At 32.0% G+C, this 200,907-nt stretch carries 193 protein-coding genes, 4 tRNA genes and 1 pseudogene (1 of these 198 cut by a window edge); 128 read left to right on the top strand and 70 right to left on the bottom strand.

The window, feature by feature from the left end:
* The first annotated feature begins 706 nt into the window (after positions 1-706).
* The 11 genes from thrS (at position 707) to DFQ07_RS14110 (ending at position 8,897) form a co-directional block, all read left to right on the top strand.
* Positions 707-2,653: a threonine--tRNA ligase gene (gene thrS / locus DFQ07_RS14160; protein ID WP_133537905.1), complete on the top strand. Its 1,947-nt coding sequence runs from the start codon at positions 707-709 to the stop codon at positions 2,651-2,653.
* 72 nt (positions 2,654-2,725) lie between these two features.
* Positions 2,726-3,244: a translation initiation factor IF-3 gene (gene infC / locus DFQ07_RS14155; protein WP_166627800.1), complete on the top strand. Its 519-nt coding sequence runs from the start codon at positions 2,726-2,728 to the stop codon at positions 3,242-3,244.
* 45 nt (positions 3,245-3,289) lie between these two features.
* Positions 3,290-3,487 carry a 50S ribosomal protein L35 gene (gene rpmI, locus DFQ07_RS14150; protein ID WP_028891165.1) on the top strand — a complete coding sequence of 66 codons (198 nt, stop codon included), beginning with the start codon at positions 3,290-3,292 and terminating at the stop codon, positions 3,485-3,487.
* Between the two features lie 90 nt (positions 3,488-3,577).
* Positions 3,578-3,922: a 50S ribosomal protein L20 gene (gene rplT / locus DFQ07_RS14145; RefSeq protein ID WP_028891166.1), complete on the top strand. Its 345-nt coding sequence runs from the start codon at positions 3,578-3,580 to the stop codon at positions 3,920-3,922.
* Between the two features lie 96 nt (positions 3,923-4,018).
* Positions 4,019-4,603, top strand: a complete 585-nt coding sequence (locus DFQ07_RS14140; protein WP_133537903.1) for a coiled-coil domain-containing protein — start codon at positions 4,019-4,021, stop codon at positions 4,601-4,603.
* 201 nt (positions 4,604-4,804) lie between these two features.
* A complete protein-coding gene (locus tag DFQ07_RS14135; protein ID WP_133537902.1) occupies positions 4,805-5,284 on the top strand; it encodes a Crp/Fnr family transcriptional regulator in 480 nt (159 codons plus the stop codon).
* Between the two features lie 77 nt (positions 5,285-5,361).
* Positions 5,362-5,814: a carboxymuconolactone decarboxylase family protein gene (locus tag DFQ07_RS14130; protein WP_133537901.1), complete on the top strand. Its 453-nt coding sequence runs from the start codon at positions 5,362-5,364 to the stop codon at positions 5,812-5,814.
* Positions 5,815-5,940: 126 nt separating this feature from the next.
* Positions 5,941-6,525, top strand: coding sequence for a Crp/Fnr family transcriptional regulator (locus DFQ07_RS14125; protein ID WP_133537900.1), 585 nt, complete (start codon positions 5,941-5,943; stop codon positions 6,523-6,525).
* A 95-nt stretch (positions 6,526-6,620) separates the two neighbouring features.
* A complete protein-coding gene (locus DFQ07_RS14120; RefSeq protein ID WP_133537899.1) occupies positions 6,621-6,974 on the top strand; it encodes a nuclear transport factor 2 family protein in 354 nt (117 codons plus the stop codon).
* A 28-nt stretch (positions 6,975-7,002) separates the two neighbouring features.
* Positions 7,003-7,578 carry a YceI family protein gene (locus DFQ07_RS14115; protein WP_133537898.1) on the top strand — a complete coding sequence of 192 codons (576 nt, stop codon included), beginning with the start codon at positions 7,003-7,005 and terminating at the stop codon, positions 7,576-7,578.
* A gap of 191 nt (positions 7,579-7,769) precedes the next feature.
* Positions 7,770-8,897: a serine hydrolase domain-containing protein gene (locus DFQ07_RS14110; protein ID WP_133537897.1), complete on the top strand. Its 1,128-nt coding sequence runs from the start codon at positions 7,770-7,772 to the stop codon at positions 8,895-8,897.
* 141 nt (positions 8,898-9,038) lie between these two features.
* Here the strand turns inward: DFQ07_RS14110 and DFQ07_RS14105 are convergent, their stop codons facing one another.
* Complete coding sequence (locus tag DFQ07_RS14105; protein ID WP_133537896.1) at positions 9,039-10,715, bottom strand: formate--tetrahydrofolate ligase; 1,677 nt, start codon at positions 10,713-10,715, stop codon at positions 9,039-9,041.
* Positions 10,716-10,921: 206 nt separating this feature from the next.
* On the opposite strand from DFQ07_RS14105, the gene secDF reads away from it, so the two are divergent.
* The 4 genes from secDF to DFQ07_RS14085 all read left to right on the top strand — a co-directional run bounded on the left by secDF (position 10,922) and on the right by DFQ07_RS14085 (position 16,955).
* Positions 10,922-13,900, top strand: a complete 2,979-nt coding sequence (gene secDF / locus DFQ07_RS14100; protein ID WP_133537895.1) for a protein translocase subunit SecDF — start codon at positions 10,922-10,924, stop codon at positions 13,898-13,900.
* A gap of 87 nt (positions 13,901-13,987) precedes the next feature.
* On the top strand, positions 13,988-15,106 hold the full coding sequence (locus tag DFQ07_RS14095) for an adenylate kinase (protein ID WP_133537894.1): 1,119 nt from the start codon (positions 13,988-13,990) through the stop codon (positions 15,104-15,106).
* A gap of 94 nt (positions 15,107-15,200) precedes the next feature.
* Entirely contained in the window at positions 15,201-16,190 is a 990-nt protein-coding gene (gene obgE, locus DFQ07_RS14090; protein WP_133537893.1) for a GTPase ObgE, read from the top strand.
* A 153-nt stretch (positions 16,191-16,343) separates the two neighbouring features.
* Positions 16,344-16,955 carry a tetratricopeptide repeat protein gene (locus DFQ07_RS14085; RefSeq protein WP_133537892.1) on the top strand — a complete coding sequence of 204 codons (612 nt, stop codon included), beginning with the start codon at positions 16,344-16,346 and terminating at the stop codon, positions 16,953-16,955.
* A gap of 145 nt (positions 16,956-17,100) precedes the next feature.
* Here DFQ07_RS14085 and DFQ07_RS14080 read toward each other — a convergent pair whose 3' ends face one another.
* Genes DFQ07_RS14080 through surE form a run of 4 tightly spaced genes read right to left on the bottom strand, consistent with a single transcriptional unit; the run spans position 17,101 to position 19,836 of the window.
* Positions 17,101-17,658, bottom strand: coding sequence for a C40 family peptidase (locus DFQ07_RS14080; protein ID WP_133537891.1), 558 nt, complete (start codon positions 17,656-17,658; stop codon positions 17,101-17,103).
* 9 nt (positions 17,659-17,667) lie between these two features.
* Positions 17,668-18,780 carry a lipid-A-disaccharide synthase gene (gene lpxB / locus DFQ07_RS14075; protein ID WP_133537890.1) on the bottom strand — a complete coding sequence of 371 codons (1,113 nt, stop codon included), beginning with the start codon at positions 18,778-18,780 and terminating at the stop codon, positions 17,668-17,670.
* A 10-nt stretch (positions 18,781-18,790) separates the two neighbouring features.
* Positions 18,791-19,078 (bottom strand): hypothetical protein, encoded by a 288-nt coding sequence (locus DFQ07_RS14070; protein ID WP_133537889.1) that lies wholly within the window; start codon positions 19,076-19,078, stop codon positions 18,791-18,793.
* Entirely contained in the window at positions 19,066-19,836 is a 771-nt protein-coding gene (gene surE / locus DFQ07_RS14065; protein ID WP_133537888.1) for a 5'/3'-nucleotidase SurE, read from the bottom strand. The genes DFQ07_RS14070 and surE overlap by 13 nt, the downstream gene beginning before the upstream one ends.
* 115 nt (positions 19,837-19,951) lie before the next feature.
* Here surE and DFQ07_RS14060 point away from each other — a divergent pair, with 115 nt between their 5' ends.
* Positions 19,952-20,467 carry a hypothetical protein gene (locus DFQ07_RS14060; RefSeq protein WP_133537887.1) on the top strand — a complete coding sequence of 172 codons (516 nt, stop codon included), beginning with the start codon at positions 19,952-19,954 and terminating at the stop codon, positions 20,465-20,467.
* 76 nt (positions 20,468-20,543) lie between these two features.
* The gene (locus tag DFQ07_RS14055) at positions 20,544-22,673 is read left to right on the top strand and encodes a carboxy terminal-processing peptidase (protein WP_133537886.1); all 2,130 of its coding nucleotides are present in this window, start codon (positions 20,544-20,546) and stop codon (positions 22,671-22,673) included.
* A gap of 40 nt (positions 22,674-22,713) precedes the next feature.
* Here the strand turns inward: DFQ07_RS14055 and DFQ07_RS14050 are convergent, their stop codons facing one another.
* Positions 22,714-23,508, bottom strand: a complete 795-nt coding sequence (locus tag DFQ07_RS14050) for a DUF2797 domain-containing protein (RefSeq protein WP_133537885.1) — start codon at positions 23,506-23,508, stop codon at positions 22,714-22,716.
* A 66-nt stretch (positions 23,509-23,574) separates the two neighbouring features.
* On the opposite strand from DFQ07_RS14050, the gene DFQ07_RS14045 reads away from it, so the two are divergent.
* A complete protein-coding gene (locus DFQ07_RS14045) occupies positions 23,575-25,083 on the top strand; it encodes a GH3 auxin-responsive promoter family protein (protein WP_133537884.1) in 1,509 nt (502 codons plus the stop codon).
* Between the two features lie 2 nt (positions 25,084-25,085).
* Here DFQ07_RS14045 and DFQ07_RS14040 read toward each other — a convergent pair whose 3' ends face one another.
* The 6 genes and pseudogenes from DFQ07_RS14040 to DFQ07_RS14015 all read right to left on the bottom strand — a co-directional run bounded on the left by DFQ07_RS14040 (position 25,086) and on the right by DFQ07_RS14015 (position 28,752).
* The gene (locus DFQ07_RS14040) at positions 25,086-25,556 is read right to left on the bottom strand and encodes a hypothetical protein (protein WP_133537883.1); all 471 of its coding nucleotides are present in this window, start codon (positions 25,554-25,556) and stop codon (positions 25,086-25,088) included.
* A gap of 37 nt (positions 25,557-25,593) precedes the next feature.
* Positions 25,594-25,962, bottom strand: a complete 369-nt coding sequence (locus tag DFQ07_RS14035; RefSeq protein ID WP_133537882.1) for a hypothetical protein — start codon at positions 25,960-25,962, stop codon at positions 25,594-25,596.
* 42 nt (positions 25,963-26,004) lie between these two features.
* Positions 26,005-26,058 (bottom strand): annotated as a pseudogene (locus DFQ07_RS15900) (hypothetical protein); the annotation flags it as partial.
* Between the two features lie 12 nt (positions 26,059-26,070).
* Positions 26,071-26,847, bottom strand: coding sequence for a tetratricopeptide repeat protein (locus tag DFQ07_RS14025; protein WP_133537881.1), 777 nt, complete (start codon positions 26,845-26,847; stop codon positions 26,071-26,073).
* 13 nt (positions 26,848-26,860) lie between these two features.
* Positions 26,861-28,387, bottom strand: a complete 1,527-nt coding sequence (locus tag DFQ07_RS14020) for a M56 family metallopeptidase (RefSeq protein ID WP_133537880.1) — start codon at positions 28,385-28,387, stop codon at positions 26,861-26,863.
* A complete protein-coding gene (locus tag DFQ07_RS14015; protein WP_133537879.1) occupies positions 28,384-28,752 on the bottom strand; it encodes a BlaI/MecI/CopY family transcriptional regulator in 369 nt (122 codons plus the stop codon). Before DFQ07_RS14015 ends, DFQ07_RS14020 begins: the two co-directional genes overlap by 4 nt.
* Positions 28,753-28,872: 120 nt before the next feature.
* On the opposite strand from DFQ07_RS14015, the gene DFQ07_RS14010 reads away from it, so the two are divergent.
* From DFQ07_RS14010 to DFQ07_RS13990, 5 genes are all read left to right on the top strand, one after another.
* Positions 28,873-29,373, top strand: a complete 501-nt coding sequence (locus DFQ07_RS14010; RefSeq protein ID WP_133537878.1) for a DUF456 domain-containing protein — start codon at positions 28,873-28,875, stop codon at positions 29,371-29,373.
* A gap of 459 nt (positions 29,374-29,832) precedes the next feature.
* Entirely contained in the window at positions 29,833-31,530 is a 1,698-nt protein-coding gene (gene lysS / locus DFQ07_RS14005) for a lysine--tRNA ligase (RefSeq protein WP_133537877.1), read from the top strand.
* Between the two features lie 390 nt (positions 31,531-31,920).
* Complete coding sequence (gene ribB, locus DFQ07_RS14000) at positions 31,921-32,583, top strand: 3,4-dihydroxy-2-butanone-4-phosphate synthase (RefSeq protein WP_133537876.1); 663 nt, start codon at positions 31,921-31,923, stop codon at positions 32,581-32,583.
* Positions 32,584-33,180, top strand: a complete 597-nt coding sequence (locus DFQ07_RS13995) for a Crp/Fnr family transcriptional regulator (protein WP_133537875.1) — start codon at positions 32,584-32,586, stop codon at positions 33,178-33,180.
* Between the two features lie 151 nt (positions 33,181-33,331).
* Positions 33,332-35,359 (top strand): ComEC/Rec2 family competence protein, encoded by a 2,028-nt coding sequence (locus DFQ07_RS13990; protein WP_133537874.1) that lies wholly within the window; start codon positions 33,332-33,334, stop codon positions 35,357-35,359.
* Between the two features lie 3 nt (positions 35,360-35,362).
* Here the strand turns inward: DFQ07_RS13990 and DFQ07_RS13985 are convergent, their stop codons facing one another.
* The 4 genes from DFQ07_RS13985 to DFQ07_RS13970 all read right to left on the bottom strand — a co-directional run bounded on the left by DFQ07_RS13985 (position 35,363) and on the right by DFQ07_RS13970 (position 41,463).
* Positions 35,363-35,881 carry a thioredoxin family protein gene (locus DFQ07_RS13985; RefSeq protein WP_133537873.1) on the bottom strand — a complete coding sequence of 173 codons (519 nt, stop codon included), beginning with the start codon at positions 35,879-35,881 and terminating at the stop codon, positions 35,363-35,365.
* Positions 35,882-35,979: 98 nt separating this feature from the next.
* A complete protein-coding gene (locus DFQ07_RS13980) occupies positions 35,980-37,743 on the bottom strand; it encodes a peptide MFS transporter (RefSeq protein ID WP_133537872.1) in 1,764 nt (587 codons plus the stop codon).
* Between the two features lie 31 nt (positions 37,744-37,774).
* Positions 37,775-39,304 (bottom strand): peptide MFS transporter, encoded by a 1,530-nt coding sequence (locus DFQ07_RS13975; RefSeq protein WP_133537871.1) that lies wholly within the window; start codon positions 39,302-39,304, stop codon positions 37,775-37,777.
* An 11-nt stretch (positions 39,305-39,315) separates the two neighbouring features.
* Positions 39,316-41,463, bottom strand: a complete 2,148-nt coding sequence (locus DFQ07_RS13970) for a S9 family peptidase (RefSeq protein WP_133537870.1) — start codon at positions 41,461-41,463, stop codon at positions 39,316-39,318.
* A 142-nt stretch (positions 41,464-41,605) separates the two neighbouring features.
* Here DFQ07_RS13970 and DFQ07_RS13965 point away from each other — a divergent pair, with 142 nt between their 5' ends.
* Genes DFQ07_RS13965 through DFQ07_RS13955 form a run of 3 tightly spaced genes read left to right on the top strand, consistent with a single transcriptional unit; the run spans position 41,606 to position 45,470 of the window.
* Positions 41,606-43,339, top strand: coding sequence for a hydroxymethylglutaryl-CoA reductase, degradative (locus DFQ07_RS13965; RefSeq protein WP_133537869.1), 1,734 nt, complete (start codon positions 41,606-41,608; stop codon positions 43,337-43,339).
* Entirely contained in the window at positions 43,339-44,265 is a 927-nt protein-coding gene (locus tag DFQ07_RS13960) for a GYDIA family GHMP kinase (RefSeq protein WP_133537868.1), read from the top strand. The genes DFQ07_RS13965 and DFQ07_RS13960 overlap by 1 nt, the downstream gene beginning before the upstream one ends.
* Positions 44,265-45,470: a BaiN/RdsA family NAD(P)/FAD-dependent oxidoreductase gene (locus tag DFQ07_RS13955; protein WP_133537867.1), complete on the top strand. Its 1,206-nt coding sequence runs from the start codon at positions 44,265-44,267 to the stop codon at positions 45,468-45,470. Before DFQ07_RS13960 ends, DFQ07_RS13955 begins: the two co-directional genes overlap by 1 nt.
* Before the next feature lie 51 nt (positions 45,471-45,521).
* Here DFQ07_RS13955 and DFQ07_RS13950 read toward each other — a convergent pair whose 3' ends face one another.
* The 3 genes from DFQ07_RS13950 to DFQ07_RS13940 form a co-directional block, all read right to left on the bottom strand.
* The gene (locus DFQ07_RS13950) at positions 45,522-45,824 is read right to left on the bottom strand and encodes a hypothetical protein (RefSeq protein WP_133537866.1); all 303 of its coding nucleotides are present in this window, start codon (positions 45,822-45,824) and stop codon (positions 45,522-45,524) included.
* Between the two features lie 28 nt (positions 45,825-45,852).
* Positions 45,853-46,083 (bottom strand): hypothetical protein, encoded by a 231-nt coding sequence (locus DFQ07_RS13945; RefSeq protein WP_133537865.1) that lies wholly within the window; start codon positions 46,081-46,083, stop codon positions 45,853-45,855.
* Positions 46,084-46,150: 67 nt separating this feature from the next.
* Positions 46,151-46,492 (bottom strand): MotA/TolQ/ExbB proton channel family protein, encoded by a 342-nt coding sequence (locus DFQ07_RS13940; RefSeq protein ID WP_133537864.1) that lies wholly within the window; start codon positions 46,490-46,492, stop codon positions 46,151-46,153.
* Positions 46,493-46,691: 199 nt separating this feature from the next.
* On the opposite strand from DFQ07_RS13940, the gene DFQ07_RS13935 reads away from it, so the two are divergent.
* The 9 genes from DFQ07_RS13935 to DFQ07_RS13895 all read left to right on the top strand — a co-directional run bounded on the left by DFQ07_RS13935 (position 46,692) and on the right by DFQ07_RS13895 (position 57,742).
* Positions 46,692-47,744 carry a sensor histidine kinase gene (locus tag DFQ07_RS13935; RefSeq protein ID WP_133537863.1) on the top strand — a complete coding sequence of 351 codons (1,053 nt, stop codon included), beginning with the start codon at positions 46,692-46,694 and terminating at the stop codon, positions 47,742-47,744.
* Positions 47,737-48,444: a LytR/AlgR family response regulator transcription factor gene (locus DFQ07_RS13930; protein ID WP_133537862.1), complete on the top strand. Its 708-nt coding sequence runs from the start codon at positions 47,737-47,739 to the stop codon at positions 48,442-48,444. The genes DFQ07_RS13935 and DFQ07_RS13930 overlap by 8 nt, the downstream gene beginning before the upstream one ends.
* 149 nt (positions 48,445-48,593) lie before the next feature.
* Positions 48,594-51,740 carry a SusC/RagA family TonB-linked outer membrane protein gene (locus DFQ07_RS13925; protein WP_133537861.1) on the top strand — a complete coding sequence of 1,049 codons (3,147 nt, stop codon included), beginning with the start codon at positions 48,594-48,596 and terminating at the stop codon, positions 51,738-51,740.
* A 12-nt stretch (positions 51,741-51,752) separates the two neighbouring features.
* Positions 51,753-53,231 (top strand): SusD/RagB family nutrient-binding outer membrane lipoprotein, encoded by a 1,479-nt coding sequence (locus tag DFQ07_RS13920; RefSeq protein WP_133537860.1) that lies wholly within the window; start codon positions 51,753-51,755, stop codon positions 53,229-53,231.
* Positions 53,232-53,348: 117 nt separating this feature from the next.
* Positions 53,349-54,428, top strand: coding sequence for a diphosphomevalonate/mevalonate 3,5-bisphosphate decarboxylase family protein (locus DFQ07_RS13915; protein WP_133537859.1), 1,080 nt, complete (start codon positions 53,349-53,351; stop codon positions 54,426-54,428).
* Between the two features lie 19 nt (positions 54,429-54,447).
* A complete protein-coding gene (locus DFQ07_RS13910; protein WP_133537858.1) occupies positions 54,448-54,945 on the top strand; it encodes a toxin-antitoxin system YwqK family antitoxin in 498 nt (165 codons plus the stop codon).
* A gap of 51 nt (positions 54,946-54,996) precedes the next feature.
* Positions 54,997-55,923 carry a mevalonate kinase family protein gene (locus DFQ07_RS13905; protein WP_133537857.1) on the top strand — a complete coding sequence of 309 codons (927 nt, stop codon included), beginning with the start codon at positions 54,997-54,999 and terminating at the stop codon, positions 55,921-55,923.
* 17 nt (positions 55,924-55,940) lie between these two features.
* Complete coding sequence (locus DFQ07_RS13900; protein ID WP_133537856.1) at positions 55,941-56,858, top strand: geranylgeranylglycerol-phosphate geranylgeranyltransferase; 918 nt, start codon at positions 55,941-55,943, stop codon at positions 56,856-56,858.
* 47 nt (positions 56,859-56,905) lie between these two features.
* The gene (locus DFQ07_RS13895) at positions 56,906-57,742 is read left to right on the top strand and encodes a pseudouridine synthase (protein ID WP_133537855.1); all 837 of its coding nucleotides are present in this window, start codon (positions 56,906-56,908) and stop codon (positions 57,740-57,742) included.
* Positions 57,743-58,237: 495 nt separating this feature from the next.
* Here the strand turns inward: DFQ07_RS13895 and DFQ07_RS13890 are convergent, their stop codons facing one another.
* The 3 genes from DFQ07_RS13890 to DFQ07_RS13880 are packed head-to-tail and all read right to left on the bottom strand — an operon-like array spanning position 58,238 to position 61,339.
* On the bottom strand, positions 58,238-58,600 hold the full coding sequence (locus DFQ07_RS13890) for a heavy-metal-associated domain-containing protein (RefSeq protein WP_133537854.1): 363 nt from the start codon (positions 58,598-58,600) through the stop codon (positions 58,238-58,240).
* A gap of 31 nt (positions 58,601-58,631) precedes the next feature.
* A complete protein-coding gene (locus tag DFQ07_RS13885; RefSeq protein WP_133537853.1) occupies positions 58,632-60,869 on the bottom strand; it encodes a TonB-dependent receptor in 2,238 nt (745 codons plus the stop codon).
* A 59-nt stretch (positions 60,870-60,928) separates the two neighbouring features.
* Positions 60,929-61,339 carry an HYC_CC_PP family protein gene (locus DFQ07_RS13880; protein ID WP_133537852.1) on the bottom strand — a complete coding sequence of 137 codons (411 nt, stop codon included), beginning with the start codon at positions 61,337-61,339 and terminating at the stop codon, positions 60,929-60,931.
* Between the two features lie 107 nt (positions 61,340-61,446).
* On the opposite strand from DFQ07_RS13880, the gene DFQ07_RS13875 reads away from it, so the two are divergent.
* From DFQ07_RS13875 to rodA, 8 genes are all read left to right on the top strand, one after another.
* Entirely contained in the window at positions 61,447-61,899 is a 453-nt protein-coding gene (locus DFQ07_RS13875) for a GAF domain-containing protein (RefSeq protein ID WP_133537851.1), read from the top strand.
* Positions 61,900-61,981: 82 nt separating this feature from the next.
* Positions 61,982-62,107, top strand: coding sequence for a hypothetical protein (locus DFQ07_RS15830; RefSeq protein WP_262708966.1), 126 nt, complete (start codon positions 61,982-61,984; stop codon positions 62,105-62,107).
* 146 nt (positions 62,108-62,253) lie between these two features.
* On the top strand, positions 62,254-63,780 hold the full coding sequence (purH, locus tag DFQ07_RS13870) for a bifunctional phosphoribosylaminoimidazolecarboxamide formyltransferase/IMP cyclohydrolase (protein ID WP_133537850.1): 1,527 nt from the start codon (positions 62,254-62,256) through the stop codon (positions 63,778-63,780).
* A gap of 81 nt (positions 63,781-63,861) precedes the next feature.
* Positions 63,862-64,890 (top strand): rod shape-determining protein, encoded by a 1,029-nt coding sequence (locus DFQ07_RS13865; protein WP_133537849.1) that lies wholly within the window; start codon positions 63,862-63,864, stop codon positions 64,888-64,890.
* 16 nt (positions 64,891-64,906) lie between these two features.
* The gene (mreC, locus tag DFQ07_RS13860; RefSeq protein WP_133537848.1) at positions 64,907-65,734 is read left to right on the top strand and encodes a rod shape-determining protein MreC; all 828 of its coding nucleotides are present in this window, start codon (positions 64,907-64,909) and stop codon (positions 65,732-65,734) included.
* A complete protein-coding gene (mreD, locus tag DFQ07_RS13855; RefSeq protein WP_133537847.1) occupies positions 65,727-66,233 on the top strand; it encodes a rod shape-determining protein MreD in 507 nt (168 codons plus the stop codon). The genes mreC and mreD overlap by 8 nt, the downstream gene beginning before the upstream one ends.
* Positions 66,230-68,122 (top strand): penicillin-binding protein 2, encoded by a 1,893-nt coding sequence (gene mrdA, locus DFQ07_RS13850; RefSeq protein ID WP_133537846.1) that lies wholly within the window; start codon positions 66,230-66,232, stop codon positions 68,120-68,122. The genes mreD and mrdA overlap by 4 nt, the downstream gene beginning before the upstream one ends.
* Positions 68,103-69,380 (top strand): rod shape-determining protein RodA, encoded by a 1,278-nt coding sequence (rodA, locus tag DFQ07_RS13845; RefSeq protein ID WP_133537845.1) that lies wholly within the window; start codon positions 68,103-68,105, stop codon positions 69,378-69,380. Before mrdA ends, rodA begins: the two co-directional genes overlap by 20 nt.
* 185 nt (positions 69,381-69,565) lie before the next feature.
* Here rodA and rpsT read toward each other — a convergent pair whose 3' ends face one another.
* The 4 genes from rpsT to proS all read right to left on the bottom strand — a co-directional run bounded on the left by rpsT (position 69,566) and on the right by proS (position 71,661).
* Positions 69,566-69,817 (bottom strand): 30S ribosomal protein S20, encoded by a 252-nt coding sequence (rpsT, locus tag DFQ07_RS13840; RefSeq protein WP_028891217.1) that lies wholly within the window; start codon positions 69,815-69,817, stop codon positions 69,566-69,568.
* A 34-nt stretch (positions 69,818-69,851) separates the two neighbouring features.
* Positions 69,852-69,923: transfer RNA gene (locus tag DFQ07_RS13835), tRNA-Glu, on the bottom strand.
* 111 nt (positions 69,924-70,034) lie between these two features.
* A tRNA-Glu gene (locus tag DFQ07_RS13830) sits at positions 70,035-70,106 on the bottom strand.
* A gap of 76 nt (positions 70,107-70,182) precedes the next feature.
* Entirely contained in the window at positions 70,183-71,661 is a 1,479-nt protein-coding gene (gene proS, locus DFQ07_RS13825) for a proline--tRNA ligase (protein WP_133537844.1), read from the bottom strand.
* 145 nt (positions 71,662-71,806) lie between these two features.
* Between proS and DFQ07_RS13820 the strand changes: the two genes are divergently transcribed.
* The 5 genes from DFQ07_RS13820 (at position 71,807) to porT (ending at position 76,976) form a co-directional block, all read left to right on the top strand.
* A complete protein-coding gene (locus DFQ07_RS13820) occupies positions 71,807-73,081 on the top strand; it encodes a hypothetical protein (RefSeq protein ID WP_133537843.1) in 1,275 nt (424 codons plus the stop codon).
* 53 nt (positions 73,082-73,134) lie between these two features.
* Complete coding sequence (locus tag DFQ07_RS13815; protein ID WP_133537842.1) at positions 73,135-74,529, top strand: OmpP1/FadL family transporter; 1,395 nt, start codon at positions 73,135-73,137, stop codon at positions 74,527-74,529.
* Between the two features lie 99 nt (positions 74,530-74,628).
* On the top strand, positions 74,629-75,522 hold the full coding sequence (locus DFQ07_RS13810) for a NifU family protein (protein WP_133537841.1): 894 nt from the start codon (positions 74,629-74,631) through the stop codon (positions 75,520-75,522).
* Positions 75,523-75,547: 25 nt separating this feature from the next.
* Positions 75,548-76,276 carry a bifunctional demethylmenaquinone methyltransferase/2-methoxy-6-polyprenyl-1,4-benzoquinol methylase UbiE gene (gene ubiE, locus DFQ07_RS13805; RefSeq protein WP_133537840.1) on the top strand — a complete coding sequence of 243 codons (729 nt, stop codon included), beginning with the start codon at positions 75,548-75,550 and terminating at the stop codon, positions 76,274-76,276.
* Between the two features lies 1 nt (position 76,277).
* Positions 76,278-76,976: a type IX secretion/gliding motility protein PorT/SprT gene (gene porT / locus DFQ07_RS13800; RefSeq protein ID WP_133537839.1), complete on the top strand. Its 699-nt coding sequence runs from the start codon at positions 76,278-76,280 to the stop codon at positions 76,974-76,976.
* 287 nt (positions 76,977-77,263) lie between these two features.
* On the opposite strand, the gene DFQ07_RS13795 is transcribed toward porT, so the two are convergent.
* From DFQ07_RS13795 to DFQ07_RS13785, 3 genes are read right to left on the bottom strand one after another with little or no spacing between them, the layout of a single operon-like run.
* Complete coding sequence (locus DFQ07_RS13795) at positions 77,264-78,082, bottom strand: mechanosensitive ion channel family protein (protein ID WP_133537838.1); 819 nt, start codon at positions 78,080-78,082, stop codon at positions 77,264-77,266.
* A 23-nt stretch (positions 78,083-78,105) separates the two neighbouring features.
* A complete protein-coding gene (locus DFQ07_RS13790; protein ID WP_133537837.1) occupies positions 78,106-78,300 on the bottom strand; it encodes a hypothetical protein in 195 nt (64 codons plus the stop codon).
* 5 nt (positions 78,301-78,305) lie between these two features.
* Complete coding sequence (locus DFQ07_RS13785) at positions 78,306-78,875, bottom strand: RNA polymerase sigma factor (protein ID WP_133537836.1); 570 nt, start codon at positions 78,873-78,875, stop codon at positions 78,306-78,308.
* A 217-nt stretch (positions 78,876-79,092) separates the two neighbouring features.
* Between DFQ07_RS13785 and DFQ07_RS13780 the strand changes: the two genes are divergently transcribed.
* On the top strand, positions 79,093-79,956 hold the full coding sequence (locus DFQ07_RS13780; protein WP_028891227.1) for a sigma-70 family RNA polymerase sigma factor: 864 nt from the start codon (positions 79,093-79,095) through the stop codon (positions 79,954-79,956).
* A 207-nt stretch (positions 79,957-80,163) separates the two neighbouring features.
* Entirely contained in the window at positions 80,164-80,820 is a 657-nt protein-coding gene (rpe, locus tag DFQ07_RS13775; protein WP_133537835.1) for a ribulose-phosphate 3-epimerase, read from the top strand.
* Between the two features lie 97 nt (positions 80,821-80,917).
* On the opposite strand, the gene DFQ07_RS15690 is transcribed toward rpe, so the two are convergent.
* Complete coding sequence (locus tag DFQ07_RS15690; RefSeq protein WP_166627799.1) at positions 80,918-81,070, bottom strand: hypothetical protein; 153 nt, start codon at positions 81,068-81,070, stop codon at positions 80,918-80,920.
* Positions 81,071-81,204: 134 nt separating this feature from the next.
* Positions 81,205-81,624 carry a CBS domain-containing protein gene (locus tag DFQ07_RS13770; RefSeq protein ID WP_133537834.1) on the bottom strand — a complete coding sequence of 140 codons (420 nt, stop codon included), beginning with the start codon at positions 81,622-81,624 and terminating at the stop codon, positions 81,205-81,207.
* Positions 81,625-81,765: 141 nt separating this feature from the next.
* On the opposite strand from DFQ07_RS13770, the gene DFQ07_RS13765 reads away from it, so the two are divergent.
* The 5 genes from DFQ07_RS13765 to DFQ07_RS13745 all read left to right on the top strand — a co-directional run bounded on the left by DFQ07_RS13765 (position 81,766) and on the right by DFQ07_RS13745 (position 88,435).
* A complete protein-coding gene (locus DFQ07_RS13765; protein WP_133537833.1) occupies positions 81,766-82,398 on the top strand; it encodes a Crp/Fnr family transcriptional regulator in 633 nt (210 codons plus the stop codon).
* 159 nt (positions 82,399-82,557) lie between these two features.
* Positions 82,558-83,871, top strand: coding sequence for a TolC family protein (locus DFQ07_RS13760; RefSeq protein ID WP_133537832.1), 1,314 nt, complete (start codon positions 82,558-82,560; stop codon positions 83,869-83,871).
* A gap of 7 nt (positions 83,872-83,878) precedes the next feature.
* Positions 83,879-84,952, top strand: a complete 1,074-nt coding sequence (locus DFQ07_RS13755) for an efflux RND transporter periplasmic adaptor subunit (RefSeq protein ID WP_133537831.1) — start codon at positions 83,879-83,881, stop codon at positions 84,950-84,952.
* Between the two features lie 86 nt (positions 84,953-85,038).
* The gene (locus tag DFQ07_RS13750; protein ID WP_133537830.1) at positions 85,039-88,245 is read left to right on the top strand and encodes an efflux RND transporter permease subunit; all 3,207 of its coding nucleotides are present in this window, start codon (positions 85,039-85,041) and stop codon (positions 88,243-88,245) included.
* A gap of 1 nt (position 88,246) precedes the next feature.
* Positions 88,247-88,435 carry a YgaP family membrane protein gene (locus tag DFQ07_RS13745; protein ID WP_133537829.1) on the top strand — a complete coding sequence of 63 codons (189 nt, stop codon included), beginning with the start codon at positions 88,247-88,249 and terminating at the stop codon, positions 88,433-88,435.
* Positions 88,436-88,618: 183 nt separating this feature from the next.
* Here DFQ07_RS13745 and DFQ07_RS13740 read toward each other — a convergent pair.
* From DFQ07_RS13740 to mraZ, 15 genes are all read right to left on the bottom strand, one after another.
* Positions 88,619-88,692: transfer RNA gene (locus DFQ07_RS13740), tRNA-Arg, on the bottom strand.
* Between the two features lie 11 nt (positions 88,693-88,703).
* Entirely contained in the window at positions 88,704-89,150 is a 447-nt protein-coding gene (locus tag DFQ07_RS13735; RefSeq protein ID WP_133537828.1) for a GatB/YqeY domain-containing protein, read from the bottom strand.
* A gap of 70 nt (positions 89,151-89,220) precedes the next feature.
* On the bottom strand, positions 89,221-91,080 hold the full coding sequence (gene ftsZ / locus DFQ07_RS13730; RefSeq protein ID WP_133537827.1) for a cell division protein FtsZ: 1,860 nt from the start codon (positions 91,078-91,080) through the stop codon (positions 89,221-89,223).
* A gap of 81 nt (positions 91,081-91,161) precedes the next feature.
* Entirely contained in the window at positions 91,162-92,499 is a 1,338-nt protein-coding gene (gene ftsA, locus DFQ07_RS13725) for a cell division protein FtsA (RefSeq protein WP_133537826.1), read from the bottom strand.
* Positions 92,486-93,226: a cell division protein FtsQ/DivIB gene (locus DFQ07_RS13720; protein WP_133537825.1), complete on the bottom strand. Its 741-nt coding sequence runs from the start codon at positions 93,224-93,226 to the stop codon at positions 92,486-92,488. The genes ftsA and DFQ07_RS13720 overlap by 14 nt, the downstream gene beginning before the upstream one ends.
* A 1-nt stretch (position 93,227) precedes the next feature.
* Positions 93,228-94,574: a UDP-N-acetylmuramate--L-alanine ligase gene (gene murC, locus DFQ07_RS13715; RefSeq protein WP_133537824.1), complete on the bottom strand. Its 1,347-nt coding sequence runs from the start codon at positions 94,572-94,574 to the stop codon at positions 93,228-93,230.
* Entirely contained in the window at positions 94,574-95,665 is a 1,092-nt protein-coding gene (gene murG, locus DFQ07_RS13710; protein WP_133537823.1) for an undecaprenyldiphospho-muramoylpentapeptide beta-N-acetylglucosaminyltransferase, read from the bottom strand. Before murG ends, murC begins: the two co-directional genes overlap by 1 nt.
* Positions 95,649-96,839 carry an FtsW/RodA/SpoVE family cell cycle protein gene (locus DFQ07_RS13705; protein WP_133537822.1) on the bottom strand — a complete coding sequence of 397 codons (1,191 nt, stop codon included), beginning with the start codon at positions 96,837-96,839 and terminating at the stop codon, positions 95,649-95,651. Before DFQ07_RS13705 ends, murG begins: the two co-directional genes overlap by 17 nt.
* A gap of 16 nt (positions 96,840-96,855) precedes the next feature.
* Entirely contained in the window at positions 96,856-98,190 is a 1,335-nt protein-coding gene (murD, locus tag DFQ07_RS13700; RefSeq protein WP_133537821.1) for a UDP-N-acetylmuramoyl-L-alanine--D-glutamate ligase, read from the bottom strand.
* Positions 98,191-99,417, bottom strand: coding sequence for a phospho-N-acetylmuramoyl-pentapeptide-transferase (gene mraY / locus DFQ07_RS13695; protein WP_133537820.1), 1,227 nt, complete (start codon positions 99,415-99,417; stop codon positions 98,191-98,193).
* Positions 99,418-99,420: 3 nt separating this feature from the next.
* Entirely contained in the window at positions 99,421-100,887 is a 1,467-nt protein-coding gene (locus tag DFQ07_RS13690; protein WP_133537819.1) for a UDP-N-acetylmuramoyl-L-alanyl-D-glutamate--2,6-diaminopimelate ligase, read from the bottom strand.
* Complete coding sequence (locus tag DFQ07_RS13685; RefSeq protein WP_133537910.1) at positions 100,888-102,849, bottom strand: penicillin-binding protein; 1,962 nt, start codon at positions 102,847-102,849, stop codon at positions 100,888-100,890.
* A gap of 58 nt (positions 102,850-102,907) precedes the next feature.
* Positions 102,908-103,237, bottom strand: coding sequence for an FtsL-like putative cell division protein (locus tag DFQ07_RS13680; RefSeq protein WP_133537818.1), 330 nt, complete (start codon positions 103,235-103,237; stop codon positions 102,908-102,910).
* Positions 103,237-104,133 (bottom strand): 16S rRNA (cytosine(1402)-N(4))-methyltransferase RsmH, encoded by an 897-nt coding sequence (gene rsmH / locus DFQ07_RS13675; RefSeq protein ID WP_133537816.1) that lies wholly within the window; start codon positions 104,131-104,133, stop codon positions 103,237-103,239. Before rsmH ends, DFQ07_RS13680 begins: the two co-directional genes overlap by 1 nt.
* Positions 104,120-104,587: a division/cell wall cluster transcriptional repressor MraZ gene (gene mraZ, locus DFQ07_RS13670; protein ID WP_133537814.1), complete on the bottom strand. Its 468-nt coding sequence runs from the start codon at positions 104,585-104,587 to the stop codon at positions 104,120-104,122. Before mraZ ends, rsmH begins: the two co-directional genes overlap by 14 nt.
* 201 nt (positions 104,588-104,788) lie before the next feature.
* Here mraZ and DFQ07_RS13665 point away from each other — a divergent pair, with 201 nt between their 5' ends.
* Genes DFQ07_RS13665 through DFQ07_RS13640 form a run of 6 tightly spaced genes read left to right on the top strand, consistent with a single transcriptional unit; the run spans position 104,789 to position 110,110 of the window.
* Positions 104,789-105,553, top strand: coding sequence for an alpha/beta fold hydrolase (locus tag DFQ07_RS13665; protein WP_133537812.1), 765 nt, complete (start codon positions 104,789-104,791; stop codon positions 105,551-105,553).
* Positions 105,554-105,571: 18 nt separating this feature from the next.
* Entirely contained in the window at positions 105,572-106,183 is a 612-nt protein-coding gene (gene yihA / locus DFQ07_RS13660) for a ribosome biogenesis GTP-binding protein YihA/YsxC (protein WP_133537810.1), read from the top strand.
* 31 nt (positions 106,184-106,214) lie between these two features.
* On the top strand, positions 106,215-106,901 hold the full coding sequence (locus DFQ07_RS13655; protein ID WP_133537808.1) for an RluA family pseudouridine synthase: 687 nt from the start codon (positions 106,215-106,217) through the stop codon (positions 106,899-106,901).
* A 33-nt stretch (positions 106,902-106,934) separates the two neighbouring features.
* Positions 106,935-107,966, top strand: coding sequence for an alkane 1-monooxygenase (locus DFQ07_RS13650; protein WP_133537806.1), 1,032 nt, complete (start codon positions 106,935-106,937; stop codon positions 107,964-107,966).
* 3 nt (positions 107,967-107,969) lie between these two features.
* Positions 107,970-109,343 carry an aldehyde dehydrogenase gene (locus DFQ07_RS13645; protein WP_133537804.1) on the top strand — a complete coding sequence of 458 codons (1,374 nt, stop codon included), beginning with the start codon at positions 107,970-107,972 and terminating at the stop codon, positions 109,341-109,343.
* 32 nt (positions 109,344-109,375) lie between these two features.
* Positions 109,376-110,110, top strand: coding sequence for a nitroreductase family protein (locus DFQ07_RS13640; protein ID WP_133537802.1), 735 nt, complete (start codon positions 109,376-109,378; stop codon positions 110,108-110,110).
* A 30-nt stretch (positions 110,111-110,140) separates the two neighbouring features.
* Here DFQ07_RS13640 and DFQ07_RS13635 read toward each other — a convergent pair whose 3' ends face one another.
* Positions 110,141-111,517 (bottom strand): P-loop NTPase fold protein, encoded by a 1,377-nt coding sequence (locus DFQ07_RS13635; protein ID WP_133537800.1) that lies wholly within the window; start codon positions 111,515-111,517, stop codon positions 110,141-110,143.
* Between the two features lie 68 nt (positions 111,518-111,585).
* The gene (locus DFQ07_RS13630; protein ID WP_133537798.1) at positions 111,586-113,976 is read right to left on the bottom strand and encodes a penicillin acylase family protein; all 2,391 of its coding nucleotides are present in this window, start codon (positions 113,974-113,976) and stop codon (positions 111,586-111,588) included.
* A 261-nt stretch (positions 113,977-114,237) separates the two neighbouring features.
* Between DFQ07_RS13630 and DFQ07_RS13625 the strand changes: the two genes are divergently transcribed.
* Together DFQ07_RS13625 and DFQ07_RS13620 are read left to right on the top strand one after the other, a co-directional pair.
* The gene (locus DFQ07_RS13625) at positions 114,238-114,558 is read left to right on the top strand and encodes a hypothetical protein (RefSeq protein ID WP_133537796.1); all 321 of its coding nucleotides are present in this window, start codon (positions 114,238-114,240) and stop codon (positions 114,556-114,558) included.
* Between the two features lie 108 nt (positions 114,559-114,666).
* A complete protein-coding gene (locus tag DFQ07_RS13620; RefSeq protein WP_133537794.1) occupies positions 114,667-116,004 on the top strand; it encodes a sigma-54-dependent transcriptional regulator in 1,338 nt (445 codons plus the stop codon).
* Here the strand turns inward: DFQ07_RS13620 and DFQ07_RS13615 are convergent.
* A complete protein-coding gene (locus tag DFQ07_RS13615; protein ID WP_133537792.1) occupies positions 115,997-118,426 on the bottom strand; it encodes an ATP-binding response regulator in 2,430 nt (809 codons plus the stop codon). The two genes, DFQ07_RS13620 and DFQ07_RS13615, sit on opposite strands and share 8 nt — an antisense overlap.
* A gap of 199 nt (positions 118,427-118,625) precedes the next feature.
* Here DFQ07_RS13615 and DFQ07_RS13610 point away from each other — a divergent pair, with 199 nt between their 5' ends.
* Positions 118,626-119,750: a DegT/DnrJ/EryC1/StrS family aminotransferase gene (locus DFQ07_RS13610; protein WP_133537790.1), complete on the top strand. Its 1,125-nt coding sequence runs from the start codon at positions 118,626-118,628 to the stop codon at positions 119,748-119,750.
* An 18-nt stretch (positions 119,751-119,768) separates the two neighbouring features.
* Positions 119,769-120,179 (top strand): MFS transporter, encoded by a 411-nt coding sequence (locus tag DFQ07_RS13605; RefSeq protein WP_133537788.1) that lies wholly within the window; start codon positions 119,769-119,771, stop codon positions 120,177-120,179.
* 62 nt (positions 120,180-120,241) lie between these two features.
* Here the strand turns inward: DFQ07_RS13605 and fabD are convergent, their stop codons facing one another.
* Complete coding sequence (fabD, locus tag DFQ07_RS13600; RefSeq protein WP_133537786.1) at positions 120,242-121,129, bottom strand: ACP S-malonyltransferase; 888 nt, start codon at positions 121,127-121,129, stop codon at positions 120,242-120,244.
* Between the two features lie 65 nt (positions 121,130-121,194).
* On the opposite strand from fabD, the gene DFQ07_RS13595 reads away from it, so the two are divergent.
* From DFQ07_RS13595 to DFQ07_RS13575, 5 genes are read left to right on the top strand one after another with little or no spacing between them, the layout of a single operon-like run.
* Entirely contained in the window at positions 121,195-121,884 is a 690-nt protein-coding gene (locus tag DFQ07_RS13595; protein ID WP_133537785.1) for a queuosine precursor transporter, read from the top strand.
* Positions 121,885-121,894: 10 nt separating this feature from the next.
* Positions 121,895-123,160, top strand: coding sequence for a mechanosensitive ion channel family protein (locus DFQ07_RS13590; protein WP_133537783.1), 1,266 nt, complete (start codon positions 121,895-121,897; stop codon positions 123,158-123,160).
* A complete protein-coding gene (locus DFQ07_RS13585; RefSeq protein WP_262708965.1) occupies positions 123,153-124,220 on the top strand; it encodes an ABC transporter permease in 1,068 nt (355 codons plus the stop codon). The genes DFQ07_RS13590 and DFQ07_RS13585 overlap by 8 nt, the downstream gene beginning before the upstream one ends.
* A 34-nt stretch (positions 124,221-124,254) precedes the next feature.
* Positions 124,255-124,698 carry an acyl-CoA thioesterase gene (locus DFQ07_RS13580; protein WP_133537781.1) on the top strand — a complete coding sequence of 148 codons (444 nt, stop codon included), beginning with the start codon at positions 124,255-124,257 and terminating at the stop codon, positions 124,696-124,698.
* Between the two features lies 1 nt (position 124,699).
* Positions 124,700-125,509, top strand: a complete 810-nt coding sequence (locus DFQ07_RS13575) for a DNA/RNA non-specific endonuclease (protein WP_133537779.1) — start codon at positions 124,700-124,702, stop codon at positions 125,507-125,509.
* A gap of 95 nt (positions 125,510-125,604) precedes the next feature.
* Here DFQ07_RS13575 and DFQ07_RS13570 read toward each other — a convergent pair whose 3' ends face one another.
* Positions 125,605-126,174 (bottom strand): TetR/AcrR family transcriptional regulator, encoded by a 570-nt coding sequence (locus tag DFQ07_RS13570; protein WP_133537777.1) that lies wholly within the window; start codon positions 126,172-126,174, stop codon positions 125,605-125,607.
* Positions 126,175-126,282: 108 nt separating this feature from the next.
* On the opposite strand from DFQ07_RS13570, the gene DFQ07_RS13565 reads away from it, so the two are divergent.
* From DFQ07_RS13565 to DFQ07_RS13540, 6 genes are all read left to right on the top strand, one after another.
* Positions 126,283-126,735, top strand: a complete 453-nt coding sequence (locus DFQ07_RS13565; protein ID WP_133537775.1) for a hypothetical protein — start codon at positions 126,283-126,285, stop codon at positions 126,733-126,735.
* Positions 126,736-127,120: 385 nt separating this feature from the next.
* A complete protein-coding gene (locus DFQ07_RS13560; protein WP_133537773.1) occupies positions 127,121-127,705 on the top strand; it encodes a GNAT family N-acetyltransferase in 585 nt (194 codons plus the stop codon).
* A 527-nt stretch (positions 127,706-128,232) separates the two neighbouring features.
* Complete coding sequence (locus DFQ07_RS15685) at positions 128,233-128,604, top strand: winged helix-turn-helix transcriptional regulator (RefSeq protein ID WP_166627798.1); 372 nt, start codon at positions 128,233-128,235, stop codon at positions 128,602-128,604.
* 385 nt (positions 128,605-128,989) lie between these two features.
* Positions 128,990-129,220 carry a hypothetical protein gene (locus DFQ07_RS13550; RefSeq protein ID WP_133537770.1) on the top strand — a complete coding sequence of 77 codons (231 nt, stop codon included), beginning with the start codon at positions 128,990-128,992 and terminating at the stop codon, positions 129,218-129,220.
* Between the two features lie 73 nt (positions 129,221-129,293).
* Complete coding sequence (locus tag DFQ07_RS13545) at positions 129,294-129,758, top strand: hypothetical protein (RefSeq protein ID WP_208107705.1); 465 nt, start codon at positions 129,294-129,296, stop codon at positions 129,756-129,758.
* Positions 129,751-129,948 (top strand): hypothetical protein, encoded by a 198-nt coding sequence (locus DFQ07_RS13540; protein ID WP_133537766.1) that lies wholly within the window; start codon positions 129,751-129,753, stop codon positions 129,946-129,948. The genes DFQ07_RS13545 and DFQ07_RS13540 overlap by 8 nt, the downstream gene beginning before the upstream one ends.
* An 8-nt stretch (positions 129,949-129,956) precedes the next feature.
* Here DFQ07_RS13540 and DFQ07_RS13535 read toward each other — a convergent pair whose 3' ends face one another.
* Complete coding sequence (locus DFQ07_RS13535; RefSeq protein WP_133537765.1) at positions 129,957-130,298, bottom strand: helix-turn-helix domain-containing protein; 342 nt, start codon at positions 130,296-130,298, stop codon at positions 129,957-129,959.
* A 134-nt stretch (positions 130,299-130,432) separates the two neighbouring features.
* Between DFQ07_RS13535 and DFQ07_RS13530 the strand changes: the two genes are divergently transcribed.
* From DFQ07_RS13530 to DFQ07_RS13355, 38 genes are all read left to right on the top strand, one after another.
* Positions 130,433-130,699, top strand: a complete 267-nt coding sequence (locus DFQ07_RS13530; RefSeq protein ID WP_133537763.1) for a hypothetical protein — start codon at positions 130,433-130,435, stop codon at positions 130,697-130,699.
* A 274-nt stretch (positions 130,700-130,973) separates the two neighbouring features.
* Entirely contained in the window at positions 130,974-131,294 is a 321-nt protein-coding gene (locus tag DFQ07_RS13525; protein ID WP_133537761.1) for a hypothetical protein, read from the top strand.
* Positions 131,295-131,406: 112 nt separating this feature from the next.
* Complete coding sequence (locus DFQ07_RS13520; RefSeq protein ID WP_133537759.1) at positions 131,407-133,305, top strand: hypothetical protein; 1,899 nt, start codon at positions 131,407-131,409, stop codon at positions 133,303-133,305.
* Between the two features lie 10 nt (positions 133,306-133,315).
* Positions 133,316-133,627, top strand: a complete 312-nt coding sequence (locus tag DFQ07_RS13515; RefSeq protein ID WP_133537758.1) for a hypothetical protein — start codon at positions 133,316-133,318, stop codon at positions 133,625-133,627.
* Between the two features lie 2 nt (positions 133,628-133,629).
* Complete coding sequence (locus DFQ07_RS13510) at positions 133,630-133,965, top strand: hypothetical protein (protein WP_133537756.1); 336 nt, start codon at positions 133,630-133,632, stop codon at positions 133,963-133,965.
* Between the two features lie 40 nt (positions 133,966-134,005).
* The gene (locus tag DFQ07_RS13505) at positions 134,006-134,590 is read left to right on the top strand and encodes a hypothetical protein (protein ID WP_133537754.1); all 585 of its coding nucleotides are present in this window, start codon (positions 134,006-134,008) and stop codon (positions 134,588-134,590) included.
* 27 nt (positions 134,591-134,617) lie between these two features.
* Positions 134,618-134,815, top strand: a complete 198-nt coding sequence (locus tag DFQ07_RS13500; RefSeq protein WP_133537752.1) for a hypothetical protein — start codon at positions 134,618-134,620, stop codon at positions 134,813-134,815.
* Positions 134,816-134,826: 11 nt separating this feature from the next.
* Complete coding sequence (locus DFQ07_RS13495; protein WP_133537750.1) at positions 134,827-135,027, top strand: hypothetical protein; 201 nt, start codon at positions 134,827-134,829, stop codon at positions 135,025-135,027.
* A 324-nt stretch (positions 135,028-135,351) separates the two neighbouring features.
* Positions 135,352-135,603, top strand: coding sequence for a DUF3850 domain-containing protein (locus tag DFQ07_RS13490; RefSeq protein WP_133537748.1), 252 nt, complete (start codon positions 135,352-135,354; stop codon positions 135,601-135,603).
* A 24-nt stretch (positions 135,604-135,627) separates the two neighbouring features.
* Positions 135,628-135,801 carry a hypothetical protein gene (locus tag DFQ07_RS15680; RefSeq protein ID WP_166627797.1) on the top strand — a complete coding sequence of 58 codons (174 nt, stop codon included), beginning with the start codon at positions 135,628-135,630 and terminating at the stop codon, positions 135,799-135,801.
* A 3-nt stretch (positions 135,802-135,804) separates the two neighbouring features.
* Complete coding sequence (locus DFQ07_RS13485) at positions 135,805-136,014, top strand: hypothetical protein (protein WP_133537746.1); 210 nt, start codon at positions 135,805-135,807, stop codon at positions 136,012-136,014.
* A 5-nt stretch (positions 136,015-136,019) separates the two neighbouring features.
* Positions 136,020-136,280 (top strand): DUF7352 domain-containing protein, encoded by a 261-nt coding sequence (locus DFQ07_RS13480; RefSeq protein WP_133535642.1) that lies wholly within the window; start codon positions 136,020-136,022, stop codon positions 136,278-136,280.
* Positions 136,281-136,448: 168 nt separating this feature from the next.
* Entirely contained in the window at positions 136,449-136,640 is a 192-nt protein-coding gene (locus DFQ07_RS13475; protein ID WP_133537744.1) for a hypothetical protein, read from the top strand.
* A 14-nt stretch (positions 136,641-136,654) separates the two neighbouring features.
* Positions 136,655-136,915 carry a DUF7352 domain-containing protein gene (locus tag DFQ07_RS13470; RefSeq protein WP_133537739.1) on the top strand — a complete coding sequence of 87 codons (261 nt, stop codon included), beginning with the start codon at positions 136,655-136,657 and terminating at the stop codon, positions 136,913-136,915.
* A 7-nt stretch (positions 136,916-136,922) separates the two neighbouring features.
* A complete protein-coding gene (locus tag DFQ07_RS13465) occupies positions 136,923-137,162 on the top strand; it encodes a hypothetical protein (protein ID WP_133537743.1) in 240 nt (79 codons plus the stop codon).
* Positions 137,163-137,197: 35 nt separating this feature from the next.
* Positions 137,198-137,464, top strand: a complete 267-nt coding sequence (locus DFQ07_RS13460; protein WP_133537741.1) for a hypothetical protein — start codon at positions 137,198-137,200, stop codon at positions 137,462-137,464.
* A 16-nt stretch (positions 137,465-137,480) separates the two neighbouring features.
* Complete coding sequence (locus DFQ07_RS13455) at positions 137,481-137,741, top strand: DUF7352 domain-containing protein (RefSeq protein ID WP_133537739.1); 261 nt, start codon at positions 137,481-137,483, stop codon at positions 137,739-137,741.
* A 9-nt stretch (positions 137,742-137,750) separates the two neighbouring features.
* On the top strand, positions 137,751-137,930 hold the full coding sequence (locus DFQ07_RS13450) for a hypothetical protein (RefSeq protein ID WP_133537738.1): 180 nt from the start codon (positions 137,751-137,753) through the stop codon (positions 137,928-137,930).
* Between the two features lie 12 nt (positions 137,931-137,942).
* Positions 137,943-138,332 (top strand): hypothetical protein, encoded by a 390-nt coding sequence (locus tag DFQ07_RS13445; protein ID WP_133537736.1) that lies wholly within the window; start codon positions 137,943-137,945, stop codon positions 138,330-138,332.
* A 110-nt stretch (positions 138,333-138,442) separates the two neighbouring features.
* A complete protein-coding gene (locus DFQ07_RS13440; RefSeq protein ID WP_133537734.1) occupies positions 138,443-138,640 on the top strand; it encodes a hypothetical protein in 198 nt (65 codons plus the stop codon).
* A gap of 142 nt (positions 138,641-138,782) precedes the next feature.
* The gene (locus DFQ07_RS13435; RefSeq protein WP_133537732.1) at positions 138,783-140,462 is read left to right on the top strand and encodes a hypothetical protein; all 1,680 of its coding nucleotides are present in this window, start codon (positions 138,783-138,785) and stop codon (positions 140,460-140,462) included.
* 6 nt (positions 140,463-140,468) lie between these two features.
* Positions 140,469-141,206: a hypothetical protein gene (locus tag DFQ07_RS13430; protein ID WP_133537731.1), complete on the top strand. Its 738-nt coding sequence runs from the start codon at positions 140,469-140,471 to the stop codon at positions 141,204-141,206.
* Complete coding sequence (locus DFQ07_RS13425; RefSeq protein ID WP_133537729.1) at positions 141,206-141,712, top strand: hypothetical protein; 507 nt, start codon at positions 141,206-141,208, stop codon at positions 141,710-141,712. Before DFQ07_RS13430 ends, DFQ07_RS13425 begins: the two co-directional genes overlap by 1 nt.
* Positions 141,713-141,716: 4 nt before the next feature.
* Complete coding sequence (locus tag DFQ07_RS13420; RefSeq protein ID WP_133537727.1) at positions 141,717-142,127, top strand: hypothetical protein; 411 nt, start codon at positions 141,717-141,719, stop codon at positions 142,125-142,127.
* A 38-nt stretch (positions 142,128-142,165) separates the two neighbouring features.
* Complete coding sequence (locus DFQ07_RS13415; RefSeq protein WP_133537725.1) at positions 142,166-142,753, top strand: hypothetical protein; 588 nt, start codon at positions 142,166-142,168, stop codon at positions 142,751-142,753.
* 72 nt (positions 142,754-142,825) lie between these two features.
* Positions 142,826-143,320 (top strand): hypothetical protein, encoded by a 495-nt coding sequence (locus DFQ07_RS13410; RefSeq protein ID WP_133537723.1) that lies wholly within the window; start codon positions 142,826-142,828, stop codon positions 143,318-143,320.
* Entirely contained in the window at positions 143,320-143,595 is a 276-nt protein-coding gene (locus tag DFQ07_RS13405) for a hypothetical protein (RefSeq protein ID WP_133537721.1), read from the top strand. The genes DFQ07_RS13410 and DFQ07_RS13405 overlap by 1 nt, the downstream gene beginning before the upstream one ends.
* A gap of 3 nt (positions 143,596-143,598) precedes the next feature.
* Positions 143,599-144,462 (top strand): hypothetical protein, encoded by an 864-nt coding sequence (locus tag DFQ07_RS13400; RefSeq protein WP_133537719.1) that lies wholly within the window; start codon positions 143,599-143,601, stop codon positions 144,460-144,462.
* 2 nt (positions 144,463-144,464) lie between these two features.
* On the top strand, positions 144,465-144,623 hold the full coding sequence (locus tag DFQ07_RS15675; RefSeq protein WP_166627796.1) for a hypothetical protein: 159 nt from the start codon (positions 144,465-144,467) through the stop codon (positions 144,621-144,623).
* Between the two features lie 10 nt (positions 144,624-144,633).
* Positions 144,634-145,230, top strand: coding sequence for a hypothetical protein (locus DFQ07_RS13395; RefSeq protein ID WP_133537717.1), 597 nt, complete (start codon positions 144,634-144,636; stop codon positions 145,228-145,230).
* Between the two features lie 21 nt (positions 145,231-145,251).
* On the top strand, positions 145,252-145,791 hold the full coding sequence (locus tag DFQ07_RS13390) for a carboxypeptidase-like regulatory domain-containing protein (protein ID WP_133537715.1): 540 nt from the start codon (positions 145,252-145,254) through the stop codon (positions 145,789-145,791).
* Positions 145,784-146,101 (top strand): hypothetical protein, encoded by a 318-nt coding sequence (locus DFQ07_RS13385; RefSeq protein WP_133537713.1) that lies wholly within the window; start codon positions 145,784-145,786, stop codon positions 146,099-146,101. The genes DFQ07_RS13390 and DFQ07_RS13385 overlap by 8 nt, the downstream gene beginning before the upstream one ends.
* A 37-nt stretch (positions 146,102-146,138) precedes the next feature.
* On the top strand, positions 146,139-146,570 hold the full coding sequence (locus DFQ07_RS13380; protein ID WP_133537711.1) for a hypothetical protein: 432 nt from the start codon (positions 146,139-146,141) through the stop codon (positions 146,568-146,570).
* Between the two features lies 1 nt (position 146,571).
* Complete coding sequence (locus DFQ07_RS13375; protein ID WP_133537709.1) at positions 146,572-147,051, top strand: hypothetical protein; 480 nt, start codon at positions 146,572-146,574, stop codon at positions 147,049-147,051.
* Between the two features lie 10 nt (positions 147,052-147,061).
* Positions 147,062-149,095: a hypothetical protein gene (locus DFQ07_RS13370; protein WP_133537707.1), complete on the top strand. Its 2,034-nt coding sequence runs from the start codon at positions 147,062-147,064 to the stop codon at positions 149,093-149,095.
* On the top strand, positions 149,095-149,475 hold the full coding sequence (locus tag DFQ07_RS13365; protein ID WP_133537705.1) for a hypothetical protein: 381 nt from the start codon (positions 149,095-149,097) through the stop codon (positions 149,473-149,475). The genes DFQ07_RS13370 and DFQ07_RS13365 overlap by 1 nt, the downstream gene beginning before the upstream one ends.
* Positions 149,476-150,081 (top strand): lysozyme family protein, encoded by a 606-nt coding sequence (locus DFQ07_RS13360; RefSeq protein ID WP_133537703.1) that lies wholly within the window; start codon positions 149,476-149,478, stop codon positions 150,079-150,081.
* Between the two features lie 21 nt (positions 150,082-150,102).
* Positions 150,103-152,475 carry a zincin-like metallopeptidase domain-containing protein gene (locus tag DFQ07_RS13355; protein ID WP_133537701.1) on the top strand — a complete coding sequence of 791 codons (2,373 nt, stop codon included), beginning with the start codon at positions 150,103-150,105 and terminating at the stop codon, positions 152,473-152,475.
* 58 nt (positions 152,476-152,533) lie between these two features.
* Here DFQ07_RS13355 and DFQ07_RS13350 read toward each other — a convergent pair whose 3' ends face one another.
* Together DFQ07_RS13350 and DFQ07_RS13345 are read right to left on the bottom strand one after the other, a co-directional pair.
* Positions 152,534-153,829, bottom strand: a complete 1,296-nt coding sequence (locus DFQ07_RS13350; RefSeq protein WP_133537699.1) for a tyrosine-type recombinase/integrase — start codon at positions 153,827-153,829, stop codon at positions 152,534-152,536.
* 57 nt (positions 153,830-153,886) lie between these two features.
* Positions 153,887-153,968 (bottom strand) — tRNA-Leu (locus DFQ07_RS13345).
* A gap of 101 nt (positions 153,969-154,069) precedes the next feature.
* On the opposite strand from DFQ07_RS13345, the gene DFQ07_RS13340 reads away from it, so the two are divergent.
* The 7 genes from DFQ07_RS13340 to DFQ07_RS13310 all read left to right on the top strand — a co-directional run bounded on the left by DFQ07_RS13340 (position 154,070) and on the right by DFQ07_RS13310 (position 164,608).
* The gene (locus tag DFQ07_RS13340; RefSeq protein ID WP_133537697.1) at positions 154,070-155,458 is read left to right on the top strand and encodes a dipeptidase; all 1,389 of its coding nucleotides are present in this window, start codon (positions 154,070-154,072) and stop codon (positions 155,456-155,458) included.
* 136 nt (positions 155,459-155,594) lie between these two features.
* On the top strand, positions 155,595-155,963 hold the full coding sequence (locus DFQ07_RS13335) for a BlaI/MecI/CopY family transcriptional regulator (RefSeq protein ID WP_133537695.1): 369 nt from the start codon (positions 155,595-155,597) through the stop codon (positions 155,961-155,963).
* The gene (locus DFQ07_RS13330) at positions 155,963-157,453 is read left to right on the top strand and encodes a M56 family metallopeptidase (protein WP_133537694.1); all 1,491 of its coding nucleotides are present in this window, start codon (positions 155,963-155,965) and stop codon (positions 157,451-157,453) included. The genes DFQ07_RS13335 and DFQ07_RS13330 overlap by 1 nt, the downstream gene beginning before the upstream one ends.
* Positions 157,454-157,553: 100 nt before the next feature.
* Entirely contained in the window at positions 157,554-158,654 is a 1,101-nt protein-coding gene (locus DFQ07_RS13325) for a DUF4407 domain-containing protein (RefSeq protein WP_133537692.1), read from the top strand.
* A 71-nt stretch (positions 158,655-158,725) separates the two neighbouring features.
* Positions 158,726-160,639, top strand: coding sequence for a DUF3857 domain-containing protein (locus DFQ07_RS13320; protein ID WP_133537690.1), 1,914 nt, complete (start codon positions 158,726-158,728; stop codon positions 160,637-160,639).
* A gap of 7 nt (positions 160,640-160,646) precedes the next feature.
* A complete protein-coding gene (locus tag DFQ07_RS13315) occupies positions 160,647-162,656 on the top strand; it encodes a DUF3857 domain-containing protein (RefSeq protein ID WP_133537688.1) in 2,010 nt (669 codons plus the stop codon).
* The gene (locus tag DFQ07_RS13310) at positions 162,656-164,608 is read left to right on the top strand and encodes a DUF3857 domain-containing protein (protein WP_133537686.1); all 1,953 of its coding nucleotides are present in this window, start codon (positions 162,656-162,658) and stop codon (positions 164,606-164,608) included. Before DFQ07_RS13315 ends, DFQ07_RS13310 begins: the two co-directional genes overlap by 1 nt.
* A 17-nt stretch (positions 164,609-164,625) precedes the next feature.
* Here DFQ07_RS13310 and DFQ07_RS13305 read toward each other — a convergent pair whose 3' ends face one another.
* Positions 164,626-165,084 (bottom strand): Lrp/AsnC family transcriptional regulator, encoded by a 459-nt coding sequence (locus tag DFQ07_RS13305; protein ID WP_133537684.1) that lies wholly within the window; start codon positions 165,082-165,084, stop codon positions 164,626-164,628.
* Between the two features lie 163 nt (positions 165,085-165,247).
* Here DFQ07_RS13305 and DFQ07_RS13300 point away from each other — a divergent pair, with 163 nt between their 5' ends.
* Together DFQ07_RS13300 and nhaC are read left to right on the top strand one after the other, a co-directional pair.
* Positions 165,248-166,447 (top strand): aminotransferase class I/II-fold pyridoxal phosphate-dependent enzyme, encoded by a 1,200-nt coding sequence (locus tag DFQ07_RS13300; protein ID WP_133537682.1) that lies wholly within the window; start codon positions 165,248-165,250, stop codon positions 166,445-166,447.
* A 199-nt stretch (positions 166,448-166,646) separates the two neighbouring features.
* Positions 166,647-168,113, top strand: coding sequence for a Na+/H+ antiporter NhaC (gene nhaC, locus DFQ07_RS13295; protein ID WP_133537680.1), 1,467 nt, complete (start codon positions 166,647-166,649; stop codon positions 168,111-168,113).
* A gap of 370 nt (positions 168,114-168,483) precedes the next feature.
* Here nhaC and DFQ07_RS13290 read toward each other — a convergent pair whose 3' ends face one another.
* Entirely contained in the window at positions 168,484-170,445 is a 1,962-nt protein-coding gene (locus DFQ07_RS13290; RefSeq protein WP_133537678.1) for a putative porin, read from the bottom strand.
* A 70-nt stretch (positions 170,446-170,515) separates the two neighbouring features.
* Between DFQ07_RS13290 and DFQ07_RS13285 the strand changes: the two genes are divergently transcribed.
* Together DFQ07_RS13285 and DFQ07_RS13280 are read left to right on the top strand one after the other, a co-directional pair.
* Complete coding sequence (locus DFQ07_RS13285) at positions 170,516-171,115, top strand: ribonuclease HII (RefSeq protein WP_133537676.1); 600 nt, start codon at positions 170,516-170,518, stop codon at positions 171,113-171,115.
* 35 nt (positions 171,116-171,150) lie between these two features.
* The gene (locus DFQ07_RS13280) at positions 171,151-172,206 is read left to right on the top strand and encodes a nucleoid-associated protein (protein ID WP_133537674.1); all 1,056 of its coding nucleotides are present in this window, start codon (positions 171,151-171,153) and stop codon (positions 172,204-172,206) included.
* 3 nt (positions 172,207-172,209) lie between these two features.
* Here the strand turns inward: DFQ07_RS13280 and DFQ07_RS13275 are convergent, their stop codons facing one another.
* Together DFQ07_RS13275 and DFQ07_RS13270 are read right to left on the bottom strand one after the other, a co-directional pair.
* On the bottom strand, positions 172,210-172,563 hold the full coding sequence (locus tag DFQ07_RS13275) for a hypothetical protein (RefSeq protein WP_133537672.1): 354 nt from the start codon (positions 172,561-172,563) through the stop codon (positions 172,210-172,212).
* A gap of 23 nt (positions 172,564-172,586) precedes the next feature.
* On the bottom strand, positions 172,587-173,177 hold the full coding sequence (locus DFQ07_RS13270) for a PhnA domain-containing protein (RefSeq protein ID WP_133537670.1): 591 nt from the start codon (positions 173,175-173,177) through the stop codon (positions 172,587-172,589).
* A gap of 51 nt (positions 173,178-173,228) precedes the next feature.
* On the opposite strand from DFQ07_RS13270, the gene DFQ07_RS13265 reads away from it, so the two are divergent.
* Positions 173,229-173,732, top strand: coding sequence for a GNAT family N-acetyltransferase (locus DFQ07_RS13265; protein WP_133537668.1), 504 nt, complete (start codon positions 173,229-173,231; stop codon positions 173,730-173,732).
* 437 nt (positions 173,733-174,169) lie between these two features.
* Here the strand turns inward: DFQ07_RS13265 and rimM are convergent, their stop codons facing one another.
* The 3 genes from rimM to DFQ07_RS13250 all read right to left on the bottom strand — a co-directional run bounded on the left by rimM (position 174,170) and on the right by DFQ07_RS13250 (position 175,582).
* Positions 174,170-174,697, bottom strand: coding sequence for a ribosome maturation factor RimM (rimM, locus tag DFQ07_RS13260; protein WP_133537908.1), 528 nt, complete (start codon positions 174,695-174,697; stop codon positions 174,170-174,172).
* A gap of 18 nt (positions 174,698-174,715) precedes the next feature.
* Entirely contained in the window at positions 174,716-175,219 is a 504-nt protein-coding gene (locus tag DFQ07_RS13255) for a 30S ribosomal protein S16 (RefSeq protein ID WP_133537666.1), read from the bottom strand.
* 171 nt (positions 175,220-175,390) lie between these two features.
* Positions 175,391-175,582 (bottom strand): cold-shock protein, encoded by a 192-nt coding sequence (locus DFQ07_RS13250; RefSeq protein WP_028891302.1) that lies wholly within the window; start codon positions 175,580-175,582, stop codon positions 175,391-175,393.
* A gap of 241 nt (positions 175,583-175,823) precedes the next feature.
* Here DFQ07_RS13250 and dnaE point away from each other — a divergent pair, with 241 nt between their 5' ends.
* Together dnaE and DFQ07_RS13240 are read left to right on the top strand one after the other, a co-directional pair.
* The gene (gene dnaE / locus DFQ07_RS13245; RefSeq protein ID WP_133537664.1) at positions 175,824-180,197 is read left to right on the top strand and encodes a DNA polymerase III subunit alpha; all 4,374 of its coding nucleotides are present in this window, start codon (positions 175,824-175,826) and stop codon (positions 180,195-180,197) included.
* Positions 180,198-180,204: 7 nt separating this feature from the next.
* A complete protein-coding gene (locus tag DFQ07_RS13240) occupies positions 180,205-180,561 on the top strand; it encodes a hypothetical protein (RefSeq protein ID WP_133537662.1) in 357 nt (118 codons plus the stop codon).
* Positions 180,562-180,567: 6 nt separating this feature from the next.
* Here DFQ07_RS13240 and DFQ07_RS13235 read toward each other — a convergent pair whose 3' ends face one another.
* The 9 genes from DFQ07_RS13235 to DFQ07_RS13195 all read right to left on the bottom strand — a co-directional run.
* The gene (locus tag DFQ07_RS13235; RefSeq protein WP_133537660.1) at positions 180,568-181,389 is read right to left on the bottom strand and encodes a hypothetical protein; all 822 of its coding nucleotides are present in this window, start codon (positions 181,387-181,389) and stop codon (positions 180,568-180,570) included.
* Positions 181,390-181,401: 12 nt separating this feature from the next.
* The gene (locus tag DFQ07_RS13230) at positions 181,402-182,754 is read right to left on the bottom strand and encodes an ATP-binding protein (RefSeq protein WP_133537658.1); all 1,353 of its coding nucleotides are present in this window, start codon (positions 182,752-182,754) and stop codon (positions 181,402-181,404) included.
* A 148-nt stretch (positions 182,755-182,902) separates the two neighbouring features.
* The gene (locus DFQ07_RS13225; RefSeq protein ID WP_133537656.1) at positions 182,903-183,877 is read right to left on the bottom strand and encodes a tetratricopeptide repeat protein; all 975 of its coding nucleotides are present in this window, start codon (positions 183,875-183,877) and stop codon (positions 182,903-182,905) included.
* 16 nt (positions 183,878-183,893) lie between these two features.
* Entirely contained in the window at positions 183,894-187,655 is a 3,762-nt protein-coding gene (locus tag DFQ07_RS15810; RefSeq protein WP_133537654.1) for an eCIS core domain-containing protein, read from the bottom strand.
* Positions 187,656-187,661: 6 nt separating this feature from the next.
* Positions 187,662-189,533, bottom strand: a complete 1,872-nt coding sequence (locus DFQ07_RS15670; protein ID WP_166627795.1) for an eCIS core domain-containing protein — start codon at positions 189,531-189,533, stop codon at positions 187,662-187,664.
* A gap of 19 nt (positions 189,534-189,552) precedes the next feature.
* Complete coding sequence (locus DFQ07_RS13210; RefSeq protein ID WP_133537652.1) at positions 189,553-191,337, bottom strand: contractile injection system tape measure protein; 1,785 nt, start codon at positions 191,335-191,337, stop codon at positions 189,553-189,555.
* Positions 191,337-196,448 (bottom strand): hypothetical protein, encoded by a 5,112-nt coding sequence (locus DFQ07_RS13205; protein WP_133537650.1) that lies wholly within the window; start codon positions 196,446-196,448, stop codon positions 191,337-191,339. The genes DFQ07_RS13210 and DFQ07_RS13205 overlap by 1 nt, the downstream gene beginning before the upstream one ends.
* Positions 196,449-196,493: 45 nt before the next feature.
* On the bottom strand, positions 196,494-199,232 hold the full coding sequence (locus tag DFQ07_RS13200; RefSeq protein ID WP_133537648.1) for a YegP family protein: 2,739 nt from the start codon (positions 199,230-199,232) through the stop codon (positions 196,494-196,496).
* Positions 199,220-200,907, bottom strand: partial view of a baseplate J/gp47 family protein gene (locus DFQ07_RS13195; RefSeq protein ID WP_133537646.1) — the 3' portion only. The gene runs 1,495 nt beyond the window's last position; only the last 1,688 of its 3,183 coding nucleotides appear in the window; its start codon lies off the right edge, out of view; it ends in the stop codon at positions 199,220-199,222. Before DFQ07_RS13195 ends, DFQ07_RS13200 begins: the two co-directional genes overlap by 13 nt.

The raw sequence follows: 200,907 nt of genomic DNA, 5'->3' as shown, positions 1-200,907 counted from the left end.
TTTCTTATCGTATCTTAAACCCTATTTTAATGAACTCTTGCTAACTTCTAAGCCTTGCGATTATCCGTTTGCGGGTGCAAATATAGAACCCTTTCCCCATTCAATAACTACTTTTTTTGCCTTTTTTTAAACCTTTTTTTTAACCCTTTATTTTCTAATTAGTTACATCCAAAATTTTTTTGATTTCCCCTCTAAATCTCATAGCTACTAAGTGTCTTTTAAGGACCTTTTTGTACACATCCCTCATTCAACCAAGCGTTCTCTCCTATCTTATGCTTGCTTTTTACCTTTAAAACATGAGATTCACTATAGGATTTCGATTTTAACTCAGGGTACCTACTATTATAGTAGGACATATACTAGAAGCTTATAACATCAATATATTTTTTACTATACACTTTAATTAATGACTTACCATAATATAGATTACAACTTTCTCTTTATTTTTTTGGTTGTTTCACAGTGCTTAACACAAAGTAACCACAACACTCCCTAATTCCACCGTAAGTGAAAAAGATAATGAAACCCTTACTTTTATTACCCTTTGAATCTAGGCTACAACAAGCAATCAAAAGAAACTCTTGTGAAATAACACTTGTTATTGAAATACCTTATATATATATTGTATTAAAAATGCTTTTACAATATCTTTGCGTTTCAAAATTTCCACTTGTAAGGGAATTATACATAACACATATTATATATAATGATTAAAATTACATTGCCTGACGGGAGCGTCAAAGAATTTGAAAAGAATAGCACTCCAATGGATGTTGCTAGAAGTATTAGTGAAGGTTTAGCCAGAAATGTTATTTCTGCAAGTTTTAACGGAACAACTATTGAAACCTCTACCCCACTTACCACAGACGGCTCGTTGATTTTATATACATTTAATGATACAGCTGGTAAAAAAGCTTTTTGGCACTCGTCTGCCCACGTATTAGCACAAGCTATTCAAGATTTTTACCCGAATGCTAAGTTAACTATTGGACCTGCTATTGAGAATGGTTTTTATTATGACGTTGATTTTGGAGATGAAACTATTTCTGAGAAAGATTTTGATAAAATAGAAAAGAAATTCTTAGAACGTGCTCGCGAAAAAGCAGAGTTTAAAATGCGTTCTATCTCTAAAGCTGATGCTTTAGCATATTACCAAGCACAAGACAACCAATATAAGGTAGAACTTATTGAAGGGTTGGAAGATGGTGACATCACTTTTTGTGACCATAGCGACTTTACCGATTTATGTCGTGGAGGTCATATTCCGAATACTGGAATTATCAAAGCTGTAAAAATCATGAACGTAGCTGGTGCTTATTGGCGCGGTGACGAAAAGAATAATCAGCTTACTCGTGTGTATGGAATTTCATTTCCGAAGCAAAAAGAGTTAAAAGAATATTTAGAACTACTTGAAGAAGCTAAAAAACGCGACCACAGAAAACTTGGAAAAGAATTAGAACTTTTTACTTTTTCTCAAAAAGTAGGTCAAGGTTTACCTTTATGGTTACCTAAAGGGGCTGCATTACGCGGTCGTTTAGAAGATTTCTTAAAAGCTGCTCAAAAGAAAGCAGGTTACGAAATGGTCATGACTCCGCATATTGGTCAAAAAGAACTATATGTAACTTCTGGTCACTACGCTAAATATGGTGAAGACAGTTTTCAACCAATCACTACTCCTAAAGAAGACGAGGAGTTTTTATTAAAACCGATGAACTGTCCGCATCACTGTGAAGTGTACAATCACAAACCTTATTCGTATAAAGACTTACCTAAACGTTTTGCTGAATTTGGTACCGTGTATAGATATGAACAAAGTGGTGAGCTACATGGTTTAACTCGTGTACGTGGTTTTACTCAAGATGATGCTCACATTTTCTGTACTCCAGAACAATTAGATTCTGAATTTAAAAATGTAATCGACTTAGTATTATATGTATTCGGATCTTTAGGTTTTGAAAATTTCACAGCACAGGTTTCTATTAGAGATATGGAGAACCCTGATAAATATATTGGTTCTGTAGAAAATTGGGAAAAAGCTGAACAAGCTATTATCAATGCCGCTAAGGACAAAGGTTTGAATTATGTAATTGAAGAAGGCGAAGCTGCCTTTTATGGTCCGAAGTTAGATTTTATGGTAAAAGATGCTTTAGGTAGAAGTTGGCAATTAGGAACTATTCAAGTTGATTACAACTTACCTGAACGTTTCGATTTACAATATAAAGGTGCAGACAACCAACTACACCGTCCAGTAATGATTCATCGTGCACCGTTTGGTTCTATGGAACGTTTCATCGCTGTTTTACTAGAGCACACGGGAGGAAACTTCCCTCTTTGGTTAACCCCTGAACAAGTTATCATACTGCCAATCAGTGAGAAATATCAAAAATATACCGAAAAAGTTTTAACTTTGTTAGAAAATTCCGAAATTCGCGCCCTCGTTGATAACCGTAACGAGAAGACAGGAAGAAAGATTCGTGATGCCGAAGTTAGCAAAATACCATTCATGGTTATTGTTGGTGAACAGGAGGAAAAAGACGGCACAGTATCTGTAAGAAAACATGGTGAAGGGGACTTAGGAACATTTACTATAGAAGAATTCATTTCTCTAATACAGAAAGAAGTTAGTAAAACGTTAGTTCCTTTTGGTAATTAAAAATAGATAGTAATTTTAAATTTATAAGTCATAGCAATTAGAAGAAAAGGCGGAAGAAGACCCGCAAGAGTAATTAAAGAAGATCAACATAGAATTAATGATAAGATTAAATATGTTGACGAAGTTCGTCTAGTAGGCGATAACATAGAAGTAGGTGTATATCCTTTAGCTAAAGCAAAAGAGATTGCACGAGAGTTAGAATTAGATTTAGTTGAAATTTCACCTAAAGCTGTTCCTCCTGTTTGTAAAGTTATTGATTACAAAAAGTTCTTGTACGAGCAAAAGAAACGTGAAAAAGCTTTAAAAGCTAAAGCGACTAAAGTTACTGTAAAGGAAATTCGTTTCGGACCTCAAACAGACGAACATGATTATGAGTTTAAAAAGAAACATGCTATTAAGTTTTTACAAGACGGAGCAAAATTAAAAGCATTTGTATTCTTTAAAGGACGTTCTATCGTATTCAAAGAGCAAGGACAAATTTTATTATTAAAACTAGCTCAAGAATTAGAAGAATACGGAAAAGTTGAACAAATGCCAAAGTTAGAAGGAAAACGTATGATTATGTTTATTGCCCCTAAAAAGGTAAAATAAAATTACGTTTAAAATATATAAGCAAGATAAAACTAAAAAACAAAGATGCCTAAAATTAAAACAAAATCTAGTGCCAAGAAGCGTTTCAAGTTAACTGGTTCTGGAAAAATCAAAAGAAAGCACGCGTTTAAAAGCCACATCTTAACAAAGAAGTCTAAAAAACGTAAGCTTGCATTAACACATGCTACATTAGTACACAAGTCTGATGAAGCTAACATTAAGCAACAATTAGTATTAAAATAATTGTTAGCAAGGGAATTTAATTATTAACCATGGAGTTGGGCTCATAAAGAACTTTTAAATAAGTCGCCTACTACAAAAACAATTTGAATTATGCCAAGATCAGTAAATTCAGTAGCTTCAAGAAATAGAAGAAAAAAAATCTTGAAGCAAGCAAAAGGTTACTTTGGACGTCGTAAGAACGTTTACACAGTAGCAAAGAACGCGGTTGAGAAAGGAATGCTTTACGCATACCGTGACCGTAAAAATAACAAGAGAAACTTCCGTTCATTATGGATTCAACGTATCAACGCTGGAGCTCGTCAGTTCGGAATGTCTTACTCACAGTTTATGGGGAAAGTAAAAGCTAATAACATCGAATTAAACCGTAAGGTTTTAGCTGATTTAGCTATGAACAACCCAGAAGCTTTTAAGGCCATTGTAGAAAAAGTAAAATAAGTTTCATAACCTTGCTTATACTAAAAACCCAAACCTCAACGTTTGGGTTTTTTTAAACCATCTTATATTCATCATTTGAAATAAAATATCAATCCTATGAAATTTTTAAAATTAGTATTCATCTTTATTTTTACTCAAAGTATTATTGCTCAAGATAATCTTCCTGAACAACCTAATACTGTTGAAAATCAATTTAACGAGCTTTTTAAAAAATCAAACAATTATCAGATTTATAAAGTTATTAAGAAGAATGAATACTTAAGGCTACAAAAAAGCATATTAGATAGTATAAAAGTTATTAAAACAGATGCTGCCTCTAAACAAGTAAAAATAAACGAACAGCAAAAAAGTATTACTGAGTTACAAACAAAAATAGATACGTTAAACAAAGATTTAACTACTTCTATTAATAAAGAAGATGCTATTTCTTTTATTGGAATTCCGTTACAAAAAACTACCTACAATACAATTGTATGGGGAATTATTTTTGCCTTACTTGCCGGATTAGCTTTCTTCGTTTATCGATTTAATAATAGTAATGTAGTTACAAAAGAAATTAAAGGCTTACTAGAAGATGTTGAACAAGAATTTGAACAACACAAAAGAAAGTCTTTAGAAAAAGAACAAAAATTACGCAGACAACTACAAGATGAAATAAATAAACAACGAGGTGTAAATTAACCTCCTTGTTAATACATAAAACAAAAAGCAACTCGTAAATGAGTTGCTTTTTTTATACACCATATTTTTCATTTAATTTCGTTCCTGAAAAGATTCAACATTAGAAAATACTCATACAAAAATGAGAGAGTATTTTAATCGATACGTTGCTTTTAACGATAACGAAATAACTCTTATTTACGAAAAACTAAAAGTAAAAACATTAAAAAAAAAGAATTTCTCTTAAAAGAAAACACTGTTTACAAATTCTATTATTTTATTACAAAAGGACTTGTTCGCTCTTTTTATGTTGACAATAAAGGAAATGAAAAAATCACTTTATTTGCCCTAGATAATTGGTGGGTAACCAACATGGAAAGTTTTGTAAAAACAACTCCTTCTACACAATACATACAAGCTATTGAAAACACTACTGTACTATACCTTTCTAAAGAAGAGCTAGATCAACTATATATAGAAGTTCCAAAATTAGAACGTTTATTTAGGATTATCACCGAAAACATGCTCATCGCTAATCTTCGTAAAACTGATGTTTTTCTTCAAATGAAAAGCAGTGATCGTTATTTTAACTTTGTAGAAAATTTACCAAATTTTGTTCAGCGAGTTCCTCAATATATGATTGCTTCATATCTAGAAATTACACCAGAATATTTGAGCGAACTTAGAAGAAAAACAAAATAATTTTCTTTCTTAAGCTACCTTAACTTTTATCTTTTATCAAGGATGTAATTTTACTACATAATTTAAAAACAAAAATTATGGAACGAATTACATACCAAGACATCCCAAGTGGCATGTTTGAAAATTTAATGACTATTGAAAACTCTCTTAACAATTCTACAATAGATTTGAAATTATTAGAGTTGATAAGATTAAGAGCTTCACAAAAAAATGGTTGTTCTTATTGTGTAGACATGCATCATAAAGAACTAAAACATTTGGGAGAAACAGAATTGCGTCTTTCATCAATATGTGTTTGGGAAAGCACCCCTTATTTTTCAGAAAAAGAAAGAGCTGTACTTGCTCTTACCGAAACACTCACTTATATTGATGTCAGTCCTATTTCAAATGAAATGCACCATACTTTAGCTACTCTATTTTCAAAAGAAGAAATATGTTATATTACTTTAGCTATTTCACAAATAAACACCTGGAATCGATTAATGAAAGTTTTTGAGTTTACACCAGGGAATCACAAAGTAAGTCAATAAATCAATTCTTAGAATCAAAAAAGCACTACTCATAAAGAGTGTTTTTTTGATTCTTTATTCTATTTCATGTAACTTCGTTAGGCTAACTAATATCTCAAAAACATAAGATATTTAAAAGAGCCTCAAATGACACATACTCCTTTATTAGATTACATCAATAAATATATAGATTTCACTGCTGAAGAAAAATCTATACTGCTTTCTAAGACAACCCACAGAAGTTATCTCAAAGGACAGTACATTACACAACAAGGAGATATTTGTAAAACCGTTAATTTTATTACATCGGGTTGTACCAAAACTTTCTACATAGACAAAGAAGGACAAGAACATATTGTAATGTTTGCTATTGAAGATTGGTGGACAAATGATATGGGGAGTTTTATTTCACAAACACCTGCCGACTTTAATGTGCAATGTTTAGAAAACACAACACTTATTCAATTCACTTATGAAGCTTTAGAAGAATTGTATATTGAAATTCCGAAGTTAGAGCGTTTATTCAGGAAAATTGTTGAACGTGCTTTCGTAGCTTCTCAAAAAAGAATCATCCGTAATTTTAGCTTAAGTGCTAAAGAACGTTATTTAATTTTTAGAGAAAGCTACCCAAAAATAGAACAGCGAATTCCACAATATATGATTGCTTCTTACCTAGGAATTACTAAAGAATTTTTGAGTAAAATTAAAAGTCAGCTTATTTACGAACAATAATGTTAATCTAGATTAACATTATTTGATAAACTACTTCATTTTATAACATATAGAAGCTTCGGATATTTGTACTTATAATATTTAATCCAAAAAAGATGAGTACATTACTAGACAAAATTAGTACAATCAACGATATGATACTTCAGGGAAAAGCTTTAGAAGCTTTTGATCAGTTCTACCATGAGGATGTGGTAATGCAAGAAAACGACCAACCTATCGTTATTGGTAAAGAAGCTAACAGACAAAGAGAAGAAGATTTCTTTGGATCAATTACAGAATTTAGGGGTGCTAAACCTTTAAAAGTAACAATCGGAGAAAACTCTACAATGGTTGAATGGCACTTTGACTATACGCACAAAGATTGGGGAGTAAGAAATTATACTCAAGTTGCTGTTCAAGATTGGAAAGATGGAAAAATCATCAAAGAAAAATTTTATTACGGAGCATAATTTATTCTAACACTTAAACTATTAAAAAATGAAAAATTCAATTAAAAAAATTACAGCAGTAATCTTACTAGCTTTGGTTACTTTCTCTTTTACTACACTTAACGAAAAGAAAGAAATTAAAGTAGATAAAAGCAAGATTGTTTGGAAAGGATATAAAGTAACAGGATCTCACGAAGGTACGATTGCTATAAAATCGGGGTATTTAACTTTTGACGACAACAAATTAGTTGGAGGAGAATTTGTTATAGATATGTCTACCATTACTAACACAGATCTAAAAGGAGCTTATAAAGGAAAATTAGAAGGTCATTTAAAATCTGATGATTTCTTTGGAGTAGAAAAACACCCAATAGCTTCTTTAGTTTTTACCAATGTAAAAGCTACTGGTAAAAACTCATACGAAGTAACTGGTGATATTACTATTAAAGGTAAAACAAACTCTATCACATTTGATCTTTCTGTTTATGGGAACAAAGCAAATGCTTCTTTAAAAATAGACCGATCTAAATTTGATGTACGTTATGGTTCTACTAGTTTCTTTGACGGATTAAAAGACAAAGCTATTTATGATGAATTTGATTTAATAGCTGATTTAGAATTCTAATATTTTTTAGAATATCTTTTCTAAAACAAAAAGCAACTCTTTAGTTACCAAGTGTAACTAAAGAGTTGCTTTTTTAGTTTGATTATCATTTTATTTATCACAGCTTATCACTTTTAATAAGTGAAACAAATATTATTATTGAAAAAGTATGCAACATTAAAAATAAACTTACGTCTTTAGCTTAAAACAAAATGACATTAAACTTTAAAACAGTCGTATTTACTTTAATTATTTGTAGCATAATTATTAGTTGTAAAACAAAAAAACATCAACAAGTAGATGATATAGCTATATTAATTTCAAAGGAACTAGACACTTTAATTTCTAAACCTGAAATAAATGGAGCTTCGTTAGGAGTTTATTACAAAGGAAAAATTTATGAATTTCATAAAGGTGAATTAGATAAAGGGATGAACACCTACCCTACCAAGAATACGATATATGAAATAGCATCCTTAACAAAAACTTTTAGTGGTATTCTGTTAGCTCAAGCTATAACTGAAGGAAGGGTATCTTTAGATGATGACATTAGAAATTACTTAAAAGGTAATTTTCCTAATTTAGAGTATCAAGGGCACCCAATTACCTTTCGAAATTTGGTAACTCATAGAAGTGGCTTACCAATTATTTTCCCAAACAAACCCGAAATTTTCACCTCTTCAAACAAAGAAAAGCTTCCTTTTCTGATTACAGACCTACAAAAAGATTTTACAAAAAAAGATTTTTTTAACGAACTTCATATGGTAAAGATAGATACAGTACCGGGAACAAAATTTGGATATTCGAATCCTGGAGCAAATCTATTAGGTTATTGTTTAGAGAATATTTATAAAATGTCATTTGAAGAGTTATTAACAAAGAAAATCTTAACTCCTTTAAAAATGAATAATACCAAAATAACATTAACAGAAGAAGAAAAAACTCTCTTAGCACAAGGATATAATGGTAAAAACCAAAAAATGCCTTTTGAACCTGAAATGCCAATGAAAGCAGCAGGTGGTATTCTATCTACTACAGGAGACATGATAAAATATATGAGATTCCATTTAAATCAAAACAATGAAGTAATCAAAATCTCTCATAAAAAACTACTCGGGTTATGGGAAGATTTCGACAATGGACTTTTCTGGCAAATATTTATCAATAAAAACAAACCCGACATAATTTTTCAAAATGGCGGAGCTTTTGGCACCTCCTCTTGGTTAACTCTAATACCTAATAAACAAATAGGAGTTTTTATTATAACTAACAAAAAAGATGACAAAACCCATAATCATTTAAAAAACACTCTAGATAAGATTATAGATAAATTGAAATAAATATCTCATAATTTATACATGTATCTTAAATAGCAACTTTTAATAATTAAAGTGTATAATAAATCCCGAGCGATAAACTCGGGATTTTATTTTATGCTAAAACTGTTCCATTCTTAGTTACAGTATATAGATTGCATACTTTTATGACAACCCTGAAATTACTCCTTTGTTATCAATCATCATATTTTCAGAAGCAGGAATTGCAGGTAACCCAGGCATACGCATCATTTTTCCTAAAATAGGAATGATAAATTGTGCTCCAGCAGCAATTTCTATTTCACGCACATTTACAGTAAATCCTTCTGGTCTTCCTATTAAACTTTCATTGTCTGAAAAAGACTTTTGTGTTTTTGCCATACAAATAGCAAAATCGTTAAATCCTAATCGATCTATTCTTCGTAAATTTAATTCGGCTTTTTTATCATAGGTTACTCCTGTTGCTCCATAAATTTCTTTAGCAATCTTCTCTATTTTTTCTTTTACAGGACTTTTCCAATCGTACAAAGATTTATACTGCGTAGCCTTATTTTCAACTACATCAACTACGGCCTCTGCTAATTTTTTAGTTCCCTCTCCTCCTTTAGCCCATCCTTCTGAAACAACCGCTTGTACACCTAAACTAGCACAAGCATCAATTACATGGTTTACTTCTTCTTCAGTGTCAGAAATAAAAGAGTTGATAGCTACTACAGGCTCAATATTAAATTTTCTAATATTCTCTATATGCTTTTCTAGATTTTTAAATCCATTTTGTACACGCTCTAAACTTGGAGTATTGTATTCTTCTTTTGGCGAACCTCCATGATGACGCAATGCTCTTATTGTTGCTACTAACACAACACATTTAGGATTTAAACCTGCATATTGTGATTTTATGTTCAAGAATTTTTCTGCTCCTAAATCTGCACCAAATCCCGCTTCTGTTACTACGTAGTTTGATAAAGATAACCCCATTTTAGTGGCTATAATCGTATTAGTTCCTTGAGCAATGTTTGCGAAAGGCCCCCCATGAATAATTGCCGGATTTTCTTCCAACGTTTGTACTAAGTTAGGTTTAATAGCATCCTTTAATAAAATAGCCATAGCATCTTGCGCTTTTAAGTCACGAGCAAAAACAGGCTTTTTATCAAAAGTAAACCCAATAAAAATATTTCCTAAACGTTCTTTTAAATCGTCAAAACTAGTCGCCATGCATAAAATCGCCATTACTTCAGACGCAGGAGTAATATTGAATCCATCTTCGCGTGGAATTCCGTTTGCGGTCCCTCCTAAACCTATAGTTATTTGGCGTAAAGCACGATCATTCATATCTATTACACGTTTCCATAAAATAGTTCTCGGATCAATATTTAAATTATTAACGCTACTTTGTAAATTGTTATCAATTAAAGCTGATAATAAATTATTTGCTTTTTCAATAGCATTAAAATCTCCTGTAAAATGCAAGTTGATATCTTCCATAGGAACTACCTGAGAATATCCTCCTCCTGCTGCTCCTCCTTTAATTCCAAAAACGGGTCCTAATGAAGGCTCACGCAATACTACCGTAGCTTGTTTTCCTATCTTATTTAATCCTTCTGTTAAACCTATAGAAACTGTGGTTTTTCCTTCTCCTGCAGGTGTTGGGGTTAATGCAGTTACTAACACCAAGTTATTCTTTTTTATTTTCTCTTCATCAATCAAATCTAAAGGTAATTTAGCTTTGTACTTTCCATACATTTCTAAATCATCTTCCTTTATATGTAACTTATCAGCTATATGTTTAATATGTTGTAATTCTTTTGCTTGAGCAATTTCAATATCCGTTAAATGCGCCATTGCAAATCGTTTAAATTTAAGTTATTTGTTTTTTAAAAAAGTAAGTAAATATACGCAATATAATTCCTACAAAAACTGACTTTTATTAGCAAATAATACCTAAATATTTCCCATTGACGTAAATATGGTAAAAGAATTGGCTTTTTTTTTAATGAAACGCTATATTTGCACGTTTTATAAAATAATGTCGATTTAAAATTTTTACAATGCAAAACAAAGGATTAATTAAATTATTTGCTATTCTTTTTGGTTTAGTGAGTATTTATCAATTATCGTTCACGTTTTTTGCCAATAAGGTAGAAGATAGTGCGAAAGAGTATGCGAAAGCAAATGTTCCCGATAACAACGGTAGAGCTTTAGCGAAATATGAACGAAAATACTTAGATAGCGTAGCTAATAAAGAGATTGTAAATTTAGGATTTGCAAAATACAGCTACAATGACATCAAGAAGAGCCAAATGAACCTTGGTTTGGATTTAAAGGGTGGTATTAATGCAATTTTACAAGTATCTGTAAAAGATATTTTAGTTGGATTATCAAACAACTCAAAAAATCCTGTGTTTCTTGAAGCGTTAGCTAAAGCTGATGAGGCTCAAAAAAACAGTCAAAGTGATTACTTAGATTTATTCTTCAACCAATTTGAGAGTATAAGTAAAGGAGGTATTAAGTTAAGTGACCCTACTATTTTTGGTACTAAAGCTTTACGAGATAAGATAGATTTCAATAAAACTAACGAACAAGTTAAATCGACATTACAAGAAGAAATCAACACATCTATCAACACTGCTTTTGAAGTATTACGTAGCCGTATCGATAAATTCGGAGTAGTACAACCAAACATTCAACGTATTGGTACTTCTGGTAGAATTCAAGTAGAATTACCAGGAGCTAAAGATATTGAGCGCGTTCAAAATTTATTACAAAGTACAGCTGAATTACAATTTTGGGAAGTATATACCAATGCAGAAGTTCAAAACTTTTTCTTTGCTGCTAACGCTAAAGTTGCAGAATTATTAAAAGATGATTCTACAACAGAACAAGTTAAAGATTCAGCTAAAGCTGATAATATTGATGATTTATTAGGTGAATCAGCAGATTCAACTAAAGTTGAAAGTCAAAAAAACCTATTTACTTATTTATTCCCTAATATAGCGCAATCTCAACAACAAATGAGTTCTTTGGTTGCACAAGCAAGAGTTCAGGATACAGCTAAAGTAAATAGCTTATTAAAAAACAAAGAGGTAAGAGCTTTATTACCTAACAACTTAAAATATGTTAAGTTTTTATGGGATTATAAAGCACAACCAAGTGCAGACGGTACTGCAGAAATAATTGGTCTATACGCTATCAAATCTAACAGAGCAGATAAAGCTCCTATTGATGGTGATGTGATTGCCGATGCCAAGCAAGATTACGACCAATTAAGCAAGCCTGTTGTTTCTATGTTAATGAACGGTGAAGGAACTAAAAAATGGGCGAAAATGACCAGCGAAAATGTTGGGAAATTTGTTGCTGTTGTTTTAGATGATTATGTGTACACAGCGCCAGTGGTAAATGGAGCTATTACGGGAGGTAGTACTCAAATTTCTGGAGGTTCTATGACCGTAAATGAAGCACAAGATATTGCAACCGTACTAAAAGCTGGTAAATTACCTGCTCCTGCTCGTATTATTGAAGCAGAGGTTGTAGGACCATCTTTAGGACAAGAATCTATCAACGCAAGTATGTGGTCATTTGCCTTAGCTATTTTATTAGTTTTAGGATGGATGGTTGTATATTATGGTAAGTCTGGTTTATATGCTAACATTGCTTTAGTTGTAAACATCTTATTTATTTTTGGATGGTTAGCAGCATTCGGAGCTGTATTAACTTTACCAGGTATCGCAGGTATTATCTTAACTATAGGTATGTCGGTTGATGCCAACGTAATTATCTTCGAAAGAATTAAAGAAGCCTTAAATGAAGGAAAAGGTTTAGGTACTTCTGTAGAAGAAGGATTTAGTTTTAAAGGAGCCTTATCTGCAATTATTGATGCAAACATTACTACTTTCTTAACAGGGGTTATCTTATATGTTTTCGGTACAGGTCCTATTAAAGGTTTTGCCTATACTTTAATGTTAGGTATTGGTACTTCTTTATTCACTGCAATTTTTATTACTCGTTTATTTATTGATGGTGCTGCTGCTAGAGGTACAAACTTAACCTTTAACACAAATCTTTCTAAAAACTGGTTTAAGAACATTGCTGTTGAATTCTTACAAAAACGTAAAATTGCATACATCGTTTCAGGATTCTTTATCACTGTTGGTTTAGTATCTATTTTAACAGTAGGTTTAAAACAAGGTGTAGACTTTAAAGGAGGGCGTTCATATGTAGTACGTTTTGATCAAACTATGAAAAGTAATGAAGTTGCTGCTACTTTAAAAGATGCATTTGGTACTGCGCCAGAAGTAAAGACTTATGGTTCTGATAACCAATTAAAAATTACTACTGTTTATAAAATTGATGAAGAAGGTACAGAAGTTGATGAAGTGGTTCAAAATACTTTATACAACGGATTAAAACCTTATTTAGGAAATACAAGTTACGAAGATTTCAAGCCTGGTTTTGAAAAAGCTGGAAATGGAATTATGAGCTATATGAAAGTAGATCCAACTATTGCTGATGATATTAAACAAGCTGCTTTATGGGCAGTATTAGGATCGTTAATCATCGTATTCTTATATATCTTATTACGTTTTAGAAAAATGGCTTATTCTATCGGTGCGGTAGTCGCTGTTTTCCACGATGTATTAGTAGTATTAGGAGTATTCTCTTTACTATACAAATTCATGCCATTTGATATGGAAATCGGTCAATCATTCATTGCTGCAATCTTAACAGTAGTAGGTTACTCATTAAATGATACCGTAGTAATTTTTGATAGAATTAGAGAATTTACAGAAGGTAAAAACTCAGTTACTGCAAGCTTAGTAAACAAAGCATTATGTAGTACATTAGGAAGAACAATCAACACCTCTTTAACAACATTATTAGTAATGTTAGCTATTTTCTTCTTTGGAGGAGATAGTATTAAAGGATTTATGTTCGCATTAATCATAGGTGTAGTAGTGGGTACATACTCTTCATTATTTGTTGCAACGCCAATTATGTTTGACGTTTCAAAAAAAGAAGATAAAAAGTAACTCCTATAAAAACACACATAAAACCGTTTTGAATAAACTTCAAAACGGTTTTTTCATTTAATATCAAGCAACTATCTTTGCAGTCTGATGAAAATTACAAAACTTCACGATTTATACTTTAAAGAATTCATTTCTCCAAATGAAATCTCAACTATTGTTGCCTCTTTGGCAGAACAAGTTAAACACGATTTACCCAAAGATGAAGTTCCTGTTTTTATAGGAATTTTAAACGGATGCTTTGTTTTTACAGCCGATTTCTTGCGCCAATACAAAGGCAATTGTGAGATCAGTTTTGTAAAGTTGGCTTCTTACGAAGGCACTACTTCAACAGAAAATGTAAAGAGCTTAATTGGTCTGAATGAAGATTTATCAGGACGTACAGTTATCATTTTAGAAGATATTATCGATACTGGCGCCACCCTTCAAGAGATTCATGAAATCTTTGCCACAAAAAATATAAAAGAACTAAAAATAGTTACACTTTTTTACAAGCCAGATGTGTATCGTAAAGAATTACATATAGACTATATCGGAAAGAGTATTGAAGATAAGTTTATCGTAGGTTACGGGCTCGATTACCAAGGCTATGGTAGAAATTTACCGGCTATTTATCAATTAACAACACAACCCAAAATGAAAAACATCGTATTATTCGGCCCTCCAGGTGCAGGAAAAGGTACTCAAGCAGAAGTTTTAAGAGAAAAATACAATTTAGTACACATTTCAACAGGAGAAGTATTCCGATTTAATATTAAAAACGAAACTGAATTAGGATTATTAGCTAAAAAATATATTGATGCTGGTGATTTAGTTCCTGATGAAGTTACGATTAACATGCTAAAAGAAGAGGTAAACAAAAATGCAAATGCTGCAGGTTTTATTTTTGATGGTTTCCCTCGTACAGAATCGCAAGCTGAGGCTTTAGATACTTTTTTAGCTGAAAAAAATGAACGTATCAACGGAATGGTTGCTTTAGAAGTGCCAGAAGATTTATTAGTTGAACGTTTATTAGAAAGAGGAAAAACAAGCGGTCGTTCAGATGATATGGATGAAAGTAAAATCCGTAATCGTTTTAACGAGTACAATACTAAAACAGCTGTTTTAAAAGACTTTTACGAAGCTCAAGGTACATATTACGGAGTAAACGGTGTAGGCTCAATCGAAGAAATTACACAACGTTTATCAGAAGTATTCGATACTTTATAATACATTGTCATTCCTGCCAAAGCAGAAATTTCATTGTATAAAAAATAACATTAACAAGATTCCTGTCTTTGCAGGAATGACATTATAAAAGAAAATGACTGAAGGAAATTTTGTCGACTATATTAAAATCTACGCATCTTCTGGTAAAGGTGGTCGTGGATCTGCACACTTACATCGCGAAAAATACATCGCGAAAGGTGGCCCTGATGGTGGTGACGGTGGTCGTGGTGGTCATATTATATTACGTGGTGATAAAAATATGTGGACACTTTTCCATCTAAAATTTAAACGTCATTTTAGAGCAGAACACGGTGGTGATGGTAGTGCCAGTCGTAGTACAGGTCATGATGGTGCCGATGTTGTGGTTCCTGTTCCGTTAGGAACTATTATTCGTGATGCTGATACCGATGAAATTTTACACGAAGTTGTTGAAGACGGGCAAGAGATTATCTTATTAGAAGGTGGTAAAGGTGGTCGTGGTAACTGGCATTTTAAATCGGCAACCAACCAAACACCTCGCTACGCACAACCAGGTATTGACGGACAAGAAGGCTGGTTTCGTATTGAATTAAAACTTTTAGCTGATGTTGGTTTAGTTGGATTTCCAAATGCTGGAAAATCGACTCTTTTATCGGTAATTACCGCAGCCAAACCTAAAATTGCTGATTACGCTTTTACAACCTTAAAACCTAATTTAGGAATTGTAGAATATCGTAATCATCAAAGTTTTGTCATGGCAGATATTCCTGGAATTATTGAAGGAGCTGCAGAAGGAAAAGGGTTAGGACATCACTTTTTACGTCATATAGAGCGCAACTCTACCCTACTCTTTTTAATTCCTGCCGATAGTGTTGATATTCAAAAAGAATATGAAATCTTGCTGAACGAATTACGCAAACACAATCCTGAATTGTTAGATAAGGATCGTTTGTTAGCTATTTCTAAGTCTGACATGTTAGACGATGAGCTAAAAGAAGAAATTAAACAAGATTTACCAGAAGGTATTGAAACTATATTTATCTCTTCTGTTGCCCAACAAGGCTTAATGGAACTGAAAGATAAATTATGGCAAATGTTGAATTAATTCATCTTACAAAATAATAACATATATAAAAGCAATCTCATTTGAGGTTGCTTTTTTAGTTTGATTCTTAATTTTAAACTATTAACTTCGCTATTGGACGATATCAATCATTGAACCGAAAGATATTTTAACCATTGCACACAATTTAAATCTATGAAAAAGTATTATTTTCTCGCATTTATATTTGTCTCATTCATATCATGTAAGAACTCTGAATTCAGAAAAATTGATTTGAACGGAACTGAACAAATCGTTTTTAAAGGAGACTATTTTAAAACTGAAAAAGGCAAAAGACTGAATAACGAAGGAGTTGAATTTGGCAAGGAAGGTTATACAGAAAAAGCTAATGAACTATTGTTAAAAGCAGATAAGATTGAACCTAATAATGCAACTATTTTAAACAATATTGGAATTACATATAGTCATTTAAATAATTACAACAAGGCAATTGAATATTATCTAAAATCAATAAAAGTTTCTGACTCTACTTATTTAAATGCTGGAAACAATTTAAGTCTTAATTATTTTAGAACTGGTGAATTTGAAAAAGGCGTTGAGATTGCTAATTTTGTAATAACCAAAAGTAATAACAAACTTCAAACTGCTATGGCAAGAATTCACAAGTCTTTTAATCTAACTGCATTAGGAAAATGTGAAAAAGCAAAGGTTGAGTTGAAAAAAATTGAAAAGTTAATGGCTGAAAATTCAGGTCTTCAAAATCAAGTTGACTTAATCAAATCTAAAATAAAAAACTGTGTGCAATAATGGCTATAATTCAGCAGGCCGAATAAAAAAACAAGATTTATTAATTTTTAAATCAGATGATTTCTACAGCGGAAAGTCTCTGACTTATTCCACGCTTAAATCATAGCCACTGAACAGATAGCGACAGTTTATTCTTTTTAAAAGTTTACAACACCCTTTTCGCTTCAATAAAAGTACGTTTCCAATAATGTTCGTGTAAAGATGTTACAATAACCCCTTGCGAAGTGGTTGAGTGAATAAAACGCACATCGCCGTTATCAACAGAAGTCACTAAACCAACATGGTTTACCTTTCCTCTCCTTCTAGAAGTTTTAAAAAACAACAAGTCGCCTCTTTGTACTTCTCGTAATGGAATGCTTTCTCCTTGTCTATACATTTCGTGAGAACTTCTGGCAATAGGCACGTTTCGTTGCTGAAACGAGGTAAAAATTAACCCAGAGCAATCCATTCCTCTTTTGCTCATTCCACCAAAACGATAAGGTACTCCTTTATAAGTTACTGCAGTCCAAACAATTTTATCGGCAACTGTTACTTCTTTTACTACGACCTCTTCTGTAACCTCTGACTTAGTACTTGCAACATCAACTTCTCTAGGTGTCATTGTTGAAGCTGTTTTTTGGTAAGTACTACTCACATTTTTTGACGACCCGCATGAAATCATAAAAAACGATAGTGTACATAAAAAGAGGATTTTTTTAATCATAGTTTATTTTTATTTTTTCAATCCGCCAACAATCAATTTGGCAGTTTTTGCAGAAGCTCCTTTGCCTCCTAATTTCTGTTCCAAATCAAAATACGACAAAAACAATTGTTGACGATGTTCAGACTCTAAAATACGTGCTAACTCATGTTTTAAATTTTCCTTGGTAAAATCGTTTTGTATCAACTCTTTCACCACTTCCCTATCCATAATCAAATTCACCAATGAGATATAACGTAACGTAATAATTCGTTTCGCTATTTGGTACGAAATATTGCTTCCTTTATAACACACCACTTGTGGTACTTTAAACAAGGCTGTTTCTAAAGTTGCAGTTCCTGATGCTACCAAAGCTGCATATGAAATACTCAACAAATCATACGTTTTATTATTGATGAATTTCACATTTGCATCACCTATAATTTCTTGATAAAACTCGTACGACTGACTCGGTGCTCCCGCCACCACAAATTGATATCCGGGAAAATTATCTACCAACGATAACATTACTGATAACATTTTGGTGATTTCCTGTTTTCTACTTCCTGGCAATAGCGCTATAATTTCTTTATACCCTAAATCGTATTCTTTTCTAAACTTTTCAATAGATACTTGTTTTCTGTCAGAAATTCCATCAATTAACGGATGTCCTACAAAATGAACATTATATCCACGCTTTTTATAAAATTCTTTTTCAAACGGGAGGATTACAAACATCTCATCAATATCGCGTTTGATATCTTTTACCCTACTTGCCCTGCTTGCCCAAACTTGTGGTGATATATAATAATTGGTTCTAAAGCCTTGTTGTTTTGCCCATTTGGCAATACGAAGATTAAAGCCCGAGTTGTCAATAAAAATTAGTACATCAGGATTAAATTGTGCGATGTCTTTTTTACAGAAAGAGATCATGCCTAAAATCTTACGTAAATTCATCAGCACCTCAACAAACCCCATAAAAGCACGTTCTTTGTAATGTTTTACAAGTGTACCGCCAACTTCTTGCATTAAATCTCCTCCCCAAAAGCGAATATCTGCTTCTGGATCTTCCTTCAACAACGCCTTCATTAAACTTGCTCCGTGCAAATCACCTGAAGCTTCACCTGCAAGAATGTAATATTTCATCCTACTTCAATTAAAAAAATTTTAAAACAAAGGTTAACAACGCTATAGCAATGGTAGCTATTAACACTCCTCTTGCTCTATAATCTTGCTTCTTTTTTAAAAACACCCAAAACACAAACAAATTAGGGATCGCTGCTAGGGCTATTACAGAACCTAACATTCCTCCTTCTCTAATTCTTTCTAGTGTTTCAGACATACTAGATTGTGAAATGTATTGTAAATACACAAAAAAACCACAAGCTGTTGCAAACAACGAAACTAAAATTCCGATTGCTATTTCCTTTTTTATATGTCCCATGTATGTAATTTTTGAATTGCGTGATGTGCTGTCATATCAAACTGAACAGGAACCACAGAAATATACCCATTTTCTAACGCCCAGATATCTGTATCTTGACCTTTATCTTTGTTTACAAACTCTCCAGATAGCCAGTAATATTCTTTACCAAAAGGGCTCTTACGTTTATCAAAATTCTCTTTCCAATATCCATTAGCTTGTCTACAAATACGAACTCCTTTAATATCTTCCTCTTTTAGCTTCGGAATGTTTACATTCAATACTACTCCATCAGGCAGTCCGTTCAACAAAACATTTAATGCTATTCTTTCTATATGCTTTTTAGCTGCTCTAAAATCGGCATGCCAATCAAAATCTAACAAAGAAAAACCAATAGCAGGAATCCCTTCAATACCCGCTTCAACAGCAGCACTCATGGTTCCTGAATAAATAACATTAATAGACGAGTTTGATCCGTGATTAATTCCTGAAACACATAAATCGGGAGTTCGATTTAAAATTTCATTTTTTGCCATTTTAACACAATCTGCCGGTGTACCTGAACAGCTATATTCAATTTGTGGTCCTTCATCAATCGTAATAGGATTACAATGCAATACATTATCAACAGTAATGGCATGTCCCATCCCACTTTGCGGACTGTCAGGAGCTACCACAACTACATCACCTATTTTATTCATAATTTCAATCAACATACGAATACCAGGAGCTGTAATTCCATCATCATTAGTAACCAAAATTAAAGGTCTTTCTTGCATAGTGTGTAAGTTTTACAACAAATGTAACACAAAAAAAGGATTATTATTTTAACATTTTATAAAGACAGATTGGTTTATTTTATAAGTAAACTTGTGGTAATCAAACTCCAACAGCATGATACGTATTATTGTCTATATAACCGTTTTTATTATTTCTTCTTTTTTTTCTATAATTTCTGCGCAAAACAAGCCTTCAATACCATGTAATAATCCTGCCTACTCTCAATTTAATTTTTGGGTTGGAAACTGGGATGTGTACAATACACAAGGAAAATTAATAGGTCATAACAATATTGTGGAAGTACCAAATGCCTGTGCTATTCAAGAAAACTGGACTTCAACAACATCAAAAAGTAAAGGAACCAGCTATAATTATTATAATAAAACTGATAATACCTGGAACCAACTTTGGATTGACAATAGTGGATTTTCTTTAGTCTTAAAAGGAACATATAAAGAAAATACTATGACCTTAAGTAGTAATCTTGTAAAGAATAATAAAGGTAACTATTACAATCAAATTACTTGGACAAAAAACAATGATGGTTCAGTAACACAGGTATGGAGTTACTTAGATGAAAATCGCAAAAAAATAAAAGAAATTTTTAGAGGCGTTTATAAAAAGCACTAAAGCTAAAAAAATTGGCATTATTTTAGTAGCTTAGCATAACAACTACACAACACAAATTAAAAAGATAGAAGGTTTTATGAAGACGAAGTTTATTATACCATTTTTAGCAATTACGCTTTTATTTTCAAACTCAGTGAGTTCGAATACATTTTCGAATAATGATAATGACCCAGACAAGGATCGTATAATTGTTTATGTTTTAAAAAACATTTTAAGTCGATATCATTATGTTCAAAAAGATTTGAACGACGATTTTTCTGAACATGTATATAACACCTTTATTGATGGGCTAGACCCAAGTAAACGTTATTTTACACAAGAAGATTTAAAAGAGTTTTCTCAGTATAAATATCAAATTGATAATCAATTAAAAGAATCTAATATCGATTTTTACAAACTGGTATACAATCGCTTTTTAGAGAAACTAACAATTGCCAAAAAAAACTATCGTACTTTATTAGAGCAACCTTTCAATTTCAAAAAAGATGAAGTAATTGATATTGATTACGAAAAAGTTCCTTTTGCCAAAAACGAAACAGAGTTAATTGATCACTGGAGAAAACAATTAAAATTATCTGTTTTAAGTAATATTGAAGATGCTGAGGCACAACAAAATGAAAAAGCTAAAAAAGACAAAACATTTAAAAAGAAAACCTTTAAAGAATTAGAGAGCGAAGCAAGAAAGAAAGTGTTGAAAAATATGGATGATTTATACATGCGTATTGGAGAACTTGAAAATTCTGATTGGTATTCTACTTTTTTAAACAGTATTGTAAGTGGTTTTGATCCTCACACAACGTACATGTCTCCTCGTATTAAAACCCGTTTCGATCAAGAAATGTCTGGAAAGTTAGAAGGAATAGGTGCTCGTTTACAGAAAAAAGGAATTTATACGCATATTGTTGAGTTAATCTCAGGTGGGCCTGCATGGAAACAAGGTGAATTAGAAGCGGACGATATTATCTTAAAAGTTGCTCAAGGAGATGGAGAACCATTAGATATTGTTGGAATGCGTTTAGATGATGCTATTAAATTTATCAAAGGAAAAAAAGGAACAGAAGTTCGTTTAACAGTAAAGAAAAAAATTGACGGTTCTATTAAAGTAATTCCAATTATTAGAGATGTGGTAGAACTGGAAGAAACGTTCGTAAAATCGAGTATTGTTGAAAAGGACGGTAAAAAATACGGTATTATTAACCTACCTAGATTTTATATCGATTTTAACGACTTAAGCCGAAGAGATGCCGCTAAAGACATGGAAAGAGAAATTGAGCGTCTGAAAAGTGAAAATGTAAAAGGCTTAATTGTAGATTTACGTGATAACGGTGGAGGATCTTTAAAAACAGCTATAGAAATTGGTGGTTTGTTTATTAAAAAAGGTCCTATAGTACAAGTAAAATATCGTGGTGAAGAACCTTTGGTAAAAAATGATACGGATCCTAAAATACAATGGGGTGGACCATTAGTAGTAATGGTAAATGAATTTTCTGCTTCGGCTTCTGAAATTTTTGCCGCTGCAATGCAAGATTACAAACGAGGAATCATTATCGGTGGTAAACAAACTTATGGTAAAGGAACTGTGCAAAATGTATTGCCTATCAACCGTTTTTATGAGCAATATCCTGATGATTTAGGAGCCTTAAAAATGACCATTCAAAAGTTTTATAGAATTAATGGTGGTTCTACTCAAATTGAAGGAGTATATTCAGATATTTCATTACCGAGTAGATATAGTTATATGGATTTTGGAGAACGTGATTTAGATGGCGCTTTACCTTGGGATAAGGTACAACAAGCTAAATACACAACTACAAACTCTTACCGAAACTTTACAGATGTCGTATACAATAGTAAGCAACGTGTAACCAGTGATGAGAAGTTTAATAAGATAAATGATTACGCTAAGTGGTTAAAGAAAAACCAAGATGAAAGGGTGTATTCTTTAAATTATGAAACCTTTAAAAAAGAAAGCGAAGCTAAAAACAAAGAAGCTGAAAAATTTAAAGACATTTTTAAATTTGACTCTCACCTAACCTTTAACTCTCCTAAATATGAGTTAGATTTATTTAAAAAAGACACCGTATTAAAAGATAAACGTACTGTATGGCATAAAAACTTACAAAAAGATATTTATATGAATGAAGCCTTAAATGTGCTAAGTGAATTAAAAATGAATGAAAATTACAACGCTATTGTAAAGCATTAAATAAAAAAGCAGCTAATCGCTGCTTTTTTTATGTACTATTTTAATGTAATTCTATCCTCACTACTAAACCTTCATTTGCACGAACGTTAAACACTGTTTCGTCTTCAAAAATCAAATATTGTCCTTTAATCCCTACTAGTTTCCCTGTATAACTTTCTTCTTTCTCTAAATTTAAACTTTTAGGTTTCTTCGGGTATTTCTCTACAGGAAATTGAATATTTGTTTCTGTATTACTAGCTAAATAATATTCTTTTGCCTCATCAGGAATAAACTCTTGTAATCGTTCTCTCCATTCAACCAGATTTTCATCTTTCACTTCATTTTTCAACATCGTTCTCCAATTGGTCTTATCTGCCACATGTTCTTTTAAAGCAACTTCAGTAATTCCTGCTAAATAACGATTAGGCACTTCAACTATTTCAATAGCTTCATGTGCTCCTTGGTCTATCCAACGAGTAGGCACTTGCTGCTTTCTGGTTACACCTACTTTTACATTACTCGAATTAGCCAAGTACACAATATGTGGCTGTAATTGTACCTTTTTTTCATACTCTAAATCCCTATCTTCTTCCCCTAAGTGTGCTTTACTTAATTCAGGACGCATAATCCAATCACCTGCCGTTGGAGTTTCAAAAAAACAGCTTTTGCAAAAACCTTGGCGGTAAATTTTCTTTTCTAAATGACAGTTTAAACATTCGTATGTAACAAAACTCAAAGACATTTCTCTATTCAACAACTGATTCATATTCAAAAAATCAGATGACATATCTAAATAATATTGAACTGTGTTTTGATTCTCTGTCGGCATTTTTTTTAAAACTCCTTGGTACTGCATGTCTTAAATTTTATTACTTTTAGCTTCACAAACTTACAGTAAAAAAATTGAATTAAGAGTTAATCTATGACGTTTCCATTTATAAATTCAATCATTTCTTGGTTTTTAAAAAAGCGCAAACATCAAGTAGAATTATTTTTAAAATATCCTATAGATGTTCAAAATGAATTACTATTAAAGCTCATAAATGCTGCTAAGAATACTGAGTTTGGTAAACAACAAAACTTTGCTTCAATTAAAAGTTATGAAGATTTTGTTAGCAGGGTTCCTATTCAACGGTATGAAAGTATAGAACCTCTTATTGAACGTTGTAGAAAAGGAGAGCAAAACTTGTTTTGGCCTACTCCTATTCGATGGTTTGCAAAATCAAGTGGAACTACCAATGCAAAAAGTAAGTTTATTCCTGTAAGTGATGAAGCCATTGAAGGTTGTCATATGAAAGCAGGAAAGGATATGTTATGTTTATACATTAACAATAACGAAAACGCTAAACTATTTACGGGAAAAGGATTACGTTTAGGAGGAAGCTCTGCTGTGTACGAAGACAATAACTCGTATTTTGGTGATTTGTCGGCTATCATTATTGAAAACATGCCTTTTTGGGCAGATTTCAGTTCTGCTCCAAGACAAGAAACTGCCTTAATGAGTGAATGGGAAACCAAAATGGAGGCTATTATTAATGAAACCATTCACGAAAATATCACTAGTTTAGTAGGTGTTCCTTCATGGATGCTAGTTTTGCTTAACAAAGTCTTAGAAAAAACAGGTAAGGATAATATCTTAGAAGTATGGCCCAATTTAGAAGTTTACTTTCACGGAGGTATCAACTTCAATCCTTATCGTGAGCAGTATAAAAAATTGATTCCGAAAGACGATTTTAAATACTATGAAACCTACAATGCTTCTGAAGGTTTTTTTGCTATTCAAGATCGCAACAACTCTGATGAAATGCTATTGATGTTAGACTACGGAATTTTTTACGAGTTCATTCCTATGGATCAATACGATGGAGAAAGCTCAAAAGCTATTCCGCTTTCCGAAGTTAAAAAAGGTGTAAACTATGCTGTCGTAATTACTTCTAATGGTGGGTTATGGCGTTATTTAATTGGCGACACCGTTAAGTTTACCTCAACCAAACCTTATCGAATAAAAATTACGGGGCGCACCAAACATTATATTAACGTTTTTGGAGAAGAACTTATTATTGAAAATGCTGAAGAAGCTTTGAAAGCTGCCAGCAATAAAACTAATAGTGAGGTTAAAGAATATACTGTAGGCCCTATTTTTATGAATGACAAAGAAAATGGTGCTCATGAATGGATTATCGAGTTTGAAAAACCTCCTAAAAACCTTGCTTTTTTTACTGAAATGTTAGACAATTCCCTGAAAAATTGTAACTCCGACTATGAAGCAAAACGCTACAATAATATGACATTGGCAATGCCTAAAGTACATCAAGCACGAAAAGGTTTATTTTATGATTGGATGAAGGCAAAAGGTAAACTAGGCGGTCAACACAAAGTACCTCGTTTGTCTAACGAACGTAGTTTTATTGACGAGCTTTTAAAACTTTAACCTTAATTTGTTTGAATTTTAATAGGTAACTGATACTGCGTTGTTACGATTACACCTCTTTTTATAGCGGGTGATACCTTTGGTAATTCATTAATAATAGCTTGAATGGTCTTTTCTAAATCTGGAAGTTGTTCTTTAATGATAGAAGACGTCTGTATGTTTTTTAATTGAAAATTCCCTTCAGGATTTATCACAACATTTATTAAAATCTCTTCATCTACAGCCACGTGGGTTATAAAATTATAACGCTGTAATTTATCAGCTATTCTTTCATGAATCTCTTTTCTAAAACAATTCGTTTTAGCTTCATTTAACAGGTTTTTACACTTATTAAAAGCAGGAGACACATCTACTTTCGTAAAATCAATAATAGTGTCAACAGCCTGCTCTTTATTTTTATTTGTAAACGAAAAAAAATCACACGAAGTGCATAGCAAGACCAAAATTAAAAGGAGTACATAGCGTATATTCATCTTACTGATTTTAAGATGAATATACGAATTTTTGTTCCTATTCTAAAATCTTACCGTGTAAGAAATAATACTTCTTAATTTCTTGTAATCTAACTTTCGCATAAGCTGTTAGCAAAGAATCTTTGTTTTCAAAACGATCGATGTAATTTTGATAATACTTGTAAGCTATTTTTTTGTCTTCATAAAAGTTCTCTGAAGTTGTCGCTAACTGGTATAAAGCTTTGTAATTTTTCCCATTCTCTTCATACGCTTTTTTATAAAACTTTAGCTCTTCTTTAAACTTTCCTAACTCTTTATAAACTCTAGCCAATTGATAAAATTCGATATCTCTTTTTTCTTTCCCTATAAAGGTTGCCATCGAGTAATTAAATCGTGCTTTTTTATAATCCTTTAAAGCAAAATCCATATCGCCTAAATAGGTATATGTTTTAAAATCGGATTGATCTATTTTTAGTGCTTTTTTAAAATACTCTCTAGCAGTTTTGTACTCTTTTAAATTAAAAAAACTACGACCCTACATTTTTTGAGTATAATGTTCGTTAGGTTCAATCGAATCTATTTTTTGTAATAATTGAATTGCTTCTGAGTATTTTTCTTTTCTGTACAAATTATTAATTTGAAGCTTATTTAAATCAACATGATTAGGGTTTACAATCAACCCTCTATTGATAAAAATGTTTGCTGAATCTTTATCGCGTAAAACAGTATACGCTAATGCCAGTTGATGGATCGATGGTAAATGTTCATCATCGTTCTCATACGCTTCTAAAAAGCTATCAATCTTCAGATTTCTCTTTTTTAGCATTGCATAAGTTATCCCTAATTGATAATGATAATTTGCATTATTTTTATCTTTTTGAATCAGTCCTTTAAAAACTTTTTCAGCTTTTGTGGGTTGAAGAGTTTGTAAATACAATTTCCCTAATTGATATTGTATTAGTAGGTTATCTATATCTTTTAGAGCAATTTCTTCATAAATTTTGATAGCCTTTTTTCGTTTTTTTTCTTTTTGATAGGATTTTCCCAACTTTACTTTTACCGAATAATCATCTTGCAATTGCAATGCTTTTTCATAGTATTTTGATGCAAGTTTGTGATTATCTATTGAAGCATAAATGGCTGCCATTTTTGTTGTAGATTCAAAAGTAGCTGGTAATTCTTGTAAGACTGACAATGCTGTTTGATAACGACCTATAGTTACCATGCTATCAATAGTTTTAAAAGTCGAGACTTGCGCCCCAACTTTTAAAAATTCTAATACTAAAGCAATACTTAAAAATTTCTTTTTCATTATAGTTTAAATGTTAGTCTACGTTAAGAGTAATTGGTATTACGTATCCTGTACTTACAATTTTTCCATCTTTTTCTCCTGGTTGCATTTGTGGTAACTTTTGCATTATTTCTTCTGCATGTTGTTTTAATGTTGGATGTGGTGCTCTTGCCTTTACATCAATTACTTTACCTTGTTTACTTATTTTAAATTGAACATAAATTCGTTTTTTCCCTTCTGATAATCCAAGGTTTTTAGTTATCGACATATCAAAGTTTTCTTGAACAAATCTACTCATACTTTTGTGAAAACAATATTTATCTCCTTCAGCACATCCTGGGAAGGTTGGTACTTTATCCATCATAGCAAAAGGAACTTCTTCTGAGTCTTGGTAATTAGTTTTTCCTTGATTTTCATTTTTTCCCAGATAGTCAAAAGCAACCATTTTTCTACCATTCTCTGCTTTAAAAACTCTAATGTTTAATTGAGGCTTTCCTTCTTTATTAAATCCATTTAATAAAGCTAAATACTCTCCTTTTTCTTCTTCTGTTAATTCATATATAGAGTATTCTTTGGTATTGGGAAGCTCATCACCTAAATACAAATCAAGGTATTTACTTTGGTAGCCAGTAGAAGGCTTTTTTACAATTTTACCATCCTCACTTTTATATACTGTTACAGGCTGTTTTTCAACCTTATCTATTTTTACTTCTTCACTAGAACAAGCTGTATATAAAATCATACTTCCTAATAGCGGAATTAACAGCAAATACTTTAATTGTTTTACTTTTTTTGATTGTGTTTTCGTCATCATAATAATTCGTTTTTTGATTAATGAATGTTTATAAAATTGATTAATGAATGAAATATGCTCGACCTGAAAAATATCAGCGAGTAAATGGTTGATATAATTTTCTTTCTTGTCAGATTTGCTAGCTATAGCATCTGAAATATATTCATGAACTAACGATATACGATTCTGATACACATACACCATCGGATTAAACCACATTACTATTTTTAAAAACTCAAAAAACAGTAAGTCTAACGTATGTTTTTGTTCACTATGCACTAATTCGTGCTGAATGATTTTTTCTTGCTTTGACGATGGAATTTCTTTTCCTAAAAAGATGTAATTGAAAAATGAAAATGCTTTAGTTTCTTTAGGAAGTAATACAAGTTTATAATTTCCCTTTAGAATAGTTCCGTATTGTAAAACTAGTCGAACAATGCGCTCTAATTTTATTAAAAACACTATTAAAAACAAGGTACATCCACCCCAAAACAATACATCTAAATAATTAATGGATTGATACCAAATTGTTTCTTCAATGACTTTTTGAGGTGATAACATTACCTCTGGCAGCAAAGTGTAATATTCTTGAGGAACAGCTTTTTTAACCGTCGAAATTTTAAACAAAGGCAACACAAACGATAGCAATGCTGTACTTAACAAGTACCATCTATTTTTGTTGAAAAAAGTTTCTTTGCTTAAAAAGAAATCGTACACCGCCACAAAAAGTACCTGAAATAATATAACTTGAATGATGTAATTAATCATGGCTTCTTGTTTTTATTTATTTCCTTTAAAATACTTTCTAATTCTTGAATGTCCATTTTATTTTCTTTCATAAAAAACGAAACCATACTTTTAAATGACCCCCCAAAATAACCGTTCATTAGTTTGTGTAAACTTTCATTGCTATATTCAGATTTTTCTATCAAAGGATAGTACTCATATCCTCTTCCCTTTGGTTTATGCCCTACAAACTCTTTCGTTTCTAAAATTCTAATGATTGTTGAAACTGTGTTGTATGCTGGTTTAGTTTCTGGTAATTGTTCTATTACTTCTTTTACCGAAGCTATTTTTAACTCCCATAATACCTGCATTATTTGCTCTTCTGCTTTCGTTAGCTGTTTACTCATGGTGCTTTTTATGAAATATTACTGAAACAAATATAACTAAAAAATTAGTTTAAACTAATTTTTTAGTTAATAGATATGTAACAAAGCCATTCTATCTTCGTCTTATTAATAAAAAAATTAATGGATATACTATTGGTCTTGTTAGGTTTTGTATTTGCTTGTTTAGGTATTATTGGTTCTTTTTTACCTGTATTACCAGGTCCTATTACAAGCTGGGTAGGTTTATTGTTATTACACCTAACCAAAGCCGTGCCTCAAAATTGGACATTTTTAGGAATTACCTTAGCAATAGCAATCATTATCTTTTTTCTTGATTACTTTATTCCCGCTATGGGAACCAAACGCTTCGGAGGATCAAAATATGGGATGTATGGTACTACCATTGGTTTAATTGTTGGACTCCTCTCTCCTATCCCATTTGGGATTTTAATTGGTGCCTTTGTTGGAGCTTTAGTTGGTGAATTGATTTACGACAGTAAAGACACCAACCGAGCTATTAAAGCATCTTTTGGTGCTTTTCTAGGTTTTTTAGCATCGGCAACCATCAAATTTTCTATTGCAATGGTATACTTAGTATTATTTATGGTTAAATTTTGGGAGCATCGTGGTTCTTTCTTTTAAGCAAAGGTTCTACTTCTATTCTTAAGATTTAGCTTCGTTGAACCTTACGGTTTCTCCTCGCTCCTCGTTTGGAATGACAAACACTCACTACATTGATTAAAAGGCTTTGTAAATACACTTAGCCCCGATTGAAACAATTGTTTGAGCTCCTCGTAGAGAGCGAGTGCAGAAAGCGGGAAATAGCTTCAAAAAAACACTTAAATTTAGCGCAAAAAAAAAGCAACCCATCTCAGGGAAGCTTTCCATTGGTTAACAAAACCATGGTACTATTTAAAGTACCTAACAACACAACTAAATGCTGCCCTTTTAAAATTAGACAGCCTGCAAATATACAACCTTTTTTAAAGTTGCCAAACTTTTATTATTTTTTTACAAAAAATGTGAATCTGTTAAGCGTTGTTTAATTCTGCAATTGATTGTATCTTTGCAGCTTCATTAAAAATTAATAAAAATTAACCCATGCAATTATCAGAACAAGAAGTTGTACGTAGAGAAAAGTTAGGGAAACTAAGAGAATTAGGTATCAATCCCTACCCAGCTGATTTATTCCCTTTAAATTCAAACTCGAAAGAGATTAAACAGAGCTTTGAAGAGGGTAAAAAGGTGGTAATTGCAGGTCGATTAATGTCACGTCGTATTCAAGGAAAAGCTTCTTTCGCTGAATTACAAGATAGTGAAGGTCGTGTACAGGTATATTTTAACCGTGACGAGATTTGTACTGGTGAAGACAAAACGTTGTACAACGAAGTGTACAAAAAGTTATTAGACATAGGTGATTTTGTAGGGATTGAAGGAGAGTTGTTTAAAACTCAGGTTGGTGAGATCACCGTGATGGTAAAAGATTTTAAATTATTAAGTAAGTCTTTAAAGCCATTACCATTACCTAAAGTAGATGCTGAAGGAAATACCTTTGACGGATTTACCGATCCTGAAATGCGTTACCGTCAGCGTTATGCTGATTTGGTTGTGAATCCACAGGTAAAAGAAGTATTTGTTAAGCGTACTAAGTTATTCAATGCGATGCGTCAGTTTTTTAACGATGCTGGATACTTTGAAGTAGAAACACCTATTTTACAACCTATTCCTGGTGGTGCTGCTGCAAGACCATTTATTACACATCACAATGCCTTAGACATTCCGTTATACATGCGTATTGCGAATGAGTTATACTTAAAGCGTTTGATTGTTGGTGGTTTTGACGGAGTTTATGAGTTTTCGAAAAACTTCCGTAACGAGGGAATGGACAGAACTCACAACCCAGAGTTTACAGCCATGGAAATTTATGTAGCGTATAAAGACTACAACTGGATGATGGAATTCACCGAAAAATTATTAGAGCACTGTGCTATTGCTGTTAACGGAACTACCAAAGCTACTTTTGGTGAATATGAAGTTGATTTTAAAGCTCCATATGCACGTGTTACGATGGCTGATTCTATCAAACACTTTACTGGTTTTGATATTAGCGGAAAATCGGAAGATGAAATCCGTAAAGCTGCTCAAGACATGGGTATTGAAGTAGATGAAACCATGGGTAAAGGAAAGTTAATCGATGAGATTTTTGGTGAAAAGTGTGAAGGAAACTACATTCAACCAACCTTCATTACCGATTATCCGAAAGAAATGTCTCCGTTGTGTAAAGAGCACCGTGACAATCCTGAATTAACTGAGCGTTTTGAGTTAATGGTATGTGGTAAAGAAATTGCCAATGCCTACTCTGAATTGAACGACCCAATCGATCAACGTGAGCGCTTTGAAGCACAATTAAAATTAGCTGAGCGCGGAGATGATGAAGCTGGTGAGTTTATCGACCAAGATTTCTTACGTGCGTTAGAATATGGGATGCCTCCAACTTCTGGATTAGGAATTGGAATGGATCGTTTAATTATGTATTTAACGAACAATCCGTCAATTCAAGAAGTATTATTCTTCCCACAAATGAAACCAGAGAAGCTAGCTCCTACTGTTGAGTTAAACGATGATGAAAAAGCATTGTTAACTTTAATAGAAAAAGCTGAAAAAATAGATTTAAACGAGTTAAAAACTCAAAGTGGTTTATCTAACAAAAAGTGGGACAAAACCATTAAAGGATTAACTAAAAACAACCTTGCAAAAGTTGAAAAAACAGAAGAAGGTTTGTTTGTTGAAGTCGTATAAAATATTTAAATAACTGAATATAATTAAAAAAGCAATCTCATTTGAGGTTGCTTTTTTTGTTTAATTCTTAATTTCATTTTCACACAACTTAAAAAACATTGATAGGTACTGTTGTAGTAACTTCAACTAGTATTTTACAATTCATTTAATGCTAGAAGTTTGACAATTATGAATAGACTTTAAGTGAAATAAAAAGTAAGAAAATTCTGTTTGAATTAGCTAATCAATGATATAAACAAAAGAAACAGAAATTGAATTTTTAAAACCAAACCTAATTAATGTACAACTGAAATTACAGCTAATTAAATAGGTTAATTTATTGACTTAAGTCAAATAATTTCGTCTAAAAGAAGATTAGTTTTGTTGCCATACAAAAAATAAAAAAATAAAATGGCAATCGCAAATTTAGATAAACTAAAAATATTTGGCAACAATAGTCAAGAGCGCCTTGAGAAAGCATTAGCAAATCTTCAGAATGGTAATGGAATTATATTAGTTGATGATGAAGATAGGGAAAATGAAGGTGATTTAATATTCTCTGCTCACAATATGACTATTAATCAAATGGCCTTGATGATCAGAAAATGTAGTGGCATAGTTTGTTTATGTATGACAAACGAAAAAGCTGATTTCCTTAATCTTCCATATATGATAAAAGAAAATACTAGTAACTTTCAAACACCTTTCACTATTTCAATTGAAGCAAAAGAAGGTGTTACTACTGGAGTTTCTGCTAAAGACAGGTTGAAAACTATCCAAGTAGCTTGCAGTGAAAATGCTAAAGGTAGTGATTTAGCTAAACCTGGACATATCTTTCCTTTAAGAGCGAATAATAATGGTGTACTAACAAGAAAAGGTCATACAGAAGGAAGTGTAGATTTAATGAAGCTAGCTGGTTTAAAACCCGAAGCTGTTTTATGTGAATTAATGAATGATGACGGAACAATGGCAAAAAATGATTCTATTTTGCACTTTGCAAAAGAACATAATTTAATTGTACTATCAATTCAAGATATTATTCTATACCGTAAATTTGTAAGAGATTATAAATAGATGACTAATCATAAAGAACTTGCCAAGTTTATAAAAAAAAATATCAATATTGATAATGAAGATTTAAAAATCGTATTATCATATTTTAAAACAATTAAAAAAAATAAAAATCAAATTTTGCTTTCAAGTGGAAAAATTAGTCAGGTTAGTTATTTTGTAATAAAAGGTTCTTTAAGGTTATTCTATATAGATGAGGAAGGGAAAGATATCACACGTTATATCGCATTCGAAAATCAATTTGCAACAGAGTTAGTTAGTTTTATAACAAATCAACCTGCTCAAGAATCTATTCAAGTCATAGAAAACAGTGAACTTTTATATATCACTCACAAAGACTTTAGATACCTCATGAAAATCATTCCTAAATGGAAAGATTTTTATAATATCTATTTAGAAAAAGCATATGTAAATAACTCTAAAAGATTAATTTCATTTACTACGCTAAATGCATCAGAACGATATAAACAATTATTTGAAGTTAATCCAAACATTGTAAAACGCCTACCAAATAAGGTTGTAGCATCTTATATTAATATATCACAGGAAACTTTAAGTAGAATCAAATCTAAATTCCTATCTCCAAATAAAACAAGTTAAGAAACAATATAAACCTATTATAAAAGTACTAAAAGCTAACAAAGTGTATCTTTAATTTCTGATTTAGTTCCGTGTTTCACGCGACTAATCACAAACAAAACGATAACTATTTTTTTTCAAATTCACACTTTTTTCATAACTTTAAAAGGCTATGAAAAAATTGTTAGAATACCCTCCATTTCATTTTTTATTATGTGTTATTATTGGAATCACACTTCAATTTTACACGCAAATTTGGCAATTTGATTTTCTTTATTTAGGATGTGTTTCACTAGGTTTTCTAACTGTTCTCTATTTTTTAAGAAAAACCCTAACACGAAAAGCTTTTAGCGTAGTTAGCTTATTACTTTTTGTTTTTATTGGAGTTAGTACCACGTATATTCACAATCCGAAGAATCATAAAAACTATTATAAGCATCAATTAACTGACAACTCTACTTCTATACTCACTATACAAAAAGTATTAAAACCAGGTAACTACTACATAAAATATGTTGCTAAAGTTTCGCAGATTGATTCTATTAAAACAAATGGATATGTTCTCTTAAGCATTCAAAAAGATAGTACACAAACTACACTTGCTGTTGGTAATCGGATTTTTATTAAAACTCCTTTTAAAGAGTTGATTCCACCTTTAAATCCACATCAATTTGATTACAAACACTATTTAGCAAAACAGTACATTTATCATCAAGTATTTTTAGATAAACAACAATTTAAACAGCTTGACAATGCAAGTTTTTCTTTAGTAGGTTTATCGGCTAGTATTAGAGAAAAAGTACAAACTTCCTTAAAAAAGCATCATTTTTCCAATGATGAATTTGCTGTGATTAATGCTTTATTACTTGGTCAGCGTCAAGAAATATCTAAAGAGCTATTAGAAAGCTATACCAATGCTGGTGCTATTCATATTCTAGCTATTTCAGGCTTACATATTGGTATATTATTATTGCTCCTCTCCTATGTATTTAAACCTTTAGAAAAACTTCCACACGGAATGTTCATCAAAACTATATGTGTTGTCTTCTTACTTTGGGCTTTTGCTTTTATTGCGGGATTATCAGCCTCAGTAGTACGCGCAGTAACCATGTTTACTTTTGTAGCTATCGGACAATCGTTTAAACGGAAAAAGATCATTGAATATTCACTGGTTAGCTCTATGCTATTTTTACTATTGATAAAACCGTTATTCTTATTTGACGTAGGTTTTCAATTGAGTTATTTAGCAGTTTTTGGTATTGTTTGGGTACAACCTTTACTCTATAATTTATGGAAACCTAAACTTTGGATACTGGATAAAGGTTGGCAATTGTTCACAGTTTCAATAGCTGCACAAGCAGGAATCTTACCTATCAGCTTGTATTATTTTCATCAGTTTCCTGGATTGTTTATCCTCTCTAACTTGATTATCATTCCTTTTTTAAGTGGAATTTTACTCTTTGGAATTATAATCATTCTATTAGCTACGATGAACATACTCCCTCAATTCTTAGCTGACGGTTATAGTTTCATTATTTCAACAATGAATTTGTTTGTTGATTGGATTTCTCACCAAGAAGATTTTTTATTAAAAGAAATATCCATGTCTTTTGAGGCAATGCTAGCTTGGTATGTTTTTATTGTATTCTTATTTCAAGCTTGGATTCGGAAAACTTCAAAAAGTATACTATTCTTATTCACATCAATTCTTTTGTTACAAGGAATCTACTTTTATGAAAAATTTCAAAAGATGAACAAAAGTGAATTTATTGTATTTCACAAAAGCAGAACTTCAATTTTAGGTAAAAGAAATAATGGAGTTTTAACGATTTTTAGTTCAACGAATGATTCTATTTTACAACAAGAAAAACTATTGCAATCTTATAGAATTGGCGAACATGTTCCTTCTAAAGTTGTTGATTCTATTTTCAATATCACTTCTTATAAAAGCAATCCAATTTTAATTGTAGATAGTTTAGGCGTTTATAAAATAGATGGACTTGTAAATCCAATAATTATTCTAAAAGATAGTCCTAAAATTAATTTAAACAGACTTATTGCGACACTAAAACCTCAAAAAATTATTGCTGATGGTAGTAATTACAAATCGTACATTAACAAATGGAGAGAAACTTGTGATAAACAAAAAACACCATTTTGGTATACTGGTCAAAATGGTGTTCTTATTATAAAAGAATAAATTTTACATGGCGCTTTTAAAGTTTTTCTCAAACTCTGACCAAGGCATATTTTTATAATTATCCTTATTAAAATATGCTAATATTTTTTCAAACCTTTTTTCTTCTAAATATCCAGGAACATTTTGTAACAATTGGCGTTCAGTATTAAAAAAAGCGGTTGAAGGATAACTTAGTTTCCCTTTCATGATAGCAGCTGCCAACTCATGATAACCTCTTCTTCCTTGTGCTTGATACTTAAACGTTCTTCCTTGAAACGTAATATCATGCTTCGCTTCACCATTTAATTTCACAGGATAATAATGAGTATTAATGTACTCAATAATTACTTTATTTTTATAAGTAGTCTTATCCATCTTTTTACACCAACCACACCAATCGGTATAAATATCTACTAAAATTGGTTTTGGATCTTTCTCGCTCATCTCCATCGCCTCTTCAAAGGTCATCCAATTTACTTTATCTTGTGCTTTTACCGCTAATGAAATAACTGCAAAAACTGCTACTAATATTATTTTTTTCATACCTCTTTGGTCTCAATAAGTATTCCAAATTTACAAAAAAACCTGCCAAGTTTTAGTTTTGGCAGGTTGTTAAAAGTTTTTTTAACCTTTATTTAGGGTTATTTCACCCCGTGCATTAATTTTTTAATTACTGGATAAAGTACTGCTGACAACACTGCTAATCCAAAAGAAACAAATGTTAGCAACCAGAAGAAGCTACTTAATCCTTGTTCTTTAGCAATTGCTTCTGATGATTCGGCAAATACACCTGCCAACTTCATTCCAATAGCTACCGCCAAATACCAAATACCAAACATAAACGCAATCATACGACCTGGTACTAATTTAGAAACATACGATAACGCTACTGGCGATACACATAACTCTCCCATAGTGTGGAATAAATACACTAAAATTAACCAGATAATACTTACTGATGCCGTCTTAGCTCCTGGCTCAATACCGTTAGATCCTATAGCGATTACTGCCATACCTAAACCTAATAACCCCATACCAATTGCCCATTTCATATTCGCGTTTGGGTTATATTTACTTTCCCACCATTTAGAAAATAATGGTGCTAAAGTGATAATATATAACGAATTTAACACAGAAAACCAAGAAGCTGGAATTTCTGCTGCATCTTTTTGGAACTCTTCTTTTAACATCCATATTGCAATAAACCAAATTATTACAAAACTCGTTCCTAAAAATATATTAGACCACGCATACTTTGCAAATGTTTTTTTGAACAATAAGAAAAGTACCCATGTAATAATTCCTAATGGAATAATAGTCATTAATGAATTTACTATTTTAAATATAAATCCAGCATTACCTTCTAAAACTCTGTTTGTATAGTCCTTAGCAAATACCGTTAATGAACTTGGTGATTGCTCAAAAATTGCCCAGAAGAAAATTGTTACAAATGCAAAAAACACTACTGCTAACATTCTATCCCTTAAAACTGGTGTATATTTAGGAATACGCATTACCAACAAGGCTATGAATATTAAAAATGCTAAAAGAATTGCAACTGTAGAACCTGAAAGTCCAGCAAACTCAAACGGAAAAACATTGTATTTTCCTTCAGATATTTTTGAAATCGGATCGTTAAAAATCCATAACAAACCTAATAAAGATGAAACCCCAATTAATACTTTTTGTACTCCTGTGAAAGGGTTTCTTCCTTCTTCTACTTCTTTTTCTTCAGATGTTATATCATCAATAATATCTACATTTTTATTCTTAGGTCCATCTCCAATTTTACCAAAAATTCCTTGAGCTAACCAGAATTGTAACAATCCAAATAGCATGAAAATACCTGCTACTCCGAATCCCCATGACCATCCTACTTTTTCTCCTAAATATCCACATAAAAGAATTCCTAAGAAAGCACCTGCATTTACCCCCATATAGAAAATGGTGTAAGCTCCGTCTTTTTTCTCTTCTTTTCCTTTATACATTTCTGAAATAATAGAAGTCATATTTGGCTTAAAGAAACCACTACCTATTACTAAAAATCCTAATCCAGCATAAATAAAGAAAGATGTTTCTACCGCCATACAAGCGTGACCAACAGTCATTAATAAAGCTCCTACAACAACTGCCTTACGAATACCAATAACATTATCGGCAAAATACCCACCAACCATTGTTGATAAATACACTAAAGACGTATAGGTTCCAAAAATGGCAAAAGCCCATTCACGTGGCCATCCCCAACCGTCGTCTAACAATGACGCTGTAAAAAATAAAACTAAAAGCGAACGCATTCCATAGTATGAAAAACGTTCCCACATTTCAGTAAAAAACAATACAAACAACCCTGCTGGGTGCCCTAACACCTTATCTTTAAATAAATTCTCAATATCTGTATTCATATATAATTAAATTAATTTCAGTCCTTTATTTTTAGTGTACGTTACCCATTAACTTTTTCATAAGCGGAGAAAATAACAACACGATAATCCCAGCTCCAACAGCATATTGAGCAATTAACCCAAAACCATCAGTATATATTTCTAGTGTTTGTAACCCTCCTACATTAGCATCTGTGCTTTCTACCGCCAATTGCTTAGATATAAAACCAACTATTTGAAATGCATAAGCTGATGACAAGAACCATATTCCCATCATAAAAGCCACAATTCTTTTAGGTGATAAATCAGTGATTTTAGATAACCCTACTGGAGACATAAATAACTCTCCTACTGAAATTATAAAATACATAACAAACAAGTAGGCAAAAGGCACCATTCCATTTTCATCTGCACTTCCTCCACTTATAGATAATATATAGAAACTTAATCCTGCTAAAACTAAACCAAAACCAAACTTATACGGTGTTCTTGGGTTTATTTTCTTTTTTGATAAATATTCCCATAGTAAAGAAATTGGAATAGCCAAAATAATTATGAACATTGAATTTAATGCATTTGTCTGGCTAGCATTAATTAATGTTAAATCTACATTTCTAGAAGCAAATAAGGTAATAACACTTCCTGATAACTCATGGAATCCCCAAAACAAAGTCATAAAAAAGGTGATTAAAATTGCCATAATCAACTTTTTTCGTTCATCTAAAGTAGCCTTCATTAAAATACTTCCTAAGTATAACACAACTACTACTCCTATAAGTTTAAAAATTAAACTAACAATGGTTTCATCTCCTAAGAATGATTCTCCTCCTGCAATGGCTTTATACGATGACAAGATATATGCTATCACTGGCACACATAAAGTTGCTATTATTGGTATTAATGTTTTTTGAGGAATACCCATCACTGGCTTTTCATAAACTTCTTCACTTGGTGGCAATCCTTTATCTCCAAAAACATTCTTTTTAATACCACTCCAAAAGAAAATTAACCCTGTTAACATTCCAATTCCAGCTAACCCGAAACCATAATGCCAACCAAATTCTGCAGCTAACCAACCACAAAGTAAAGGTGCTACAAAACCACCAATATTAATTCCCATATAAAAAATGGTGAATCCAGAATCTTTTCTAACATCGCCTTCTTTATACAAAGAACCTACGAAAGTTGAAATGTTTGGTTTAAAGAAACCATTTCCTACAACTATAAAAGCTAGTGCTAAAAAAAATGCTGTATTATTTTCTATTGCTAATACAAAATGACCTATAGCCATTAAAACTCCTCCTAAAAAAATAGAGCTTCTCATCCCTAAAATTTTATCCGAAATCCTACCTCCTATTACAGTAGAAGCATATACTAAAGAACCATATGAAGCATAAACAACCGCAGTCGCTGCATCTCTCTCTGAAATTGCTTTGAAAATTTCTTGCACCATGTAAAGCGTTAACAATGCTCTCATTCCATAAAATGAGAAACGCTCCCATAATTCGGCAAAGAATAAATAAAACAGGCCTATTGGATGTCCAAGTAGTTCTTTCTCTTTAATTGAAGTTGAATTTGCCATATGTATAGTTTCTATAAGTTGTTTTTAATAAAGTTAGTCATCTTAGTAAACAAGTGTAAACGTGTATTACCTCCATAAATACCATGATTTTTATCAGGGTACATTCCCCACTCAAATTGCTTATTTGCTTGAATTAAAGCTTCAATCATTCTATAAGCATTCTGTACATGTACGTTATCATCACCAGTTCCGTGAATTAATAAATATTTTCCTTTTAATAATTCAGGATAGTTTAATGGTGAATTATCGTCATAACCTGCTGGATTTTCCTCTGGTGTACGCATATAACGCTCTGTGTAAATTGAGTCATAAAAACGCCATGTAGTTACTGGTGCTACAGCAATTGCTGCGGTGAATACATCATTCCCTTTTAAAATACAGTTTGTACTCATATGGCCTCCAAAAGACCATCCCCAAATACCAATTCTATTTGCATCAACATATGGTAATTTTGCTAATTCTTTAGCTACCGCGATTTGATCTTCAGTTTCATGCTTCACTAAGTTCATATAGGTGACTTTTTTGAAATCACGCCCTTTAAACCCTGTTCCTCTACCATCAACGCAAACAATAATATACCCTTCTTGCGCTAACATTTGATGCCAATAATCATTAGCACTATTCCAACTGTTCTTTACATTTTGAGAACCTGGACCTGAATATTGATACATTAATACTGGGTATTTTTTATTCGCATCAAAATTTGCAGGCTTTATTGTATACATATTTAAATCGTTTCCATTGATGTTAATCGTAGAAAACTCTTTTTTACTCAAATTGTACCCAGCAATAAGCTCTTTTAAAGCTGCATTGTCTTTAATAGTTTTTAATACTCTCCCTTCATCATTTCGTAATGTATACACAGGTGGTGTATTCGCATCTGAAAATGTATTGATGAAGTAGCGCATGTTTTTACTGAAAGAGGCGCTGTTAGTTCCTAAAGGATTGCTTAGCAATCTTTCATTGTTTCCATCCAAAGAAATGCTATACACACCTCTGTTGATAGATCCATTTTCTACTGACTGATAATAGATAGTTTTTTTATCTGCATTATACCCATAATACGAAGTAACTTCCCAGTTTCCTTTTGTTACTTGATTTATTAACTGTCCGTCTTTGTTATAGTGATAAATATGATTGTATCCATCTTTTTCACTCGTCCAAATAAAGCTATTATCGTCTAAAAAAGTTAAGTCATCGTTGATATCCACATAAGCTTTATCAGTTTCATTTAAAACTACATGACTTCTAAAAGTTGTTGCATCAACAAAGTACATTTTTAAATCATTTTGATGACGATTTAAGGTACGTACAGCTAGCAAATTACCATCATTTGTCCAATTAATTCTTGGAATATATTCGTAATCTCCTACTCTGATTTCAGCAGTTTTATTAGTAACTAATGAAAATATACGTAAGGCAACCTTCGCGTTATCTTCTCCTGCCTTTGGATATTTAAACACCTCTTGTGTTGGGTATTTACCTTTTCCATAAACATCCATTGAGAAAGTTTTTACTTTACTCTCATCAAAACGTAAGTATGCTAAATTCTTACTGTCTTTACTCCATTCAAAGGCTCTTACAAAACCAAACTCTTCTTCATAAACCCAGTCAGTAATACCGTTAATTATCTCATTCTTTTTTCCACTATTAGTAATTTGAATCACTACATTGGCATCTGAATAATCTTTAATGAATAAATTATTATTCTTGGCATAGGCTATTTTTTTACTATCAGGAGAAAAAGTAGGTTCTTGAATATCTTCCCCAATTAAGTCTAGTGATTTTTTTGCGATGTCATACACATAAAATGTACCTAAAAAAGAATGACGAAAAATTGGTTTAAAGTTGGTACCTAAAATCAATTTGGTTTCGTCATTATTAAAACTGTATGATTGAAATGCTTTCAATCCCGCTAAATCTTTGCTATCTACAATAGTTGCTACTTTTTCTAAGGTTTCATAGCTGTATTTATCTACTGAAGTGCTTCCATTTTCATAATTTAAGAGCGAATAATAATCTCCATTCATAGAGTTTAAGGAGTTCATGTAATCGGCTCTAAATGTACCTTTTCGCCATATATCCTCTAAGGAAATATCTTTTTTCTGAGCTTGCACTAGCGAAGATATTCCTATAAAAAATAGTAATAATTTCTTCATGTTAAGTTGTTGTTTATCTAAAAAGTTTGCCAAGTTTACGGAAAAATCGTCAAAAATCACCTCAAAAAAGTCATAAATACCAAATATCACCCCTATTTTAACAGGATTCACTTATCTTTGAGCCACCAAAAATGAATTGAGAATGTCTAAAACGATCTCTGGTTTTTCTAAACTTACCAAAGAGGAAAAAATAGACTGGTTGGCAAAAACTTATTTCAATAATCAACCAGAAATTATACAAACCATTAAGCAATATTGGAATGTAGATGATAAACTACAACAATTGCACGATGATTTTATTGAAAATACTATTTCTAACTTTTATATGCCTTACGGCGTTGCTCCTAACTTCGTAATTAATGGGCGTAGTTACGCAATACCTATGGTAGTTGAAGAAAGCTCCGTTGTTGCTGCTGCTTCAAAAGTAGCTAAATACTGGGGCACTAGAGGTGGATTTAAAACCGAAGTAATTTCTACCACAAAAATTGGTCAAGTACATTTTATGTACGCTGGAGATAAAAAGGAGTTACAAACCTATTTTAACGAACAAAAAACCGAATTACATGCTGCCACAGCATCCATTACAAAGAACATGGAAAAACGTGGTGGTGGTATTTTAGATATTCAATTGGTTGACAAAACTGATAAACTAGCAGATTACTATCAATTACATGTTACGTTTGAAACGAAAGATAGTATGGGGGCTAACTTTATCAATTCATGCTTAGAAGCTATTGCAAAAGCTTTTAGAAAAGACGATATTGAAATTGTAATGAGCATTCTCTCTAACTACGTTCCTGAATGTTTAGTTAGAGCTGAAGTAAGCTGTAAAGTAGAAGAATTAGGAGGTAAAAATCCTGAAAAGTTTGCTCAAAAATTTGAACAAGCAGTTAAAATTGCTGAAATAGAGCCGTATCGTGCAGTTACCCATAATAAAGGTATTATGAATGGAATCGATGCTGTTGTGTTGGCAACAGGTAACGATTTTAGAGCAATTGAAGCAGGAGCACATGCTTATGCTTCAAAAGATGGACAATACAAAAGTTTAACTCACTGTGAAGTAAAAAATGGTGTTTTTAGGTTTTGGATTGAAATCCCTTTAGCTTTAGGTACTGTAGGCGGACTAACCGCATTACACCCCATGGCAAAATTATCGCTAGATATGATGCAAAAACCAAGTGCACGCACGTTAATGCAAATTATTGCTGCCGCTGGTTTAGCGCAAAATTTTGCTGCTTTACGTGCTTTAACAACTAAAGGAATTCAGCATGGACATATGAAAATGCACTTGATGAATATCTTAAATCAACACAAAGCAACCAACGAAGAAAAAGAGGCAGTAGTCGCTTATTTTGAAGATAGAACAGCCTCACACAGTGCAGTAGTTGAAAAATTAAATGAGCTACGCAAACCAAAAGTACAATGGGTAGATTTTTTAAACGAGGATAAAGTGCGCAGTACGCTAGCAAACTTAACTCCTAAAGCTAAACCTTTGTTCGGAAAAATGAACGGACAACAAATGGTAGAGCATTTAAGTATGGTTACTCAAATAGCCAATGGAAATTGGCATGTTGATATTTATGTTTCTGATGAAAAAACAACCAGAAGAAAACCGTTTTTAAATACTGATAGCGAATTACAAATCGGATTTAAAGCTCCTTTTTTATCAGAAGATCCAACTCCGTTGAAATTTGGTTCTATGGATGAGGCTATTGATGATTTAATACATCAGGTTCAATATTTCGAGACTGTGTTTAATAAAGACCCAAACAGAAAAGTAGTGCATCCATTTTTCGGAGAGCTAGATTATGAGTATTGGAAAAAATTTCAAGTAAAACACTTTACCCATCATTTTAAACAATTCGGATTGGTATAATGCAGTATTATTCAAACGGAAAATTATTACTCACTGGAGAATACGTTGTTTTGGATGGTGCAACGTCATTAGCAGTCCCGACTAAGTTTGGACAAGATTTAGTCGTTGAACCGATTAAAGAACCCCAACTTATTTGGGGAAGTTTTACGCATACCGGAGAATGTTGGTTTGAAGCTTCTTTTGATTTACCAAAACTTAGGTTAACCTCAGCTACATTTAACTCTAATAAAGAAGGAAGCGCTGAATTTATAGCTGAAACTTTATGTGATATTTTACATGAAGCAAAAGAACTAAATCCTGATTTTTTAAACACTAATCATGGATATATTGTAAAAACAAACCTAACATTTCCACAAAACTGGGGATTAGGAAGTTCTTCAACTTTAATTAACAATATCGCTACTTGGGCAAACGTGAATCCGTTTACATTACTTTGGAATGCTTTCTCAGGTAGTGGTTACGATATTGCTTGCGCAAAACATAACTCTCCTATCCTATATCAATTAAAAGAAAAACAACCTTTTGTTGAAGAGATAAATTTCAACCCAAGTTTTTCTAAAGAATTGTTTTTTGTGTATTTGAATCAAAAACAAAATAGTAGAGAAGGAATTACTCTTTATAAAAAACACAAAGAAGAAGCTAAAACGTTAATTCCTGAAATAGATAACTTAACACAGGAGTTTTTAAACGCTGGCACTTCTAAAGATCTAAATAAAATTATTATTGAGCATGAAAAACTCATCAGTTCAATAATTAAACTAAAACCTATAAAAGAAACTAGATTTCCAGATTATTTTGGTGAAGTAAAAAGTTTAGGTGCTTGGGGCGGCGATTTTATATTAGCTACTGGTAATGAAGACACCATAAACTATTTTCAACAAAAAGGATTCAACACTATCCTTTCATATAAAGAAATGATTTTATAATGAAAAAAGTTATTATCATTGGTGGTGGTGCCGCTGGTTATTTCACCGCTATTAATGCAAAAGAACTCAATCCTGAATTGGACATTACTATTCTTGAGAAAGGAAAAGAAGTTTTACAAAAAGTAAAAATTTCTGGAGGAGGTCGTTGTAATGTTACACACGCTTGTTTTGACCCTAAAGAACTGACAAAATTCTACCCTAGAGGAGAAAAAGAATTACTAGGTCCATTTCATCAATTTATGACTGGTGATACTTTTGAGTGGTTTGAAAATCATGGAGTTCCTTTAAAAATTGAAGAAGATAATCGAGTATTTCCAGAAGCCAATACCTCACAAGCTATTATTGATTGTTTTCAAAACGCTGTTGATAACCTCGGAATTACAGTGTTAAAAAACCATGGTGTAAATTCTGTTTATCAACAAGATGAGAAATGGGTTATCAACACAAAAAATCAAGATTTTGAAGCCGATTATGTTGTGGTTTCTGCAGGTAGCAGTAAAAAAGTATGGGAATTATGCGAAACCTTAAACCATACCATCATTGAGCCTGTGCCTTCATTATTTACTTTTAACATCAAAGACAAACGAATTATAGATTTAGGTGGAATATCCGTTCCAAATGCTGAAGTAACTCTAGTTGGAACAAATTTGGAAAATTCTGGTCCATTACTAATTACCCACTGGGGTTTAAGCGGTCCTGCTATCTTAAAATTATCAGCTTTTGGTGCTCGAATTTTAGCTGATAAAAACTACCAATATAATGTACTCGTAAATTGGTTAGGGCAAGATACAGATTCGGTTTTTGAAGAGTTACAGCAGTTAAAAAAAATGCAAGCTAAAAAACAAGTAAACTTAAAGTCTCCTTTTAGTGATATTCCTCGTCGATTATGGGAACGATTAGTCATAGCTTCGGAGATAAAAAGCAACCAAAATTGGGCTGATTTGAACAACAAACAACTTCAAAATTTAGCCAATCAATTAACAAAAGGATTATTCAACGCCAATGGTCGTACTACTTTTAAAGAGGAATTTGTAACCGCAGGTGGTGTTGATTTAAAAGAAATTAATTTTAAACGTTTTGAAAGCAAAAAACATCAAAACTTGTTTTTTGTAGGTGAAGTTTTAAATATTGATGCCGTAACAGGTGGATTCAATTTTCAAAATGCGTGGACAGGAGGCTTTATTTGCGCTAAAGCAATTGCATAATAATAAAAAAGCCATTACTAAGTAATGGCTTTTTTATTGTATTTTTAATATTTAATCCTCATCCTCTCCTTCTTCTTCGTAGCAATTAAAGATGATAGAATATCCATATTCTAAAGCTTCTTCATACAATTCTTTTTGCTCTTCATCTTCTACATCTTCAACAGAATCTAATGTAAAATACTCATCTTCTACTTCAACTACTTTCCAGTCTTCTTCTTTAATATAAAATTTAGCTAATCGCATAGCTCCTTCAATATCTTTATAATCGATATACAAACTCACGTAAGCTCCTAAAACTTCATCATAATGTTCTGAAGATTTTTTCGGTTTTGCTAAGGCATTGATTAAAAACATAGTTCCTTTTTTTTATGTTAATTATAAATTAAGCTAATTCTCCTCTATGAGGTTTTAATGCATCTCTATAAACCTTCATATTCTCCTCATCTACTACAATAAAAGCTATAGTATGCATTTCGTTTAAAGATACAAAATTTACCTCATGATAAGGTAAACTATCTATCTGAGCAAACTCCTTTAAATGAATACAATGATGTTTTGCAGTTTCTAAACCATCTGGACCTTTGAAATCCCAAATCAATTTAATTTTTTTCATGCAACAAAAATACCCATTTCTAACATAGAAATAGGTATTTAAATAACTAACTAATCAAAAATCTAAATTAGCCTTCTCTTTTCCATAACAAGATAATATCAAACAGTCTTCCTAACAGGAAAATTATTAATCCAAAAGTTGGCGCAATTAAACCTACTTTTAGTCCTCCTGCAAGAATTTGCGGAGGAATATTATTATTAGTATTTGCTATAGCTCCTAGAGCAGCTAACATTCCAATTACAAAACCTAGCACTCCAAAAACAAAAGAGAACAGACTAATTGATTTGATAAGTTTAGAATTCTTCTCTGTATTATTTTTTAAACCAAAAAAAAACAATACAATAACAACTCCTAACAGTACAACTAGTGGAACCATGAACATCCAACCTCCTTCAATAATAAAATTCATAAAATTAGTTTTTAAAATTATACGCTGTAAAAGTAGAATTGACTTTAATTAAATAATTGAAATAACGACAAATAACCAACTTCAAACTATATTTAACGAATTTAATACCCAAAACAGAAAAATGGTTAAAAACCTCACTAAATCTTCATTTCATCTATTTTTATTTTCATCTTAACTTAAAAATGTGCTTTTTTACAAGATGCTAAAGATATTTATCTCTTTTTTATATAAAACACCTCTACATATTTTATACTGGGGACTTGTCTGGTTATTTTTTTACCTATTTTTTAGCACAGGAAGTAACAACCCTCAATTCTTATTTTGGTTTACTAGTATTCTATCGGTCATTTCTATTATAACATCCTATGTTTTTGCGTACAACTTAATCCCCAATTACCTACTCGCAAAAAAATATTGGTCATTTTTATTATATACTGTTTATGCTATTATTTTCACACTTTTCGGAGTATTAGTGACCGTTGTTTTCGGATTTATTTTCTTTTTTAATTTGGAGTTTCAAAATATGCCTGCCTTAACCAAAAGCTCATCGGTTATTTTGGTATGTGTATTTTTAATTATTATCCTGACTAGCGGATATAAAATACTAAGTCATAATTACAAATCTATTGAAGAGAAGAAGACATTAGAAAACAAGTTCTTACATACTCAACTGCAGCTTAAAGAACAAGAGCTTAAATTCTTAAAAATACAGATTCACCCGCATTTTTTATTTAACACTTTAAATACGTTGTATGGATTTGCCCTTAAAAAATCTGACACTGCTCCTGATATGATTTTAAAGCTCTCTAATTTATTAGACTACATCCTCTATCAAGTTGATAAACCTTCAGTATTATTGAAGAATGAGATACAACATATAGAAGATTATATTTCATTAGAAAAAATGCGTTTTCAAGAAAGCTTACAGGTTAACTTCACTAAAAGCTTATTTGATGAAGCTATTCAAATCTCGCCTATGTTATTACTTCCTTTTGTTGAAAATGCTTTTAAACACGGGGCACAAATTAACGGAGTACTAAGCATTAACATCAACCTAAAAACTACTGAAGATTTTTTAATTTTTTATATTGAAAACACCTCAAAACAAGTAACTACTACAAAAAAAGGTATTGGACTAGAAAACATTCAAAAAAGGTTAGAAATGTTATATCAAAACAAATCTATTATTTCTATAAGACCTGAAGCAAATCAATTTATCATTAATTTAAAAATCCCTTTAAAAGATGACTAAAAAGATAACCTGCACAATTGTCGATGATGAACCCGTAGCAAGAGAAATTCTTGAATCGTTTATTGAAAAAACACCTAGCCTAAAATTAATTGCGAGTTGTAAGAATGCACTAGAAGCATTACAGATTACACAAACTGAAAACGTCGATTTGTTTTTTCTAGACATCAACATGCCTGAGATTAACGGCTTGAGTTTAGCTAAAATCATTAACAAAAAATCAAAAATAATTTTCACTACAGCATATCGCGATTATGCAGTAGATGGTTTCGATTTGCAAGCAACCGATTACTTATTAAAACCTATAGCTTTTGACAGATTTTTACAAGCTGTTCAAAAAATAGCAATAAGCTCAGACAACAAACAAACGAGCATTCAAGAAACATCAGAAAACAACTTCATATTTGTTCGATCTGATAGAAAAATGACTAAAATTGACTTTAACGGTATTTTATATATTGAAAGTCTAGGTGACTATGTAAAAGTTTTTACCATAAACAATACCATAGTCACAAGGGAAACTATAAGTAGTTTTGAAGAAAAGTTACCTAAATCAAAATTCCTCCGTGTTCATCGTTCGTTTATCATAGCAATTAACAAAATTGATTCATACACCAATGAGTATATTGAAATTCAAAAAAAGGCAATTCCAATAAGTAGGAGTTACAAAGAAGTCGTTTTACACAAACTCCAAATTCCATAACCTCACATACTGCCTTCAAAAAAAAACCAAACATCAAAAAAACAGTTAAACTAATACATTATTATCAATTAAACACATCATATTATCATTAATTAGCAATTAACACTTTGTTTTAATTCATTTGAGCAAATAATCAAAACAACTCAAATATGAAAACAAAAATTTTATGGATTCTATTTCTATCTGTACAGATCACATTTGCTCAAGAAATAAGCATTTCTGGAGCAGTTTATGATGAGACTGGCCCACTTCCTGGAGTTAGTATTATAATTAAAGGCTCTAGCAATGGTACAGAAACAGATTTTAATGGAAACTATCAGCTCAAGGCTAAAAAAAATGATATCCTAGTTTTTTCTTTTATAGGCAAAAAAACAATTGAAAGAACTGTAAAAGACTCCAATAATATAAAAATCACCTTAATTGACGATCAAAATTTATTACAAGAAGTTGTTATTACTTCTTTAGGAAAAGTAAAGAAAAAAAAGTCATTAGGTTTTGCTCAAGCATCTGTTACAGGAAATGACCTTGTCAAAACAAATGAAGTAGACATCAATAATTCTATTGCTGGAAAAGTCTCAGGCGTTCAAGCAATAGGTAATTCAGGGGCTACGTTTGACAATGCTGGTATAAGATTAAGAGGAAACTCAAATGTTTTATATGTTGTTGATGGTATTAGAGTACAATCTGCAGCAGACATTAATACAGCTGATATAGATAATATATCAATTCTAAAAGGTGGTGCTGCAACAGCTTTATACGGTACAGATGCTAGCGGAGGGGTAATTCTTATCACTTCAAAAAAAGCAAAGCATGGTTCAGAAATTAGCGCTCAATTTAGTACCGAAGTTGGTAGCGTAACCAATTTACTTAAGTATCAGAATGAATATGGTGGAGGTTATAGTCAAGACTTCATCGTTATGTCTAATGGTCAACTTCGTCCAGACTATGGAGCAGACCAATCATGGGGACCAAAACTTGATGGTACATTGGTTAGACATTGGGATAGTTGGATAGAAGGAGACCCTGAATATGGAAAATTAAGACCTTGGTCACCAAATCCTACAAACGTTGAAGACTTTTATAAAGAAGCCATAATTAAAAAAGCAATACTTACATTCCAAAACGGAGGGGACAAACATAATCTTAGCTCTACATTAAGATACGTTGATCAAGAAGGTATTTTACCTAACTCTAGCAGAAAAACAATTCAGGTAAGTACAAACGCTAATTATAATGTAACTGACAAACTTAAGTTAATTGCTAATGTCAATTATCAAGTTAGAAATACTCTGAACAACCCTGAATTAGGGTATACAGGAAGCGGGTCTTTTTTTAGACCTAATCAGTGGTGGCAAAGACAATTAGACATGAAACGTTTGAGAAATTACAAACGTAATGGTAAGTTTGTTTCATGGAACATACAGAGCCCTACAAATCCAACTCCTGCTTACTGGGATTCACCATATTTTGAGTTTTACGAAAACAGAAACGAGCAAGATAAAAATGCTATTTTCGGAAAGATTGCCTTAAACTATGAATTTGACGAAAACTTAAGCGCAACTCTTCAATACAGAAGAACATACAATGCTTTTGATTTTTATAAGATAAGAGCTTTTGGAGGAAGAGGTGGTGCAACTGAACCTAGATATGATGAAAGCACTTCTAAAAATATTGAAGATGAATTTTTTGGATCTTTAACACACAATATAAAGTTTGGCGAAAATAACAAGTTTGACTTAACCTCTATTGTTGGTTTTCAAATTCAAAATAAAAAGTATACATCATACTATGCAAATACTGTAGGTGGCTTAACAACTCCAGAGTTTTATTCAATATATTCATCTGTTGACAGACCATTTGTAGGCAGATATCTTTCTACTGTAAAATCAAAAGCTCTTTTCGGAAACATTACTCTAGGGTTCAAAGATTTACTATTTCTAGACGCTTCTTTACGTTCTGACTGGAGCTCTACAGCCAATCCTGAGAAAAACAGAGTAATAACCTATGGTGTATCTTCAAGTTTTGTGTTTAGTGAATTAATAAAAGATAATAAGTTTATTGACTTTGGTAAATTAAGAGCGGGGTTTTCAAGCGCTCCAAGTTTCCCCGGAATTTACCAAGTCTTTGACACTTACCAAAGCGCTGGAAATTATAATGGAATGCCTCTATATTCGATTCCTTCAACAGCAAAAAATCCTGAAATAGTTGGAGCAAGCTCTAAGGAAAAAGAATTTGGATTAGAAATGAAGTTTTTAAACAATAAAATTGGAGTTGATTTAACATACTACAACACAAAAATTGAAGATTTCCCTAGGTCAGTTACCTTACCATCTTCAACAGGTTTTTCATCTATCCAAAGAAATAGTGGTAAAGAAACCAGAAGTGGTTGGGAACTTGGTTTAAATTTCAAACCTATTACAACAGATAACTTTTCTTGGATATCTACAATAAATTTAGCTACTATAGATTGGGTTGTCGATGAAATCAATGCTACTGATGACCCTAACACACCTAGCTCTCGTATTCTTGATAGAGTTTGGACTTGGAATACAGGTTATATTAATTTAAAAGATGTAGAAGGTAAATCTAAAGGAGGTATTTATGGCTCTAGACCTAAAAGAGATTCTCAAGGCAGATTAATTATTAATCAATCTGAAGGAGATTGGAGCAATCAACTATTTGAAGTTGAAAACGACGTGTTATTAGGAAATTTTTTACCTGATTTAACTGGAGGTTTTACAAATACATTTAAATATAAAAACCTTGAATTAGCAGCATCAATTGATTTTCAAATAGGTGGTGATTACTACTCTACCTCTAAAAAATGGGCAAGAGGCTCAGGGCAATCTATTGAAACAGTAGGCACTAACGATAAAGGAAACTCTATAAGAGATGCAGTAGCTGATGGAGGAGGAATAAGAGTTGATGGTGTAGATTCAGTAACAGGAGAACCAGTAACTAGATACATTGGAGCCTATGCATATTTTGACAGACAACTACCTGCCTTTGGAGAAAATCTTGTTTTTGATGCTAGCTATGTAAAATTACGTCAGTTATCAATTTCATACACTTTACCAAATAAATGGTTTGATAAATGGGGAATAAAGGACATTAAAACTAGCATCTATGGTAATAATTTATGGCTAATATATGCTGATGATGAAATTGACCCTTCAGAAATTGAAAATGTAAGTGGTACAGATTTAGGAAGAAATGGAAGTGGTTTTAGATGGCAAGAGGGAGCTCAATTTCCAAGTCAAAGAACTATTGGTTTAAATCTCAGTTTAACTTTTTAAAAAAGGTACATCATGAAAAAATACATAAAAAACATTTTAATCCTAAGTTTTATTACACTATTAGTAATATCGTGTAAAAAAGTGGATTTTGGAGATGCAAATGTTGACCCAAATAATCCAACAGAAAACTTAACAAATGCTTTGCTTACAAATGCATTATTTGTAACAGGAGGAGCTTCGACTGCAATTACTCCTGGATATTACGTGCAACATTATTCAGACATTCAATATACAGATGGCTCTAGATATGGAACCTCAGAATTTAGCTATGAAGCATTTTATACAGGAACTCTACATAATTTAGAAAGAATCATTAGTTTAAATTCTAATGAAAGTACTAAAGATGAAGTTTCAGTTTATGGTAGCAATGCTAATCAAATTGCTACGGCAAAGCTAGTGAAAGCATACACCTACCATCAAATGACAGACAGATGGGGGTATATACCTTTTTCTCAAGCATTAAAATCAGGAGAATTTGATTTTCCGAAATTTGATTCATCTGCATCAATTTATAATGAACTATTTAATTTAATAGACGAAGCTTTAGCTCAGATTAGTACTTCTGAAAACGGACCTACAGGAGACATTATCTTTAATGGAAACATGGATAGATGGAAACAATTTGGCCATACGTTAAAATTGATAATGGCTTTAAGATTAGCTGATGTTTCAGATGAAATGACTTCTATTTCAGGAATTAATGATTATGCAAAAACTAAATTTACAGAAGCTGTTTCAGGAGCAATAAGCGACCAAGTTGAAGATATACTATTCCCCTACACACAAGATGATGCTACAGATAACCCTTGGCAAGATAGGTACAACGGAAATAGAGCTCCAGATTTTACCGTAAGTAAAACACTAATTGATTTTTTACAAAATACTGACAGAAATGACCCAAGAGTATCAAAGTTTGCAGATGAAGTTGAAAATGCACCAGGAACTTATGTTGGTATGGAATACGCAGTTGTTTCTCCTAATGTAGATAGACAAGATATTTCTTTACTAACATCAAACATTGCCAATAAAGGAGATGCTCCTGGGTATGTTTTCACCTATGCTCAAGTTGCTTTTGCTAAAGCAGAAGCTGTTTTAAAAGGTTGGATTTCGGGTGATACTTCAGTATATTATTATGAAGGAATAAAAGCCTCAATGAAACAATGGGGAGTTACAGATGTAGATTATGATACTTATATAACCCAACCAGCAGTTGTTTGGAATTCTTCTAGAGGATTAGAACTTATAGCTGAACAAAAATGGATAGCTCTTTTCATGCAACCTTTTGAGGCTTGGGCAGAATGGAGAAGGTTAGACTTCCCCACACTAACACCCGCAGCGAGTCCAATAAACGGTACTAACATACCTGTTAGGTATGGCTATTCAAGTACCATTAACGACAGTAATAGGTCTGAACTTGAAAAAGCAATTCAAGCCCAAGGATTACCTCAATTGGATGATTTAAGCACAAAATTATTTTGGGATGTAAAATAAAATTATGCTCTCATTAATTATTTGATTTAATTTACAATCCTATAAGACGGTCTTAGCATTAAGACCGTCTTTTTATTTCATCCTATATAACCTATCTTTACAGCAAATTTTTACACGTTGAATACATCAGAATTTAAATTTCAAACCTCAGATAAAAAAGTAGAAAACTTATCCGTTACTTGGCAAACACCTAGTAATATTGCCTTAGTAAAATATTGGGGGAAAAGCGAACCACAAATCCCTAAAAATGCATCGATAAGCTTCACATTAAATAACTGTCATACAATTACAAGCATACAGTTCAATAGAACATCCGAAAGCAGTGAAGCAGACTTCGAATTATTTTTTGAAGGAAAAAAGAAAGACGATTTCAAACCTAAAATTGCCAAATTCTTTAAAAGAATTCAAGAATACTGTCCGTATATTTTACAATACAAAATGATTATTTCTTCAAAAAATTCATTCCCACACAGTAGCGGAATTGCTTCTTCAGCAAGTGGAATGAGCGCTATTGCTATGTGCTTAATGAGTTTAGAGAGAGAGTTAAACTCTACCTTATCAGATGCATTCGTCAATAAAAAAGCCTCTTTTTTAGCTCGTTTGGGATCAGGAAGTGCCAGCAGAAGTATTGAAGGTCCGTTGGTTGTTTGGGGAAATCACCCAGAGATTAAAGAAAGTTCTGATTTATTTGGAATCAAATTTCCTTATGAAATACATCCAATTTTCGAAAACTATCAAGATACTATTCTTCTTGTTGATAAAGGCGAAAAACAGGTTTCAAGTACTGTAGGACATAATTTGATGCATGACCATCCATACGCAGAAAATCGTTTCATTCAAGCCAATGAAAATTTAGAAAAACTTTCAGTGATTCTTCAAAATGGAAACATAAAAGCTTTTATTAACCTAGTTGAAAGTGAAGCATTAACACTACATGCAATGATGCTAACCAGTAATCCTTATTTTATTTTAATGAAACCTAACACACTAGAAATCATTAATAAAATATGGAAATACAGAGAAAAAAACAACAGCAATATTTGCTTTACTTTAGATGCTGGTGCTAACGTACACGTATTATATCCTCATTCAGAAAAGACTGAAATAGAACTATTTATTAAGAACAATTTGGCTGGATTCTGCCAAAAAAATCAGTATATTTGTGATAGTGTAGGTTTTGGTGCAAAACCTTTATAATCTTAAAAATCCTACTATTATGAGAATTTCAACTTTGTTAATAGCGTTTTTCACAGTCTTTTTAACCTCTTCTGTTATCGCTCAAGATTCAACCATATGGTTTGATCGAAATTGGCAAGAAACCACTAAAGAAAACCATGAATACTACAGGCCTGTTCCTAAGAAAGTAAAAAATGGTTTTTGGATTGTCGATTACTTTAAAAATGGGCAAATTCAGATGGAAGGTTTTAGCACTGTTAACAAACCTAATGAAGAAGAATTTGATGGTTTAGTACTTTATTACCACTCTAACGGCAAACCTTTTCATAAAGCCAACTATAAAAACGGAAAACTGCACGGTATAAGAAAAGTATACTATGAAACAGGAGAACTTAAAGAAGAAGGTAAGTATATTGAAGGAAAAAGAGAAGGCATATGGAAAACTTTTTATAAAAATGGTAAAATAGAAACTAAAGGTAAGTATCGTGACAATGAAAAAGTTGGTGTATGGAAAACTTTTTATAAAAATGTTTACTAGTTTGTGAACTAGTACTTTTACTCGTATGTTTGCCCTGTAATTAAAACACCTATGAAAGGACCCTTATTTTACGCAAAAATATTACTCTTTGGTGAGTACGGCATTATTAAAGATTCTAAAGGATTAGCTATTCCATTTAGCTCATATAAAGGAGCTTTAAAATCTGCTCAAAACTTAACAGGAGAAGCTAAAAAATCAAACCAAAGTCTAGCTAATTTTTACACTTATTTAGTTAATCTAAACTCCGAAATCGTTTCTTTTGATTTGACAGCTTTAAAAAGCGACATTGACAACGGAATGTATTTTGATTCTTCTATCCCTCAGGGATATGGCGTAGGAAGTTCTGGTGCTTTAGTTGCCTCTATTTACGATAAATATGCTAATGATAAAATTACTGTTTTAGAAAACTTAACTCGCGATAAGCTTTTAATCTTAAAACAAATTTTCTCATTGATGGAGTCTTTTTTCCACGGAAAAAGCTCTGGATTAGATCCTTTAAACTCATATTTGAGTTTACCTATTTTAATCAATTCAAAAGAACATATAGAACCAGCTGGAATTCCTTCTCAAAAAGAAGGCAAGGGAGCTGTATTCTTATTAGACTCTGAGCAAATTGGCGAAACCGAACCTATGGTAAACATCTTTATGAATAAGATGAAAAATGAAGGATTCCGTAAAATGATAAGTGAAGAATTTGCAACACATACTGATGCCTGCATTGAAGACTTTCTACAAGGAAATATCAAATCATTATTTGGAAATGTAAAAAAACTATCAAAAGTAGTATTAACAAATTTCAAACCTATGATTCCTAAAGCTTTTCATAAAGTTTGGGAGAAAGGAATACAAACAAACGATTATTACTTAAAGCTTTGTGGTTCAGGTGGCGGAGGTTATATCTTAGGGTTTACTGAAGATTATGAAAAAGCAAAAATCAGTTTAAAAGATTATAAATTAGAATTGGTGTATCGCTTTTAAAATGCTACTATTAAGTAATGAGTACATTTAAAAACAACACCTTACTTTTAAAAATATTTAGCCTTTTATCGGTTATAAGAGGTTATAACATTCTTGTATTAATAGCAGCACAATATTTGGCTGCTATTTTTATTTTTTCTGATACCAAATCAGTAAAACCTATAGTATTTGATTGGCACTTACTTTATTTAGTTATTGCAACTGTTTGCGTTGTTGCTTCAGGGTATATAATTAATAATTTTTATGATAAAAAGGCCGACAAAATAAATCGCCCCATAAAAACAGGAATCGATTCATATGTAAAACAAGAAACTAAACTACGATTATACTTCTTATTAAATTTTATTGGTTTTGGTTTTGGCTGGTTAGTATCATGGAGGGCTGCCTTATTCTTTGCTGTGTATATTTTTGGTATTTGGTTTTACTCTCATAAATTAAAAAAGTATTCATTAATAGGCCTAATATCAGCCACTGTACTAACAATTCTTCCTTTTTTTGTGATTTTTGTACACTATAAAAATTTTTCAAAAGTAATTTTTGTGCATGCTATTTTTCTTTTCCTAGTAATTATGATACGCGAACTAATTAAAGACTTGGAAAACATAAAAGGAGCTATTGCTAACAACTATAATACTTTTCCTGTAAAATATGGTGAACGCAACACCAAAAAACTCGTTATTTTATTAATGACACTTACTTTGATTCCTATTGGTATTTTATATAATTACCCTGCTATTGAATACATGAAATACTATTTTTATTTAGCTGCTATAACTTTAATATTTGTCGGAATCTACATATGGAAATCAACCCAAAACAACCAATATCGACTAGTACATAATATTTTAAAAATACTTTTATTGATTGGTGTTTTTAGTTTACTTTTTATTGATAAATCTTTAATTTTAGACAAAGTAGTCGAAGTTTTAGATTAAAAACCAAATAATTGGCGTAAATTTGCACACTTTTTAAAATTTAAAGTATGAATTCAAAAAACTCGTCGAGAGGACGACAAGCTGGACGTAACAGCAATCCTCAAGAAAAAAATCAATTCAAAAAAGATTTCAGAAAACCAAAAACAAATAAACCTGTTCAGAAAAAAACTGAAGACACAGGTATTCGTTTAAACAAATTCATCTCTAACTCAGGAATTTGCTCTCGTAGAGAAGCTGACACTTACATTGAACACGGAAGCGTTTCTGTTAACGGAAAACTGGTAACTGAAATGGGCTACAAAGTACAGCCTATTGATGAAGTTCGTTTTGACGGAACCTTAATTTCTATGGAAAAAAAGCGTTACGTACTACTAAATAAACCTAAAAATTACATTACTACTATGGAGGACGATCGTGGTCGTAAAACAGTAATGGAAATTATTGCAAGCGCTACCAAAGAACGTATTTATCCTGTAGGAAGGTTAGACAGAAACACTACTGGCTTACTTTTATTTACCAACGATGGTGAAATGGCCAAAAAACTAACACATCCAAAACACAATGTGCGTAAGTTATACCATGCAACTTTAGATAAAAAATTAACCTTATCCGACTTAGAAAAACTACGTGGAGATGTAATTATTGAAGGAAGAAAGGTGTTTATCGATGCTGTTTCGTATGTAGAGGGAGAAAAGAAAAATGAAGTAGGAATCGAAATTCATTCAGGAAGAAACCGTATTGTACGTAAAATCTTTGAACACTTTGGTTATAATGTTATAAAACTAGACAGAGTAGTTTTTGCTAGTTTAACTAAAAAGAATTTACCACGAGGTAGATGGCGTGAATTAACTCAACAAGAAATCAATAATTTACAAATGATGTAATAAAAAAACCAAGTTTAAAACTTGGTTTTTTTATTGAGTGAACTTTAATTTTTTAATTAAATCATTTTACAATTTTCCCTTCTTATTTTCTACTGCTCAAAAAAGCTGTCACATACTGTTTTGTATGAAGAAACGTTGTTTTACACATATAACACTTATATACTTTTGAATATGGTATAAGTTTTAAAACAAAGCTTCTTCTTTTCCTTCTTAAAATATTAGAATTGCACTTTGGACATGTTACTATCATTGTTATTCTTAGTTATAATTCCCCTTTAATTATATTAACCTAAACATAAAAAGTTTAGAGCTAGATTAACTCTGACAAAAGTATTTGTTTCCTCTATACAGGACACCACCCTTTTAGGGTGGTTTTTATTTTTTTAATTTTGTAGTCTTTTTTCAATAAAAACAACTATACAAATTAATTTTATTCCAAAACAACAGGTAAAATGCAAATATTTCTAAAAAGCTTCTGACTAATAGAAAAAGATATTAGTTTTTCTTTTTATGATCTTCCTGCACTTCTTCATCACGATATTTACAACATTCATGTAAATTATCATATGCTTCTTTAGGTGCTTTAAAATCTTTCGTATCGTGCCCTATACTTGCAATAGTTTTTTTAACTGTTTCTGTATTGGTCTTATGCTCATCAATAATTAAACTTAGTTTATGAGTATTTACATCCCATTGTGCAAACTTCACTCCTTTTGTTTTTAACGCAGCTTTTTCAATACGTTTTTTACACATCATACAAACACCATCTACCTCAAAAGATACTTTTGCATTCTTTTTCTGAGCAAATACTGATGTACTTAATAATAAAACTGCTACTAATAAAAATATGTTTTTCATGGTCTCCTTTATTTATTATTTGTTGAATTGATTAATCTATTTTAAATCGTAACCCTGTATAGAAGTTACTTCCAAAAACTGGTGCATATATAATAGTAGTATCAAAATTTGCTCCAAATGGATTATCACTTCCTAAGATAGGATTTTTTTGTTTGTAATTTGTAATGTTTTCAGCTCCAGCGTAAACTTCAAACTTTTTTGAAAACACTTTTGTTATTTGTGTGTTTAACAAATTATAACTATCAGAATAAATTGGTAACTGATTGTTTGTATCTGGTAATCGTTGCTCTCCTATCCAATTATAGGTTACATCAAACTTCCAACTAGCGTCGTTATCTTCTGTTTTAGTTTCGTAAGATACATTGGCAAAAAAACGATGTTTAGCTTGCAATGCTTTCGCTAGGTTTCCAGATTTATAATCAGTAGAAACATCGTAAAACTTATACGAGAATCGAGTATTGAAATACGGAATAATATTTTGATTAACTTCTACCTGAAAACTATTAGCTATACTTTTTCCTTCTAAATTATAAAAAGATATCTCTTGCGGATTTTCCCAATCAACTACTACCTGATTTGAAAAATTTGTCTGATAAAAATCGAATGTTACATCTCCTTTTCTACCAAATAGTTTATACCCTTGTAAAAACGAAACTCCATAATTCCAAGCCACTTCTGGATCTAATCCATAAATATTTCCTCCTGAATTTTCAATAGTAACTGTTCTTGACGAAGCAAAAAACTGTTGATTCTCCGCAAAAATATTAGCACTTCGTTTTCCTCTTCCTACAGAAACCCTAAGTACTCCTCTTCCCAAAGGAACATAACGCATATGCAACCTAGGTGTCACAAAGGTTCCTAACAAATTATGATAATCTAATCGAAGTCCAGCAGTAACACTTAAATTATCAGCATTATCATAAGCATATTCGAAAAATGCTCCTATTGAATTTTCATTTCTATCAAAATTCGAATTCATTACCGCACTTACAAATTCATCGTATTTATCATACGTAAAACTAGCACCTGTTTTAAATTTATTACGAGTATCTCCAATAATTGAGCTAAACATAAAATTACTGTAAAAACTTTGATGCTTAATATTGTACTCTCGTAACCCAAAATAGGAATCTTGTTCATGATTACTGTAGGCTGCTTGAAAACCCATATTTTGAAAAGGTAAATCAGGAAAAACGTACCCTACTTTTACAGAAGTATCAAAACGTTTGGTTTTTATTTCACTTCCCCAAACTGTATTTGAACCTCTATCTTCTTTTGGATTAAAATCAACTTCACCTACCTGTTTTGAATCATCTAAATACCTAAAATTGATAAAACTTACCCATCCTTTTTCGGCATCAGTATATTGCCAACGATTCATCACATTTATTTGTTCTGCTAACGGATTATCTAAAAAGTTATCACTATTCTTATCAAACTTTTCTCCTCTATAATTTCCATGCACATACAAACCAGTTTGCCATTTTTCACTCACTTTTTGATTAAAATGAGTATTCAATTCAAACCTACCACCCATAGCTCCATAAGCATTAAGGTAAAATTTATGATTAGTTGATGGTTTTACTAGCTCAGTATTTATTTGTCCTGAAATACTTTCAAAACCATTTATAACACTTCCTGCTCCCTTTGTTATTTGAATACTTTCAACCCAAGTTCCAGGTGTAAATGTTAACCCAAATGCTTGTGCTGCTCCTCTTATTGATGGTATATTTTCTTGTGTAATTAACAAATACGGACTTGTTAAACCTAACATTTGTATTTGTTTTGTTCCTGTTAATGCATCAGAAAAATTAACATCAATAGAAGGATTGGTTTCAAAACTTTCAGACAAATTACAACAAGCTGCTTTTAACAGTTCTTCACTATTAATAGTTACCAAATTTTGTGTTTGTAAATAAGATCGCTGAGTAGCATCTTTTTTTGCTGTAATAGCAACTTCTTCTAAGGTATTGCTCTCAGTTAAATAATGATTGATTGGTTTTGTACTGTTAACAATTATTGTATCTATTTTATAACCAACAAAACTTATTATTAATTTTCTATATTCTTTTTTATACGGAATACTAAACATTCCTTTTTTGTTAGTAGTAGTACCAACTTCCGTATTTAACCAATGGATATTGGCTCCGTAAACTCCTAAATTATCTTTAGGTCCATTTTTATCTTTTATCACTCCTTTTAACTCTTTCTGAGCAAAAAGTGATGAAGAAATCAGCAAAAAAATACTGACTATAAAAAATCTTTTCATTCTTAATTTATCATACTTAATTATATAATTCTAAACTTTTTGTAAAAGAACTATTAGTATCATATGATAAAAACCTCGTGAAGTACCTGTATATCAAAAAACAGTTTGGGCGGTACATAAAACTTGTGTGGAACAAACTGTTTTTCTAAGTTTGAGAATAATTGCTTGTAATAAATATATGAAGCAACTGCTGTTATAACCTTTGTAAAGGTTACTTTTTCAACAGACGATTTTTGAATTTGAGTTTGTCCTTTTAAAAACTCAGCATCGTCTTTACAACATGAAGGCTCAATTGTTTTACTCTCACAGCTATCCTCTTCTACATCATTACAACTAGCAACGTTTCCTACGTAAGAAATAGCTACTAAAAAATCACCACAAAAATGCTTTTCTACATTAAAAGAAAATGTAGACAGTAGCACAACTAGCGCTAAGAATATTGCTGTTATTTTAGATATATATTTCTTCATTTATTGCAAACATACAAAATTTAAAAATTCTATTTTTTATCACAACTCATACAACTATTTTTGTAAGCTTTAAACACTCTTTACGAACAAGATAAGAAACATAAACAATGAACATACAAGAATTAAAAAATAATATTGACACAATAGCTAACTCTACTTCTTCTAAAGAAGAAAAACTACAACGAATTTGCGATTATTTAGCTTCAGAAATTTCTTACTACGATTGGGTTGGGTTTTACTTTAAAAATGGAGATAAAGAAGAATTAAAATTAGCACAGTTTAACGGAGAACCAACTGAACACACCATTATTCCTTTTGGAAAAGGAATTTGCGGTCAGGTAGCTGTAACTAACAAAAACTTTGTAGTACAAGATGTTAATGAACAAGACAATTATATTTCTTGCGGATGGAAAGTAAAATCTGAAATTGTAATTCCAATTTTTGTTAACGGAGAAAATATTGGACAAATAGATATTGATTCTCATACAATTAACCCATTTACCCCTAATGATGAAGAATTATTAGAGTACACATGCAAAAAAGTAGCAGACTTTATATAATTTTTTCGCAATTGTTTGATTATTAGGATTTTTTTTCTTTAATTTGGTCAGATTTATTAACCCCATTTAATCCCCTTAAATTATGAGTAGTAAAGAATATCCTTCTTATGCAGCATTAGGAAGCGCTAATGCTCACTCAAAATCTCAACAATCTTTATTAGAAAAATTCGCTGTATGGTTTCGTAATTTTTTAGAAACTGCAGAGTAAAATTTTCTTTTTTCATATTTGTTGTACAAAACACCACCAGAATAAGAACAATTTTGGTGGTGTTTTTTTCACTATTCAAAACTTAAAATTTTATTGTATAACCCCCAGGGTTTTACTAGCTTTGCAAGCTTAACAACACAACAATAATGAATACTACAAAAACTATTAAATCAGCACTAATATCTGTTTTTCATAAAGACGGATTGGAGCCTATTGTAAAAAAGCTTAACGAGCTAGGAGTTACTATTTATTCTACTGGAGGAACTGAAAAGTTCATCAACGAATTAGGAATAAATGTTGTTCCTGTAGAAGATGTTACTTCATACCCTTCAATTTTAGGTGGACGAGTAAAAACTTTACACCCTAAAGTTTTTGGAGGTATTTTAAACAGACAAGATCACGAAGGTGATATTACTGAGATGGAAGAGTATAACATCCCGCAGCTAGATTTAGTAATTGTTGATTTATATCCTTTTGAAAAAACGGTAGCTTCTGGTGCTTCTGAACAAGATATTATTGAAAAAATTGATATCGGAGGTATTTCATTAATCCGTGCCGCTGCAAAAAACTTTAAAGACACAGTAATTGTTTCTTCAATGGAGCAGTATGCAGATTTCTTAAACATTATTTCTGAAAATAACGGAAACACTACATTAAGCGACAGAAAAAAGTTTGCTGCTAAAGCTTTCAATATTTCATCACATTACGACACAGCTATCTTTAATTATTTTAATGAAGAAGAAGTTGTGTATAAAGCTAGCGAAACTACCTCAAAAGTGTTACGCTATGGAGAAAACCCTCACCAAAAAGGATTTTTCTTTGGTGATTTAGACGCAATGTTTGATAAGTTACACGGAAAAGAGTTAAGTTACAACAACCTTTTAGACGTAGATGCTGCTGTAAATTTAATGGAAGAATTCAAAGGTGAAGATCCAACCTTTGCTATTTTAAAACATAACAATGCTTGTGGTTTTGCTCAACGAAAAACAATCTACCAAGCATATGTTGATGCTTTAGCGGGTGATCCCGTTTCAGCTTTTGGAGGTATTTTAATTTCGAACACAAAAATTGACAAAGCTACCGCTGAAGAAATTCACAAGTTATTCTGTGAAGTTGTAATTGCTCCTGAATATGATGCAGATGCCTTAGAGATTTTAAAAGGTAAAAAGAACAGAGTACTTTTAGTTCAAAAAGAAATTGAATTACCAAAACAAACAGTAAGAACTGCCTTAAATGGAGTATTAGTACAAGATAAAGACTATATCACTGATAAATTAGAAGATTTATCATACCCTACCAACAATAAACCATCAGAAAGTGAGTTAGAGGATTTGTTGTTTGCATCTAAGCTATGTAAAAACACAAAATCCAACACTATTATCTTAGTTAAAGATAAGCAGTTATTAGCTGGTGGAACTGGGCAAACCAGTAGAGTTGATGCTTTAAGACAAGCAATTGAAAAAGCTACTAGTTTTAATTTCGATTTAAACGGAGCAGTAATGGCTAGTGATGCATTTTTTCCATTCCCTGACTGTGTAGAAATTGCACATAAAGCAGGTGTAAAAAGCGTAATTCAGCCAGGAGGTTCAATTAAAGATCAATTAAGCATTGATTATTGTAACGACCATGATGTAGCTATGGTTTTTACAGGAACAAGACATTTTAAACATTAATTATATTCGATGTAAATTACCCACAGATTTTTATTAGATTTGTGAGAATACATTAAAATAAATATAAATAACGAAATCTTTATGGGTTTTTTCGATTTCATGACAGAAGATATTGCAGTTGACTTAGGTACTGCAAATACACTTATAATCCACAATGGTAAGGTGGTTATTGACAACCCATCTATTGTTGCTCGTAACAGGCTGACTGGCAAAATTATCGCTACTGGGCATGAAGCAAATAGGATGCAAGGAAAAACCCATGAAAATATTAAAACGATACGTCCATTAAAAGACGGGGTTATTGCCGATTTCCAAGCTTCGGAAGAAATGATTAAAGAATTTGTTAAACAAATTCCTGCCATTAAAAAGAAGCTTTTTCCACCTTCACTTCGTATGGTTATTTGTATTCCTTCTGGAATTACAGAAGTAGAAAAACGTGCAGTTATTGATTCTGGTCGTCATATGAATGCCAAAGAAATCTATTTGATTTACGAGCCAATGGCTGCTGCAATTGGTGTTGGTGTTGACATTATGGAACCAAAAGGAAACATGATTATTGATATAGGTGGTGGAACAACTGAAATTGCTGTTATAGCACTTGCTGGTATTGTATGCGATCAATCTGTTAAAGTTGCTGGTGATTTATTTACTAGTGATATTATGTATTACATGCGTACTCAACACAACTTACATGTTGGTGAAACTACCGCTGAAAAAATAAAAATACAAATAGGATCTGCTACGGAAGATTTAGACAACCCACCAGAAGACATGATGGTACAAGGTCGTGATTTATTAAGCGGAAAACCTAAACAAGTACAAGTTTCATATCGTGAAATCGCCAAGGCATTAGATAAATCTATTTTACGTATTGAAGATGCTGTAATGGAAACGCTATCAAAAACTCCACCTGAATTAGCGGCTGATATTTACAATACGGGTATATACTTAGCAGGAGGTGGTTCGATGTTAAGAGGTTTAGACAAACGTTTATCAAGAAAAACAGATTTACCTGTATATGTAGCTGAAGATCCATTACGTGCTGTAGTTCGTGGAACTGGAATCGCTCTTAAAAATCTTGAAAAATACAAGACTGTATTAATCAAATAAATTTGAATGATTATTTATGCAACAGCTTATTTATTTCTTTCAGAAGTATAAGTATTTCTTATTTTTTCTATTCTTAGAAGTTATAGCTGTTGCATTAATCATTAACAACCATTCTTTTCATAAGAGTAAATTTATTAGCTCTACAAACTTTATCTCGGGTGGTTTGTATGAAAAATCATCTAACATCTCTGAGTATCTCAACTTAAAAGAACGCAATACACTTCTTTCTGAAGAAAATGTTCGGTTAAAAAACGAGCTTGAAAAACTACATACATTACTTGATAGCACCACAATAAAAGCTGTTATAGATACTGCAAGGATTCATCAAAACTATTTATATATCAACGGGAAGGTTATTAACAATAACTTTGACAAAGCAAACAATTTTCTAACCATAAATAGAGGTTCAAAAAATGGGGTGACCCCTGAAATGGCTGTAATAAATAGTAAAGGTATCATAGGTATAACAGACAATGTATCTCTAAAATATGCTAGAGTACAATCTATTTTAAATTCGAAAAGTAGCATTAATGCTAAATTTAAAAACAATCCTCATTTTGGAACACTTATATGGAATGGGAAAGATTACAATACCGTTCAACTAACCGATATTCCTCGTCAAACAAAATTTAAAGAAGGTGATACAATTGTTACAGGAGGAAAATCAACAATTTTTCCTGAAGGCATCCCTATAGGAACTGTTATTAAAATGCCTGGAGAACTATCAGCTGTAAACAGTATTGATATAAAACTTTTCAACGACATGTCTAGTTTAGGACATATTTATGTGATAACCAATCTTAATAAAGAAGAAATTAAAAGCGTAGAAAACACTAATGAATAAAACGCTATATATTATATTTTTGTTTGTTTTTCTCTTGCTATTGCAAGGACTTGTTCTAAACAACGTTTTGTTTTTAGGATATATAAACCCCTACCTATATATCGTTTTTGTTTTTTTATATCCTTTAAAAGAAAATCGATTTCCCTTTCTAATATTGGCTTTTTTATTGGGATTATTTGTTGATGCTTTTTCAAATTCGGGAGGAATTCATGCATTTTCAACACTTTTTATAGCATATATAAGACCTTTCTTTTTTAGAACTATATTCAAAAAAACAACATCTGACTATCAATTGTTCAATCTACGTCACGAATCTTTTGATAAAGTTTTCAACTACACAACATCTTTAACAATAATTCATCATTTTATTTTATTCAATTTAATTAACTTTAGCTTTTATAATTTCTCAAACGTGCTTATTAACACACTATTTTCTAGTGTTTTTACGTTAGTGTTGTATTTTTTAGGAAGTTTTATATTTAGGAGAAAGCTAACATGAAACGAAGTTTCTTACTTATTTTTTTAATTACACTTGTTGGAATTGTTTATATCTCGAGATTATTCCAACTTCAAATCATACGTGGTGGTGAACAAGATTTAACTCATAGTGCTACCATAAAAGTTGAGTATGATTACCCTGAGCGAGGCTACATATACGATCGTAACAGAAAACTATTAGTAGCTAATCAATTATCGTATGATGTGATGATTATTCCTAAAGAAATAGAACCATTAGATACATTAGAGTTTTGCTCTCTTTTAAAAATTGACAAAGAAGATTTCATAAAACGATTTCATAAAGCTGATAGCTATGCTCGCTGGCTTCCTTCAGTATTTTTAAAACAATTAGCGAAGGAAGATTACGCTTACCTTCAAGAAAAATTACCAAAATATAAAGGTTTCTATATACAAAAGCGTATCATTAGAAACTATCCTATTAAATCAGCAGCAAACATATTAGGGTTTATTAGTGAAGTTAATGAGTATGTTGCAAAAAATAATGATTACTACGAACAAGGAGAATTAATAGGTAAGCTTGGTGTTGAAAAGCAGTACGAAAGCGTATTAAGAGGTATTAAAGGAAAGAAAAGATTTAAACGAAATAACTTAAATGAAATAACTGGTTCATATAAAAATGGTAAATACGATACCTTAGCTGTACCAGGAAAAGATTTAACGTTAACTATAGACAGTGAACTTCAGCAATACGGAGAATTATTAATGTCTGGTAAAAGAGGTGGTATTGTTGCTATTGAACCAAAAACTGGTGAAATATTAGCTTTGGTAACTGCACCTTCTTATGACCCTAATTTATTAGTTGGTAGAAAACGATCACCTAATTCCATAAAACTTTTTAACGACAGTATAAACATGCCTACTTTTGACAGAGGTTTACAGGCTATGTATTCTCCTGGGTCTCCTTTTAAAATTATTAATGGATTGATTGGTTTACAAGAAGGTGTAATCGATAAAAATTTTGGAGTCACCTGTTATCATGGTTATCGTTATGGTAAAAGACCAAATGCCTTTATGAAATGTCACTGTGGTATTGTTGGCAGACCCATTCATTTAAAAACTGCCATTTCTAAATCTTGCAATAGTTATTTCGCTACTACTTATCGAAGAATCATTGATAAATACGAAAACCCAACCATAGGAACTGACGCTTGGAGTAAACATGCTAAGAGTTTTGGCTTAGGTAATTATTTAGGGTATGATTTGCCTTCTGGACAAAAAGGACGTATTCCTGATGGAAATTTTTATGATAGAAGTTATGATTTTAGATGGGGAGCTACAACAACAATTTCTAACGCAATTGGACAAGGAGAGGTAGAAACAACCCCTATTCAATTAGCGAATATGACAGCAGCAATAGCAAATAAAGGCTACTACTATACTCCTCATATTGTTAAAAGAATTGACAACAAACCTATAACTGATACTACCTATACTACAAGAAGAAACACTACAGTATCTCCAGAACATTTTCCAATTGCTATTGAAGCTATGTATGAAACGTTTACAAGAGGTACTGCTAAATACAGTCAAGTTAAAGGAATAGACATTTGTGGTAAAACAGGAACTGTTGAAAATTTTATTCGTGTAGATGGTCAAAAAGTACAGTTAACAGACCACTCAATTTTTATTGCTTTTGCACCAAAAGATGATCCAAAAATAGCCATTGCCATTTTTGTTGAAAATGGAGGATTTGGTGCGACCATTGCTGCTCCAATTACTAGTTTATTAATAGAAAAGTATTTAAACGGATCAATAACTAGAAAGCATATTGAAGAACGAATGATCAACCTAAGTCTTCAAAAAGAATATGACAAAAAACAATTACTATTAACCCAAAACATCGATACTATTGCGACAAGAACGAAATAATATTTTTGCAGGAATCGACTGGCTACTAGTTTTACTTTATATATTGTTAGTTGGCTTTGGATGGATGAATATTTATGCCGCATCATCAAATGAGGGTACTAGAGAAGTTTTTGACTTTTCTACTAGGTATGGAAAGCAATTAATTTTTATAGGATTAAGTATTCCTGTAATTATATTCATTCTTTTTTTTAACTCTAAGTTTTATGAACAATTTGCTAGTGTTTTATATGTTATCTCATTAGTATTGTTAGCTGGTGTTTTAGTTTTTGGAAAGAAAATAAATGGAGCTACTTCTTGGTATAATTTTGGAGGTATTGGTCTCCAGCCTTCCGAATTCGCAAAGGCTTTTACCGCTCTAGCTCTTGCTAAGTTAATGAGTGATAGGCAGTACAATTTAAAACTGGTGAAAAACCAAACAAAAGCGTTTATTATCATTTTTCTACCAGCTTTTTTTATTGCTTTACAACCCGACATGGGATCTGTTTTAATTTATTTCGCTTTTTTCTTTGTATTAAATAGAGAAGGCTTAACATTAGCCTACATCTTATTTGGTGTTATCTCAATTGTATTGTTCATTTTAACCGTCTATTTTGGCGCTAAATTGATTCTTCTAATTTGCTTATCTCTTATTAGTATTGCAACTCTTTATGGCATATATAAGAATAAGCGCTTTATTAGGTTTAACATCTTAAAAATAATTAGTCTATATCTTTTCACTACGTTATTTGTTCTAGGTATTGGATACACATATAATAATGTATTAGGACAGCACCAAAAAGATCGTTTTGATATTTTATTAGGCAAAATAAAAGACAACAAAGGTATTGGTTACAACTCTTATCAATCAGAAATGACTGTTAGTTCTGGAGGATTTTCAGGAAAGGGTTTTTTACAAGGAGATAGAACTCAAGGAAACTTTGTACCAGAACAACATACAGATTATATTTATAGTACTGTTGGTGAAGAATGGGGATTTGTAGGAAGTTCTCTCGTAATTATTTTATTTATGATACTACTTTACAGAATCATATATTTATCTGAAACGCACACTAATAAATTTGGAAGAATATATGGTTATAGTGTAGCTTCGATTTTCTTTTTTCATATTATTGTAAATATTGGGATGGTAATAGGTTTATTACCTACTGTAGGAATCCCTCTTCCCTTTTTCAGTTATGGAGGTTCTTCTTTATGGGGCTTCACCCTTCTTTTATTTATTTTCATCCGTTTAGATGCCCATAAGAAATACGACTGGTAACATATACCAAGCTAAATAAACAACGCTCCTAAAAGCAGCGTTCAAACTTCATAGAAGAAATATTAAACAGTCTAAATTAGACTAACAGAATTGTTTAATAAAACAACGTATAAAAGAATCAATAATATAAAAAAATGCTCCGATAAAATCGGAGCATCCTTAACTATTAACTAACCTTAAAACTCTTATAAAGCTGCAACGTGTTTAGCCAATTTAGACTTTAAATTTGCTGCTTTATTCTTATGAATAATGTTGTTCTTTGCTAATTTATCTAACATAGATACAACAGTCGAAAACATTCCTTCTGCTTCCTTCTTATCTTCTGTAGCTCTTAATTTCCTAACAGCATTACGTGTAGTTTTATGCTGATATTTATTTCTTAAGCGCTTCGCTTCGTTACTTCTAATTCTCTTTAATGCTGACTTATGATTTGCCATTGTACTAAACCGTTTATTGTTTATAAAAAACTTGTAGTCCGTACGGGAATCGAACCCGTGTTACCAGGATGAAAACCTGGCGTCCTAACCCCTAGACGAACGGACCAAAACAATCGCTCTGATTGCGGGTGCAAATATACAATTCTTTTTGTTATTTGCAATTAATTTTAATCTTTTTATTTGTTTTATTTCGACTCTAAAACAAAATTAAACTTTGTAGTCCGTACGGGAATCGAACCCGTGTTACCAGGATGAAAACCTGGCGTCCTAACCCCTAGACGAACGGACCAAAACAATCTTTTTTTGCGATTGCGGGTGCAAATATAGAAACTGTTTTTTATTGCACAAAGCTTTTTTTTATTTTTTTAATATGCTTTGGCAAAAAGCACTCTTTTTGTGGATGGTTTTCCTGTAAAAACGCACACACCTTCCTCCTCTTTTACATCATTAGGAATACATCGTATCGTTGCTTTGGTTAATTCTTTAATCTTATCTTCGGTTTCAATAGTACCATCCCAGTGCGCAGAAACAAATCCTCCTTTATTTTCAATTACATCTTTAAACTCTTCAAAAGTGCTTACTTCGGTAATATGATTGTTTCTATAACTTAATGCTCTTTTAAATAAATTCTCTTGAATTTCTTCTAATAAATTAGCTACAACATCAACTACCTCTTCTCTAGAAACTGTTTGCTTTTCAAAAGTATCACGACGTGCAACCTCAACAGTACCGTTTTCTAAATCACGAGCCCCCATAGCAATTCGCACAGGCACTCCTTTTAATTCATATTCAGCAAACTTAGCTCCTGGTCTAAAAGTGTCTCTATCGTCAAATTTCACTGAAATTCCTTTAGCACGTAACTCTTTTACTATTACATCTACTTTTTCTGAAATAGCATTTAATTGTTCCTCTCCTTTATATATAGGTACTATTACTACTTGAATTGGCGCTAATTTTGGAGGCAATACTAATCCTGCATCATCAGAATGCGTCATAATCAACCCGCCAATTAAACGAGTAGACACTCCCCATGATGTTGCCCATACATATTCCTGCTTTCCTTCTTTCGAAGTATATTTTACATCAAACGCCTTAGCAAAGTTTTGACCTAAAAAGTGCGAAGTTCCTGCTTGTAATGCTTTTCCATCTTGCATTAAAGCTTCAATAGTTAAGGTATCATCTGCCCCTGCAAAACGCTCACTTTCACTTTTTGCTCCTTTAATAACTGGCATCGCCATAAAATCTTCCGCAAAAGTTGCATATACCTCTTGCATTTGCTTTGCTTCTGCTATTGCTTCTGCTTTAGTAGCGTGCGCAGTATGACCTTCTTGCCATAAAAACTCGGCTGTGCGTAAAAACAATCGTGTGCGCATCTCCCAACGAACCACATTTGCCCATTGATTTATTAATAACGGCAAATCTCTATGCGATTGAATCCACCCTTTATATGTATTCCATATAATAGCCTCTGAAGTAGGACGAACTACTAGTTCTTCTTCTAATTTAGCTTCAGGATCTACACGTAATTTCCCTTCTCTATCAGGATCACTTTGCAAACGATAATGCGTAACTACTGCACATTCTTTTGCAAAACCTTCAGCGTTTTTCTCTTCAGCTTCAAACAAACTTTTGGGAACAAAAAGAGGAAAATATGCATTTTGATGTCCTGTTTCTTTAAACATTCTATCTAACTCTTTTTGCATGTTCTCCCAAATTGCAAATCCATAGGGCTTAATTACCATACACCCTCTTACTGCTGAATTTTCAGCTAAATCAGCTTTGACAATCAATTCGTTATACCATTTCGAGTAATCTTCGGCTCTTTTTGTTAAATGTTTGCTCATAATCAAAAGTTTGGCATAAATATTGTTATTTTTTATGCGTAAATTGTGTCTGCAAAACTACATTAAAAAGGTAACAAGCCCAACAAAGAAATTAATTTTTGCAGCTCGTAAAAAAATAACTTGCTTTAACTAAAAACATAAGGTCATGAAGTCTCATTACGCCATTGCTAAAATCTCATTTTATTTTCTATCATTTTTAATGATAGCAACATTTGTTTCTTGTGGATCTACACAAACTACTACAGGCAATAATGATGGTATTTATGCCGATGAAATAGAACAACCTCAACATAGAGTAATCGTTACCGATGACCGTGAATATGACGAATATCAAGAAAATTACTTTACCAAAGAAGTAGAAAGATTGGGAATTCTTAGCGGAACTGATATTTTTACTGATATTGAAAACTACAAATCAGAAAATGCTGATTATAATGAAGAAGATATTATTTATGAAGAAGAACCTGAAACTCAAATTACTTACAACTATAATGAACCCTGGGGAGAAAGTGCTACTTCTGATGTTGTTATCAACATAAATACTTACCCTAGATGGGGTTACTACAACGATTGGTATTGGGACTCATATTATGGTTACAACTACTATCGTCCTTGGTGGAGGACTCGATATTATAATTACTGGGGATATAATTCTTATTGGCATCCTTACCATTGGAATACTGGATTTTATGTTGGCGTAGGCGGTTATTATCCTTATTATGGAGGGTATTACAACTACCATAGTCCTTATTATTATCATAATCACTATTACTACAAACGACCATACAGAAGCGCTAACCCATACAGATCATATAGAACAGCAACTTCAAGAAGAGGGTATACAACTGGACGTAGAGGAACTACTACATCAAGACGTTCTTCAGACGTATATAGAAGAAATAACGACAAAACATACCGCAACACTCGAAGTACTCGTTCTATCAGAAATGCAAAAGGCTATAACACCAGAGGCAATAGATCTAACAACAGAAGTATAGATCGTTCTACCAGAACCAGAAGCTATAACTCTAATGGAACTCGCTCAACTAGAAATATTAGAAGCGTACCTCGTTCTTCTAGAAGTTCAAGAGGATATTCTATAAGAAACTATAGAAGCTCAAATAACACAGAGGCTACCAATAACTCTTCAACGAGAACTTCAAGAGATTACACAAACAGAAGTCAACGTTCATACAGGTCTACTAAGAAAGATACTCCTACTAGAAATTCACGTAGTTATCCTAGATCTAACAACCGTAGTAAAAAAGAGTATGTTCCTCGTAATAATCGCTCTAAAAGCTCTAAAAGCTACTCAACTCCCACTAGAAGCTCTTCTCGTAGTTATTCAACTCCATCCAGAAGTTCAAAGGAAAACTCTTCAAATAATAGAAGTAATAATTCACGAAGTAGTAGAAAATAATTTTATTTAAAATTTTCACTTTATAGTAAGATAAACTAATTAAGAAAAAAGAAATGAAAAGAATTTTAACTTTTGCGATGATAGTCGCGAGTACTTATACAGCCTTTTCTCAATCATTAGGTTATAATGATTTAGGAATTTTATTCTCAAAAGATGATAATTATGGAACAGCCCGTTTTGAAGCAATGAGTGGAGCATTTGGTGCTTTAGGAGGAGATATTTCTTCTTTTGGTATTAACCCTGCTGGTAGTGCTGTTGCTCTCAAAAGTACTTTTGGAGTTACTTTAGGAAATAGAAATACAGAGTATTCAGCAAGATATTACGGAAATACCACAAATACTGAAGATGATTTCTTTAACATTACTCAAGCTGGTGGTATTTTATCTTTTGAATCTACTTATAATACCGACTGGACTCGTTTTGCTCTTACCTTCAACTATAGATTAAAAAGTGACTTTGAAGGAGTATTTTCTTCGCAAGGTAATAGTGGACAAGCGTTGTTTAATGAACATCCTGATGACACCAATAATCAATTCAACAATGGTCAAGAACAACGTTTTAACAATTCTACCTACGGAGAAAGTAGTGTTTTTGAAATGGGGTTTTCTGCCGTACATCAGAACAAACTATATGCTGGAGCTAGTATAAAATTTCACAATTTTACTTTTGGGCAGATAACAAGATTAAGAGAGGTTAATGAAGACAATAATGGCAATACTCTTACTGCTTTAAATATACAAGATAGCTATTTTGAAGGAAGTGGAGTTTCTCTAAGTGCTGGTTTCATTTATAAAGTAAATCAAAGTTTTCGATTTGGTTTAGCTTATGAAACACCAACTTGGTATCCAGAAATTTTTGAAGATAGCAACTTAAATGTTTTTGACCCAAATGACCCTAGATATGATGATTGGCTTGGGTATACTGAGATTTCTGCTACCAATCAAAATACTGACGTTAATAGTGGTGAAGAATTTAATTCTTTTGTATATAAATTAAGAACCCCTAGTAAGCTAACAGCTAGTGCAGCATTTGTATTTGGAAAACAAGGATTGATTAGTGCAGATTATACTTATAAAAACTATAGTGGCACAAAATATGACCAAAGCGACTCCTATTTTTCTGACATCAATCAAAATTTTAAAAATGATTTTGAAGGAACTCATTCCTTGAATATAGGTACTGAATGGCGTTTTGATAAAATGAGTATTCGTGGAGGATATCACTTTGAAGAAAACCCTTATAAAAATGCGTTGGATGAAGACCATATTTCAGGATTTTCTCTAGGACTTGGATACAACTTTGGAAATATAAAATTTGATTTATCATATACAAATTCAGAAAACAATAGTCCTTATAACATATATAATTCACCTAATGTTGATGTTAATCCTATAGAGTTGACTAACAACACCTCTCGAATTTCAGGAACTATATCGTTCAGTTTATAATTTGAGAAAAACATACTACAAAAGTCCTGCTTTATGCAGGATTTTTTATATATCCATATCTCAGTTTTTTACCGTAATTTTGCTCTTCATTTATACCTTATGAATTCTATAAAAATAAACATACAAGAAACCAATAACGAAACCATTTTAAAATTTGTTAGTAACAAAATTTTAGTTAATGGTGGAAGTTATGAATACAACAATATTGACGAAGCGAAAAATTCACCATTAGCTCAACAACTTTTTTACCTTCCTTTTGTAAAAAAAGTTTTGGTAACTGCTAACTTTATTGCCATTCAACGTTATGACATCGTACAATGGAGTGATGTTGAAGAGGAAGTACGCGAACAAATTGAAGCGTACATACAGAGTGGAGATTCTGTAGTAAAAGAGGAAACTACTAAAAAAGATGCTGTTGAAGTGTATGCTGAAGTAACTCCGAACCCAGCAGTAATGAAGTTTGGAACCAATAAAGCATTAACGCAAACTGATGTTGAGTACACAAACATTGAAGAGGCTAGCAAGTCTTCTCCTCTAGCTCAAGCATTGTTCAGTTTTCCTTTTGTAAAGGAAGTTTTTATTTCTGAAAATTACATTTCAATTACAAAATATGATATGATTGAATGGAACGAAGTGTACCAAGAAGTACGTACTTTTATTCGCAGTTATATCCAAGATGGTAAAAATATCATTACTGAATTACCTAAACAACAAACCAAACAAAACGTTGAAATTCCGAAAGAAAATTTAACCGATACTGAAGCTAAGATTGTTGATATTTTAGATGAATACATCAAACCGGCTGTAGCTTCAGATGGAGGAAACATTGCATTTCAATCTTACGATGCTGAGAGCAAACGTGTAAGTGTAATTTTACAAGGAGCTTGTAGCGGATGTCCTTCATCAACAGTAACATTAAAAAATGGTATTGAAACCATGTTAAAAGAAATGTTACCAAATCAAATTAATGAAGTAGTCGCTATCAACGGATAATTTCATCGCTAACTATACAAATCACATGTCTGAAAACATCAAACCATACAAAGATTCTGAATTAGGAAAAAAAGAACAAGTTGCTAAAATGTTCGATAATATTTCTGAAGATTATGACGGATTAAACCGTGTTATTTCTTTAGGAATTGACGTTAGCTGGCGTAAAAAAGTAGTGAAACTTGTTGGTGAAAACAATCCGAAACAAATTTTAGATATTGCTACTGGTACAGGTGATTTAGCTTTGATGATGTCGCAATTAAATCCAGAAAAAATTGTTGGTTTAGACATTTCTGAAGGAATGTTGCATGTAGGAAGACAAAAGATATCCAAAGCAAATTTATCTGATAAAATAAAGATGATTGTTGGGGATAGTGAAAACATTCCGTTTCCTGATAATACTTTTGATGCTATTACGGTTTCTTTTGGAGTTCGTAATTTTGAAAACCTTGACAAAGGATTAACAGAAATACTTCGTGTATTAAAACCAGGTGGCAAGTTTGTCGTATTAGAAACTTCTAATCCTACCAAATTTCCGTTTAAACAAGGTTATAAATTATACACTAATCTTATATTACCTATTATTGGTAAACTCTTTTCAAAAGATAAGGTTGCCTATTCTTATTTATCAGAAAGTGCAAATTCTTTTCCTTTTGGAGAGGCTTTCAACAATATTTTGCAAAAAAATGGGTTTAAGAATGCAAAGAATATACCTGTAACCTTTGGTGTTGCATCAATTTATACCGCTTTAAAATAGTATGTTAAAAAGGCTTTTACTTTTCGGAATTTTCGTAGCGTCACTTTCTTTACAAGCGCAAAAAGAAAAATTATTAAAACTTCCTAGCTTTGATAAACCTCTTTTTCATTATGGTTTCTATTTAGGTGTCAACAATAACGGATACAAAGTTTCCTATAAACCAAGTGATTATAACAATGCAGAGATTGAAGTAGAATCATCAATTGGATTTAATGTTGGATTAATTGCTGATTTAAGATTACACAATAATATTAATCTTCGTTTTGAACCAGGATTGATGTCCAACACTAAAACACTACATTTTAAACACATTAATGATGCAGAAAATGTAAAAACCCGTGAGGTTGGGGCAACCTATTTACACCTACCTTTAATACTTAAACTTAGCACAAATAGACTTAACAATATGCGTCCTTATGTTTTAGGTGGTTTTTCTTACGATCATAACTTCTCTAGTAACGAACGAAATAGCGATGATAATTTTGCAGGAGAATTTAGAACTACGACTAGTAACTTTATGTACGAAGTAGGTATTGGAGTTGATTTTTATTTGAGTTATTTTAAATTTTCTCCGTCTATAAGAGGTGTATTTGCTATTAACAATGAAGTAAAATACGATAATAAGACACCTAGTCAATGGACAGACCCTATTGATTTCTTAGGTACTAGAGGCATATTTTTACACTTAGCTTTTGAGTAAAAAAGCACCATATTAAAAAACGAAAGACTTCCTTTAAAAAGGAAGTCTTTTTTGATTTATTAAGCCCGATAGAAATCCCCAAAAATCTACCTTTCTTATTCATTTAGACACATCCTATTTCTTAAGGTCACAACTTCTAAAAAACAAAAAAAGACCGCTATAAGCGGTCTAATTTTTCATAAAGATTACTCTTTATCGTTAGATAGAAGTCCCCCGAAATCTATCGCACTGTTAAAAAAACATTGTTTTTCTACCCTCCAAAGATATAAAAAAATGTTAATTTCTTTTTATTTTTTTACAACTATTTTACTGTCTACTAAATCTTTAATTGGCAAAATTACTTTTCCTTCAATCGTATTTATTGTTATGCAAATATTATCAATTGCAACAACTACACCTTCAATATTATCAACGACAATTTTCTCTCCTATTTCTATATTTCTCCTTGAATAATACCCAAATAACAACCTAGTAACCACATCTTTAGACCCCAATCCAAAAGCTACTGTAAAAGCTAGTAAAATAGAACCTATTAGCAGGGTTAAATTACTTTTAATGATTGAAGTATCTACTCCTGCTTGATCTAAAGCAGTAATTGACAAAAACACCACTATTAAATAAAAAGCAATACTTCCAACCAAATTACCTCCCGAAATTTCTATAGATTTAAACATTGTTTGAATTGCTTTTTTTACCACAGTTCCCAAATAAGCACCAGCTACAAATATTCCTAAAGCTGTTAGCAATTTTGGCAAGTAAGCAAAGAAACTTTTTATCCCCTCAGAAACCACATTCAATCCGAACATTTCGGCACCAACCATTACAAAAACAAAAATTAAAAACCATTTTAACACAGCTAAAATCACATTGGTAAGTACAATATTTATAGTACTATTACCAAATATCTCTGTTTTTCTAAGCTTTTTTGACCATTCATCAACTTTGGTTTTTGCCAATGCTTTTCTGACTAGGAATAAAAATACTTTTATAATAATCCAAGAAATAATTACAAAACCAATAAAACCAACAACAGTTGGTAGAGAGTTTACAATATCTTGAAAAATATTTTTAAAGGGAGTTAAGATGTCTATTTGTAAAGTAATCATAATTTTATGGTAATTAGGTTTGTTTATTCTTTATCTTTTTTATCTGCTTTTGATATTCCGCCATTTAATAAATCAGCTATAGTATTAGGGTATTTTACCACAAATAAGTCAGCCACATCTATTGATAATTTTATCATAGCCACATCATTAAGCACCTTGTTTTTAAGCACTTCTGGCAATTCTTCGTTATGTAATATTTTTTTAAATGGATTTTCCATAATTATTACAATTCGTTATACGCTTTTATCACTTTTTCTTTTGCTCTTTTCAAGCGCATTTTTACTGCACTTTCACCTAATTCTAATCCTTCAGAAATATCTTTTACACTCATATCATCTTGATATTTCATTAATAAAATCATTTTCTCAACAGGAGAAATCATTTCGAGTGCTTTTACCAGTTTGTCTGATTTTAACTCAAAAAGCGTAGCGTCATTAATAGCATCAATACTACTTTCTTCTTTTATTTCATCTGTTACTACTGTTACCTTCTCTTTTTTCTTTTCTTTATCCCTTTGCACATAGTTTACACAGAAATTATATGTAAAAGAATACAACCATGTAGAAAACTTTGACCTTCCTTTAAATGTTCTTAATTTAATAAATAAGTGGATAAAAATATCATGCGTTAAATCTTGTGCCTCTTCTTTGTTTTTTGAAAAACCGTAGCATTTGTTGTAAACCACACTAGCATAACGGTCGTATAAAACAGCAAATAAATGAGTATCATTTTTCTCTACTATTTTACGAACCAAATCTTCGTCGTTTAACTTTGTTACATCAATACTCTCCAATGGGCAGTACAGTTAGTTTTCTTTTAGATATAATACTGTTTAGACACTTAACACAATAAAGGAGTCACTCAACTCCCTCTCTTTCAATACAATTTAACAAAATTTTAACATTAATAAGAAATATTCTAAGAAAACCAAAAAAAATGTAACATTCTCTTCATCTCATACGTATAAGGTAATGTAGACTGATTGAAAAATTAAAACATACTTGAAGTAGATGAGACAACTTAAAATTACAAAACAGGTTACTAACAGAGAAACCGCATCTTTAGATAAATATTTGCAAGAAATAGGAAAAGTAGATTTAATTACGGCTGATGAAGAAGTAGAATTAGCGCAGAGAATTAAAGCTGGTGACCAAAGAGCACTTGAAAAGTTAACCAAGGCTAACCTACGTTTTGTGGTATCGGTTGCTAAACAATATCAAAATCAAGGATTAACACTTCCTGATTTAATTAACGAAGGGAATTTAGGATTAATCAAAGCGGCAAAACGTTTTGATGAAACTCGTGGTTTTAAATTTATTTCCTATGCAGTATGGTGGATTCGTCAATCTATTTTACAAGCATTAGCAGAGCAATCTCGTATTGTACGTTTACCGTTAAATAAAATTGGTTCTATCAACAAAATCAATAAAATGTATGCTTTCTTAGAGCAAGAAAACGAGCGCCCACCAAGTGCTGAAGAAATTGCCAAGAAGTTAGATATGACGGTAAATGATGTTAAAGAGTCAATGAAAAACTCAGGTCGTCACGTATCAATGGATGCTCCGTTAATTGAAGGTGAAGATTCTAATTTATATGATGTATTAAACTCAGGTGAGTCGCCAAACCCTGATAAAACTTTATTACACGAATCATTACGTATTGAAATTAATCGTGCTTTAGAAACCTTAACACCTCGTGAGGCTGACGTAGTTAAATTATACTTTGGTTTAGGAGAACATCAACCAATGACTTTAGAAGAAATTGGTGAAACTTTTGATTTAACACGTGAGCGTGTTCGTCAAATCAAAGAAAAAGCAATTAGAAGATTAAAACATACATCTCGTAGTAAAATATTAATGACCTACTTAGGTTAAACAATACTAACAATAACAAATAGTTATCATAACTATTCGTTTTTTGATTAATGAATGGAAAGCTCTCAGTTTAGAGAGCTTTCTTTTTTTGGATGATATAGCTGTTTTGTAGGAAACAATCTAGTAATCAACAAAAAGATTACTTCGTTATACTTCCCCGTAATGACTTATATTTGCATTTAATAACAACACAACAACATTTAATTAATGGAAAAACTTGTAGCCCCATCAATTTTAGCGGCTGATTTTGGCAACCTACAACGTGATGTTGAAATGGTTAATAACAGTAAAGCTGATTGGTTCCATATTGATATTATGGATGGCGTTTTTGTACCAAACATTTCGTTTGGAATGCCTGTTTTAAAATCAATCACAAAACATGCTAATAAAACTATTGATGTACACTTAATGATTGTAGATCCTGATCGCTATATTCAAACTTTTGCCGATTTAGGAGCTGATATTTTAACGGTACATTACGAAGCTTGTACTCACCTACACAGAACGATTCAAGCAATTAAAGCTGCAGGAATGAAAGCTGGAGTAGCTTTAAACCCACATACGCCAATTGCAGTTTTAGAAGATATCATCAAAGACTTAGATGTAGTCTGTATTATGAGTGTGAATCCTGGATTTGGTGGGCAATCATTCATTGAGAACACCTACAAAAAAATTCAACAATTAAGAAACTTGATTGAATTTAGTGAAGCATCTACTTTAATTGAAATTGATGGTGGAGTGACCGATCAAAACGCTAATAAACTTATTGAAGTTGGCGCAGATGTATTGGTAGCTGGAAGCTTTGTTTTTAAAAGTGATAATCCAACGGATACCATTTTAAATTTGAAAAACATTATAAATTAAGAAACCACTGGCGTATTTAGAGCTTTTCATCTCTATATACGCCAATGATTAATTATACTTGTGATTCAGTTTTTTCTCTAAACTCTAAAAGTGAGTTTTAAACACCTCCACAATAAGGTTTATTCATACAAATATAACCAGGAGGAAGTGGATTACAATTTGTACACATAACATAAGTCCACCCTCCTTGAATAGATTTCTGTTCTGATTTATTTAAAATTGAACCTAAGTTTGAGATATTTTTTAACATAATTAAATATTTTGAGTTTCCTTAAAAATATTTTGTAAAAAATAATTCAACCCATAAAAAACCATAATAAAAGTACGTCTTTTCCTTACTTTTTTTAAAAAAATAAATCTAATGCCCTGATTTTAACTAAAATATTAAAATTGCTCTAGCAAATAGTTAATTAAATCGGTAGTAGTTACAATACCTACCAACTCATTACCATCAACTACTGGTAATGCATGAAACTCTTTTTTTGCTAAGATTTCTGCTACTTCCTTTATCGTAGTTGTTGAACTTACAGTTACTAAGTTTTTTGCCATTACTTGATCAATTGTAAACATATTATATACCACAGTATCAACATCTGTTTCATTTTCATCAATAGCATCAGCAAAACTTATTCGTAATAAATCGGTATAACTTAACATTCCTTTTATCTCATTTCCACTTACTACAGGAATATGTCTTATACGTTCTTTTTTAAACAATTTCTCAGCTGTCATTAAATCATCAGTACTACTTAACGTAATTACTTCTTTTGTCATTATTACTGAAACGGGAGTTCTTTTTTTCATCTTTATATAGTTTTGTGTTATTATCCTCTTCAAATTTCATCAATAAATACTGATAAATAAGTGATTTAAATCATGTTATATCTGCTATTTTTTCAGTACCTAACTGTAATTATTTAGTTATTTTTACAGAAACATTAGATTTTGATAGAAGACTTACAGAAATACTACGGTTATTTATTTGAAGAAGCATTATTAAAAGAAATAGCTGATGTTGCCATTGCTAAAGATATAAAAGCGAACGATATTATTATTGATATTGGAAGCTACATTACTTCTATTCCCTTACTACTAAGTGGCGCTATAAAAATTTTACGTGAAGATAAAGAAGGTGATGATTTAGTTTTGTATTATATTGAAAAAGGTGATACTTGTGCCATGACACTTTCTTGTTGTATGGGAGAAACCAAAAGTAAGATAAAGGCTGTTGCCGAAACCGATGTAAGGCTATTAATGATTCCTAAACAGAAAATGAGTGAATGGCTTAGTAAATACAAGAGTTGGCAAGAGTTTATTTTACACAGCTATCATAATAGATTGCAAGAGTTTATTGATGCTGTTGATACCATTGCTTTTTTAAATATGGATCAACGTTTATTAAAATACTTAAAAGACAAAGCATTGGTAAATCATAACGATATTATAACTGTAACTCATCAGCAAATTGCAAATGATTTACATACCTCTCGGGTTGTTATTTCTCGACTTTTAAAAGCTTTAGAAAAACGACATAAAATAGAATTACATCGCAACCAAATTAAGTTGTTAGAACTATAACTCTACACTTAACTCTTATATCGACTGAACCTAATCAATATATTTTTTAATTATTCACATACACTAAGGCATCCTTTTAGGATGCTTTTTTTCATTGTAACATTAGTTACTGACTACTGTTTTTCTTGCCGCTAACTTTGTCGTTGTAAAACAGTAAAAATGAAAACATCATATTTTAGTTTATTTATAGTAGCACTTATCACGTCTACTACTATCCAAGCTCAAACTAAAACTTCAATTTCTAAAAGAGACGTTTTAAAAAGAATTCAGGAAAATAACATCTCATTAAAAATTTCTGAGCAAAACTATCAGCAAGCACATGCCGATTACAAGCAAACCAATGCTCTGTTCTTACCAAATATTACCGCTTCTCACACAGGAATTGTAACCTCCAATCCATTAATGGCGTTTGGTAGCAAATTGAATCAAGAAATTTTAACGCAAGCTGATTTCAATCCAGATTTATTGAACAACCCAAAGCGAACACAAAACTTTGCCACTAAAATTGAAGTACAGCAACCTTTAGTAAATTTAGATGGTATTTACCAACGTAAGGCTGCTAAAACTAAAATGGAAGCAACCAACTTGCAAACACAACGTACTCAAGAATATTTATTACTTGAAGTAGAAAAAGCATACATGCAATTGCAATTAGCTCACAAGGGAGTTTCAGTATTAGAAAAAGCCTTGAAAGCTGCGGAAGCTAACCAACAAATGGCAGAAAATAGCTTTAAGCAAGGGTATTTACAACGTGCAGACGTATTAGCGGTTGAAGTTCGAGTTACCGAAGTAAAAAACCAGTTACAAACAGCAAAAAGTAACGTAAAAAATGCTTCTAACTACTTGTCTTTTTTAATGAATGAAGAGCAAAACAACATTTATGAACCCTCAGATAGCTTACAAGTAAACCTAACCAATCAGTTAGCAGATATTACGATTTCAGAAAATCGTTCAGATATTAAAGCAATGGAATTAGCTTCTGAGGCTTATCAAAAAATGCACAAAGCAGATAAAATGGATTTTCTTCCACGCTTAAATGCTTTTGGTAGTTACGAATTATACGATGATAAAATTTTCAATGCAGATGCTAGTGGATATGTAGTTGGAGCACAATTAACTTGGGATATTTTCAAAGGTTCTAAACGCTACGGAAAAGCGCAAAAAAGTAAAGCTCAGTATGAAAAATCAAGATTAGAATACGAGCAGTACAAATCTAAAAGTCAATTAGAATTAAACAATACCAAACGATTGTTAACTGATGCTGAGGAACAGTTAAAACTAACCGAATTGGCTTTACAACAATCGGAAGAAGCCTTACGAATTAGAAAAAACAGGTTTAAAGAAGGATTAGAAAAAACATCCGATTTATTAACCGCTGAAACGCAATACGCTCAAAAACAATTAGAATATTACCAAACCATATATCAATACAACTATACTAAAGCTTATTTAGATTTTTTAACTAAAGAATAATCAACAAATGAAGACTATATATACAATCGCTCTTGCCGCATCACTCTTAGCAATAAGTTGTGGTAAAAAAGAAACAACAAACAATAACAACAAACCAACAGTAGCTGTAAAAGTTACTAAAGTAACCGCTAATGATAACAATCCGTTTATAACCGCAAGCGGAAAAGTGGAAGCTACCAACAGTGCTGAATTAAGTACTCGTATGATGGGTTATGTAACTAACATACACGTAAAAGTTGGTGATAAAGTAAATAAAGGTCAATTATTATTATCTATCAATAACAGCGATTTACAAGCTAAGAAAGCACAAGTAGAGGCTAACATTATTAAAGCGAAAGCAGGATTTTCAAGTGCTGAAAAAGATTACAATCGCTTTAAAAACTTATTTAAACAGAACAGTGCTTCTCAAAAGGAGTTTGACGACATCTCAACGCATTACAATGTTGCCAAAGCGAATTTAGAAGCAGCAAAACAGATGAGAAATGAAATCAATTCTCAGTTTGCTTATACTAATATCAGAGCTCCATTTTCAGGAGTAGTAACAAGCAAGTTTATTGATAAAGGTGCGATGGCGAATCCTGGGATGCCTTTAATTTCTGTAGAAGGAAAAGGCGGATTTGAAGTAACTGCGTTAGTGCCTGAAAGTGAAATTTATCAAATTAAAAAAGACACGACGGTTAATGTAACTATAAAATCGATCAACAAAATAGTTACAGGAAAAGTATCAGAAGTAAGTATCTCAGCAAAAAATACTGGTGGACAATACTTAGTTAAAATTGACTTAGATAAAACGGATTTCAACTTGTTATCAGGAATGTTTGCAACGGTAAAATTCCCTATTGAAAAAACACAAAAAAGCACTGACATGGTTTTAATTCTATCAGAAGCTTTAGTGCACAAAGGACAATTATCTGGAATCTATACCGTAAGTCAAAGTAATACCGCTGTACTACGTTGGTTACGCTTAGGAAGAACTTTTGGAGATCAAGTAGAGGTTTTATCAGGTTTATCTAATGATGAAAGCTACATTGTTTCTTCTGAAGGGAAACTATACAACGGAGCGAACATTACAATTCAATAAGTAAAAAATTGCGTTAGGGATAGAAGTAAGCTACCATGTAGCGCGAATAGCCCGACCACGAAGTGGTAACGCCCAAAACAATAAAAATGAAAGAAGGTTTAGCAGGAAAAATAGCCAAAGGGTTTATAGGCTCTAAACTTACCATCTTATTAATGGTAGTGTTTATGGTAATTGGTGTGTACAGTTCTTTTTTAATTCCGAGAGAAGAAGAACCACAGATTGATGTGCCTATGGCTGATATTTTTGTAGGATATCCAGGAGCGAGTCCTACAGAAGTAGAATCGAGAGTAATCAAACCCTTAGAAAAAATACTTTCGAACATCAAAGGAATAGAGTACGTATACTCTACTTCGATGAAAGAACAAGGAATGGTCATTGTGCAATTTTATGTTGGAGAAGACATCGAGCGTTCGTTCGTAAAACTATACAATGAAATTAACAAACACATGGATCAAATGCCGAAAGGTGTTACCATGCCTTTGGTAAAAACTCGGGCGATTGACGATGTACCAATGTTAGGTTTGACATTATGGAGTGAAAACTATGATGATTATCAGTTAAAACAAATAGCACAAGAACTTACCAATGAAATTGAAAAAGTAAATGATGTAGCGATTACTCAAAAAATTGGAGGTAGAAATCGTGAGGTGCGTGTAGTACTAGATAAAGACAAACTAGCTGCAAGTGGATTAGACTTTTTATCGGTTACTGAAATGCTGAAAGCCAGCAATCAGCAACTAAGTGCGGGGAGTTATGATAAGAATGATACAGAGTTTTTAGTGACTACAGGAAAATTTTTACAATCGGCAGAAGATGTAAAAAACTTAGTGGTTGGCGTACAACAAAATCAACCGATTTATTTAAAACAAGTTGCGAACGTACTAGACGGTCCAGAAATTCCTAAAAACTATGTAAGTTTTGGGTACGGACAAGCAAGTAGTAATGCTTCAACGTATCAATCAGAATATCCAGCAGTAACTATTTCAGTAGCAAAACGAAAAGGGGCTGACGCCATGCAAATTGCCGATGTTATTTTAGCTAAGGTTAATCATTTACGTACCAACTTAATTCCAGATAATGTACATGTTGAAGTTACCCGTAACTACGGTGAAACAGCCTCTCAAAAAGTATCAGAATTACTATTACACTTAATCGGTGCAATTATCGCAGTAACATTAGTAGTAATGTTAGCCATGGGTTGGCGTGGTGGATTGGTTGTATTCTTATCGGTTCCTATCACATTTGCGCTTACCTTGTTAAGTTACTACATGTTAGATTATACCTTAAACAGAATCACCTTATTTGCTTTAGTATTCGTAACAGGTATTGTGGTAGATGATTCCATTATTATTGCCGAAAATATGCACAGGCATTTTAAAATGAAACGATTACCGTTTAAGCAAGCTGCCTTATATGCTATTAACGAAGTAGGTAACCCTACTATATTGGCAACCTTTACCGTAATTGCTTCGGTATTACCAATGGCATTTGTTTCTGGATTAATGGGACCTTATATGAGTCCGATGCCAATTGGAGCTTCTATCGCTATGATTTTATCTCTGTTTGTTGCGTTAACGATTACTCCTTATTTAGGATATATTTTCTTACGCGAAAAAGACAAGCAAGGTACTGAGGAAAAGGTAGAAGAAGATGAAACCAAAGCAATGCAAAGCACGCTTATCTATAAATTGTATGAGCGATTCGAGCGCCCACTTATTGAAAATAAAACCAAACGTTGGACATTCTTAGGAATCACGATTGTTTTATTGCTAGGTTCGATGTCGTTATTCTTTACCAAATCGGTAGCTGTAAAAATGTTGCCTTTTGATAATAAAAACGAATTTCAGGTAGTGATCGATATGCCTGAAGGTACTACATTGGAACGTACCGATGCTGTGACCAAAGAAGTTGCACAGTATTTAGCTACACGACCAGAAGTAATAAACTACCAAAGTTATGTGGGTACTTCTGCACCAATTACCTTTAATGGATTAGTTCGTCATTACGACTTACGTGGAGGTAGCAATATGGCAGATATTCAAGTAAACTTAGTTGACAAAAAAGATAGAAGTATACAAAGTCATGATATTGCTAAATTGATGCGTGCAGATATTCAAAACATAGCTAAAAAGTTCAAAGCAAATGTAAAATTAGTCGAAGTTCCACCAGGACCACCTGTATTATCGACTATTGTTGCAGAGGTGTACGGACCAGATTATGACAAACAAATTGAAATTGCCAACGAGGTTCAAAACATCTTACACAATACCAACGATGTAGTAGATATTGATTGGATGGTAGAGGACAATCAAACTGAATATGAGCTTGTAATTGACAAGGAAAAAGCAATGTTATACGGTGTGGCACCTCAACAAATTGCTTACACCTTAAACATGGCTTTGTCTAACAGAGCAGTTTCAACGTTGTATGATGAAGATGCCTCTAATCAAGTAGGAATTGTGTTTGCTTTAGATGAAAAAGAGAAGTCTTCTGTTCAAGATATTGCTCAGTTACAAATTAAATCACAACATGGTAACATGGTTTCTATAAGTGATTTGGTTACTGTTGAAGAAAAAAACAGTGCAAAAAGTATTTATAGAAAGAATCAAAAGCGTGTAGTTTATGTGATGGCTGATATGGCTGGAGAATTGGAAAGTCCTGCCTATGCTATTTTAGGAATGGAAGAAAAACTAAAAGAAATTCCACTTCCGAAGGGATATAAATTAAATGAACTATACATAAAACAACCCGATTTTGAAGATGATTACACAGTAAAATGGGATGGTGAATGGCAAATTACCTTAGAAGTTTTTAGAGATTTAGGGATTGCCTTTTTAGGAGTCATCATTATCATTTACATGTTAATTGTAGGATGGTTCCAAAACTTTAAAGCTCCAATTGTAATGATGGTTGCAATTCCTTTATCAATGGTAGGAATTATTTTAGGACACTGGATGATGGGTGCTTACTTTACTGCAACTTCATTTATTGGAATGATTGCTCTCGCAGGAATTATGGTACGAAACTCTGTCTTATTGATTGATTTTGTCAATTTACGTTTGGCAGAAGGTATTCCGTTAAAACAAGCTGTTATTGAAGCAGGCGCTGTACGTACTACTCCTATACTATTAACCGCAGGTACTGTAGTTATTGGAGCATTTGTAATCTTATTTGACCCTATTTTTCAAGGATTGGCTATCTCTTTGATGGGAGGAACTATTACAGCTACTGCACTTACCTTATTGGTAGTGCCATTGGTATATTATTTAATTGAACGTAAAAATTATAAATAAAATGAAAAATAAAATTGTACGTGGTATTGCAGGAACTTTTATACTTATCAGTTTAATCCTAGCAATCAAAGTAAACATAAACTGGTTATGGTTTACTGCCTTTGTAGGTGCTAATTTATTACAATCATCATTAACCAAATGGTGTTTGATGGATGATATTTTAACCAAGGTTTTTAAAGTAAAAGATTAAAAAGTATTATTTAATATTTGCAGCAAAAAACAACTCTTATTAAACTATAACTGCTTATGTAACTTAAGTTACATAAGCAGTTATTTATGTTTTGTAATATTGCTCTTAATTAAACAACTAATTCCCCAAATATTTCCTTAAATAAAAACAGCAGAAAATATATTTTCTGCTGTTTTGTTATCGTGACCCAGAGAGGACTCGAACCCCCAACCCTCAGAGCCGAAATCTGATGTTCTATCCAGTTGAACTACTGAGTCTTTAAGTCTTTTTAAGCTAATTTAGCTTTTACAATTGCTGAGATTGTTTTCCCATCTGCTTGTCCTGCTAATTGTTTAGATACAATTCCCATTACTTTTCCCATATCTTTCATCCCTTCTGCACCAACATCTGCAATAGTTTTCTCCACAATATTTCCAATTTCCTCCTCAGTCAAAGCTTCAGGTAAAAATTGTTCTAAAACAGCAGCTTCTGCTAATTCTGGTTCCGCCAAATCATTACGTCCTTGCTCAGCAAAAACAGCAGCACTGTCTTTACGTTGTTTTACTTGCTTTTGAACAATTTTTAATTCCTCCGCTTCAGATAATTCACCTGCGCCAGCCTCTGTATTTGCCAACATAAAAGCCGATTTTAATGCTCTTAATGCTGTTAAAGCTACTGTGTCTTTAGACTTCATAGCTTCTTTCATTTTATCCATTACTTGTTTTTGCAAACCCATAGTTATCGTTTTTTATATTAAAAAAAAATCCCGAGTTATCGGGATTTTAAAAATAAGTGTTATTCTTTTATTAATCTACATTATCGTGTAAAAACGAGTTATTTGAACGTAATAAATCGTTGTTATCTGTATTTAATGCCGTATCTGACTTACTAATATCTGAACCTAATTCAATATCAACTCCTAACCTTTTATAGGCAGGTTGACGCTCAATATCATCGATATTTTTACTTACTTGATCGTTGAATTTATAGTTAAACCCTTTCATTTTATCTCTTCTTTCTTGCGCTCTTTGTTGCAATTCAGAAATTGTTAAACTCAAAGGAGAAACTTCTTCACTCGATGTTTCAATATTGTTAATCTCTTCTTTTGTTTTAGATTTTACCTCAAAACGCAACTCTTCTTCTACTTCTTCTTTTATTGTTGGTGTAGAGCTTTTACCTATAGTAGGCTGTACATTAAAATCGTCTAATATGTAACGCTTTTCAACTTTATGAAATTTAATCTCTTGTGCGCTTACCTCTATATTTTTAATCTCATTAGTAGTTTCTACTAAATGAGAAGAGGGTTTAATTTCTTCGTAAGAATTTAATGGTAAATCAAACAACAAATCTTGTTGAGTAGACTGTTGTTTTATTTCTTCTTCTACTTTAGGTTCAGTTATATTGGTTATAATAAAATCGTCTTCTGAAATAGTCTCAATAGCAATTTCATCATACACAACATTTATGTTTTTTATAGCTTCAGTTGTAGGAATTAAATTTATTTTTTTTTCAACTACTTCTTCTTCTAAAACATGAACAATTTTATCTTTAGGTTGCGATGATAAAGGTTCATTTATACTTGGTGACGCTTGTATTTTTTGATCTCCAAAATTATATGTTGCCTTTTGTTCATCTTCTAAGGTATGAACAATTTTTTTTACCTCTGTATTTGTTATGTTACCTTGTTGATCTGCCGCAAAACCTGTAGCCACTACTGTTACAGCAATTCCATCTTCTAATGCTTCATCTTCACCAATACCCATAATAATATTGGCATCATACCCTGCTTCATCTTGAATATAATCATTAATTTCTCCAATCTCATCTAAGGTAACCTCATTGCCCCCTGAAACAATTAATAACAATACATTTTTAGCTCCTGTAATCTTATTATCATTTAGCAACGGAGAATCTAATGCTTTAACAATAGCATTCTTAGCACGATTTGCTCCAGTTTCTTTCGCTGAACCCATAATTGCAGTTCCACTATTAGATAAAACCGTTTTAGCATCGTGTAAATCTATATTTTGCTTGTAGTGATGTGTTATTACTTCTGCTATACCTTTAGCTGCAGTAGCTAATACTTCATCAGCTTTAGAAAATCCTGCTTTAAACCCTAAGTTACCATAAACTTCGCGCAGTTTATTATTATTGATTACGATTAATGAGTCTACATTTTTACGTAACTCATCAATTCCTTTTTGAGCTTGTTTTGAGCGCATTCTTCCTTCAAACTGAAATGGCATTGTAACGATACCTACCGTTAAAATATCCATATCTTTTGCAATTTTTGCAATGATTGGAGCAGCACCTGTACCGGTACCACCTCCCATACCCGCAGTGATAAACACCATTTTGGTATGTGTACTCAACATTTGTTGAATTTCTTGAATACTTTCGGCCGCTGCTTGAGCTCCTACTTCAGGATTTGCACCTGCTCCTAACCCGGATGTTAAGTGTGCTCCTAATTGAACTTTATTAGGAATCGGGCTATTTTCTAATGCTTGTGCATCCGTGTTACAAATTACGAAATCTACTCCGTGAATTTGTTTACTATACATGTGGTTTACTGCGTTGCTTCCTCCCCCACCAACACCAATTACTTTAATGGCATTCGATTGTGTTTTTGGCATGTCGAATGAAATGTTATCAAATTCTGCGCTCATAATAACTTTTCTTTTTTATTAATTCTTATTCAATTTTACACTCCTTCTTAGGGGATTAATTCGGAGTAGTTTTATATATAATTACTCTGCGTTATCTAAAAATTCTTTGAATCGTTCTGTAAACTTATCAAAGATTGATTTAGATTTTTTCGCTTGTTGTTCCTTTTCTTCTGGGATTTCTTCAAAAATCTCTTCTTCTTCAACAGTAGTATTAACTACTGGTTTTTCTTCTTCAATACAAATATCATCTGTTTGTCCTTGTTTTTGCAAACCTTCCATTAACAATCCTACAGCAGTTGCAAAAGCAGGACTTGATAGTGCTTCATCTGAATCTCCTGCAAGGTGCTCATTTGGATATCCAATACGAACGTCCATTCCTGTAATATATTCTACTAACTGACGTAAATGTTTTAGTTGAGCTCCACCACCTGTTAATACTATACCTGCAATTAATTTTCCTTTCTGAGTTTCGTGTCCGTAATTTTTGATTTCTAAATACACGTGCTCAATAATTTCTTGAACCCTAGCATGTATTATTTTTGACAAGTTTTTAAGAGTAATTTCTTTTGGCTCTCTACCTCTTAATCCAGGAATAGAAACTATTTCGGTATCTTTATTTTCTCCTGGCCATGCAGAACCAAACTTAATTTTTAATAATTCGGCTTGTTTTTCAATGATTGAACACCCTTCCTTGATATCTTCTGTTATCACATTTCCTCCAAAAGGGATTACTGCCGTATGACGAATAATACCATCTTTAAAAATGGCCAAATCTGTTGTACCACCACCTATATCAATCAAAGCTACTCCAGCTTCCTTTTCTTCCTGACTTAATACTGCTGATGCTGATGCCAAAGGTTCTAAAGTAATATCAGATAAACTTAAACCTGCACTTTTTATACATCTTCCAATATTTCTAATAGAAGACACCTGTCCTACAACTACATGAAAGTTGGCTTCTAATCGACCTCCATACATTCCTATAGGCTCTTTAATATCAGGTTGACTGTCAACTTTAAATTCTTGTGGTAATACATGAATTATTTCTTCTCCAGGTAGCATTACCAATTTGTGTACTTGACTTACTAAATTTTCAATATCATTAGCATTAATAACTTCTTCAGACTTCTCTCTGGTTATATAATCACTATGATGCAAGCTGCGTATATGTTGTCCTGCAATGCCTACTACCACGTCACCTATTTGCTGTCCTGAAACACTTTGAGCTTCTTCAACAGCTTGTTGAATAGATTGAATGGTTTGCGTAATATTATTAACCACACCTCGTTTTACACCTAAACTTTTTGCTTTACCAATACCTAAAACTTCTAGTTTACCGTATTCGTTTTTTCGACCAATCATGGCAACAATCTTGGTTGTACCAATATCTAAACCAACAGCTATTTTATTGTTTTCCATCTTGATTTTTTTTTGTGCACACAACTTGGTTGTGGTATTTTACATTTATCGTTTTGTAATCATTTATGGTTTTGTCTTTAAATGCTTTGTTATAAAATGCTATTATTTTTTTAAACTTTTCTGACGCATTTGTCAACTCACCAAAAATTATTTTATAATCACCACTACGAACTGTAAAAGTGTATTCGTTTTGGACGTCTTTTTGAATAGCAATGATTTCTTTAGCAAAGAAACTATTACTATTTATAACCTTTATTAACGTTGTTAATTCTTTGATTTCTTTAGACCCCTTAACTCCTGAAACTAACGGTACTCTTGCTGAAAAATTTATTGATAAAGGAATTTTTATTCCATACTTATCAACATAAAAAGATTTATCTTTATCAACAATTCGAGCTATCGGCGTACGCTGTTTTATCACTGTTTTTAACACCCCATCTACAGTTAAAAACACAGCTGTTTTTTCAACATACGGATTCGCCGAAACACTAGCCTCTAGAAAGTGTAAATCTACCAATCTTTTCGGTTGGTTTTTAACAAATTCATTATTTTGTATTAACATTTTATCAACCATACTGTGTGTCAAAAAGTTATTATCTCCAGCTTCAAACTCAACTACCGTGTTTTTTACTTTCTTTACACCATTTCTATTAGTTGTAAACCCATACAAAAACGCTAAAAACATCAACAACACGAAAAAAGAAAGATATGTCACTACTTTTTTCATACTAGATTTTGTGTTTTTCTTTAATTTTATTTTTTACTTCATCAACTAACAAACCAATATCACCAGCACCTAACATCACTACAACTTTTGACTCGGATTTTAGTACTTCATCACTTAATTTTTCTTTCGAAATTAGTTTTTTATTTTCTAGAGTCATTTTATCCAAAAGCCAACCCGAAGTAACCCCTTCAATCGGTAATTCTCTTGCTGGATAAATATCCAATAACAATACTTCATCAAACATAGATAACGCTATTGCAAAATCATCAACAAAATCTCTAGTTCTACTAAATAAGTGTGGTTGAAATACTGCCAAAACTTGTTCTTTTGGATACATTTCTCGAACCGATTGCGCTACCGCTTTTATTTCGGTTGGATGATGTGCATAATCATCAATTAAAACGACATCATCTGTTTTAATTTTATACGAAAACCTTCTTTGTACTCCTCTAAAAGTTTTTAATTGTTCTTTTATACTTTCTAACGAAACTCCATACACATCTGCCATAGCCAAAGCAGCTAAAGCATTCATCATATTGTGATTTCCTGGTAAATGAAATTCAATATTTTCAATTATTGATGTTGGTGTTTGCACATCAAAAACATATTTTCCTGCTTCAATCTTAACATTAAAGGCTTTGTAATCTGCATCTTCATTTACAGCATAGGTCAATCCTTTTAACGGCAATCCTTTTGCTACAATTAAGGTATCAGAAACTTTATTGGCGAATTCTACAAACGACTGTTGCAATTGCTCATTCTCTCCATAGATATCTAAATGATCAGCATCCATAGAAGTTACACAAGCAATGTTTGGCGATAGTTTTAAAAACGAGCGATCGAATTCATCCGCTTCAACAACCGAAGTTTTGTCCTCTCCTAAAATTAAATTTGAGTTATAATTTTCAGCAATTCCTCCCAAAAATGACGTAGCTTTTTCAGGCTGCATTATATGACCTAAAATTGATGACGTGGTAGTTTTACCATGTGTTCCCGCAACAGCTAAACAAAAAGTATTTTTGGTAATTTCACCTAACACCTCTGCTCTTTTCAAAACTGTATATCCGTTATCTATAAAGTAATTTAACTCTTGATGGTTTTTTGGAACTGCCGGAGTATATACCACTAGTGTGTTTTGCTTTTCTAAAAAAGAAATTGGAATGTTTTTTACAGCATCTTCAAAATGAACACCAATTCCTATTTCTTCTAAGCTTTTAGTGATAGGCGATGGAGTTTTGTCGTAACCAGCAACTACCTTTCCATTCACAGAAAAATAACGAGCTATCGCACTCATACCTATTCCTCCAATACCTATAAAATAAACGTTATGTATCGTTTTTAAATTCACTAACTGATTAATTTTTCTATTTCATTAACGATATTACTAGTTGCATTTGGCAACGCCAATTCGTTAATATTTTCACTTAAACTTTCTTGTTTTCCTTTATCTTTTAGTAGAGTTTCTAAAACTACTGGAAATGTTTCTATCTCGTTTTCTTTGACAACGATTGCTCCATGCTTATCAGCAATTGATTTGGCGTTTTTTGTTTGATGATCCTCTGCCACATTTGGAGACGGTATAAAAATGGTAGGCTTCCCTACAATACACAATTCTGACACCGAACTCGCCCCTGCTCTTGACACGATAAAATCAGCTGCTGCATATGCTAAATCCATTCGGTTTAAGAACTGATGTACTTGCACATTTTCTAACTCATCATACTTTTTATATTCCTCAAAATACAACTTACCACACTGCCAAATAAGTTGCACATTTTGCTTTTTAAAGAACTCTAAATTTGCTTCTACTAACTGATTTATCTTACGAGCTCCTAAACTTCCTCCTAGCACTAAAATCGTCTTTTTAGAAGCATCAAGTTCAAAAAATTCTTTTCCTTCTTCAATCTTGGTATGAATAAATAATAAATCTTGTCGAACAGGATTTCCTGTTTTTATAATTTTATCTTCTGGAAAAAAACGTTCTAAATTGTCGTATGCCACACAAATTTTCTGGGTCTTTTTCCCTAATAGCTTATTGGTAATTCCTGGATATGAATTTTGTTCTTGAATTAAGGTCGGAATTCCTTTTTTATTAGCAACCATTAAAGTTGGTCCGCTAGCAAAACCTCCTGTTCCTATGGCCACATCTGGCTTAAATTTTCGTATAATTCGGTGCGCTTTCCATAAACTACTCAACAGTTTGAATGGAAACATTAAGTTTTTCAGTGTTAATTTTCTTTGAATACCAGAAATCCATAGCCCTTCAATTTGGTATCCCGCTTGCGGAACTTTCTCCATTTCCATTTTATCTTTTGCTCCTACAAACAAAATATTTGCTTCTGGGTAACGAAGCTTAATTTCATTAGCAATTGCTATAGCTGGATATATATGCCCGCCTGTACCTCCACCACTTATAATGATATTAATCGATTGTTTCATGTAAAATATCTAAAGGGTTATCATCTAAAATTGTTTCTTCAGTTTCGTTCTTAGAAGCACTTACACTTAAAATCATTCCTAACGCAAAACATGTCATCCAGATAGAGGTACCACCACTACTAATTAAGGGAAGTGTTTGTCCTGTTACTGGTAAAATATTCACTGCTACTGCCATATTAATCATTGCCTGAAAGACAATAGGAATTCCCACACCTACAACCAACAAGGTAGCAAATATAGTCGTAGCCTTTTTCGCTGTTATTAAAATTCTAAAGAGTAATAAAAAGTAGATGAAAATTACCACTACAGCTCCTGCAAAACCATATTCTTCAACAATAATTGCATAAATAAAATCGGATGAAGATTGTGGTAAAAAGTTTTTCTGCACGCTCTTACCTGGCCCCTTACCGATTACTCCTCCAGTCGCTATCGCTATTTTAGCTTTTTCCACCTGATAATCTTCTTCACCATCTGGTTGAGAAAAACTTTCAATTCTACTCTTCCATGTATTTACACGGTTAGGCATCGCATCAGGAAATGCTTTTGCTACCAGAATAAAAAACAAGAATGAAACAAGTCCTATACTCAATATATATCCTATATATTTCAATGGATACCCCCCTATAAAAGACACCAATAAAATCATAAAAAACACTATTGCTGTGGTTGAAAAGTTAGCAGGAAGAATTAATATTAATACCAAACCTACTGGCAGCCACAATTGTAACAAACTCTCTTTAAAAGAAATGATTTTTTCTTTGTGTTTAGCTAAGTATCTTGCCACATATACCATCAATACTAAACCAGCTAATGTAGAAGTTTGAAAACCAATACCTACAAATGGAATTCGAATCCATCTACTAGCATTAGCCCCTCCTATAGTTGTTCCTTGAGCTAAGGTAAAAATCAATAGTAAAACAACAACTGGCAACATCAAAACTGAGCCTCCACTAAAGTATCTATAAGGGATTTTATGTACCCCATAAATAACAGCAAATCCTGTAATTAATAATACAATATGCTTTACCAAGTGCCCCAAAGTAGAACCATTACCTACTACATATACCAAGTTAGTACTTGCACTATATATTGGCATAAACGAAAATATAGCCAATACCGTTACTATAGCCCAAATAGCTCTATCTCCTTTAATATGTCGAAAGATGTGTTTCATCAATCTATATTGTGTATTATAAATTTCTTACGGCTTCCTTAAATTTCCTTCCTCTATCTTCGTAACTTTCAAACAAATCAAAACTAGCACATGCAGGAGACAACAATACTGTATCTCCTTTCTGAGCTACTTTATATGCCACCTTTACTGCTTCTTCTGCTCCTGCAGTTTCCACCAAAACATCGACCACGTTAGCAAAAGTATCAATGATTTTTTGGTTGTCTAACCCTAAGCATACTATTGCTTTTACTTTTTCTCTTACTAAAGGTAATAAATCGGCATAATCGTTTCCTTTATCAACTCCTCCAACAATCCAAACTGTTGGATTATCCATACATTCTAATGCATAAAACGCCGCATTAACGTTGGTTGCTTTACTATCGTTAACGAATTCAATTCCATTTATTTTTTGCACCTTTTCTAAACGGTGCTCAACACCCTCAAAATCAGACAAGCTCTCTGCTATTGTATTTTTTCTTACTTTAAGCAATCTAGCAGCCATTGATGCTGCCATTACATTTTTAGTATTATGCTTTCCTTGTAATTTTAATTCAGAAACCTTCATTAATTTTTCTTCTGTATTTAATTTCATTATTATCGTGTCTTGTCTTAAAAAAGCTCCGTACTCTAATTCCTTTTCTATAGAAAATGGTACAAGTGTAGCTTCTGTTTTGTTATTTTTTAACCAATATTGAACTGCTTCATCATCGGCATCATATATTAAAAAATCATCTTTTGTTTGATTTTTTGTAATTCTGAATTTTGAGTTTATATAGTTATCAAAATCATATTCATATCGATCTAAATGATCGGGTGTTATATTAGTAATTACTGCTATATGGACTCTGAACTTTTCGACTCCGTCTAACTGAAAACTACTCAATTCTAACACATATTCGTCATAATTTCCATCAGCAACTTGCTCAGCAAAACTGTCACCAATATTTCCTCCTACTCCTACATTCAACCCTGCTTTCTTCAACACATAGTGAATTAACATTGTAGTGGTCGTTTTTCCATTTGAACCTGTAATTCCTACAATCGTTGCATCTGTAAACTGCGATGCGAATTCAATTTCTGAAATCACTTTTACTCCTTCAGAGTGTAGCTTTTGTACAAGTGCTACTTTATCAGGAATACCAGGGCTTTTCATCACCACATCAGCATTTAGAATTTTACTTTCAGTATGCTGATTTTCTTCAAAATCGATTGAATTATGTAAAAGAACTTTTTTATATCGTTCTGCTATACTTCCTTTATCCGAAACAAAAACTTCATATCCTTTTTGCTTTCCTAAAAGTGCTGTTCCTACACCACTTTCTCCTCCTCCAAGCACAACTAATCTTTTCATTTATCTTAACTTCAGGGTTACTATTGTAAATACCGCTAATAGGATTCCAATAATCCAAAAACGGACAACAATTTTACTTTCGTGATAATCTAACTTTTGATAATGATGATGTAAAGGCGACATTCTAAAAATTCGTCGTCCTTCACCAAATTTCTTCTTTGTATACTTAAACCAAGATACCTGTAATATTACCGATAAGTTTTCTACCACAAATATTCCTGCTAAAACAGGTAACAATAATTCTTTACGAATAGCAATAGCAATAACCGCTATGATTCCCCCAATGGTTAAACTTCCTGTATCCCCCATAAATACTTGTGCTGGATAGGTATTATACCATAAAAAACCAATTAAAGCTCCCGCAAAAGCCAATATAAACACGGTCATTTCTCCTGATTTTGGGATATACATCACATCTAAATAATCTGCAAAAATGATGTTTCCAGATACCCATGCAAAAATCGCTAAAGCTATCACCATAATTGCGGAAGACCCTGCCGCTAAACCATCAATACCATCCGTTAAATTCGCTCCGTTAGAAACTCCCGTAACAATAAATACCGTAACGAAAATAAACACTATCCATCCGTATTTTTCATAACCATCTCCTAAAAAACTCAATGCCTTAGCATAGTCTAACTCATTATCTTTTAAAAACGGAACTGTAGTTTTTGTTGATTTATGAGCATCTCCAAACACTTTCTTTTTCCCATCAACCTGCACAACTTGTTCTGAAACTGGTAATTGCTCTTTAATTGTAACATCTTGATGAAAATACAACATAGAACCTACTATTAATCCTAGACCAATTTGCCCTAAAACCTTAAATCTTCCTTTTAACCCTTGCTTATCTTTTTTAAACACTTTTATATAATCATCAGCAAAACCGATAAGCCCCATCCAGACAGTAGTAATTAATAAAATTACAATGTATACGTTTTCTAACTTTGCTAGTAAAAGCACAGGAATTAGTGTTGCAAGAATTATGATTACTCCTCCCATAGTAGGAGTTCCTGCTTTTTGAACCTGCCCTTCTAAACCTAAATCTCTTACAGTTTCTCCAACCTGTTGTCTTCTTAAATAATTAATAATTTTTTTACCAAAAATGGTCGAAATCAATAAAGACAAAATGAACGCCATAGCAGATCGGAATGTGATGAACTGAAACACACTTGCCCCAGTTAAACTAAATTCACTTTCTAAATATTGAAATAAATAATACAGCATTCGTTAGTCGTTTTTTAGTTGTTTAAAACAGTTTGTTACTTCTTCTAAATCATCAAAATGATGTCGTACACCATTTATTTCCTGATAGGTTTCATGTCCTTTTCCAGCAACCAATATGATATCACCTACTTTTGCTAGTTTGCAAGCAGTTTTTATTGCCTGTCTTCTATCTAAAATAGATAGTGTTTTTTTATAATTTTCAGCAGCGACTCCAACTTCCATTTGATCAAGAATTGACTGCGGATCTTCTGTTCTAGGATTATCTGATGTAAAAATTACCTGATCACTTAACTGCGATGCAATCATTGCCATTTTCGGACGCTTTGCCACATCTCTATCTCCACCGCAGCCTATAACTGTAATTACAGTCTCGTTTCCTGTTCGGATATCATTAATAGTTTGTAATACATTTTTCAGCGCATCAGGCGTGTGTGCATAATCTACAATTGCAGTAACCCCTTCGGTTGAAACTGTATATTGAAAACGTCCGCTTACACTCTCCAACTCACTAACCATTCTTAAAATTTCTAGTCTTTCTAACCCTAATAATTCTGCAACGCCATAAATAGCCAATAAATTATAGGCATTGAACTCTCCTATTAGTTTTGTCCACACTTCTAGTCCATTAATTGTCAATAGAGTTCCTGACAAACGCTTTTCTAACACTTTTGCTTTAAAATCCCCTATGGTTTTAAGGGCATAGGTTTGTTTATTAGCCTTTGTGTTTTGTAACATTACTTGCCCGTTTTTATCATCAATATTCACCAAAGCAAATGCCGTTTTTGGCAAAGAATCAAAAAATGACTTTTTTACATCACGGTATTCTGCAAATGTTTCATGATAATCTAAATGATCATGAGATAAATTTGTAAATACTCCTCCTGCAAAGTCTAAACCTTCAGTACGTTTTTGGTGAATTCCATGAGAACTCACTTCCATAAAGCAATAATCAACACCTTCTTCCACCATCATCGATAGGTACTTGTTGATGGCAACAGAATTTGGTGTTGTATGGGTAGCTTTATACTCTTTATCATCAACCATTATTTTCACGGTTGACAATAACCCAACTTTATACCCTGCTTTTTTAAATAATTGGTACAACAAGCTTGCAATTGTAGTTTTACCGTTTGTACCAGTAACCCCTACTAATTGCAAGCTTTTTGACGGGTTGTTATAATAATTTGCCGCTAACATAGCTAAAGCAACATTTGAATCTTCAACTTTTATATAGGTAACTTGCTCATTTTTCTCTTCAGGCATTACTTCACAGACAACTGTTTTTGCTCCTTGATTGATAGCTTTTTCAATATATTGATGCCCATCAACCGTCACTCCATTTTGAGCCACAAAAACATCATTATTCTGCACTTGTCTGCTATCAAACTGAATTGCATTTATAACAATATCAGTATTTCCGTAAACCTCATTTACCGCTACCTTATATAATATGTCTTTTAGTTTTTTCAATTATGATAATTTTAAATGTACAATTGCTCCTTTTTGTACTTTTTCACCATTGTCTATTGACTGCTCTGTTACTTTTCCCGTTCCTGAAAACTTTACTTTCAACCCCATATTTTCCAACAAAGCAACAGCATCCATACCACTCATACCTATCACTTTAGGCATAATTGTTTTGTATTTTCTCAATTTTTGATAATATTCTTGGTATTCTTTTTCAATAGCTTCATCTGAAATTTCATCAGACACGTTTTGTTTATTAACTACAGTTGATGTATAAATCTTTTGAGCTATTTCTTTAAAGATAGGAGCTGCAACAGTTGCTCCATAATACCCTTTTTCTTTTTTAGGACTATGCACAACCACTATACAAGAATACTTAGGTTCGTCTGCTGGAAAAAAACCTGCAAATGAAGCCACATATTTTTCATTTGAATAATACCCTCCTTCATATTCTCCTTTAGCATTCTTAATTCTTGGTATATACTTTTTTGCCGTCCCTGTTTTTCCTGCCATTGAAAAATTTGGAGAATATATTTCTTTCCCTGTTCCATACTTTATAGTATTCTCCATTACTTTTCTCATTTTATCCAACGTTTCTTGAGAAGCTATTTTTTCTTTCAACACTTCTGTACCGAAACGTTGTTCTACTTCTCCTCCTACTCGCAGCTCTTTAACAAAATATGGTTTTACCAATTTTCCGTTATTAGCTACCGCATTATAAAATGCTAATGTTTGCAAAGGAGTAAGAGAAACCCCATATCCCCAAGCCATCCATTCTAACGAAGTTGGACTCCAACTTTTTTCTGAGGGGTTTGGAATATAAGGCTTCCCTTCTCCTTTTATTTTAACACCCGTCATTTGATCTAAACCAAATGATTTAATTTTATCGGTAAACTTTTTAGGATTTTTATCGTAATACTTCTGTATCACTTTTACCACTCCCACATTCGAAGAAACTTCAAACACACGTCCCAGTGATATTTTTCCATGACCTCCTCTTTTACTATCTTCTACCTTTCGGTTATTTATGTAAATTCTTCCTTTCTCACAATCGACTACTGTTGACGTATCTGCTACCTTATCTTCTAAAGCAACCATTAAACTCGCAAGTTTAAATGTTGATCCAGGCTCGTGACTTTCCCAAACAGCATAGTTTCTCTTTTCGTAATATTTCCCTTTAGATGTTCTTCCCAAGTTTGCAATCGCTCTAATCTTCCCAGTTTCAACCTCCATCACTACAGCACAACCGTGATCTGCTTCAAAATTCTCCATTTGCCTTAACAGAGCATGATGTGTAATATCTTGAATATTCACATCTATCGTAGTAATTATATCACTTCCATCTACAGGCTCCTTTTCATTCACATCATTAATCGGCTTCCATTGCCCCTTAGCTATTTTTTGTTTTAAACGCCACCCATTTTCTCCTTCCATATAATCAGCAAAAGCTCCTTCTATTCCTGCCCCCCCTCTATAATCATCATACCCAATGGTACGTTCAGCAATTTTCCCTATTGGGTGCACTCGAACTGTTTTTTGTTCCGCTATAAAACCACCTCTATACACTCCTCGATTAAAAATTGGGAAGCTCTTCATTCGAACATAATCGTTGTACCCCACATTTCGAGCAATTAGCAAATAACGATTCTTACGTTTTTTTGCTTCTCTTAATTTATTTTGATAGTAACTCGCTGGTTTCCCCAACAAACCAGAAAGCGATTCTGATAACGCGCGGATATTTTTTTCAAAAACCTCTGAATCTACCGCCACAACATCCATACGAATGGTAAATTTAGACATTGAGGTTGCTAACAAATTTCCATCTGCCGCATATACATTTCCTCTATTCGCAAAAATAGTGTCGTTTTTTACCGTCTTTTCTTGTGATAGCTTACGATACTTATCTCCCTCTATATATTGAAGTTTGAATAATCTAAAAACGATAACAACAAAGAAAAGCGTCATTAAAACAACTATCACATAGAGTTTGTTTAATATGCTTTTTTTTACTACCATTTTTATATTATTCTTTATTATATGTTACTTTTATTTTTTGAGGAGGCGTCTTTGCAGGTGACAACCCTTTATTTTTTACCCTATCTCGAATACTACTTTCTAACTTCATTCGCATTAGCTGTGTACTCGTATCTACATCTTCAGCCCGCAACTCTCTTTTTTTCTTATTCAACTCAGCGATTTGAACCACTTTTGCATCTGCACTATGCGCACTGTAAATCATTACCAACAGCAGTATAACTACAAAAATTAAAATCCGCCAATTTTTAAAAGAGCTTTCATCCGTAAGAAAACTTCCTCTCAAAAAATCGTAAATTCCTTTTCTTACCTTAGACATTACTTTAGCGTTGCTATTCTTAATTTAGCACTACGTGCTCTGTTATTCTCCTTTATTTCTTCTTTTGTTGGCACAATCATTTTACCAACTTTTTTTAACGGCTCATTTGTGTTTCCATAAAAATCTTTTTCAGGCTCACCACTAAACAACCCCGTCCGTATAAATCGTTTTACCAACCTATCCTCCAATGAGTGATAAGAAATCACACTTAACCTACCATCTTCATTCAACAACTGAGGAATCTGCTCTAAAAATTCTTTCAACACTTCTAATTCTTGATTCACCTCAATACGTATCGCCTGAAAAATCTGCGCTAGAATCTTATGCTCTTTTGCCTTCGGAAGAAATCTTTGCAACACTTCTTTTAAATCAAAACTTGTTTTGATTTCCCTTTCTCCTCTTGCTTCTACAATTGTTTTCGCTAGTGTTCGTGCATTTCTTAATTCACCATACAAAAACAACATATCTGATAATTGCTCTTCACTATAAGTGTTGATGATTTTTTTTCCAGACAACTCAGACTTCTGATCCATTCGCATATCCAAATCGGCATCAAAACGAGTAGAAAACCCTCTCTCAGCTTCATCAAACTGATGCGACGACACGCCTAAATCAGCCAACACACCATCTACCTTTTTCACCCCGTAAAAACGCAGAAACCTAGAAATGAATCTGAAATTTTCACCAATCAACACAAAACGCGGATCGTCAATTTTATTTTGTTGTGCATCTGGATCTTGATCAAAAGCAAACAACCTTCCTTTATCACCCAATCGACTTAATATTTCTCGCGAATGACCTCCACCTCCGAAAGTCACATCAACATACACACCATCTTCTTTTATATTAAGTGCATCTACACTTTCCTTCAACAAAACTGGATTATGATAACTCATCTGCCTCTATATTACCCATTACTTCTTCTGCTAAATCAGCAAAATCAACAACAGCATCATCTATTACTTTTTCGTACTTATCCTTATCCCAAATTTCAATGATGTTTACCGCAGACGAAAGCACCACTTCCTTTTCTATTTCTGCGAATTGACATAAATCTTTTGGAATTAAAATCCTACCGGAAGCATCCATTTCAATCATTTTCACTCCTGCTGTGAACCTCCTGATAAAGTCATTATTTTTCTTTACAAATCGATTTAGTTTATTGATTTTTGCCATCATTAAATTCCACTCTTGCATCGGATACAACTCCAGACAAGACTGAAACACAGAACGTTTAATCACAAAACCTTCTTGCAACACAGAAGACAACTGCTTCTTAAAGGCTGACGACATCATCAACCTTCCTTTAGCATCTACCTTGCACTCATATGTTCCAATTAAATTTACCACGTAAAGAAACTATAGTTTGCATCAAAAATAAAAAATATTTACCACTTTTTACCACTTTTTACCACTTTGTTAATAAGTTTTGGTTTTTTAGCTAAAAAACTGAGCCTAAGAACTTTCCAAACCATCCTCTCGCTAGAAATAATAAAAATGAAAATATGACAAAAAAGAACTACATTTGTGGTTAAGTCAAATCAGAAATCTATGACTGAATTTTTAAAGAAAGAAGGCAAATTTACATACGCAGAAGCTGGGGAAGGAAGTCCAATTATCATACTTCATGGTTTAATGGGTGCTTTAAGTAATTTTGATTCTACGTTTAATCATTTTTCAAAAAAAGGATACAAAGTTTTTATTCCAGAATTACCTCTATATACCTTACCTCTTCTTAAAACCAATGTTAAAAACTTAGCTAAGTTTTTACATGATTTTATTGAATTTAAAAACCTTGAGGGAGTAACTTTATTAGGAAATTCTTTAGGTGGTCATATCGCTTTATACTATACAAAACACTATTCTGAAGATGTAAAAGCACTTGTTTTAACAGGGAGCTCTGGTTTATACGAAAACTCAATGGGCGACAGCTACCCTAAAAGAGGTGATAAAGAGTTTGTTAGAAAAAAAGCACAAGATGTTTTTTATGATAAAGAGATTGCTACTGAAGAACTAGTTGATCAGGTATATGATGTTATTAACGATAGAAACACATTGATTAGAACCCTAGCTATCGCTAAAAGTGCTATTAGACATAACATGGCTAAAGATTTACCCAATATGAAGCAACCTACCTGTTTGATTTGGGGAAAACAAGATAGTGTTACACCGCCTGAAGTTGCCGAAGATTTTCATAAATTATTACCCAATTCTGATTTATTCTGGATTGACAAATGCGGTCATGCTGCTATGATGGAAACTCCTAATGAGTTTAATGAAATTTTAGAAAGCTGGTTAACAAGCAGAAACATATAACTTCTCAATAATAAAATTATGAAGATAAAATCTGCTGAGTTTGTAATGAGTAACAGCAATGTAACGAATGCTCCAAAAGAACGTATTCCTGAATACGCTTTTATTGGTCGTTCTAATGTTGGTAAATCTTCATTAATCAACATGTTGATGGAGCGTAAAGATTTAGCGAAAACTTCTGGAAAACCAGGAAAAACACAACTTATTAATCATTTTAAAATTAACGATGAGTGGTTTTTGGTTGATTTACCAGGATATGGTTATGCACAGGTTTCAAAAAAGAAACGCACCATTTTTCAGTACTTTATTGAAAACTATTTTAAAGAACGTGAACAACTAGTTTGTACATTTGTTTTGATTGACTCTCGTCATGATCCACAAAAAATAGATTTAGAATTCATGCAATTTTTAGGAGAAAACCAAATTCCGTTTTGCATCGTTTTCACCAAAGCTGATAAATTAGGAAGTTCTAAACTCAACAAACAAATCACCTCTTATAGAAAGAAATTATTGAATTACTGGGAAGAATTACCTATGAATTTTGTTACTTCTTCATCAACAGGAATGGGGCGCGATGAATTTTTAAACTTTATCGATCAAGTAAACGAAGATGTAGCTGAGAATTTTAAATAATTTTCACCCTACCCTAAGAGAAGTATCAATAATGCACTCTACAAAAGAAAACTTACAAGTTTTACACGAAGACAATCACATTATAGTGATTAATAAACGTGCAGGCGATATAGTGCAAGGTGACAAAACTGGTGACAAACCGCTTTCAGATGTTGTTAAAGAATACATCAAAGATAAATACAACAAACCTGGAAACGTATTTTTAGGAACCGTTCACCGATTAGACCGTCCAACTACAGGTATTGTTATTTACGCACGTACTTCAAAAGCTTTAGAACGACTAAACAAAATGTTACGTGACAAAACCATTAAAAAAACGTATTGGGCAATAGTTCAACAGCAACCTAAAAAAGCCACAGACACCTTAACAAATTATCTAAAAAAGAATCCGAAGAATAATAAATCTACTGCTTTTACCAAAGAAGTTGAAGGAAGCAAAAAAGCTATACTTCACTACAAAACACTTAAAAATTTAGATAATTATTCATTGCTAGAAGTTGATTTAGAAACAGGACGCCATCATCAAATTCGAGTACAATTATCTAACATTGGTGCTATTATAAAAGGTGACTTAAAATACGGAGCCAAAAGAAGTAATAAAGATGGAAGCATCCATTTACATGCTCGAAAAATTGAATTCACACACCCAGTAAGCAAAGAATTAATAAAACTTACTGCTCCAACTCCATCTGATCCTATTTGGGATGCTTGTTTGTAATTTGTATATTTAGACAAATTTCACTCAACCAAGATGAAAGCTCTTAAATTTTTAGCGATTTTAATACTTCCTGTTACTGTTTACATTTCGTTTACCAATACAGGTTGGCTAACATTGCTCCCTTTGCTCGTTTTTTTTGGTTTGGTTCCACTACTTGAATTGCTATTCAATCCAGACAAAGAAAATCTTAGCACAGAGCAAGAAGAGCGAGAAAAAGAGAACAAACTGTATACCTATATATTATATACAACAGTTCCTCTTCAATTAGTTTTTTTAGGCTGGTTTTTATGGATGATGAAAGACATTGAATTAACTACCTTAGAATATATAGGAAGAATTTCTGCTATGGGGCTAATGTGTGGTGTTATTGGTATTAATGTAGGTCATGAACTAGGACATCGCAATAATCGATTTGATGAATTATTGGGTGAAATTTTATTATTAACATCTTTAGATACTCATTTTTTACCATACCATAATGCAGGACATCACTTTAATGTAGCTACTCCCAATGATGCTGCAACGGCAAGAAAAAATGAAGTAGTATATTTTTTCTGGATTCGTTCCCATTTTCAAAGTTATTATCAAGCTTGGGAAGCAGAAAACAAACGTCTAAAAAACTCTGAACGAAACTGGTTTCACCTACAAAACAGAATGCTTATCTATACACTTTGCAACATTCTATTATTAGTAGGCATTTTCTATTTCTTCGGACTAAAAACACTATTCGCCTTTGTAGCTGCTGCAATTTTTGGAATTTTATTACTCGAAACTGTAAATTATATAGAACATTACGGATTACTACGTAAACAGAACGAAAAAGGGCGTTACGAACGTGTAAAAAGAACCCATTCTTGGAATTCAGACCACAGAATTGGTATGCTAATGCTATTTAATTTATCTCGTCACTCCGACCATCATTATAACGGAAGTAAACATTATCAACTTTTAAAATCACTACCTGAAAGTCCACAGATGCCCACTGGTTATCCAGGTATGATGCTCGTTGCTTTAATTCCACCATTATGGTTTTCAATAATGAATAAAAAATTACAAGACTTATAGCTTATGAATATTCCCGAATTGGTTCAGTCGCAAAAAAGCTATTTTGCTACGCAACAAACCAAAGATATTTCCTTTAGAAAAAATGCTTTAAAAAGATTACAAAAGGAGCTTATTGCAAGAGAAAAAAACATTATAAAAGCATTGCACGATGATTTTAAAAAATCGGAATACGAAGCAGTAATGACCGAAACTTCTATTGTGTTAGCTGAATTAAAAATGGCAATAAAAAACATACACTCATGGAGCAAACCTCAACGTGTATTACCCTCGTTACTAAATTTTCCTTCCTCAGCAAAAATTTATAAAGAACCTTACGGAACTGTACTTATCATTGCCCCTTGGAATTACCCATATCAGCTAGCTTTTGCACCTTTATTAGGCGCTATTGCAGCAGGAAATACTGTGGTATTAAAACCTTCGGAACTAACACCCAATACTAGTAAAATTACCAAAGAAATTGTTGAAGCTGTCTTTGATAAAAATCATGTTGCTGTGGTAGAAGGTGGCGTAGATATTTCTACTGAATTGCTAGCCCAACGTTGGGATTATATTTTCTTTACTGGAAGTGTTCCTGTAGGTAAAATTGTTGCCAAAGCCGCAGCAAATCATCTAACTCCTGTTACCTTAGAATTGGGCGGAAAAAGTCCGTGTATCGTTGATGAAACTGCCAATATTAAATTGGCCGCAAAACGTTTGGTTTGGGGAAAATTTATCAATGGTGGACAAACCTGTATTGCTCCTGATTATTTATTGATTCATACATCGGTTAAAGAACAATTTATACAACAGTTTAAAGAAGAAATTTTCAGAGCTTATGGAGAGAATCCTCAAAATTCTCCTGATTTCCCGCGTATAGTAAACACCAGAAATTTTGACCGATTAGCCATCATGCTAGAAAATGAAAATTGCGTAATTGGCGGGCAAACCGATAGAGACGATTGCTACATTGCTCCTACCTTAATTGACGAACCTAGTTTGGATAGTGAAGTAATGAAAGGAGAAATTTTCGGGCCAATTTTCCCACTAATTTCTTACGAAAACGAAGCAGATATTGAAAAAGTCACCTCAAAATACGACAAACCTTTGGCCTTATACGTGTTTACCAATCGAAATTCATTTGCTAAAAAAATGATTCAACGTTATTCGTTTGGTGGTGGAACCATAAACGACACTACGGTTCATTTTGCCAATCACAGATTACCTTTTGGCGGCGTGGGAGAAAGTGGCATAGGTGGTTATCACGGAAAGCAAACTTTTGACACTTTTTCACACAAAAAAGGAGTAGTTTCTCGCGGAACTTGGTTAGACATTCCTACTCGATATGCTCCATACAAAGGAAAATTACAACAATTAAAAACTTTAATGAAACTGGGATAGTTTTCTAAAAAAGAACCCAAACTTTATAAGTTATGACAGAAAAAACCGTATCAGAAGCAGTTAATTATCGTCGTTCGGTAAGAGTGTATGATTCTGAAAAACCAATAGACATTACTGTTGTAAAAAAATGCTTGGAACAAGCTAGTTTAGCACCTACAAGTAGCAATATGCAACTGTGGGAATTTTACCATATCACTTCTAAAGAAATGATGCACAAAATAGCTCCGTTGTGTTTTAATCAAAATGCTGCTAGAACTGCGCAACAACTAGTAATATTTGTGGTTCGTAAGGATTTATGGCGCAAACGCGCTAAAGCCAACTTAGCTTTTATGGACAAAACTTTTGGAGTAGACAATCCGAAATCAGAACAAAGTAGTAGAGAAAAAGTAGCACGTAACTACTACGGAAAACTGATTCCGTTTACCTATTTTGACATTTTTGGGATTTTTGGCTATATCAAATACCTGATGATTCTTGTTGTAGGACTTTTCCGCCCTATTTATCGTGAAGTTCGCAATAGTGATATGCGAGTAGTCGCTCATAAAACCTGTGGATTAGCCGCACAAACCTTTATGTTATCGATGGCTGCTGAAGGATACGATACTTGTCCTATGGAAGGCTCCGACACTTGGCGCATTAAACGCTTATTAGACTTACCTTTTGGCGCAGAAATTAATATGGTCATTTCTTGTGGTATCCGTAAACCAGAAGGAGTGTATGGCGAGCGTTTTAGAATTCCTTTTGAGGAGGTTTATAGAGAGATTTAATTATTTCTTAAAACAATAAATTTTATTTTATTAGCTATTTTTTTGATAATTAAGATTTAAAACATATATAAATTCTTTCCATATTAAGGATTTAGTTACTTCTTTTAAATTAAGAAAAGATTTTACATTAGGTTTTTCACCAGCATTTTCACTAGGAATAAACTTTTGTTTCTTATTATCTTCTTTAAATGAAAAAGCGTAACTTATTTTACCTTCAAATATTTGACTTTTTGATATTCTTAAATCATTATTTAAATAGTAAAAATCAATTATAAACTCAAGTAGAGCCTTCCAAAAACTTTCCTTTACTGTCATATCTTTTTCTGTGGAAACTTCATTAAATGATTTTATTAAATCTTTATAGTCGCCATTAAATATATTTACAATATCATCAACAATTTCAACCAAATTTCTTTCTTTATTAAAATTCATCTTTGACACCTTTCTAATCTGCCTAAAACTAATTTGCTTATTATTAAACAACAGAGTTAATAAGTTTATTTTTAGATTAGGAAATCCAGAATCTGGATATTCTCGCAAATTATAATCTTCTTTAAATAAACTTTTTATAGCATCATAAAAAGTCAAAAAATAAATTTCATCTGAATAAAATTTATTTATATACCCTTCAAAATCAGAACCATTACCATATTTGTGATGATATATACTTTTTATATTATAATAGTCAGCAACAATAATAACTTTATCTATTCCAAATTTGTTAATTGAATATTCAGAATTATCAAAATTAGCTGAGAAAACATTTAGAAGCCTAAAGATATGTTCTGGTTCAATCCTATCCAAATCATCTAATATTAAGATATTTTTCATCTCTCCATCCTCTCCCTTTATCTCATTTAGCTTATTATTAATATAGGTAGTAATAATGTCATGTTCAAAAACACTCCCTTTCGTATTTTCCATACGACTAATAAAACTATTCACTTCAGGGGTTTTAAATTCCTGCTGATACAGTTCTAAAATTTCCTTTTCAACTTTATCAAAGGCTTGTATTATCTCTTTTAAAGACTTTCCTATTTCTGGAATTTTCTCAATAAAACTTAACAAGATCGCTTCAATATTCTTTTTTAAAATCCCTTTTACCCCTTTTGAATAGTCTATACTAATTTCTTCCTTTGTATTATCTTTTTTTAATACCTCAAACAATAAATCATATTTAATCAATTCAAATACGTCTTCATTTTTGTTTACTTCATAATGCACAGGGTATAAATGAAAAAAATTATAGTTACTTCCCTCCTCAACCGACTCTATAAAATCTTTTAAAAAAGTAGTCTTTCCAAAACCAAAAGGAGCCGACAAAAAAATAAAATCAGAATTATTTATATGTTCTTCAAAATCGAAAAAAGAATTAGTTTGCAGTTTGTAGCCTTTCTCTCTTGTCATATTTTCATTTTTTTATTTCCATATTTTCTCTTAGACTTCAGATTTCTCCCTCTGGTCGAAATGACATTCTATTTATTATTCTTCGGTAAAAACACCAATTTATTTTTGCTCTTCTTTATAGCTGCCTCATTGAGGATCATTTTTACAAACTCTCCATCTACATATTTTTGTGCTTGGTCTTTGTAATACGGACTAAACACATTCCCAGATTGTCCTGTTGGTAAAATAGCAATGCTATTTTCTACATCAGAAAAGTCAATTATTCTACGTGTTGAAGGTCCTCCGTGAATTTTATACACTCCTGTGCTGTCCAACTTAAAAATTTGGTTGTTGATTACCTCATTTCCCCCTATGGTTTCAAAGGGACCAACATTAAAGAACTTACGTAATAATCCACCTGCTTTACCAATGGCGTGCTCATACTCCACAGAAATTACACGATTCCATGTCCAATAATCTACATTTTCTCCTAATTGGTTTTGTAAAAATGCGATGGCTTTATGAAAAGCTGTTGTGATTATTTCATTTCTAGTTTCAACTTTATCTGTAGTTGAAATATCATCCCACCAAACCGATTGCTCTTTTTTAGCTTGTTCAGCTAATACCTGATCTTGTAATGGTGTATCTATAAATAACTGAAAACTGTCTCCTAACTCATCTTTAAAAGTAGCAGTTAAAAATTCGTACAAAAATCGACTGTAAATCGTTGGTGCTACATTGGTTTTGGCATATTCTCCATCCCATTCTTCTAATATCAAATACGCTTTTGTAGCTGAAGGAGATAGTGATGATTTGTCTACACTTGCTAACAACTCCCTTCCAATTTCTGGAACCACCGACGAAGTAACATCGTAAATCATTTCAGCCACATTCTGTTTGGTAAAATCATTTTTAGGCTCTAATAACTGAACAATTCTCTTAGCTCTATCTTCTGGTTGATAATAGCCTGGATATAACTTCCCTCTCACAAAATCGGGTTGGTTATTTGCTGAATACACATAATTCCAACTTGGATTTTCTGCTTGCGGATTTTCTTCAAAATCTAAATACTCTATAATTTCGTCTTTTCCTGAAGCTCCATTCAAATACATTTTAGAAGATAGGCTATCTCTTAACTCATATAATTTAGCAGAGGCAAACCAACCTACATTCCCTTTAGCATCTCCGTACATTACATTCAGTCCTGGAGCATGAATTTTAGCAGTTCCTGTTTTAAAATCTTGTAACGAATTTGCATGCGACATTTTGTACGATGCTTCTAGCAATTGGTTAGGTAACTGTGTATAAATCCAGTTCATTGCCACTGGTTTTTCATCTGTAATATGCTCTATCAATCCATTCATAATCGGACCGTGCTTACTCACTTTTACTTGATAGATAGTGTCTTTTCCACCCTTAACCTTTATATGCTTATCCCACAACTCATATTTTCGATATCCTTCAGGAGTTTTGTACTCCATTGAATTTTCTGGATTGTTTTCTTCTTCATAAAAATTCAAGTCATCATTTGCTAGCATCGTTAAACCATATGCATAGTCTTTATTATGCCCTAACAACGGAAACGGCATTAGTGCTAAATTAAAACCGTACACTTCAAAATCAGGGGTCTTAATATGATTCTGATACCAAACCGAAGGCTGGGAAAAATTGATATGTGGATCATTTGCAAAAATTACCTTTCCGTTTTTGGTTTTTGGTGGTGCAATTACCCAAGAATTACTTCCTATAAAAGGAGCCACTGGCAATTGATCCATAATTTCACTCACTGCTAAAGACAACTCTGCTTTAATTGCTTTTTTATTGGTGGTTTTATTCAGCGTTAAATTTTCATTGAACGAGTTTAGCAATTCATTTACATACGGTTCTCCCAATTTTTCTTTTACTTCTGTTAGTAACGGATCTGTTTTATGTGCTATCGCAAAACTAAATGCCATGTAACCAAAAACATTGTACACATCTTTAATCGTATAGTTTTCTTTATCCAATCCCACTAAATAAAACTCTAAAGGTGTTGCCCCTTCCTCTATAAACTGATTGACTCCGTTTAAATAAGCTTCTGTTAATTTATAAGCTTCTGAGTTTTTATCCAACTCTCTAATTGTTTTTTCCGAAGCTTCTTCAATTCCTAATCCCGAGAAAAACTTATCTACTTTTACCAAATCTTTTCCGAAAATTTCCGCTAATCTTCCCGCTGCTATTCTTCGAATCAATTCCATTTGCCATAACCTGTCTTGAGCATGTACATAACCTAGAGCAGTATAAGCATCTTGCTGATTCTGTGCATTAATGTGCGGTACACCTACCTCATCATAATACACAGTGACTTTCTCAGAAATAGAGGCGAGTGGTAATTCACCTTTATACGTTGGATGCAAGTTTTTTGTAAACAACCAAACTCCAACACTCAATACAGCTAATAACAGTAAAACAATTTTTAAAGACTTTTTAAATAATTTCATTAGGGATGATTTTCTTCAAATATAACAGATTTATTACTCTTTCTTAAATCTGACTAAAAAGTGTAATTTTTACACAGTATCGTTTTTGTTTTACACACTTTTTACACATTAACAAAATACACCTCCCTTAAACACAAAACACATAAACACCCTATTTACAGTACATTAAAACAACTTCTAGTTTTAATACATATTCATGGCATACTTATTTCAATATTGCGAACAGACAATAAATAATTTATAATTAAAAAATTTAAAATCATGAAAAAATTAATTTTAGCAGCAGCCATTTTAGCAGGAGTTTCAACTTATGCAACTATTAACAATACAACTTCTCCTATTAATTCGGTATACACAATTATTGACAATGATTTTCAAGAAGTTGCTTTAGACAAATTACCAACAGCAATAGTTGAATCTGTTAAAAAGAATTTCCCTAAAGCTACATTAAGTAAAGCTTTTGTAAACGAAAAAGAGCAGTACAAATTAGAGATTAGTGTTGATAACAAAAACCAAACACTTTATGCTGACAAAGAAGGAAACTGGTTAGACGAAAAAGAAGTTAGCAACACTAAGAAATAATTTTCTTATTTCCCCTCAATTTTATCGATAAAAGAGCGTTTTCATGTAAAGCGCTCTTTTTATTTTTATAAAGAGTTAACACAACCTATTTTTAAATAGACATTTTTCATGAAAAAGATTTTATTGGTAGAGGACGATGTTACATTTTCTAATATGTTAAAACATTTTTTAGAGCGACATCAGTATACTGTTGAGGTTAGCTATACTATTAAAAATGCTTCCGTTCTCTTAAAAAAACATTCCTATAATTTAATTTTTACTGATTTACGCCTTCCTGATGGTAACGGTATCGATTTACTTAAGTTAAGTAAAGATAATAACAGTAATATCCCTGTTGTTTTAATGACTAGTTATGCTGAGGTTTCAACGGCTGTTCAAGCAATGAAACAAGGTGCTTTTGATTATATTTCCAAGCCTTTTAATCCAGATGAAGTTTTAGAAGTAATTAGCAATGCCCTTGAGGTAAAAACTGACCATACCATCGAACCCATAAAAAAAGACAATAAAAATTCAAGTATGAATTCTAATGTTGTTTTAGGCATAAGCACTACCTCTAAAAACCTACACGAACATATTTATTTAGTGGCCCCCACTGACATGTCTGTTCTTATTACAGGTGAAAGTGGCACAGGTAAAGAAGTTGTTGCAAATACAATTCACACCCAAAGCATGCGTAAAAACAAACCTTTTATAGCTGTTGATTGTGGAGCTATTCCTAAAGAAATTGCTTCGAGTGAATTTTTTGGGCATCAAAAAGGTTCTTTTACTGGTGCAACTAATGACAAAATAGGGCACTTTGAAGCAGCAAACGGGGGTACTCTTTTTTTAGATGAGGTTGGTAATTTAAATTATGAAAGTCAAGTACAACTTTTACGTGCATTACAAGAAAGGAAGATTAAACCTGTAGGAAGCAGTAAAGAAATCACAGTAGATATTCGCTTAATTACCGCTACCAATGAAGATTTATCTTTAGCTGTTGAAAAAGGAAACTTTAGAGAAGATTTGTATCATCGTTTAAATGAGTTTTCTATTAAAGTTCCTAGTTTAAAAGAAAGAAAAGATGATTTAATTCTATACGCTGATTTCTTTCTAGAAAAAGCTAACGAACAACTCAACAAGTCAATTGCAGGATTTTCTCAAGAAGTATTAACCTTATTTCAACAATATAATTGGCCTGGGAACTTACGTGAGTTATCTAATGTTATAAAAAGAGCTACACTTTTATGTCAAACCGAAATTATTCAAAAAGAAGTCTTACCGGAAGAACTCAAAACTTCTGAAAACCAATATGGTGTATCTAATGAATTTTCAACTAAAGAAAACGAAAAACAACTTATTATAAGAGCTTTGCATGAAACTGATAATAATAAAACTAAGGCTGCAAAACTTTTAAGCATTACCAGAAAAACTTTATACAATAAAATAAAAGAACACAATATTAATTAAGATAGATTTTTATTGTTCTTGTAAAGTCATTTAATTTTCTTTTAAAAACTTCCCAAGAGTCTTTATCTATTTTTTTTGCTTCTTCAAAACCTTCTAAAAAAACAACCAATTCAGTTGCTTTTAACCACTTACACATTCCCAGCATTTTATGACTGATATTATTAAACTCATGCAAATCATTTTGTTCTATAGATCTCTCTAATAGCAACAAGTTTTCTTCTACATCTTTCAAAAACGATTTCAATGTTTTTCCAATCATTAATTGATCATTATTAAGAAAAACTTCTAAAGAAGTAATATCAAATTTCCCTGTCCTCTTTATGCTTTCTTGAAAGCTATTAACCTTCTCCTTTTCTTTAATTTCAATATCGAAAAAACGTTTTAGAATATCTTTTAGTTTCTCGGTCTGAAAGGGTTTTATTAGTGCATCAGAAAAACCGTTTTTTATATATGCTGCTTCAGATAAATTAGCTCTTCCTGTCATTGCTATAATAGGTTGTGCTTTGTAAGAGTTATGTTTCTTTAGAGTTTCCATAAAATAAACCCCATTCATTTTTGGAAGCTGTATATCTGTTAAAACCAAATCATAAGAAATACCATCAATATTTTTTAATGCCTCTTGGGCATTGCTAAACAGTGTAACCTTTACCCCTAATTCTTCCAAAACATTTTTTAAAAGCTCTCTCATTGACGCATCATCTTCGACAATTACAGCATGAATATTTGGAGGTGTGTTTTTTAAATACTTGATATTATTCCTTTTTACAACTTCAGATGAAAAAATAACAGGAACAGATAACTTAAATACACTTCCTTCTCCTAAAGTACTTTTCAAGGTCAGAGAACCTCCTAATAATTCTGCAAGCCTCCTAGAAATAGTCAAACCTAATCCAAAACCTTTTTGTCCATTCTCTTTTTCATGTGCTTGAGTAAATTCTTTAAAGACTTTTTCTTGTTTATCCTTACTGATTCCAATTCCAGTATCGGTTACTGTTATCTCTATATAGCACTCTTCTTTTGCAATTCTTAACTTACTTTGAATCGTTATTGAACCTTGGTTTGTAAACTTACAGGCATTTGCAACTAAATTGTAAAGTATTTGCTTTATTCTAAAAGGATCACTAACAATTAAAGAGTTGATTTTTTCATCATGTTTAACGCTTACTAATATAGGTTTGTTTTGAACAAGATTTTTAGCACTTTCAGCTACCTCTTCTAAATTTCGTTCTAAATCAAAAGGAACAGCTTCTATCGCTATTTTTCCATTTTCTAATTTAGAAAACTCTAAAAGATCTCCTACAAGTTGCCCCATATATACTGATGCATTTTGTATGTGTACCACATAATTTTTCTCTTTCGTACTAGCAATAGATTTTTGTAACAATTCACTAAACCCTGTGATGGTACTTAAAGGAGTTCTTAAATCATGGCTTACCATAGATATTAATTGCTCTCTACTTTTTAAAAGTGATGAAGTTATAGCATTCGCATTCTCTAACTGTTGTCTGTAATGCTGACTCTTCCAAAAATCATTTAAAATAATAATTGAGAATAATACAATTATAACAAACCCTATTCCTGTTGCTAATAAGATAATATTTTTACTTCGGTCAAGCGTTTCTTCATGTCTTTTATAAGCTTCATTAGCGTTTGAAATCACATCTTTTTCCAAAACACTTAAAACCTCTCGTAATTTTCTTGAAATTATTATATCATTTTCAATTAATTCTCTTTCTTTTATCCTCAAGAATCTTCGTTTAGCATTCGCTTCTCTTTGAACTTTTTGAAGTATTTCTTTTGAAGCAGACACCAAAGAGTCTATTTGTTTTTGCTCTACAGTACTAACAGGTTTTTCTTCATCCTCTCTGTCAAACAACCTCAAATACCTCTCTAGATTTAACCCTTTTTCATTACTAAAAAGGTTCGGGTTTTCAACAAGATCTTTTACTGATTCTTTGTCTAAAAGTGAATCTATAGAACCTAACTTATCTATTGCTTCATTAATAGATTTTTCAGAAGCATTTCTTTGATTTAACTTTCTTAAACTAGTTATGTTTTTACGTTTTTTATTTAAAACCAACTTAACGCTGTCTAGAATAAACTTCTTTGATATATCTCTTACTATAAAATTAAGAGAATCTATTTTTTTAAGTAACAATTTGTTTTCAGTAACATACTCGTTGAATCTTTTGGGTGAATTTAATTGAATAGCAGCCCTACCTAAGTTTTCATTTTCATAAATATCTGCTATTAACCCTCCTGTTTGTATAATATTATTTCTATCCGAAACCCCTTGTTTTTGTATCTCTATATAAGTTTCTATTTCAGAAAAAAGTAATGCCCCAGAAACAATCGCTAAAACTCCAAGAATAGCATACCCTATTAACACTTTAAAAGCAATTTTTTGTTTAGATGTTTCCATAAAGCTATACTTCTCTACTTTAGTTTCATTTATCTACAAAAACGTTCATATTTACCCTTTGTTGTTTTATAGTTTACTTATATAAATACACCCCATAACATCAACATAAAACATAAGCTCATTGCTTTCATTATTTTCTTTAAAGACTCAAAACAATGAAAGATTGTTTGTATTTTTGATGCCTATAAAATCATGTCTAATGAGAAAAATCCAAATGGTTGACTTACAGAGTCAATATCAAAAAATAAAAGATACAGTTGACGCTTCTATTCAAGAGGTTTTAAACTCTTCAGCGTATATTAACGGGCCTTATGTTCATGAGTTTCAAGCAGATTTAGAAAAGTATTTAGGTGTTAAACACGTAATTCCGTGTGCTAATGGTACCGATGCTTTACAAATCGCTATGATGGGCTTAGGTTTAGAACCAGGTGACGAGGTTATTACTGCTGATTTTACATTTGCTGCTACCGTAGAGGTAATCGGTTTATTAAAACTAACTCCTGTTTTGGTTGATGTTGAACCAGATACCTTTAACATAGATATTGATGCTTTAAAAAAGGCAATTACTCCAAAAACTAAGGCGATTGTTCCTGTACATTTATTTGGACAATGTGCGAATATGGAAGCAGTTCTTGAAGTTGCTAATGAACATAACTTATTCGTGATTGAAGATAATGCACAAGCTATTGGTGCTGATTACACCTTTGCTGACGGAACTAAAAAGAAAGCAGGTACCATGGGTAATGTTGGAACCACTTCTTTCTTCCCTTCTAAAAACTTAGGATGTTATGGTGATGGTGGAGCTATTTTTACAAATGATGATGAATTAGCACACATACTTCGTGGAATGGTAAATCACGGAATGTATAAACGTTATTACCATGATGTAGTTGGAGTGAATTCTCGTTTAGATTCTATTCAAGCAGCAGTATTAAAAGCTAAACTACCTTTATTAGACAGCTATTGTGATGCTCGTAGAAAAGCTGCAGAATATTACTCAAATGCTTTTGCTGATAATCCAAATATCATTACGCCTATCATTAGCGATTTTACCACACATGTGTTCCACCAATATACGTTGAGAATTATCAACGGAAAACGCGATGAATTACATCAACATTTATTAGATAAAGGTATTCCTAATGCTATTTACTACCCTGTTCCATTACATGCTCAAAAAGCATATCAAGATAACAGATACAACGAAACAGATTTTACGGTTACCAATCAATTAATTGATGAAGTAATTTCGTTACCAATGCATACTGAACTTGATGAAGAACAATTGGCTTTTATTACTAAGACCATAAACGATTTTATCTAATAGTTAAAACGGTAAGCTATGAATCAAAAAATTAAAACTTTAAAAATTATTCATCTAGCAATGGTAGGAGGTGTTACTTTAGGGTATACTTTTTTAGGTGATTTTAAAACCATTTTTAATATGGTTATTGACGATTCATCTTTATTATATGCGTTTATACCTGCAATCGCATATGTGTTTAGTAACTTAATGTTTAAAAACACACTAAAAACCATAAAGAATGATGCTCCTGTTGAAGAAAAACTTGCCGTTTATCAAAGTGCATCCATTATACGATGGGCTATTATAGAAAGTGCTTGTTTTATACTTATTATCTTAAAACCAGATTTTTTATTACTAGGAGTAATTTTATTGATTTATTTGATTCTTATAGCTCCAAAAGAGCCTCAAATCATAAAAACTTTAGGAATTAAAGATTCTGAATTATAATCATAAAATAAAAAGCGAACTCAGTTGAGTTCGCTTTTTATTTTTTATATAAATCGATTAGATTATGCTTCAAAACTAGCACCGCTAGCTGCTACGCTTCTATCAATCTTACGCATTAAACCTTGTAATACTTTACCAGGACCTACCTCAACAAACTCAGTGCCTCCATCAGCAATCATAGCTTGTACACATTGCGTCCACTTTACTGGTGCAGTTAATTGAGCAATTAAGTTTTCTTTAATTTCAGCAGGGTCAGTTACTGCTTTCGCCACTACATTTTGATAAACTGGACAAATAGGCGCACTAAATGTAGTTTCTTCAATTGCTGCTGCTAACTCTTCACGAGCAGGCTCCATCATTGGTGAGTGAAATGCTCCTCCAACAGGTAACACTAATGCTCTTTTTGCTCCTTTTTCTGTTAACACAGCACACGCTTTTTCTACTGCTTCAATTTCTCCTGAAATTACTAATTGCCCTGGACAGTTATAATTTGCTGCTACTACTACTCCGTCAATTTCAGCACAAGTATCCTCCACTACTTTATCTTCTAAACCTAATACCGCTGCCATAGTAGACGGTTGAATCTCGCATGCTTTTTGCATTGCTAAAGCACGTTTAGAAACTAACTTTAATCCATCTTCAAAAGACAACACTCCGTTTGCTACTAATGCTGATAATTCTCCTAATGAATGACCTGCAACCATTTCTGGTTTGAAATCATCACCTAACACTTTTGCTAAAATTACTGAGTGTAAAAAGATTGCTGGTTGTGTTACTTTTGTTTGTTTTAATTCTTCAGCAGTACCTTCAAACATTACATCAGTAATACTAAATCCTAATATATCATTTGCTTTTTCAAAAAGTTCTTGAGCTAATGGTGAATTTTCATATAAATCTAATCCCATCCCTGTAAATTGTGCTCCTTGACCTGGAAAAATATATGCTTTCATGTATTTGTTTTGTTGTTTGTTTAACGATGCAAACATACAATTTTTAAAATTACTATCTTCGTTTTATGACAGTACAACAAAAATCGCAAGCTCGACTTATATACTTAGTTTTAGCTTCCTTATTTATTGCTTCATTAGTAACTTCTAACTTAATATTTCAGAAGTTTTTTTACTGGGAACCCTTTAATTTATATCGCTTTGAAATTTCGGTAGGTATACTTCCTTACCCTATCACTTTTTTAATTACCGACCTTCTATCTGAAATTTACGGAAAACGAAAAGCCAATCAAGTGGTTATTGCTGGTATTTTTGCTTCTTTTTTTTCTATGTTTATCATATTAATTGCCGACTATGCTCCTGCAATTAACAATTCTCCTGTTGATAATACATTATTTTCTAAAGTTTTTAGTTTATCTCCCTTAGCTGTATTAGCTTCAATGCTAGCTTATTTAGCTGCTCAATTTATAGACATTCGTATTTTTCACTTTTGGAAAGATTTAACTAAAGGAAAACATTTATGGTTACGTAATAACTTTTCTACCTTTTTATCTCAATTTATAGATACTTTTACAGTACTATTTTTATTGTGCTCTTTTAAGATACTTCCTTGGAATATCTTTGGAAGTTTACTTATTAGCGGTTTTTTATTTAAAGTAATTATTGCGGCTATGGATACACCTCTACTATATGCCTCTGTATATTGGTTTAGAAAAAAGTTTAGTTTAAAAATAGGAGAAGAAATAGTAGAATTATAATCGAAGATGTATGTTTAACAAGTTTTTTTATCGAATATTTAAAGATCAACTCTCACTTTCTGAAACCTTGGCTATTTATTTAAATTTATTAGCTAATATGGTAGTTTTTGTTCTTTTAGGATATGTACTATTCAAGCTATTTAGGTATGTAGGTAGAAAAACTCTTCATAAAATAGCAGCAAAAACGTCTACCAGTTTTGATGATTTACTTATTAAAAATAAAACTTTTTTAAACTTATCTAGGATAGTCATTCTTATCATCATTTTTAATCTTTTAAAAGAGATTCTTGTAGACTTTCCTAATTTATTTACCTATGCAGAACGCATCACAACCATAGCTATCATTTTTGCTATTATATGGTTTATTCACAGTATTTTATCAACAGCCAAAGATTTTTTACGCACCACTGCTGCCTTTAAAGACAAACCTTTAGAAAGCTATGTGCAAATTTTTATGGTAATGCTATGGATAATTGCTATCATATCTTCATTTTCTGTACTAACTGGTAAACCGCTTATTAAATTTTTAACTGCTCTAGGAGCTTTTTCAGCAGTATTATTATTAATATTTAAAGACACTATTCTTGGTTTTGTATCAAGTATTCAAGTAGCAGTGAATGACACCGTTAGAATTGGTGATTGGATTACGATGGAAAAATATGGTGCCGATGGTGATGTTGTTGAAATTAACCTCACATCGGTAATTATTAGAAATTTTGACAATACTATTTCTAGTATTCCAACGTATTATTTAACATCTGATTCTTTTAGAAACTGGAGAACGATGAACAGTTCGGGGGGTAGACGCATTAAAAGAGCTGTTTTAATTAAAATAAATAGTATTCATTTTCTTACAGATGAAGATATTGAACGCTATAAAAAAATTGAATTGATTTCCGATTATATTACAAAAAGTAGTGCCGAAGTAAAAAAATACAATGAAGAGAATAATATTGATAAATCGGTTTTACTCAACGGTAGAAACCTAACTAACTTTGGAACTTTTAGAATCTATTTAGATCATTATATTCAAAATCATCCTAAAATAAATCAAGACATGTTATTAATGTCTCGACAATTAGAACCCACTCCTAATGGAATTCCTCTAGAGATATATGCTTTTAGTAGAGAAAAAGCATGGACAGAATATGAACGTGTTATGGCTAATATTTTTGATCATATTTTGGCTTCCGTTAAATATTTTGATTTAGAAGTTTTTCAAAATCCATCGAGTATTGATATCGCTAATCTGAAAGAAACAAAAACGAGTGAATAATAACCCAAGCACATCTTTATGGCAAATAGCCATGCATAAATTTAAACGTAGTAAAACAGGAATGTTTAGCTTTTGGTTTATTATTTTTTGTGGATTCGTAGCTGTTTTTTGTTATACATTAGCTCCAGACAATAGCAATTCTGCGAATCAAATGCATTTGGAAATTCACTCAAAACCACCTGGGTTCTCTGTACAAATGCTTAGCATTCCTTCAGAAAACAAAAATCAACAATCTTGGTTTTCTATTTTTATGAAAGGGAAACAGTATTCTTCTACCGAAATTCCGATTACCTCATACCTTGTTCAAAATAACCAATTGGAAGTTACCAAATATGCAGATGGATTACCTAAAGAATTTCCTGCTTCTTATGAGAAATATATTCAACAAAAAACATTTTACTTAGGCACCGATAAATACGGTCGTGATTTGTTAAGCAGGTTGTTAATTGGAGCAAGAATTTCTTTTTTTATTGGATTTATCGCTGTCTTTATTTCCCTTCTTATTGGAATTCCTATTGGTGCCATTGCTGGGTATTTTGGTGGAAAAATAGACGAATTAATTATGTGGTTTATTAATATCACTTGGTCTATTCCAACATTATTATTAGTAATCGCCATTACTTTAGCTTTAGGCAAAGGTTTTTGGCAAGTATTTATTGCTGTGGGATTAACCATGTGGGTAGAAGTTGCACGTGTGGTTCGTGGTCAAGTTATTACCACCAAACAGCAACAATATGTTGAAGCCGCCAAAGCGTTAGGTTTTTCAGATTTCAGAATTATTTTCAAGCATATTTTGCCTAATATACTGGCTCCAATTATCGTAATATCAGCAGCAAATTTTGCAGCAGCTATTTTAATTGAAAGCGGATTGAGTTTCTTAGGTATCGGTGCACAACCTCCTACTCCTTCTTGGGGTGCTATGATTAAAAATCACTACAACTACATTATTCTTGGAAAACCTTATTTAGCACTTATTCCTGGAATAGCTATTATGAGTTTGGTAATGGCATTTATGTTAATTGGAAATACACTTCGTGATGCTTTGGATGTGAAAGCTTAAAATTTGTAAATTCGCTTTCTTAAATTTTTTTGATATGAGTTTTAGTGTTGAGTTTAAAACACGATGGGCAGATTTTGATGCCAACATACACATGCGTCATACCGCATACAATGATTATGCTGCTGAATTACGTTTACGTTTTTTTAAAGAGCATAATATTACAATTCAAGATTTTACCAAAGAAAACGTTGGTCCTATTTTATTTGAAGAAAACACCAAGTTTTTACGTGAAATACATATGGGTGAAGATATTACTGTAAACCTAAAGGTTATCGGTTTATCTAGCAAAGGTGAACGTTGGAAAATTCAACATGAAGTTTTTAATCAAGCAGGTAAACTTTCTGCAATTATCACTGTTTATGGTGCTTGGTTAGATTTAGTTAAGCGTAAATTAACGGTACCTCCTATTAAGTTTCAAGAAATTTTTAATGAAGCTGAAAAAACAGATGAATTCAAAGAAATTCTTTTAAAAGCTTAAAATGAGTACTTCAAGGAAAATAAAAGTAGTTATTACCATTGTTGCTTTGCTTGTAGGTTATTGGTTACAACAAAAAGAAGAAGCTAAGAGCTCTTCTCAACCTACGCCAGAAACAACCAGTAATAAAACTGACAACTTCAATTACTTTCCTACCTCAACAACTGGAGTCATTATAAAACATAATAGCTACCAATTATCATATAACGAAAAACACGAGCAAGCTGAATGGGTTGCTTATTCTTTAGATAAAAGCGATATTGTTTATACCAATCGTAAACGTCCTTTTTTTATTGTAGACCCTAAGGTGAAGACAAAATCTGCCGATTGGAGGAATTATAAAAAATCAGGTTATGACAAAGGTCATTTATGTCCTGCAGGTGACAGACGAGCTTCTCAAAAAGCTCATGATGAAACATTTTACACCTCAAATATCTCTCCTCAAAACCATGAGTTTAATGCAGGAATTTGGAATAAGCTAGAGCAAAAAACTCGTTACTGGACTAAAAAATACAATCATTTATATGTCGTTACTGGTGGTATTTTAGAACCTAATTTGAAAACTATAGGAAAGGAAAACGTAAGTGTTCCTAATTATTTTTATAAGGTTTTATTAGATTACACGCAACCTGAAATTAAGGCAATTGCATTTTTGCTTCCCCATAAAGAGAGTAACAAGCCTTTACATGATTTTGTAGTTTCTATTGATGAATTAGAACAAAAAACAGGCATCGATTTTTTTCCTGAATTACCTGATAGTATAGAAAACCAATTAGAAGCTTCTACTGACTATAAAAACTGGAGTTTTAGATAAAAACAATACTGCTTTTGCTTTCTTATAAAGAAGAAAAAAGTGTTATAAAATGTACATTACACTTTATAACACTTTTAAAATCAACTAAACTTAAATTAAACAGAAGGTTTTAAAGAGTTTAAATTATTTACAATCATATACTCTAACAATACTTCTTTGGGGTAAGCATCAAATAAGTTATCAGCATCAAACAAGCGACTTTCCAAACCATTCAAATACAACTTACTAAAGAGTTCTAGATCTACATTTGCTCTAATCTCTCCTTTTTCTTTCGCTTCATTTAATAACACCATTATGTCATTAAATACAATATTTTCGGTTTCCTTTTTATAAGTATCATATGCATTCGGGTAATACTTTTTTAAACCGAAAATAAATGACGGTTTAAACTTAGCTACATACTCAAAAATGACTTCATATATAGCTATCACCTTATTTAATGGTGTCTTCTCAGAATTGAAAATAGGAGCCACATCTATTTTAAATTCATTTATGAGCTCTTTAATACTTTCTATTATCAATTCTTCTTTGGATGAAAAACAGGCATAAATAGTTTTTTTTGAAATCCCCAATAATTCAGCGATTTCATCCATCGTTGTATGCTTACTACCAAATACAATAAACTTTTCTTTGGCAACCTTAATAAGTTTCTTTCTATTACTCATCAAAACTTTATATTGCTTACAAAAATATACTTAGTTTTAAAATACTGTACAATTTTAAAAAACAAACTGAGTTATTAATACTGTTTCAAATTAATTAAAACCCCAAAAATGAAAAACTTACTTATTATTCTTTTATTATTTTTTACGTATTCAGTCTCTGCTCAAATTTCCTTTAATACAGGAAGTGTTCAATTAGATTCTGATTTGAATATTATTAACGCCGATGCCAACCTAAACTTTGGAGCTTTTAAAACTAATTTAAGCGTTTCCTATAATGTTTCAGAGAAGAAAATTGGATACATGAGAGGAACTTTAGGTATGAAGGCAGGAGAAATCTATTTAGCTCTGGAGATATGTAAATTGTCAAGAAAACCGGTAGATGACGTAATTGTCATTTATAAGACACACAAAAATAAAGGCTGGGGTTACATTGCAAAGCAAGCAGGAATCAAACCTGGGTCTGCGGCGTTCCACCAGTTAAAGAACAATGCTAATTCCAAAAAGAACAAGTCTAAAGGAAAAGGACAAAGCAACGGAAAAGGCAAAGGAAAAAAGAAATAAAAAACATAAAATTTGGCATAAAAAAACGTTTTAGAAAATTCTAAAACGTTTTTTTTTAATCAGTACGGGCGGAGAGACTCGAACTCTCACACCTCACGGCACTAGATCCTAAGTTTAATGCGCTTAAAAAAAGCGAAAAAACACACTGAAAATCAATGCTTTATATTTTAATATTCCTTTATTTCATGCAAAAACGGGTTCTTTTACGGGTTCTTTTTCCTAAAAAAGAATTTGCTGTTTTGCCTAGATTCCTAGCGTGATTCAACAAAGTAAACACACTAGCTCACACCTCAAAATTAATTATATTTTTTGAGTTTGGGCGACTTTTTTAAGTTTTATTAATATAAAGAAATTACCTAGATTTGCAGCCCTTCAATTAAACCAAATGAGAAAAGCTACTTTAAAAGACACTAAACTAATTACAACCATTTTAACTGATTCTTTCAAAACCAATAAATCAATAATAAATGTAACTCGTAAAGGAAGGAATCAATTAAAAAGAATTAATCTTTTAATGAAATTCTTTTTTTTAAATGCTTACCACAATGGTGATGTTTTTCTGTCGGATGATGAAAAGGCTTGTATTATGCTATTAACAAACGAGAAAAAAAGAAAATCATTGTTTGTAAAGCTTCAATTTATTCTCTGGAATATCAATCTATTTTTTAACGTGCTTGGTGTTAAAAATGTTAGGAATGTGTTACAACGGGAAAAAGCTATTAATCAGAATCATCCTAAAGAACCATTTTTGCACCTTTACTATGTAGGAGTACTTAGCAAGTATCAAGGAAATGGCATTGGAACTAAATTAATCAGCGAAACAATTAATTATTATGAAGAGTATAAAATTGTTTATTTGGAAACCTCAAACGAAAGGAACATTCCTTTGTACGAGAAATTAGGTTTTGAAGTAGTTAACGTTCATAGTGAATTAGAAATCACACTTTATATAATGAAAAAAAAGTTATAATGTTTGGTACAAAACTACATCCTATTACATTTGTTTTTATTATAGTGCAAATTGTGTGCTTAATAATACTTTCTTTTTTCTTTTTAAATAGATCAGAAAAAAAGAATTTCGATTTGAAATTTTTTACAATTTCTACATTGTGTCTTGTTTATAATTTTTCTAATGGTTTAATACCTGATAGTAATTTTATAGCAGATATACGCTCTCAATATTACATAACCTTTGCTATTGGTATTATAGCCTCCTGTTATTCTTTTTATTTCATTCATACAGAACATGGGTTAAAAATTTTTAACCAAAGCTTTGTAAAAGCTATTATTCTCGGTTTTGGTGTTTGGTATATTGTAGCTTTTGTTTCTTTATATTCAATTACAAATAACCTATCATTGTGTAGGTTAATTTTTTTTGTTTATCCTATAGGCATAGCCTTTTATTGGTTTTTTAAATTTTCAAAATGGTTAATTAAATCAAAATATAGGGAGTGGAATAAATATAAAAAAACAAAGGTATTTACAGGATTAATCGGTATGATTAGTCTGCTTTCATTTCCTGTAATTTTAATTATTTTTGAAGACAACCAACCAGCTGAAAGAATAGCTTATAATATTGGTTATTTATCTTTTTCTTTTTTCTTTTTTTTTAGGTTAAATTATAAAAACTCTGACAATAAAACTCTGGAATATTATTTGAATACTGATCTTACAAAAAGACAACAACAAATTCTTTTAGTTATTTACGAAAACCCAAATATTCCATATACTGAGCTAGCAAAAAAACTGAATATTTCTACATCTACATTTACTACACATACCGCAAACATTTATAAAGCTCTAAGACTAGAGGATAAAACAAAAAATGGGTTGTTATCATACATAGATGATATGTACAACAATATTTAACAGCAATCAATATGCCGAAATTTAATATCGGTATGCCGATAAGAAAACATAAATAACTGTATTGTAGCTATATAGCTTTTAGGCATGCTTATTTTTATTTACAGGCTATTTTGGTTATTTTTTTTTTGAAAAATATATATAGTTTTGAAAAAGATAAATTACTAAAAAGTTTTTTTTAAACTCAAAAAATAAATACGCAACTATTTTGCGTATTACGAAATTATATTAGCTTTGTTTATCGAATTCTTAAATTAGAAAAAGCTAGTATTGTTTGTAAAACACATAGCTTGTTAAGTTATGTTAAGTTGCGTTAAGTTGCGCTTTATGAATTTTAGATTTAAGAAGTATTTTTACTACTTTAAATTAAAATCATAAAACAATTAAAATGAAAAAAAAAACATTAGTAGTTGCATTAATAGCAACATTCGCAATTGCCTGTACAAACGATATGGATAATCTAATAGAACCAGGTAATAAAATTGAAAAAGAAATTGAAAAAGAAATTGAAAATGAAAAGCAGTCTAAAATACAACTCGAAGAACCTGAAATTGATCCTGAAAAGGATTGTCCGCAAAACGACCGAAACTGTAACGGCATACCTGACAGCCAAGAATAGCATATATATTACTTTATTAGTATTCTTTGGAACTACTGCTAGATTTACACATGTTATTTTTAATGTAAAAAATATGAAGGGCATATTAGGTTATACTTTTATGTCCTCCTTTTTAAACGCTTTAGGTATCAATATAGCTCTTTTGTGTTCAGCTCTATTAATAAAGTTGGCAGCATCGAAGTTATCACATGAAATGAAATCTTCTTTTAATTTAGCAGCTAATATGTTTTTGTATGTTGCTTGCTATTTTATGGTTAACTTATTTATTGAAGAAAAATATATATTTGGAACCCCCGATTTCCCCCCATATTATTATTGGTTAAGTATGTTATTTCTTTCTGTACTATCAGGAAATTTTCTGTTATTGTTTCAAAAAGCAATTTTAAAATCTGAAGAAAAACTTCAAAAAATTATAAAAGGACTTTTCGATTTTATTTTAGAAGATGCAATAGAAGAAGATATGATAAAAGATGAGAAAAAAGACGCTTACCATAAGAAGTCTGTTAAACTGTTAAAAAATGCTTTGGATAATGAGTAAGAAAAAAAGCTATAAAGATAAATTTGAAAATTCAAATTTAATCTCTGATAAAATAAAAGAGAACCACACAAATTTAATAATTGATTTAGAAAGAGAAGCTGAAGAAGTGGAGAACAAATTTAAAAATGAAATCAAGAGCATAGATGTTAGGACAGTTGAAAATATTTTTTCTCAATACGCCCTATGTTAATAGTGGGGCTAATCTAAAGACTTCCTAACTTTTAAAGCCCATTCCCCAGCTTTGGCTTTAAAGTTTGCCGAAAATAGGTTGTTTTGCATTAATCTATCCCAGTTTTCTACTACATGGTTTGCTAGTACATTAGCGTCTATTTCATCTAAATTAATTTGATGATCTTCCTTTTGAAGAAAAATTTCCGAAACTGTTATGTTATAGTGTTCAGCTAGGACTTTTAATTTATTGTTAGGTATTGTTACACTTCCATTTTCGTAATTCTGAATAGTACGGAGGCTAACATCTAGCAAATCAGCTAGAAATGATTGCGTTTCCTTGTGCTTTTTTCTTAATTCCTTTATCCTCATTACAATATTTTAACTAAAAATACGAAATATTTTTGCATATATGAAATAATATTGCGTAATTTGTGTTGTTATTACGTAACAAATATAGTAAATAAGGTAAGATTTACTATAAAACAGGTCAAAATTAAAAGGTAGTGAATACACAAAGTAACTTAACAACAGTAATGCAGCACTTCGGCAACTTAACTGAAGCCGAAAGAGAGTTGTTTTTGTCTGTTATCACTACAAAAAAGATTCAACCTGAAAAACCGAAAAAAAGCAAAAAAATACAACTGCCTTTTGAGTTAACAGAAGAGGCATTATATCAAAAATTAAAAAGAGATCATAATGCATCGGTTAGGAAAAGACTTAAAAGATTAGAAAAAAAACATAAAGGTCAATTAGCAAAAGCTAATTTATAAACAAAACCAAAGGGATAAGTAGAAACTTATCATACAGTAACTCACAACGCAGTACCATACGACGTTTAAATTTTGACCTTTTTTAAATCAGTTGTGAGTTACTTACTTTAAAAAGTTCTTTAGCAAACTCGGCAGAAAATGAAAACCTTAAAGTATTAAGTTTTCCAAGTCATTCACGTTCACCCCTGTAATACAGGTTTTTTGTTTTGGTTTAACGGTATTATGTTCCCAACAAGAAATAAGGTTTCCTTTTCTGCCTTTAAATATTAAAAAAATGAAAAAAGGTCAAAAATCACCACAAAATTGTATAGTAAAAATGCAAAACAATATTCAAGTTTTCTTTTCTGAAAAGCTACAAGTTTTTTACGTAAAAGAAAAAGGCAATCACTTACCTAACGATCATTTTACCTCATTAATTACATGTAGAAACGAGTTTTTTAATGATTTTTTAAAGCATTTAGAACAGTTTAAAACTAGCGCAAATCCAATGAAATTTAATTATACTGATCTTAAAGATAAACTAAACGAATTTCTAATGGGGAAAGCAGCAAATTGTAAAGTGATTGGAAATATCGAAATAAACAAAGCATCCTAAAAAAAGAAAGTGGTTAGAAATTGAGCCCTCTACCACTTCCCTACCAAAAGGATAAATATACGCTATCAAAACACAGACCGACAAAGAATGTGATATATAACATAAAATTCCTATGAACAAAAGTATTAATAAAAACGCAAACATTGCGCAAAAAAGCGCAAAAAGTTTAACCGAAATTGGGATATATAACCAAGAGGTTAAAAGCTTTTTAAAAAGCACCTCCCTTAACCCCATAATTCAAGCAGCTATCAAAAATTTTAATGATAGCGCCTATAGAAGAAAACTAACAAACTTACAATACAACAAAGAGGTAGAAGAATTTAATACTACACATGGCTACTACCTACTAAAAAAAGGAACAGAGACAGAAGTAACTAAGTATTACTCATATATAAATTACCCTTATTTAGATCGTAACGCTATAAAGGCTACAATGGATAACTATAGAAGTTTTGTTTACCAGTACAACAAAAAAGCAGACGAAGAAAATAAGCTAATAAGAAACTACAATAATTCTGTAGTAAAAAGTCATTATAGCCTTAATGATGCGGAAAAAAAACGCAAAACAAACTTTGAGAGAACAAATAAAAGCAAATTTGTTAGAGACTATAACGAATTAGTAATTGAAGCTAATGAGCAAAACGCAATAATTCCAAAAAAGAGAATCCAAAAAATTAAGTATGCTAGTGAATTGGTATTTCATGTTTTGGTAGGTTTTTACGTGTCTCAGTTAAAGACACGTAATGCCTACTTAATGGAAATGAATAGACCAACCAGCGTATTAAAAAATGCTCTTCCAAAATTAAAGATAGATCACAGGAAATTAGCTACACATAAAATTGCTGATATACCTAGGCTTGATATTTGTAAAAAAACAGCGCAAAACCACATTAAAAGGCTTCGTGAGGCTGGGGTTTTGATAAACTATTTAATGATAAACCAAAACAAACCTATTTCTGTAAATTTTAATGCCCAGATATTAGAAATTTTAGACGGTTTTTATCCAAAATCTCAAAAACCTACAAATCAACAAGTTAACCATGTTGGCAGGAATTTTTTACATGATAATAGTGAATGTAATTACTCAGTATTAAAAGAAAAGAAAAGAAAAGGCTGTGCAAAAAGCACAAGCCTAAACAAATGCGGTTCGATGCTGGAAGAAAACGAAAGCAACAACGTATGTCCTGCGGACGGCTACGAGAACACCAAAGGGATAAATAAAAAAATTTCACTAGAGGGCGGCGAAAAAATAAATCTACCAAACTTTTTAACTGAAAAAAGACAAACAGGGCGCAAAACAAATCAACTCTCAGATAATTTTTTAAGCAAATTAATCAATCAAAAAACTTTCGCAGAAAAATTAGCAGCAGGGGAATTTGATAATTACAAAGGGTTACGCTACGATTATTTACTAAAAATAGAGCAATATGCCTTAGTTAGTAACGATGAATTTAAGCAAATCATAATCCAAGATTTTATAAAATCTTCAGCTAAAATTTGGCGCAATCATACAGTTTATGTGGGGGAATGGAAGAAAACCATCAACCAACTTAACGAAGAATTATTTTCAAACATCACTCAAAAGGAAACCATTATCAAAAAACTAAGAGAATACCGTTGGAAATTAAAATTTGCTAAAAATTGGTTTGATAAAAACACAGAAGTTAAGACTTTATTCCCTTACGCATATTTTGACAAAACCCGTGTAAAATCTAATGAATTAGGATTTTATGGACTTCATTCTGTTTGGAAATCTCATTTAAAATACCTAGAGAAAAGAAAAGAAGAAAAGAAAAATCTTGAAGCAGCTGCTAACGAAAGAAAACGCAAAACAGCAGTGCAAAAGAAAAAAACGGCTGAGCTAAAGAAGCTTACAAATGCAATTAAAAAATATGAATCAGGTCAATATAATTTAGAGCAGTTATTCAATTACGTACAGGATAATTTACCACATGACTATCTAATTTTATTACCAAATATGATAAAAAACCAAAACACAAATCTAGCATAAACACAAAAACATGAACCAAGAAAATCAATCAAAAAAATGCAGCTGCGGTGCAAACAATAAAATTACATGTCCGAATTGTAGTGAATTAAAAATGGTGATCCTTTTAAAAAATGGGTTTAGTCACTTAAAGCTTAACAGTAATGGCGGGAAAAAAGTAAATCCTGTTTGGTACAACCATTTAAGCAAAAACAGGAAAAACGAAAACACACTAGTTAACGCAATGTATAGAAGATTCAAAGAGTCTATTTATGCTAATGCAGCTAACAAGGTAAACTTTTATAGCAACACTACAGGTCAACTGATAACGAGTATAAGCCTTTAATTATGAAACTAGTATTAAAATTCAGTGTAGATCAAATATTAGCTATTAGCTATCTCTTAAACAAAGTTTATGAATTGCCTTTTAATTCATTTGGAGAAGAACAAAAAATAGCTATTTCAATTGGTGTTGTCCTAGCTGACAAATTTGAAACCAAAAAAAGAGAGCTAAAGAAAAAACTTAGTTTAATTAACAGAAACAATAAAATACAACTGACCCTTAAATATCATGAAGCTTGGGCGTTAAAAAATATCTGTATCAATCAAATTTCATGGTCTGAATCAGAATTTGAAAAGCTCAACATACAAAGCACAATACACTTAATAGACCAAGCTAAATAAAAGAGTTACAAAAACAAATTATAAGAAACTATTACAAAGTATGAAATACACATTAGAGGATAAAATGACAAGTTTAAGAGCGGTTTCAATCGCCGTTCTATTATATATTTTTGGGTACTCTTTAAAAATATCCGTTTTGTTAAATGGAATTTTAGAAACTAGAATTCCAAATACTGTAGTACGCTTTGTAACTTCAGGAGTTATGGGAGCTGCACTTTCAACAGCTTTATTAATAGTATCAGTTATCGAAATAAAAAAATACACCTCTTATATCATTGCTATAATGGATGCTATAATGCTGCTTTTAGTATTTAATGTTTTTAACTCTAATGGTAAAAGCGAATTATTCACACTTGTTTTTATAAGCCTATTTACGGCATTTATAGGTTTCAATCTAATTAGTGTTTTTGTCGTTAAATACCAGCTAATTAAAAGCGGAAAAGAGCAAAGTATAAGCCAGCTAGAGCAGATTGAAAGCAAACAAGTGCTAGAATTGAGCAAGATCGAGCAAGAAATTGCGGAAAAAAAGCAAACCACTTGCGAACATTGCTTACAAGAATACGGAACAAGACAAGCATTAAATGCGCATAAAGGTAGATGTATAAAAAACCCTAAAAACTTGTAGCTATCATGCTACGCAAAACTAGACATTATGAAAATAAAAGTAACAAATGAAAAAAAGTATGCTAAAGTTATAAGTGTTGAATTTGATTCAGATTTAGAAGTAGATGAATATGGAAATGTTGATGGGGCTATTCACATTTGGGATGGTGAATATACAACAAGCAATTTTGGCAAGTGGTCAGCAACCAAATGGGAAGATGAATTTGGATTTAAACTAATTAATTAACTGTAGAAATTATGAGTAACGAAGATTTATTAGCTGATATCAGAAACAAACTTTCTCCTGCAAGTCATTTGATTTGTTTAGTGAATGAATATTTCGACGGGACAAAAACAGCAGCGGAATTCGAGGATTTACACAAACACATTAAAGAAGCAATTCCACAAGCTGAAGAATCAATTGAATACGTAAGACAATTTAAACTGTGGGAAAAATGATAAATACACTAAAACAGATTTACTGTTTTTTCATAGGTCATAAGTTCAATAATTGGTACAGCGAATTTGATAGATTCTCAGGTAAACAATCAGTTTATTTTTTCTGTTCAAGATGTGGCAATCACGAATTAAACGGAAAAGAAAGGTACGATCAAAAACAACTAAAACAGTAGCTATTGAGCTACAAAAGAAATTGCGCACAAGGTCCCTTTCGGATGGGTGGAAAGCAATATAAGTAAACATTTATCGGGAAGTTTCGCGCCAATGCTTTTTGTACCGATTTTTTTAAAACAGTAGCAATCTAGCTACGCAAAAACGCAAAAGATGAAAATACACAATCTTAAAATATTACCAATTCATTTTTATCAAGTTGAGAATAGATTTAAAAAAGTAGAGTTACGCAAAAACGATAGAGATTACAAAGATGGCGATACTTTGTGTTTAGAAGAGTGGTGTCCATATACAGAACAATACACAGGTAAAGAATGTAACGTAAAAGTTACTCACATACTACAAGGAGGTAATTATGGTCTAGAGAAAGACTATGTAGCAATGAGTATAGAAATTATAAAGTAATTGTAGCATTTCTGCTACGCAAAAATGCAAAAGATGGCTGGAAAAATAGATGAATTAAGTATTAATGAATTTGATGATACAATTGAGCAATTTGGTGTTTATGGTAGTATCAATGTAATACCTGAAGCAACGCCTGCAAATATGATTGTATTGGTTGAAAAGATAAATGAATTAATCAAAATTATAAACAAGCAGTAGGTTTTGAAAAAAGAAAACATTGAAGAATGGAAACCCTTTGCGTTAGTTTTTGGACCAAAAGCTTTTAAATGTATTTATACTGGTGAAAGAAACATTCAATACTACAGTAGAAGTTGGTTTTGTAATGAAACAGGAAATATTCATCATTCAGAAAAATCAGTTTTAAACTGTGTTCATTGTAGTAAAAAATATTATAAACCAAATAAACAGTAGAAAACGTGAAAAGAATATATAAATACAAGCTACATATAAAAGACTTTCAATTTTTAGAATTACCAAAAGGCTATGAAATTTTAAAAGTTGATAGCCAGTTTTACGAAATTTTTATTTGGGCTTTAGTTGATCCAGAAGCGAAAACTGAACAAATTGAATTAGAGGTTTTTAGCACAGGTAATCCAATTGATAATTTCAATAGGAAATATTTAGGAACTGCTTTTATAGAACAATCTGTATGGCATGTTTTTCAACGAATAAATTAACAGTAGCATTTACGCTACGCAAAAACGCAATAATATGAAAACTAATAAGAGAGTAAAAAAGATAAAAGAAAGTTTAGAGACAATTGAAGATACATCAATTATTACAAATGTATTACTTATTGTAATTGCTCTTTTCCTATTAATGATCTTAATAAAACTGTAGTAAAAATGAAAAATTTGAAAAAAGGCAATAAAGTAGTAATGCATTCATGCATCGAGGCAAAAAATCCAAAATACAAAGGAAAATTAATTGAGTGTAGAACAGATAGCTATTTGTCAAAAGACGGAGAAGAAGTTGTTTTTCTTGATGGAGTTAGCGGGTATTTTTCAACTCGCTTTTTAGAAAAAGTAGAATTATAAAACCTGTAGAAAACGTGAAAAGAATATATAAATACAAGCTACATATAAAAGACTTTCAATTTTTAGAATTACCAAAAGGCTATGAAATTTTAAAAGTTGATAGCCAGTTTTACGAAATTTTTATTTGGGCTTTAGTTGATCCAGAAGCGAAAACTGAACAAATTGAATTAGAGGTTTTTGGCACAGGTAATCCAATTGATAATTTCAATAGGAAATATTTAGGAACTGCTTTTATAGAACAATCTGTATGCCATGTTTTTCAACGAATAAATTAACAGTAGTATGAAAGGTAAGATAAATAAGCTTATAAGAGCTTACATAAAATACGAGAATATTTATCAAGAACTTGAAAATTCAATTAGAGAGGTATGCGATTTTAATGCAAGATTGGAGCATAATATGTCAGATGGATTTACAATTCTAAATGAAGAAACATCAAATTTAGCACCTTTAAAGTGTGTTGAGGGAAAATCAAAGACTAATAAATTAACAGAAGAAGAGCATCTTGATTGGTGCATTTAAACAGTAGCTATTGAGCTACGCAACGAAACGCAATTATGAAAGCAAAACATTTTAAAAAGTTAAGAAAACAATTGAAATGGTATGATGTTGATACAACTTATGGATTATTTGGAGACTTTAAAGGGGATAGTTGGCATACTGTTTTAGCAAAAAACCCAAAACAAGCTTGTTACAGATTACAAAAGAGAGGAATCGGAAGAAATCTAACTGTTGGTAGTATCTCTAAAGAGATGTGGGCAAGATTCAGAGTTAAGTTAACAGAAAGTAGTAATCACTGGAGAAACATTAGTTACTTCGGATAAAATAACAGTAGAAAACGTGAAAAGAATATATAAATACAAGCTACATATAAAAGACTTTCAATTTTTAGAATTACCAAAAGGCTATGAAATTTTAAAAGTTGATAGCCAGTTTTACGAAATTTTTATTTGGGCTTTAGTTGATCCAGAAGCGAAAACTGAACAAATTGAATTAGAGGTTTTTGGCACAGGTAATCCAATTGATAATTTCAATAGGAAATATTTAGGAACTGCTTTTATAGAACAATCTGTATGCCATGTTTTTCAACGAATAAATTAACAGTAGCTATTGAGCTACGAAAAAAATAAAGATATGCTTTCAGTTAGTATTTTTTTAGAAGAAACCAAAAACATAACTCCTAAAAAGGTAAAGGTTTTAGAACCTATTTTTTATAAAAAAATGATAGACGGTTCAGTTAGATGGTATTCTTTAAATGAAGCATTAAACCTAGTCAATAAAACAAAATAATTAACGCAAAAAATGAAAACAACAGAATTTAAAGCGCAACCTTACTTATCAAAAAAATGCGGGCAAACTTGTTTAGCTATGATTACAGGTAAAAGCATAGAAGAAATATGTAAAGAGTTAGGAAAAGAATACTACACCAATATCGTTAATGATTTACAGGCTTACTTAGAAGAAAATGGATATAAAACCTTACTTTCAAACGGTTCTTTTGAGGTTAAGAATGTACCTAATAATAGTATTATAAGGCTCGAAAAGCTCGACGAATCAGGTCATTTTATAATAAAAAATGAAATCGGAAAAATATACGATCCTAATATCGGTATAGTTGAAAAATACATGAACGATACTAAAATTACCCACTACTTAAATTTTGTAAAAGTGCAAAAAAAAACCACTCAGTAGAGTGGTAAAATTGCTATGAAAAAGAAAAAGTGACTAATTAAATAAGTCTACTCAAAAATATAAAAATAAATACTATTAACCTAATTTTTAAACCTTAAAATCCCTATTTAATGACAAAAAATGATCTGTATGCCGAATTATATTTTATTCCTTACCGTGATGTTAGGGCAGCAACAATAAAAACAGTTGCGGAAAACAGAAAATTACCACGAGAAGTAGCAAGATGGAAAAGAATAATTTACCCTAACGAAGTAAAAATAATCAAAGAATCTTTAGGTGTAGAACCAGATAAAAAAGCCATAGTTTAACTATGGCTTTTATTTTATTAACTACTTAACTAGCCACAACTTAACACAACTTAATGCAACTTAACACAAATGATCTTAACAGGTCATAACCCGAAAACATACTTTTTTTCATTGCTACTATTGTACTGTTAAAACAGTATTAGTGAGTATCGCAAACGAAAGAGCAAACGCAATTAACGCAGAACTTCATCGAAACATTAAAGATGGAAAAGAGTACGAGCATTTAATGCCTTATAGTGATTGTAGTAGCGTAAAGTTAGCAGAGGGTGATACTAAGGTGGCTATAGACAATATGGCTTATTGGTCTAAAAAATACCAACACCACACTAAAAAGCTAGCTGTAACTTTTGCAAACAAAGGACTTAAAGACATATGCGAGGCAATCCACTATTATTTATACTGGCATTATCAGTATAAAATAGACGGAGAAACACAAAATTTGTATAGCCCTGCCTGTGCTTGGTTAAAACGCAAAGACGGTATCGACTGCAAAAGTTACAGCATAATAGCTAGTACAATTTTATCAAACTTAGGAATAAAGCACTACTTCAGACGAATAAAAAATAGTCCTAATGAGGGATATAGTCATGTATATGTTAACGTTCCTTTCAACCAAAAGAATCCACGCAACCTAAAAGACGGATACTACACTATTGATGGAACGCTACAATACACTAGCGAACCATTATTTTATAAAAAAGACGATGTTTTTATGGATGTAAAAGAAGCAGAATTACCTATTTATGGGTTAGCTGGATTAAGAAAAAATAATGAAGTCTCTTCTAGTTTGATGAGAGACACAAACTCTTTTGCTTTAGCTGGCGGAGGTGCTACTCCTTGGGGTGCTATTATCTCACAAGCTGCACAAGATTTAAAACCAATTACTGAAGCTGTAATTGGTGGTTTAATGGATGCAATACAAGGTTGTAGTGATGCAGATTATCAACTGCCTGTGGTAAAGCTACGCATTGAAAGAGATTTAAAGAATGTATTACAAAAAAAGTTAGCAGATTTAGAAGATGCGATACTATGGGGTAATAGAAATAGAATACAGCACCTTTTTAATTTCTTGTTTAAAGATTTTGATTTAGGAATTGCGCATTTACGCAGTGAAACTGCCTATAGTCAATTAGACGACTGTATTGCTGATACACTTACAACAGCTCTAAAATATATTGAGCAATTAAAGCAAATTATAGACACATATTTTGACAACTTCATTAAATCGTATAATCGGTATAAAGTTGATGTTTTCTACAAAAGTGCAATCACTAACGAACGCACTCTTTATCTAGTTGTAGATCAAGACGCTAGTCCAATATCAGCAGAATACAGGTATATAGTAATAAGGGAGGAAGATAATAAGTACGGAATTAACCCAGTATTGCCTTTCGGTAGGGCTAATGAAACCTTTGAGGGTACTTCTAACAAGTGGCTAACCGAAAACCTACATCATTTAAAAATCACCTATAAAGACGGTAGAGAAGAGCAATACAAAGAGGAAATATTGCCATATATCGAAAAAGTAAAAGAACTAAGAAAGCAATATTATTTAGGTGGTGAGGCACTTTATTATTTAGAGCAACCAGCACAGCGAGAAATGTATAAAATATGGTTGAAGTATGATGATAGATACACGCAATTTTTAAAAGAAGAAGCGCAAAGTTTACGCACAGCAAATGAGCTTGCAATGCGAGATTATCAAGAGAGATTTACGAAAGAGGTTGAAATGGATAAAGAAGCAAAAAAGCGAAAAGCTTTTAAAAGAAACTTAGGTTTTGGTGCGCTAGCATTTACTGGGTTTTTAGTAGTAAAAAAATAATTAGTTATGAATATAGAATTTAACACAGATGGCAACGTAAGGCGACCTGTCTATTACGGCTTAAATGGTTGGTTCGATGGTTTCTGCCCGTCAAATGGGATCGCAGACAAGTTGAATAAACAGGCTAGGTCGGCATTAGCTGAAAAGGCAGAATGGGATGCGCGACTTACGGAGTTAGAAAACGGACAACAAGCTTCTGAATGGGCTTCGTTAAAGCAAGAAGTTGCGCGTTTAGAAAATCTCATTCAAAAAGAAAACCAAGAGTTACAAAAAGAAAATGCGATTGCAGAAGCCTTGGGAATTGGTTTAGGTGCATGGTGTAAAGGAGCTGTAGCAAAACGTCAAAAAGCCGAAACTGCTTTAAAAGATGCACAATCAGCTTTAGGAACTGTAAAAGGAGCTTACGAAACATTAGAGCGTCAACAAAAAGAGGGTATTGCTAGAGCTTCAGAAGTAATTGAAAGCAGCAACGCAACATTAGAAAGTTTAAAACAGCAAGTAGCTACAGTAAAAGAAAAAATAGCTGTTTATAAAGCTGAAAGAGACGAAGAACGTGCTTTAAAAGAGGCACAAATAGCAGCAGAAACAGCTGAAAACGAAAAGAAAATTAATGCAGCTGGCTTTTTAACTAAAGAAAATGCCCCTGTAGTAATCGGTGTGGTTTTATTAGCTGGTACAGGTATTTACTTCTACAATAAAAAAAAATCAAAAGGAAAAAGTAACATTAAAAAAGTAACAGCATAATGACAACTACACAAATGGCTATGGCTGGGTATTTTGATAATACCACTTGGCAAGATATGGTTTCAAACCCTGTTTCTGGATCAGGTAGTTACTCTACTTCTACAAGTGCACCAATACAAACAACAACCACAAATACTAGTGGTAGTAGTGGTGGTAATTTTTGGGGAGGTACAAACTTCATGGGCTTGTTAAGCACAATTGGAGGTACTGCGGCGCAAATAATTGCAGCAGGAAAAGGGCAACAGGTTATCGTTAAAGATTCCAGCGGAAATTCGAAAGACATCGCACCTCAGTTAATGCAAAAGTTAGAGCAACAAGCACAAGCAAATCAAACTTCAGTTGATAGTCTTGTTCAAATGATGCAGATGCAAATGATTCAGAGCCAACAAGAGAAATTAAAACCTAAAAAAGACAACACCGAATTATATGTTGGGGTTGGTGTAGGTGTTTTGGTCTTGTTTGGATTCGGTGTTTTTTTAGTAACACAAAACAAGAAAAAAAAGTAAGAATATGAAAACAGAAAACGTAACAAACTCAATTGTAACGGCTATTGCGCTAACAGGTGGGGCAATGGCATCTAGAGTAATAGCGGATGGCGCTAGTACTGTTATTAAAAACCCAAAGTTAAAACACGGGGCTATTGCAGCAGTCGCTGTGGTTGGTGCTGCCTTTTTAGATCGTAAAACAGCAGCAGGATCATTTGCCCAAGATGTTGCAATAGGTGTTTCAGCAACTCAATTAGGTTATCTAGCTAAAGAGCTTATTGGTGAGACAAAAGGAATTATTAAAACAGCTTTAGGAAACCCTATTAACAAAGCAAATTACAGCTTCTTAGCGTCTCCTAGCTACGATTTTATTCCTGCTCAAAGTTCTAGATACTCAGAGTATGAAGAACAACCAGGAGAAATTGTATTTAGATAAAAAACAAAACATTAACAATTAAAAATCAATAAATAAAGATGAATTTTTTAGCAAATCAAGAAATGTATTTAAGAACAACTGAGTTCTTAAAAGATCAAATTAAAAAAAAGGGCTATAACTGGAATACTGGTAAAATGAAGCCTATGGACGCAGAATTATACGTTAACGCAAAAGTTGGCACCAGCGGTTCTGTTAATTTATTAACGGGGTCTACGCAAGAAGTAAGAGGAATTACCAACTTTAATGGTAACAAATTAGTAAAAGAGCGTGTATATGTAGCTAATGGTGTGGCTTTTGGTTCTGTTGTTGCAGACGCTGGGGCTAATGCTGCGTCAGTAGCATACAATTTCAACACCGCTCCTGATTATTTAAGATTCGCAAATTTAGTGTTGAAACAAAAAGACGAAGTTGTTATGAAGCTTCCTATTGGATCAATCATTAATGCTACAGGAAGATCAAATGACACTGTATATCGTGACTTACAAGCATTTGCTTTTATCGAGGATGAATCTCTAATCACTTACGATATAGAATATCCTGAAGGAGTAGAAGCAAATATTCCAGATGGTCAAGCACTATTTGTATCTGCTAAATTAAGAGGTTTAGAAACGTTTTTAAAGCGTTAATCGAAATAAAGAAGAAATAATAATATAAAAATCGCAATGTAATTGCATTGCGATTTTTTTAAACGCTAACCTATGGAAAACCCAGTAAGAAAAATCTATCATAGAACAAAAGTAAACCCTGAATTGTTAGAACATGGTAAAACAGGTTCTAATGTTGATTTCGCTTCATTTTCAAGAGGTGTTATTACCGATGTCTTACCAAAAGGAAAATTAAGAGGTATTTATTTTCTTTCGTTTGTGAAAGAATTAGATACGTGGTCAGCAATTGATTATCAAGGTCAAGAACCTGCAAACGACTTACCTAATGAAAAATTTCCGCTAGGAAAAGCATTCATTTGTTCACACACAAACATTCGTATCGAAGATAATCGTAGTTATTTGATAACTGAGCCTACAGATTTAAAAGACTACAAAAAAGAAAACAATCACGAAAAAGGGTACAAACCAGTTGACTTTGAGTTAAAAGAAAACGAAAAAATAATAATTAGTTACGAGTTGTTTGGAGAGGATTTCCCTCCATGTGGTGAGTTCATTTTTGTTATTGATGAAGAAAAAACGTGTCAATAATGCAATCGTTGTTTCAAGAACTACAAAAAACAGGAATGTTTACACTTGATCTTTCAGACATTAACAAGTGTAAAGGAATTGTTTTTTTAGAAGTTAAGCCTTCTAAACCAACAGATAAGTTGGTTTTAAACGGAAACACAGACGAATTAATCACACTTGACAGACCCTTTAAAGTAGAAACTAGTTTTCCTATTGTAAATGGGTTGTTAACCTTTAAGCCATTCGAATCGGATGCCAAAATGAAATCAATTGTAAGAATGTTATTAGTAAAGTAAATTATGAATATCCGTAACGTATTAGAACACGAATTAAAAAAACCTAGTCGAGTTGTTAAAATAACCGACAAAGAAAATGGTTTACGCTTAAAAAAAGATAGCGCTTCAATGCGTTACGCCTATTCTTTACAAGATATTAACGAAATTTTTGGTTCGATAGATCATTTTTTATCACACTTAGCAGAACAAGGCTTTCAAAACACTACGTTTTTATTTCAAAGAACGTACGGTGCACCTAACAAAATTACTTATCACCATCCTAAAGAAGTTACAGTAAATATGAATACAAATCATTCAAATACTGCGCAACATGCATCTATAGCAGCGCCTAATCCTACTCCTACCCCTATACACACACCTGAGTTTTTAGGTAACCCTTTACAAAACAATGCTTTGCCGATGCAGTATTTAGGTGCATTTGTAGAAAGTGAGCGTTCAAGTGATTATAAAAGACGTATATCAGAATTAGAAGAAGATAACAAAGACTATCGTTCTAAAATTCGCAGACTAGAAGAAGAAAATCATTCTTTAAAGCTAAAGGTTGACACCTCAGAAGAGCGTGCCGACTTAAAAGTGCAAAAAGAACTACTAGAAAAGAAAGGTTTTCTTGAAAGTGATGGATTTCAACGTTTGTCAGAAGGTTTAGGGGCTATTTTACCGCAAGTAGTACCAGCACTACTTAATAAAGGAGCTGCCCCAGCTCAATTAGGTTCACCAGTAGAAAACTTGTCGCCTATGAAAGCCCATTCGATTGAAATGATAAAGAATATAAGTGAAGAAGATGCTGGGTTTGTTGCTTATGTATTGCAAAACATGAGTGATAGTTTAAAAGAAGTTTTACAAAATCACATTGAAAATCTTAATTAAAAATGCCACAAATTAAATCAAAAGAAGAAGCATTACAGGTATTATCAGGTTTAGAAGAAAAAACACTTATTAGAGTAGCTGAATTAAGCACAAATAAAAAAGCTCTTGGGTATTTTTCTAACCCTTTTCAATACTCTGTTTTAAAAGGCTTTTTAAAGTAGGGAAATTGCTATGAAAAAGAAATCAAGTACACGAAAAAGAGTTGGGAAAATTGTCACAAAAGAAAAAGCTACAAAAACGTTAAAAAGCACAGGTAATTTTATTGCTGACAACAAAAAAGAGTTGCTATATGTTGCAGGTGGTATTTTGGTTGTTGCTGTGGGATATAAGGTTTATAAGAACTTGCAAAAAGGATCTGAAGTTGTAACAGATTTTATAGGTAAAGATCACTTAGAAAATATAGATGTTACGGTTAATACTGATGCAAATAAATTAACCATTACCCAAGAACAAGCACAGCAATTCGCTAGAACAATATACGATGCCTGTAACATTATGGCTCCTCTTTATGGAACTGACGAGAACGCAATATTAGAGGTTTTTAAAAAGCTTCAAACAGGCGACGATTACAAACTAGTATATAAAACTTTCGGCATGAAAGAATACAACGGAAACAATGCGCCTCCCCGCTCAGGCTGGGGTCGTTTATTTGATGTATTTGAGCCAAGAGACTTGAACTATTGGCTAAGAAGTGAATTAAGTCCTAGTGATGGTGAGGTTTACACAGTTGTAAAGTCAAGGATTGAAAGTGCAGGATATTCGTTTTAAAAAAGAAAAAAAGAAAAAGTTATGGAAACAATTATAATGGCTACATGCCAAGCTACTGGAGCAGATTTATTTGATAAAGTAAAAACTGGGTGCAGTTTGCCTACCAAAGCAGAAACTTCATGCGGATGCAAAACGCAAAAAAGCTCTTGCGGTTGTGGTTGCGGTGGTCATGCTAAAAATGGAACTATGGAAAAAACAGGAAAAATTATTGACAAATTAACAAAACAACCGTTAATAGGAGCGCACATCATGAATGTTGAAACACAACAAGGTGCTGTTTCAGATGAAAACGGAAATTTTGTACTAGAAGCAGCTAATGACGAACTTATCAAAGTTTCTTTCGTCGGAATGAAAGATGTTACACTTCCAGCTTCACAAATTGAAGCGGTAGAAATGGAAGAAGATAGTTTGTTAGACGAAGTTGTCGTTTCTACTAAAAAATCATTCAAAAAAAATACTGGCTTATGGGTAGGTGTTGGTTTGGTTGCCTTGTATGCTTATGCAAAAACAAGAAAACCAAAACGCAGCACCACATCAAAAAAACCAGTAGCTAATGGATAAGCTAAATTTTATCACTTCCAACTGGCAATTAATAATATCGTTGATGCTAGGTGTCGGCGGTGGTAGTGGCTGGTTGGGGTGGTTTTTTGCAAGAAAATCGAGAAAGGTAGATTATGAATCTAAAGTATTTCAGTTAAAAGAGGAAATGCTTGAAGCCATAAAAAAAGATTTTGGAAGTAGACTTGACTTTTTACAGGAAGAAGCAAAAGAGCATAGAGCTTATATAAAGTACTTGAAATTAGAACTTTCTATTTATAGAAAAAAATACGGAATATTAGATGATAACGAGATTAGCAATTTTAATAATTAGCATTTTTACCCTATTGGCTTGCGCTTCAAAAAAAAAGATGGTTATAAACCAAAAAAGCGAAGTTAAAACACTTGAAGTTAAGGCTAAAGATAGCATTTATCTAAAAGTTACTTCATTACCTATTGAAGATACTTTTTTTATTGGTCTAAAAACAAATAATAAAGTAGTTGACAGTATAATTAATTTGAAGTTATCAGGCTTTTCTACTTCAAAGAGTAGCGGAAAAAATAAGTATTCTGCTAAATATGATAGTATCAAAAAAGGTTTTGAAATTTCTACTACGGTACAAGGTTCTAGTGATACAGAAAAGCATACAAACACTAACACCATCAAAAACACCGAATCCAAAGAATCAAAAGACAAAAGCTCTGAAATAGTAAAAGGAGTAGGTTTTAATTGGTGGTGGTTTGTCTTTTGTTTAGTAATAGCAGTCTTAATTGCTTTTAAAATTTGGTCAAAGTTTTTTTAATATGAGAAAGATAGTTTTAATGGGGGCATTAGCTACAGCTTCGGGATTTGGTGCTTATTTAATCATGAAGAAAAAGAAAATTGATAGAGTATTAGACAAACTAACATTTTCGGTTAAAGACGTTAAGAATTTTAAAATAAGCAGCGGTAACCTAAAAGCCGATTTGTACCTAAGAGCGCAAAACCCAACAAATGAAAGTCTTGATGTAAGCACAGGCTTTTTAACCGTAGACACTTTAAGAGTATATGAAAAAGGAACTAGCAAAACTTTGGCAGTTAGTGATTTACAAATCAATCAAATTGAACTACCTGCTGGTGGATTTTATGATTTTCCTGCATTAAGCGTGAAGATTCCATTATTAACAGGGGCTATTATAGCCTTATCACAATTAACAAATAACAAAAGTAAGTTCATAGACAGGTTAACTATTGAGTTAGATGTAAAAGCTATGAACTACACAAAAACAATTACTATAAACTAAAAAAACGAAAATGAAAAAAAGAGTATTTAATTTATTAATCCTACTTTTTGCTTTTACAGCAACTTTTAACGTCTTTTCTCAACGAAAGGTAGAAACTACCAAATTAATTGTGAAATCAGCTAAAAACGCGAAGGTATTAGGAACTGACGAAACAGGACGTGTTATTGATGCGTCAAATCTCTTAGAGAATGATAAGGGATATATTATTTCTAGTCAAACAGATTTAATGGCTAACGGAGCTGCTTATACTTATGGTTACAGTAAGGGGCAAATAAAACTTACTAACGGTTCTAACATAATAGAGGGAATTGCTACCAGTTTTAATTCGGGTAAATATGATTTCAAAAGTTTGTTTTACAGTTGGGAAATATATTTATTCTTAGAAAATGTAGGTATTGTTAAAATTGATATTAATGATGTTATAAGCGATACAGAAGCTGTGATTTCAGAAGTTAATGTAATTGGTGTTGATGATGGCTTAGTTACATCGTGGCAATATGCTAGTGGAACATACAATTATTATGCTTATCCCATTTCAATTGCATCAGGGTCAAATTATATTTTTGGAGGCTTAAACTATTCAATAGATTCTAAGCTTGGGTTTATTGCTGGAAATAACAACAGTACGAATGGTAGTCGAAATGTTATTTTTGGTGATCAAAACTATATTAACATAGGTCATTCAAATTCAATTTTTGGTACTAATAATAGAATTAGTGGCACAGGGTTAGGCATGAATAATGTATTTATAGCAGGAAATTATTTAGAACCTAGTAGTCTGTACGAAACTGTTTTAGGTAGGTATAATAATACTGCTATCGAAAAAACTGGTTTGCCTTGGGATTTAAGCGAACATCTTTTAACGGTTGGTAACGGTACTTCTGACAGTAATAGGTCTGATGCTTTTATTATAACAAAAGGAGGTAGGATTTCAGCCCCTAGCTTCGATATGGCTCAAATTACAGGATCAAAAGACTTAGTTACATTAGAAAAATTACAAAGTGAACTTAGCAATATTGGAAGAATTAACTCAATAGTAGCAGGAACAAACGTTTTAATAGACGATCACGATCCTGCCAACCCTATTATTAATGTTTTGGGAAGTCCAACACCGTCTTTACAAGAGGTTACCGATGCTGGTAATACAACGCTTAATGATATTGAGTTTACAAATGACAAAACACCTAGTAAAACAACAATTACATCTAGTTCTGTTCACATTTCAAATTACGCCCCACAAGAAGAAAGCTCTTATTTAGATAATGACGAATTAGCATTTTCAAAGGGATTGTATAAAGTAAGGTTCACACCACCTTTAGAAACATTAACTGCAAATCACACAGTAAGCATGCCACGTAAAAATGGTACATTAGCTATTACTTCAGATATTCCTGTTTATCAAGCAGGAACAAACGTTGCAATTGATAATACCGATCCATCAAATCCAATTATTAACGTAAACGGTGGGATTAATTCTACTGATTTAACCTTTGTACCTGGTTCAACACAAGGAACGGTTAAAAGTAGCAACGGTAACGATGCGGTAATACCACAGGCTAACCTTACCGATGCTGGATTAATGCGTGCAGGTTTTGAAGCAATAACTACAGAAACTGTTGCAGCTACAATGATAGCGCATCAAGATAATGCGATAAACGGAGCAGGCAGTTTTGCTTTAAATGACCCTAATATTAAGGTTGATTATACAAAAACAGGAAGGTTAAAAAGAATGACTTTTAATGTAGGAATAAGTTACACTAGTCTAGAGCCTACCGATGTAGGAGATTGGATTGTAAAAGTACCTTTAACCATTCATGGTTCAGCAGGAGAAGGCGCAAAATTACCATTAATAGGATATTTTTCTTCTCCAGATACTTTTGATAGTGCATTTAAAAAGACTGATGCTTTTTCGTGTAAAGGTTATTTCAGTACTAATTCAGGGGAAATTATATTGAAAATAAAATTAAATGGAAGCGCTATTTCATCGGGGCAATCAGGTGTTAATAGTTTCCAATTTAATTTAGTTTATAGAACTGATAGTTAATGAAAGATTTACTTAATATAATACTAGGTAACAACCCTATTTCAAACACTATAGGGTTTGTTTTCTTTACGTTGTTCGGTATGGTTTTAATTAAAATGTTACGATACAACATAAGAAAAAAGAAGTTGAGAAATCAAGAACCACCAGTTATTCTAAAATTTGATTTAAAGCATTGGCTTAACGATAACTTATTAGATTTTGTTTGCGCTTTTGTTACTTCATTTTTAGTCTATAGGTTTTTGCATGACACCTTGGTCGCAGCGTGTAAATACTTTGCTACAATACCACAATTTAATGATGATATGTTTTATGGCTTACTACTTGGATTATGCTTTCAGTACATATCACACAAAATAATGAACAAACTAACAATAGTTTAAATGGAGTTAATTTTTAAAGAAAAAGTAAATCAGCCTTTTATTGATAAGGCTATTGATGTGTCTTATAGATTAGGTATTGATCCTAATTGGTTAATGGCAATAATCAATTTTGAAAGTGCCGGTACATTCTCACCATCAATAAAAAACAACTTGGGTTATGTTGGTTTAATTCAGTTTGGAAAGGTGGCAGCTGAAAGAATTGGAACAACTACAGAAAAATTACAGCAAATGAGTGCTGTAGAACAATTAGAATACGTTTATAAATACTATTATCCGTATCGCAAAAAAATTAACAGTTATGTTGACATGTATTTAGCAACCTTGTTCCCTGTAGCTGTAGGAAAACCGCTAACGTATGTTTTACAAACCCGATCATTACCAGCTGCTAAAATTGCAGCTGCTAACCCTATTTTTGATAAAGATAAGGATGCTAAGATTACAGTAGAAGAAGTGAGAAACAAAATGCTTGACTACATTCCTACTGCTTGGCAAACCTATTTCCGAACAGATATTCCGCAGTCGGCTTTTAATAAGCCGTCAAAAAAAAAATGTAATCCTTTTTGGAACTGTGGTTGTTTCGGCGACTGCCCTTGTATGGATTCTTAAAAAAAAGAGTAAGAAAAAATAATGACAGTATCACAAAGATTTGAAAAACTTAACGGCTCAGAAGTGAGCCGTGAGGTTTTAGAAAATATAATTGCCGATGCAAAAAAGGCAAATGAAACCGAAATAGTATATCGTTTAAGTAAAATTTTACTTGACAATCCTAATTCGGAAGAATTTTATATTGAATTAAAGAAGTACCCAAAAGCTTTAAACGCTCCTTTAAAAAAAGTCGATTGTACTGAAGTTTTGAACGATAACGGAACACTAAAAAAAGGGTGGAGCTTTGAAAATGGTAGTTTTTTTTCAGCTAAAAAAAATACTTCAGAAGTAACAACTGATTTTACAGAAAAAGAACTAAAAGCTTTAGGTGTTCCGTTTATTGAAAATCCTACAACGGTAGATGATGAAGTCTACTTTTTAGGCAAACCTGTATCGAGTGAAGATATTTACAAAATGATAACAGATAAAATGGTATCACTTGTAAAAAACGCCACTGGTTTTGGGTACAAAAAAAAGTGGGGAGATTATGAGTATTACGAAAAAGATGGGTTTTTAATTCCTTTCAATTTTGTAACTAAAAAAGAGTATAGAGGTGTTAATTTTTTAATGCTAAAAGATAGTGATCTGTACTCTGTTTACGACAATCCTTATTTTTTAACCCTTAAACAAGTTAAGGAAAGAAAAGGTACTATAAAAAAAGGTGCTAAAGCTAAGAGTGTTATTTATTTCACCTTGTTATTTAAATTCGTTGACAAAAAGAAAAACATAGACTTTGGTACATACGACAAAAAGAAAATGATTGCTTTTTTAAAGAAAAATAAAATTTCTGAGAAGCAATTTAATTTAGTTGTTCGTCAAGTACCAATTATTAAATACTACAACGTTTTTAATGGCTCAGATATAGAGGGAATAGATTTTAAACTAGATACTTTAAAGGTTGGAAAAGTTTATAAATCTGAAGAAAGTAAGAGCCATAAAAAGAATGAAGTTGCAGAATTGATTTTAAAACATCAACCAAAGCCTAGCCCTAGTTTAAGTCATGGAGGAAATAGGGCTTTTTATAGACCTTCTACCGATAGTATAAAGATGCCTAGACTTAACAGCTTTGAAACTCCTAACGATTATTATAGAACACTTTTCCATGAGTTAAGCCACTCAACAGGGCATCCGTCTAGATTGAAAAGAGATTTTACTGGTAAATTTGGATCTAAAAGCTACGCAAAAGAAGAATTAATCGCTGAATTTGGTGCTGTTTTTCTTTCTGCGCAAGCTGGTATAATTTGGCATAGTGATAAAAACCATGCGGAGTACTTAAAAAACTGGTTAAGTGTTTTAAAGTTTGCTGAAGATGATAAAAGGTTTTTAATGAGAGCAGCGAGCCAAGCACAAAAATCAACCGATTTAATTTTAAACTTAAACAAGGATAACGAACCAGCTTTTTATAAGGACTTAATCAAATTAGTAAAATCGAAGCCTAAAAAAAAGCCTGAGCCAAAACAAATGCAACTTGCACTTGCAGGGCAAAAACTAACCTCTAGTGTAGAAAAATTCACACCTGAAATTCCTAAAATAAAAGAAGAAGCACAACCAGCTGAAACATTTTTAGCTGCCCCAATCGTTTTTGACACGCCACAAGAAACGGAATCTTTTATTAAACAGGAGGAGCCAACAGTCACCGAAAAGAAACCGAAACCCGTACAACCACAATTAAAACAAAATAGTGGGAGTTCTTTAGCTGATAAATTATTAGAGCGCCAAAACAAAGTATATGAGTACTATAATATTTCTGACGAGTATATAAGTGCTTTTCTTGGTAAAATTGAAAAAAAAGAAAAAGAAAGTGTAGTAATCACTTTAACAGGTGGGCAAGGATCGGGTAAAACTAGAAAAACTTTTCGTTTTATGAATGCATTAGCAAAAAATTACCGCGTAGGTCATGGAAGTTTAGAAGAGCATCCTGATAGTACACTATACTGGGATAAAGTCTACGAGTATATTGATGATGATTCTTTCTCAAACATAAGTAATCCAGTTATTGAAAGTGTAGAAGATTTAGACACCTTAATTAAAAACAACGACGTTATTGTTATTGATAGCTTTGCTAAAATGCAAGAGCTTGAAAAAGGATTTGAGATTGATAAAGACTTACGAAAAAAATACGATGGTAAACTGTTTTTAGTCATTTTTCAACAAACAGCAGACGGAAAAATGCGAGGAGGAACAAAAAGCCAATATGATGCAGATATAGTCTTATTTACAGAAAAATTTAACGATTACACCAAAAGCTATATTTACCCTGACAAAAACAGATACCAAAAAACCCCATTACATGAATTAAGATACAATATTTATAGTGGAGAATTGCAAAAAATAGAAGAAGAAAAAGAAGAATAGTATTAGTTAGTTTTAGGTTGTTAAAAGCCCGATTTTACATTATGTAAGTCGGGTTTTTTTATAAAACCTCGTAGTTATAATCTTTAGACCAATCTTCAGGTAACTGCCCTCCTATGTCTCTCAAATACTTTCTTGTTGTTTGTTCGCTGTCATGTCTCATAATAGCCTGTATATTTATAACAGCTTGATGCTCACTTTTTCCCTCTTTTGTTAATTGATAATACAAACTAAGTGCAGCAGTATGTCTAAAAGAGTAAACCCCATAATCGGTAGAAAGTCCAAAATGGTCCTTTACATTTTTAAATCGTTTAGAAAACCAATCTTCTTTAGATTTCTCCCTCTTAGTTTCCCAATACCCTATTTCCATTTCTTTTGTGAAGATCAACATATCATTTTTGTACTTATGTAATTCTAAACTATTAAAATAAAATTGCAAAGGCTTTACAATTCTTACATAAGACCTCTCACCTGTTTTGGTTTCAACTTCTATTACCTTATCTATAAGATTAATATTTTCTACTTTTAACCTAGTGATTTCAACAGGACGCAAAAATGAATACCACATTACTTTAAGGTACTTATGCAAATAAGGATCATTAGTTTTAGTGTACTCTAAAATGTCGTGAAGCTGCTTTTCGTTAAAAGGTTTATTTTTCTTTGCTGTACTTTTTAAGAACTTTATTTTTTTAATAAAATTATCCTGTATAATCTCTTTTTCCTCTAATTCAGAAAATAACGAGGATAAAAAGCGCTTGTGATTATTTCTACTTGTATTAGATCTTTTGTTGTTTTCTATCAAGTTCCCTAAATAAAAAGACACATGCTTTCTTGTAAGTGATTCTATAGATTCTTTATCCAGACCTTTACTTTTAAGCCATTTTATAAAGCCGTTCAAGTAAGTTATATTAACATTTTGTGTTGATTCTTTCCAAGAGTTTTTTTTATGCTCATAAGCTAAATTAAGAGCTTCTACAGTTGTGTAAGTTTCATCGTTTACATCTTTTTCTAATTCTTTTTCTTTAAAAGGGTTGTACCCTTCCTGCAGAAGCCTTCTCATTGCTTTTTGCAGATTTTTAGCTGCTGCCTCTCTTCCTGATATAGTGTTTTCCCTATTTATTCCTTTTCTAGTTGTAATTTTCTCCAATAAGCCCGTATAAGGACTTCTATAAGAGTAATAAACATGCCATTGCTTTTTAAGGGTAACTACTTTTTTACCGTTGACAATTTCCGTGGCTCTATAAATTTTAGGATCAGAATACAATTTTTTTAAAAAATTAAAATGTGACTTATTCGCTAAGACGCCATTATTAAAAACGGGTTCTTTTTCGGGTTCTTTTTTATAAATTTTAATCATAAAAAAAATGCTTTAGGGGTTTTTACACCGCTTAAAGCATTGGTTTCATTGATCTTGTACGGGCGGAGAGACTCGAACTCTCACACATTGCTGCACTAGATCCTAAGTCTAGCGTGTCTACCAATTCCACCACGCCCGCGTACTTTTGAAATTGTGGATGCAAATATAAACAATACTTGCAAACTACCAAGAACAAGTATACTATTTTTCTTATTTTTGAAACTTATTAATACACAACACATGCAAAACGTAAAAGATTACATAGTTCAACATAAAGATCGTTTTATTAATGAACTTATCGATTTATTAAAAATTCCATCAGTAAGTGCAGACCCTGCCTTTAATCAAGATGTATTAAATACTGCTGATGCTGTGAAAGAGAGTTTAGAAAAAGCAGGCTGTGATAAAGTAGAAATTTGTGAAACTCCAGGATACCCAATTGTTTACGGAGAAAAAATAATAGATCCTAACTTACCTACAGTATTGGTATATGGTCATTACGATGTGCAACCAGCGGATCCTATCGATTTATGGACCTCTCCTCCATTCGACCCTGTTATCAAAAAAACAGACATCCATCCTGAAGGAGCCATTTTTGCACGTGGTGCTTGTGACGATAAAGGGCAAATGTATATGCATGTAAAGGCATTAGAATATATGACCCATACAGGTAATCTACCTTGTAATGTGAAATTTATGATTGAAGGTGAAGAAGAAGTTGGTTCTGAAAGTTTAGCTTGGTTTGTTCCTAGAAATAAAGAAAAACTAGCCAACGATGTAATTTTAATTTCAGATACAGGAATGATTGCAAACGACATTCCTTCTATCACTACTGGTTTGCGTGGTTTAAGTTATGTTGAAGTTGAAGTTACTGGTCCTAATAGAGACTTACACTCTGGTTTATATGGAGGTGCGGTAGCAAATCCAATCAACATTTTAACCCAAATGATTGCTTCATTACACGATGAGAACAATCATATTACCATCCCAGGATTTTATGATAAAGTAGAAGAATTATCTCGTGAAGAACGTGATGAAATGGCAAAAGCTCCATTTTCATTAGAAGAATATAAAAAGGCCTTAGACATTGATGATGTTCACGGAGAAGCGGGTTATACTACTAACGAACGCAACTCTATTCGCCCTACCTTAGATGTGAACGGTATTTGGGGTGGATATACTGGTGAAGGTGCAAAAACTGTAATTGCTTCTAAAGCATATGCAAAAATTTCAATGCGTTTAGTACCTGGACAAGAATGGCAAGAAATTACTGAATTATTCAAAAAACATTTTGAAAGCATTGCTCCAAAATCGGTAAAAGTAGAAGTAAAACCTCATCATGGAGGACAAGGATATGTAACACCTATTGACAATATTGGTTACCAAGCAGCTAGTAAAGCGTATCAAGAAACGTTTGGAGTAACTCCAATTCCACAAAGAAGCGGAGGAAGTATACCTATCGTTGCTTTGTTTGAACAAGAATTAAAGAGTAAAACCATCTTAATGGGATTCGGATTAAATTCTGATGCCATTCATTCACCAAACGAACATTTTGGTGTATGGAATTACTTGAAAGGAATTGAAACTATCCCGTATTTTTATCAATATTTTACGGAGTTATCAAAATAATCAATTCTTAATAACACCAATAAAATAGCCTTGAAACAGTTTCAAGGCTATTTTTTTTTCAATAAATTTTAACTCTACACTTGTAGAATTAAAATTTATTTCTACATTTGTAGAGTAAGATTATAATTTTATCAAAATGCAATTATCGAAAACAGAAGAACAAGTGATGCAATATTTGTGGAAATTGAAAAAAGCGTTTATGAAAGACCTTTTAGCTGAATTTCCTGAGCCAAAACCTGCCACAACTACTGTAGCTACACTATTGAAAAGAATGAAAGATAAAGGATTTGTTGATTATACATTAGATGGAAAATCGAGAGAATATTTTCCTTTGGTTAAAAAGTCAGACTACTTTTCAAAGCATGTGAACGGATTGATTAAAAACTTTTTTAACAACTCTGCGAGTCAGTTTGCTTCTTTCTTTACTGAGAAAACAGATTTATCAGTTTCTGAATTGGAAGACTTAAAAAAAATTATTGATCAGCAAATTAAAAAGCAACAATAATGGTAACGTATTTAATCAAATCAGGGCTTTGTTTAGCATTGTTGCTTGCTTTTTATCACTTAGTGTTAGAACGAGAAAAAATGCATCAATTCAACCGATTTTATTTATTAGGTAGCCTCTTGTTTTCTTTTATAGCTCCTTTTTATAAAATATATATAGAAACTATTCCGAATACTTTAAAAGTAACACCTTCCTTAATTACAGATTCAACTATGAATGTAAATACTATTGAGGAAGTTAACTACACACAATATTTATTTATTGTATATACAATCGTAGCTATCATTTTATTAACCCGTTTTACAAAAAATCTATTTGATATCTTTTTAAAGATAAAACAACATCAAAAAATTAAAAAAGGTAAAGCTACCCTTGTTTTGGTTGACGATTTAATTAGTCCACACACCTTTTGGAATTATATTTTTATCAATAAAAAAGAATACAACACCAACAAAATAGAAACTGAACTTTATACACACGAATTAACACATGCCTTACAAAAACACACATTTGATGTGCTGCTAATTGAATTCTTACAAATTATTTTTTGGATCAATCCAACATTTATATTTCTTAAAAAAGCAGTGAAATTAAATCATGAGTTTTTAGCAGACAATAAAGTAGTTACTACACACAAAAATACTATCGAGTATCAATATTTACTATTAAATAGAGCTACTTGGAGCAACAAATATTACTTGGCCAGTAATTTGAATTATTTATTAACTAAAAAAAGATTATTAATGATGACAAAACAAAGTTCTCGTACCAAGATTTTGCTAAAAAAACTGGCAGTAATACCAGTATTAGCAGGGTTCACATTTCTATTTGCTGAAAAAGTGGAAGCAGAAATAACAAAAAAACATGAATACGAAGAAAAAACACATGTACTCTCTACTGAAACTTCAAAAGATTCAATTCCATCATCAGTAACAGTTTATAGAAAAAGAGTTAATCATGAAGACGCAGAAATAACTTACCATGATGAAAAAGGAAATAAAATAACTAAAAAATTCTCAGAATTAACAGAGAAGGAAAAAGAACAACTCCCACCACCTCCTCCAATAAGAAGGGTTAGTAAAAGAACTCCTCCTCCAAACTCAAACACCAGAGTTGTTAGAGAAAAAATCTCAAGCATTCCACCTCCACCAATAGATGCTATCGAGTATATATATCAAAACAAAAATGCTGATTTCTATTTCGATGACAAAAAGGTGGGTTATAACGAAGTTATTAAGTTAACAAAAAACAAAAAGGGATTAAGAACCATAAGCCATGCAAAAAACAACAAAAAAATCATCAAGTTTTATAGCAAAAGGGTTAACAAAAACACAAACAACATCAACTTCTCTGATGTAAAATATTACTTAGATGGCAAGCTTATTTCCAAGGAAAAATTAGACAAAATTGCTCCTAAAGACATAAAAAAAGTTGATGTTAAAAAAAACAAAGATGGTACAGGGTCAGTATATGTCACTAGCAATAAATAACTGATACTCAAAACACATACTTGTTAAAAGCCTCTTAAATGAGGCTTTTTTTTGTAACAATTACATAAAACACTCGTTATTAACTTATAAGCTTATTTTTATGTTAAAACGATTTTTCCTTCTTTGTTCTGGAGCAGATTTAGAGCTACTACAAAAATGTGCTAACGGAGAGCAAAATAAATATGCAGGTATTGGAGCCACTGTTTTTTTTACCGCACTTATGGCAACCATTGCAGCTGCTTATGCTTTGTATACTGTTTTTGATAACATTTACACTGCTATTTTCTTCGGAATTATTTGGGGATTGCTCATTTTTAATTTAGATAGATTTATTGTTTCTACTATAAAAAAAAGGGAATCTAAGCGACAAGAACTCGTACAAGTTCTTCCTCGATTGCTATTAGCAATGATAATTGCTGTAGTAATTTCTAAACCATTGGAATTAAAAATCTTCGAAAAGGAAATCAATCAAATATTGTTGACTGAGAAAAACCAAATGACATTAGATAACAAAACACAAATTGCACAACAATTTACCCCTGAGATAGACAAAATTAATTCAGAAATTACCTCTTTAAAAGACGAAGTCACCACCAAAGAAAACGAGGTAAACACCCTGTACGAAACCTATATCGCAGAAGCAGAGGGAAGAAAAGGCACTAAACTGATTGGAAAAGGTCCTGTTTATAAAGAGAAAAGAGAAAAACACGATGCTGCTCTTGCAGAATTGAATCAACTAAAAAAAGAGAATACAGAAAAAATAAAACAAAAAGAAATTGCTATTGCCAATTTAGTTGAAAATCAAAAATTAAAAGAAACACAAACACAACCTATTATTTCTAGTTTTGATGGATTAATGGCTCGTGTTAATGCTTTAAACAAATTAGCTTGGCTACCTTCTTTCTTCATTTTCTTATTATTTTTAGCGATAGAAACTGCTCCTATCTTTGCCAAACTCATTAGCTCAAAAAGTGAGTATGATTATAAATTAGAGAACCATGAATCTTTAGTTAAAACTTGGATTCAACAACAAGTTCATCAACGAGAAGCGATATTACAAACAGACATAAACCTCAACGACAAAGTATATTCTGATTTAAAAACTGAAGAAGAACTATACAATTACAAACAAAAAATGGCTCGTAACTTAATGAAATTGCAAGCTGACTCTTTTTATAAAAATCAACAGGAAATTTTGTAATCTAATTTCAAAAATTTTTAGTCTGTAGTTTTTTTATATTTTTGTTGGTAAGAAAACAAAAATATAATTGCATGAAAAAAATTAACAGCACTATCACTCTGATAGTGTTACTACTACCCTCTTGTTTATTTTCGCAAGAACCCATAAAATTATCTTACAATCTAATCCCATTAGAACTAACAGAAAATGCCAATGCAGTAGTTCGATTAAATGAACTAGTCATAACAGTAGAAGCTGTAGATCAACTTACTATTAAACAAAAAAGAATTGTTACTGTTTTAAACAAACTGGGAAAGACTCATATAAACGCTTACAAGCATTATGATGGCGATACCAAAATAACTAAGCTCTCAGCTATTGTTTATGATGCTTTTGGTAATAAAATAAAAAAATACTCGAAGAACGATTTTCAAGATGTAAGCGCTATCGATGGTGGAACTTTATATTCTGATTCTAGAGTTAAATTTTTAGAACATACTCCTACAGCATACCCATATACTATTGTATTTGAAACTGAAGAAAAAAATTCTTCAACAGGCTTTATTCCTAAGTGGCTTCCTATTGAAGACTATAATTTGGCTATTGAAAAGAATGTATATATTTTGAATAACCCTCAAAACATTCCTTTTAGAAAAAAAGAAAAAAACTTTGAAAGTTTTGCTATTAAAAACTCTTCTACTAATTCTTCTTTAAATTACACCTTAACCAACCAACAAGCCATTAAAGAAGAGTATTATACCTTAAGCTTTGAAGAACTTACTCCTAATCTAGCCGTATCTCTAAACTCTTTTAGCTTAAAAAGGGTTAAAGGAGATGCTCATGATTGGAAAGAGTTTGGATTATGGATGTACAATAGCCTTATAAAAGGGAGAAATGAATTATCACCTGCTACCGTTACTAAAGTAAAAAGTTTAGTTAAAGATGTAAATGACCCAATTGAAAAGGCGAAAATTATTTATAAATATGTACAGAGTAAAACAAGATATATTAGTATTCAAATTGATATAGGTGGATGGCAACCTATTGCAGCAGATAAGGTGGATGAAGTAAATTATGGAGACTGTAAAGGGCTAACAAATTACACTAAAGCTCTATTGGATGTAGCTGGGGTTAAATCATATCACACTTTAGTATATGCAAATGACAAAAAAAATATTGACAATAATTTCACTTCTTTACAAGGGAACCATATGATTTTAAACATTCCAAATAACGGAAATGATTTATGGCTTGAATGCACCAGTCAAATAATTCCTTTTGGTTTTTTAGGTGATTTTACAGATGATAGAGACGTACTTGTAATTACCCCAGAAGGTGGAATTATTAAAAAGACACCTGCATACATTAATGAAGACAACCTACAATTAAGTAAAGCGACTATTGAACTTCTTTCTAACGGAAATATCAATGCCTCTTTTGAAAGAAAATCTTATGGCACTCAATATGTCAATAAATATTTCATTGATTATTACACACCAGAAGAACTTATAAAACACTATAAAACAACAACTTGGAGTTACAATAATAATTTAGAAGTTGAAAACATTAAACATATTAACGATAAAGAAAAAATTGAATTCACTGAAAACCTTGATATTAAGATTGAAAAATTTGCAACTGTTAGAGACAGTAGTTATTTATTTAAACTTAATGTTTTTAACAGAGTTACTGGAATACCAAAAAAATACAGAAATAGGCAACATCCTTTAGTAATTCAAAGAGGTTATACCGATAAGGATGAATTTATTTTTAAAATCCCCCAAGGTTACACCTTAACAAATCTACCTGAAAGAAAAAACATTATAAATAAATTTGGGACTTACAGTCTAAATTTTGAAAAAATAGACGATACAAGCTTTAAATATACAAGAGAGTTTTCTCTTAAAAAAGGTATACACCCTAAAGAAGACTACAAAGCCTACAGAAAGTTTAGAAAAACAGTCTCCAAATACGATAACCTAAGAACAGAATTAATCAAACTATAAAATTACTATGAAAAAAGTACTATTTATTTTCACATTAATCGTTACGATTAACTTAAGTGCCCAAGAAATAAAATTTGGAAAAGTATCAAAAGAAGAATTAGAAGAAAAATTTCACCCAATAGATTCCTCAGCTAGCGCTGCTTATTTGTATAAAAATAGAGAAGTATATTATGAGTACACTAGTAGTGAGGGTTGGCGTTTAGTTACCAAGGTACATGAGAGAGTGAAAATTTATAACAAAAGAGGTTTTAACTACGCAAATAAGGCTGTAAAATTATTTAACAGAGGTGGTAAAGATGAAAAAATAACCAATTTAAAGGCATATACGTTTTCTATAGATGAGAATGGTAAGATTAATAAATTAAAACTTTCTAAAAAAGATGTCTTTCAAGAAGAGAAAACAGATTACTGGAGTCTTGAAAAAATCACAATGCCAGGTATTAAAGAGGGAGTTATTATAGACTTAACATATCAAAAAAATTCTCCTTATTACCATTATATAGATGAAGTTATTGTACAAGAAAACATACCTGTTAATAAAATAAAAACAACAGTAAAAATCCCTGAATATTTTGTTTTCAAAAATTATCAAAAAGGACATTACCCAATCAACCTACAAAAATCAAAAGTAAATAGAACCATAGATTATTCATACAGAGTGAAAGATTGTTTTGGTTGTGCTACAACAACTAGCTATAGTGAAAGTGTAAAATTGTTCGAGAATTTAATTGAAATTAATGATAAAAATATCCCCGCTTTAAAGGATACCGAACCTTATTGTGGTAATATTAATAATTATAGAGCTGGTTTAGAATTTGAGCTTTCTGGAACCAGATTCCCTAACTCTATGTATAAAAATTATACTAGCTCTTGGAAAGACGTTAGTAAAACTATTTACAAGTCGACTAATTTTGGTAATGAATTAGAAAAAAATAGTTATTATGAAGATGATTTAACAAACCTTTTAAGTTCAGTAAAAAATGATTACGAAAAGATTGCACTTATTTTTCAATTTGTAAAAACAAAAGTAAAATGGGACGGTAATTACGAAAAATACACTAACAAAGGAGTTAAAAAAGCTTATAAAGAAGGGGTAGGTAATTCTGCAGAAATAAACCTAATACTAACCTCTATGTTAAGAAGTGCTAATTTAAATGCAAACCCAGTTCTTGTTAGTACAAAAAATAACGGAATTCCAATGTTTCCAACATTAAACGGTTTTAACTATGTTATAACAAAAGTTAATTTTTCTGATGGAAGATATGCTTTATTAGATGCAACTGAAAAATACTCAACTCCTAACACTCTTCCTTTAAGAACTTTAAACTGGTATGGTAGAGAAATTTATAAAGATGGCAAATCTATTGATGTAAGTTTAAAACCTTCTGAATATGCCGAAGAAAGCAATCTATTATACATAAAATTAGATGATACTGGACATGTTGAAGGAATGTTTCGAAAAACCTTATCTGGTCATTCAGCTATGCTTTTCCGTAAAAAAAATAACGTTAAAAAGGATGAAAATATAAAATTGTCACTTGAAGAAGAGTATAACATTGAAATAAATGAATTTAATATTTCTAATAAAAATGATATAGCTAAACCTTTAATACAAAACATTAAGTTTTCTAGTGATGATATTATTGAAGAAATTAATAACAAATTATATTTCTCTCCATTATTATTCTTAGCCACTAGTGAAACACCTTTTAAATCAAAAGAAAGAAATTTCCCTATAGATTATGTTACGCCTTGGCAAGATAAGTTTTCTGTATCAATTACTATTCCTGATGGATACTCTGTAGAATCATATCCTAAAGAATTAGCAATTGGTTTACCAGAAAACATTGGTGTTTTCAAACACAAAATATTAGTTCAAGGTAACAAAATTAAGCTATCATCTCTTACTAAGTTTAATTCAAGTATAATTGCTCCACACTACTACACAACAATTAAAGATTTTTATGAACAGTTAGTAAAAAAACAAACTGAGAAAATTGTATTAGTAAAAAAATAATGAAAGACGTACTCTTAATTTTAACTTGCCTTTTCTTTATTAACAGCTTCTCTCAAAAAAAGAAATCAACAAAAATTGGAAACGTTGATATTAAAGAATTAAACATGAGTCAATATGATAAAGACACAACCGCAAATGCGGTTGTTCTTTATGAACATGCAAACTATTATATAGATGAAAACAAAGACTATAAAAAAACTACTGATTATTACTTTAAAGTAAAAATCTTAAAAAAAGAAGGTACTAATAAAGCCACCATACAAATCCCTTTTTATGGAGATGAAAAAGTACACTCTATCAAAGGAATTAGCTATAACATATCTAAAAGCAACACTATACTAAAAAAACATTTATTAGACAATCAGGTTTACACAAAAGACCTATATGGTAAATGGAAGGAAATTACATTTACTTTACCTAATATTAAAGTAGGTAGTGTTATTGAATATACATATTCTGTAACTTCTCCATATTCTAAAATTGATGATTGGTATTTTCAATCGGATATTCCCAAAATTAAAAGTGATTTTACAGCTGCTATTCTTGGTAATTGGAAATACAACATAAGAGTTATTGGATTTCTCAAATTGAATAGAAATAATGCTTCTATTAAAAAAAGATGTGTACACGTCCCCGGGCTTGGACATGGTGCTTGTCTAATTTTAGATTATGGAATAGATAATATTCCTGCTTTTAAAGAGGAAGATTATATGCTAAGTAAAGACAATTTCATATCTAAACTTTCTTTTGATTTAGAATCCTATCAAAATCCGAGAGGAGGTATTGATAAATATACCAAAACATGGAAAGATGCTGATAGAAGTTTAAAACGTGATTTTTTAGATAATCAAACCTCTAAAAAAGGGTTCTTTAAAAATCAATTACCGCCTTCTCTTTTTTTAATAGTCGATGATTTAGAAAGAGCTAAAAAAACATATGATTTTATTCAAAATTATTTTACTTGGAATGATAAATATTGGCCCTCAAAAAAAGTAAGAATTAAAGAAGCTTTTGAGAATAAAACTGGAAATATTTTTGACATAAATCTATCCCTCTACAACTCGCTACAAGCGGTCAATATTAAAAGTTACCTTGTATTAACTTCCACAAGAAACAAAGCTGTACCAACAAGATTACACCCTGTTATTGACGACTTTAATTATTTACTAGTAAAAGCTATAATAAATAATAAAACTTACTTCCTAGACGCCACAAAAAAACAACTCCCTTTTGGTTTAATTCAACACATAGCTATAAATGGAGACGGTAGAGTTATGGATTTTAAAAAAGGTAGTTATTGGGAAACAATTAAATTGAACAGAAAAACCTTCCGAAGAATTAATGCTCAGTTATCTTTAGATGATAATAATAACTTAAATGGAAATCTCACTATTTCCAGTGATGGTTTTTTCGCTGTGAATGCTAGGGAAAATTTAAGCATCAATAATATTGATAATCATCTTGAAAATTTTGAATCAAAACACCCCAATATTGAGGTAGAAAGTTTTAACCATCAAAACTTAGATAAAAAAGACAACACTCTTCATCAAATATATTCTATAACATTTGATGAAATTGGATCAAGTAATAAACTTAGAATTAATCCTTTTTTAATAGAAAAAGTAACTAAAAACCCTTTTAAACTTAATAAGAGAGAGTATCCTGTTGATTATGGCTATCCTAGAAGCAACACCTACACACTATCTTTAAAATTACCTGAGGGATATACTATAAAAAGCTTACCTCAAAACACAGCTCTTTCGCTACCCAATAAAGGAGGTAGATTTATCTTAAATTTTAAAAACTTAAATAATACAATTAATATCTATTCAAAAATAACTCTCAATAAAAGAGTTTATAGCAGTGAAGAATACCATTATTTAAAAGAGTTTTACAATCAAATAATTAAATCACAAGACGCTTTTATAGAAATTGAAAAAGCGAGTAATTAAATTACTCGCTTTTATTTTTATAGTGCTATTGCTATCGAATTCTTGACTTCTCCAATCGTAAAAATACTGTGCGTACTTCCAATATGTTTTAAAACTGTAAGTTTGTTTACCATAAACTCACGATACTCATCCATATCTTTTACATAAATTTTTAAAATATAATCATAATCTCCACTTACATGAAAGCATTCGGTTACCTCTTCTAACTTATTAATCTCCCTTTCAAAAACTGCAATATATTCTTTGGTATGCTTTTCTAATCGAATATGACAAAAAACTAAAAAAGATTTTTCAATTTTATTCTTATTTACCAAAGCAACATATTGCTTAATAACCTTTTCTTTTTCTAATTTTTTTACCCGTTCATAAACTGCTGTAACCGACAATCCTAACTGTAACGATAACTGTTTAGTAGTTTGTTTACTATCAACTTGTAGTAATTCTAACAATTTCTTATCTATCTTATCTAGCTTCATCTGAAAAAAAATCTACTTATTTTATCTGTTCTACAAATTATTAGTAATAAAAACTAACCAAAATTACAAATTTAGTATAAAAATCTACAAAACAAGACTTGTGTTGATTTTTAACCAATTAAAACTGATTTTAGTAGTCTTTTAATAACTAATTCTAATCAATATGAAATTCAAACCAGCAAACAACATACAAGATCTACAATATTTTGGAGAATTTGGCGGAGTAAATCCATCTATTTCAGATTCTTCTACCTATACTTTTTTATCAGCAAAAACCATGTTTGATACTTTTGAAGGAAACACTGACGGGTGTTACTTATACTCTCGTCACTCCTCTCCTTCAAATTTATATCTCGCCGAAGCATTAGCTGCTATGGAAGGTACAGAAACTGCTAACGTTGCTGCAACAGGAATGGGGGCTATTACCCCTACTATTCTGCAAATTTGTGGATCTGGAGATCATATTATTTCTAGTAGGACTATTTATGGAGGAACTTACGCCTTTCTTAAAAACTTTACACCGAGAATGGGAATTGAAACTTCATTTGTAGATATAACAAAATTAGATATAGTAGAAGCTGCTATTAATAAAAACACTAAAATGATTTACTGCGAAACCGTAAGTAATCCATTATTAGAGGTTGCAGATATTAAAGCGCTTTCAGTATTAGCTAAAAAACACAATTTACAGTTAGTGGTTGATAACACCTTTTCCCCACTATCAATTTCTCCAGCTCAATTGGGAGCTGATGTTGTTATTCACAGTTTAACAAAATTCATCAACGGTTCTTCTGATACTATGGGAGGTGTAATTTGTGGAACAAAAGATTTTATCAATTCGCAAAAAAGTGTAATTGACGGAGCAAGTATGTTATTAGGAGCTTCTATGGACTCTTTACGTGCCTCATCAATCCTGAAAAACATGAGAACCTTACATATACGAGTAAAACAGCACAGTAAAAACGCGAGCTATTTAGCTGAAAAATTTGAAGCTGACGGATTAAAAACGGTATATCCAGGGTTACCATCACATCCTTCTCACGAAGTGTTTAAATCGATGATGAATGAAGAATATGGTTTTGGAGGTATGCTCACCATTGATGCTGGTTCTTTAGAGAAAGCAAATACTTTGATGGAATTAATGCAAAATAAAAATTTGGGTTACTTAGCTGTAAGTCTAGGCTTTTATAAAACCTTGTTCTCTGCTCCAGGCACTTCAACTTCTTCAGAAATACCTTTGGAGGAACAAAAAGAAATGGGATTAACTGACGGATTAATTCGTTTTTCTATCGGATTAGACAATGATATAGAACGTACATATCAAATGATGAAAGAATGCATGAAAGAAGTTGGTGTACTATAAGATAAAAACCTTCTTTAAGTTTAAATCTTGCCATCTTAAACAAAGTAAAAAAACTCAACTATTTTTTCGCTCTGTTTGGGGTGGCATTATAGTTTATCAGCCATTTCTTTTCAATTTTTTCTAAAAAAAAGGATAAACTAATTCGATTTGTGTAATTCTATACAAAATCGTAACATTACAAGCCGAAAAAATACCATACATGCGAGACGACAAAAATTTATCTGAAATTGAAATAGAAGACCAAAAAATAATTGAAAATACAGAATTAAACCTTTGGGAAGCTTTAATTCCTGTAATCATTTTGATGGGATTATTGGCTTACAATATTTTTTATGCAGATGGCACATGGTTAGGTGACTATTCAAATCAATATATTTTATTGATGGGCGGAGTAATTGCAGCATCTGTAGGTTTTTTTAATAAAGTTTCTTTACAAAAAATGGCTGCCGAAATATGGGAAAACTGGAAAAGTGTTTTTGTACCTATCATGATTTTATTTTTAGTAGGAGCTTTAGCGGGAACATGGCTAGTAAGCGGAATTATTCCTGCAATGGTTTATTATGGTCTACAAGTACTAAGCCCTGGAATATTTTTACCTGCTTCGGTAATTATTGCTGCTATTATATCAATAGCTACAGGTAGTTCTTGGACAACTTCTGCTACGGTTGGTATTGCTTTGGTTGGAATTGGGAGTGCTTTAGGTATCCCATCAGGTATGATAGCAGGAGCTGTTATCTCAGGTGCTTATTTTGGCGATAAGATGTCGCCTCTTTCAGACACTACCAATTTAGCTCCAGCTATGGCGGGTACAGATTTATTCACTCATATTAAATATATGGGATACACTACAGTTCCTACCTTTATAATAACCCTTTTAGTATTCACTATCTTAAGTACCACTATTGACACTACTGGTAGTGCAGATGTTAGCAATTTATTAGCTTCAATTAAAAATACTTTTCACATTTCACCTTGGTTATTTATAGTTCCTGCTGTAGTAATTATTATGATTTTACTAAAAACCAAACCTTTAGTTGCTTTAGGAACTGGAGTTGTCTTGGCTGGTATTTTTGCTTTTATCTTTCAAATTGATGTATTAGCAGGTTTAGCTGAATCAAAGTTTCAATCAATTATAAATGCAATTTTAACTGACACTCAAGTACAAACAGATAATGAAAAATTAACAGAACTATTCAGTTCTGGTGGAATGAATGGTATGTTATGGACTATCTTTTTAATTGTCTGTGCAATGGTTTTCGGTGGAGTTATGGACGCTATTGGTGCCTTAGCTAAACTTACCAAAGCTTTATTATCTGTTGCTTCTTCTACTTTTGGGTTATTTGCAAGTACTGTTATTAGTTGTTTAGGATTAAACGTTGTAGCATCTGATCAATATTTGGCTATTGTGATCCCTGGTAAAATGTTCAAAAAAGCATATGAAGATAAAGGATTGGCTCCTGAAAACTTAAGTAGAACCTTGGAAGATTCTGGTACCGTTACTTCAGTTTTAATTCCTTGGAATACTTGTGGAGCTTACCAATCTGGAGTTTTAGGGGTTGGAGTTGGAGAATATTTCATCTATGCTGTATTTAATTACTTAAGTCCGATTATGACATTACTTTTTGCTGCATTTAAAATTAAAATAAGGCAATTAGCTACAAAATAATATTCAAGCCTCACCCTAAAAAGTGAGGCTTATTTTTTATGATTATAAAGGCTGAATATAAGGAGATACTGAACTACTAACAAAACTGCTTTAAACACCGAATTCTGTTGGGAATATTCAGAAGAACAGATAGAAAAATGGAGAGAAGATTTAACTGTAACGCCTCAAATGTTTGAAGAATGGTGTATATACAAGTATCAAATCAATGACGCGCTAGCCGGATTTTATATTTTGACCAAAGCTAACCTTAGAACAAGTATTTTAGAATTTTTATTTGTTGCTCCCACTTTTTTTAATCAAGATATAGATTCTAATTACTTGAACATGCAAAAACATACTGTAAAAATGAACCTTGTACTTCTTTATTGTATTATATAAACCAATTCCACACTACTCCAAAACGGATAACGAAATCTCTATACGGATAGTTTGGTGCCGAAAAATAATTTTTATCAAGTGCAAAAGAACTTATGTTATCTGCTTTAAAATAAATTCGTGTTCTTCGTACTCTTGCATTGAAAAATAAATCAACCGTTGGGTAGCCTATTTCAGTATCATTTTGCAAAGTAAACTCTGCTAATAACGGATTATACGCATTTGCATTATACTTTGAAAAATATTTAAATGTAGCTCCAATTTGCACTAATAATGGTTTCCCTTTAAACCATTCATCCGTATAATACAAAGTATTACGGGTTACAAATTCTGGTACTCTAAAAACACTATTGCCGCTTGCTACTTTTTGATACATTAAAGTATTATCTAAAGCAAATTTCCCTAAGATAAACTCTTTAGACACCTTCGCTTTTAAATAATTTACATCTCCTGAAAATTGTACTGGTTTACTATTTTCATTAAAATAAGTATAGTTATTGATATTAGTAATATCAACAGATATATTTCCCCACTTTGATTCTATAACTCCTCCTAAAGTATGTGTTCCTATCTGAGCAAAGTTATTTTCCCAATTATAATCATTATAGGTACTTTGGTGTAGTAAGAAGTTAAAGTTAGGTGATTTATTACTAATACCTACTCTACCTTTAATGGTTAATACACTATCTTTCTTATAAAAAGCTTCCCCAAACAACCTATTCCCTGACAATCTTCCAATACCAGGGGTTATACTTCCTGAAGCATTCACGTAAAAATTACCAATTCTACCATTCCAATCAGCACCAAACGAAACTGCATCTCCTTTTAGTTTGTTTTTAGTAATTCCTACCGTATTATTTTGCAAATTCTCATAACCATACGAATATGTTGATAAATCAGACTTTACACGAAACCTACCTAAAACATACTTCGAGTTAAAATCTATAAATAATTGGTTATTGTACAACAAATAACTTGTTTTATTATTGATACTTCCCGATGAATTTGCATCACCAAAAATGTCAGTAGTAGCCGTCCCTTGGTTAAAACGGTAAAATTTAGAATCTCTAATAAATGAATGACCCAACTTCAAGTTAGAAAACTCTCTCTCTTGTAAACTATCTTTTGATGAAAGTAACTTAAAAGTATGTTCAAAATACAACCGTTTAGCATCAAAAGTATTTTCTGCATCATTAAGGTTAATATCCATTCTACCTCTATTCCCACTAAAATTAGGGTCATCGTTTACAAAAGCTTCCAAAGAAGTAGCTGTTAACCCTCCATTTTCTTGATTAAAAAAATCTTGATTTACTGCATGACCTCTAATAGCATATTGTCCTTTCGGAGTTTCATACTTAAAACTCACTCTAAAATTACCAGTACTTGCTAACGACCTTCTATAAGCCCCTAAAGAACGAAGTCCTTTATAGGCAATTGCTAAATTAAATCGTTTAGAAAAATTTGTAGTAAAAAGCGCATCAACAACCTGTCCTTGTTCCAACCCTGTACGATACATAATTTCAGTCGTAGGTGTAGGTACCTGATAATAGTTTACATCTTCAATATCAAAATAATTAAACAATTTAGCTTTGAAACCGATGTCTGGAAACTGTGAAATATTCGTAAAATCGTATGCTAAATTATTAAATGTTTGCCCTTGGTTATGAAAAGCTAACAATTCAAAATTATCTTTTCGTAAAAAGTTAAACTTGTATTCTTTTTGAATTGTGAGGGTTGTATCTACAATTGTAGTATCGTTTTTATGTGATATTATTTTATAATCTGTGTACTTTGTTTTTCCACTAAGTTTTACATTAATCTCATTTTCAGGCAACGAATCTAAATTTTGATTAAGTCCTCCATTAGTTCTACCAAAATTACTATCAATAGATCTTATTTGAGCTAACATTATCTGAGTACTTACCAAACAAAAAAACACTAAAAGATTTTTCTTCATAACGACAAAAGTAAAATAATTTAACGATTAATTTTAGGTTTAATTTCTTTGAAAACTGTTAATTTGTAGCATGTTGCAATTAAACTATAGTGGACATAAATTAGAAGCTGGCACTGATGAAGCTGGTAGAGGTTGTTTATCAGGGCCTGTAGTTGCCGCCGCCGTTATTTTACCTGATAATTTTAAACATGAATTACTAAACGACTCCAAGCAACTTTCTGAGAAAAAAAGGCAAGAACTTCGTCCGTATATTGAAGAACATGCCTTAGCTTTTGGCGTATCCTTTATCCATCAAGGAGAAGTGGATGAATTGAATGTTTTACAAGCCTCTATTACAGGAATGCACCGCTCTATTGAACAATTAACTATTACACCTGAATTCATCATAGTTGACGGAAATAAATTCAAACCGTATCTAGAAATCTCACATCAAACCATTGTAAAAGGAGATGCTAAATTTATGAGTATTGCAGCAGCTTCAGTATTGGCAAAGACCTACAGAGATGAATATATGGAGAAAATTCATCAAGAATTCCCTCAGTATAACTGGAAAAAAAACAAAGGATATCCTACTAAAGAACATCGTGAAGCCATCCGTCAATTTGGAGCGACACCTTACCATCGAAAATCATTTAAATTGTTACCTGAACAATTAAAATTGGAACTTTAATTTTTCTATTTTTGTCTTCCAATTTTTATAAGAAGATGATTAAAAGAACTCGTACCGAAATTAGTAAGTGTATTATTCACAAAGTAGCTAACAAATACAATAGCGGACAAAATGCTTTTTCTGAAAGTTTAGTGCGTTTTGATGAAGAGAGTTACGAATTGTTACTTCCTTTCTTACTAAAACCTTTCGGTTCAGTTACACAGAGCTACCGTTTTAGTCATCATGCAGATGTTCGTTTAAATGAAATTAACAAATACACTTCTGATATTTTCGAAGATGACAGCAAAGAGGTTTTTATTGAACATTCTAAAAACATTGTTAATCATCTATACGAACAATCAAACTCTGCCAATATTAAAACGGGTGATGTAATTGTTGCTTATTTTGAAGGCATCGAGTATAAAGATGTTTTAACAGAAGCTGTTGGTGTTTTTAAAATTGAAAGTAAAGTTGATTTTTTTCAAACTTATTTAGATGATGACAGTTTTGATGTGGTTGTTCAAAAAGGGATTTCGACCAAAAGACTCGATAAAGGTTGTTTAATTTTAAACTCTTCTGACGCAGAAGGTACCGTAGTTTTATCGGTAGATAATAACCAGTACGATGCACAATACTGGATTAAAAACTTTTTAAGTGTAAAGTATGCTGATGACCGTAACTTACATACTCAAAATTACTTAGAAATGTGTAAAGAGTTTTCTGAAGAAGTTATAAAACCTGAATTCGGAAAACAAGAACAAAATAACTTCTTAGCTAACACAGTTGATTATTTTAAAGAACATGAAAGCGTAGACTACCATGGTTTTAAAGACGAAATCTTCGAAGAAGACAAACATAAAGATCTTTTTGAAGACTATAAACAACACTTTGAAAAACTAAACGACGTATTAATACGAAATAACTTTGAGGTATCTGATGTTGTTTTAAAGAAAGAAAAAAGCAAGTTTAAAACAGAGATTAAACTTGACACTAACATTCAAATTAAAATTGATATAGACGCTCCAGATGCTTCTGCTGAATATTTAGAGCAAGGATACGATGAAGAGAAAAAGATGAAATTTTATAAAGTGTATTATAACACTGAGAAATAAAAATTAATCTAACTCTGAAATTTCTTTTTCTAATCTTTTTTCTAGCTTTTTTAATTCATTTAACTTCTTTTTATCTTGGTATCTACTTGAGAAATGATAAAGAAGGCAAAAAACCATATAAACAGATGCGCAAAGCATTACTAATTTTAAATAGGTGTAATCAGTTTTTTCAAGTATAGACGTCCTTTTTAAAGAGTAATGTCCTGGTGTATAGGCAGGAGCCCAAAAGCTAAAAACAATACCAGCAGCAATTACTTTCCATCTATGCTTCAATAAAAAGTCTTGCTGCCTGATAACGTTTTCTATTTTATATTTTGTAGCTTGTAAATGCTTTTCTTTATGGTATTTAACAGACATTTCTTTAACAGATTAAAAAGAATCTATTCCTTTTCAGCCATTTTTTTAACGTAATCGGTAATAATCACTATTTGTGTTCCGTCTACTTTACCCTCTATGTATTTAGCATTTTCAGGATCTAATGAAATTCTACGTACCGCTGTTCCTTGTTTAGCAACCATACTAGAACCTTTCACTTTTAAATCTTTAATCAATACTACATTATCTCCTGCTTCTAAAATAGCTCCATTCACATCACGATGAATTATTTTTTCACTTTCATCTAAATGTTCACCTGTAGTCTCTGCAAAACGTAATTCTTCATCTTCTAAATACATCATATCCAGTAAATCTTGTGACCAACCCGCTTTTTTAACACGATGCAACATTCTCCAAGCGACCACTTTTACTGCTCTAAACTCGCTCCACATACTATCATTTAAACAACGCCAGTGATTTGCGTCAGTAGCTTCAGGGTTTTCAATTTGCTCAATACAAGTGCTACAAGCTAACAAACTACCATCTACTCCACCCGTAGAAATTGGTGGCACCTCATAAATTGATAAATTATCTTTTGCTGCACATAGTTCGCATTGATTTCCGCTCCTATCTTGTAATTCTTGTAATAAACTCATTTTATTATTTTTTTGCTACGCAAAATTACATTTTTAATTTATATTTAAGCTATGAAATTAGAAAGCGAACGATTAATTATACGAGATGCTCTAATGAGTGACGCTCCTTTTTATTTTGAACTATTCAATGATCCAGATTGGATTCAATTCATAGGAGATAAAAATTTAAAGTCTATTGAAGAAACAGAAGTTTACTTAAAGGAAACACTGTTTAAGAATTTACAATTAGGAGGTCTAGGTTTTTTTACGGTAATCTCAAAAGAAACCAACAGACCCATTGGCGCCTCTACAGCTTTACAAAGAGACAAACTAGCTTTTATCGATATAGGGTATGCTTTTTTACCAATAGGAAGAGGAAATGGGTATGCCACAGAAGCTACAAAATTGATTATAGAATATGTTCGCTCTAAATTTAAACAAGAAAAAGTATTAGCTTTAACCATGCCTGAAAATGAAAAATCTCAAAAACTACTCAAAAAACTAGGTTTTAACTACATAGGAATGCAACAAGTTTTTGAAAATACTGAAGACTGTGTTTTTGAATATATTTTTTAACTTCTATTAAGATAAAAAATATACCTTTGGCGCGACTTTCCCCTTTTTATTTTCTAATACAATCATGATAATTTAAGCTTTACCGTAAAACTTGAATAGCATTTACTAAACCAAACAATAGGATGAAGATCAGACTAAACCCCTCTCAAAAAAAAAGGAACTCAAAAACTAAAACTAGTAAGTTTTTATTTTTACCTCTTCTATTTAAAGGAGAAATGTACTGGTTAGAAAGAGTTATTATCAAAAAGAATTTTAATGGTAGAAGCTTTCAAGTTACTGACATTATAAGATCTAAAGATTTGATAAATAATGAAATAAACAAAACAACGAATAAATTAAAAGTTCTAAAAAAAGTGGTTTAAAAAAAATCCAGAAGAAATTATCTTCTGGATTTTTACTTTTTATCTTAATTCGAAAGGTAAAATGATTCTTTTCGTTTAATCTAAATACAATTCAATTAATCCTTCTGGAGTATCTACCACTATTGTTTGATTTTCTCTATCTACTTTTTTTATAAAGTCATCAATCATAGGAATAAAAATTTCTTTCCCTTCTCTATCAATTTCAAATAAAGGTTGTGCTGATGAATCATTAATACTCATAATTGTTCCTACTGTACCAAAACTAGCATCAACAACAGTAAACCCTATAACTTCATGATAGTAAAACTTATTTCCAGAAAGCTTAGGAAGTAAGTCTAAAGGTAAATAAACTCCTGCTCGTATAATCGCTTCTGCATCGGCTTCACTATCTACATCTTCAAACTTTACTCTAAACATAGTTCCTTTACTTAAAGAAGATTTTTCAATAAAAAAAGGAACCAGATTATTGCCTAAATCGACAAAAACTGATTCCAAATTTTCGTAAAGATTGGGTTCATCAGTATCTAACTTAATAATTACTTCACCCTTAAAACTATGTTTTTTAACGATTTTGCCAAGATAAAAGCAATTCTCTTTTTGCATCATCGTGCTACACGTTTTTTATTCTTCGCTATCAGCACCTGTTTCTGCAACAGCAGCATCCTCGCTATCAGTAGCAGGAACAGCAGCAGCAATACGTGCTTCATTTACAGCTTTTTCAGCTTCTAAAGCTTTTGCTTTTGCATCAGCTTCAGCTTTTGCTAAACCATCAGCTTTACCAGCAACTTTAGCTGTTTTATCTTCTAACCAAGCATTGAATTTAGCTTCAGCTTGCTCTTCAGTTAAAGCACCTTTTTTTACTCCACCAGCTAAGTGATTCTTTAATAAAGCTCCTTTGTAAGATAAGATAGCTCTAGCAGTATCTGTTGGTTGAGCACCGTTTTGTAACCATTTTACAGCTCCATCAACATCTAAATCGATAGTTGCAGGATTTGTGTTAGGGTTATACGTTCCGATTTTTTCTAAGAAACGTCCATCTCTTTTAGCTCTTGAATCAGCAGCTACTACCCAGTAAAATGGTTTTCCTTTTTTACCGTGTCTTTGTAATCTAATTTTTACAGGCATAATTTTAATTTTTAAGGTTCGCGACCTTGGTTATTAATAAATCTTACCATCTCGTGATAAGTGGGCGCAAATTTATAAAATCTTTTTCATTTAAAAGCAAAAAAGCAACTTTATTACAATAAAAAAGAGCCTGTTAAACAGGCTCTTAAGAAAAATAAATTGTGAGATATATTATAATACTCTAACGCTAACTGCGTTTAATCCTTTTTTTCCTTCTTTAAGTTCAAACTCAACAGTATCACCTTCTCTAATCTCATCGATTAAACCTGATACGTGTACAAAATGTTCTGTGTTTGATCCTGACTCTGTAATAAATCCAAAACCTTTAGATTCATTGAAGAACTTTACTGTTCCTTCTTTCATTGTAAAAAATATTATATTAAAGTACAAATGTAATCTTATTAATTGATTATCAATTACTTTTTTTAAAATTTATTTTAAATTTAACCTACACTTAACATCTTTTCTTTGATTACAATCAGCTATTCAAGCCTTTACCTTAACCAAAAACGCTCGTTAATAACTTCTCATAATAACAATGTAAATTCTTCGTATTTTTACACTTTGTTTTTACCCAAAACACTTCAATAAGTAATTTTTGCCCATGTATTTAATTTTCGATACCGAAACTACTGGATTACCTAAAAGCTGGAACGCTCCAATAACCGATACCGATAACTGGCCTAGAGCTATACAAATTGCATGGCAATTACACGATGAGTTAGGTAATCTTATTGAACATAATGATTTTCTAATTCAACCAGACGGTTTTAACATTCCGTATGACGCAGAACGTATTCACGGAATTTCTACCGATTTAGCCATTGAACAAGGTATTTCTTTAAGTGAAGGACTAGAGTTATTTAACGATGCTCTTCAAAAAACAAAATTTATTGTTGGTCAAAACGTAGGATTCGACGTTAACATCATGGGATGCGAATTCCATCGTTTAGGGGTTAAAAACAATTTAACAGAATTACCAGTTCTAGATACCTGTACCGAACATACAGCTGAAATGTGTCAAATTCCTGGAGGTCGTGGAGGAAAATTCAAATTGCCTACACTTACTGAATTACACAATTATTTATTCGGAACAGGTTTTGGAGAAGCGCACAATGCAACTGCCGATGTAGAAGCTACCACTCGATGCTTTTTAGAATTAATTCGTTTGCGTCAATATACAGAGGAGCAATTAGATGTTCCATCCGATTATTTTCAACGCTATACTGAAGCAAACCCAAACCCTATTCAAGTTATTGGATTGACACACTTAAACCTTAAAAAGGAAAGTGAGAAAATCCGAAAAAGAAAATCCTCAGAAACAGAAGAAGCCAATACTATTTCTACTGCTGAAGGATTAGCTGAGTTAGAAGGCGTTCAGTTTGCACATTTACATAACCATACACAATATTCTGTTTTACAATCTACCATCCAAATTGGAAACATTGTAAATGCTGCAGCAAAAGACAACATGTCGGCAGTAGCAATGACCGATTCGGGTAACATGATGGCTGCATTTCACTTTGTACAAGCAGTTATAGGACACAACAAAGCTGCTGAAGCAGCCAATAACGAAGCTTTAGAAAAAGGAGAAAAACCCACTGAGAGCATTTTAAAACCTATTGTAGGTTGTGAGTTTAATATTTGTGAAGACCATACCAATAAAAGTCAAAAAGACAATGGATATCAAGTTGTTTTATTAGCAAAAAACAAAAACGGATATCACAATTTGGCAAAAATGTCTTCTATTGCCTTTGTTGATGGCTTTTACTATGTTCCAAGAATTGACAAAAAAGTTATTGAGCAATACAAAGAAGATGTTATTGTTTTAACTGGGAATTTATATGGAGAAGTTCCTAGTAAAATATTAAATGTAGGTGAAGCTCAAGCTGAAGAAGCATTACTTTGGTGGAAAGAACAATTCGGAGACGATTTGTATATCGAATTGATGCGTCACGGACAAGAAGATGAAAGAGTAGTGAATGAAACTCTTTTAGAGTTTTCAAAAAAACACAATGTAAAAGTTGTTGCAACCAACAATACCTTTTATTTAGACAAAGAAGATGCCAATGCACATGATATTTTATTATGTGTAAAAGACGGTGAGAAACAAGCAACTCCTAAAGGTAGAGGAAGAGGGTACCGTTACGGTTTACCTAATGATGAATACTACTTTAAATCTACCGAAGAGATGAAAAAACTCTTTGCTGATTTACCTGAAGCCATCATCAATATTCAAGAAATTGTAGATAAAATAGAACCTTTTGGTTTAGCTCGTGATGTACTATTACCAGCCTTTGATATTCCAGAAGAATTTAGAGATGCTAAAGATTTAGAAGATGGAGGAAAACGTGGTGAGAACAATTTTTTACGTCACTTAACCTATGAAGGAGCTAAAAAACGTTATGGTGAGCTTACAGAAAGCATCTGTGAACGTTTAGATTTTGAACTCGATGTTATTGCTAAAACAGGGTACCCAGGATACTTCTTAATTGTTGAAGATTTTATTCGAGAAGCCCGTAATATGGACGTATCGGTAGGACCAGGACGTGGTTCTGCTGCCGGTTCGGTAGTTGCCTACTGTTTATGGATTACTAATATTGACCCTATTAAATACGATCTACTTTTTGAGCGTTTCTTAAATCCTGAACGTGTATCGATGCCCGATATTGATATCGATTTTGATGATGAAGGTCGTAGCCGTGTAATGGATTATGTAATTCAAAAATACGGAGCTAATCAAGTAGCACAAATTATTACCTATGGTACTATGGCTGCTAAATCTTCTATTCGAGATACTGCTCGTGTATTAGACTTACCGCTATTTGAAGCCGATAGAATTGCCAAATTAATTCCTGGAATGAAGTTGAAGAAAATCTTTTCTTTAGATGAGAAAGGATTGAAAGAAAAGCTTCGTTCAGAAGAAATAGAAATGGTAAACGAGCTAAAAGCCATTGCCAATGGTAACGGCCTCGAAGCTGAAACCATTAACAAAGCTCGAATTTTAGAAGGTTCAGTTCGTAATACGGGAATTCATGCCTGTGGGGTAATTATTACTCCTGATGATATTACCAAATTCGTACCTGTATCGGTAGCAAAAGATTCTGACATGTATGTTACCCAGTTTGATAACTCGGTAGTAGAAAGTGCGGGATTATTAAAAATGGATTTCTTAGGGTTAAAAACATTAACCTTAATTAAAGATACCGTAAAAATTGTAAAAGCACGCCACGGAGTAGAACTCGATCCGGAAAGCTTTCCTATTGATGACGAAGAAACATATGCTTTGTTCCAACGTGGAGAAACAGTTGGGATATTCCAATACGAATCTCCTGGGATGCAAAAATACATGCGTGAGTTAAAGCCTACGGTTTTTGCCGACTTAATTGCAATGAATGCCTTATACCGTCCGGGTCCTTTAGAATACATCCCATCCTTTATTAGAAGAAAACATGGTGACGAAGAAATTCAATATGACCTTCCTGCCATGGAAGAATATTTAGCGGAAACTTACGGAATTACGGTATATCAGGAGCAAGTAATGCTACTTTCACAAAAGTTAGCTGATTTTACGAAGGGTGAAGCCGATGTACTTCGTAAAGCCATGGGTAAAAAACAAGCTGCAGTACTGGCAAAAATGAAACCTAAGTTTGTAAACCAAGCCAAAGCAAATGGACATGATGAAAAAGCCTTAGAAAAGATTTGGAAAGACTGGGAGGCGTTTGCATCCTATGCTTTTAACAAATCGCATTCGACTTGTTATGCTTGGATTGCCTATCAAACCGCCTATTTAAAAGCCCATTATCCTGCCGAATATATGGCTGCGGTACTTTCAAACAACATGAACGATATTAAGCAAGTTTCGTTCTTTATGGAAGAATGTAAACGAATGGGCTTAGAAGTATTAGGTCCTGATGTAAACGAATCGTATGCTAAGTTTTCTGTAAACAAAGACGGAGCTGTTCGTTTTGGTATGGCGGCAATAAAAGGTGTAGGTGGCTCTGCTGTAAAAGCTATCATTGATGAACGCAAAGAAAACGGACATTACTCTTCTATTTTTGATGTTGCTAAACGTGTTGATTTACGTGTAGCAAACAAAAAAGCTTTTGAAGGATTGGTATTAGCTGGAGGATTTGATTCATTTACCAGTACACATCGTGCTCAATATTATGTAAAAGACGAAAAAGGACAAACTTTTTTAGAGAAAGCCATCCGTTTTGGAAATAAATATCAAGAAAATCAAAATTCCTCTCAAGTTTCTCTGTTTGGTGAAGCCTCAGAAGTTGATTTACCAGAACCACACGTTCCTGAATGTGAAACTTGGGGAACTATGGAATTATTAGCCCGCGAAAAAGAGGTAGTTGGGATGTATATTTCTGCACACCCTTTAGACGACTTTAAAAATGAACTAAAGTTTTGCAACGCTACCTTGGCGCATTATAAGAATATAGCGCAATATGAAGGTTTAGGATTGTCTTTTGCAGGTATTGTTACTGATGTACAACATCGTGTATCAAAAGCAGGGAAAGGATGGGCTTCATTTATTATGGAAGATTATAATGATAATTATGAATTCAGAATTTTTGGAGAAGATTATCTAAAATTTAAACACTTTTTAGTTCCTAATTCATTCTTATTTATTAAAACTACCATCAAACCTGGATGGACAAACAATGAAGGTATTAAAGGTGAACCTAGAATTGGTTTTAATGAGTTTTTATTGTTACACGATATTATGGATAAAATGTGTAAAAAACTCACTATTAAAATTCCTTTACAAGAAGTGAAAGAGAATACTATTAAAGAGTTACAACATTTGTTTGCTACTAATAAAGGTTCGCAAAGTTTATATTTTACGATTTGGGATGCTGAAGAAAAAATTGAATTAAGCTTACCGAGTAGAACAACTAAGATTAAAGTATCTAGTGAGTTTTTAAAAGCCTTAGATGAACAGTTTATCAATTATAAATTGAATTAATTTTAAAATGTTACCTAGTTATCAAAACAGTATCGATTTACTAACCAATATAGCTAGTAACAAGCTGTACAAACAACTCATAACCCAACTTAACAAAGATTTGAGTCTAGTAGGAGTTGATTTAATCTTTTCTGAAAGCAACAGTCCTTTACAATTAAAAGAAACGCTTCAAACATCAATTAAAGAACTAATACTTAACGATTTTAGTTCTTATACTAATCTTTTGTATCGTATTGATGTATCTGAAAAAGATACTCAAAATGTCGAATCTGCTAATATTGATGTATATGCAGAAAGTGTTACTTTTTTAATTTTAAAAAGAGTTTGGAAGAAAGTATGGTTTAGAAATAAGTTTTCTAAGTAATTAATCTTACGCTATTACTTCTTCTATCATAGCATCTAAATTATGAGTTTCTTCAAAATTAGTTAACCAAGTTATTGTTTCTCCGTGATCTAAAAAACTATTCAATGCTTCTCTAACAACTATTCTATTTTGTTGTGGTAAACCTTCTACAACCTCCGTTAAATTACTTAATAAATGCTTTGGAGAAGTATTTTCTTCAAACAGTTTAAATGCTATTTTACCAGTGATATCTAAAAACTTTACATAATTTGCTTTCGTTGTAATAGGTGTATCAATTCCTAATTTTTCAAAAACTTCTTTTACCACTCCTGCTGTTTGACGTCCCCAAATACCATCCACCAAAACCTCTTCCTTATAAATATATTTCAATACTAATTGTAAATACAAAGTTTCAGATTTTGATGTTTCATTATAATCAACAGGAACACTGATATCTACATGCCAATGGTCTTTATGATTGGGATAATAATAGTTTAATACTATGCCAAAATACTTTCTTAAAAAAGATTCTATTCCTAAATACAGTTCTTTTTGATGTACAAAATTAGCAGTCACCAACGTTTCATTATTCCAAAAAATAGCATCAATATCAAATGCTTTTCCATGTCCGTGCTGCCCTGGTTTGTCTACAAAAATTCCTGCTGTTGTAATTACTTCAGGAATTCCTAATGGACAGTTATTAAAAATCTCTTGAAGAGCATTTTCTAATACACCCAAAAAACTTTCTTCAATTAAAAAATTACGTTGTTCTCCTCTTGTTCCATAAGGATGATTAGTTAATCGTGCATAATGCAAGGGAATTCCGTTTATTTGATTTATTGTTTTCATAACATCCTCTTTTTAAATTGTAATGTTTGTAGTTTTTCCTTCTTTTGTATACTCTCTTTTTACTCCTTCTAAAATATATTGTCTCTGTATTTTATTTTCTTTATTCGCTATTGTTTTTAAACATGCATATTGAACTGCATTTACAATGTTAGCTCCAGTTATATTGAACTTTTTCGCTAATTCTTCTATCGTAATTTCCTTTTCTAACTCTATATTTTTAGGTAAGTTATTTTTCCACAACATAAGTCTTTCATCATAGTTTGGTGCTTCGAACTCAATAATATTATTAAAGCGACGAGTAAATGCAGTATCTATATTGTTCTTAAAGTTGGAAGCTAGAATTATAAGCCCTGGGTGTGTCTCTATTCGTTGTAACAGATATGATACTTCTTGATTTGCATACTTATCGTGAGCATCTCTCACATTGGTTCGTTTTCCAAAAATTGAATCTGCTTCATCAAAGAATAATATCCAATCTTTATTAATAGACTTGTCGAATAGTTTGGATAAATTTTTCTCTGTTTCTCCAATATATTTTGACACTACCATTGATAAATCTACTCTATACACATCTTTTCCTGTATGTTTCCCTAGTAACCCTGCCGTTAATGTTTTTCCTGTTCCTGGCGCCCCACAAAACAACACACGATATCCTGGTTTTATTTTTGAAGACATCCCCCAATCGTTCATCAATATTTCTTTGTATGCTAGCCAACTTTCAATCTCTTTAACATCATTTAATGTTTTTTCTTGTAACACTAAATCTTCCCATTCTAAATCAGTAGTAATTAAGCTAGCTGGAAAGTCTTGACTTAATTGTGGTTTTAGTTTTTTTCCTGTTAAAAAATAGTACATATACTCCTCTGAAAGAATTAATTTTCCACTCATTTGTGGTTCTCCATAAGGAACTTTTTCTATCTCAATTACAGCTTTTCTAATTAGTTTGCTCTCGCACAATATAAAGTTTGATATCTGCTTACGCTCTTCAATATCATTACCAGCTAATATATACAAAGCTGTCTCTACCGTAGGAATAATACCTCTATGGTTTTTCCCTTTTACCCCTCCAAACTCAGGTAGTTCGCCTCCATTGGGCAAAAAATCAGAAATAATAGTACTGTAGAAATTAGGTAAAACATGAGGTATTATGCTTAAGAGTAATAATATTTTATCAGAATACTTTAGTTCATTATCTCGAATGAAAGAAGCTATATAAGAATCATTTTTTTCAAAACTCATATCTAGCTTAAAAAAATCATTACCATGAAATTCTGAAGACAATCTAGCATAAATTATTTCTTTTAAAAAAGAAACTGCTTGTTGTAAATCTGCTTTTGTTTCTATATTGTTTATCAATGCTTCCATAACTTTCTATATTCAGTTTGAAACTATATTTTGGTGGAAATTGTCCTTTAATAAATATTATATCTGTTCTCGTTATTTGCTTCTTAAACTTTAATTATGATTACAATTTTAAGAAACTTCCTTAAAACTTTAATTCCCGTAACTAGCACTAGCTCTTTTTGTTAACTTTATTCAACACCTTTTCTGCGCCCTCTTTAAATGCACCACCTGTATTTACTATACTATTTAAAATACTAATAGCATCATTTAGTTTATTAGCTTCCAAAAATGCAATAGCTTTATAGTAATTTGCTTTTTCATTTTTAGAGTCATTTCTCAAGACTATGTTCAACTCATTCAAAGACTCTTTTATAAAGCCTTGAGATAATAAAGTTACTCCTTTATCGATTCTTATTTTGTCATTAAAAGGTTCTATGGCTAAAATCTCATCCCACTGTTTTATAGCATTTTCAACATCAGACAAACCTAAGTGTATCGCTGCTAACAAACTTTTAAATGACAATTCTTTAGGTTTTATATGTAATGCATTTTTGACAGCCGTTTCAGCTAAACCAAAGTTTTTTGAATTGAAATGAATTAAAGAAATATAATACCATGTTAATTCTTGTTGCTTTTCTTGTTTTGAAGCTTCGTATAAAACAGACAGAGCAGATTGATATTCTTTTAACTGAATATAGTCTTTCGCTAAATGTAATTTGAAACTAACATCATGGCTTAGATTTGCTATAATATATTCCCAAACTTTTACAGACTCATCGTATTGTTTTTGAACCTGATATAATGAAGCTAAACTCTTATACCCCATTAATGAATCAGGAGCTTTATCTATTGCTTTTATATATTGACCTTCAGCCAATTTAAAAGAGTTTAAATTGGCATAAGCATGACCTAAGTTTAAAAAATAAGTCGCACTCTCTTTTATTTTTAAAGCATTTTTAAAGTAATTAGTAGCCTTTATAAAGTTCTTCTCTTGGAGTGATACCATTCCTAAATTATTTAGAGTGGCTGCGTACAATGGATTAATTTTCAAAGCCTTATTATACTTGCTTTTTGCTTCTTTTATATTTCCTTTAAGGAATAGCTTTACCCCTTCATTATTTAACTGTTCTACATTTTCTGCCATGATTAACTTAATTTAATTAAAAAATATCGTCCTTAATGTCTCTTCCCAAATCTGTTAGCATATCTCCTATATCTAATTCTGGATAAATTACCCTCAGATCTTCAAAAGACATATTGAATGGCTCCCCTTCTCTATAATTAACAGGGAACTCTATTCCGAACTGTATATCTGGCCCCCAAGAGAATGAAGCTAAATTATAACGCCAAGTTTCTGAAATTGACAACAGCCATAAATCTAAACTTGCTCTTGCAAATGCATTAATATCAAAAGTGAATTTAGGATTAACCGTTATTCTTCCTAAAGCATCAATTGCTAAACCACTTTGAGGACTCCAATTTACATCTACTTGGGCCAGTGCTTCTCCTTCTAAACCTAAACTACCAGCTACCTCAATACCCCCAGTTAAACTAGCAACTCCAACACTAACTCCTAATCCTAAATCTCCTCTTAATGTCAATCCAGCATCAGCAGGTATTACAAATTCTCCATGTCCAGATATTGTAGTTTCATCTTCGCGATCTGGGTTATAAACCACATCTGCATACAAACTTCTTATTTGTCCTGGTCCGAAACCAGCTGAAAAGTCAAGTCCTCCAGTTATACGAGCAACGACTCCAATACTTCTTGGTCCTAGTGGAATAGCAAAGATTGGAATTTCAATCGCTGGCATATTGAAAAGATTTCTATCAACAGATTGTCTGTCAAAGATGTCCACAGTATCAGGAAGTCCTATTCTACCTGTTATTTCAATTTCTCCATTCGGTAAAAAGTTTACTCCAGCTGTAGCCTGCAACCAAGATGTTAAGGTTAAAGTTAGGCTTCCACCCCCATAAACTCTCATCGTATCATCAGGTTCTCCAGTCGGCTCTCCATCATCTCCAATAGCCCTATTTGTAGCTCCAACGTTAACAGTTCCACTTAACATACCTCGATTATAGGATGCGCTACCTTCTATGGTTAACGCTCCATTTTCATAGGTAACCGTTAAAGAGGAATCGATTCCCGGTATATCTGGTTGTGCTGTACCAGAAACAAAAATATCGTAATTTTCAGCTCCTGCTTCTTTAGCAACTCTTGCCTCTACATTACCCCCTCTTATACCAGGAATGTCTGAACTTAAATCAAAGTTACCGCTGATTGAAAATCCTTCGTCTCCATAATTCAAGGTCATAGTACCACGCTCAATCCCTGGAATGTCAAGCTCTGCCGTACCTGTAGCGGTAAAGTTATTTTCACTGTAAGAAGCAGTAATTGTAGCATTTTTAATGCCACGAACCTTACCTTCAGGAATACCTATTTCGCCTCCAATCGTCCAGATATTCTCTTTATACTCCACATTTATTTCAGCAGGATCAAATAATTCTGAATCAAAATTGAAAGCTCCTTCAAGTGCAAAACCTCCAGCAGTAGATGCTGCTGCTCCTATATATCCTTCTCCGACATTATCTATACCAAAATCTACGCGTCCTTCTATAAAGAAACCATTCTGAATGCCATATCCTAGAGCTAAGGTTACATCCGAAATATTAAAAGGTGCTGGCATATCCAAATCACCACTTGAAAATACTTTTTGCAATCGTACATCATCTTCTGTTATGACTATTTCTATATTGGCTCTAGATATAAAAGGCACAGATGGTAAAAGAGTACCTCTTCCTATTAGACCAGCTTCAGTTAGTTGAATAGTATCAATACTGAAAGGACTAAGTAAGCTAAATTCTGCATTTGTTGTATTTAAAAAATTTTTAAGATCGCTGGATTTCAAAAAACCTGCATAAGTAGTTCCTGGCATCTTATAGATAGGCCAATCATAATATTCAGGTAACTCTAATAAACGTCTAGATCCATCTACTGATCTAAATTTAAATGGCTTTCCTCTTAAATAACCTTTTTGTCCTGTTTCGACAGCAGGATTAAACTGCATGCTTTCAACATTAAAAAACTTGCCATGCATAGTTAACCTTGGATCAAATCGATTGGTAGAAGCTAGTTGATCTATAGAATTTGGATCGCTCCAAGCAATTTTGGATCTATTACCTAAGTTATCCCCCCAATACAAAACATAACTAGAAGTAGACCCTATTCTTGCTTCAAGATTTAAGCTTGCAGGATGTGGATCAAAAGGTAACTCAGGACTAGGATTAGGGTCTTGGAAATCATAAAAATTTACAGCTCCTCTTCCTTTTTGCCTCGATAATAATTTAGGTATATGATCACCTGCTTCTATATTACCTTTACTCCAAGTTTTTACAACGGGAGGATCAGAAGAAGTACTGAAACTTCTGTAGTGAATATCAAATCTTGATTTGATAGCATTAGCTAATGTATCATTAATTCTATTAACATTAACTCCTTTAGAAGCAACGGCATCTTTCGTTTCTTCATCAGTTCTAACCAAATCTTTAATAGCCGTATTCACATTAGTTTTTATATCATCTCCTGAAGTTTTATTTGCATCTTTATTTAACAGGTGTAAATTATCAATTTGTCCAGCAGTTCTTATACGAGGCCAACCTTTTAGTTGTAATTCTTCTTTATGATCGATTTCGTAATTTTCTTTTGCCCCATCATTTTCATCCCAAAATGCTACTTTTAAATTTTGAGCTAATAAAGCTGCATCACCACTCCTATCAAATTTTTTAGACCTACCACCTGATCTTATTGTTGTAGAAATCTGATAAAGTCGGTCGTTTAGCAATCCACCTTCTAATAGCTTTTGATGGATACCGTCGCTACTAATACCATCCCAAACAGTTGATTGACCAGCATCATTATCACCTGATCTTCCAGAACTACCACTAAACTCTCGAGCTCTAAAATTATTTGAGGATGACATGAATCCTTGTTTAAATGCCGGAATCGGTAAGTCGTCTATAAAAATCTTTGGGGGATCAGTTGTGAAATCATAGTAAGTCCCTGTCTGAGGAACTTCTGTGGCTTCATCCTCAGTCTTCTGTATCATCTTAGGTTGTACCGATGCTCCTTGCTGTACTGTATGAGTTAATTCGTGTGCTAACAAATGTTTTCCAGATTCAGAAGTTGGATTGTATTTTCCTTCATTGAAATAAATATCATTCCCGTTGGTAAATGCTTGAGCCCCCAACTCTTTATTCATTTGAACCGCATTACTATCGTTATGAACACGTATACCACTAAAATCGGCTCCAAAACCTGATTCCATTTCATTTCTAGTATCTGTTCCTAACGGACTTCCTCCTCCTTTGGAACTACTTAAATTACTTTCTAAGGAAGAAGTATCATCTCCACCCGACATTTGTAGTTGTTGGTTTTCCTCTTCTTCTTTTTCCTGAATTTCCTCTTCTTCTTTTTCTTGAATCTCGTCTTCGGTTTGTTGCTGAACTAACTCTCTAGAATTTGTATTACTCTCTGAGGTGGTTTCAGTAATTTCTTCTGAAACTTTTTGAATATCTTCCTCTTTCTTTTGTTGAAGCTCTTCTTCTTGTTGCTTTTGAATAATATTCTCTGATTTTAATTGAACTGCTGGACTTATGGAATCAACCAGAGGTTTTTGTTGAATCTCTTGTTCATTTGATTCTTGTTTTTGAACCTCTTCTTCATTTTTCTTTTGAATTGTTGGTGCAAAAAAAGAATTTGGAGATTCTTTTTCTTTAGCAACTATTTGGTCCGCAGCTTTATCTGCTTCTACTTCATATTTATCACCAGGTTTCCCAACATTTAACTTAGGTTGAATAAAGCTTCCAGACTTCTTTTGGGCTGGGCTTCCTTTTGATTTTTGTATTTTGGAGCTAAAGTTCATCGAAAATTAAATAGTTATTGTCCTATTAACTAAAAGCTTATTAATAAAAGGTTTGTTACCAGATCGCTCGTGTTGTAAAATCCAAAACTTTATTAATGCAGGGAAATATAAGTCGGACTCATCAACTCCAAAATCATCAAAAATAGCCAACTGTATTTCAAACTCATAAGCGCATGTAGCTTGGTCTTTCAGTCTTAAACTTTTCAAATAAACATCCATACCTTGAGTACCGCCAATGATACCTTTCAAGGCTACACTATCTGAAAAACTAAAATGGAATACTGGTAATGGAGATATACTAAAAGCACTACAATCAATTGCTCCCATTGTTTTCATTACCCGAAGTTGTGCTGCAAGTTGTGTTTTTATATAAGACATAGCCCCATTTACGGAAGGACAATACGTTGCTTCTCTCGACAATCTACTTCCTAATCCGTGCGTCCATGTACTACCTGAGCCACCTCTAAAATGGTTTACCATGTCAACACCATCAGAGCCTGCTAGTCCACGTAGGACATTTTCCATTCCAAATTCTAGCATTCCATCTGGCATAAGTCGGAAAGGTGCTACTTTTAACCAATCACCTGTACTCAGAGAAGGAAAATCAAAATATTTAAAATCGTTACCTCTTCCGTAATGAGGTGTTCTAGCCCCTAGTAAATAAGGAGTAGATGTGCAATCTAGCGCTCCACAAGTATTCCCTTCTATTGGCAAAGGCTCAAACTCCATGCAAGTTACGGGTGGTTTATATTTCACTTCTACACGTCTATTATCTTCAAGGTTTTCATAGAAAAGACTTTCTCCTTTTCCTACAGCTCTTATTTGGTCTTCTGGAAGACCTCCTGCAACCAATAGATCTTTGATTCTATTCGCTCTTTGTTGGGATAATGTTTTATTATAATCATCACTTCCTTCTTCGCTTGCATAACCATAAATAATTACTTCACCATTTTGAGCTAAATCCAAATAACTTCTCACTTCTCTCATCAATAAAAGTAAATGTGTTGTAGAGTCTACACTTCCATCGCTCCTTAAACGCGTAGAATCTCGTTCAAACCAAACTACGGTTTGCGCTCTATTAATTACCTCTCCATCTGTACAACTATGCTCTGGATATTTCTGTACTTTTTTCTGAACCATTCCTTTTTGCTGAATCGTATGTGTTAACTCATGTGCTAAAAGGTGTTTTCCTTCTTTGGAGTTCGGATTGTATTTTCCTTTATTAAAATAGATGTCGTTTCCATGTGTAAATGCCTGCGCTCCTATTTCTTGACTCATTTGGGCTGCTTCTGAATCATTATGAATATTTACATGACTAAAATCGGCTCCGAAACCCGATTCCATTTCACCTAATGTACCAGCATCCATTTTTTGACCTCCGCTTCCTCCTCTTAATTTACTTTCAAAAGAGGGTTTATTTCTAGTTGAAGCACTATTATCTGCTTTAGCTTGTACTGCTTCTTCTTCCTCTCCCTTTTTTTGTACTTGTTCTTCTTTTTCACAATCGTCGCATTTCGATTGCACTGCTTCTTCTTCCTCCTGTTTTTGAATAGGCTCCTCCTCTTCTTTACTTTGTACCTTTTCTTCTTCCTCCATCTTTTGAACGGGTTGTTCTTCTTCTGACGCTTCTACTTTTTGTACAAGAGAGCTTACTTCAGAAGCTAATGGTTTTTGCTGAATTTCTTCTTCATTTTCCTTCTTTTGAATAGAACTAGATTCATTCATATTTCCTACAACTTTATCCGCCATCTTATCTGCTTCTACTTCATATTGATCTCCTTTACGACCAAATACTAACTTTGGTTGAATAAAAGGGTTCTTTTTCTCATCCCCCTTCAAAGGATTATTTGGTTCTGGTTTTTTATCTCTTTTAAACATGACTTCTAAAGTTTTTATGTTACCAATTCATAAAAATTAATTCCTTCATCCAAGGAAGTTTACATAAACTTAAATTCCAAGGTAATTTTGTATCTAATAAGATATCTTGTGTTTTTCTTTCGACTGTTAACGTGGGGGTATCCTTAGTTAAATCTAACCTTCCTTCCCTTTGTAAATATTCATTACGAAGAAGATCTGGAGAAGAGTTTTTTAAAACCTCCCAATTTTGAAGTACTGCTTTTAATAATTCTTCTGATTTTTCTTTTACCTCATCACTCAATATTATTTTTCTTTCTACAGGCTGATAAATTGGTATGTTACACAGAAATTTTTCAAAAATTAGATTGTTCTCAAATTGCTGTTCTTTTTTAGTAGCTACATAATGCAATAAGTGAACTGCTTCATCTGGCTTGATGATTTGGTTTTCTTTATCAAGAAAGCCACATGAATAGAAAAACTGTTTTAAAAAAGGATGTAACAGTATTAACCCTGCATTTTTAACAATATGAGATTTTGATTCACTAACTATTTCTTTTTCTTGTGAAAATGCATTTTTCAAGGCTTCCTTATGCCTCTTTTGATAATCTGCTCTTTTTTGCTCTTTGAATGTCTTTTCGTCTATTGAACTTCTCTCTAGATTCTTATAAACACTTTTATTTTCTTTTTGCTCTTTTATTTTTAATTCTTCTTTCTCTATCGACTTCTTTTCTTTTTTTGATGCTTCTTCTTTTAAAATGTCTTTTTTGTTTTGGTTCTCTAATTTTTTAACCTCTTTATCTTTGGGTAAACTAAAATGATTTATTTCTTTTTCCTCTGAAGTAGGTTCTTCATTTACTTTTTTATTTTTAGTATACTCCTTATCATCTACCCTATCTTCATTATTTGTACTAACTCTTTCTTCTTTTCTCTCGATAAATTTTTCATCAGTAATTTCATCACTTCTCTTCTTACTTTTAACTTCACTATCCTTAAGTCTTTCACTATTAAATTGATTAACAAATAGTGTGCTTTTTGAAGTCAATAATTTTAAAAACCTTGTTAATTTCTTTTGGTCGTTGTTTGAAGAATCTTCTCTTTTTGAAATCTTTATTACCTTTTGAATCTCTTCTACTACTCTCGAAAAATCTTTACTAAGTGTAGCGTTAATAAAGATTTCCCATACTTTATTTTCTGTTTTATACGACAAGAAGCTTATCTCTTTGAGAGATGATAAAAACTCTACATACCCTGTTGGTTTATCAAAAACACCTAGAAATAAAATTTGAAGTTCATCTTCTTTAAATTGCTGAATTAATCGCTTTTTTTGAATAGGGTTACTTAAGATCCTTAAAAATCTCTCCTCGAAATTTGAGCTCTCTGTAATTTCAAACAATACCTTTTTGGTTAAGCTTTTTTCTTCGTTTTGATTCCACCATGCTGTAGTTCCATATTGTAAAAAATGAAAAAAGGAATCTGTTTTAGATTGTATAACAGGAACTGTATTAACAGCTACTTCATGCAATTCTGGATTTCTAAAAATTGCTTTTAGTTTTTTTACTATGCGTTCTTTAATTTCTTGCTTTGCACTACTAAAATTTATGGTTTTGTTATTGTTTGATACATTAACTTCAATATTCAAAATTTCTACTTGTTGAATAAATTCTTCATTCTCTAATTCTTTAGAGTTAAAATATTTTTCAATTTCAGGAAACACCTCTTCCTGTAAAAAGTTCTCTATCGAGTTTTTATACTCATCAGCTATCTTTTTACTTTTTGTATTTACCTCAACAAATACTTTTTGAATACTATGTTCTTTCTCTAGCATTATAAGTTTTGTATTAATTTTTCATTAATCAACTTAGAAATGTATGCTGCTTGAATTTCAGTAGCATATACTTTTAAAAACTGTAGAAAAGCCTCATCTGCTATTTTTATCTGAACTTCTTTAAACATTATAAAATCATTATTAATAACATCTATCAATTCTGAAATGTTCCCGTGATTCTCATCTGTTTCTAAAACTGTTTGTTCTTGACAATGAAGTATATTAAAGAACAGCTTCACTTGAGCCTTATAATATTTTACTAGTAAGGTTCTATTTTCTACATCTTTTACAAGTAGTCCTGATGTGTTTCTTAAAAGGTCTGGGAAAACAACTGGTAATTGATTGTTCTTGTCTCCGCTTAAGTAAGAGTTACTTTCATCTTTTACAATTTCCTCATAAATATCATTGGTAGGTATAACCACATTGGTACTTATCACTGTTCCCAGGTTAGCGTCTTTTCTACTTAGCAATTCAAAGTCTTTTATTACACTATCTTTAGTGATATCCTCACATGTTTTGTCTTGTGTATTATTAATATCAATGGCTTCTTTCTTAGTATTCGTACCACAAGTACTTACAACTGACAAGGATACTTCTACAGTGCTTCCATCAAAGTTGCTTAAATCTTCGGTGATAGTTACTCTTTTAGTTTGTGGTTCTCTTTCAACCCCATTGATAACCCATCGGTATTCTTTTCCTATCTCTGACGTATTTGTCAGTGATAATATTCTTGTTGTTTCATCAAAACTATGTGTAAAATTCGCCTGAGGTGTTGTGATTAAACTTACCGGTTGCGTAACAAATGTTCCTACAATACCAATGCTCACAGTACCTGAACCTGTTAGTCCTGAATTTGCAGGAACAAATTCCCACAAATTAGTTGCTGTATTCAACTTAACATTTCCTCCTGTTAATTGCACTCCTTCAAACTGTGGCCTAACCATTACGGAATGTGGTTCTCTATCATTTAAACAAAATGTAGTACCACCCAAACTTATCGTGAAATCAGGAAACGGAATCTCTTTAACAAACTCTGTGCTTGAAGTACATCCTCCACCATCAGTTATAGTTAATGTTATTGTATAAGAATTCTCTACTCCTTCTTTAACTAATAATTGAGGAGTAAATAACTCGGTAGTAGCTTCAATTTCATTTACACTCCATTGGTACTTTAATCCATCTGGTTTTACCCCATCAGGTAATATTGCTTCAAAAGCAGCCTCGTAAAATAACTGTCCGTTTTTCCAAACAAACCTAGACTCACTTCGTTCACGAATACTTATTTGTTTTACTTCATGAATCGTAATTCTAGCATTTGTTGTTTGTCCATCTTCTAAAAATTCAATTGTTTGATCATAATTCTCAAAACTAGCTACATTAATAACTAGTTGATTATTTTCGATAGTAATTCCATTTATGGCTCCTCCTACTATCGTTACCACTCCATTTACATTTGTAAATGGAATTATAGCTGTTTTTTCTATGGTAGGATCTATACAATATGATGGTTGAATGGCTAACTCTGATGGTGTTAGTGTATCAAAAACTATAGAATTAATAGCTATCACTTTCTTACACGGACCTAATGAAATTTCTAATGAAGGATGTATTTCATTGTTAATGTCATCAATTGGTAATGTATAATTTTGGAAAACTTTATTGTTTACTGGAGTACGTTCTACTTTGATACCATCTCCCATAAAATCCCAAGAATACTTAATATTTGCAAAGAAATCAGCATTGACAAAATCAGCATCTTTCCAATGCAACACATATGTTACTCTTGCTTGTGATTTATCATCATTATATTCTATAGGTTGTTCTACATCTACTACCAATTCTAATGCTGGATATACCGTAAGTTCACAATCGGTAGGTTCATCGTTTACTGTAAACTTCATAGGTTTACCTAATAAGCTTTTGTCAATTTTAGTAACATCTATTTTCCATTTTTCATCTTCTGGATCTTTAAACACTCCAGTTGTTACTCCTTCTGGAGCAATAGCTTTTACTTCTCCATCAACAGGTCTCACAATAAAAATTAAAGGTTCAATTACAGTATCTTTTTGCAAGCAAATAGTGCTTACTGGCAAGTTTAAAAACGGAGGTTCTTTAGGAATTATGAAATTTACTGGCGCACAGTCTGAACAACACATATAGGGCAAAGAAAAATCTGCTACTACTGTGTTTTTTAATGTTTCGTTTTCACTAATCACTTCATTTTCGTCAAAATACAATCGTTTAGTAGTTTCTAAAACAACAGGATTGTATATCTGAAAAAAGTATTCGCCTTTAGGTACTAAGTGATCTTTAATAGTAATGCGCATTCCTACAGACCCGTCTTTATACATAGTTGTTTCTTCTGCGCTAAGAATTTTAGAAACACCCGCTCTAAACCATATTCTATTTAAGAATGCTGTAAAATTACTTACTGTTTCTGCTAATGTTTTTCCAACCAAAACAACATCTTGTTCAAAAAACAATCTGTCTTCTAGGTTAAAGTAACTTCTATCTACAAATGAAAAATTAATACTTGAGCTTGTATCCCATAATTTGATTACTCCTCCATTTTTGTACAACACTTCTTTTCCCAAAAAAGTTTCTTTTGAAGATACAAATTCGTCTTTTATAATCCCTATATCTGATAATATCGGCTGATTTTTAAATACAACATCCAACACTACATCATCAAATGTATTTTTATCAGCTGCATTTTCGGTAACATACACCATTACAAAAGTTCCTCCTGGAACAACTCCCGCTTTATGTTCAAGCCCTGGATGTTGTTTTACAAATTCTGAAAGTTGTATTCTTTCTAAAATCTTTTTCTTTCTTTTATCTATTTCGGCAAGTAATGTTTCTAACTTTTTTCCTGAACAACAAACAATTGATAATTGATTAATTAATAATCCTAAAATTTGTTTAGTTGATAGTTCTAATGAAGTACTGTTATACTTTGCTTGTAGTTTTTTTACTTTTTTACATAGCTCTGCAATGGTTAGCTTATAACTTGTTAACACAAGATTATCTATGTCTCTTATGTATAGTGGCACTTTGGTGTCTAAGATATATGCATGCACCAAGGTTTCTGTAAGATCTGTTAAAATGAAGTCACTAAGCGTAGGCTCTTCTTTCCATACTTCTTTTTCTTTTATCGCTTCTGTTTCTTTATTAAGCTCTACAATAATATCACTTGCAGATCCATCTTTATTTTTATCAAATACTTTTTCTATTAACCCTCCTAACGAATCATCTTCTTTTGTTAAACTCTCTTTAACTATATTTTCTTTGTCAAATACGTTTGTATAATTTTTATCGTAGGTAACATCGTATTTATAGATATTTTCTTCTGGAGTATTAACTGTTTTTGAAAGTATGTCCATTCTACTTATTGCTTCTTTATCTATCGAAACAGCATCAATAACATCTCCTCTTTCAATAATAATACCTCTATCTTTTAATGGAATAAATTCATCTACAACTGTATTTACTTTTGGATTGGTTAATTTGAAGGCGGAGAAGGTTTTACTCACCTCTGATAAAATACAATTCTGTTCTGCTCTCCATGCATTCAACAACATTTTTAAGTCTTCAAACTCACACTCGTAATTGTTTATATTAATAGTTTGTTCAGTAGCATTGATAGAAAGTGTTTTAACATCAAAACTCAATCCGTTATCTTTTTTAAGTTTTAGAATTTTTGCTAAGGCATCTCTATACATTTTTCCTTGATGTCCTTCAATTCTGTAAAAATCATTTTTATCAATATTGTATGATAATGGCTTTTGAATTGCTAAGGAGTTTAAAAGGTTTTCTTTATGATAACTTAAGTTTTGATTTGCTCTGTAATTTTTTGTTTTGTTAAAGTCCCAATTCTTTAAAAACTGTGAAGAAACATTGTAATAAAAAGGAATTGCTTTATCGCTTAAAGGAGTATGTGCTTGTGATGGCGTGATAATAACTTCTTCAGACTTTGTTTTTCCTATATAACCATTCACCATTGCAATTGCTCTATTAATTAACAATTGTACTTTTTGAAGGTTTTCATTTTCATGACCTACAATAGTTGATTTATAAAATCGGTGACGTAATTCAGGATAATCTTCTGTTTGCTTCAATTTTCCCAACATGATGTGCTTTGGAAAAGCACCTATGTTTGGACAACAGTTTACGTTGATGTGAAGAAGTAATTCTTTAATCTCATTGTAAGTATCTACCAAATCTTTTATAACATCATATCGATATTGAAAATCTAATGGAACAGCCAAAGAACTAAAACTAAATAATGATTTTATTTTAGTAGCTATTGAGGGTTTTTGAAATTTTGAGAATATTGCATCGAATCCTTTTATTAGATCTACACTAATACTTTCATCTTTAACAACACTATCAAACTGTGCTTTTAGCTCTGTAAATGTTTGTGTGTTATTTTCATTTAATACAACTCTTTTTGCTTCTACAACAGGTAACTCATCATTAATTTTATACCAATTGTGCTTTAAAAATATAGTATCCTTTGTTGCAATTGCTTCTAAATCTTCAACGCTAATAAGTAATACTCGTAGCTTATTAATTTGTTCGATACCTTGATTATCGCATGTTAACTTACTACACAATTCATCTTCATTCGAGTACTGCTCTAAATACAACAAAACAGCCATTTTTTGTATCTCAGGAAACTCAACTAAATTGGTATATGAATCATCTTCTTCTGTATGTAATTCCCATAAGTTGTACTGCTTATCTTGAGAATCTTTAAAACGCTCGTAATTACCATCAGTATCTTCAAATTTTTTATAGAATGAAAATGTTTTTGATGATAGGTTTTCTTCTATTAAATCAAAAAACTGAACTAAATCTCCGTCAGTAGTTACTGAAGTTCCTTGAGTTATTTCAATACTTGTAACAGCTGCTTTATCTATGGTAAACTGAGGAGTTACTTTAAAACCACAAGCTAAACCAACACCACTCAAACCTAACCTAGATAAACGGTTTTGATCATCGAAATAATCAATAAATGTGTTTAATTGTGTTTCTGTTAATACTTGATTGGCATTAAACTTACTATATTCAGTTGTAATTTCTTTTAGTTTTAGGTTAGTCGTTTCCATACGTATTATGTTTTGGCTGTGTTAATAAATAAACACGTACTATTTTTATGAGTTTTCTTCGTTATTATTTTCTTTTTCTGCTCCAATGCTTCCTATACTGGATTGATTTAAAATGATTCTTCCGTCTAGGGCTTCATCCTCTGCACTACAATCAGTTAATCTTCCTACCGGATAAATTGTATTTAGCTGATGCATTGCGTGTATCAAATTTTGTAATTCACCATTTTCTGTTGGTTGTTCTTGCTCTAGATTTGTTTTAGCGAACAGGTACTCTTTATAAGAGTTTTCGAACTGTAACAAATCATTTTCATTATCAGGCACAATTCCTTTTCGCTCTCCTACCCAACATATTCTAGGTAATATATGTGCTGGAAGTTCTTGTCTGATAACATCTTCCATATAGCGTCTAAAATCTGGATTTGAAAAACGATACGTATATCCTGGTAAAACAATGCTAACTCTATAAGAATAAGGATCGATAGTTCCGCAATCTTCACAGTCTTTTGCACAAATAGGCAAGAAATTTTCTGCTTCATTATCGGTAACATCTGGACGCAATAGCATATGTTCAACTAAAAATATTCCTTCTTCAGTGAAATCTTTTTTTAGAAAAGAAATCACCTCCAATAACGCCTTTTTCAAATCATTGATATTAGCATAATATTTGTACTGTTTGGCTATGATATAATTGGAACTACTAACTGGTTGTGCTGGATCAATTACATCAAAAGAATATTTAACAGGAATGGATGGTTTAGAAGGAGTAGATTTATGAATTCTTATAAATCCTACTTGCATATTATCTACAAACCCATTCTGAAAAGCTTTTTCTATGTCTCTTTCTTTAGTTTGTACAACCTGTAATACTGCGAAATACAATTCTTCAATAGCGAAAGCTACTTTCGCATAATTTTCAGTAGCAGATAAAAGTATGTTTCCATCATTATCTCTCAACCTCCATCTATATACTGTTTGATCATCACTATCTGTTAATTCGTATATCTCTACATTGGTTTCTGTTAAGTGTCTTCGCTTCTCATTAGCAATTCCCATTAAACGTGCTACCCGCTTTTGAAATCCAGATACATTACTAGTATCCCATAAGTTCTCTTGGGGTTGTTTGTAATAATTAAAAGCAAGTCCTCTTTCGCTACTTATCACTTTGTAGTCCTTTAAAAAGGCTTCTTTGTTTGACAATACGATCTCATCAGTAGCTGTTCCATAAAGCGCTTTCATAATAAATGTATACTCTCCAAATCGTTCTGCAAAACGCGCTAATAAATGGTCTAAAATGGAGTTTCTTCGCTCTATATTATTATCAAACTGATTGAATAATAGCTTTGTTAATTCATCATCATCTGACTGTGGATATTCACTAACGAGTTCGTCAAAATCTTTGATGTCTTTAACAGCTTGTGTAAAAAAAGTGCGCATTTCTTGTCCATTAACAGAAAGTAACGTTCTTACTTCTGATAAATGCTTGAAATAACTCGCCAAAATTTGATCGAAAAACGTTAAATAGGCTTTTAATTGCTTCGCTTTTGCTTTCCTTTCATTGGTAACATGCATAGCTAACCCTTCCTGACCAATCCCATATGTATCGGGGAAATCATTTTGAATAGTGGTATACTCGTTAGCTTCTATATAACTTCCTTTTGGTAACGATAAAACCTTGTCTTCATCTGTTATTTGTTGCGATTCAATCTCATCCTCTTTTAACTGTTTTAAATACTCGTCTACTTTATTGTAGTTTAAATTCAGCGGAAGAAAACCTTTGCTAAAATTAAAAGTGCTCTTTTCACATAACACAGGTTTTTTATCAGGATCGATACAAACAACCCATTTGTTTTCTTGAACAATATTTTCATCACAAAAACCTACAGAGATATCTTTAATTAATTTTACTCCTTCTATGTTCATGATAATTTTCATCACATCAGAAAGACGTACTTCTTTTCTCAACTCAGCTTTTTTCAACTCTTTTACATCAATAAATCCATTTTTTAAAACAGGTCCATCAAAAACCTCATCGGTTGTATACCCTTTATCTAACATTTGTTGGATTGAATAGAACTTTAAAGATGGTGATAGGTAGTTTTCTATTTGGAATAAAATATTAGCATATACCCATTCTTCGTCTGCTTCAGGAGTTACATCAACATTAGCACAAATAGCTATCGGTTGAGTGTCTACTTCTTTTATTTCTATTAAATCTTCACATAAGTTTCTATTTTTATGATATGTAGTTTTTATGTGAGGAAAAACCTGTTCTTTTGTATAACCTTCTTCTAAATCAACTAACAGTGAATACAATCCTTTTAGCTTAAAATCTTTTTGAAATTCTGGTAAAATACCTTCAAACTTTTTGTACCCTAATTTGTTATTTTTATAATCAACAAACACCTGTTTATTATAAATTCGTAACCAACAGTTTTTTACACCTTCTAAATCAATAAACAGTTTTCTGTAATCTAATTCATTGACTGGTTTGGTTGGGAAAATTTCTGAAGCTTTGTAAAATTGTGCTTGTAGTGATAAATTGGGATCTTTGGATGCTAATAAATTTTCCAGTGGTGTATCAATGCGCATACCTAAATCGGTGATGGCATAACACAACATTTCTAAAATAGTAACTCCTGGATCATGCGAATTGAAATCAGTCCATAACTTACCTCCTAATGTTTCTAAATAAGAGATTCCTTCTTTTCTTAAAAAAGAAAAATCTAAGTCATCTTTGGTAGATATATTCTTAGGAATACTTATATGTTCATTTATAGCTGACATGTTTGTTCTATGATTTTTTTAGTTCCTTTACAGGTAGTTAATACAGTACTTACTTTGTGTTCTTTTGCTGAAACTAATATTGATTTTGGGTTACTTGGTTCTATTTTGTACACCTTAGCGTCACCATTCATGGTTACATTTTGTAAATAATCTACATAAGGCAGTTTTTCTAAGTAATCAATCAATATGCTTTTGTGCAGCATAATCCCGAAGGTTACTTCTTTGGTTTCGTCAAACGCCCAAGGAGACAAGAATTTTGTAATGTCAGTTTTTAGCTGATCCTTATAATAGTTCTCATCATATCCTTCATAAAAACTAACCTCTAACCCAATTGTTACTTCTTCATAATTAGGATTGATAACCTCAGCATTTACATGCAAGGTGTTTAAAGAATTAATATAGGTAGTAACACTATTTAAAGTAGCTTTGCTAACTCTTGGTTGGTAAATGTCAAATACATTCTTATTTACGGTATCTGGTACCACAATCAAAGTAACGTGACCAGCTGCAGTAAAACTTGTTTCTGAAGTATGATTTAAACACTTCACTTTATAAATTTCTGGAAACTCTTGAAGGATTAAGTGTTCGTAATCCCATAAAGTTATAGCTCTGTTTTTGTGACGTAATCGCTCGCTTATTCTTCTATAAAAATTGGCATCAGATTCTTCTGTACTTCCGCCAAATGCATTGTATGGCTGCGAAACTGATTTTATTTGCGGAATGCGTGTCACCATTTTTTTGATGGTCTCACTAGGCAACCCGTTTTTTAAATGACTTACCTCATTATCGTTATTCTTGAAGGTAGCCAATACTACTTGAGCGTGAATTCCAATTGCTTTACATACTGCGTCATATGACTTATGCATTTGAGCTCTAATCCAAGTATAACCTGATGGTAATAAAGTATTATCGGTAGTTGCTTCTTTAGGAATTGAGAATTTAACAATTCCTGATTTTAAGAAATTATCGGTATTGTTTGCAATGATATTATTCTCAAGCGTTTTCCATTTATTGCTGCAAAGAATTGACCATTGGATTTTTTCATTCTCTTCAAAACTTTCCGCTAATGGATTTTCACTTCCTTCTAACACCTGAACTAGTAAGGATAGGTTTTGTTGAGGTTCTAGGTTTTCTATTCCTAAGAATAAATGTCCTCCTAAACAGTATTTAGATACCAAAAAAGTTTGAATGGTATCTTTATCAAACACATCTATAATTTCTTTTTCTTTTTGAAGATACTTTTTCTCTGCATAGTTTTCTTCGTGTTGCCCAAAAGGATGTTCATGAAACAATTGAATGCGATTCCCTTCCAAATTCATTTCTTTCATTACTATGCTTTCTTCTGCTGTATAATCCACAGAAATAGATTCCACCAAAGGTGTATAGGGTTCATTAGGAAGGTTAATAAGTCTGCTTCTTGAACTAACTGCTAATGCATATAATTTAGGATATAATTCGTGAAAAAATGATTGCTGTAACGATAATTGTAAAGGTCCTGCCTTATCTATTTCATATGAATTTCCTGAATTAGTTACTGTAAAAACAGCGGTATAAAATATCTCTTCATTATCTCCGTCTTCAAAAACTTCTTTTTTAAAGAGTTCTACAATTTCGCCTATCGTTTCTTTAGTTTCTCCAGCGGCATGTAACAGTCTCTTTTCCGCTTTAAAATAAT

Source organism: Tenacibaculum caenipelagi (assembly GCF_004363005.1).
Classification (GTDB): domain Bacteria; phylum Bacteroidota; class Bacteroidia; order Flavobacteriales; family Flavobacteriaceae; genus Polaribacter; species Polaribacter caenipelagi.
This window is presented reverse-complemented; position numbering and strand designations above follow the sequence as displayed.

What these genes read in the sequence shown, in the direction of transcription:
- thrS (WP_133537905.1), top strand. Translation starts at nt 707, where the DNA reads ATGATTAAAATTACATTGCCTGACGGGAGCGTCAAAGAATTTGAAAAG.
- rpmI (WP_028891165.1), top strand. Translation starts at nt 3,290, where the DNA reads ATGCCTAAAATTAAAACAAAATCTAGTGCCAAGAAGCGTTTCAAGTTA.
- rplT (WP_028891166.1), top strand. Translation starts at nt 3,578, where the DNA reads ATGCCAAGATCAGTAAATTCAGTAGCTTCAAGAAATAGAAGAAAAAAA.
- DFQ07_RS14140 (WP_133537903.1), top strand. Translation starts at nt 4,019, where the DNA reads ATGAAATTTTTAAAATTAGTATTCATCTTTATTTTTACTCAAAGTATT.
- DFQ07_RS14130 (WP_133537901.1), top strand. Translation starts at nt 5,362, where the DNA reads ATGGAACGAATTACATACCAAGACATCCCAAGTGGCATGTTTGAAAAT.
- DFQ07_RS14125 (WP_133537900.1), top strand. Translation starts at nt 5,941, where the DNA reads ATGACACATACTCCTTTATTAGATTACATCAATAAATATATAGATTTC.
- DFQ07_RS14120 (WP_133537899.1), top strand. Translation starts at nt 6,621, where the DNA reads ATGAGTACATTACTAGACAAAATTAGTACAATCAACGATATGATACTT.
- DFQ07_RS14115 (WP_133537898.1), top strand. Translation starts at nt 7,003, where the DNA reads ATGAAAAATTCAATTAAAAAAATTACAGCAGTAATCTTACTAGCTTTG.
- DFQ07_RS14110 (WP_133537897.1), top strand. Translation starts at nt 7,770, where the DNA reads ATGACATTAAACTTTAAAACAGTCGTATTTACTTTAATTATTTGTAGC.
- DFQ07_RS14105 (WP_133537896.1), bottom strand. Translation starts at nt 10,715, where the DNA reads ATGGCGCATTTAACGGATATTGAAATTGCTCAAGCAAAAGAATTACAA.
- secDF (WP_133537895.1), top strand. Translation starts at nt 10,922, where the DNA reads ATGCAAAACAAAGGATTAATTAAATTATTTGCTATTCTTTTTGGTTTA.
- DFQ07_RS14095 (WP_133537894.1), top strand. Translation starts at nt 13,988, where the DNA reads ATGAAAATTACAAAACTTCACGATTTATACTTTAAAGAATTCATTTCT.
- obgE (WP_133537893.1), top strand. Translation starts at nt 15,201, where the DNA reads ATGACTGAAGGAAATTTTGTCGACTATATTAAAATCTACGCATCTTCT.
- DFQ07_RS14085 (WP_133537892.1), top strand. Translation starts at nt 16,344, where the DNA reads ATGAAAAAGTATTATTTTCTCGCATTTATATTTGTCTCATTCATATCA.
- DFQ07_RS14080 (WP_133537891.1), bottom strand. Translation starts at nt 17,658, where the DNA reads ATGATTAAAAAAATCCTCTTTTTATGTACACTATCGTTTTTTATGATT.
- lpxB (WP_133537890.1), bottom strand. Translation starts at nt 18,780, where the DNA reads ATGAAATATTACATTCTTGCAGGTGAAGCTTCAGGTGATTTGCACGGA.
- DFQ07_RS14070 (WP_133537889.1), bottom strand. Translation starts at nt 19,078, where the DNA reads ATGGGACATATAAAAAAGGAAATAGCAATCGGAATTTTAGTTTCGTTG.
- surE (WP_133537888.1), bottom strand. Translation starts at nt 19,836, where the DNA reads ATGCAAGAAAGACCTTTAATTTTGGTTACTAATGATGATGGAATTACA.
- DFQ07_RS14060 (WP_133537887.1), top strand. Translation starts at nt 19,952, where the DNA reads ATGATACGTATTATTGTCTATATAACCGTTTTTATTATTTCTTCTTTT.
- DFQ07_RS14055 (WP_133537886.1), top strand. Translation starts at nt 20,544, where the DNA reads ATGAAGACGAAGTTTATTATACCATTTTTAGCAATTACGCTTTTATTT.
- DFQ07_RS14050 (WP_133537885.1), bottom strand. Translation starts at nt 23,508, where the DNA reads ATGCAGTACCAAGGAGTTTTAAAAAAAATGCCGACAGAGAATCAAAAC.
- DFQ07_RS14045 (WP_133537884.1), top strand. Translation starts at nt 23,575, where the DNA reads ATGACGTTTCCATTTATAAATTCAATCATTTCTTGGTTTTTAAAAAAG.
- DFQ07_RS14040 (WP_133537883.1), bottom strand. Translation starts at nt 25,556, where the DNA reads ATGAATATACGCTATGTACTCCTTTTAATTTTGGTCTTGCTATGCACT.
- DFQ07_RS14035 (WP_133537882.1), bottom strand. Translation starts at nt 25,962, where the DNA reads ATGGATTTTGCTTTAAAGGATTATAAAAAAGCACGATTTAATTACTCG.
- DFQ07_RS14025 (WP_133537881.1), bottom strand. Translation starts at nt 26,847, where the DNA reads ATGAAAAAGAAATTTTTAAGTATTGCTTTAGTATTAGAATTTTTAAAA.
- DFQ07_RS14020 (WP_133537880.1), bottom strand. Translation starts at nt 28,387, where the DNA reads ATGATTAATTACATCATTCAAGTTATATTATTTCAGGTACTTTTTGTG.
- DFQ07_RS14015 (WP_133537879.1), bottom strand. Translation starts at nt 28,752, where the DNA reads ATGAGTAAACAGCTAACGAAAGCAGAAGAGCAAATAATGCAGGTATTA.
- DFQ07_RS14010 (WP_133537878.1), top strand. Translation starts at nt 28,873, where the DNA reads ATGGATATACTATTGGTCTTGTTAGGTTTTGTATTTGCTTGTTTAGGT.
- lysS (WP_133537877.1), top strand. Translation starts at nt 29,833, where the DNA reads ATGCAATTATCAGAACAAGAAGTTGTACGTAGAGAAAAGTTAGGGAAA.
- ribB (WP_133537876.1), top strand. Translation starts at nt 31,921, where the DNA reads ATGGCAATCGCAAATTTAGATAAACTAAAAATATTTGGCAACAATAGT.
- DFQ07_RS13995 (WP_133537875.1), top strand. Translation starts at nt 32,584, where the DNA reads ATGACTAATCATAAAGAACTTGCCAAGTTTATAAAAAAAAATATCAAT.
- DFQ07_RS13990 (WP_133537874.1), top strand. Translation starts at nt 33,332, where the DNA reads ATGAAAAAATTGTTAGAATACCCTCCATTTCATTTTTTATTATGTGTT.
- DFQ07_RS13985 (WP_133537873.1), bottom strand. Translation starts at nt 35,881, where the DNA reads ATGAAAAAAATAATATTAGTAGCAGTTTTTGCAGTTATTTCATTAGCG.
- DFQ07_RS13980 (WP_133537872.1), bottom strand. Translation starts at nt 37,743, where the DNA reads ATGAATACAGATATTGAGAATTTATTTAAAGATAAGGTGTTAGGGCAC.
- DFQ07_RS13975 (WP_133537871.1), bottom strand. Translation starts at nt 39,304, where the DNA reads ATGGCAAATTCAACTTCAATTAAAGAGAAAGAACTACTTGGACATCCA.
- DFQ07_RS13970 (WP_133537870.1), bottom strand. Translation starts at nt 41,463, where the DNA reads ATGAAGAAATTATTACTATTTTTTATAGGAATATCTTCGCTAGTGCAA.
- DFQ07_RS13965 (WP_133537869.1), top strand. Translation starts at nt 41,606, where the DNA reads ATGTCTAAAACGATCTCTGGTTTTTCTAAACTTACCAAAGAGGAAAAA.
- DFQ07_RS13960 (WP_133537868.1), top strand. Translation starts at nt 43,339, where the DNA reads ATGCAGTATTATTCAAACGGAAAATTATTACTCACTGGAGAATACGTT.
- DFQ07_RS13955 (WP_133537867.1), top strand. Translation starts at nt 44,265, where the DNA reads ATGAAAAAAGTTATTATCATTGGTGGTGGTGCCGCTGGTTATTTCACC.
- DFQ07_RS13950 (WP_133537866.1), bottom strand. Translation starts at nt 45,824, where the DNA reads ATGTTTTTAATCAATGCCTTAGCAAAACCGAAAAAATCTTCAGAACAT.
- DFQ07_RS13945 (WP_133537865.1), bottom strand. Translation starts at nt 46,083, where the DNA reads ATGAAAAAAATTAAATTGATTTGGGATTTCAAAGGTCCAGATGGTTTA.
- DFQ07_RS13940 (WP_133537864.1), bottom strand. Translation starts at nt 46,492, where the DNA reads ATGAATTTTATTATTGAAGGAGGTTGGATGTTCATGGTTCCACTAGTT.
- DFQ07_RS13935 (WP_133537863.1), top strand. Translation starts at nt 46,692, where the DNA reads ATGCTAAAGATATTTATCTCTTTTTTATATAAAACACCTCTACATATT.
- DFQ07_RS13930 (WP_133537862.1), top strand. Translation starts at nt 47,737, where the DNA reads ATGACTAAAAAGATAACCTGCACAATTGTCGATGATGAACCCGTAGCA.
- DFQ07_RS13925 (WP_133537861.1), top strand. Translation starts at nt 48,594, where the DNA reads ATGAAAACAAAAATTTTATGGATTCTATTTCTATCTGTACAGATCACA.
- DFQ07_RS13920 (WP_133537860.1), top strand. Translation starts at nt 51,753, where the DNA reads ATGAAAAAATACATAAAAAACATTTTAATCCTAAGTTTTATTACACTA.
- DFQ07_RS13910 (WP_133537858.1), top strand. Translation starts at nt 54,448, where the DNA reads ATGAGAATTTCAACTTTGTTAATAGCGTTTTTCACAGTCTTTTTAACC.
- DFQ07_RS13905 (WP_133537857.1), top strand. Translation starts at nt 54,997, where the DNA reads ATGAAAGGACCCTTATTTTACGCAAAAATATTACTCTTTGGTGAGTAC.
- DFQ07_RS13900 (WP_133537856.1), top strand. Translation starts at nt 55,941, where the DNA reads ATGAGTACATTTAAAAACAACACCTTACTTTTAAAAATATTTAGCCTT.
- DFQ07_RS13895 (WP_133537855.1), top strand. Translation starts at nt 56,906, where the DNA reads ATGAATTCAAAAAACTCGTCGAGAGGACGACAAGCTGGACGTAACAGC.
- DFQ07_RS13890 (WP_133537854.1), bottom strand. Translation starts at nt 58,600, where the DNA reads ATGAAAAACATATTTTTATTAGTAGCAGTTTTATTATTAAGTACATCA.
- DFQ07_RS13885 (WP_133537853.1), bottom strand. Translation starts at nt 60,869, where the DNA reads ATGAAAAGATTTTTTATAGTCAGTATTTTTTTGCTGATTTCTTCATCA.
- DFQ07_RS13880 (WP_133537852.1), bottom strand. Translation starts at nt 61,339, where the DNA reads ATGAAGAAATATATATCTAAAATAACAGCAATATTCTTAGCGCTAGTT.
- DFQ07_RS13875 (WP_133537851.1), top strand. Translation starts at nt 61,447, where the DNA reads ATGAACATACAAGAATTAAAAAATAATATTGACACAATAGCTAACTCT.
- DFQ07_RS15830 (WP_262708966.1), top strand. Translation starts at nt 61,982, where the DNA reads ATGAGTAGTAAAGAATATCCTTCTTATGCAGCATTAGGAAGCGCTAAT.
- purH (WP_133537850.1), top strand. Translation starts at nt 62,254, where the DNA reads ATGAATACTACAAAAACTATTAAATCAGCACTAATATCTGTTTTTCAT.
- DFQ07_RS13865 (WP_133537849.1), top strand. Translation starts at nt 63,862, where the DNA reads ATGGGTTTTTTCGATTTCATGACAGAAGATATTGCAGTTGACTTAGGT.
- mreC (WP_133537848.1), top strand. Translation starts at nt 64,907, where the DNA reads ATGCAACAGCTTATTTATTTCTTTCAGAAGTATAAGTATTTCTTATTT.
- mreD (WP_133537847.1), top strand. Translation starts at nt 65,727, where the DNA reads ATGAATAAAACGCTATATATTATATTTTTGTTTGTTTTTCTCTTGCTA.
- mrdA (WP_133537846.1), top strand. Translation starts at nt 66,230, where the DNA reads ATGAAACGAAGTTTCTTACTTATTTTTTTAATTACACTTGTTGGAATT.
- rpsT (WP_028891217.1), bottom strand. Translation starts at nt 69,817, where the DNA reads ATGGCAAATCATAAGTCAGCATTAAAGAGAATTAGAAGTAACGAAGCG.
- proS (WP_133537844.1), bottom strand. Translation starts at nt 71,661, where the DNA reads ATGAGCAAACATTTAACAAAAAGAGCCGAAGATTACTCGAAATGGTAT.
- DFQ07_RS13820 (WP_133537843.1), top strand. Translation starts at nt 71,807, where the DNA reads ATGAAGTCTCATTACGCCATTGCTAAAATCTCATTTTATTTTCTATCA.
- DFQ07_RS13815 (WP_133537842.1), top strand. Translation starts at nt 73,135, where the DNA reads ATGAAAAGAATTTTAACTTTTGCGATGATAGTCGCGAGTACTTATACA.
- DFQ07_RS13810 (WP_133537841.1), top strand. Translation starts at nt 74,629, where the DNA reads ATGAATTCTATAAAAATAAACATACAAGAAACCAATAACGAAACCATT.
- ubiE (WP_133537840.1), top strand. Translation starts at nt 75,548, where the DNA reads ATGTCTGAAAACATCAAACCATACAAAGATTCTGAATTAGGAAAAAAA.
- porT (WP_133537839.1), top strand. Translation starts at nt 76,278, where the DNA reads ATGTTAAAAAGGCTTTTACTTTTCGGAATTTTCGTAGCGTCACTTTCT.
- DFQ07_RS13795 (WP_133537838.1), bottom strand. Translation starts at nt 78,082, where the DNA reads ATGATTACTTTACAAATAGACATCTTAACTCCCTTTAAAAATATTTTT.
- DFQ07_RS13790 (WP_133537837.1), bottom strand. Translation starts at nt 78,300, where the DNA reads ATGGAAAATCCATTTAAAAAAATATTACATAACGAAGAATTGCCAGAA.
- DFQ07_RS13780 (WP_028891227.1), top strand. Translation starts at nt 79,093, where the DNA reads ATGAGACAACTTAAAATTACAAAACAGGTTACTAACAGAGAAACCGCA.
- rpe (WP_133537835.1), top strand. Translation starts at nt 80,164, where the DNA reads ATGGAAAAACTTGTAGCCCCATCAATTTTAGCGGCTGATTTTGGCAAC.
- DFQ07_RS15690 (WP_166627799.1), bottom strand. Translation starts at nt 81,070, where the DNA reads ATGTTAAAAAATATCTCAAACTTAGGTTCAATTTTAAATAAATCAGAA.
- DFQ07_RS13770 (WP_133537834.1), bottom strand. Translation starts at nt 81,624, where the DNA reads ATGAAAAAAAGAACTCCCGTTTCAGTAATAATGACAAAAGAAGTAATT.
- DFQ07_RS13760 (WP_133537832.1), top strand. Translation starts at nt 82,558, where the DNA reads ATGAAAACATCATATTTTAGTTTATTTATAGTAGCACTTATCACGTCT.
- DFQ07_RS13755 (WP_133537831.1), top strand. Translation starts at nt 83,879, where the DNA reads ATGAAGACTATATATACAATCGCTCTTGCCGCATCACTCTTAGCAATA.
- DFQ07_RS13750 (WP_133537830.1), top strand. Translation starts at nt 85,039, where the DNA reads ATGAAAGAAGGTTTAGCAGGAAAAATAGCCAAAGGGTTTATAGGCTCT.
- DFQ07_RS13745 (WP_133537829.1), top strand. Translation starts at nt 88,247, where the DNA reads ATGAAAAATAAAATTGTACGTGGTATTGCAGGAACTTTTATACTTATC.
- DFQ07_RS13735 (WP_133537828.1), bottom strand. Translation starts at nt 89,150, where the DNA reads ATGGGTTTGCAAAAACAAGTAATGGATAAAATGAAAGAAGCTATGAAG.
- ftsZ (WP_133537827.1), bottom strand. Translation starts at nt 91,080, where the DNA reads ATGAGCGCAGAATTTGATAACATTTCATTCGACATGCCAAAAACACAA.
- ftsA (WP_133537826.1), bottom strand. Translation starts at nt 92,499, where the DNA reads ATGGAAAACAATAAAATAGCTGTTGGTTTAGATATTGGTACAACCAAG.
- DFQ07_RS13720 (WP_133537825.1), bottom strand. Translation starts at nt 93,226, where the DNA reads ATGAAAAAAGTAGTGACATATCTTTCTTTTTTCGTGTTGTTGATGTTT.
- murG (WP_133537823.1), bottom strand. Translation starts at nt 95,665, where the DNA reads ATGAAACAATCGATTAATATCATTATAAGTGGTGGAGGTACAGGCGGG.
- DFQ07_RS13705 (WP_133537822.1), bottom strand. Translation starts at nt 96,839, where the DNA reads ATGAAACACATCTTTCGACATATTAAAGGAGATAGAGCTATTTGGGCT.
- murD (WP_133537821.1), bottom strand. Translation starts at nt 98,190, where the DNA reads ATGAAAAGATTAGTTGTGCTTGGAGGAGGAGAAAGTGGTGTAGGAACA.
- mraY (WP_133537820.1), bottom strand. Translation starts at nt 99,417, where the DNA reads ATGCTGTATTATTTATTTCAATATTTAGAAAGTGAATTTAGTTTAACT.
- DFQ07_RS13685 (WP_133537910.1), bottom strand. Translation starts at nt 102,849, where the DNA reads ATGACGCTTTTCTTTGTTGTTATCGTTTTTAGATTATTCAAACTTCAA.
- DFQ07_RS13680 (WP_133537818.1), bottom strand. Translation starts at nt 103,237, where the DNA reads ATGTCTAAGGTAAGAAAAGGAATTTACGATTTTTTGAGAGGAAGTTTT.
- rsmH (WP_133537816.1), bottom strand. Translation starts at nt 104,133, where the DNA reads ATGAGTTATCATAATCCAGTTTTGTTGAAGGAAAGTGTAGATGCACTT.
- DFQ07_RS13665 (WP_133537812.1), top strand. Translation starts at nt 104,789, where the DNA reads ATGACTGAATTTTTAAAGAAAGAAGGCAAATTTACATACGCAGAAGCT.
- yihA (WP_133537810.1), top strand. Translation starts at nt 105,572, where the DNA reads ATGAAGATAAAATCTGCTGAGTTTGTAATGAGTAACAGCAATGTAACG.
- DFQ07_RS13655 (WP_133537808.1), top strand. Translation starts at nt 106,215, where the DNA reads ATGCACTCTACAAAAGAAAACTTACAAGTTTTACACGAAGACAATCAC.
- DFQ07_RS13650 (WP_133537806.1), top strand. Translation starts at nt 106,935, where the DNA reads ATGAAAGCTCTTAAATTTTTAGCGATTTTAATACTTCCTGTTACTGTT.
- DFQ07_RS13645 (WP_133537804.1), top strand. Translation starts at nt 107,970, where the DNA reads ATGAATATTCCCGAATTGGTTCAGTCGCAAAAAAGCTATTTTGCTACG.
- DFQ07_RS13640 (WP_133537802.1), top strand. Translation starts at nt 109,376, where the DNA reads ATGACAGAAAAAACCGTATCAGAAGCAGTTAATTATCGTCGTTCGGTA.
- DFQ07_RS13635 (WP_133537800.1), bottom strand. Translation starts at nt 111,517, where the DNA reads ATGACAAGAGAGAAAGGCTACAAACTGCAAACTAATTCTTTTTTCGAT.
- DFQ07_RS13630 (WP_133537798.1), bottom strand. Translation starts at nt 113,976, where the DNA reads ATGAAATTATTTAAAAAGTCTTTAAAAATTGTTTTACTGTTATTAGCT.
- DFQ07_RS13625 (WP_133537796.1), top strand. Translation starts at nt 114,238, where the DNA reads ATGAAAAAATTAATTTTAGCAGCAGCCATTTTAGCAGGAGTTTCAACT.
- DFQ07_RS13620 (WP_133537794.1), top strand. Translation starts at nt 114,667, where the DNA reads ATGAAAAAGATTTTATTGGTAGAGGACGATGTTACATTTTCTAATATG.
- DFQ07_RS13615 (WP_133537792.1), bottom strand. Translation starts at nt 118,426, where the DNA reads ATGGAAACATCTAAACAAAAAATTGCTTTTAAAGTGTTAATAGGGTAT.
- DFQ07_RS13610 (WP_133537790.1), top strand. Translation starts at nt 118,626, where the DNA reads ATGAGAAAAATCCAAATGGTTGACTTACAGAGTCAATATCAAAAAATA.
- DFQ07_RS13605 (WP_133537788.1), top strand. Translation starts at nt 119,769, where the DNA reads ATGAATCAAAAAATTAAAACTTTAAAAATTATTCATCTAGCAATGGTA.
- fabD (WP_133537786.1), bottom strand. Translation starts at nt 121,129, where the DNA reads ATGAAAGCATATATTTTTCCAGGTCAAGGAGCACAATTTACAGGGATG.
- DFQ07_RS13595 (WP_133537785.1), top strand. Translation starts at nt 121,195, where the DNA reads ATGACAGTACAACAAAAATCGCAAGCTCGACTTATATACTTAGTTTTA.
- DFQ07_RS13590 (WP_133537783.1), top strand. Translation starts at nt 121,895, where the DNA reads ATGTTTAACAAGTTTTTTTATCGAATATTTAAAGATCAACTCTCACTT.
- DFQ07_RS13580 (WP_133537781.1), top strand. Translation starts at nt 124,255, where the DNA reads ATGAGTTTTAGTGTTGAGTTTAAAACACGATGGGCAGATTTTGATGCC.
- DFQ07_RS13575 (WP_133537779.1), top strand. Translation starts at nt 124,700, where the DNA reads ATGAGTACTTCAAGGAAAATAAAAGTAGTTATTACCATTGTTGCTTTG.
- DFQ07_RS13570 (WP_133537777.1), bottom strand. Translation starts at nt 126,174, where the DNA reads ATGAGTAATAGAAAGAAACTTATTAAGGTTGCCAAAGAAAAGTTTATT.
- DFQ07_RS13565 (WP_133537775.1), top strand. Translation starts at nt 126,283, where the DNA reads ATGAAAAACTTACTTATTATTCTTTTATTATTTTTTACGTATTCAGTC.
- DFQ07_RS13560 (WP_133537773.1), top strand. Translation starts at nt 127,121, where the DNA reads ATGAGAAAAGCTACTTTAAAAGACACTAAACTAATTACAACCATTTTA.
- DFQ07_RS15685 (WP_166627798.1), top strand. Translation starts at nt 128,233, where the DNA reads ATGATTAGTCTGCTTTCATTTCCTGTAATTTTAATTATTTTTGAAGAC.
- DFQ07_RS13550 (WP_133537770.1), top strand. Translation starts at nt 128,990, where the DNA reads ATGAAAAAAAAAACATTAGTAGTTGCATTAATAGCAACATTCGCAATT.
- DFQ07_RS13545 (WP_208107705.1), top strand. Translation starts at nt 129,294, where the DNA reads ATGAAGGGCATATTAGGTTATACTTTTATGTCCTCCTTTTTAAACGCT.
- DFQ07_RS13540 (WP_133537766.1), top strand. Translation starts at nt 129,751, where the DNA reads ATGAGTAAGAAAAAAAGCTATAAAGATAAATTTGAAAATTCAAATTTA.
- DFQ07_RS13535 (WP_133537765.1), bottom strand. Translation starts at nt 130,298, where the DNA reads ATGAGGATAAAGGAATTAAGAAAAAAGCACAAGGAAACGCAATCATTT.
- DFQ07_RS13525 (WP_133537761.1), top strand. Translation starts at nt 130,974, where the DNA reads ATGAAAAAAGGTCAAAAATCACCACAAAATTGTATAGTAAAAATGCAA.
- DFQ07_RS13520 (WP_133537759.1), top strand. Translation starts at nt 131,407, where the DNA reads ATGAACAAAAGTATTAATAAAAACGCAAACATTGCGCAAAAAAGCGCA.
- DFQ07_RS13515 (WP_133537758.1), top strand. Translation starts at nt 133,316, where the DNA reads ATGAACCAAGAAAATCAATCAAAAAAATGCAGCTGCGGTGCAAACAAT.
- DFQ07_RS13510 (WP_133537756.1), top strand. Translation starts at nt 133,630, where the DNA reads ATGAAACTAGTATTAAAATTCAGTGTAGATCAAATATTAGCTATTAGC.
- DFQ07_RS13505 (WP_133537754.1), top strand. Translation starts at nt 134,006, where the DNA reads ATGAAATACACATTAGAGGATAAAATGACAAGTTTAAGAGCGGTTTCA.
- DFQ07_RS13500 (WP_133537752.1), top strand. Translation starts at nt 134,618, where the DNA reads ATGAAAATAAAAGTAACAAATGAAAAAAAGTATGCTAAAGTTATAAGT.
- DFQ07_RS13495 (WP_133537750.1), top strand. Translation starts at nt 134,827, where the DNA reads ATGAGTAACGAAGATTTATTAGCTGATATCAGAAACAAACTTTCTCCT.
- DFQ07_RS13490 (WP_133537748.1), top strand. Translation starts at nt 135,352, where the DNA reads ATGAAAATACACAATCTTAAAATATTACCAATTCATTTTTATCAAGTT.
- DFQ07_RS15680 (WP_166627797.1), top strand. Translation starts at nt 135,628, where the DNA reads ATGCAAAAGATGGCTGGAAAAATAGATGAATTAAGTATTAATGAATTT.
- DFQ07_RS13475 (WP_133537744.1), top strand. Translation starts at nt 136,449, where the DNA reads ATGAAAAATTTGAAAAAAGGCAATAAAGTAGTAATGCATTCATGCATC.
- DFQ07_RS13465 (WP_133537743.1), top strand. Translation starts at nt 136,923, where the DNA reads ATGAAAGGTAAGATAAATAAGCTTATAAGAGCTTACATAAAATACGAG.
- DFQ07_RS13460 (WP_133537741.1), top strand. Translation starts at nt 137,198, where the DNA reads ATGAAAGCAAAACATTTTAAAAAGTTAAGAAAACAATTGAAATGGTAT.
- DFQ07_RS13445 (WP_133537736.1), top strand. Translation starts at nt 137,943, where the DNA reads ATGAAAACAACAGAATTTAAAGCGCAACCTTACTTATCAAAAAAATGC.
- DFQ07_RS13440 (WP_133537734.1), top strand. Translation starts at nt 138,443, where the DNA reads ATGACAAAAAATGATCTGTATGCCGAATTATATTTTATTCCTTACCGT.
- DFQ07_RS13430 (WP_133537731.1), top strand. Translation starts at nt 140,469, where the DNA reads ATGAATATAGAATTTAACACAGATGGCAACGTAAGGCGACCTGTCTAT.
- DFQ07_RS13425 (WP_133537729.1), top strand. Translation starts at nt 141,206, where the DNA reads ATGACAACTACACAAATGGCTATGGCTGGGTATTTTGATAATACCACT.
- DFQ07_RS13420 (WP_133537727.1), top strand. Translation starts at nt 141,717, where the DNA reads ATGAAAACAGAAAACGTAACAAACTCAATTGTAACGGCTATTGCGCTA.
- DFQ07_RS13415 (WP_133537725.1), top strand. Translation starts at nt 142,166, where the DNA reads ATGAATTTTTTAGCAAATCAAGAAATGTATTTAAGAACAACTGAGTTC.
- DFQ07_RS13410 (WP_133537723.1), top strand. Translation starts at nt 142,826, where the DNA reads ATGGAAAACCCAGTAAGAAAAATCTATCATAGAACAAAAGTAAACCCT.
- DFQ07_RS13405 (WP_133537721.1), top strand. Translation starts at nt 143,320, where the DNA reads ATGCAATCGTTGTTTCAAGAACTACAAAAAACAGGAATGTTTACACTT.
- DFQ07_RS13400 (WP_133537719.1), top strand. Translation starts at nt 143,599, where the DNA reads ATGAATATCCGTAACGTATTAGAACACGAATTAAAAAAACCTAGTCGA.
- DFQ07_RS15675 (WP_166627796.1), top strand. Translation starts at nt 144,465, where the DNA reads ATGCCACAAATTAAATCAAAAGAAGAAGCATTACAGGTATTATCAGGT.
- DFQ07_RS13395 (WP_133537717.1), top strand. Translation starts at nt 144,634, where the DNA reads ATGAAAAAGAAATCAAGTACACGAAAAAGAGTTGGGAAAATTGTCACA.
- DFQ07_RS13390 (WP_133537715.1), top strand. Translation starts at nt 145,252, where the DNA reads ATGGAAACAATTATAATGGCTACATGCCAAGCTACTGGAGCAGATTTA.
- DFQ07_RS13385 (WP_133537713.1), top strand. Translation starts at nt 145,784, where the DNA reads ATGGATAAGCTAAATTTTATCACTTCCAACTGGCAATTAATAATATCG.
- DFQ07_RS13380 (WP_133537711.1), top strand. Translation starts at nt 146,139, where the DNA reads ATGGTTATAAACCAAAAAAGCGAAGTTAAAACACTTGAAGTTAAGGCT.
- DFQ07_RS13375 (WP_133537709.1), top strand. Translation starts at nt 146,572, where the DNA reads ATGAGAAAGATAGTTTTAATGGGGGCATTAGCTACAGCTTCGGGATTT.
- DFQ07_RS13370 (WP_133537707.1), top strand. Translation starts at nt 147,062, where the DNA reads ATGAAAAAAAGAGTATTTAATTTATTAATCCTACTTTTTGCTTTTACA.
- DFQ07_RS13365 (WP_133537705.1), top strand. Translation starts at nt 149,095, where the DNA reads ATGAAAGATTTACTTAATATAATACTAGGTAACAACCCTATTTCAAAC.
- DFQ07_RS13360 (WP_133537703.1), top strand. Translation starts at nt 149,476, where the DNA reads ATGGAGTTAATTTTTAAAGAAAAAGTAAATCAGCCTTTTATTGATAAG.
- DFQ07_RS13355 (WP_133537701.1), top strand. Translation starts at nt 150,103, where the DNA reads ATGACAGTATCACAAAGATTTGAAAAACTTAACGGCTCAGAAGTGAGC.
- DFQ07_RS13350 (WP_133537699.1), bottom strand. Translation starts at nt 153,829, where the DNA reads ATGATTAAAATTTATAAAAAAGAACCCGAAAAAGAACCCGTTTTTAAT.
- DFQ07_RS13340 (WP_133537697.1), top strand. Translation starts at nt 154,070, where the DNA reads ATGCAAAACGTAAAAGATTACATAGTTCAACATAAAGATCGTTTTATT.
- DFQ07_RS13335 (WP_133537695.1), top strand. Translation starts at nt 155,595, where the DNA reads ATGCAATTATCGAAAACAGAAGAACAAGTGATGCAATATTTGTGGAAA.
- DFQ07_RS13330 (WP_133537694.1), top strand. Translation starts at nt 155,963, where the DNA reads ATGGTAACGTATTTAATCAAATCAGGGCTTTGTTTAGCATTGTTGCTT.
- DFQ07_RS13325 (WP_133537692.1), top strand. Translation starts at nt 157,554, where the DNA reads ATGTTAAAACGATTTTTCCTTCTTTGTTCTGGAGCAGATTTAGAGCTA.
- DFQ07_RS13320 (WP_133537690.1), top strand. Translation starts at nt 158,726, where the DNA reads ATGAAAAAAATTAACAGCACTATCACTCTGATAGTGTTACTACTACCC.
- DFQ07_RS13315 (WP_133537688.1), top strand. Translation starts at nt 160,647, where the DNA reads ATGAAAAAAGTACTATTTATTTTCACATTAATCGTTACGATTAACTTA.
- DFQ07_RS13310 (WP_133537686.1), top strand. Translation starts at nt 162,656, where the DNA reads ATGAAAGACGTACTCTTAATTTTAACTTGCCTTTTCTTTATTAACAGC.
- DFQ07_RS13305 (WP_133537684.1), bottom strand. Translation starts at nt 165,084, where the DNA reads ATGAAGCTAGATAAGATAGATAAGAAATTGTTAGAATTACTACAAGTT.
- DFQ07_RS13300 (WP_133537682.1), top strand. Translation starts at nt 165,248, where the DNA reads ATGAAATTCAAACCAGCAAACAACATACAAGATCTACAATATTTTGGA.
- nhaC (WP_133537680.1), top strand. Translation starts at nt 166,647, where the DNA reads ATGCGAGACGACAAAAATTTATCTGAAATTGAAATAGAAGACCAAAAA.
- DFQ07_RS13290 (WP_133537678.1), bottom strand. Translation starts at nt 170,445, where the DNA reads ATGAAGAAAAATCTTTTAGTGTTTTTTTGTTTGGTAAGTACTCAGATA.
- DFQ07_RS13285 (WP_133537676.1), top strand. Translation starts at nt 170,516, where the DNA reads ATGTTGCAATTAAACTATAGTGGACATAAATTAGAAGCTGGCACTGAT.
- DFQ07_RS13280 (WP_133537674.1), top strand. Translation starts at nt 171,151, where the DNA reads ATGATTAAAAGAACTCGTACCGAAATTAGTAAGTGTATTATTCACAAA.
- DFQ07_RS13275 (WP_133537672.1), bottom strand. Translation starts at nt 172,563, where the DNA reads ATGTCTGTTAAATACCATAAAGAAAAGCATTTACAAGCTACAAAATAT.
- DFQ07_RS13270 (WP_133537670.1), bottom strand. Translation starts at nt 173,177, where the DNA reads ATGAGTTTATTACAAGAATTACAAGATAGGAGCGGAAATCAATGCGAA.
- DFQ07_RS13265 (WP_133537668.1), top strand. Translation starts at nt 173,229, where the DNA reads ATGAAATTAGAAAGCGAACGATTAATTATACGAGATGCTCTAATGAGT.
- rimM (WP_133537908.1), bottom strand. Translation starts at nt 174,697, where the DNA reads ATGCAAAAAGAGAATTGCTTTTATCTTGGCAAAATCGTTAAAAAACAT.
- DFQ07_RS13255 (WP_133537666.1), bottom strand. Translation starts at nt 175,219, where the DNA reads ATGCCTGTAAAAATTAGATTACAAAGACACGGTAAAAAAGGAAAACCA.
- DFQ07_RS13250 (WP_028891302.1), bottom strand. Translation starts at nt 175,582, where the DNA reads ATGAAAGAAGGAACAGTAAAGTTCTTCAATGAATCTAAAGGTTTTGGA.
- dnaE (WP_133537664.1), top strand. Translation starts at nt 175,824, where the DNA reads ATGTATTTAATTTTCGATACCGAAACTACTGGATTACCTAAAAGCTGG.
- DFQ07_RS13240 (WP_133537662.1), top strand. Translation starts at nt 180,205, where the DNA reads ATGTTACCTAGTTATCAAAACAGTATCGATTTACTAACCAATATAGCT.
- DFQ07_RS13235 (WP_133537660.1), bottom strand. Translation starts at nt 181,389, where the DNA reads ATGAAAACAATAAATCAAATAAACGGAATTCCCTTGCATTATGCACGA.
- DFQ07_RS13230 (WP_133537658.1), bottom strand. Translation starts at nt 182,754, where the DNA reads ATGGAAGCATTGATAAACAATATAGAAACAAAAGCAGATTTACAACAA.
- DFQ07_RS13225 (WP_133537656.1), bottom strand. Translation starts at nt 183,877, where the DNA reads ATGGCAGAAAATGTAGAACAGTTAAATAATGAAGGGGTAAAGCTATTC.
- DFQ07_RS15810 (WP_133537654.1), bottom strand. Translation starts at nt 187,655, where the DNA reads ATGAACTTTAGCTCCAAAATACAAAAATCAAAAGGAAGCCCAGCCCAA.
- DFQ07_RS15670 (WP_166627795.1), bottom strand. Translation starts at nt 189,533, where the DNA reads ATGTTTAAAAGAGATAAAAAACCAGAACCAAATAATCCTTTGAAGGGG.
- DFQ07_RS13210 (WP_133537652.1), bottom strand. Translation starts at nt 191,337, where the DNA reads ATGCTAGAGAAAGAACATAGTATTCAAAAAGTATTTGTTGAGGTAAAT.
- DFQ07_RS13205 (WP_133537650.1), bottom strand. Translation starts at nt 196,448, where the DNA reads ATGGAAACGACTAACCTAAAACTAAAAGAAATTACAACTGAATATAGT.
- DFQ07_RS13200 (WP_133537648.1), bottom strand. Translation starts at nt 199,232, where the DNA reads ATGTCAGCTATAAATGAACATATAAGTATTCCTAAGAATATATCTACC.